The sequence below is a fragment of the Flavobacterium nackdongense genome (genome assembly GCF_004355225.1).
In the GTDB taxonomy this organism is placed as follows: domain Bacteria; phylum Bacteroidota; class Bacteroidia; order Flavobacteriales; family Flavobacteriaceae; genus Flavobacterium; species Flavobacterium nackdongense.
The window spans coordinates 403700-634385 of the sequence record NZ_CP037933.1 but is presented as its reverse complement, the minus strand read 5'-3'; the positions used below and the strand labels follow the sequence as shown (position 1 = coordinate 634385).

Here is a 230686-nt window from a genome sequence, read left to right as displayed (position 1 = left end):
CGGAATTACATAAATGTCACCCGATGCGATTTTTACTCCAATCATTTTTTTAATGATTTCCACGCCAAACAATCCGCCAAGAAACCCACCGGCAACGGTTTTATTTTGGTAGAAAACCAATAGGGTTTGATTGGTAATTTCAGATGGATTTTCTAGCATTGCTATAATTCGGGAACCTAATAATGCACCAATCATTGCGCCGATTAGAATGTATAATCGGTTAATTTCTGATATAGGATCTTGTATTTTTCTTTTTTGGAAATAGTACAATCGAATGCCGACAAAAAAAGCAAGTGTTTCAAAGATAAAATGCCAATAGGATGCTTGACCAGAGATTTGAAACTGAAAAGGGAATGTCATTTGATAAAATTAGTAATAGAAATGTGAAGATAAACTAATTGTTCTTTTTGAGTTTAAAATAAAGCCACTTTTTTTTGTACTTTTGCAAAAAATTTCTAAAATTCACTTTATGTTATCCATCAATAATTTATCAGTTCAGTTTGGCAAAAGAATTTTGTTCGACGAAGTAAATACGGTTTTCACTCAAGGAAATATTTACGGAGTTATTGGCGCAAACGGAGCGGGAAAATCTACTTTTCTTAAAATCATTACGGGTGATATGGATCCTACCTCGGGAAATATCCACCTCGAACCTGGTAAGAGAATGTCAGTCTTGAATCAGAATCACAATATGTTTGATGAGCATACCGTGCTCGAAACCGTGATGATGGGAAACAAGGTTTTGTATAAAGTAAAAACCGAAATGGATGCTTTGTATCTGGATTATTCGGATGAAAATGCGGATAGAATAGGCGAGTTGCAAGTGCAATTCGAAGAAATGAATGGTTGGAATGCCGAATCGGATGCTGCTTCGATGCTGTCGAATCTTGGTATCAATGAGGATAATCATTACACTATAATGGCTGACTTGGAAGGAAAAATGAAAGTGCGTGTGCTTTTGGCGCAAGCCCTTTTTGGAAATCCTGATTTGTTGATTATGGATGAGCCAACCAACGACTTGGATTTTGAAACCATCGCTTGGTTGGAGAATTTCCTAGCGAATTATGAAAATACAGTAATTGTTGTATCGCACGACCGTCACTTTTTGGACGCGGTCTGTACGCATATTTCGGATATCGATTTTGGTAAAATCAATCACTATTCTGGGAATTATACTTTTTGGTATGAATCGAGCCAATTAGCTGCCAAACAACGTGCGCAACAAAACAAAAAAGCTGAAGAAAAGAAACAAGAATTAGAAGAGTTTATCCGCCGTTTTTCGGCGAATGTGGCCAAATCAAAACAGGCTACTTCTCGTAAAAAGATGATTTCTAAATTGAATATTTCCGAGATAAAACCATCAAGTCGTCGTTATCCTGCGATTATTTTTGACCAGGAGCGCGAAGCAGGTGACCAAATTCTGAATGTACAAAACCTAAGCGCTTCGGTTGATGGAGAGCTTTTGTTCAAAGGAGTCGATTTGAATATGGCCAAAGGCGATAAAATTGTACTTTTCTCTAAAGACTCTCGCGCCACCACTGCATTTTATGAAATCTTAAACGGAAATCAAACTGCCGATTCAGGAACTTATGATTGGGGAGTTACCACAAATCAAGCTTATTTGCCTGGTGATAATCACTCGTTTTTCGAAAGCGATTATTCCTTAGTGGATTGGTTGCGTCAATGGGTAAAAACCGAAGAAGAACGTGACGAAGTAAACATTCGTAGTTTCTTGGGGAAAATGATTTTCTCCGGTGAAGAAGCTTTGAAAACCTGTAATGTATTGTCAGGTGGAGAAAAAGTACGTTGTATGTTGTCTCGAATGATGATGGAAAGAGCCAATGTTTTAATGATTGACGAACCAACAAATCACTTGGATTTGGAATCGATTACCGCATTTAATAACTCGCTAAAAAACTATAAAGGATCTGTTATTTTCACTACGCATGACCACGAGTTTGCTCAAACGGTAGGAAATAGAGTAGTGGAGTTAACACCAAAAGGAGCTATCGACCGATATATGACTTTCGATGAATACTTGGATAACGAAGGCGTTCAGGAATTAAGAACAAAAATGTATTCTTAATTAGAGAATAGAAAATAGATAAAAGAATATAGACTTAATCCCGCTGCTAGCTAGCGGGATTTTTTATGAAAGGCAATTTTTTGATTTCGGGTGAAATTTATTTATTAAAATTCGGATTTTTTTTCGAGAATTCAAATTTGAGTGTTGCAAAAAAAGTTTATCTTTACATCCCAAACAACACTTCGTTATGAGTCAAAAAGTATTGCTCACTTCCAAAGAAGTCAATATCATTCTGCACCGTTTGGCCTGTCAGTTAATCGAGAAACATCTTGATTTTTCCGATACTATTTTGATTGGTATTCAGCCTCGTGGCACTTTTTTGGCAGAGCGGCTAAAAGATATGTTGGTCAACGATTATGCAATACCAAAAATTGCTTTGGGGTATTTAGATATCACTTTCTTTAGAGATGATTTTCGCAGGACCAACAAACCCTTAGAAGCCAACAAAACTCAAATTGATTTTATCGTCGAAAACAAAAAAGTCGTTTTTATTGACGACGTTTTATATACCGGTCGAAGCATTCGGTCGGCTTTGACTGCCATTCAATCCTTTGGCAGACCCTCAGAAATCGAATTATTGGTGCTTATCGATCGTCGTTTTAGTCGTCATTTGCCTATTCAACCCGATTTTCGTGGTCGTCAGGTCGATGCGTTCAATGACGAAAAAGTGCAGGTGTGTTGGAAAGAACAGGACGGTGAAGATGCCGTTTATTTAATTAATAAATAATAGAAAATGAGCGAGTTAAGTGTAAATCATTTATTAGGAATAAAATATATCAACAAGCAAGATATTGACCTCATTTTTGAAACTGCCGATCATTTTAAAGAAGTTATCAATCGTCCCATCAAGAAAGTACCTTCGCTTCGTGACATTACCATTGCCAACATCTTTTTCGAAAATAGCACCAGAACCAAATTGTCCTTCGAATTGGCTCAGAAGCGTTTATCGGCGGATGTAATCAGCTTTTCGGCAGCGCAATCTTCGGTTAAAAAAGGAGAAACTCTCATAGATACCGTAAACAATATCCTTTCGATGAAAGTCGATATGGTCGTAATGCGACATTCCAATCCCGGAGCGGCTCATTTTTTATCTCAAAATGTAAAAGCCAGTATCGTCAATGCGGGAGACGGAGCGCACGAGCACCCCACACAAGCTTTGTTGGATAGTTATTCCATTCGCGAAAAATTAGGCGAGGTGGCTGGCAAAAAAGTGGTTATCGTTGGTGATATTTTGCATTCCAGAGTAGCCCTTTCAAACATCTATGCTTTGCAAATGCAAGGTGCCGAAGTCAAAGTTTGCGGCCCCAAAACTTTAATTCCGAGATACATTGAATCACTTGGTGTTACGGTTGAACCTAATTTGCGTAAAGCGCTAGAATGGTGCGATGTAGCCAATATGCTTCGCGTGCAAAACGAAAGAATGGATGTCAATTTTTTTCCATCAACTCGGGAATATGCCCAACAATACGGATTAGATAAAACCTTGCTCGATTCCCTGAATAAAGAAATCGTAATTATGCACCCCGGCCCAATAAATAGAGGGGTCGAAATCACCTCAGATGTTGCCGATTCCAAGCAATCGGTAATTTTGAACCAAGTCGAAAATGGAGTGGCCATTCGAATGGCGGTAATTTATTTGTTGGCATCCAAAATTCAATAATTATTATTGCGCTATCCATTTTCAAAGCACAAGTTTTCTTTGTACATTAGCAATACTTTAAATTTTAACGTCATGAAGGTAGAACAAAAAGGGCATACTGTTATCCTAAAAGATACTCAAGGTGATTTGGATTCATTTCGTTTGAAATTGACTAACGAGTACAAATCGTTTCAAAAAAGCAATATCATTGTCGATGTAAGCAAGTATAAAGCCTTATCTATAAAGGAGATTGAAAGTTTCTTGCCCATTTCGAAAACACATAAAAAAGAAAAAAAATCATTTATTATCGTCACCGCTGAACCAGATTTTAATGCCGTGTCAGACCGACTTGCCGTGGTTCGTTCCTTACAAGAAGCGCACGACATTATCGAAATGGAGGAGATTGAGAGAGATTTAGGGTTTTAAGCTCCCTAACCCCCGAAAGGAGAACACTTTCTAAATGAATACTTCCTTAAAAGTGATAACTGAAAACTTCTAACTTCCACTGTTGAAAGCAACCTACCATAAATACATGCTCAGCTTCAAGCGACCTTCAGGAACCTCTCGCGGTGTGATGACCGAGAAAGAAACTTGGTTTATCGTTCTCGAAAAGGACGGCAAAATAGGAATAGGCGAGTGCGGTATCTTAAGAGGATTAAGTGCTGACGACCGACCCGATTACGAAGCCCAATTGCAATGGACCTGTGACCATATTCAGTTGGGTGAAAACCAACTTTGGGAAGCCTTATTGGAGTTTCCTTCGATCCAGTTTGGAGTAGAAATGGCGTTCCAATCTTTGAGGAGTGAAACGCCCTTTTTACTCTTTCCTTCTGACTTTACAAAAGGAGAAAGAAGCATCGATATCAACGGTTTGGTTTGGATGGGTGAGGAAGCGTTTATGAAGCAACAAATCGAAGAAAAATTAGCCGATGGTTTCCGTTGTGTGAAACTCAAAATTGGTGCTATAGATTTCGATAAAGAACTGCAATTATTGGGCTATATTCGGCAACATTTCAGCCCGGACCAAGTCGAGATCCGGGTCGATGCTAACGGTGCTTTTGATACAACTTTGGCTTTAGATAAATTAAATCAATTAGCTGAATTTAAGTTACATAGTATTGAGCAACCCATCCAAAAAAACAATACTGACAGGATGGCAGAACTGTGCAAAATCACTCCAATTCCCATTGCATTAGACGAAGAGCTCATTGGTGTCTTTTCGCTAGAAGAAAAAGAAGCTTTATTGCAAAAAATACAGCCGCAATACATCATTTTGAAGCCTAGTTTTGTGGGTGGTTTTCGTGGGACTAAAGAGTGGATTTTGCTAGCCGAAAAGTACCATATCGGCTGGTGGATTACCTCGGCTTTGGAGTCGAATATCGGGTTGAATGCCATCGCACAATGGACGTTTTTGCAACGGAATTCGATGCCACAAGGACTCGGAACCGGGGCTTTATACACCAATAATTTTGATTGCCCGTTGCAGGTAGCAGCAGGTCAATTGTGGTATCAAAAAGAACTGGATTGGAAGTTTAATTTGAATGTTTTTTCAGATTTCTAAAAAAAAATAGTAGTATTGTACTCTATGATAAAACCACTTCTAAGAAATCCAAAACAATTGGCAGTAATGGGCATCCAACTGCTTTTTATGACTGCTTTTGTGCAGTGTAAATCCACATATCAAACTATGAAACAAGGCAATTTAGTTCGTCAAGATCAGAACAAACCACAAACGACTGCATTTGTAAAACCACCCTATTTGAAACAAGGCGACACCATTATGATTGTCGCTCCAGCGGGTTTTGTTCCCGATTCTACCGAGATCGAACCCGGAATTGAATTGGCCAAAAGCTGGGGATTGGAAGTGATTGTCGGTAAAAACGCCTTTAAAAAACACAATCATTTTGCCGGAACCGATGCAGAACGTCAAAGCGATTTGCAATTGGCATTGAATGACAAAAAAATAAAAGCCATTTGGTGTTCGAGAGGAGGCTATGGAACCGTTCGTATCATTGACCAACTCGATTTTACCACTTTCGAAAAGTATCCCAAATGGGTCGTTGGCTATTCCGATATTACTACTTTACATACTACGATTCACAATTTGGGATTTGCCACCATCCACGCCACTATGCCCGGAGGAATGAAACGCGCCTCTGCCGATGCCAAACAAACCTTGTATAAAGCTTTATTTGGTTACAGTTATGGATTCGAAATTCCAACGAATCCCTTGAATAAGTTAGGAAGTGCCAGCGGCATTCTCATAGGCGGTAATTTGTCAATTGTCAATTCGATGATTGGCAGCGTTTCTGAAGTTAATTTGTATGACAAAATCTTGTTTATCGAAGATGTGGGCGAAGATTTGTATCGCATAGACCGTATGATTTACACCTTGAAACGAACAGGAGCGCTAAAAAATCTGAAAGGGCTCATCGTTGGCGATTTTGATTATGACGTTGAAAAAGACACTTTGTTTGGTGGAACACACCGTGAAATTATTCTGAATGCAGTCAAAGAATACAATTATCCAGTAATTTTCGATTTTCCTGCAGGTCATATTCGAGACAATCGATCCTTGATTTTTGGCAAAGAAATCACAATTGATGTGAATGCAAACCTTTCGAAAGTGAGTTATTGATTTATTTTTTTTGAGCAAATCAGCAGCTTATTTGTATCGTGGGTTTCGTTTCTAGAAAGTCCAGAACCGCAAGTAAGTATTATAGTATTGTATTTCAACTCCCTATCCACCTTTTATTTTACTAAAATACTTTTGTATCAACTTGCTCAAAGAGCTGATGTTTATGGGTTTAGAAATGTAATCGGTACAGCCAGCTGCGATGGCCTGATCGTGATCGCTTTGCATGCCGTTGGCGGTTTGGGCAATAATTACTAGGTCTTTGTTGAATTTCCTGATTTGCTGGGTCGCCTCATAACCGCCCAATTCAGGCATATTGATGTCCATCATAACCAAATCGATATCGGGATTATTTCGGCAGGCTTCTATGGCTTCAAAACCAGTGCTTACTTTTAGAATATTATTACTAAAAGGTTTTACCGCAATAGTGATAAGAAGTTTAGATATCGGGTCGTCTTCCACAATGAGAACCTTCAAGTTATTGATTTTGTTTTCCTCATTTTCAGCGTCATTGGTTTGTTCGATCTGGATTTTTGCCTCAGGAATATAGTCCGAATGGTAGGGCAAGGTAAAATAGAAAGTACTTCCAATGGCTTCTTGGCTTTCGACCCAAATTTTTCCGCCTAACATTTCGACATAGGCTTTAGAAATAGCCAAACCTAAACCGGAACCTTCGTGTGTTCGGCCAATAGTATCATTGGCTTGTCTAAATCGTTCGAAAATGATTTTCTTTTGTGAATCGGAGATGCCTAAGCCAGAATCTTTCACGAAAAACTCTAAATAATCGCCCTTTTTTGCACAGCCAAATTCAATGAATCCTTCATTTGTAAATTTGATTGCGTTTTTGATCAGGTTGGTGAGAATGGCATATAATTTTTCTCGATCGGTATGGATATAGGAGTGATGCTCTGCTAATTCTTTTGTCAATCGAAGCGTAATATTTTTTTGCGAGGCTTCCGGTTTGAAAAACGTGAATAAGTACTCTATTTGTTCATTTACATTGGTTTCAGAGGAAGTAACCTCAATTTGTCCTGATTCTACTTTTGAAATACTAATGATATCATTGATTATATTGAGCATACGTTTGCCACTTTTCTCAATGATTTTGATGTATTCTTGCTGTATATCGTTGGATAAACTTTTGTCTTTTAATAATTCAGTAAAACCCAGAATACCATTCATCGGCGTGCGAATCTCGTGACTCATATTGGCTAAGAAAGCCAATTTTAATCGGTCACTTTCTTCGGCTTTTTCTTTGGCTTTGATTAATTGTTGCTCAATCAACTTCCGTTCGGTGATATCCTCCTTGATAGCGATATAATGTGTGGTAATTCCTTGTGAATTTAAAATAGGCGAAATAGAGGCAGACTCCCAATACAGTGTGCCATCTTTTTTCTTGTTATGAAACTCTCCAAACCATTCACTGCCAGAAGAAATGGTCTGCCATAAATGTTTGTATTCTTCCAGACTGGTATGACCTGATTTTAATATTCGCGGATTTTTGCCTATACTTTCCTGAAATGTGTATCCGGTAGTTTCGATAAATTTGGGGTTGACATATTCAATATTCCCCAAAGTATTGGTAATTACGATAGCCACTGGACTTTGCTCGACCGCTTGCGAAAGTTGTTTGATTTTATCCTGCGTTCGTTTGCGCTCGGTAATATCGTGAATGATGACTTGTACAGCATTTTGATGTTCGAAAACGGTAGGAATCGCTTTTAATTCGGCATATACGGTTTCGCCTTGTAAGGTCAGGAGTTTTTCTTCCACGATTTGAGAAGCGTTTTCATCCATTATGACTTCTTTCATTCTTTGAATGACACTTTCAATACTATCCGGATGAATGAATTCTAATACGCATTTTCCAAGGATTTGATCGGCAGTATTTGCGCCAACAATTCGCAAGCCCTCTGCATTCACATACGTAATTTTGTCCTGAACATAAGTCACAATGCCATCGGGAGAATTTTCAACAAGTCCGCGGTATTTTTCTTCGCTTTCGCGCAATAATTCCTCAGCCAATTTTCGCTCCGTAATATCGGTTACGATACCAATGGTGCTGGTGATTTGATTGTTTTTGTCTTTAATGGCCGAAACAGAGGATTCGCCCCAAAATATAGATTTATCTTTTCGAATGTATCGTTTTTCTATTTGATATTTATCGATTTCACCCGTATGTATTTTTTTTAACCAAAATTTACTTTTCTCGATGTCTTCTGGGTGCGTTACCCCAAAATTCTTCATTTTGCTGTACTCTTCGCGAGTGTATCCCGTCATTTTCAACCACCAATTGTTGAATTCTAAAAAATTACCTTCAATGTCAGCCACAATAATTCCAGAATTGGCCAAATTGAAAATATTTTTCAGTTTTTCTTCGCTTTTTTTGAGGGCTTTTTCGGCTATTTTTCGCTCCGTTACGTCTTGAATTGAACCGATCATCGTGAGTGGATTTCCGTCTTGATCGAAGGTAACTTCACCCATTCCGTGAACCCAGCGCACTTCTTTCGTATCAAATCGAAGTATTTTATATTCTTTATTAAAATTAATTCTTTGGCCTAAGACTTCGTTGTTCAGATAATCCGTCATTATGGCGACCCAATCAGGATGGAGCAAAGAAGTCCAAGATTCGATGTTTTTTTCATAATTTGCATCAATGCCAAAAATCGAATTGAGCACCACCGAACTGGTCCATTTTCCTGTGGTAAAATCCAAAAAATAGGAGCCAAGATGAGCAATCATCTGGGTTTGACTTAATAGTTTTTCGTTAGCAATTAATTTTTCTTCGGCAAGTTTACGATCGGTGATGTCTCTAGCCAGAATAATAAATCTTGGATTTGAAGGGGTGCTGGTTTTTATGAGTGAAACCGAAAGTTCAAACCAATGCTTGCCTTGAGGCAATTGCAAAGCATATTGTTTTCCTATAGACCACCCAATTTTATGCGCTTCGTGTATGGCTTCAAAACAAATTTCAGCTACTTCGGGAGGCAAATAATTTTGGAAAAATCCCCCGATTATTTGATCCGGAGCTACTGCAAGTAAATCTTCCCGATGGGCTTGATAATAGAATATTTGTCCATCTAATCCCACTTCAAAAAGTAAATCTGGAATTGCCCGAAGGATCGTGGTTAGTTTTTCTTGTGTTTTTCTGGAGTTTAACTCAATAGATTTGCGTTCTGTAATGTCCCTGGTAATATTCATCACAGCAGGTTCATTGTCGTACGAAATCAGTTTGGTTTCGACTTCGACTATTCTCATATTTCCTTGTTTGTCGCGGATAATGGTTTCGAAATCGGCTTTTCCTTGTTCGAGAATAGCAGCAATTCTAGCTTGTTTTATGGCTTCATCTATTTCTTCAATAGCATTTATATTCATATTCAAAAGCTCATTCTTGGTATAGCCAAATAGCTCCGAGGTGGCTTGATTTGCTTCAATAAAATTGCTTATTTTTCCCTTAAGATCTATTCTAAAAATGGTGATGCTATCTCTATTAGAATCGAAAAAGATACTGTACTTGTCTTTAGTAATTGTCGCTTTTTTGAGGTCGTTTTTTGTTTTCATACAAGTTAGGAAGAAGCTATTTTTTTTAATCCAAAACGCAAACTAGATGTACTTTACGCAGTGATCACAATAGTATTCAAAATTAATCAAAAATATCTTTAAATCAGAATGAAAACAAAGACAATTTTAATCATTGTTAACTGCCTCATTGCTACAACTAAAGCGGAAATACAAAGTGAATGCTTGATTATTTCAGGAAGTGGTTTCGGAATATTTTTGGAGTGATTTCCGCGCTTTTTCTTGAATTTTTTGCTGCATATATCCGGTCCAGCCTAGGAGTAATCCTTTGATTCCCAAAGCTTGTTGTGACCATTTCCAAAGATCAAAATCATCGGTATGCTTGACAATCAAACCCTCTTTGAATTGAAATTTTGCCGAAATTGAATTGACAATTTTGCGGTTGTTTTCGCTAAAATTATACTTGGCAATCCAAAAAGCAGATCCAATATGGTCGTTGGCTTTGACTTCGGAAAAACTGATATCGATATTTCCTTTGCCCCGTTCGAGTAGCATTTTCCACATTTTGCAGACCTGTTCGCCTTTTAATAATCCAAAAGCAGGATCGCGAAATTGAATTTCAGGATGGTAACATTCACACATTGAAGTAACATCCGAATTGGCAAAGGCGGTGTAGAATTTTATGATCGTGGTTTCGTTTGCTGTCATTTTGAAATAGTAATAAAAACTCGTTGGGTGAAATTATTAAATTTTTAGAAATAGTAAAATTGAAACGCATAGAATCATAGAAAAAAGAGTTGGATAGCCCAGTTCTTGGGTTCACATAGCTATGATTTACTAAAATCAAGCGAAGCGTCTTAATAAAATTAATAAAAAACTATGATTCTATGTGTTTAAAAAAAATTAAATTGAATTACACCCAACGGGTTAATAAAAGTAAAACTAAGGATTATTTTTTTATTTCTATGCAAATAGTAGTTTTTTGCTCTTTAATTTGAAAATAAACTAATTCTATTCACTGTTATCCGATGAAATGCAAGTATAGTCCCTACGGGACAAATTTACTATTCGTAATCCTCTCGCTACCAACATTTAACTTCTACGAAGTATGCTCCGTTAGGAGCAAAATATTGGTAGTCAAAAAACAAGTCATTCGCCCTCTAATGTCCCGTAGGGACTATATTTGTTGGAGATTTTAGTTTCATTACAATTTTAATCGGACAACATTGAATTCTATTCTCTATTTTAAAGCATGGTGTTAGCATGGCATTCGCGTTTAAAATTTTCACGCACGAATTGCACGAATTAGCACAAATTTTATTACTATTTTAAATTAAATTCTACGAATTTTGGTTGTTTTTAAGATTTCGTGTAATCAAAACAGATCGAAATCTGTGTCAATTTGTGACCCGAGCGATTGCGAACAGGCGAAGCAAATTCGTGTCAATTTTTTTTAAAAGCGAATGCTCTGTCGTGTTGGAAATTAAGACCACGATAAATGTGGTTTTTATTTAATTTTCAACAGCAAATTGGGGTCAGGGCAATTCTCTAAATAATAAGTCAAATCTTTTTTACTGCAAACTCCGGGATAATCACCAACATAATCAGCTATATTTTTGATGATTTGAAAATGCAAATGCGGGGAATAGCCACCATTTACAGCCGAATCACCTAAAGTGCCCAGCGGTTCTCCTTGGCGGAAAGCGGTTCCGATGGCTAGTTTTTCAATACTTTCGAGCGCTAAATGGCCATACAAAGTATAGAAAATTTGATTATCGATACAGTGTTCTAAGATAATTGTTGGACCATAATTTCCGGAGCCAGCATTGAAATTAAAGCTGTGAACTATTCCGTCAACCGCCGCCAGAATTGGGGTTCCAGCCTTTATCCATAAATCCATACCGATGTGCATGTTTCTTTTTTCCGATTGTTCGCCCTCAAAAAGCGTTCTATTGTCATAGAGATTTCTTTCTTCGTTATAGCCACCGAAAGCGATTTTTGCATTGTTTTTGTGGAGATGATTTTCGATAAATAGTTCAAAATCTTGCGGATTTTTCAGGTCCATTTGGGTCAAATTTGTGTTCCAAACCGACAAATCAATTGGAGTGTAATGCATGTAAGGGATCGATTGGTCAATGACTTTGACATCCTTTAGTTTTAAAAATAGACTTTCTAATGTTGGCATACAATCCATAAATTATTCGATAATCATTGATTTTAACTTCCTTCTGTAGGCTTCAAGGGCTATGCGTTTGGATATAAAACCATAATATTTGCCGTTTTTGGCTACCGGTAGAAAGGACACTTTTGTATTTTCGAATTTGTTCATAACCGTTTCCATACTATCGGCCGGGTAAATAATATCCGAAGGTTTTTTCATAATATCTTTAATCAAGGTATATTTTACGCGGTATTGGTTGAAAATAATTTCCCTAATATCGTTAAAATGAACCACGCCAAGTAATTCGTTCTCTGGATTTACAACGGCGAACACCACTTGATTAGAGTGCGATATTAAATCGACTAATTTCTCTAAGGTATCCTGAGCGGCAATCGTTAAGAAATCCGTTTGGATAACCGCATTTATATCCAAATTAGAAAGGACATTAGCATCTTTGTTACTGGTGAAAGCATTTCCTTTTCGAGCCAAATTTTTGACATCAAGCGAATGTTTTTCAAACCGTTTTGAAATGGCAAAACTTATCGAAGCCACCATCATCAGAGGAATCATCAAGGCATAACCTCCTGTAATTTCCGCAATTAAGAAAATAGCGGTTAGCGGAGCATGAAACAAACCACTTAGAATCCCTGCCATTCCAACTAAAGTGAAGTTACTTACCGGCAAATTCGTTAATCCCGTAAGGTTCAAAAACTTGGAAAAGAAGAATCCAACGTACGATCCTAAAAATAGAGAAGGAGCAAAGTTACCCCCGTTTCCGCCGCTTCCGAGTGTAATTGCTGTGGCAAAAACCTTTAGCATCAATGTGGCTCCCACAAAAAGCAGCAAGGCCCAACTATTGTTTCTAAAACTGCTGAACAAGGTATTCTCCAACAGTATTCCGGGGTCTTTTTCAGATAATGTTTTGATACTTTCATAGCCTTCGCCAAAAAGTGTTGGAAAAATAAAAATAAGAATGGCTACAATTGAAGCGCCAATTAAAGCCTTTTTGTACGGTTTCAAGCGCAGTCTAGCAAAAAAATGTTCTACCCTTTGAAAATTTCGAGAGTAGTAGACCGCTATAAATCCGGTACATAATCCAAGTAAAATATAGTAAGGAATATTATGGTAATTGAAGGTTTGCTGTTGTTTGAAGGATAATAATATGGTTTCGTCCAAGACAATTTCAGAGACCAAGGCTCCTGTTGCAGCGGAAATCATTATCGGGGTAAACGCAGAAATACTCACATCGACCAACAAGACTTCGATAGCAAATAAAACCCCAGCAATCGGAGCATTAAATGCCGCTCCAATGCCTGCTGCTACTCCGCAACCGATAAGGAGCGTTCGGTCTTTATAGCCCAGTTTGAATCTTTGAGCGTAGTTCGATCCAAAGGCAGCGCCAGTAATAACAATGGGACTTTCCAAACCTGCGGAACCTCCCAAACCTACGGTCAACGAGCTTGTGACGATTTGCGCATACATTTGTTTTCTTGGAATAATACTGGCTTTTTTGGCTACGGCATACAATATTTGAGAAGTTCCCTTCTCGATAGTTCCGCCGAGAAATTTCTTGACTACAAAAACGGTTAACATAATCCCGATGACCGGTAATACTATTTTGATGTAGCCGTATTTAAAAATGCCCGTATTACTGGTTAGGTAGGTAGCAAAAAGGAAGACCCAATGCGCAAAGGTTTTCAAAACGATCACCGCAAACGCGGCTAAGATGCCCACCAAAATACTGGAAACAAAAATAAACTGCTTGTTGGTCAGCTTAATTTGTGCTAAATCAGTGAGGCTTTCAAGTCTATGTATTATTTTTTTTATCATTTTCGTTTTGAGATGGAATACAAAAATATCAATATTTTAATCCAAAATTATATTTCGCAGTGCTTCTTTTGTGCTTAGTGGTTTTAAATTGGTATTTGTTACATATTCCTGAACCGCCTTTGGATTCGATTTCCCGTATTCTCGCAAGGCCCAGCCGATGGCTTTTTGAATAAAAAATTCTCTAGAATTTTTATGCTTTTCACATTCAGATTGTAGCCCATCGAAATTGGTTTTCAATTTGTAACTCAATTGAAAGAGAATCGCACTCCGGTTAAGCCAGATATTTTCGGAATCCGAAAAACGCTTGATTACCCTTACGGTTTCGGATGGAAATTCGACTAGGTATTGGCCCAAAATATATTTGGCGATGGTATCAACACTGTCCCACCAGGAGTTTATTAGGATTAGTTTTTCGATGAGATGAATGTCTTCTTTTTTGTAGTTTCCTTTGAGTTGCTTTACTAAAATTTCAATGGCGCAATAGTGAAGCTCTCGTTCTTTTTTTGTGTAAAGTTCTAAAGCAATGGTTCTTGGATTATCTGCAATTTCATTTTTATATACCATCCAGATATCTTTGAAAATTTGTCTTCTTTGCTCCGTTTTTATTCCAAAAAACGTAAAATGATTCCGCATATACTTTGCCATTGCAAACGCATTTTCGGGATTAGCCTTTTCTTTAAAAGCGGATTCTAATTGGGTGGTAAAATTCATATTATAAAAATTCAAAATCTGCAACCTGAAATCTGCAACCTAAAATCTAAAATCTAAAATCCTGCTGCAGTGTCATCTCCTCTTTTATCAGCGCCGCCTTCTAATTTTCCATTAGGCAAAACCAAAATGGCATCTACTTTTCCAATCACAGGAGTGGTTTTCTCATTGATGATATACCCTTTGGTTTTCAAGGCATCAAAGGTTTTGGTGTCGAAAGTATTGGGCTCAAAAGTAATCACATCAGGCAACCATTGATGGTGAAAACGAGGCGCATTCACCGCTTCCTGCATACTCATTTTGAATTGAGAAACATTCAAGATCGTTTGCAAAACCGAAGTGATGATAGTCGAACCACCCGGAGTTCCAACGACCATAAATAATTGGCCATTTTTTTCGACTACGGTCGGTGTCATCGCACTCAACATCCTTTTTTGTGGCGCAATACTATTGGCTTCGCCACCCACTAAACCAAACATATTGGGTGTACCCGGTTTGGCACTAAAATCATCCATTTCGTTGTTTAGGAAAAAGCCCAATGCATCGCAATAGTATTTGGAACCAAATCCGTCGTTAAGAGTCGTCGTTGCTGCAACAGCATTACCAAACTGATCGACGATTGAATAATGCGTGGTTTCGGTACTTTCGTTATATGTGACTTTGCCTTCTCGAATATCGGAAGATAAGGATGCTTTGTCGAAACTAAAGTTGGACATTCTTTCCTTTAAATACTTTTCCGAAATCAGGGCTGCAACAGGGATTTTTACAAAATCAGGATCGCCTAAATACACACTTCGGTCGGCGTAAGCTCTGCGTTCGGCTTCGACGATGACTTGAATCGCTTGGGTCGAATTGTGTCCCATTTGAGCTAGGTCATAAGGTTCCACCATTTTAAGAATTTCAGCTAGACAAATTCCTCCACTGCTGGGTGGCGGCATCGATATGATTTTTAAATCTTTGTAGGTAAAACTGATTGGTTTTCTCCATTTGGCTTCGTATTTTGCCAAATCTTCCATAGTAATAATGCCTCCTTTTTGTTGCAAATACGTTACTAAGATTTTAGCTGTTTCTCCTTTGTAAAATTCGTCTCGACCGTTTTTAGCAATTCTTTTTAGGGTGCTGGCCAAAGCGGGGTATTTTATGGTATCTTTTTCTTTTAATGTATTAGAAAAAAGCGAGTTAGTGCCATTTACTTTTACAATAGCTTCGTGGTAATTTTTCAATTGGTTTTCCTGTTTTTTGGTCACAATAACCCCTCTTTCGGCTATGGCTATTACAGGTTTTAAGATTTCTGCTATGGGCAAAGAACCTAGTTTTTTGTGTACTTCAAACACGCCAGCTATTGTTCCGGGAACGCCAATGGCCAAAGCCGTTTCGAGACTTTTTCCTTTGATTACATTTCCATTTTCATCCAAAAACATATCTTTTGAAGCGGCCAAAGGCGCTTTTTCACGGTAATCCAAAGAGCCTATTTCTCCATTCGCTTTTCGATACACCATAAAACCGCCACCTCCAATATTCCCTGCATAAGGATAAGCGACTGCCAAAGCCAATTCGGTAGCCACCATAGCATCAAAGGCATTGCCTCCTTTTTTCATGATTTCGACACCAATTTTCGAGGCTTCTTCACGTGCCGAAACCACCATTGCTTTTTGGGTAACAAGTCCCGTTTGCGCAATAATGCGCATGGGTTTGAAACCGAAACTGATGATTAGGAATAGGATAATTGTTTTTTTCATTTTGATTTAATTTCGAATGTATTATTTAGGACAAAGCTATTCTTAACTAATTGTTGATTTTTCTGCATTTTATTTTTTCTGTCATTTTATATTGCGATTCATTTGCTGTTGAATAATAAATTTTAATTACATCACATTCACAATCACCTTTCCTTAAAGTTAAATCTATAATTCTTGGGCCTAAGGGATGATTTCCACGTCCCCAATTTATTTCTTTAAATCCTCTGTTTATAAGTTTTTCAGCTAAAATCAATTTTTCATTTTTATCATTAGCTATTTTTTCAGTTGTAGTATCGTATAAATCGGGTAATTCAATAAATTTCTCCTCACAATTTTCAATTGCAAAGTCAACTATTTTATCGTTAAAATCTTTCTTAGACTTTGTTTTCTCTGTTTGGGAATATGAAATTATTGAAAACAAAAGAAACAGGATAGAGATATTTTTCATTTTACTGTTATTTTTTAAAAAACCTATTTACTATCAAGTATTTAATCTGTAAAATTTTTTCATAAAGTCTGTATTTTCAAATTTGTATGTGCAATTATTGCATCAAAAAATATGGTGAATTCCTGCTCAAATTCCGCATAATAAGTTCTCAACTCAGCCACTGAAAGGCGCATAATCGAATCGCGTTTCATCCGGTTGTCCATTTTTTCTAGAATAAAGGCAATCCCATCGATAGTTTGGTAGCTCATTAACCAGTTTTGCTGAATCAGATATGGCAGCATTTTTTGGGTTTTCTCATTCAGCAACTCGTAATTATCCCGCAAGGATTGATAAAAACGTTCGGTGTACTGCTCTAAAGATTCCTCTGAATAAGAGCTCCAGTTTTTGGCCAAGAAATGATCGTAAAAAATATCTACAATGATGCCTGAATAATGATGATAATTGGCGTGCAATCGTTTGGTGCTTTGCCTAAAAATAGGATGAGCATCGGTAAAAGTATCAATCTCACGATGCAAAATAATGCCTTTTTGAATCTCCTTTGGAAAATGATCAAAGTGTTTTCCATGAATACCATCGGCCATAAAATTGCCAATCTTCATTAAATCGTTTTCACCAGAAAGATAAATGTGGGCTAGGAAATTCATTTTAGAGTGTAGATTTTAGATTTCAGATTGGACTTCTCAATTTCCCTTTTTTTGCTAAAATTATGATTTTAATTGTAATGTGATAAAGATATAAAAAAACACGAAGCCTTGATATTTTTAAAAGAGTTAGTAACTTATAAAATAAGACTTATTAAATACATAACTTTTTTATATTTGTATTCGAAATCTGCAATCTAAAATCTGCAATCTAAAATCTAAAATTATATGACTTTAATAAAATCTATTTCAGGAATTCGGGGAACTATTGGCGGAAAAGTAGGGGATAATTTGACTCCGGTTGATGCCGTAAAATTTGCTTCGGCCTATGGAACCTGGCTTCGTCAAAATTCCAAAAAAGAAAACCCAAATTCCAAATTGAAAGTAGTGGTCGGCAGAGATGCTCGTATTTCGGGACCCATGATTCATAATTTGGTAGTGAATACCTTGGTGGGTTTAGGGATTGACGTGGTCGATTTGGGTCTTTCGACAACACCCACGGTGGAAGTGGCTGTTCCGCTAGAAACTGCCGATGGTGGAATTATTCTAACGGCTTCACACAACCCAAAACAATGGAATGCCTTGAAGTTATTGAATGAAAAAGGAGAATTCTTAAACGGCATCGAGGGAGAAAAAATCCTTCAAATTGCCGAAGCCGAAGCATTCGATTTTTCGGATGTGGACAGTTTAGGCGAAATCATTGAAAATGATGCTTATATGGATATTCATATCGATGAAGTATTGAACTTGCCTTTGGTCGATATCGAAGCGGTAAAAGCAGCTCAATTCAAAGTGGTAGTTGACGGTGTAAATTCATCTGGAGGTATTATTATTCCGAAATTGTTGGAATTGATGGGCGTGGAAGTGGTGAAATTGTACTGCGAACCCAACGGTCATTTTCCACACAATCCAGAACCTTTGAAAGAACATTTGACCGATATTTCGGAATTGGTGGTCGAAGAAAAAGCGGATTTAGGAATCGTGGTAGATCCCGATGTAGACCGTTTGGCTTTCATTTGCGAAGACGGTGAGATGTTTGGCGAGGAATATACATTGGTAGCTTGTGCCGATTTTGTTTTGGGAAAAACACCAGGTAATACGGTTTCGAATATGTCCTCGTCTCGCGCTTTGCGTGATGTGACGAATGCACACAAGGGAAGCTACGAAGCCAGTGCGGTTGGCGAAGTGAATGTGGTGGAATTGATGAAGAAAAACAATGCCATCATTGGTGGCGAGGGTAACGGCGGAATTATTTATCCTGAATTGCATTACGGCCGTGATAGTTTGGTGGGCGTGGCTTTATTCCTGACACATTTGGCTAACAAGAAAATGACAGTTTCTGCCTTGAGAGCTTCCTATCCGGAATATTTTATGAGCAAAAACAAAATTGAATTGACGCCACAAATCGATGTGGATGCGATTCTGGTAGCCATGACCGAAAAATACAAAAATGAAGACATCACTACCATCGACGGGGTAAAAATTGATTTTGCCGAAAATTGGGTGCACCTTCGTAAATCCAATACAGAACCCATTATCCGTATTTATACCGAAGCAGCTTCACAAGAAAAAGCCGATGCTTTGGCCTTGCGAATTATTGACGAAATAAAAGCAATCGCAGGAATATAAATTCTCAATTTTATACTTTATAACCCTTTTAAAATTTATTTTTGAAAGGGTTTTTTCTTGCTCATAATTTTAATATTTGTAATTAAAATTATCAAATATTCTAAAGTTGACTAAAAAATTGTATATTTATCCAATATATTATGAAAATATATCCTATTTTGGTAATTAAGAAGGCGATTCATTAATAGGGAGTTCATAGTGCTCTTTGCTTTTTTATTGTAGATTTTATTAATTCGGTAACAATTTTTAAACGCAATTAATCTATTACTAAACCACTCATAAATTAACCATTAAACCTTAGAAATCATGAAAAAATCAATTTTTATTAGCGTCGCTTTATTTGCTTTTTTAAGTTTTACAAATCAATTATTTGCGCAAGAGGCAGCAGCTCTTCCTACTCGAACAAAAAGTAATCAAACCAACGAAAAAACAGCAAGTTACGATTTAAAGAAAAATGTCAAAGCAAGAGTAGTGCCGTCGGATACGGGTTGCACAATTATTTTTGAAAGTATTCCGTCAAGTTCAGCAGATGCCGCAGGCGGAATGGCAACTTCAAAAAAAGGATATGATTATTACAAAACACTATCCACATTTAGTGTAAGCGCTTCAGACGATGCTGTGACCGAAGTAAAAAGCCCTAGGGATGCTTCAACTGGTATGGCATTAGGCAAGAGGATGTCTAGTTCGACGACAGCTTCAAGTTCCGATGCGGCAATGTCAAGCGCTTCGGGTGGTGGTGCTGGAAAAGCTACTTTCAAAGAGTTTACTATTACAAAACGATGTGGAGGAAAAACTACCAAAATTTCGTGTGATGGTGATGTTTGTGAAATACCAACAGGCGATTGTCCCAACGGAGATTGCGCTATTACTGCGGAATGGAGTTGGGGAATGTCACAAAGTGGTACAATGTCATCGGGTTCTGGCGCTAGAGGAAAAAGCCGTAGCGCTGTAGATTTTTTCTTAAAAATAGAAGATGGAGTTTGTACAGCAATGGCAATTAACGAAAAAGGGTTGCCTGGAGAAAAGAAACCTAATACAAAAACTTCAAATAATCCAAAATAAAAAATTAAAAAAAGGAAGTAGCGATGCTTCCTTTTTTTATTCTAAATAGTAATCTGATATTTTTTTTCACCTATTTCATTAGTCAATATTATGAAAAAATATACATCCCATTTTTCAGATCGATTAAATTTTTCAATAAGTAACTCGTTGGGTGAAATTATTAAATTTTTAGAAATAGTAAAATTGAAACGCATAGAATCATAGAAAAAAGAGTTGGATAGCCCAGTTCTTGGGTTCACATAGCTATGATTTACTAAAATCAAGCGAAGCGTCTTAATAAAATTAATAAAAAACTATGATTCTATGTGTTTAAAAAAAATTAAATTGAATTACACCCAACGGGTAATAAGTAGTTTTATTTTTAAACTATCAGTAAGAAAGAAAATCTTGATACTACTAGTACTATGCTCAACAACTAATTTAGTGGCCCAAAAAGATGTAATTCAAAAAAAAGATTCAACAGAAATACGCTGTAAAGTACTTGTACAGACTCCCACGATATATACTTATGCTTATGTCAATGGAAAAAATAAGGTAAAAAAGTCAACCATTTTATTGTCGGAAGTTGAAAATGTTACCTATACTAAATTTGATAAAAATATAGTAGAGGACAAAATTTTTACTGATCTACCTCCAGTAGTTTTCGCAGAAGAACCCGTAAAGTCCTATCAATATTCAGCGGCTTTGGGTTTAAATTTGAGCAATATTTTAGAATTCAATGCGCCTTCAGGGCCAGATAAAAATAGTTTTTCGGCCACTAGTGCCTTAGATTTAGGATTGGATTATTATAAGGAAGGGAGTCGTTTTGCAATGACAAATGAACTTCACTGGACACTTGGTATTCAAAAAGATGGAATTTCAGGAAGCGATAGAATTCAACGAGTAACAGACGATTTGCTTACCCTTCACGATTTCTCGTATACCTTCAGTAAAAACAGTAAATGGAATGCCAATTTAATTGTAAAAAATAGCACATCGATTTTTACAATTTATGATGGTGACTATTTTAAAGACTACAATAACAATGGAAAGATTCAGGGATTTTTAAATCCATATCAGGTAATTTTATCACCCGGAATAAAATACCAACCTAATGAATATTTCAGACTTTCCCTTTCACCATATTCGGTTAGTTTGTATGGATTAACCAGTCAGCAAATTGCAAATACTGGGTTTTACACCCAAACTTTTGATTCTTTCGGAGATTATGATTTATTTGTTTTTGACCAACTTGGCGCCGAACTCAATATTTGGTATGACCGAAAGTATAAGAAATGGTTAGAAATGCAATATCGTTTGGGATTTTCTTCAGATTATCTAACGGATACTGATATTAGTATTTTGATGGATGGAATGTTTATCACAAAAGTCAGAATATTCAAAAACCTATTTATCACCCATCGCGCAATTTTGAAGGGGGATTTGTTACAAACACCATTGAAACCCTATTACAAACAAACTATTTTGTTGAGTTTTGCCAAAAGTTTTTGAAAATTTTGGATAAATGCTTCCTAATTTCGGCATTCGCTTTTAAAAAAAGTTAACACAGATTTGCTTCGCCTGTTCGCTATCGCTCGGGTCACAAATTTACACAGATTTCAATCTGTTTTGAGTGCACGAACTTTTAAAAACAACTAAAATTCGTGAAATTTAATTTTAAAAAATAATACAATTTGTGCTAATTTGTGCAATTCGTGTCTGAAAATTTTAAACGCGATCGCCCTGATCCTAATTTCGGCGTTTTTAAAATAACTAAAATTAGGTATCTTTGACCTCAAATTTGGATTTTATGAATAATGCGGCATTACCTACCGATTTAGAGCACTACTTTCAACAGTTTCGAGACCATATTATAGGAATTGATCAGGAATTTGTTTCGCCCTTTGGTACAAAAAAAATCATTTACACGGATTGGACCGCGAGTGGCCGTTTGTATCGACCTATCGAGGAAAAAATGATGAATGAGTTCGGTCCTTTCGTTGCCAATACCCATACTGAAACTACAATTTCAGGTACCGCCATGACCATGGCGTATCGTAAATCGAGAAATTATATCAAGCAGCATGTCAATGCCAATGACGATGATGTACTCATAACGGACGGTACCGGAATGACTGGAGTTGTCAATAAATTTCAACGTATTTTGGGTTTGAAGATTCCAGAAAACTTGAAAGATTGCATCTGTATTCCAATCGAAAAAAAACCAGTTGTTTTTATTTCGCACATGGAACATCATTCCAATCAGACTTCATGGTTGGAAACCATTGCCGACGTTGAAGTGATTCCGTGTTGCAAACAAGGTTTGTTCAGCCTAGAAAATCTCGGGAAGTTACTGGATAAGTACAAAGACAGGAAATTCAAATTTGCTTCAATCACCTCTTGTTCCAATGTTACCGGAATCAAAACGCCCTACCACGCTGCCGCAAAATTGATGCACCAACACCATGGACTTTGTTTTGTGGATTTTGCTTGTTCAGGGCCTTATGTTGCTATTGATATGCATCCCGAAGATCCCGAAAGTTACTTGGACGCGATTTTCTTCTCGCCACATAAATTTCTTGGCGGACCGGGAACTTCTGGTGTTTTGGTTTTTAATAAAAAATTGTATCAGAATTTGATTCCGGATAACCCGGGCGGAGGAACCGTTTCTTGGACCAATCCTTGGGGCGAGCACAAATACATCGACAATATCGAAGATAGAGAAGATGGGGGCACGCCGGGTTTTCTGCAGGTGATAAAAACCGCTTTGGTTATTCAGCTGAAAGATAAGATGGGAATAGATAATATCTTGAAACGGGAGCACGAAATCGTCGAGTATATTTTTTCGAGTATAGGTGCTATTTCAAATATTAAAATTCTAGCAGCGCAACATCAGGAGCGACTTGGAGTAATTTCGTTCTATATCGAAGACCTTCATTTTAATTTGGGGGTAAAATTATTGAACGATAAATTTGGCATTCAAACCCGTGGCGGGTGCAGTTGCGCAGGAACCTACGGGCATTATTTATTGCATGTCGATCAGAAAACTTCCCATCAACTTATTGATGAAATTTCTTTAGGGGAACTACTCAAAAAACCGGGGTGGATAAGAATGTCGATTCATCCTACGACTACTAATGAAGAGATAGAATTTGTTTGCGAAAGTATAAAAGCAATGGCGCAAAATCATCAAGATTGGGCCAAAGATTATCGGTATGATAAAAACACCAACGAATTTATACATACAAACGCAAAATCATTCGAGACTGATTTAGTGGAAAAATGGTTTGAAGTGGGGAGCTAGAAGATGGGAGTGAGAAGTTGGGAGTGAGAAGCTAGAAGTTTGAAGCTAGAAGATGGGAGCGAGAAGATGGAAGTGTAAATCGTACTGCTTAATACTATCTCTTATGTTTCCAACGCTTGTGTGTCCACAGATAAAATTCGGGTGCTTCGTAAATTTGCTGTTCTACGAGCTTTAGAAACGCATCGGTAATTTCGTAATTTGGAACTTGAGCCACATCTTCGGAAAGGATTTCAAAACGCGCTTCATAGAAGCCTCTTTTTACTTTTTTTACCTTTAAAAAAATGACATTCATATCGTATTTTTTCGAAAGCATTTCGCCGCCGGTATGCACTGGGACTTCGATTCCCATGAATTTTTGCCAATGAAAAGCAGAGGTAACTTTTGGTGATTGATCGCTGGCGAGACCGTAAATTGAGAGCAGCTGGTTGTTTTTATTTTTGATAATATACGGCACCGTTTCTTTGGTCGTGATGAGATTGGCTTTAAATCGGGATCTAATGTCACGTACCAATTGATCAAAATAGGGATTCGCAATTTTTTTATAAACGGCAAAAGCGCTGTAACGGACGTAATAATTCATAGATATTACCCATTCATAACTGGCATAATGGGCCAAGAGCATCGCAATACTTTTATCTTGTTCCTCCAGTTTTTTGTACACTTCCAGATTCGGAAATACAAATCGTTCTTTAATCTCTTTTTCTGAAATGGTCATCGTTTTTATCATTTCGAGGAACATATCACACAAATGACGGTACGACTTTTTCTCGATGGTTAATCGTTCTATTGCCGATAGATGGGGCAGTGCCATAGCAATGTTTTCGCGTACTATTTTTTTGCGGTAACCTATTAAATAATAAACGATTAGATACGTAAAATCAGAAAAGAGATATAATAAACGGAATGGCAACATCGAGAGGCACCACAAAAGAGGATAGACAACAAGGTAAATAATCAAGCGCATTAACTACAGATTTGCAACAAATATAATTCAAAAAATCCTTTAGAAAGTACTTTAGGGCTTTTCATCTCTTTTAAAACCATAAATATTAATTAGATTTACACCTTACTAAAATTCAAAATCAATATGAGTACAATTTTAATTGCAATTATGGCAATCACGGTATTATTCAGTTATAAAGGGTTTAATGATCTCACTTTTTTTAGAAAATATGAGTTTCATATCGGTAGTATCCGAGCTGGTGAGCATATTCGAATGCTTTCGTCCGGTTTTTTGCACGGCGATTTGGGGCATTTGTTTTTTAATATGTTTACCTTATACATGTTTGCTCCAGTGGTGATCCGTTATTTTGGGAACACTAGTTTTTTTATGATTTATATCGCCAGTTTGATTTTTGGCAGTTTACTCACTTTAGTGATGCATAAAAATGACTACAGTTATAGAGCAATCGGCGCTTCGGGTGCTGTTATTGGAATTTTGTATTCGGCAATTCTGATTGACCCTACCATGAATTTATACCTGTTTTTTATTCCCATTCCTATTCCTGCCTACCTTTTTGGCATCGGTTACTTATTATACTCGATCTACGGAATGAAAGCTAAAAACGATACTATTGGGCATACAGCGCATTTCGGTGGTGCAATCGGAGGCTATTTGATAACCATACTAAAAGAGCCTTCAATGTTGGTAGAAAATACTTTTATGGTCGTATTGTTGGCCATTCCAATTTTAATTCTTTTTGTTCTTGCCAAAGCTGGAAAACTATAATTGGCACAAGATTTGCCTATCGTTCTGAAACTATTTTAAATTGAATTAAAAATGAAAAAAGCACTATTGATTCTTAGCCTATTATTAATGACTAGTTTGCATGCTCAGGAACAAAAGCCCGTTCCGATGATCAATGTAGCAGGCGAAGGAAAAGTAAAAACTGTTCCTGATCAGGTTTCCATTACCATTTCAATTGAAACCAAAGGAAGCAAAGCCGAAGAGGTTAAGCGCGAAAATGACAAAAAGATGGACGGGATATTGAAATTCATCAAAAAGTCGAATATTCCTTCCGAAGATTTCCAGACGCAACGCATTGCCTTGAATCCAAATTATGATTACGAGAAAAAAAAATACAATTATAGCGCTGTCCAATCGGTTCGAATACTATTGAAAGATTTGACAAAATACGATACTTTGATGGAAGGTTTGGTTAATGAAGGCATCAACCGAATTGATTCCGTTGAATTCATGTCGTCGAAGATGCTGCAATTGCAATCGGAAGCTAGAAAATTAGCGATGAAGGATGCCAAAGCTAAAGCCGAGGATTATGTTTCGGTTTTGGGACAAAAAGTAGGTAAGGCGATTTTGATTTCGGATACTTCGCAAACCTATTTTCCACCGCCGCCGCGAGTTTATGCAATGAAAGCGATGGCTGCCGATGAAGCATTGCCAAGAGAAACCCTAGCCGCTGGCGAAATAGAAATTACTGCCAATGTGAGTGTGAGTTTTGTTTTAGACTAAGTGATACATCCTATAAAAAGTAAAGTCCTGAAAATTCAGGACTTTTTTTTATGGTTAAAGCGGTCTCGAGGTTTTAGGAGATCTGCTTGGATTAGAAAGCTGCATTGAAATTATAGTGTTTTAACGCGTTGGGTGTAATTTTTAAAATTTCAATTATTGGATTAAATAAAATCATTGCTTTTCATTAAAGCGAATATCTAAAAAACACCATTGCACTCAGCCAAGGTTTTGCGGTATTATTCAAAGCTAATTTGGCGCCTTCTCCAGGTATTGTGTAGGCTAAATGTCCGTGCCAATACCACTTTTTATTGGGGAAATATTTTGCTGAAATATTAAATTCATACCCATATTCTTTATTAGAAAGAGTACTCAAAGCAGGATTTCCTCCAATATTATTGTTTTGAGCCGCATACAAATACATCGCTTGTGGCACTAATTCAATCTTGCTCCAAGGTCTAAAGTTGGCTTGCAATTGATTGACGATCATATTGCTGTTTTGCACAATTTTGAAATGATTGGCCCCGATAACCCATTCTTCTCCGTTACCACCAGAAAGCAAGGGATCCCAACGTTCGTATTTTTCCGTATTAGGATCATCTCCTGAAAAATATGCGTATCGATACCGCAATACAGTTGTTTTTTTGTTTTTAACAAAATTCCATCCAAGGTCTAGATAACCTGCGTAGGCCTCCATATCGAAATTGGAGTTGTTTTCGTAAGCAAACTCTGCTTTGTAAAATAATCCTGATTGACCGGCAGTCTTGTTTTTATAATATCGTAAATTATATAGGTTTAGCCCTTTTCTTCCAAATACATCTCCTGTTGGTGTATAATAACCAAAATTAGATTCAGGAACATTTAAATACATCAATCCTAATTTATTAGAATCTTTATTTCCGTACTCGAAATTGACTCCATTGAATTTTGTTTCGTTGTCAATAAGAGGTAACTCATTAGGGTCAAGGTGAAATAATTGCAAAAGAAATTTATTGTATTGCAGCGTTCCCAATCCCAAGAAGTCAGTAGCCCATCGTGGATTGAGTTGTAAAGCAGCGCGATTATCTCCGTTGGAAGCGGTGTTTCGTATGATAAATCCTTGTCCGATAGAGAATTGTTTTCGTCCAATGATAATATTGGTCAAAAGACTATTTCCGGAATCGTATTTTTTAGTAGCCAAAAAACCAACGTAACCATCCTCAATTTCTCCAAAAAATCGAGACTCATCTGTAAATAGTTCTCGTCCTGCCGATCCGCTGACTATGTAACTCAACCCTCCGTAGAGAAATAAATTATTCTTTTTTGAAATAGTTGTAATGCCATAAATTCCTCCTGAAAACCAGCCTTCAATCCAACCTGTATATCCCTTTCCTGGCGGATTATTTACTAATGGATTTCCGTTGAGCATAGCATCTTCTCTTGCGTACCAGGAATTATTATTCGTATAAATCATTTCCGACAACGCAAACTTTGTGGTCAGCAAGGATTTTTTATCCAAATAAAGAATAGGAAAATCTTTTTCGCCCATCAAAAGTCCGCTTTTTTCTTTTTGTTCCTTAGCAACTTCTGTAATTACAACGGTCAAAGTAATATCAACACCTCCTGACTGAGAAGGTGTGACTTCATATTGTGCTTCTTTGATTTGTGGTAAATCTTGTATTTTACTGGTGTAGGCATCCAATAAAATAGTTTGAATTATGGTTTGAGATACAACAGGAAAATTGAGCTTTACGGTTTCTATTATTTTTTTTTCAGCAATAGAATCGGACAGTTGACCCTTGAAAATATAATTTACAGAGGAAATTCTTTCCCCTTCGAAAAATGCTGTTGTTACTTGGCCAAAAGCAGTTGAACCTCCCAAACAAAAAGCAAAAACGAGTATTAGATACTTAATCTTCATCGGTTCAAGTCTAGTAGGCTGTCCAACCTCCGTCTGTTGGATAAAGTGCTCCAGTTAGATTTGATGCTTCATCCGAAAGTAGAAATAAGATCACAGAAGCTTGTTCCCAAACGGTTGCCATTCGGTGTTTGGTGTCGTTCATCATCAATAAACTCTCGGTTTTAGCACCACCCATTCCTGGTATTCCGCGTTTTTTTACTTCTTTCACATAAGCAAAAGCCTTGTCGGTCATAGGCGTTGTGGTCGCAGCCATATTGACTGAATTAACACGAATTCCAAAAGGAGCATAGTCTATAGCAGCATTTCGAGTTAAACCATTTACCGCGTGCTTACTGGCAACATAAGCTGGATTTCCTGCTAATCCGGTTAGCCCTGCAATGGAACCAACGGTAACAATAGCACCACCTTTACCTTGTTTAAGTAATTGTTTGGCTACGGAGCGCATCGATTTAAAAGTTCCCGTCACGTTGATATCCATAACATTGTTCCAATATTCGTCCGTCGCTTCGTCCATTCTAGCGGGCAATAATTTGAATTGCTTATCATAGTCAAAGGGATCTCCTGAGAATGTTCCATCCATAACCCCAGCATTCAATAGTGCTCCATCTACTTTTCCGAACATTTTTACCGCTTCCGCAATTAAACGGTTACAATCTTCAGTACTTCTAATGTCCGTTTTTACAAACAATGCTTTTCCTCCTTCATTTCGGATGTATTTTGCTGTAGATTCACCTTGAGCAGCTAGCCAATCACCAATAACTACAGCGGCTCCTTCTCTTGCAGCACGAATCGCAGTAGCACGGCCAATTCCTCTTGCACCTCCAGTTACAACGATAACTCGACCTTTTAATCGGTCTTTTGCAAAATAAGTGGAATCGATGGGTTGGATATCATTTTTCTTATATCCGCTTTCTTGGGCGGTTAATGTCTCAGTGAGCCCAATAAGGCTTAATAATACAACTGCTGTGCTAATTCGGAATTTTTTTGTTTGTGCGTTCATCTTTTTTTTTATTTAGTTAAGAAATTTTTAGAGTTTTAACAATTGTAATGGGTATAACTTATCAAATTTAATATAAAAATAAAGATGCTATTTTGAACAATTATTAAATTAGTGTTAATATTTTACGTTTTTAATAAATTAAGTAAGCGATTTTGATGCTAAAATGCAGTTCAAGGAGGAAGTTTTTAAAATTGATTAAGGCAAATGGCCCTCAAAAAAGCAGGAGTTTATCAAAAAACTGCCAATTTGGGTTGTATAGAATCAATTATGAATTCCAATTCAAAAAATGTGAGGAGGGAGTTGGGGTGCGCTCGTATTACTACAATTTTTCGGTGATATTCAAATTTTGCAAAATGAAATCATCATTCGAAAATTTTTCTTGATAAAAGTTGGCTAAATGAAAAGAATGCTTCACCACTTCGCCGATAATAATAATTGCAGGGGAAGAAAGTTGGTGTTGCTCCACTAATCCTGAGATAGAATTTACGGTTCCAACGACTTTTATCTCGTTGGCTTTTGTACCATTTTGGATGATGGCAATAGGCAAATTATCGGTTCTGTTCTTTTGATAAATCGAGATGATTTCGTCCAATTTGTGCATCCCCATCAAGATCACCACTGTTGCCGAAGATTGTGAAGCAAGAGTCACATCTTTGGACAATTTATGGTCAGAAGTGGTTCCTGTAATCACCCAAAAACTTTCGGAAATGCCTCTTTGTGTTAGGCTAATTCCATTTGATGCAGGAACTCCCAAAGCCGATGAAATTCCGGGCACAATCGCAGTTTCTATTCCGAATTGTTGTGCGTAGGCTATTTCTTCACTTCCGCGTCCGAAAACAAAAGGATCACCACCTTTCAATCGTACTACGTGCCCAAAACGCTGTGCTTGCGAAACAATAAGATCGTTGATTTGGTCTTGGCTGTAGGCGTGACACCCCAGTCGTTTGCCAACAAAAATGCAAGTGGCATTTTTGGCATATTGCAATAATTCTTCGTTTACAAGAGCATCATACAAAACAACATTAGCGGTTTCGAGCGCTTTGATGGCTTTCAAAGTGATCAATTCTATATCTCCAGGGCCAGCGCCTACAACGGTTAATTTTGGTGTGTTGGTATGTATCATATTCTCGGTTTTTCGAAATTGATTTTATGGAGTGAGTACTTCACATTAAATCGACAGTTTAACATTTACTAAGTAAAAATACTTATGCAAATATAAGTAAAAAATAAGTAGTTCGACACGAGAAATAATTTTTTTTAGTCTGAGGTATCAATTTGGAATTGAATTGGTTTTAAAGTAAACCATTTTCATTCAAATCGTGAATTAATTCGTACATATTCGTTCTGTTGGATTTTTTCAAAATATTAGCACGGTGGGCATTTACAGTACAATGACTAAGAAATAAATTTTCTGCTATTTTATTTGTACACAGGCCTTTATCAATTAGTTTGATGATTTCTAATTCACGCTTTGTATAAATTGATCCAACCTGCAATAGCATTTCGTCGGGATATCTAAAAAAAGTCAAATCATCTCCAGAGTAGTAATGAAAGTGCTTTTCAACGGATTTAAATTGATCGATATTGGTATAAATATTTAGGCTATAGACCGTTTCGATAGGAGTTGAGGCATAAAAAAGGAAACATTGAAAAAGTAAGCTCGAGTATTTATTTTTGGGATTCCTGATTTTTAGATTCGTCGATGTGAAGGCATTTCCCGCTTTGGATTTGTATAAATTTTGAGCTTGTTTGAGCAATTGTATCCTACCTTGACTAAAGCGTTCAAAATCATTGGGGTGGGTAATTGCGAAAAATACATTGGGACTGATAGCCTCAGGAGTTATCCCAATCATAGCAACACTGCTTTGGCTCGTGTACAAGATGTTCATTTGAAGTAAGTCTGCCAAAATGAAAAACTGGTTGTTTTTTTCCATCATCGCCTCTAATTCCAACATAAAGGAATCATTCCGATTGATTTCAACGAAACCATTGAAAGCATATTTTGCGATAAATTGATGAAACAAATTATAATCAGCTTGGTCATTCATAAAACTAATTTTTTAAGTTTTTAATCAATTTATACTTGCAAATATAAGAAAATAGTCATTATTAACTATTTTTTTAGGCGTATTTTAAAGGTAAATTTGGTAACTTTAATCCTTATAATCAATAGTTTATTTTATTTTAAAATTAGGATCATAAAAATCATCAAAATTCAATGGTAAAATTGAGTATGTAACGGTGGAAAGAAAATAGAAATTTTAACTGAATTAGAATTGTATGAATACAAAATTTACTATCGCATCCGTACTGTTGATTATGGTACAGATCACATTAAGTCAACCTACGGCATCACAAACCGTTGGTAAAAGACCTAATATAGTCATCATCCTTGCTGATGATATGGGTTACTCGGACATGGGCATGTTTGGAAGTGAAATAAAAACCCCAAATATGGATGCACTTGCTATGAATGGCACTCGCTTTACCAATTACTATACGCACGCCAGTTGCTCCCCCACAAGATCTATGTTATTGTCGGGGCAGGATACACACCTCAATGGTTTGGGCGCTATGGATGAGTGGACCGCTCCCAATCAGATGGGGAAAGAAGGGTACGAAGGGCATCTGAGCACTAACTTGGTAACCATGCCGCAATTGTTGAAAGATGTGGGATACCACACCTATATGGTGGGCAAGTGGCACTTAGGAAAAGCGCCTGACAAGATTCCAGCTGCCCGCGGCTTTGAACGAGATTTTACCCTCCTTGATGGTATGGGTAGTTATTGGGACATGACCAATATGACAGCACTCAATCCTACTTCTGTTTTTACCGAAGATGGAAAATACCTGACCAAACTTCCTAAAAACTATTATGCGACTAAAACGTATACCGATAAACTGATCAATTTTATTGACGAGGGAAGAAAAGATGGCAAACCTTTCTTTGCCTATGTGTCGCATCAAGCACCTCACGATCCATACCATTTGCCTAAAGATTGGAGAAACCGCCATGTGGGTGAGTATGACAAAGGTTGGGACATGGTAAGACAAGATCGAATGAAAAAGCAAAAAGAGCTCGGGATACTTCCTGCAACCGCCCAACTCGCGGAGCGGATGTGGTACGTTCCTGATTACTCCATTCTAGCGCCTGCGTCTAAGGCCGTGGTTGGGAAGAAAATGGAACTCTATGCCGGTTTAGTTGAAAACTTGGATTATCATATAGGAAGGCTTGTGGATCACTTGAAGAAAATTGGAGAGTATGAAAACACCATTTTTATTGTATTTGGCGACAATGGTGCGGAAGGTAACGACCTGGGGGCCATGATAGGTGGCACCCCTGGCACACTTAATTACCTGTTTTTTGCCTCGAAATGGTCCAACAACAATCCCAATGCCTGGGGAGAACCGAACTCTTACGTAGGCTATGGTGCAGGCTGGGCACAAGTATCTATGACTCCCTTCAGTCAGTATAAAGGCATGATGGCCGAGGGTGGCATAAGAAATGCATTGGTAGTAAGTGGTCCGATCAACAAACTACCGAAGGGCAGCATTAACCATGGCACTATGTTCGTAGGCGACATTATGCCGACCTTGCTTGAAGTAGCGGGTGGAAAATATCCAGAAACCTTTAACGGCAAGGCGCAACCCAAATTAATGGGTAAATCTTGGCTTCCAGTACTCAATGGGCAGGCTGCTTCACCACGAACGGATAAGGACTACATCGCTTGGGAAGTTTTCGGTAATCGTGCTGTAAGGCAAGGTGACTGGAAAATACGCTGGGAGATAAAACCTCTTGGTAAGTCGGACTGGGAATTGTTTAACCTCAGTCAAGACCCAGCCGAACGAAATGATTTAGCATCCCAAAACCCTTATAAGCTAAGGGAAATGCTCGTACTTTGGGATAAATATGCGAAAGAAAATAATGTGATCATACCTAATCGCGGTCCTTTTGAAGCAATGGAAGATCAATTGCCGCAACGATTCCCAGTTCAAGAAGGCTATCCTCCATTAATTAATATCAAACAATTTGTGCCGCCTGCAGGCATGATGGCTGAACCTAAGGAAATAAAGAAAAACTAAAGAAAAAAGAATCATGAAAAACCATATAAAGTTTGTAAACAATCGTGTTGGTAATTTTTCGATAGCACTGATTATAGTCATGCTTTCTGTATCGATTTCCAGTATAGCTCAGGGAGATGGAGCCCGTTTTTATTGGAAAGGTTTGATGGGAACCAATGCTGTTCCGGTAATTGGCTCTTCGATGGGTGGGAATGCCAATCCTTTTGATCCATCCAACAGAGTCGTTCCAGGTGCCAATTTTGAAGCGACAATGACGATGGCGGGATATGCAAAACTGCTGCCTTTATTCAAACGTTCGGCCATTGTTTCGGTCATTATGCCAATGGGACGATTGTCCAGTACCACCTCGCTAAATATGTTAAGTACCACTACTACAGCCAGAGGATATGGAGATCCCATGTTGCAACTGGGAGTAAATATTATTGGTCCAAAAGCGATTATGAACATTCCTGAAATACTCCGATATCAACCTGGATTTTCAGTTGATATAATAGCTAGTTTGGCTGTTCCGTTAGGAGAATACGATAGTTCAAGTCCTATTAATATTGGTCAAAATCGGTATTATGGTCGTGTGGGTGCTCCTGTTGTTTGGCAGATCGGCGCTTGGGTTCCGGGCAAACGTACTACATTTGAGTTTGTACCTGCTATTTGGTTCTTCTCTGACAACACTGATTTTATGGGGCAAAAAATGGAAACTAAACCAATGTACCAATTGGAAGCTCATCTGACACACGATTTTATGGAAAGATTTTGGGGGGCATTGGATGTGATTTCCTATAGCGGTGGTCAAGCTACTGTCGACGGTGTTGAAGGCAATGCATTGAACAATCTTGGAGTGGGAGGCACACTAGGATACCAAATAAACGATAACATTCAGATGAATATTTCATATTCTTCTACCGTGAATGATAGTCAACCCACAGATCTAAAAATGGATGGATTTCGAGTGACACTTATTTGCGGATGGCATTCCTTAGTCGAAGGGATGAATCGTATTAAAGAAAGCCATTAATGATGTTTTTTTTTTTTTTTTGTTTTCGATTTGTTTGAAAATCAATCATTTAATAAATTTAATTACAATTATTTAAACCATTAAGGAATTAAGAAAATTAAGGTTTGCAGTCTGCTTAATGACACTTGCGCAGCGAACTTAATGTCCTTACTGGTTTGAAAAAATTGGAGTGTGCACCATATTTCCTGTAGGACCAAATCTTACATTTATCTTAATTTAAGCCGAAACGAACAATGAATTTACAGAACAAATTTATTCTTTGGTTTTTTCTTTGTTTCGGTACAAGCACTATTTGTAACGGGCAAAATTCCTCATTTGAGTTATGGCCAGAAACTGATATTTGGTATCGACTCAATTCCTCTTGGCGAGTATCGACTTTTATTCCCATAACCAAATACAATGAGAATGATAGCCGAGATTTAAATATCTATTTGCACTTGGATTATGGTTGGGGAGATGGCAAGTATGCCATAATCCGGCGGCTAATGGACCAAGAAACAGCACAAAAAATGAATGTATGGATGGTTCGCGCAGGAGTGATGAAGGGATGGAGCATTGGCGAAAACAGAGGTGATTATACGGAAGAAATGGTTTTTAGCGAACTGCATAAAAGAATTCCATTGCCGGGAAATATCTTGCTTTCTCATCGATTGAGAGTGGACACTCGTTGGCTGGGGCAAGAAAATGATTTTTCGTATCGGTTTCGCTATCGGGTTATGCTAGAAAAAGAATATAAATCAGGCAAAAGTTCGATTGTACCCTATGTCAATTTAGAGCCCTATTGGGATTCTCGTTATTCTAAAATAGTTAAAACTCGTTTGATAGGCGGAGTTACCACGACTTGGAGAGACCGTTATGCCATTGAAGGCAATTTGACTTATCAGTATGACGAAACCTATAGCACCGAAAATTTATATGCGGTAAATGTTATATTCCATATTTTTCTGGAAAAGAATCTATTTAGTTCAAATAGCGTTAATGCACCCTAGTGCCTGCGGTCTTCATATTTTTTTAGGAAAATTAAGGAATTGAGCTTGATATATTTGTTGCTAAATCAATTCCAATAATTTAAAGATATCCAACCGAAATTATTTTGGTATCACTTTTTTTTGTTTAAAAATTCGTATTTCTGTATTTCATAGAATAGATAGTCATTAGCCAAGCAATTAATAATAAATATTATTTTTTTTGCTTATTTTTACCTCTAAAATAATTAGTTCAATATCAAATCGAATTACCCCATGACACCAAGAAAATTATTCCAATTTATTTTATTTTTATGGAGCATTCAAACTTTTAGCCAGGTCTATACCGATAAGATTGTCGGTAAAAAAAATGTAATTATTAAAGACAGTCTTAAAATAGCTGAATATCCGTATTCTCTACCCATTTGGGGTGAAAAAGTAACTCAAAAAGGCTACAAATTGCCCTACTCTGCGGGCTTGTCGCTAAATTACTTTTGGCAAAAATCGGACATTGTCATTGATAATCTCAATGTGGGTTTCAACAATGGACCTCAATACAATTTAGATCAAATCATCCGTTTTAATAGTGCTGTAGCCGAAGCCAGCGCCATAAATATCAGACCTGATATTTGGTTATTGCCTTTTTTAAACGTTTATGGAATATTAGGAAAAACACAAACTTCAACCACTATCGATGCTGGATTATGGGTTCCTGACGGAAATAATAATTGGACTGAAGTATATAAATTTGGTTCAGTAGCTAATTTTGATGGCACTACTTTTGGTCTGGGAATGACGCCAACCATCGGAATTGGCGGAGGCTGGCTTGCTTTGGATATGAATGTAAGTTGGACAGATTTGAGCGGTCTAGACAAACCTGCTCAATCATTTGTTTTTGGTCCTAGAATGGGAAAAAGCTTTAAATTAAGAAAACCAGACAGTAATATTACCTTTTGGACGGGGGCTTTTAGAGTACATTTAAAAAGTGAAACTAAAGGTAATTTACCCTTGTCTGATTTCATTTCAGGTAGTGATGCCCAATCCAAAGTCGATCAAGGATTTGTAAAAGTAGAAGAAAAGCAAACATCAGTCGATAATTGGTGGAACGCATTAACGCCCCTAGAAAAGGCCAATCCGGTCAATAAAGTCAAGTACGAAACGGCTACTAATGCACTCGATAAAGCAGGTTCATTTTTAACAGCTTTAGACGGAGCATTAAGCACCATTGGGAATTCGACCGTGCAATATTCTTTAGAGAAAGCCCCAAAAGATATGTGGAATTTTCTTTTAGGGACGCAATACCAATACAACAAACATTTTATGATAAGAGCTGAATGTGGATTTTTGGGCACCCGAACCCAGTTTATGACAAGCCTTCAGTACCGTTTTGGATTGTAATTTAAAACCTGGATTATGAAAAAGTTTTTATTGGTTTTTACTTTTCTGCTCAGTATTCAATCAATGAATTCTCAGGTTCTAATTTCGTTGGTCTTTGGCGATATGCTCAATTCTCCTAAAGTAGAATTTGGTTTAGAAGGTGGGGTAAATTTTTCGACAATTTCTAATTTGGAAAATTCCAAAGGCAGAACGGATTTTAACCTTGGTTTCTATTTTGATTTTATGCTTAAAAATCCCTCCTGGGCTGTTAATACTGGCGTGATTGTAAAATCAACTTTAGGTGCCAATGGTTTGCCCGTGTATTCTTTGAATAATACGGAATTAGACAACGCTTTTGTGGATGGACATGTCGATCGAAAAATAAATTATTTTCATGTACCAATCATGATGAAATATAAATTTGACAATCATATTTATGTCAAAGCAGGAACCCAATTAGGTTTGCTGGGCAAAGCTACCGACGAATTTAAAAATGATTTTGACGGAAATGAACTTGAATATAAAAACAACATCCGAGATAAAATTCATGTCATCGATGCGGGATTGGCTATTGGTGCTGGATACCGATTAATGGGAGGACATGGGATGAATATTGGATTCAATTATTATTACGGATTAGTTACGGTAATGAAAGGAGATGCCAATCCAAATCAATACCACAGGTCTTTTTATATCACTGCGGGCATTCCAATAGGAAAAGGGAAAGCTGAAAAAAGAGCCTTGGAAAAATCTAAAAATACAAATGCCAATTAACTTTTAGTCAATTTAAAAGCCTACTCTAATGAAAAAAACAAAACATCCTTTTTTAAAAAATATAATATTCCATTTGTGCGTTTTGGTGTTTTCTATCCATTGCATTAAGGCGCAACAACGCCCTAAAGTAGGTTTGGTTTTGAGTGGAGGAGGAGCTAAGGGCATTGCGCATATTGGTGTCTTAAAAGCTATTGATAGTGCAGGTTTAAAAATCGATTATGTTACTGGTACTAGTATGGGAAGTATCATTGGCGGAATGTATGCCGTAGGCTATTCCGGAAATGAAATCGAAAAAGTGACCAAAAAGCTCAATTGGGACGAATTGTTGAGCGGTAAACCCATTTATAAATACGTTGGAATTGACGAAAAAGATGAATTTGGTCAATATTCGGTTGAATTGGGTATTAAAAAATGGAAGCCCCAATTGGCTACAGGATTGATCGATTCGCAAGAATTATGGTTGATTTTGAACAGGCTGTTTTTACCAGCCTATAACCTTAAAGATTTTTCTAAATTTAATATTCCTTTCAAATGTATCGCCACTGATTTGTCCAATGGGAACGCCGTAGTGTTATCCAAAGGGGATATTGTCAAAGCAGTTCGTGCCAGTATGGCTATACCGAGCGTTTTTACGGCGGTAGAAACAGATAAAACCAAGCTTGTCGATGGTGGAATCGTTCGTAATTTTCCAGTAAAAGATGTTAAAGCGATGGGAGCTGATATTGTAATTGGAGTAAATCTATTTACGGGACTTCCGGATATCGAAAAATTGAATAATGTAGTCGATGTATTTTATCAAATTACCCAATACCGTGATGCCGCAGATTTAGTTGAAGAAAAAAAACTTTGTAATCTTGTCATCGAACCTCAATTAGATAAATACAGTGCCGGTAGCTTTGAGGCTACAGATTCGATTATGGATATTGGTAATGTGGTGGGTAAACTTTATTATCCTTATTTTAAAAGACTTGCTGATTCCTTAAACGCCAAATATCCAGTACAATACGATCCGTACAGTCGTTTGCCCAAAATAGATAAGATCGTAATAGACGCTATCGATTTTGAAGGAATTGAGTATACTAGTAAAAATTTGTTATTGCAAAAATTAGCTATAAAACCAGGTAAAGGGTATACTGCAAAACAAATAAATGATGGTTTTAGAGTTGCGTTTGCCAGTCGGTATTATGACAATATATATTATCGATTAGAACCAACGGCAGCGGGGCACGCCAAATTGATTTGCATTATCAAAGAAAAAGCGTTGACCCAAGTCAAAGCAGGTCTCTCTTTTCATTCCTTTACAGGACCCGCATTGTTGCTCAATTTGACCTCGAGAGATTTGCTCTTGAATAAGTCGCGATCTATAGCAAAAATGGCTATTGGAGAAAATTTTAGACTTTTATTGGAACACAAGCAAATTTTTGGGCCCAAAGCCAATAATTATTTCAAAATAAGTTGGGAAAAACAAAATCTTCCGATGAATCGATACGACGGCACACAGAAGCTTTTTGTGTACAATATACGCTATTCGCAAATTGATTTAAATTATACTCGTGTGATGGCAAACGATTGGAATGTATCGGCTGGGATCATTCATAACAGAAATAGTTTTTCGCCAGATGTCATCGAAGGGGATTATTACAGAGGATATGTTAGTAATTATTATACCTATTTAGGTTCCGAATCGATTACCACCGATAGAGTAAATTTTCCCACTCGAGGTCATCTATTCTTTGCTCAAGCGGGAGTCTTTTTTGATCGAAAAGCCCAAATCGAAAACAATTTGGAAGATGGAACTTCTGAGGATGTTTCGAGTTTACTAAACAATGTGCCGCAATATTATCGATTTATGGTTGATTTTACACAATTTAACCCTTTGAATAAAAAGTGGGTTTTATTTTATAATTTGCAATCTAGCGTAGCAATTCGTTCTCAAGGTTTTATCGTCGATAACTTTTATATGGGAGGAATTCAACAATTGTTTAGGCAGCAAGTGGCATTTGCCGGACTTAATGAACAGCAAATAAATACGACCTCCGTCGCAGGAGGGCAACTGGGAATGCAGTATAATTTTACAGGAAGTCTCTTTCTAATCGGACGCGCTAATGCTGCAGTTTATGATTTTAGTACCCAAACTAAATTTTGGAATTCAGACACGGTCAAAAATATCAATGGTTTTTCCTTAGGATTGGGTTATAATTTAGGATTCTTACCTCTAGAATTGAATGCAATGTATTCACCTGAAATCGGAAAACTGTACACCCATGTCAAAATAGGATTTATGTTCTAGTATAGAAATTGTACCATGAAATCTATTTTGTAATGCACTTTATATCTAACTGCATAGCATTGAAATATTTATCAAAATAAAAAGGATAAGTTAAAAATTTTGATTAAATTTGCTAAGTGTTTTATTACAAGTTTAAAATAATACTAATTAAATAAAAAAAAACGATGAAAAAATTATTACTTGTTGCGGGAATCTTTTTGTTGGCAGTAGGTGCAAAAGCTCAAAATCAAGGTGATGTAGGTGTTAACTTATATGGAGGCTACACTTTTGATGATGAAATATCAGACAACCTATATTCTCTAAAATTTAAGGGAGCATTTCAATATGGGATTGGTACGGAATTTTATATCCGACCATCAAAATCTATCGAATTGAAATACCTTAGAATGGACAGCGATGCGATTTTCAAGAAATATGTACCATTAGACTCTCGTCAAGGTAACGCAGGTATCAACTACATTTTAATTGGTGGTAACAATTATTTTCAAACTGGAAATCCAAGTGTTAAACCGTTCTTAGGTTTGGATTTGGGTGTGGGTTGGTTAAATGGGGATACTGGATCACACACTGGTTTTGCTTGGGACTTCAAAGCGGGTGTTAAAATTAAAACATCTGACTCTACTGCCTTGAAATTACAAGGGTATTTCCAAACTATTTGGGCTTCTTATGGAGGAGATTATGTTACTTATCCAGGATGGGGAACCTATTATTATCCTGAAAATTCATCTCTTTACCAATTTGGTTTAGGAGCAGCCTTTGAATTCGATTTCAAACACTAGAAACATTTTTTTATAAAAGTAAAGCTGTAGCATCTCTGGATCTGCAGCTTTTTTTTTGTATTTAATTCCTTTCGAAAACCATTTAAATTGATTATTTTTATAAGGCATTAGAGATGAAGTTTATTTTATCTTGATATTTATTATTTTACAATTAAATAGCACCCTGCAAATGAATTTTAAAATAGATCATTATTTTCATTTCAAAAACTTTTTGGCCTTTCTACTTGTACTTATTTGCATTTCTTTGAGAAGCTATGGGCAGCACAAAGTTTCGTTTAGGGACTCGCTCGATCATAAGATTGATTTGAGTGATTGGGTTATCAGTTCCAAAGGGTTTATTCCCATACCATACCTCATAACCGAACCGGCGTTGGGTGGCATCGGAGGTGCTTTGGTTCCTGTTTTTATTCAGCAAAACACCCCTTATTCAGACACCATTCGTGGCCAATTGGTTAAAACCCGAGCAAAACCTAATCTTCTTGCGCTTGGTGCGGCCTATACCGCTAATGGCACTTGGTTTGTTGGTGGAGGTACCGCTGGAACTATCAAAAAATGGAGGGCCAATTACAGGCTTTTTGGAGGATATGCCAATGTGAATATGAATTTCTACCGCAACTTAACCAACGGTACGGAAGCATCTGTTGAACTCAATATAAAAACAGTTCCTCTATACGGGCAATTTACAAAACAAATTGGGAAAAGTGCTTGGTCAGCAGGTTTGGATTATTTGTTTTTGAATACTACAATCAGCAATCCTGACCCTTTGTTTCATTCTGTAAAAGAAACCAATAGCATTGTAAGTAAATTGGGTTTAATAGTGGATTATGATAAAAGGGATAATGTTTTTACCCCAGACAAAGGCTTCCGATGGAATACAAGTTTTTCAGGTTCAGATGAAATTATTGGAAGCGATTATGGCTTTACCAAGCTTGCAACATCAGCCTTTTCGTATGTTCCTGTTTCCAAACAATTAATCGCAGGTTTTAGAGCTGAATACCAACAAATATGGGGCAGTGCACCTTTTTATTTAAAACCTTATCTTGTGCTCAGAGGGATTCCGATTATGAGATATCAAGGCGATGTCACCGCGCTAGCTGAAACAGAATGGAGATGGGATGTTACCACCCGACATAGTTTAGTGGGTTTTGGTGGTGCAGGTAAAGCTCTTTCTAATACTGAATCGTTTCAAGAATCCACTTGGCGGGTTTCCGGAGGTGCAGGATATAGGTATTTATTGGCCAGAAAACTCAAACTTCGCGCAGGAATTGATGTGGCACGGGGACCAGAAGATTGGGCGTATTATGTTGTTTTTGGAACCAATTGGGTGAAATAAATAAAAATTGATTTTTGGTTAAATAGAATCGACTAAAAAAATGTGTTCTTATAGTAACTAATGAATTATAGCAAGATGAATCATCAAATAAAGAAGTATAAATTATTCATTTACAACAGTATTTCCGCGCTAATTATTTTGTTTACTAGTACTGTCAAAGGACAAGATTTAGAGCCAAGGGCGTATGCCAATTTACCCAAAGGAACTAATGTTTTAGCGCTTGGTTATGGCTATAATAAAGGCAATGTGCTGAGTGATCCGTCACTACCGATAAAAGATTTTAAAATAAATACCCAGATTTTCGCTATAAATTACATCCACAGTTTTAGTTTAGCCAATAAATTGGCCAGAGTACAAGTTTCGGTACCTATGGCGGATATGCAGGGAAAATTAATCCTTAATGGCGAGCAAGTGACCGGCTCAAGAACCGGATTTGCAGATATGCGTATTCGTTTCGGGGTGAATTTAACAGGTTCACCAGCTTTGGACAGAAAAAACTTTCTTCAATATCAGCAAAAGGCTATTTTTGGTGTGAGTTTAGTAACTTCAGTACCTATTGGGAAATATTATCCTGACAAAAAAATAAATTTAGGAGCGAACCGCTGGGGCTTTAAACCGGAAATAGGGATTTCGAAAAGATTCAAACACGTTTATGCTGAAGCGTATGTTGGAACTTGGTTCTACACCAATAATAATGATTATTTTAATGGTAATGAACTCAAACAAAAACCTACAATCAGTTTTCAAGCCCACGCCAGTTATTATTTCAAAAACCAAATGTGGGTGGGATTCAATACCAACTGGTATAAAGTAGGCGAGGTGTCAATTAATGGTGTTGATACAGACGAGACCCAAAAAGATTGGCGAGTTGGCGCCACGTTTTCGGTTCCAATTACTAAAACCCAAGCTTTACGATTGCAATATCATACGGGGATTTATGCAGATTTAGGGTTGAATTATGATTCACTCACCCTGGCGTATCAGTATGTTTTCTTTTAGAATCTAAGTTTAATTTAAATACAAACAGTTTTATGAGAACACAATTAAGACATTATAATCTAGCAATTTTTGTTCTAGTACTCACTATTTTTAGTGTAACCGATGTTTTTTGCCAAGAAAAAAGTAAAAAACAATTGAAGGAAGAACAGAAATTAGAAAAACAAAAACAAATCGCCCTTTTGGTGGAATCGAAAGAATTTGTTTTTACTGTCGAAAGGGTTATTCCTCAAGGCGGAAGAACATTTATGCCCACAACAGAATACAATATGGAATTTCATCCCGAATTAATCAATAGTTATTTGCCCTATGCGGGCAGGGCATTCAATGTAGGATATGGTGGAGATGAAGGTATGATTTTTGAAGGTCAACCATCGGTTTATACTGTTGAAAAAACAAAAAAAGCGTATCAAATTAAAGCTGAAGTCAAAGGAAAAAATGACACTTTTTCAATATTACTCACGGTATATTTTGAAGGAAATGCATATCTAAGCATCAATAGCAATAATAGATGTTCGATATCGTATGATGGTGAAATAGAAGCTTTTAAATCTAAAGATAAAAAGTAGAAAATGATTTAAATTGGCGATTCAAGTATTGTACTTTTTTTATTGAAACATCAAAAAAAATAGATACTTTTGTTTAAAAAGCATTTTATGTACAAAAAATCGCTACTACTGGTTCTTATTTCAGTTGTTTTGCTTGTTGTTTTCCGAGTTTTTATTGTCGATAGTTGCACTTCAAAATACATCAAATATTCCGATATTGAATCGCATTCTAAGGAATATGTAGGGGATCAATCTTGTAAAAATTGCCACGCAACTGAATTTAAAGATTGGAAACAATCGCACCATTATATGTCGATGTTGCCTCCAAATGATTCTACGGTAAAAGGGGATTTTAATAATATAAGTTTCACCGCGGACGGAGTTACTAGCCGTTTTTATAAAAAAGGCACAAAGTACTTTATCTACACCGAAGGCGATGATGGCAAAAATCACGATTTCGAAGTAAAATATATTTTTGGCTTTACTCCTTTGCAACAATATTTAGTTCAGTTTCCCGGAGGCCGTTTGCAAGTGCCTAGATTGAGTTATGATGTGATAAAAAAGAAGTGGTTCAATCAATATGCGGGACAAAATATTCCTTCGCACGACTGGTTGCATTGGACCGGAAATGCACAGAACTGGAATACGATGTGCGCCACCTGCCATTCGACCAATCTCAGAAAAAATTACAATATCAAGTCAGATACTTACAAAACGAGTTACTCCATCATCAATGTAAGTTGTGAGAGTTGTCATGGTGCCGGAAAACAGCATATCGATTTTATCAATGGCGACTATCAATCCGGTAGAAAAATTGCCGGAAGCTATATGAAATTAGCCAAAAACTCCAAACAATTAGAGGAAATAAATACCTGCGCACCTTGTCATGCTCGGATCTCTGAAATCAATGGCAAACATATTCCAAGTGCTGAAATTATGGATAATTATATCCCTCAAATTCCGGATACAGAATTTTATCACGCTGACGGTCAGGTGAATGATGAAGATTATATTTACACTTCCTTCCTGCAAAGTAAGATGTATCACAAAGGCGTGACCTGCAGTAGTTGTCATAATCCGCATTCGGTTAAATTGAAACGTCCCGGAAATCAGACTTGTACACTCTGTCATATTCCTTCGAAATATGATGTTCCCAAACATACTTTTCACAAGACTGGAACACCAGCAGCAGAATGCAAAAACTGTCACATGCCCGGCAAATTGTATATGGGAAATGATTTGCGCCACGATCACAGTTTTAGGGTGCCAAGACCTGATTTATCAGTAAAATATGGAACTCCAAACGCTTGCAGCAACTGTCACAAAGACAAATCCGAAAAAGTGCTAGCCGATGCGATTGTTAAATGGTATGGGCCAAAACGGAAATACCATTTTGCAGAGGATTTAATTCCCGGCAGCCGCTTGGATGCCAATAGTGAAAAGCATCTGACTAGCCTAATCAATAATAAGTTTGTTCCTAAAATTATCAAAGCAACGGCAACATTTTATTTAGGATCAATCCCGACTGAAACCAGTTTGAATACCCTCATTGCCAGACTTGCGAGTAAGGACGCTCAGAATCGATATCGTGCCCTTAGAAGTTTATCCTCATTTCCAGTTGAGAATTGGATGGAAGCTGTCGGACCATTGCTTTCGGATCAAGTGAGAGCGGTGCGCATTGCGGCAGCAGATTTATATATTTTGGTTCCTAGCGAGCAAATGAATGTCCAATACCAAAAAGCATTTGCAGCAGCACAAGCCGAGTTGGAGCAATCGTTGCGTTTTCAAACCGATTTTTCGACAGGGAATGTGATGCTGGCCGATTATTATTTGAAATTAAAAGAGTATTCAAATGCTGAAAAATTCTACCTGCGTGGGTTGAAAAAAGACAGCAATATGAATTATGCTTGGCTCAATTTATCCGCTACCTACAATGCACAAGGCAAAAACAAACAAGCTTTGCAAGCCCTCGAATCGGCCTTGAAAAATGATGTTACTAATGAACGTATTTATTACAATATGGCCTTATTGTATAATGAAATGAATAATATTCCAGCGGCCGAAAAATCATTTGCGAAAGCGGTTGAATTGAAATCGACCAATACAAGAGTGTATTACAACTACGGACTATTATTGAGTCAGAGCAAAAAATTTGCTGCAGCAGAAACTATTTTAAAGAAAGGAATTCAGATAAATCCTTCTGATGCCGAACTGTATTACGCATTGACTTATGTTTATTTGCAAACTAATGCTAAAGCAAAAGCGATTCAGACTGGAATTCAACTGAAGCAATTGGATCCGAACAATCCCAATTATCAGGAAATTTTCAGGAATCTGGGGATTTAGTTTCTTTTTGTGGTATTGAGAAGCATCGTTTATCAATTTTTATATAAAAAGAAATTGGGTTGAATTTCAATTTATGACTGTTATAAATGCAATAATAAAAGAGTAAATCTTATCATTTGATTCGTTTTTTTAGAAATATTTACCTTTTTTATCTAAAATTTGTTTTGTATCTTTACTTATTATTAAAATAAACTCGTTGGGTGAAATTATTAAATTTTTAGAAATAGTAAAATTGAAACGCATAGAATCATAGAAAAAAGAGTTGGATAGCCCAGTTCTTGGGTTCACATAGCTATGATTTACTAAAATCAAGCGAAGCGTCTTAATAAAATTAATAAAAAACTATGATTCTATGTGTTTAAAAAAATTAAATTGAATTACACCCAACGGGTTAAAATAAATAAAATCTTATGAAAAATTTTTACCCAAAAAGCTTTAGATTGCTATATTCTATCGTTTTGCTTTCAGCTTTTGGTTTGACAAATCTAAGAGCTCAATCAACGGATTCGGTATATAAACCTAGCCGTGAATTCAAAAACACGATTCGTTTCAACGTTACAAATCCATTAATTTTCGGTGGCAAATCATTGATTTTTGGATACGAGAGAATTTTAAAAAATAATCGTTCGTTCTCTGTTAACATTGGTCAGGCTGCCTTACCGAATTTCGAAAATGGATTTTCTGATGAATTTAGAAGTAATACCGTTTTATCTGAAGGTGGTTTTCATATTTCTGGAGATTATCGTTTTTATCTTGGTAAATTGAATAAGTATAGCGCTCCAAGAGGCGTTTATATTGGACCTTATTACTCTTACAACAGATTTAGTAAGGGACATGATTGGGAATATACAAAGGAAGGAACGACCACGCCTAAGGAATTTAATTCTGATTTGAGTCTTAAAATCCAGCAAATTGGTTTTGAATTAGGGTATCAATTTGTTTTTTGGAAACGTTTTTCCGTAGATTTGATACTTATTGGTCCTGGTATTGCTTCTTATAAAATCAAAGCGACCGCAGAAGGAAATTTGACGGATGAAGAACGTCAACAATTTTTTGACAAACTCAATCAGGCATTAAAAGATAAATTTCCTGGCTATAGTGGAACTGTAGGTGATGGTGATGGAGAATTTGAAAAAAGTGGGTATAGAAGTACCACGAGTTTCGGATATCGATATATGATCAACGTGGGTTATAGATTTTAAACAACAATTAAAAAACAAACAATTATGAAAATCAAATTATTTTTATCAGCATGCATCGTTGGCCTATTGGTAAGCTGCGGTCCATCGACGCAAATTGTAAAAACTTGGTCGGACCCTTCTTTAAATGGAGCCACTATAAAACCGTACAATAAAGTCTTAGTTATTGCGCAATTGAAAGACGATTCTTCTCGAAGAATTGCCGAAGATAAATTGGTGGCGTCTTCACCAAGAGGGAATTTTGTGGCATCCTATAATTACTTAAAACCGTCACAAAAAGATCAGAACCTAGTAGTAAGTGAATTATTGAAAGATGGCATCGAAGGAATTATTTTGATGCGTTTGACTGATATTGCTAAAACTACTGATTATGTTCAGGGATCGACTTATTATGGTGGTTGGGGATATGGTCCAGGTTTTTACGGAGGTTACGGTTACGGCTACGGAGGAGGTTATTATTCTACTCCTGGATACTATGAAGAAAACAAAACCTATTACGTTGAAACCAACATTTACGATGTAAAATCGAATAAATTATTGTGGTCTGGTACTACTTCTACCCTAAACCCAACGAAAGCTAACGAGGCATTAGATGAAATTATTTTAGCCCTTAAAACGGAATTAAACAATAAAGGTTTAATCAAAAAAGAAGCGGTAGAAAAGAAAAAATAGTTATTCTTTTAATTTTTTAAACAGATCAAGAAACAGATTATGAACTCCTGAACCGAGTTTATAATCTGTTTTTTGTTATCAAGACAATTTATGATTTGTTCATCTCAAAACGTGTATTTTTTTATTCTAATAGTGTAAATTTGCAAAATGAATAAACGATATCTTATTTGTTTTAGTCTTGCGCTTATTGTTTTAGTAAGTTTCAATATTTATGCGCAAAACACTGAAATTACTAAAAAAATATGCACCGTAAAATCGCTTCCGGATTTATTCAAAAAGAAAGATTCTGTATTGATTTTGAAACCACAAAAAAACAATTTCTTTCTGATCATTCCGGTCATTGGGTCGCAACCCGCTACTGGCTTTTCCTATGGTTTTGTCACTCAATATACTTTTAAAGGGAAAAGCGAAACCGACAAATACTCTTCTGTCAATCTCGGGGCAACCTACACCGAAAAGAAACAATTGCTGCTCAATTTCAAGAATAGTGTAATGCTGAAAAACAACAGTGTTTTCCTGAGTGGAGACTGGCGTTTTTATATTTTTTCGCAAGCAAATTACGGATTAGGCACTGATATTATACCACCAAGAAATAGGGATGCTGGTTTTGATTTAAATACTATTAAAGAACCCATGAATTACAATTATTTTAAGTTTCATCAGACGGTATCTTGGGAAGTCAAAAATAACTATTATGTAGGAGCAGGAGTTCATTTAGACTGGTACACCACCATAACCGATGAAAATTTAGATATTGCCAGCGGATACTTAACCAACCATTATAATTACAATTTAAAATATGGTTTTAATCAAAATGAATACGTCGTCAATGGGCTAAGTCTTAATTTATTATACGATTCGCGTGACAATCAAATCAACACTCATCACGGCATGTTTGCCAATGTTAATTATAGATTCAATCCTGCTTTTAACCAAAGTCAGGATGTAAGTTCGGTTTTATATGCTGAATATCGCTATTTTTTGCCTTTGAGTAAGCATAATGAACAACATGTTTTTAGTTTATGGGCTATGGGTCAATTTGTAACTTCAGGTAATGTTCCCTATTTGAATCTACCCTCGATTGGTTGGGATCAACGAAGTAGAAGTGGGAAAGGCTATGTGCAAGGCCTATTCCGAGGCCAAAAGCTGGTTTACTTCGAAACCGAATATCGATTTCCAATCAGCTGCAACCAACTTTTAAGCGGAACAGTATTCGCCAACTTAACCACTGCCAGCGATAAAGATAGGGAAGTGCGATTGTTTCAGTACACGCAGCCCGCCATAGGAGTAGGCTTGCGGATTTTGATCGATAAGGCTACACGAACAAACCTAGTAATGAATTACGCTTGGGGACGACATTCGGATGCCTTTTATTTGAATGCTGGCGAATCATTTTAAGGACTTAAAACAAAATCAACACGCCCAATTCAAATCCATAGTTATAGGATTTTGCACCTCCGTACCCCAAACTGGGATGAATATAAAACATCGAGTCTGAACTGAATTTTCGTCCAAATTCGACAAAAGCAGTATTTTGAAAACCATCGATGGTGTAATTATATCGAATAGCGGTATCGATTCCGAACCAATTTTTTCCAAAAAAATAAAGCAAAGTATTTTCAAAAACGGAAACATTGATATCGTTTCTATTTTGGTCTCCGGCAAAACTTAGTTGTTGTTCTACTGCCGAAAACCATAGGTATTTTTTATGATTCCCTAAATAATTACCCAAAATAAATGTTGGTGTAAATACCCATTTTCCAGTTCCAAAATTGAGATCAGAAGCTGAATTGGAAGTTATTTTTGCTCGGACTGCCATACCCATTTTGTTTTTTACATACGGAATATAAGAGGCTGCCACTGCCAAATCGCCCAAGCCAGTCTTGTTTACAGAAGGGGTATTTGTAGAAATTAAGGGGACATCAAAACGCAAAAGGAATGTCTTTTTTCCTATTGGGTACAATAATCTAAAGTTGGTCGTATTAAATGAACCCGCATCAGTGTCTAAATACTCATTGAATAAAATAACCGAATTTTTAAAAAAATTGAAACGAACTTCTGCCAACGGATTTGAATATTTTATAGTGTCCTGTGATTGTGCCGAAAATATTGTGCAGAAAACAAGTGCTAAAGTAAGTTTCATCATGATCTTCAATTTTTAGCTAGAATTAAATTCAATTAATAATGTAGTTAAATATAATTATAAAGACAAAATTGTAGTAAATTTGAGTCTAAATTAAAAAAATAATATTTAAATTTGAACTAAATTAACAAAATAGCAATTACAAAATTTAATTATTATGAAAAAAGTATTTTTAATCGTATTAGTAGCTCTTACCACAGGTGCGTTTGCACAATCCACTACTAAAGAAGATCTTGAGGTTATTCAAGGTATTTATGGCAAATCAAAAAAAGAATTAGCGGCTGCGTATATGGCGATTCCTGACGCTCAGGCTAGCGCCTTTTGGAAAGTGTATGATGAATTTGAAGTAGAGCGCAAAGCTTTAGGTAAAGTAAAAGTAGCAATTATTGAAGATTATGCTTCTAATTATGCTAATCTTACCAATGAAAGCGCAGACAAAATTGCAAAAGCTGCTTTGAAAAACAATATGGATTATGAAAAATTATTTGGAAAATTTTACGATAAATATAAAAAAGCTGTCGGTGCACTCACTGCTGCGAAAATGATACAGTTTGAAAATTATATGCAAACAGCAGTCCAATCAGAAATCCAAGATTCAATCCCATTTATCGGAGAAATGGAAGCGATTAAAAAATAAAATAAAAAGACTTTTCATGTAAAAGTGCAATGATTTTCATTGCACTTTTTTTTGGTATAAATTTTGAACTGCAACTATTTTGAAATTATTTTCTTAAATTAGACAAATATTAATTTTAATTTCTTCAGTTATGAAAAAATATTTTTTAGTTTTAACGGTTGCATTCCTAGCATTTGCTGGGTGTAAGTCAAATCAATCCGCTATGAAAAAAAATGCTGCTACACTCGAAGGGACTTGGCAATTGAATTATATTTCTGGTCCTAGAATCGCTTTCAACGGATTATATCCTGATAAAAAGCCAACTATTTCTTTCGATTTGAAAGAGAATAAGGTTTCCGGAAACAACAGCTGTAACCAATATTTTGGAACGCTAAAAGTCGACGGCAATAAAATCAACTTTAAGGATGCCAAAATGGGTATGACCATGATGGCTTGTCCGGGAAACGGGGAGCAAACCTATATGAAAACTTTAGAGCAAATCGATTCCTATTCCATATCCGACGATGGAAAAACATTGAATTTTATTATGGGAGATATTGCATTAATGCGTTTTGAAAAAACTAATAATTAATTATAGGAATATGAAAAGACCAATTTATTGTTTTATCTGTTTTATGGTATTCGGAACTGTTTTTTCGCAATCAGCTATTGATTTTGAAAAAATTAGCACCCTTTCAAATGCTGAAAATGACCGCTTGGTGTCCATCTTTAAAGATATTCACGAAAATCCTGAATTAGGTTTTACGGAGCTCAGAACTGCTGCGATCGTTGCTAAGGAGTTGAAAACTTTAGGTTATTCGGTTATGACCGGCATCGGTAAAACCGGAGTTGTTGGAATTCTTAAAAATGGGGAAGGACCCATTGTAATGTATCGAGCTGACATGGATTGCAATGCAGTGGCTGAAACTACTGGGTTGCCTTATGCTAGCAAAAAAACGGCCAAAAAAGAGGACGGTACGGTCGTACCTGTAATGCATGCTTGCGGTCACGATGCACATACCACTTGGATGCTTGGTATTGCTAAAAATATGATTTCACTTAAAAGCCAATGGACTGGCACCTTGATTATGATTGGTCAGCCCGCAGAAGAGCCAGGCGGTGGGGCAGAGGCAATGGAATCTGAAATGTACAAAAAAGGAGTTCCTGAACCAGATTTCTTGCTTGGAATGCATACTGCGCCATTACCGACAGGATTTTATTTGAATGAAGGAGGTCCGAGAATGGCGGGAGCGGAGCAATTTGATGTAACTTTTTTTGGAAAAGGTGGGCATGGGTCATCTCCACAAGAAGCCATTGACCCAATTGTTATGGCTGCCAATGCAATTTTGCAGTATCAAACCGTTATTAGTAGAAATACGGATCCGCAAACTCCTGCCGTTATTACGGTCGGTGCCGTTCAAGCAGGAATCGATAACAATGTGATACCCTCGTCGGCTACTCTAAAGGTAAATACACGATTTTTCAACAGTGCCGTTAGAGATTCATTAGTAAGTCATATCAAAAGGATAAATGATGGAATTGCCTTTGCAAATGGCTTGCCTAAATCCAAATACCCTACAATCGAATTTAAACAAAGAGTTTCTCCTTTGACCAATGATAAGGCAATGGTCAATAAAATAAATACTGCCCTTGAAAAATCCCTAGGTTCCGGAAAAAATTTTGTTGGGCTTCCTGCAGTGATGGGCTCTGAAGATTTTCAACATCTTGTTATTAATAATAAAAAAACAGTTTATGATTATTTACTGGTAGGTGTTGCCAGTGCAGAGGATACTGCCAAAGCGAAAAAAGAAGGCAAAATGTTCCCATACTTTAATCATAATGGTGATTTTAAAGTGGATTTAAAAGCTATTCCTTTTGGAACAATATTAGGAACAACAGCATTATTAGAATTATTTAGAAAATAGTTTAGATACCATATGTTACAATCGAAGTAACTGATTATTTATAAAAAAGGGTTTGAACTTGTAAATCAATACTATAATGAAGAGCAAAAATGTATCCTATATTCCAATTTGGAGTATCGTAGTGCCCATAATATCAGGTATAATTTATGCCGGAGCGGGGCATGATTTTGGAGGTTTTTATTTATTTGTACTGACTTTAAGTTTAATTTTTAGTGTATTAATAGCCGTGCATCATGCTGAAGTTGTGGCAGTGAGAATCGGAGAACCATTGGGGACTTTAGTGCTAGCTGTAGCTGTTACCACTATTGAAGTTGCTTTGATTATTTCATTGATGTTAGTCGGTGGGGATGATACCGCGTACTTAGCTAGAGATACCGTTTTTGCAGCTGAAATGATTATTATTAACGGAATTGTTGGCGCCTGCTTATTATTAGGCGGCATGAAATTCAGCGAACAAGTTTTTGGGTTGGAAGGAGTTAGTGCAGCATTAACGGTGTTGATTGCAATATTAGTATTGACGCTTATTTTGCCGAATTATACTACAAGTACAATCGGACCTTCCTACAGTGGTAGCCAATTGATTTTTGTCGGTATAATTTCTTTGATACTTTATGGTACTTTTTTGATAATGCAAACCGTGAAACATCGCGATTATTTTTTACAAGTCGATAATGATGTAAAGGAAGATAATTATGTTGTTCTACCTACTAATAAAGACACTTTCGTTAGTGCGATTGGATTAATTTTCAGTTTGATCTTAGTTGTTTTATTAGCCAAAAAATTGGCACCAAGTATGGAGGAGGGAATTGCATCTGTTGGTGCTCCAAAATCTTTGGCTGGGATCATTATTGCCATGGTTGTACTGTTGCCCGAAGCGATTTCTGCTTTAAAAGCCGCAAGTAAAAACAGACTTCAGTCCAGTTTAAACTTGGCGTTGGGTTCTGCATTGGCAAGTATAGGATTGACTATACCCGCTGTTGCATTTGTAGCTTTGTATTTTGACTTGCCTTTGACCTTGGGGATAGATACTAAATCTACAGTTTTGTTTTTTCTCTCTCTTTTTATTGTATCACTTTCACTTCGAACGGGTCGAACCACAATGATACAGGGAGTAGTTTTATTGGTAATTTTTGTGGTTTATCTATTTATAACAATAGTACCTTAATAGATTTTAATTCTAAAAATTAATATTTTTAAACAGTTATTTTAATTAGTATTCATCTTAAACAATTAAAAATGAACAACAAATTATCCATAATATTATTTTGCTCTCTACTTGCTTTTTCCTGTAAAAAGTCAGTTGAGCAGCCTAAAATGAAAACCGACACCATTGTAAAAGTCGAAAGTCAACCCATATCTGTATCCGACAATTCTCAAAATTCACTCGATTGGGCAGGATCGTACAAAGGAGTGATTCCGTGCGCAGATTGTGAAGGAATTGAGACAGAACTCATTTTAAACCCGGATTTGTCGTATGTGATGAAAACAAAATACATGGGCAAAGGTGATGGAAAAATCTTTGAAGAAAATGGAAGTTTTGTCTGGGATTCATCGGGAGGGTGGATTAGTTTGCAAGCAAGGAAAGGTGGCCCATCACACTACAAAGTAGGGGAGAACCAGTTGATTCAATTGGATATGGAGGGAAATCCAATAACAGGCGAATTAGCAAATAAGTATGTGTTAAGAAAATAAATGCTAGAACGCTACTATAATTAAAAAAGGGCTTGATTCAAATGATCAAACCCTTTTTACCTAACACAAAACTAAACAAAATTTTAATTTTTAATTATTTTAAAACTTTCACTCGTTCCATTTTCGAATCCTACTTTTGCGAAATAGATTCCAGAATTTAAATTCGAAGGCGAAATAACGATACTGGAATTAGTTGATGCTATGTTTTGCTCCCAAACTTGTTTTCCAGTGGCATCAAAAATTGAAATTCTAGCCATTTGAACTGCAGAGTTCTTCAAATTCAGATAAAATGAATCAACAAATGGATTGGGATAAGCCAAAAAATTTGGGCTTACAGGGGCATCAAATGATGAATTTCCAAGAGTGGTATTAAAATCTCCAGCTTCATTATTGTTTTTATCTAAAGACGATACAACGAAGTGTTTGGTGTCCATCATTTCTTGAGTAATCGCCAATTCATTTCCTACGACAATATCAACAATTTTCGACCCATCGTTCATATTGGTTATCGCTTCGGCCGCATTGGCAAAAGCATAAACCACATATTTTTCAGGTAAATCGTTATCATCGACAGCTGCTGCAGGAGTGTCCCACATAATTTTTAATGTTCCAAATCGGATATTGCTTGGTTTTTCAGGACAAAAATCATCTTTACCGGCAATGGGTGGAGCAAACGATTTGTATTTGAATTGTGCCCCATTTAGTGCCTCATTAATCGTTTTTGAATTGCTTTTGATGTTGGTATAACTATAGGCAATCTGTCCGAAGGTAGCATCCATATTTGCAACTCGGTTTTGGTTGACTTGATTTTGTATCTCAGTGGCAGCCCAATTATTAGAATCTACCATTTTATAATATGCTTGACTCACATAGAGTTGTTTGTTTTTTGCTTTAATTTGGTCGTTCCACCATTTTGATAAGGCTATGTAATCTTGGCCACCTGTGATTTTCCAATACAATTGTGGCGCTAGATAATCAACTTTTCCAGCATTCAGCCAAGCAATTGGATCACAATATAAATCATTGTAGGACGATTGACCACTAATACCCGCAGGGGTTCCCGATTTCCATATTCCGAAAGGGCTTACACCAAAAATAATATTCTTTTTATTGGCTGTATTTATGGTTTGAATCGCGTCGAACACCGAGGCAATCATTTTGTTTACATTGTCTCTACGCCAGTCAAAAAGTGTTAAACCTCCGGGATTATAAGCGGCATACGAAGCCGCATCTTGATTGCCTGGTGAAGCAATCATTCCTCCAGCTGGATAAAAATAATCGTCAAAATGTATCCCATCTACATTGTAACGAGTGGCAATATCTTGAACGATTGAAGTAATATAGGTAGTTACGGCTGGAATTCCTGGATCTAGAATTTTTAAATTGACATTTGTGGAAGAGGTAAATACCCAGCTTGGATTAGTATTAATAATATGATTTGATGCTTTTGGGTAAGTAGCAGTTGATGAAGTTTGCGCTCTATATGGATTCAACCAAGCGTGTAATTCTAAACCTCTATTATGTGCTTCTGTAACTGCAAATGCTAATGGGTCCCAGACCGGACTTGGTGCCAGTCCTTGAGTACCAGTGAGCCATTGCGACCATGGTTCTAGCAAAGAGGGATACAATGCATCACATTCTGATCGCACTTGCAAAAAAACCGTATTATAACCGTTTAATTTTAAGTTGTCAAGTATAGCAATTAATTCTGCTTGCTGAACAGCAGGGGATGCCGTTCTATTGGTTGGCCAATTTAAGTTAAAAACGGAGGCAACAAAAACACCTCTTAAATCTCGTTTTGGGGTACTTTTGTTGAATTCACTGCCTGTAACACATTGTGCAACACTGATTTTTATGTTCAAAACTGAAAATAAAACTAAGGCGAAAAAAACTACTTTTGATTTCATTGTAATAATTGGAATACGTATTTTTTATTTTTTAATAATTTGTTCGTTTGTGTTTTCCCATCAGGAAATTTCACTTCGCTTAGATAGGTTTTTTATATTAATTCTTCTGTTCCGATGGTTTCTTGATTCCGATAAGAATTCAAAGAGCTTGCGGTGGTTTCTTTTAAAACTATAGCCGATAACACTATAATTCGATTTTTACTTTTACTATTTGATTGAAATTCTGATTAATATTGGCACTATCTTCAGGTTTATTTTACAAAACTTCTTAAGTAAACCTATTTTCATACAATAATTTGTTATTTATTTTAATAAAAATGAAAGATATAGTTACAAATATAACATATATACCGTATTAAACAAATATTTTTTTTAAAAGAGTAAATATATAAAAAATATTTACCATTAAATTATATGATAATAAATTATTTTAAATACTGCAAAACCACCTTTGATTTTTTTGCAAGAAGTTAAAAAAGGAAGATGCCCAAAATGATGCAAAACCTAACTAGTTTATTTTTTGGAGTATTTAAAATGAGTAGGCTAGAAGCATCAAATAGATTGACTTTTTTGAGTATATTTGAGGTAGCATTAAATTTCAATTTTCGATCAAGGTATTTGTAATACTGAATAGCGCTCGAAATTTGTATATAGATGACATACTAAGTTAAAAAGTGTAACTATGATACCTTTAAAAAATGCTTTTTGGACCAGAAGGCCTTATCATTCCTTTCCTTTTGCCAATGCTTTTCTTCTATTTTTTACCTTCATTACTGTGTTCGTAATTCCCGTATTTCCCGGAAATAATTTGAACTTACTGTATTCTTTTTCATTATCCTTTGTTTTTATATTCGCGGTATTGGCCATAAAAAAAAACACAAAATCATTGATTAGAGTAATTATTTTTCTAAGCATAACAATTTGGGTTTCCTTTTTTAGCGAAATAGTACTTTTGAAGCAACTATTCAAAATTATAAATTTTTTATTTTTTATATTTCTTGTGTTAGGCCTGATAAAACAGGTTTCGTCAATTGCAACGGTCACGGCGAAAGTAATAGTCGATTCTATTTCAGGATATCTATTGTTGGGATTTGCTTTTAGTCTCATTGTCGCGATCGTTGCATCCACTGTTCCCGGGGCTTACAACGCAAATTTTTTTGAAAATCAAAAAATAGATACTTTAGAGCCGCTACATAACAATATCTATTATACTTTTATGACTTTTGCTACTACGGGTTATGGCGATATTGTGCCCACACATCCCATTTCAAAGTCGCTCGCGGTTTTGATCAGTGTGTCGGGGCAACTTTATATTGCCGTTATTATTTCGATGTTAGTGGGAAAATATGCTTCGTTTACAAAAAAGGAAAAGTAACTGCTACTATAAATAAGTATTCCCGAATCGTGTTATACGATTTTAGTAGTAGCTTCAATCACCAAATCATCAACCGAAACAAATCGACTAATGTGGCCCAAGATATCTTCTAAATCCTCAGAACGCAGAATATCCCGTACTTCAGAACGTGCTTCTGCAATTTTCAAAGAAATAGATTTTACCTTTAAGTCAATTACCAGTTGCTTTAAAAATCGAGCTCCAGAAATATCAATGTAAGGAGAGGAGTTAAGGTCTAGTATCACTGATTTTAAAGCAGTAGGTTCACTATTTATTTTTGCCCAAATTTGTTCCTTTATATTTTCGGCATTAAAGTATAAAATGGCCGATTCAATTCGAATGATAAGTATGCCCGGGATGATTTCATTATCGGGATGTCGTTCGATATCCGTATAGCGTTTGGTTCCCGGAATTCTTCCTAAAAATGCTACATTAGGTGTTGAAGCTGACTTAATTAACAACACCAAAGTCACAATTGCTGCAAGTAAAACCCCTTTAAGAATCCCAAATAGCAGTACCGCAACAAGAGCTATCACCGCAACAAAAAATTCTTTTTTATTGATTTTATACAAATGTTTAAATTCTTTGATATCCACAAGGCCTCTGATGGCAACTAAAACAATAGCGGCAAGAATAACTGTAGGTAAATTTTGCAGAAATCCAGTTAAAAATAATAGGCAAAATGCAATACTAACTGATGCGAAAACTAAGGCTAGCGGTGTTTTTGCTCCAGCATTATCGTTGACAGCCGATTGCGATAATCCTCCTGCTACAGGATATCCTTGACCCAAAGCTACTGCGGCGTTCGCCAGTCCAAGTGCTAATAATTCCTGTCGAGAGTCGATATAATATCCATTTTTTTGGGCTAATGCTCTTGCTGCCGAAACGCTTTCGATGTAAGATAATAGAAAACAAGCCAAAGCGAGTGGGAGTACACCATCGACATCACTTATGCGCAAAGAAGGCAATCGAAATTCCGGCAAACCACTTGGGATAGTGCCCACCGTTTTAAAGCCACTGCTACCTAATGAAGTAGCAGAAATGAGGACAATTGACACCACCACAATACCTAATGCTACAGGCTTGCTTGGAGCAATTTTCTCACCGATTAAGAGAAAAATGATAGCAATAATTCCAAATACCAACACGATAGTATTGGTCTCGTTTAGCTGTTGAAAAATAGTACTAATGCGGTCAAAAAAATTTTCGCCACCGCCTTTGATGCCCAATATTTTGGGGAATTGAGTCAAGCCAATAGTGATGGCAGCTCCGGCTTTGAAACCAACCAAAACAGTTTCGCTAATAAAATTAATAATGCCACTTAAACGCAACAGATAGGCAATAATTGCCATAATGGCGAATACTAATGCTGTTAGTGAGGCAATGTCTGCAAATCGTTGCAGATTACCATTGGCCATAGCACCAATGCTTGTGCCTATAAGTAATGAAATTGCGGAAGTTGGCCCAATAGCCAATTGTTTGCTTGTTCCAAAAAAGGCGTAGAATAGGCCTCCTATCAGATAGCCATAAATACCATATTCTGGGGGTAAGCCAGCAAGAGTTGCATAGGCCAAGGAAACAGGAATTCCGTAGGCTGCCAAAGTAATTCCTGCTATAGTATCACTTTTTAAAGTTTGGCCTGAATATGTTTTTATCCATTGTGCTATCGGAAAAATTTGAGGCATATATTTTTATTTAATCTTTTTCTTCCATTAGCGCTTTTCTAACGGCTTGCAATTCGGCAATTTTTTCCTCACTTACCGATGGATATTCTAAATCTAATTCGTCTAAAGCGGTGATAATGGCAGATGCAATTGCAATACGTGCATACGATTTATTATCCGCGGGGATGACATACCAAGGCGATTTTTCGGTCGAAGTATTTTTGATTAGCTCTTCGTAAGCGTGCATATAATCGTTCCAATAGCCTCGTTCTTTAGCATCGGCAGCACTAAATTTCCAGTTTTTATCAGGGTCATCAACGCGTTCTATAAATCGTTCTTTTTGTTCCTCTTTCGAAACGTTTAGAAAAAATTTAATCACTACTGTCCCGTTTCTATTCAGGTATTTTTCGAAATTGCGAATGTCCTGAAAACGGTCTTCCCAAATGTCTTTGGTAATCAATTTATCAGGTAGTTTTTGATTCCTTAATATTTGTTCGTGCACCCGAACCACTAATACTTCTTCATAATACGAACGATTAAAAATTCCGATGCGTCCTCGTTCGGGCAAATGTTTTTGACAACGCCATAAATAATCGTGGTCTAAGTCCTCGGAACTGGGTGCCTTAAATGACGACACTTGACAGCCTTGTGGATTTACGCCCGACATTACGTGTTTGATGGCTCCGTCCTTGCCTGCGGCATCCATAGCTTGGAAAATAATCAATAGCGACCATTTGTCTTGGGCATATAAAATGTCTTGCATCGCAGCCAAAGCATCGACTCCTATTTGCAAAGTTTCTTTGACTAATTCTTTCCCGTCTTCTCCTAATTTGAAACTGGCTTTGGTTTCGTAGTCTTTCAATCGAAAGTTATCCCCTTTGCCTACACAATATTGTTTAGAAAAATTTTTTGCCTTTTTTATCAATTCTTTTTTGCTTAAATTGCTTAAATTCCTAGCGTTTTCTTCAAAGTGGTCTGATTTTGCCATAATGTTTTGGGTTTAATAATGGTAAATTTAGTGAAAAATGGATTCAAAAAACGCTTTTATGTGTTGAAATAAGATTGTTTTCCAAGTTATTTTATTTCGGTATTGAATTACAACTGGGGTAATTACTTATACATAACTAATTTTAGTATGTTAAAATTAACTAAATTTGTTATACTAAAAAAACAAAAATGATAGAAGCATTTCTTTGGGGGTTACTCGCTACCTCTTCTTTACTAATAGGTGGGATTATTGCAGTTCGTTTTTCATTGAGTAATCGCTCTATTGGTATTGTGATGGGATTTGGCGCTGGAACCCTGATCTCAGCCATTTCTTACGAATTAATTTACGAAGCAGTTACCATGGGCAAAGGTACAGGATTCCCTGCCTTTGGTTTATTTGCTGGAGCTGCAACCTTTTTTTTCTCTGACAAATTTATTGGCAATTTTGGGGCAAGTAACCGAAATAAAGTAGGATCTGAGAAAAGTTCCAGTTTGGTAGTTCCGATGGTTTTGGCTATTATTCTGGATGGAATTCCAGAATCTATTGTAATTGGATTAGGAATATTTGAAGGAGGTAAAATTAGTCTAGCCATGCTGGTTGCTGTATTTATATCCAATCTACCCGAAGCTATTGCAGGATCCTCAGGAATGAAAGAAGGAGGTTGGGCCAAGAGTAAAATATTAATGCTTTGGTTATTTATTGCCTTGTTTTGTGCTTTTGCTACCGTTGCAGGTTTTTCTCTTTTTGGAGGAGCTTCAAACGAATGGCTATCTTTTATTCAAGCATTTGCTGGCGGTGCGATTTTGATGATGCTTGCCAATTCAATGATTCCCGAGGCCTATGAGCACGGCGGAAAATTAGCTGGGGTATTTACAGTACTTGGTTTTTTTGTTTCGGTTAGTATCGTGGTGCTTGAAAATTTGAATTAAATGGAGGTAAAATAATTTTTATGTAATAAATGAATAAACAACTTTCAAAAATGTAAAATTTTATTAAATTTACAAGAAATTATATTACAAAAAAGATAAAAGTACTATCATTTTAGATTTAAAAGTAAAAAAAATTAAACACAATGTAATAAAAATGGAAATGAAAAAAACGTATTATTTAGCGGCTCTATTAGTAGTGTTCCTATCTTTTTCTTGCAAGAAAGGAGCTGCACCAGAAATGAAACCTCTGGAGATTGCAGTTACCGATGTTTTGCAACAAGATGTGAGATTGGAATCAGAATTTACCGGACAAACCTTCGGACAGGCAGACATTCAAATAAATCCTAGAGTGGATGGCGTGATTGAAAGCCTCAATTTTAAAGAGGGGAGTTTAGTAACCAAAGGTCAGTTGCTGTACACCATCGATCCACTTCCGTTCCAAGCTAAAGTCAATCAAGCGGAAGGTTCATTGGCAGAGGTTGAAGCACGATTAGCAAAAACCAAATCAGATTATGAAATGATGGTGCCCTTGGCTAAAATTAATGCGGTAAGTCAAAGAGAATTAGTAGCCGCAAAGTCAGCTTATAACGCATCGTTAGCCGCGATAAGTGCTACAAAAGCAAGTTTGCAAAACGCAAGATTAGAATTGGGGTATTGCCGAATATTGGCACCAATTACTGGTTTGATTGGAATTTCTAAAGTGAGAGTGGGCGATTACGTGCGACCTGGAGCAACTTCTGTTCTAAATACTGTTTCTGACTTGGGAGATGTAAGGGTTCGTTTTACAATGAGTGAACAAGAATTTCTCCGAATTTACAGAGAAGTAAACAAACCAGATTCAAAATTAAAAGGGGCTGGTCAATCCATTTCTTTGACATTATCGGATGGTACAATCTATCCTCAAACCGGAAAAGTAAGTTTTGCAGACCGACAAGTAGATCCTACTACGGGGGCCATAACTTTTGAAGCTGCATTTCCCAATCCAGATAAATTATTGCGCCCGGGACAGTATGTAAAAATAGGGGTTGTTACTGATGTTCGAAATGCTGCGCTAGTCATTCCGCAACGAGCAGTTATAGAAATGCAAGGTATTTATCAAGTATATGTATTAGGAGACAGTAGTAAAGTTCAAATGCAAATTATTAAACCCGGACCGGCGATTAAAGATGGCTACATCGTTGAAGATGGTTTAAAATCGGGTGACAAAATAGCAATGGGTGGTACTTCTTTGTTGAAAAACGGTAGCGTGATAACGCCAAAAATTATACAATGGAAACCGGGTCAGGCTGAAACTGCACCAACTAAATAATTTAGAGAAAATAATTATGGGAGAATTTTTCGTTAGAAGACCAATAGTTGCGATGGTAATCAGTATCATTATTGTGTTACTTGGATTATTAGCTTTACAAAAAACACCAGTTTCTCAGTATCCTGATATTGTTCCGCCAGTTGTAAAAATAACCACCTCATTTACAGGAGCAAACGCGTTGAATGTAGAACAGGCAGTAGCAACACCAATTGAACAAAAAGTAAATGGTGTTGAGAATATGTTGTATATGAAATCCATCAACACTTCCGATGGTGCGCTAACGCTAGAAGTAACTTTTGATGTAGGTACTAATTTGGATAATGCCAATATGCTTACTCAAAACCGTCAAGCACAATCCGCTCCATTTATGCCTGCAAGCGTTAAGCAACAAGGTGTAGTGGTCAAAAAATCGCTTTCTTTTCCATTGATGTTGTTTACCTTAACTTCTAATAATCCTAAATACGATGCAAAATTTTTAAACAATTATGCGAGTATTAATATTGCCGATCGATTGGCTCGTATCAAAGGAGTTGGTGAAGTTACACTTTGGGGTAGCGATTATTCAATGAGAGTTTGGTTGAAGGCTGGCGTAATGACTAAATTGGGTGTTACAGTCGAAGATGTAAAAAATGCCTTGAATGCCCAAAATATGATTAGTCCTGGAGGGAAATTTGGTTCTCAACCTGCTCCTTTGGGTACTGAATTTACCTACGGTGTTACTCTACAGGATCGATTGGTAACTGAAAAACAATTTGGAAATATAGTAGTTCGAAGCAAAGAAGATGGTGCAGAAGTATTGTTAAGTGATATTGCGCGTATTGAATTGGGTACTGAAAATTACAGCACAAATGCTAGAAGAAATGGCAATCCAGCTGCTGCAATAACAATTTTCCAAATGCCGGGAAGTAATGCATTAGAAGTTGCAGCCGCAGCCAAAGCAGCAATGAAGGAAATGTCTGAAAGATTTCCTAAAGACATAGAATACCAAGAATCATTAGATACTACTTTAGCTATTACAGCAGGTGTGGAGGATATTGTGCATACGCTTTTTGAAGCAATATTATTGGTTATCCTTGTAGTGTTCATCTTTCTTCAAAATTGGCGCGCTACATTAATCCCTTTAATTACCGTTCCTGTTTCATTAATTGGTACGATAGCGGTTTTTCCTCTACTGGGATTCTCCATAAATACGCTTTCATTATTAGGATTGGTTTTGGCCATTGGAATTGTCGTCGATGATGCCATTGTGGTAGTCGAAGCGGTGATGCATCATATTGAAAAGGGCAAAACACCGCGTGAAGCCACTATACAAGCAATGAAAGAAGTTTCGGGACCTGTAATTGCTATCGCGTTAATTTTGTGTGCGGTTTTCATTCCTGTGGCAATGACACCCGGTATTACGGGACGTTTTTATCAGCAGTTTGCTATAACCATTGCTGTATCGGTTGCGTTTTCAGCCTTTAGTGCTTTGTCATTAAGTCCTGCCTTATGTGCAATGCTTTTAAAACCTACAAAACCTGTCGAAGAGCAAACCGGTTGGTTGGCTAAATTTTTCGCAGGATTCAACAGGATTTTTGAAAAAGTAACTGGAGGATATCTTAATGGGGTTAATTTCTTTGCCAAAAAATCGATGCGAATTGTTGCACTTTTAGGTGTGATATTGATCGCAGTGACATTTTTAGGAATAAAAATCCCGTTAGGATTTATTCCTGAGGAGGACCAAGGCTATGTATTGTTGAATATACAATTACCGCCATCTTCTTCTTTACAGCGAACCGAAGAAGTCTCCAAACAAGTAGATGCTATCTTGAAAAAGGAGGATGCTATTCTCTCCTACACTACAATCAATGGATATAGTTTGCTTACAAGTTCGAATCTGCCTAATAATGCATTTATTTTTATCGCATTAAAACCTTGGGAAGAACGTTCATTTACAGCTAAAGAATTTACAGATCAATTAAATGCTAAATTAGCGATGCAAGTAACCAAAGGATCAGCATTTGCGTTTGGACCACCGGCTATACAAGGTTTAGGAGCTTCGGCTGGTTTTAGTATAATGCTGCAAGATCGAGGCGGGAATACCCCAGAATATTTGGCACAACAAACACAGCGATTTATTGCTGCTGCTCAAAAAAGACCTGAAATCCAACGTATTTACACCACTTTTAATGCTGCAACACCTCAGATAAAATTAGAAATTGACAATGAAAAAGCGATGAAGTTGGGTGTGCCAGTTTCAAGAGTAACGGAGACGCTAGGGGCATTTTTGGGAGGAACTTATGTGAATGATTTCAATCGTTTTGGGCGTCAATACAAAGTCTTTATTCAAGGGGAAGCTGTTGATCGTGTTAAACCAGAAAATCTGAATATGGTTTATGTGAAAAACAACAATGGTACAATGCTACCGATTTCAACCATTGTAACCGCTACCAAAGTGACCGGCCCTGATTTTACCAACCGATTGAATTTATTCCGTTCAGCTGAAATAGGGGGAAGTGCAAACGATGGTTTCAGTAGTGCGCAAGCTTTGACTGCTTTAGAAGAAGTAGCAAAAGAAACTTTACCTGCCGATATGAGTTTTGATTATATCAATCTATCGTATCAAGAAAAAAATTCACCAAGTAGTAGCTCCGTGTTTTTAATGGCTTTGTTGTTCGTGTTTTTAATACTTGCTGCACAATACGAAAGTTGGAAATTGCCTTTTAGTGTATTACTTGGAGCACCTTTAGCGGTATTTGGAGCATTTTTGGGATTATTTTTAGCTCGATTCACTAGCGACGCGTATGTAAATAACGTTTTTGCCCAGATCGGTTTGGTATTACTCATTGGTCTTGTGGCAAAAAATGCCATCCTTATCGTTGAGTTTGCCAAAGAAGAACACGAAAGGGGAACACCATTATACGAAGCGGCAGTGGTTTCGGCTAAACTGCGTTTTCGACCGATCTTAATGACTGCTTTCGCCTTTATTCTAGGAGTGGTTCCCTTGCTTACGGCTACTGGTGCAGGGTCACAAGCACGTATAGTAATGGGTATGGCTGTATTCGCGGGGATGTTGGTTGCTACAGTACTCGGGGTTCTCATTGTACCCGGTTTGTATGTAATGATCGAAAACATTGGAAAAAAGCAAGAGGTAGTTTCAGCAACTGAAAATAATATAGATTCAAAAACAACAGATCATGAAGAGTAAAATTAAAATAGTTGTTGTCATTCTTATCCTTGCCATTCTTCCTGTTGGTTGTTTGGTTGGACCCAAATATAAAAAACCTGAAGAGCAAAGCGCTGCTACTTTTCGCAACGGAGCCACAAATGTTGATACCTTGGCTTCGGTGGTCAATATAAAATGGTTTGATCTCTTCAATGATGATGTTCTTAAAGGGCTCATTAATAAAGGCCTTTCCAATAATTATGATATGCGAATTGCGATGGCTCGTATCGAGCGCACTAGAGCTGAATTGGGTTATACCAAAGCAGATTTATTGCCTGCCATTGGCTACGGTGCGACCGTGAATAGTAACGACAAATCGTTTACACCAAATACAGCTTCGGCAACACTGTCTTGGGAACTAGACTTTTGGGGTAAAATTCGTCACGAAAATAGAGCGGTCCAAAACGAATTGTTAGCCAGTGAAGAAGGTCGAAAAGTAATTCTTTCGAATCTGGTAAGTGATATCGCTGTTTCGTATTTTCAACTTCGTGATTTTGATAATCGATTGATCATCACTCAAAAAACATTAGAAACAAGACAAAAAGCCTATGATATTATTAATCAAAGGTTCAAAGCGGGTTATGTTTCAGAAGTAGATTTGATGCAAGTGGAGCAACAAGTTGCGATTGCTGAGGCGACCATTCCGGCGATTAAACGTCAAATAACCAATCTCGAAAACACTATTTCAATTCTGATGGGGCAAGCTCCCGGTCCAATAGAAAGAGGTAAATCGAGTATGGAATTACAAGTTTCTAATGCTATTCCGGAATCTATCCCATCGATATTGTTACGCAATCGTCCTGATGTAAATCAAGCTGAAAGATTATATATGGCCTCTAACGAACGAATTGGTGTAGCCCAAGCAATGCGATTCCCCTCTTTTAATATTGCTGCTTTAGCGGGATTTGCCAGTGGATCCGTCAGTACTTTGTTTGATGGTTCATCCTATTTACAAAATGCTAGTGCAGGTGTTGCGGGACCTATTTTCAACTTTGGAAAAAACAAACGAAGAGTTGAGATTTACCGTCAAATAGCAGAAGAATCTAGACTTTCGTATCAAAAAACCTGCGTTGTTGCTGTCGCAGAAGTCGAACAATCCTTGCAGAATGTTAAAACCTATAAAGACGAATGGACAGCTAGAAACAGACAAGTAATTGCTGCTCGAAAAAATTTAGAGCTGTCGAATGCGAGATATTATAACGGTTATATTTCCTATTTGGAAGTTTTAGATATCGAACGAGCTTTATTCGAAGCGGAATTAAGTCTTTCTGAATTAACTCAAAACCAATTGAGTTCTATGGTACAATTGTATAGAGCGTTAGGCGGCGGATGGAATTAATTTTATATTTTATATCATATTTAAACTCGTCACTTTGGCGAGTTTTTTTTGTTATCGTTACCGATAAGACTATTAATAGTAACTAAAAACAGTTCGATAATGAAGGAACAACGGTTTAGTAGGGTACTAATTTTAAAACTTGATATCGAATGGATGCTTTGTAAAACGTATTGAAAACTGTACTGCGAGATTTTCATAATTCTTTAGAAGGTACTTATATTAAAGTAAAAGGGGCTATTCACAGTTTGTGAAATAGCCCCTTTCGATTGAAATATATAGGGTATCAACTCGCAAAAAGCAAGATGAGTAATTGGGCCACTAATATTCTACTAATCGTCACCAATGGATAGACAGTGGCATACGATTGATTAGGGATGTCGGAATCAAGGTATTTTGTGCTAAAAGCTAAGGCGGCTGGATCGGTATAAGATCCACTCATAATACCTACCATTTGATAAAAATTGAGTTTGAATACAAATCTACTGATCAGTACCAATAATGTTAGCGGTATGAACGTAATGAAACAACCATAATAAATCCACATCCATCCATTATTTTCGATAAAACTATCATAGAAACCGTGTCCCGCTTTGATACCCACCGCAGCAAAAAACATACAAATACCGAAGTCTTTCATAAAGTGAATTGCGCCATTGTTGATGTACGAGTGAATAACGCCAACACCACCATAGCGACTGATGAATAAGGCAGCCAAAAGTGGCCCTGCAGCCAAACCTAATTTCAATGGAACGGGTAATGACGGAATGAAGAATGGTATAGAACCAATGATAACTCCAAAAATTAATCCACCAAAAAGGGAAAGGAAATCTGGTTCTAGGAGTATTTTTTTAGAATTTCCAATAATTTTTTCGGCTTCTTCAATGGCTTGTCTATTTCCCACTACCATCAATGTATCACCATAAAATAACTCTAGCGAAGGTTGCGCAAGTAACTCTAAACCAGAACGAATAACTCGGGTAACTCTTACGTCATATTGGTTGTATAAATCCAATTGTGCCAAAGTTTTGTGTACAGCCGTTTTGTGAGTAACACTTATAATTTTTGTAGTTACATCTTCTTCAGATTCAATAAATAAATCGGTTGAAATTTTTCCAACGCAATTAATGAAATTATCAAGATCTATTTGTTTGGCGACTACCATTAAAACGTCCTTTCTGTTGATTACAGCATCTAGAGAAGGGGAGTAGACCACAGTTGTTCCGCTATGTTTTTGTCTTGAAATAATTACATCTTCAATTTTGAATTCTTTCAAAACTTGTTTGATTGTTTTACCGAAAACATCCGGATTCGTGACTCTACATTTCTGACGGACAATTTTATTTTCGGAGTCTTTATTTTTTTCTTTTAGTAATTTTACTTCATTCTTAAGATCAATTTTCAATACGTTTTTAGCTAAAATAATTAGAAAGATAATACCAAACACACCAACGGGATAGGTAATAGCATAGGCAATTGCGGGATCTGAAAAATGATCCGTAGGTAGATTCAATTGTTTTTGAATTTCGATTAGCGTTGATTTGGCCGCTCCCAATCCAGGCGTATTGGTAACAGAACCAGACATTAATCCGACTGCGTTTTCTACTTTAATATTCGCCAGCAAGTGGATTAAATAAGTGATAATTCCACCAAGAAAAACAGTACCAACGCCTAAAGCATTAAAAACCAATCCTTCTTTTTTAAAGGAGGAAAAGAAAGTGGGCCCGACTTGAATACCAATTCCGTACACAAAAAGAATTAAGCCAAATTCACGAACAAATTGAAGCAAATCAACATTCATTGTGAATCCTAAATGCCCCAAAAATAGGCCTACGAACATCACAGCAGAAACTCCCAGGGATACATTACCTAGTTTGATTTTACCGACAAAAAAACCGACACTTATAGCCAAAAATAAAACAATTAAGGATTGTGTCATCTCCGGCTCATCGGTCGGAGTAAATAAAAAGTGAAACCATTCGAACATTATATATATATTTAAAATTAAATACTTGGTGAACTAAATACTAGTTATTCGTTATTTCTCACAAATAACTTTTTGAGCAATACATTGAGATCTTTCCCTTTCACAGAATACGATTTGAAAACAACCACAGGAAAAGCCACCCCAAAGGCTAAAGCAAATAAAATAAACAGGGTTACTATGCCGTAGGACAAAGTTTGAATTACTTCCTCAACGGCTGGTTTTTGCCCATTTTTGCCACTAATCCAATCGATCATTCCCATCATAAATTCGTAACTCAATAAACCAGGAATCATATTGATCACGGCTGGTATCATAAAAATTATTGGCGGAGTGTGGGCGCGATGGGCAAAATACATTCCTGAAATTCCGACAAAGCAAGAAGCAATAAAAATAGATAAAGTAAGGTTTACATCAAATTCGGCATTCAATAAGAATTTAAACAAATACCCAAAGGCGCCTAGGATAAAAACCGTCCACAGGGCACGTTTCGGGGTATTGAACATCAAAGCAAATCCTAAGGAGGTTATTCCACCGAAAATAAATTTTGCAACCTCCACTGCTAAGCCTTGTGGTTCAAATAGTTGTCGAATTTGTTTTTGTAAATCTGAAAAATCAAATACATTTAAGGTTTGGACTTGCGGCAAATCGAAGATCATTGCCGAGGTAAAGAAACCAAAGGACACCATTAATATGAGCATTAAACTATAAATGATTCGGGCAGTACCTGACTCGTAATATCCTTCTAAATAATCGATAAAGGAATTGATCATTACAGCGCCAGGAATCAGATACAAAATCGAAACAACCAATGCTTCCTTTACTTGTATAGCGCAAAACACCCCAATGAAATGAATAAATAGTGTTGAAATGGTTGCTCCAATATAAAAAGCAACTTTATGATTATAATGTTTTAACATCATGCTACGTCGGACAAAAAAGCCAAACAAAGTAGAGAAATATACAATTAAGGCCTGCAAAGCATCTCCATCAAATAACATACAAAGCGCAACACTGGCCAGGGGAACCAAAGTGTATAATTGAAGATTTGTATATACTTTTCTAGCTTTGATTTGTTTTAATTTCGATTTAATTTCGTCTATTGAAATCTTATTTTCAAATACATCCCAAGATAAAATACTGATTTCTGAAATGGTTTCAAAATTCAATCCTTTTGATTTGATGGTCTTCGCTAGCGTGTGAGCTTTAAACTTATTTTGCTTGTACACCGATATCACAATACCGGTATAAGTCAATACTAATTCACAATTATAGCCAAGACCAATGGCAATACGCTCTAGATTCCGGACTATTCTAGCAGTATGTGCCCCACTGTTAATCATCATTTCTCCAATTTCGGTGAGCAAGTTCAAAACGGTTTGCGCTTTTCTATCTTCGATTAACTTTTGAGGTGTTTCTATCATAATAAGTAGTAAAAAAAATCCCTTGTTTTTTCTTTTTCAAAGTTACAAATTATAAATACAGTAAATATGATATTTATCATAAAAAACCCCGGGAAGCCCTGAAAACACAGAAAACGTTTTCGTAGATATTTTAAAAATATGATAATTATCAGGTTTATTCGATGATAATTTCTTAATTTTGGAAAAGAATTTAGAGAATAAAACAAATAATAAAAATTGAATTATGAAAAACATTAGAATTATTCAGGAATTACATGATTTAGGGATTACAGGGTATCATGAAGTAGCATACAATCCAACTTACGAAGAATTGTATCAAGCGGAAGTTTCGCATAAAAGAAAAGGTTTCGAAAAAGGAGCTTTGACCGATACAGGTTGTGTTGCAGTAAAAACGGGTATATTTACAGGACGTTCTCCTAAAGATAGATATATTGTAAAAGACGATGTAACTAAAGACACAATTTGTTGGGATAAAGAATCTGGTATTAGCACTCCGAACTACCCAACGACTAAAGAAGTTTGGGATGATTTGAAAGCGCTTACATTAGAGCAACTTTCTACTTCTCCAAAATTATATGTTGTAGATGCATTTTGCGGAACAAACGAAGATACGAGACTTAAAGTTCGTTTCGTGATGGAAGTTGCTTGGCAAGCTCACTTTGTGACTAATATGTTTATCAGACCTTCGATTTATGAATTGGAAAACTTTGGAAAACCGGACTTTATCGTAATGAATGGATCTAAAGCAAAAAATCCAAACTGGGAGGCACAAGGTTTAAATTCAGAAAACTTCGTTTTATTCAATCTTACTGAAAAAATCCAAATTATTGGAGGTACTTGGTACGGTGGCGAAATGAAAAAAGGGATGTTCGCTATGATGAACTACTACTTACCATTGAAAGGTATGGCTTCTATGCACTGTTCTGCTAACGTAGGACCAAAAGGTGATGTAGCGGTGTTCTTTGGTCTTTCTGGAACTGGAAAAACTACTTTATCTGCCGATCCAAAACGATATTTAATTGGTGATGACGAACACGGTTGGGATGACAATGGAGTATTCAACTACGAAGGAGGATGTTATGCAAAAGTTATCGACTTGAGCGAACAAAACGAACCAGACATTTGGAGAGCGATCAAAAGAGATGCTTTATTAGAAAATGTTATCGTTGATGAGTATGGAGAAATTGATTATTACGATCATTCAATCACCGAAAATTCTAGAGTTTCTTACCCAATCCACCATATTAGCAAAATTGTATTGCCATCAAAAGCTGGACACGCTAGCAAAATCATTTACCTTTCTGCTGATGCATTTGGGGTTTTGCCTCCAGTTTCTATCTTGACTGATGATCAAGCGGCATACCACTTCTTATGTGGATATACTTCTAAATTAGCCGGTACCGAAAGAGGAATTACTGCTCCAGAACCTTCGTTCTCTCCAGCATTTGGTGAAGCCTTCCTTACATTACACCCAACGATGTATTCTAAAACATTAATTGGAAAAATGAAAGAGCATAAAGCTAGTGCATACCTAGTGAATACAGGATGGAATGGAACTGGAAAAAGAATTTCTTTGAAAAATACCAGAGCGATTATTGATGCGATCATCAACGGTGACATCAATAATGCCGAAACCAAAACTATTCCTTTCTTGAATTTGACATTCCCAACCGCTTTACCAAACGTGAGCGAAGGAATTCTAGATCCAAGAGATACCTATACCATCAAAGCAGATTGGGATGATAAAGCCAAAGATTTAGCAGGTCGTTACATCAAATACTTTGATCAGTATACAGGAAATGAAGAAGGAAAACGTTTAGTGGCAGCTGGACCAACTTTAGAAGCTGTAGAAGCATAGTTTTTCAAAACAGAATGCAAAAACCACTTGTGCGTATCCAAAGTACCACAAGTGGTTTTAACAATTTAATTAAGTAAAGTTAAAATAAAAATTGCATTGTTACTAGATTTTCTATTATATTTGCAATCGAATAAAAGAATTATTCAATAAAAAATTATGTTATCAAATCAATTGCATCACCATCATTTTCAGTATTGCTCTCAAGCGATGTGTTAATGGTATGCGTGTAATCATCATATTTAAAAACCCGTTTGAGTATATCAAACGGGTTTTTTATTTTAAATCGGTTGTGCTCAAACAAAACTATAAACAACAAAAACAAACTAACAAATGAGTACTTTAAAAATTGCCATTCAAAAATCAGGACGCTTAAACGAAGATAGCATCCAAATACTAAAAGATTGTGGCATTTCCATTAATAACGGGAATGACCAACTCAAAGCCGAGGCCACGAACTTCCCTTTGGAAGTTTTGTACCTTAGAAATTCCGATATTCCTCAATATTTAATTGATGGGGTGGTAGATGTTGCCATTGTAGGCGATAACCTTTTAGTCGAAAAAGGGAAGAATATTAAGGCAATCCAGAAATTAGGTTTTTCGAAATGTAAAGTTTCTGTAGCGGTTCCTAAAACATTTGAGTACAATTCTATCAAGGATTTAGAAGGAATGCGTATTGCCACTTCATACCCGAACACGGTTATCGATTATTTTGCAAAATTTGGAATGACGGTGGATATTCACCAAATCTCGGGCTCGGTCGAAATTGCTCCAAACATAGGTCTTGCCGATGCTATCGTAGATATTGTTTCCAGCGGAAGTACTTTGTTCAAAAATAATCTGAAAGAGGTAGAAGTGATTTTCAAAAGCGAAGCAGTACTAGCTGTGTCGCCAAAAGTAACTCCAGAAGTTCAAACGATTATCGATACACTTCAATTCCGAATAGAATCGGTTTTGAGAGCCCGAAAATCAAAATACATTTTGATGAACGTTCCTAATGATAAAATTGAAGCCATTGGTAAAATTTTACCGGTTTTAAAAAGTCTTACCGTGATGCCATTGGCAGAAGAGGGCTGGAGCAGCGTTCATTCCGTAATCGACAAAGACAGTTTTTGGGATGTTATCGATCAATTAAAAGAGGCTGGTGCCGAAGGAATTCTGGTTTGTCCAATTGAGAAAATGGTGCTTTAGCCCGCCAATCCCCGAAAGGGGAGTTAGAAAATAAATTGAGAATTAAAAATACAAGCAACCTCTCTTGTAGCAATTCCCCCATTGGGGGCTAGGGGGCTAAAATGAACAAAATATTCAATCCAAAACCCGAAACTTGGTCGGAAATTCTAAAAAGACCAACTCAAACCATTGATGATATTGAAGTTACTGTTACAGCAATTTTCAAGGAAGTTCAAAAAAAAGGGGATGAGGCTGTTGCCAAATATACTTCACTATTTGACGGAGTCGCTTTTCAAAACATTGAAGTTTCTGCCTCAGAAATGGAGCATGCCATTGCCACTATTCCAGATGAATTGAAATCTGCCATACAATTGGCGAAATCGAACATCGAAAAATTTCATTCCGCTCAAAAAACGGCAAAAGTGGAAGTAGAAACGACCGAAGGTGTGCATTGTTGGCAAGAAAAAAGGCCCATTCAAAAAATTGGTTTGTACATTCCCGGAGGAACAGCACCTTTGTTTTCGACCGTTTTGATGTTGGCTGTTCCAGCAAATATCGCAGGTTGCAACGAAATTGTTTTGTGTTCGCCACCAGACAAAAGCGGAAACATCAATCCTGCCATTTTATACGCCGCCAATTTATGCGGTGTGACCAAAATATTGAAAGTGGGTGGAATTCAAGCCATTGCCGCAATGACATTTGGCACTCAGTCGATACCCAAAGTCTATAAAATATTTGGACCTGGAAACCAGTTCGTGACCGTGGCCAAACAATTGGCAACTCGATTTGGTGTGGCTATAGATATGCCAGCAGGACCTTCGGAATTGTTGATTGTCGCTGATGATTCTGCAGTTCCAGCTTTCATAGCTTCCGATTTATTGTCTCAGGCAGAACACGGAACCGACAGTCAGGTGATTTTGGTTTCTACTTCAAAAGAATTGATCGACGCAGTCGAACTTGAAATTTATTCACAAATGGAAGTTTTACCCCGAAAAGCCATCGCCGAAAAAGCCATTGCCAACTCCAAATTGATTTTTGTCGAAAATGACAAAGTTGCTTTGGATTTAATCGACGAATATGGCCCGGAACATTTTATTATTTGCACAAAAGACGAAGATTTCTATATAAATAATATTGGTAATGCAGGATCGGTTTTTATTGGGAATTATACTCCGGAAAGTGCCGGAGATTATGCTTCGGGAACCAATCATACTTTGCCAACCAATGGTTACGCCAAGAATTATTCGGGCGTGAATTTGGATAGTTTTATGAAATCGATGACTTTCCAAAAAATATCCGAAAAAGGGATTCAAAACATTGGTAAAGCGATTGAAATTATGGCAGCAGCCGAAGGATTGCAAGCTCATAAAAATGCAGTTACATTACGATTAGAATCCTGCAAGGTTTCTAAAACCTTGTAGGTATTAAATCAATATAATAAATCAATTAGATGAGTATATTTAATAAAATATTAGAAAGATCAAAACTAAACAAAGAGCTTATTGGATTGTGGAAGTACAATGACGATGAAGGATTTTGGTGTGGTTATGTAATTGACTATAATGAAAATTTAGTAAAAATTCAACATTACACTAAATATGGTAAAAAAGATGGGATTATTATTGCTCAAATTTCAGATATTCAAAGTGTAGATTTTAATGATGAATACGAAAAAGTAATGCAATGTGTGATAGATTATTCAAATGAATTGGAAAAAGAAGATGAAACCAATATTTTGCTTATCGAAAGTGAAGATTGGCAATTTGAACTTCTAAAACAATTAGAAGGTAATTTAGACAAAATAACTAGTTTGGAAATTAATTCCAGTTATTTTTCAGGTTTTATTATTGAAGTTTCGGAAACTGATTTTATCTTTCATTGCGTTGGAAAACTTGGTGAAGATGAAGGATTAGTAATTTATAGAATTGAAGATATAACGGGGTTTAGAATTAACGATATTGACAATCGTAAACGAGCAATGTTGTACAAATGGAGAAAATCAAGTTTATAAAATTATAATTAGAAAAATGAAAGATTTCAACATAAATAATTTAGTCCGTGAAAACGTCAAGTCGATGAAGCCTTATTCTTCGGCACGTGACGAATTTGAGGATTTTGACACCGCCAATATGGTTTTCTTGGATGCCAATGAAAATCCGTTCCAAAATGGCGTAAATCGTTATCCTGATCCACAACAAAGTAATGTAAAATCGGTTTTGGCGAAGCTTAAAAATGTGACCAAAAATCAAATTTTATTGGGTAACGGAAGCGATGAAGTGCTAGATTTGATTTTCAGAGCTTTTTGTGAGCCAAAAATTGATAACGTAATCACTTTGCCGCCAACTTACGGAATGTACGGTGTTTTGGCTAACTTGAATAACATCGAAAACAAGGAGGTGCTACTTTCGACTGATTTTCAACCACAAGTCGAAAAGATATTAGATACTGTTGATGAAAATACCAAAATCATCTTTTTGTGTTCACCAAATAACCCAACAGCGAATTCTTTTTCGGATGAAAGTGTGTTGAAATTGCTTCAAAATTTTAAAGGTTTGGTAGTAATTGACGAAGCTTACATTGACTTTTCAGACAAAGAAAGTTGGTTGGCTAAAATTGAAGATTATCCCAACTTGGTGATTACGCAAACCCTTTCTAAAGCGTATGGATTGGCAGGAATCCGATTGGGAATTTGTTATGGTTCTCCTGCGGTGATTTCAGTTTTAAACAAAATCAAACCACCGTATAATGTAAATGAATTGACACAATTAAGAGCTTTGGAAAGATTGAGTGATCCTGAAAAGATTAAATCTGAAATAGCTTCTATTATTGCGCAAAGAGAAGTATTACTTAAAGTACTAGTTGATGTAATATTTGTTGAAAAAATCTATCCGACTGAAGCCAATTTTATCTTGATAAAAGTAGATAATGCCAATAAAAGATACGACGAATTGATAGCCAAAGGAATTGTTATTCGAAACCGAACTACACAGCCTTTATGTGAAAACACTTTGCGTTTGACTATTGGAACGGAGGAAGAAAATAAGAAGTTGATGGAGGTTTTATTAACCATATAATGGATAAACTCTAAAAACGAAATGAATAATAAAGTCAGAAAAATATTTGCTTTAATGTTTTTGATATTTACAATGATATCGATCGCACAAAATAAACCGGCAGAAAAAATGGAATGGTTAACATCTAAAATTGAATATGAAGGACTTCCTCTATACTTAAGACTTCCGAAGTACGAAGATATTTGGAAATATCAATCAAAGTATCCAAAATTAATTAATATAGAACATACTTTTGATAGTGTTAAGGACAATGGTTTACCAACATCTGAATATAACAAATCTCTTTCTGATTTTGATAATGAAATTGTAAACTTACTTCAATCTGAAAGCAATGGTATTATTTTTCTTGTTGAAACTTATGGAGGAGCAAGAAATTATTGGTTTTTTGGAGAAGACTCTGATTTCTTTTTGAAAATATTTGATGATTTGAAAGCGAAATATTCCGATAAAAAATTAGAATTACATATACAAATTGATGTTGATTGGGATTTTATAAAAGATTATCCAGTTGGATTATATAAAAAGAAATAAATTTAATTTTATTCAACGCACAAACAAATAAAAAAATATAGTTATATAATGAAAAAAATACTTTTTATAGATCGAGACGGAACAATGGTTTTAGAACCCAATGATTATCAATTGGACAGTTTCGAAAAATTGGAATTTTATCCAAAAGCTTTTCAATATTTAGGGAAAATTGCTGCCGAATTGGATTTTGAATTGGTGATGGTAACCAATCAGGACGGTTTAGGAACTGACTCACATCCAGAAGTCAACTTTTGGCCGGTGCATAATTTGGTAATGAAAGCTTTTGAAAATGAAGGAGTGGTTTTCAGTGAAGTGTGTATCGATAAATCTTTTCCTCACGAAAATCTGCCCACTCGCAAACCCGCAACAGGAATGTTGACAAAATACATCAATAATCCAGCATACGATTTAGAAAATTCATTCGTCATTGGCGACAGAATAACCGATGTAGAATTGGCTAAAAACTTGGGTTCAAAAGCTATTTTCATCAGCAATGATCAAGAGTTGGGAAGCGATGAAATTTCGTCAAAAAGACACGAATTGGATGCTGTCATTGCTTTGCAAACCACAGAATGGAAGGTCATTTACGAGTTTTTAAAATTAGAGGAACGTTCGGCATCCATTACCCGAAAAACAAATGAAACCGATATTTATATTAACTTGAATCTTGACGGAACCGGAAAAAGCAAAATCGATACAGGAATTGCTTTTTTTGATCATATGCTCGATCAAATCGCGCGTCACGGCCAAATGGATTTGGAAATCATCGTAAAAGGCGATTTGGAAGTCGATGAACACCATACTATTGAAGACACTGCCATTGCCTTGGGAGAGGTTTTTGCCAAAGCATTAGGAAATAAACTAGGCATAGAAAGATACGGTTTTTGTTTGCCAATGGACGATTGTTTGTCGCAAGTAGCCATAGATTTTGGAGGTAGAAACTGGTTGGTTTGGGAAACCGAATTCAAACGTGAAATGGTAGGTAAAATGCCAACAGAAATGTTCTATCATTTCTTCAAATCCTTTTCGGATGGCGCTAAAGCCAATATCAACATTAAAGCGGAAGGAACGAACGAACACCATAAAATCGAAGCCATTTTCAAGGCATTCGCCAAAGCGATAAAAGTGGCCGTAAAGCGTGACACGGAGAAAATGATTTTGCCTAGCACGAAAGGAATGTTGTAAGTTTTACGATTTCCTGCAAGGTTTTTTTCAAACCTTGTAGGTGTAATAATGAGAGATTTTTAAACCTACAAGGTTTGAAAAAAACCTTGCAGGAGAAACAAAAAAACAATGAAAATAGTAATCATAAATTACGGAGCAGGAAATATTCAAAGCATTATGTTCGCCATCGAAAGATTGGGATACAAAGCGGTTTTGAGCAACAATCCTGACGAAATAAAAGCAGCCGACAAAGTGATTTTTCCAGGAGTTGGAGAAGCAAGTTATGCAATGAGAATGCTGAAAGAAAGTGGTTTGGATACTTTGATTCCAACATTGAAACAACCTGTTTTAGGTATTTGTTTGGGAATGCAATTGATGTGTAATTATTCCGAAGAAGGTGATACCAAAGGATTGGGAATTTTTGATGTGGACGTGGTTAAATTTTCATCCAAAGTAAAAGTGCCTCAAATGGGTTGGAACACCATTTACAATCTAAAATCGGAGTTATTCAGCGGCATCGCCGAAAACGAATATATGTATTTGGTTCATAGTTTTTATGCTTCAATTTGTAAAGAAACCATTGCAACGACCAATTATGAATTAGAATATTCCTCTGCATTAGAAAATGACAATTTCTATGGAACGCAATTTCACCCTGAAAAAAGTGGGGACATTGGAGAACAAATCCTCAAAAACTTCCTACTTCTAACTTCTAACTTCTAACTTTACAATGAGAATAATTCCCGCCATAGACATCATCGAAGGAAAATGTGTTCGCTTATCGAAAGGCGATTACAATACCAAAATTATATACAACGAAAATCCGCTGGAAGTGGCCAAATCATTCGAAGCGCACGGAATCGAATATTTGCATTTAGTGGATTTGGATGGTGCAAAATCAAGCAAAATTGTCAATTATAAAATATTGGAACAAATTGCTTCTCAAACCAAATTAAAAATTGATTTTGGTGGTGGATTAAAAGCGGATTCTGATTTGAAGATAGCTTTCGAATCTGGTGCCAACCAAATCACGGGAGGAAGTATAGCTGTAAAAAACAGAGCTATTTTCGAGAAATGGATTGCTGAATACGGTTCGGATAAAATCATTTTGGGAGCCGATGCCAATAACGAAAAAGTAGCCGTGTCAGGTTGGTTGGAAGATTCAAAGGAAGAATTGGTTCCCTTTATTCAGGATTACCAAAGCAAAGGAATTCAGTACGTAATTTGCACTGATATCGCCAAAGACGGAATGCTCGAAGGACCAAGTTTTGATTTGTATGCTAAGATTTTGGCGGATGCCAAAGGAATAAAATTAATTGCTTCTGGAGGAATTTCAACCTTTGATGAATTGCCAAAATTAGCCGAATTGGGTTGCGAAGGAACGATAATTGGGAAAGCAATTTACGAAGGAAGAATTTCGTTAAAACAATTGGAAAATTATATAGTATCACGGTAGAGACGTTGCATTGCAACGTCTCTACGTAACAACAAATAAATGTTAACAAAAAGAATAATCCCTTGCCTTGACATCAAAAACGGTCGAACCGTAAAAGGCGTTAATTTCGTAGATTTGCGAGATGCTGGCGATCCTGTGGAATTGGCTAAAATCTATTCCGATGAAGGAGCAGACGAATTGGTTTTCCTTGATATTTCAGCAACCGAAGAGCGCAGAAGTACTTTGTTGAATTTGGTTCGGAAAGTAGCCGCAACCATCAATATTCCGTTTACTGTTGGTGGTGGAATTTCATCTGTTGAAGATGTTGAAGCCTTACTGAACAACGGCGCAGATAAAGTTTCCATCAATTCTTCGGCGGTAAAAAATCCACAGTTGATTAATGATTTGGCGCAAAAATTTGGCAGTCAATGTGTTGTAGTTGCTATCGATGCCAAACAAATTGATGGAGAATGGTTCGTTCATTTGGTAGGAGGAAAAGTTCCAACGGAAATCAGATTATTCGATTGGGCAAAAGAAGTGGAACAACGAGGCGCAGGAGAAATCCTTTTCACCTCAATGAATCACGACGGAACCAAGAACGGTTTTGCGAATGAAGCCTTGGCCATTTTATCTGAATTGGTCAACATTCCGATCATTGCTTCGGGTGGAGCTGGAAATATCCAACATTTTGTTGATACCTTTGTCGAAGGAAAAGCAGACGCAGCCTTGGCGGCAAGCGTATTTCATTTCAAGGAAATTGAAATTAAAACATTGAAAAAAGAACTTAAAAATAATAATATTGAGGTACGAATTTAGAGGTACGAGGTACGAAGTTTTAAATTTCAACCTCGCAACTTCTAGCTTCTAGCTTCTAGCTTCTAACTTTAAATTATGGAAATAGATTTTTCAAAAAGTGCACACGGATTGATTCCAGCGATTATTCAAGATAGCGAAACCAAAACCGTATTGATGTTGGGTTATATGAATGCTGAATCCTATCAAAAAACTTTGGATACCAAAAAAGTAACATTTTATAGCCGTTCCAAGCAAAGACTTTGGACAAAAGGCGAAGAAAGCGGCAACTTTTTAAACTTGGTTTCCATCAAAAATGATTGCGATGCGGATACACTTTTAATCCAAGTAAAACCACAAGGACCAACTTGTCATACAGGTTCAGATACGTGCTGGCAAGAAACTAACAATCAGGAGTATGGATTTATTTCAAAGTTGGAAGAAACCATCAAATCTCGACGTGAAAATGCGGATTCTCAAAAGAGTTATGTTGCCTCATTATTCGAAAAAGGAATCAACAAAATTGCCCAGAAAGTGGGAGAGGAAGCGGTAGAAGTGGTTATTGAAGCCAAAGACAATAACGATCATTTATTTTTGGACGAAAGCGCTGATTTACTTTTTCATTATTTAATTCTATTACAAGCCAAAGGATTTCAATTGAATGACGTTGTCAAGGTGTTGAAAGGTCGTCACAAATAACAGCAATTTTTTTAATGAAATTTCATCTATAAAATCCAATAGGAAACTATTTTCTATTGGGTTTTCTTTTTTTCTTTTATATCCAATCGCAATCTACTATATTTACTTTTTATTACAAATGACAATACGACAATGCAAGAGATGAATTCAGGGAATACAATCACAACTCAAGAAATTATTAATAAAAATACAGGGCTTCAAATTCATTTAGAAACCGATGCAGATGATTCAAGGCCTGTTTATATTTCGGGAAATTTCAATAATTGGAAAACACAAGACAAAAATTTTATGATGGAACAAATTGGTGCTAATTTGTACCTGTTTGAATTTCCTTCGAATTTTACTTATCCAGAAGAATTGCTGTATAAATTTACCAAAGGGGATTGGAGCGAGGTAGAAATTGGAAAAAATGATGAAATTACCTCTAACCGTTCTTCAAAGCAGCACACGGGAATAATAAAAGAATATGTCCCCAAATGGAGAAAAAACTGGTTGCCATACAAAACCAATTATTTGCCCAAAGTTTTGTTGATTTCAGAGGATTTTGAAATTCCTCAACTCAATAAGACTCGTAAAATTTGGGCTTTATTGCCGCACGATTACGACACTTCAACCGAAAGTTATCCCGTAATGTATTTGCAGGATGCTCAGAATTTATTCAATGAAGAGGCGCAATACGGCAATTGGGAAATTGATAAAAAACTGGCTGTTATGGCCGAATATAAGATTGGTAAAATAATTATCATCGCCATTGAACACGCTGAAAAAGACAGAATAAAAGAATACAATGTCGGCAAAACTTTACTTGGAAAAGGTCAGGGAAAAAAATATATAAAATTTCTTACTCAGACATTGAAACCTTTTGTTGATAGTAATTTTAGAACCAAAAAAGAACGAGAATTTACAGGAATCGGCGGCAGCTCTATGGGCGGCTTAGTTAGTATTTTCAGTGGTTTGCGCTATCCGGAAGTTTTTGGAAAATTGATGATTTTTTCGCCCTCTTTATGGGTGGTTCCCAAAATTAAAATCGATTCGGAAACCGCAGAAAATAGTGATACCAAAATCTATTTGTATGCAGGCGGAGATGAAAGCGATACTATGATTGAGCACGTGAAAAAATTTAAAAAAAATAGCATCGCGAGTGAATTTGTAAAAGACAAAATGAAAATTAATTTGAGTATTAATATGGAGGGAAAGCATAGTGAAACCTATTGGAGCGATGAATTTCCAAAGGCTATTGAGTGGCTTTTTTTCAATTCTAAAATGGAATAATGTACGGGCGCAATGCAACGCGTCTAAAAAAATAAAAGGATATTCTAATGAAAACAATTACAATAAAAAATCTTGAGGGATTTTCTGGAACCATCTTGATTCCCGTTTTTGAAACCTACGCAAAAAGTTTAGTCCCGTTAGAATTTCACGGCGTCGCGGTTCCATCAAAAGTATTCTGTGGCAAAAAAGATACGCATTATGTAGTCGATAAATACGATAGTCTTCATCTATTCATCGGTTTGGGATCAACAATTGATTATAAAACTTTGAAAACTATTTTCCGAAGAATTGCATCCAAACAAAAAGAATCTTTTGGTTCCAAAGTAGCGCTGGTTTTGCCTGAACAATTTTCAGATGAACAAGTTGAAGCCGCTGTTTCAGGTCTTTATTTGGGAACGTACGATTTGGGACATTTCAAAAAAACAGAGAAGCATCCATTTTTAAGCGAAGATTTTGAACTTTCTTTACTATGCAAAAAGGAGGTTTCCGAAACGGTTAGCAAAGCGATAAAAATTGCCAACGCTCAACTCGAAATATTGAATTTGGTTGATTTACCTCCCAATGTCGTCACGCCTAAATACTTATCTAATTGGGCAAACCAAAGTGGAAAAAAATTCGGTTTTGAGGTAGAGACTTTAGGTTTGGAAGGGTCAAAAAAAGCAGGTCTAGGCGCTTTTTTATCTGTTGGAAAAGGAAGCGACGAAGAACCTCAATTTGTAATTATGAATTATGTTCCCGAAAATGCCAATGCTAAAACCAAGCACCTAGGTTTGGTGGGAAAAGGAATCACCTTTGACACGGGCGGGCTGAATATCAAAACTGCTGGAATGGTTCATATGAAATGTGATATGGCGGGTGGCGCAGCAGTTTTTGGTGCTATGCAATTGATTTCGGATTTAAAATTACCCGTGAAAATTACAGCGATTGTGCCTTGCGCAGAAAATTCGGTCGATGCCAAATCGTTTTATCCAAGCGATGTGATCCAAAGTTACAGCGGATATTCGATAGAAATTATAGATACCGACGCCGAAGGACGATTGGTTTTGGCAGACGGATTATCCTATTTGATTAAAAATTTTAAACCCGAATTTATTATTGACATTGCCACCCTGACGGGAAGTAGTGTGGGAACTTTTGGCTACGAATGTGGCGCTTTGTTCACCAATAATGAGGCTGTTTCAAAAAAACTGCAAGAATCGGGAGATGCCATTGGGGAACGGCTTTGGCAATTGCCCCTCTGGGATTGCTATAAATCAGACATCGAAAGCGACATTGCCGATGTGAAAAATTATAGCGGAAAACCAGTGGCTGGAGCCATTAGCGCAGCAAAATTTTTGGAATATTTCACCGAAGAACACAAAGCTTGGGCGCATCTTGATATTGCTGGTGTGGCCTTTGGCGACGATGAATTTGCAAAAAGCAAGCACGCCACCGCTTATGGTGTTCATTTATTGACTAAATTTATTGAAAATCTAGCCCACTAATCATCCAAAGGGGAATTATTGAACCAAATTATTTAATTTTATGGAAAACACAAAAGCTTTCATCTGCATTTCGAATTATTTCAAAGGAGCTGATTTTTTAATTCATTTGAAAAATTTAGGCAATAAAGTGTATCTGATCACCAGCGAAAAACTGCGGGATAAGCCTTGGCCTTTTGACCATATCGACGAAGTTTTCTATATGACGGGACAAGATACCGATTGGAATTTAGAGCATCTTATGTTGGGCGTTGGTAATTTAATGAAATCCAATAAAATAGATGCCATCGTGGCTTTAGACGATTTCGATGTGGAGAAAGCTACTTATTTGCGTGAAAATATTCGGATTGATGGTATGGGGCAAACCACAGGTCGTTATTTTCGGGATAAATTGGCGATGCGTATGCGAGCCAAAAGTTGCGGGATTTCGAATCCTAATTTCTGTTCGTTATTTAATGATCACGATATCAATACATTTGCGGACACAACTACGGCTCCTTGGGTTTTGAAACCACGTTCTGAGGCTTCGGCTTCTGGGATTATAAAAGTGTTTGACAAAGAAAGTTTGTGGATTCACATCAACGAAATGGGGAATAATAGGTTCAAATATTTATTGGAACAATTTCGACCCGGAGATGTGTACCATTGTGATAGTTTGGTTCTGAACGGGAAAATTCTGTTTAGTATCACTTCAAAATATTTGGCGACTCCAATGGAAATTTCGCAAGGCGGAGGAATTTTTCGTTCAGCCAATATTCCGTATGATTCCGAAGATGACAAGGCTATAAAAACCGTAAATGAGCAGGTTATTAAAGGTTTTGGATTGAAACACGGTGCGGCACATTCCGAATACATCAAAGGCAAGGACGACGGGAAAATTTATTTCCTGGAAACTTCTTCGCGAGTGGGTGGGGCACATATTGCTGAAATGGTTTCTGAAGCCTCGAACATCAATCTTTGGAAAGAATGGGCGGCTATTGAAGACGCACTGGCTAAGGAAACCAAATACGTATTGCCAAAAGTCAAAAAAGAATACGCCGGAATTGTGCTGACGCTGTCCAAATTCCAACATCCTGATTTATCCTCTTTTTCGGATCCGGAAGTTTGCTTCAGGGTTCCCCTGGAGTACCACGCCGGCTTAATCGTAAAATCAGATTCGAATGAAAGAGTTTTAGCATTATTGGATGATTATGCCAACCGTTTAACAGCTGATTATGCTACTGTTGTGGAACAAAAAAAAGTCGATAAGCTACACTAAATCTTCTAGTAGTTTTCTTCGAAACTGTCAGTAAAATTTTATTTTAGATGTTTTTTTAGTCAAAAAGCAAGAAATTATATTGGTCAAAAGTTCGCAAACCAATGGCAGAAATTCAAAAAGTATGACAAGCATTAATTTTTTAAAAAAGTGGTACTAATTGGATACTTCGATCGCAATACCTTGAAATCAGCAAATCCGTTAATTAATGAATTCTATTCCTTTTCATTCACAGTTCTCTTTTCGGACGCTTTTATTTTAAGGATGTTGCGAATAATTTAGCTCCCAAAAGGATTGATAACTTTTATAAAATTGAAGCGATTATTTTACTATATAGCAGTATAAGTTTAGGAATTTTCAACGATTGCTTGCGTTTTGAAGTATTTTTTGGCATTTCAATAAATTTTTATCAAATCTAACATTTGACAAATATTTTTACTAAATTTAGAAAAGATAAAAGTACTATTATTTTGATTTATTTCGACGCAGCCGAATAGTCGCATCAATAAGACATAAAATGATTTTGTAAGGGATTTTTTTTAATTAATATTGAATAGGCAAAGTAAATAGAATGGAAATATTTCATATTGCAGCAGAATGCTATCCGGTTGCAAAAGTTGGTGGTTTAGGTGATGTCGTAGGTTCGTTGCCCAAATATCAAAATAAGGCTGGACATTTGGTGAGAGTAGTTATTCCGCAATATGAGACGAAATTCATTATTGAAAATCAATTTGATACTGTTTTTTCGGGTGTAGTACAATTAGGGAATTTTAATTTTCCTTTTACTATCAAAAAAGAAAGTACTGCTATTTTAGAATTTGAATTGTATGTAGTTCAAATTCCCGAGCTCTTTGATAGAAAGGATGTGTATGGTTATGAAGATGATATCGAACGTTTTGTCGCTTTTCAAATGGCAACCTTGGATTGGATAAGCTCTCGAAATAATGTGCCAGATATAATTCATTGTCACGATCATCATACGGGATTGATTCCATTTATGATGCAATATGCTGCTAAATACGAGAAATTGCGCACCGTTTCGACGGTGATAACCATTCATAACGCAATCTATCAGGGGCAATTTGGGTTTGATAAATTGTATTATTTGCCAGAGTTCGATTTGTCAAAGGTAACCGTTTTAGAATGGGATAATCGGATTAATTCATTGGCTACAGCCATAAAATGTGCTTCGGTAGTAACGACAGTTTCGCCCAATTTTTTGAATGAAATCAATAATTTTGGCTATGGATTAGAATCGTTATTTAATATGGTACGACATAAATCGAAAGGGATTTTGAATGGCATTGATACCCAAGTTTGGAATCCTGAAAAAGATAAAATGGTAGTTGCGAATTATACTATGAGAACGGTAGACAAAGGAAAGCAAGCCAATAAAGAACAGTTGTGTAGCCAATTTAATTTAGACCCAACAAAACCGCTTTTTAGTTTTATTGGACGATTGTTAGAAGAAAAAGGAGCCGATTTATTATCTCATGCAGCAGCACTTGCCTTGTCCGAAAATTATAAAGAAATTAATATTTTAATTTTAGGTTCTGGAAATACTGAAATAGAAAACCAATTGAGTCATTTATTGGCCAGTTTTCAAGGGAATTATAATGTGTTCATTGGCTATGATGAAGAATTGGCGCATTTGATTTATGCCGGTTCCGATTTTTTATTAATGCCATCCAGAGTAGAGCCCTGCGGTTTGAACCAAATGTATGCGTTTCGATACGGAACTATTCCTATAGTGCGTAGAACTGGTGGATTAAAGGACACGGTAATTGATATTGGAGATAATGGGAACGGAATTTGTCACGATCAGGCCTCAATTGTCGATGTTTGTTATTCGATTCGAAGGGCTGTAGATTTATATAAGGATAAAAAAAGTTTTAAAAATGTTCGAAAAATAGGAATGAATATGGACCACTCTTGGGAGAGAGTTTGTCAGGAATATATCGATTTATACAATTTAACAACAAACTAAAATGAAACCAAAAAAGAAAAATGTAATCGCGATTATCCTTGGAGGAGGGCAAGGCTCTAGATTATTTCCACTAACGGAAACACGTTCAAAACCTGCTGTACCGATAGCAGGAAAATATCGATTAGTCGATATTCCAATTTCCAATTGTATGAATTCGGATATTTATAGGATTTTCGTTTTAACCCAATTTAATTCGGCTTCCTTAAATGCGCATATCAAAAACACCTACCATTTTAGTATTTTTAGCCATGCTTTTGTAGATATTTTGGCCGCGGAACAAACACCTGACAATCCGAGATGGTTTCAAGGAACAGCAGACGCCGTGAGACAATGTATGCCGCACTTTTTGAACCATGATTTTGATTATGCAATGATTCTTTCGGGTGATCAATTGTATCAAATGGATTTGAATGAAATGATTGAAGAACACATCAAGCACGAGGCTGATATTTCGATTGCCACTTTACCAGTAAACGCTAAAGATGCTCCCGAATTTGGAATTTTGAAAACCAATTCCGATAGTTTTATAGAATCATTTATCGAAAAGCCTGCCAAAGAACTTTTGCCTGATTGGGAATCAGAAGTGAGTGAACAAATGAAAAGTGAAGGTAAATTGTATTTGGCATCGATGGGAATTTACATTTTTAACAGACAGTTCTTGTTGGATGTAATGGAGGAATCAAGTACTAAAGATTTTGGTAAAGAAATTATTCCACAAGCTGTTGGTCACAAACGAATATTTAGTTTTCAATACGAAGGTTATTGGACTGATATCGGAAATATCGATTCTTTTTTCGAAGCTAATATTGGTCTTACAGACGATTTACCGCAGTTTAATTTATTTGACGACAACAATAAAATTTTTACACGTCCACGATTGTTGCCACCTACCAAGTTCAAAAAAACAAGTATCGATCGATCGATTATGTCCGATGGATGCATCGTAAATGCCAAAGAAATAGTACGTTCTGTTATTGGAAATCGGTCTCGAATTGGAGAAGAAACCATAATTCATAATTCCTATGTTATGGGTAATGATTTTTACCAGAGCATCGATGATATGAAAGTAGATGTTGCCAATGGAAAAATTCTAGTAGGAATTGGAGAACGATGTTTTATCAATAATGCTATCGTGGATAAAAATTGTAGAATCGGAAATGATGTTCATATCGAAGGCGGCAAACATTTAGAAGATGTTTCTACTGAAAAATATATGATCAAAGAAGGAATTGTAGTCATTAAAAAAGGAGCGACTCTTCCGGATAACTTTACAATAAAATAATAATTAATGATATTCATTTTGAATACTGCTAATAACAAGTAATTGCTTTGTTTTTATTAGCAGTATTCCATTTTTTTGAGCTAATTTGTAGAAGAATTTTAAAATTATAAAATGCAAAATCAAACCAGAATTATAATTGAAAACCTGTTGCCGCAACTTGATGGCGGTATCAATCCGATAAAAAGAATCGTAAATCAAAATGTACAGGTAACCGCAGATGTTTTTTCTGACGGACATGACATCATTGAATGCTGCGTAAAATTTAAACACGAAAACGACAAAGATTGGAGTGAAGTTCGAATGGATGCGACAGTAAATGATAGTTGGAATGCCAGTTTTAAAGTGGAAAAACAAGGATTTTATACTTATTTTGTTGAAGGTTGGGTTGATTATGCTTTGAATTGGCAGCACGGAACACTTCGTAAAATTCAAGACCATCAATATGTAAAGTCGGAATTATTGGAAGGAGCAGAGTACGTTCGCGCTATTTTAGATGTGGTAGATTCGAACGAAAGAGACTATTTGAATACTTTGGCTTATTATTTTACGACCGAACACGAATATGATAACGCCATTCGTGAAGCAACTTCCTCCAACTTGAATGCTATTTTTAAGAAATACCCAAAGCGTTTCCTAGAGAACAAATCTTTAGATTTAAAAGTATACGTTGATAGAAAAAAAGCATTATTCAGTACATGGTATGAGTTTTTTCCTCGCTCCGCTTCGTCCGAAGAGGGAAGGCACGGAACTTTCAAAGATTGTGAACGATTGTTGCCCAGAGTGGCTTCGATGGGTTTTGATACCTTATACTTTCCGCCGATTCATCCCATTGGAGAAGTGAATAGAAAAGGGAAAAACAATGCTACAAATGCCGAGCCCGGTGATGTTGGTTCGCCTTGGGGAATTGGTTCGCAATTCGGGGGACATAAATCTACACATCCTGAATTGGGAAGCATCGAAGATTTCAAAGCATTAGTCAAAAAAGCAAAGGATTTGGGAATTGAAGTAGCGATGGACTATGCTTTACAAGCCGCTCCCGATCATCCTTACGTGAAAGATTTTCCACAATGGTTCAAATGGCGTCCCGATGGCACGGTTCAATATGCCGAAAATCCTCCTAAAAAATACCAGGATATTCAACCTATTTATTTTGAAAGTAGCGATTGGAAAAACCTTTGGAAGGAATTATTAGACGTAGCTTTATTTTGGATTGAAGAATGTGATATTAAAATTTATAGAGTTGATAATCCGCATACTAAGCCCTTTTATTTCTGGGGATGGTTGATTAGCGAAATTAAGAAAAAACATCCTGATGTTTTGTTCTTGGCCGAAGCTTTTACGCGTCCCAAAATTATGAATGAATTGGCAAAACAAGGATTTTCGCAGTCCTACACCTACTTTACCTGGCGAAATTCCAAAGACGAATTGACGAAATATGTCGAAGAATTGACAAAATCCGATCAAAAAGAATTTTATCGACCCAATTTTTGGCCTAACACACCAGATATCAATCCGTTTCATTTACAAAATGGAAATGAATCCATTCATCTGCAGCGCTATTTCTTGGCAGCCACCTTAAGTTCTAGTGTTGGGCTTTACGGACCTGTTTTCGAATACCAAATATCGGCTCCATTAGCTCCAGGAAAAGAAGAATATTTACATTCTGAAAAATATGAATTTTTTAAATGGGATTGGGATCGGCAAAATAAAATCACTACGGTAATCAGTCGAATAAACAAAATTAGAAGAGAACATGCTTCGTTGCAGCAAACCAATAATATTATATTTTGTGCGACCAATAACGATAAGGTTATGGCTTACTATAAATTTGATGACGATAGAAATGATGAAACGCTAATGATTGCGAGTCTTGATTCGAATTATACCGCGCAATCTATGGTTTTGCTTCCCAATGAATTATTGAGTAAGCTTCCACTGAGAATCACCGATTTAATCACAGGAAATAGTTATATTTGGGATAAAGAATGGAATTTTGTTGTGATTTCACCAGATTTGCCTTTCCATTTGTTTAAAGTTGAACGATAATTTTTTTTAAGAACATAGAAAATATGTAAATTTAAAGAATAAAGAATTTATAGAATTTTTATTTTCATATAGCTATAATCTAGGTGGTTAAAGCAAAAAACGAATGACTCAAAAATATTTAGATAATCTTACTTACTCTATAATTGGAGCAGCAATTGAAGTCCACAAAATTATGGGAAGAGGATTGCTAGAAAGTGTTTATCATCAATGTTTGAAAGAAGAGCTCACGTTAAGAAACATCAGTTTTATTTCGGAAATGAAGATTCCTGTAATTTACAAAGAGAAAGAATTAGAATCTGATTTTAGATGTGATTTGTTTGTTGAAAATGCAATAATTGTAGAATTGAAAGCCACCCTAGATATTCATCCAATTTTTGAGGCAAAATTATTAAATTATATGAACCTCATAAGATCGCCGAAAGGAATTTTAATTAATTTTAATTGCAATAATATTTTCAAAGAAGGGCAAAAAACATTTGTGAATGATTACTATAAAAAGCTCCCAAAAGAATAAATTTGAAATTTTCACCTATGAAATCCATGCAAACTAAAAACTTAAATTTTATATTAAAAACTCAAGCTCTATGAATAGTTTTAAACCACATAGATTATTGAAATGTATTATTTACAAAGGTTTGCATAGGTATTTTATTTACACATAGTTATGATATGAGCTACGCGAACTGTTGATTTAAATCTATGGGAAGCGAAGCGACTTTTGGTTCGAAAATAATTATTTTCTATGTGGTTTAAATTTTTGTAATTATTGATTAAGATTAAAAACTAGTATTTCTATTTTGTTTAGTAAAACGAAAAACATTGAACCAAAAAATAATAAAAACCAGCGAGATGAACGAAGACAATTTTCAAAATCCATTTGTTTTTAAAACAGATTGGAAAAATGCATTTGAAGACAAGGAATTTGTAAAAATATTTTCGTCGGATATTCTTGAGAATTATATCATCAACAAACGCTGGTATGGCGGGAAGGCTAGTACGCTAAAATATATCGAAGTGGTCGAATTTTTCAAAATTGCTTCAAAGTCAAATATCTATTATGGTGTTTTACTCGAAGTCAATTTTAAAGAAGCTTTTTATCAGCATTATTTTATGCCATTGGCATTTATGCCAGAAAATGAATTGGATACCAACACCATCATTGCTCCTGTAAACATGAATGGGCAGCCAGGATTTTTGGTTGATGCTTTACATCAAGAAGATTTCAAAAAATTATTGTTTGATAAAATTGTCAATGCCAAAGAAAAATCAGATTCGATTGTTAAATTTCACAAAGGAGAAAAATTAGAAGAAAAGGAATATAAAAATTCCAAGTTTATGGGAGTAGAACAAAGTAATACTTCAATAATCTACAACAATACGCTCGTTCTTAAAATTTTTCGAAGGATTTACATCAGTATGAATCCCGATTATGAAATTAGTCGTTTTCTAACTGAAAGGATGGATTTCAAGAATTCTCCGGCTTACATGGGAAGCATCAGCGTGGTTTTGACCGATGGCAATATTACATTGGGATTGATGCAGGAATTGGTTCCCAATCAAGGAGATGCTTGGCAGTTTATGCTCGACGAAGTAGATCGAGTTTTTGAAAATCTCAAATCAAAGAAAATCAATATCTGTAAATTACCTGATATTGAGCTGTTTAAAAGATTGAAAATCAACGAAGTTCCACATGAAATCATCGATTGGGCTGGATTGAGTATTTTTATGCGATTGCAAACATTGGCAACACGAACAGCCGAAATGCACATTGCTTTAGGCAGTGATGTTCACGAAACCGCTTTCACGCCTACGACTTACAATGGAGATTACACCGTTTGGCTCAAAAACCGATTGACCTATCAGTTTCAAAATCGATTGAATATTTTAGAAAATAATCTTCATAAATTAGACGGATTAGCCTTAGAATTGGCAAATCAGTTTTTAGATCATAAAAAAGAAATTCGAAAGATATTTCTTGATTTTGATTGGACAAAAATGAAATCGGAACGAATTCGGATTCACGGCGATTATCATTTAGGACAAGTTTTGGTCAATGGAGATGATTTTTATATTTTAGATTTTGAAGGCGAACCCGAAAGTACGATTCGCGATCGGAAAGTAAAACAACCGCCTTTGAAAGACGTAGCTGGTATGTTTCGGTCATTTCATTATGCCATTTACGCAACTATTTTCAATAATAAAGAAAAATATCCTTATGAGCAGGAGGAACTTTTTAGAGCTGCTGAAATTTTATTCAAGTACTTTGTTGGTGTGTTTCTTTATACCTACACTGAAGTCGCGCAAGGAGAAAATTTGAACATTGGGTACCGAAAAGAAATCGATTTTCTATTGAAATATTGTTTGCTTGAAAAAGCAATTTATGAATTGGGATACGAACTCAATTCTAGACCGAGATGGGCAGTGATTCCTTTGACTGGAATTTTTAGTATTTTAAACAATGATAAAAAACAATTTAATTTAATTTAATTTAATTTAATTGGTTGATAGTAAACAACTTTATAATGTGTTTTTCAAGTGGTAACTTTTGCAAAAAAGATTTGAATACATAAAAACAAACAAATAGTAAAACAAAAAAATGGCGTCTGAAATTCATTTCATACGCGTTTCAAAAAGAAAAAAAATGAACAAAGTACAAGCTTATTCCCTTTTTACCGATTTCGATATTGATTTATTCAAAGCGGGAAAACATTTCCGTTTATATGAAAAACTAGGCGCACATCTTGTGGAAGTCGATGGTGTAAAAGGAGTCTATTTTGCCGTTTGGGCACCGTCGGCGCGCTCCGTTTCGGTGGTCGGAGATTTTAATTATTGGATTCAAGGCGATCATCCTTTGCAAGTGCGTTGGGATTCATCAGGAATTTGGGAAGGATTTATTCCCGGAATCGAAAAAGGAACTACCTATAAGTATAAAATTCAATCCAATAACAACGGAATCATTACCGAAAAAGCCGATCCATTTGCGTTGTATTGCGAACATCCTCCTCATACTGCCTCTGTAGTTTGGGACTTGGATTACCAATGGAAAGACAAAAAATGGATGGAAACTCGTAAGCAACATAATGATTTAGATAAGCCTTATTCTGTTTATGAAGTTCATTTGGGGTCTTGGAAACGCAATGCCGAGGGTAAATTCTTAAGCTATTTGGAATTGGCAGAAGACTTGGTCAACTATGTAAAAGAAACGGGTTTTACTCACGTTGAGTTTATGCCTATAATGGAATATCCTTATGATCCTTCTTGGGGATATCAGTTGGTGGGCTATTTTGCACCCACTTCTCGTTTTGGAACACCACAGGATTTTATGGTCTTGGTGGATAAATTACACGAAGCAGGAATTGGAGTGATTCTAGATTGGGTTCCTTCTCATTTTCCGGAAGATGCACATGGGTTAGGATTTTTTGATGGTTCCAATCTGTTCGAACATCCTGATCGCAGAAAAGGCTATCATCCGGATTGGAAAAGTTTGGTTTTCAATTACGGACGAAATGAAGTGCGTGCGTTCTTGATTAGTAATGCAATTTTTTGGTTGCATAATTATCATGTAGATGGACTTCGAGTGGATGCCGTGGCTTCAATGTTGTATTTGGATTATTCCAGAAATGAAGGAGAATGGGAACCAAATATTTTTGGAGGTAGAGAAAATCTAGACACCATAAGTTTCTTGAAAGAATTTAATGAAGCGGTTTATTCTAGTTTTGAAGGAGTGCAAACTATTGCCGAAGAAAGTACTTCTTTCCCGATGGTTTCTCGTCCAACATTTGTTGGAGGATTAGGTTTTGGCATGAAATGGATGATGGGTTGGATGCACGATACGCTGCAGTATTTCCAAAAAGAAACGGTCTATAGAAAATACCATCAAAATGATTTAACTTTTGGGATGACTTATGTTTTTTCCGAAAATTTTATGCTGCCTCTTTCACATGACGAAGTAGTTTATGGAAAAAAATCAATCGCAGGAAGAATGCCGGGCGACGAATGGCAGAAATTTGCTAATTTACGTTTACTTTATGGGTATATGTTTATGCATCCTGGAGCAAAATTGTTGTTTATGGGAGGCGAATTTGGGCAAAGCGCCGAGTGGAATTTTGAAGGAAGTTTAGATTGGCATTTATTACAATATGATTACCACGAAGGGGTTAAAAAAGCCATAACCGATTTGAACACCTTGTATAAATCACAACCTGCTTTGTATGAAAAACAATTCAGTCCAGAGGGTTTCGAATGGATTAATTATTCAGATCATCAGAATGCTGTGATGACTTTTATTCGAAAAGGAATCAAAACTAAAGATGATATCATTGTAGTCTGCAATTTTACTCAAGTAGTTCGTCAAAATTATAGAATTGGGGTGCCTAAAAAAGGAAAATTAACAGCGCTTTTTAATAGTGATGCTGCTATTTATGCCGGAAGCGGATTGAGTAATCCTAATAAATTGACTGTCGAAGCATTTCCGTATGACGGTAGAGATTATTCTATAGAATTCCTATTACCACCATTGAGTGTTACAGTGTACAAGTATGCTTAATGTATAAATATTTAAACAAAAAAAGGGGCCATCTAGCGTTATAGATGGTCCCTTTTTAGCTTTTACTATGGATTATTTTTTGATAACCTGCTTGTAAATAGTTTCTCTATTTTCGGTTATCATTTTTACTATATAGGTTCCGGGAATCAAATTACCCAATTCAATTTGTTGGTTCCTTCCAACACTTTGAAAAGAAACTAAGGCTCCTTTTACATCAAAAACTCCCGCTTCGCTCACAATCTTTTTAGAATCAATTTTTAGGGTTCCGTAAGTTGGATTCGGATATAAAATAAAATCATTTTTAAAGATTTCTGGATCGGAAACAGACAAGGTCACATTGTTATAATTGGAATCAAACCATTTATCGGCTGTGATTCCAGTTAAATCTGGACTTTGAATGTTGCCAGCTTGGTTTCTGAAAATTACATTGACCGACGTTACTCCAGCAAAAGTATATTTGTACCAACCATTGGCATCTGCAGTCATCGGAATCGATTGTGCCCAAGTAATCGATGGAACTGCTCCAGATGGTAATGCAGACCAATAATAAATTTTTGGAATTCCCCAGCTGGCTAAGGGTTTGAAATAGACCGTAATTGGACTTATGTTACCAATAGAGAATTTTTGAGTTGCTGTGCTTTGGTTGCCATCTGCATCAATAGCTAAAATATTGAATGTTGTGGTTTCAGTAATGTTAATTGTTTTTGTTGATATAAAACTTGTAGAAAGTGTAGTAGGTGTTGTGCCATCGGTCGTGTAATACACTTTTGGACTCGGATCATTAGAATCAGTAGCAGTAATTTTTACATCAATCGGTGTTGCAGAATAGTTCGATGCGGGTTCGAAAGTAATTTTAGGTGCAACATCAAGATTTTTCCCCACCCAAACGTGTTGAATTTTTGATTTGGTTACATTTCCCTTTTTATCGGTAACCTCTACGTAATAGTCTACTAATTTTTCAGAAATGCCAGCAATTTCAGCATAGTATTGATTGGCAATAACTGTAGGCAACATATATAAATCGGCTTGAGTATTGCTGGTAATATTACCTTTAGGAAAAATTCTTTCGGTCATGGGCAAAGTTACCCAAGTTCCCACTTCGTTTCCTCCAGCATAAGTTTCGTTATGATTTGAACTTAAGTTGTTTTTTCCATCGGTGTCTATTCTGTATTTTAATTCTGATTTTTGAACACCACTAACGTCATAAGCAAAAGTATAGACAGTAAAATCAGCAGAATTCAGAAATTCTTTGTAACCATAAGGGGCGCCATAGCCTTTTTCACCCGGATTATAAGGCCAACGTTGCGGAATAAATACGGAAGGTTTTGTGTTGTCAACCCCAGGATGTGCATCCAATGTTGGTTTTGCGAACTCAACACATCGATTCACAGCAAGAGTTGTTTTTATTTCTAAATCTTCGGCTAGACCATAATAAGCGTTCCCGCTGTCATAACCCGCCATTAGAAAATGCCAAGCTTTTTCCGCAGGACTTATGGCTGAAGTTGGACTCACAATTTCACTCATTCGAAGATTATTTCCTTCTAATTGTTCCGCCATAATTGCGTGGTTTTCTCCCGCGGTGGTGATGGCTTGATTCATCATATCTTCCGTCCAACCATTTGGATTGAATTTGTAATTTGAATCATAAAAAGGCCACAGCCAATTGGTAAATTGTGGATGTCCAAAATCGCCATCGGCATTGACCCAACCACCATCTTCGACGTGCACCACATCCGCATCTGAAACCGGGTGGTCTTTTAAATATTGTGGAATTGTTGTTGGAATATTTCCTTGACTTGCTGCTGCATGCGAAAAATTGGTAACCGATTCATTATAATAAGAAGAACCTCCGCCCCAAGCATTGTCGCCATCGTGCGCAAATAGAACCAATGGAGGTCTTGGAGCAGTAGAAGCCTGAGCCACAATTGGCGCTATAATACTAGTACCAATCGCAGCATAGCCATCTTCATAACTTTCATAGTCAGCCATTGGAACTACCGTAATTTTATATTCCTGACCAGTTTCGGGATCTATATATTTTGATTTGTATGGTAGATAGCAATACGGAACAGCAAATTGCCCTCCACGAGCATCTTTTTGTGCTGAAAACCAATTGGATCCATTAGTATCAATGCGATCGGCTTTGTTCGGATAGTCACACATCGAACCTCCAGAACCGGCTTTTATGGGGTAATTATTTAAGGTTCTAGCCAAATGACTGTTGGCAATTACAGACCATTCGATGCCACATTCTGCCAAAGTTTTAATAATTCTTTCAGAAAAAGCACATTCTGCTGGCCAATAACCTTTGGAATCGTGCGAGCCGAATAATTGGGTCGAATAATATTGATGTGCTTTTATTTCTTTCGTCAAAGCTTCGTCACTCATTAATGGCGAAAGAGCGTGGTGCATTGTGAACGATACCATTTCCATACGAGGAAAATTGCCTGATGTTTTCCACGCCTTGGCATCTTTTATGTTTTGAATCCAAGTCGTATTGTATCCCCATTGATTGGCTTGCGCCAACGAATTTACATTTTCTAATAACGAGCCTCCATAGGTAATTTGTGCTCCTGATTCAGGTAAATCTCGAATGGAATTAATCGCGTTTTTTGGAGCGAATTGATACGCAGCTACTCGATCACCTGCGCCAAATATTTCCTGAAGATTATTAGTGGGATGGGCCAAACCATTCACATCATTATTGGCTCCTGAAAATTTCAAGTCTTGAGATTCTTTAACAATCTGATAGCGATTGGGATTTATTTTACTAACGTCTCCCCAATAGGTAGGTTGATGCAGATGCCACAAATAGCTGGTATGAACTTGCGCATGTGAAACAAAGAAAAAGCTAAAAAATAGCAGTAGTAGGTGTATTTTTTTTGTCATTTTTAAAGGTAATTTGGTTATTATAGACTTTGGGTTTATAAATTTAATGGAATAAAATGACTAGTAAAATTTTTAATTTTCCCAAAGTCAACTATTACGTTATAGTGTTTAAAACTTTCTTTTTTAACGGATTTTCGAACGCCATAATCCGTTTCATAGTATTGAATGTTTATGATAAAATACTTTCCATTAATGCCTGCTCAAACGCTTATAGAAATGAGTTTAGCAGCCTTTAAAATGTTCCAGATCTGATTATGAAATGGAACGCATTGGGAAAACAATTTGCAATTGTAAAAACAAAATCGGTTCCGTACTCTTTTGTATCTTTGTGTTATAAAAATATCCACTTATGAATCAATATTTAAGATTTTTATTAGTTGCATTGCTGATTTCCAATGGTATCAATGCCCAAGTTTTGTTAGAAAATAAATTTTCGCATCAAGACAGTCTTCGAGGTAGTATCACCAAAGAAAGAGGTTGGTGGGATTTAAAATATTATCATTTAGACATTAAAGTAAATCCGGATGAAAAAACCATCTCGGGTTCGAATACGATTCGCTATAAAGTCTTGAACTCTTACAATCGAATGCAAATTGATCTTCAAGAGCCTTTAAAAATTAGCAAAGTAATTCAGGATGGTAAGGAGTTAAAATTTCAAAGAGAAGGCAATGTCTTTTATATCGATTTGGTTGCGCCACAAAATGTTGGTGAAATAAAAGAAGTTATCGTTTTTTATGGTGGCAAACCCAAAATTGCTGTTCGTCCGCCTTGGGATGGTGGCATTACTTGGAGCAAAGACGCGAATGGTAAGCCATTTATTGCTTCAAGTTGTCAAGGATTAGGAGCCAGTGTGTGGTGGCCCAACAAAGATCATATGTACGATGAAGTGGATAATATGCTAATTAGTGTGAATGTTCCCAAAGATTTAATGGATGTTTCCAATGGGCGTTTGCAAAGTACGGTCGATATGAAAGACGGTACAAGAACTTTCAATTGGTACGTTTCGAATCCCATCAATAATTATGGTGTGAATATCAATATTGGCGATTATGTTCATTTTTCTGAAGTTTTCAAGGGTGAAAAAGGCGATTTAGACTGTGATTATTATGTATTGAAAGACAATCTACAAAAAGCAAAAATCCAATTCAAAGATGTACCACGAATGTTGAAAGCTTTCGAGCATTGGTTTGGCCCATATCCTTTTTATGAAGACAGTTACAAACTCGTTGAAGCACCGTATTTAGGGATGGAGCACCAGAGCAGTGTAACTTATGGAAATGGTTTTGCCAATGGATATCGAGGCAGAGATTTGAGCGGAACGGGCTGGGGATTGAAATTCGATTTTATCATTATCCACGAATCGGGACACGAATGGTTTGCCAACAATATAACCTACAAAGACATCGCCGATATGTGGATTCACGAAAGTTTTACCAATTATTCCGAAAGCCTTTTCGTGGAATATTACTACGGAAAAGAGGCAGGAGCTGAATACGTTAGAGGAACACGAAAAGGAATAAAAAATGACAAACCCATTATTGGACATTATAATGTAAACAACGAAGGTTCTGGTGATATGTACCCCAAAGGCGGAAATATGCTGCATACACTGCGCCAAATCGTTAATAATGACGAGAAATGGAGAACTATTTTACGAGGTTTGAACAGTACTTTTTATCACCACACCGTTACGACGAAACAAATTGAAGATTATTTAAGTCAAGCAGTGGGATTGGATTTAAAACCTTTTTTCGACCAATATTTAAGAGACATAAGAATCCCAACTTTCGAATATAAAGTTCAGGGCAACAGTCTAGAATACCGTTGGACCAATTGCGTTCCCAATTTCAACATGCCTGTAAAAGTGATTATAAACGGAAAAGAACAATGGCTGAGACCACAAGCAGAATGGGTGATTATGCTAAAAACTCCTAAAGATTTAAAATTGGAAGTTGATAAGGATTTTTATGTGAATGTGTTTGAGAGTAAGTAATAGGATTTAAAATTCGAATAAAAAAATATCAATCTAATTAAAAATTTATGAAAAAATCACTCCTAAGTATATTTGCTTTTGTATTATTTAGCTGTGTGCAATTTGGCCAAAATAATAATGGAAAGTTGAATGAATTACTAGTAATAAATGAAGTATCACCAAAGAAACTTGGAATTGCTACTGATTCAACTTTTCTTTCTAAAACTAGTGAAATGTTAGAAGAAGATAAATTTTGGTTAATAATAGATCATTCTTTAAAGAAAAGTAGTAATCAAGAAGAGCAAGAAAAGATTTTAATTCAAGAAATTGAACAACTTTCACCTAAAGAAATGATAGGCTTTCGATTAAGAACGGATAAACTTCTTTATGATACTTATACTTCGGAAATTTGGTGTGCAGGGTATATGATGAATGGTGGTTGCTCTGATGACGGATTTGAATATTTTAGATGTTGGATAATATCAAGAGGAAAAAACGCCTATTATAAAACAAAATTGAATCCCGATTATCTTATTAACGAAATTAGTGAAGATTCAGAATTTTATGATTTTGAAAGTTTTTGGTACGTTGCATTGACTGCGTTTAAGAACAAAACAGGTAAAGAATTATATGATTATATTGATAATGAAAAGTTTAAAGCAAATGAAGGAAATTATCCAGAATTTAAATTTACTTGGGAGGAAAATAATCCTGAAAGTATGAGAATAATTTGTCCAAAACTATATCAAAAATTCATGAAATAATAAATTCCCTACCTCTCAAACAACGCCAAAGTCCCGCCGACCCAATCTTTATCTTTATTGAATTTCACGCCAATCATCTCACCACGGCTCAATCTCGCTAAATTACAGAGTAGAGTAGGAGCGGCATCTTCTTTTTTCCAGACGCAAAGTACGCGCACTTCGCATTTTACTTTTCCGTCGGGCGATTGCACTATTGGGATGTAATTTACTTTTTTCTGTAGAATGTACAATTCTTTTTCGACTACGGCTTCGATGTCTTCTTTTTTAACGTGAAAAATGACACCCGAACCCGAGAAAGAGAATAAAGGTTTCAGTACATAATTTTCCAAGTCTTCCGGGATTTCTGTTAAATCGCTCAACAAAGTAGTTTCGATGAAATACTTGCCTTTGAGCATAGGTAAAATATACTTGCTAATTCGGAAAAACCAATTGGGATGTCCGGCCCATTCCACATCGAGCTCGTCCGAAAAATGGAAATTCAGTTTCAAATCAGGTCGTAATTCTAGTTCGTCAAAAATCACGCGATTGTAGATTCTTTTCACAAGGATTTCTTCGCCGTTTTCGTTTTTGTAAAAGAGTTGATTGCCTTTTTTAATTATTTCGGTAACACAAACGATCGGAATGCCAAGATCTCTTCGGCAATAATAAAAATCGATTTTCGTGTTTTGTTTTTCGGGTTCAATTTCCAATAGAATGACATTCTCTTTCGGATGATTGTTGCAAATTACTTCTTCCAGCGTTTCAAAATACTCCTCAATGGTAATGTTATTGATAAACGGTGTCAACTCGGAAAGAAACGGATAATGATTCTTGAATTTTTCGTATAAATTAATTTGGTAATTATACAAAGAAGGGAATCCTTGCACTTCAATTAATTTTGGAACAACCACTCCATTTTCTTCACAAATTCCAAAGTCAATGGCCAAGAAAGTAGTATGATCATCTTCGTTAGGAACTTTTTGATTTAACTCTAATGATTTCTCTGTAAGTATTTTAAAGTCGTTCTGTTGAATTAGTTTTATAACATCAGCACAACCTTCCAACATTTGAGCTTTTAATTCATTGGAAATAAAAAAAGGCGTTTCTCCAATGCGAAAAGTGGGAGCATAATCAAAATCCGAAGCAATATCGTCCTTGAATTCCTGATACTTTTTGTCAGTAAATTGAGAATTAAAAAGTTGTCTGTATCGGTCTATCATTCTTTAAGATTTGTATAACGTATAGCTATATATTGTAGATCGTAAATTACATTATACAAAAATACAATATACATTATACAGCTAGTTCGACAATATTTTCTTGCTCACCATCAAATCATTTATGGCAAATCGAAGGAAATTCGGAATCAGTGTTTCATTGGTTTTGTAAATTTTATCATCGTCAACCAAGTCTTCCAGCATATTTCTAAACTTGGTATTGCCTTTCATTTTTTTGATTTTTTCCTTTGATTCTTTATTTCTCAAATTGGCAATAAAACTGATGGGATCCGCTTCGGGATGAAATTGCGTTCCCACAAAATAATCTGAAAAGCGCACCGCCATAATAGCTCTTTCGTATTTAACGTAATCTCTAATTTTTTCTAAAGAAATAATTTTGGCTCCTTTTTTGGCAAAAACGCTCAATTTGGGCTGTACCACTTGGTAATCTCTAGAATCAATAGCATAAAAAGGATCGGCAAGACCTTCAAATAGCGGATCGGTTTGACCCTCTTTGGTTTTATGAACGGTCATAACCCCAAAGGAAGTGTCGTGTCTTTTTGTAATTTCGGCTAAACCAAAATGTTTACACGCCATTTGAAACGAATGACAAATAAATAAAACGTGCTTTTTTACTGTGTTTTCTTTATTCCATTTTGTCAATTCATCGATAAAAGCATAATACTTCAAATCCCAATCACCATCACCAATCATTGGATTTCCTGGTCCTCCTGTCGAAATGTAAATATCAAATTCTGTAATTTCGGGCAATTCTGATTTTCCTCTTACATCAAAAATTTGAAAGCTAACGATTTGATTGAAACGATTAATAATATCGATTATACAACGCATTCCTTGATTGGGAGTGCCATCATACATATCTAAAACCGCTATTTTTAAGGTGTTATTTTTCATTATTTTCGAAAATTATAAATTTTCTGCAAAGATACCTTTTTCAAAAGCATTGCCAATGGTAATGTTAATTTAAGCGGAAAATTTTAACAAAAATGCAATTATAGCCCTTTTGTGAACTCAGTTGTTATGAAATCCACAACTTTTGTCAAATCATTAGTTTCTTCAAAAACTTTCAATTGCCGGTCGGCTCCTGTTCCGTTTTTCATAATTTCATAGACGTAATTGATCTTATCTCTGCTACCTAATTCATCGACTACATCATCGATAAACTCCAATAATTCGACAATTAGCAACTTCGTTTCAACTTCTTTATGCAATCCAAAATCGATCATGTGACCATCAATGCCATAACGAGCAGCCCTAAATTTGTTTTCACGAATCAAGGCCAATCGATAAATATTGAAACTCATATTGTGCATCGACAATTTATACAATTTTGCCACAATGGCTTGAATAATCGCTGCAATACAAATCGTTTCATCTACGGTTAAACTCATGTCACAAATCCGAAATTCGATAGTGTCATAGAAGGGATGCAGCCGCAAATCCCACCAAATCTTTTTTGGATTATCGATACAATTGGTTTTGACCAAAGTGTCTAAATAATCATCATAAGAAGAAACAGATTCGAAATATTCAGGCAAGCCTGTACGCGGAAATTTATCAAAAACTTTAGTTCGATAGGATTTATAACCTGTGTTTCTGCCTTCCCAAAAAGGGGAATTGGTTGAAATCGCAAAAATATGAGGCAAAAAATAAGTGGCTTGGTTCATCAATTGTATCCCAATTTCCCGATTTTCGATTCCTACATGGCAATGCATACCAAAAATCAAATTGGATCTGGCGGCATCTTGCATTTCATTGATGATATTGTGATAGCGCGGATCATCGGTAATGGGTTGGTCCTGCCATTTCGAAAAAGGATGTGTTCCTGCTCCTCCAACAATCAACCCTTGAAGGTCTGCCAAACCCACAATCGCAGTACGTAAGGATTTAATTTCAGTCTCGGCTTCGTGTATATTTTTGCAAATATTGGTACCAACCTCTACCACCGATTGATGCATTTCGGCTTTGACTTGTTCGTTCAAAATAATTTTGGCTCCATCGACAATTTTAGATAAATGAGAGCGTAAATCCCGAGATTCAGGATCTATAATTTGGTATTCTTCTTCGACACCAAGAGTAAAAACAGGCAGTTTTCTTGACATAATTTTTTAATCTGAAAAAATTAAAAAAGCTAAAAATTGAAATGATATAAAATCTATTTTTTTGATAGTTCCTTCTTTTTGCTTTTTTGGATTTATTTAACGGCGTCTTTGATGAATGTCCCCCAAGTTAAATTTATTTTGCCTGGTTTTTGTTTTTTGGCGGCAGCAATAGCCATTTTGGCGGCATGTTCTACTACCCATTCAAAATTTTCGGCTCCAACCGAGGTGATTTCGGCATCAGGAGCAGGATTTCCAAAATCAATTGCGTACGGAATTCCATCTCGAACTGCAAACTCAACCGTATTAAAATCATAGCCTAAACCTTTGCAAAGTCGCAATGTATAATCCTTAACGGTAGCTAAAAGTGCTTTTGAAACTGGCGGACCATCAATAACATAGCGCAAATGATGCGGATTTCGGGGTTCGTATTGCATGATATGAACATCCTTGCGCCCCAAACAATACACACGGAAATATTCGGTAAAAACAATTTCTTCCTGTAACATCATTACTAGTTGTCCAGTCTCTTGGTGTTTTTCCCAAAATTCTTCTTTATTCTCAAGTCTGTACACATTTTTCCAGCCACCACCAGCATAAGGTTTCATATAAGCTGGAAATCCTATGTAATCAAAAATTCCTTCCCAATCCATAGGGTATTTCAAATTTCGAAACGATTTTCCGGTAGTATCTGTAGGATGTTCCGCCGACGGTAGAATCACGGTGTTGGGTAGGGGAACCCCAAGTGTATCTGCTAATGAATTATTGAAAAATTTATCGTCAGCACTCCACCAAAACGGATTATTGATGACATTGGTTCCTGTCAAAGCAGCATTCTTTAAGTAGGCTCTGTAAAACGGGACGTCTTGCGAAATTCGATCAATTATTACCGCATATTCGCCATCTTTATTTTGAACTACTTTGTCAATAGAAACGGCTTCCGCAATAATGCCTTTTTCATTTTTTGAGTTTACTCTATCGATAAACGCCTGCGGAAAAGTATCTTCCATTCCGAATAATATTCCAATTTTCTTCATATAATTATCTTTTATCTTACTACTTCAATCTTAAATACTTTTAAAAAAACTTAATCCTGGATAAATAATGGGGAAACATTTCTTTCCAAACGGGCCAATCGTGATCTCGGTCTGGTCGAACATCAAGCCAATGATGAATGTTGCGATTGCTCAAAACTTTACTCAATTTAAGATTGGCATCATAGCAAATATCCCAGTTGGATGTCCCTAAACAAATGTCCATATTCCACAATTCGTGGTCGTTCAAACCGTATAAATAATCTTCGGGACTGTTGTAAAAAACGTTATCATCGTGGTATCCATCCATAAAACTTTTGATATTGAAGGCACCTCCCATAGAAAAAAGATGACTGACATAACCTGGATGCCGAAAAGCAAAATTAGCGGCGTGATAGCCACCAAAACTGCAACCGGCAACAACTACTTTACCTGAATAGGTATTGTCTTTCACTTTTTCGACAATTTCGTGACAAATCATTTTATCGTACCAAGTATGATTTTGAATCCGGTGTACAGGATGAATTTGCTTGTTGTAAAAACTGTCTTTGTCGATACTTGCTGGGCAAAATATTTGGACTAATCCTTGATCGATATACCATTTGGCGGACTCAATCAAACCCATATCCTTGTTCTCGTGATAGCTTCCCATCGAAGTTGGAAAAAGAATTACCGGATAGCCAGCGTGACCAAAAACGAGCATTTCTATTTCTCTACTTAAATTGGGGGAGTACCATTTAAAATATTCTTCTTTCATGCTGCTAATTTTTTAACAATTATAACAAAAATAATGAAGTAAAAACAATAATTGGATAAATAAAACGCTTATTTATGCGAAATGCAGTATAAATATTTTTAAGTTAACCAAAAGATAATTTTTATAATAATTGCACTTGACTTTTTAGTCTTTCGATAAGCATTCCCATCATCCTTTTGTTAAGACTAGAAGAATTTTGAATATAAAACTCATATTCCTCGAGGGTAAATAAAGCAATTACCATCCCTTTTAAAGCATTTCGGAATTTGATGTCTTTTTGAATCGAATTTTCAATCATTGCCATTTTTTTTTCTATTGAAAAAGTGCTAAAATCGATTCTGTTCTTGACCAGATAATTGTGAAAAGAAGCAATAAAAATGGTGTTCTGTAATTTTAAAATAGGGCGAAGTACTTGATTTTGAAATAATTCGTCGGAAGAAGTTTGTGCAGAGACAGCACCGAGGGGATTTCCTCTGAACTCTTTTAAAAAAATATCGCGTTGTTCCATCTTTTTTTTTGTTTAAAAATATAAAAAAAAGAGATAGAAATTACTTTTATTCAGTGAATTATATTTAACGCAAATATTTTTTCTCTACATAAAAAGTGGCAAAGGGGAGAAGGGAAGCGCCAAGAATTACCAAAGATGTTTTGTAACTCCAAGCTTGAGATTTGATTAGTAAAATGGTCAGCAAAACATAGCTTATAAACAATAAACCGTGACTCATTCCTATGGGATATAATAAAGTTTTGTAAAGTTCTATATTTGAAGGTTTGATAAAAAGCATATTAAAAAGTAATACTAAATAGGAAACTCCCTCTAAAATGGCGATATTTTTTAAAATTCTCAACATAAGTATGATTTTCTAAATTCGAAGCGCAAAACTAAGGAATAACATTCATTTTAAATGCATTTATTGCTAAAGTAAATTACTTTTGCATAAAACAATCAGGGAATGAGTAAGCGCGATTTAAAAAAATACCTTTCGGAACTCGATAAAAATCAACTCGAAGAACAAATTATCGAGTTGTATGAAAAATTCAGTCCCGTAAAGATTTATTACGATTTTGTTTTCAATCCCAAAGAAGAAAACTTATTGAAGGAAAGTAAAATAAAAATTTCTAATGAATACTTTCCGCAAAGAAGCTCGGGAAAACCGCGAAAACCTAAAATGCGCCGGTCGGTAGCGCAAAAATACATCAAACATTTTATTGTTTTGGGGGTAGATTCCTTCATAATTGGCGACCTTATGCTTTATGCCATCGAAATTGCTCAAACTTTTTCAGCCGAAAAACCGGTAAAAACCGAATTGTTTTATAAAAGTATGTTGAATTCGTATCAGCAAGCAGTTAAATTTATGATTTCCAATGGAATACTAGACGATTTCAAAACTAGAATCAACGACATAAACAACGAAGCTATTGCCCAAAACTGGCACAATAGCCTCGAATTTGATGCTGTTTTAGAACGATTGCAGTGGTGAAATCCAGTTGCATAATTGATTTTAATTAAGCCTCATCCTTTTTTTACGGAATTATGTAGTGGAATAACTCTTTTTTAGATGTATTTTTGCAAAAATCCATCAAAAGCAATGCCTTTACAAACGCTAGAAACAGAAATCGAAGATAAAAAAGAACTTTATTCGTATCAAAAAGGAGATATTCAAGCTATTTTCGAACGATTAGATAATGCCCCTGCCAATCATCATTTATTATACCAACTGCCTACTGGCGGCGGAAAAACAGTGGTTTTTTCAGAAATCGTCCGACAGTATTTGTCCAAACACGACAAAAAAGTAGTCGTATTGACACATAGAATCGAACTTTGTAAGCAAACTTCTAAAATGCTCAAAGGTTTTGATGTCAAAAATAAAATCATCAATAGTAAAGTCAAAGAACTTCCGGATCAAAACGATTATTCTTGTTTTGTAGCTATGGTCGAAACCTTGAAAAATAGAATCAACGACGAAAAGTTGCATCTGGACAACATTGGTTTAGTGATTATCGACGAGGCGCATTACAATTCCTTTCGAAAATTATTGAGTTCGTTCAAGAATGCCTTTATTCTTGGAGTTACTGCAACGCCCTTGAGTTCGAATATTAAGTTGCCAATGCATCAAAATTATGATGAATTAATCGTTGGAGATAACATTAGTTCACTAATCGAAAAAGGTTTTTTGGCCAAAGCCATTACCTATAGTTACGATGTGGGTTTAACTTCGTTAAAAGTAGGAATCAATGGTGATTATACCGTGAAATCCTCCGATGATTTGTATACCAATATGGCAATGCAAGAAAAATTATTGCACGCCTACACCGAAAAATCCTTGGGAAAAAAGACGCTGATTTTCAATAATGGAATCAATACTTCTTTATACGTGTACGAAACCTTTCGAGAGGCGGGTTTTGATATTCGTCATTTGGACAATACCAGTAATAATGAAGATCGAAAAGCGATTTTGCATTGGTTCAAGCACACACCGGATGCTATTTTGACCTCGGTAGGTATTCTTACCACAGGTTTCGATGAGCCTACTGTAGAAACCATCATCCTAAACCGAGCTACAAAATCGCTGACATTATACTTTCAAATGATCGGTCGAGGTTCGCGTAAATTGCCCAAAAAAGATACTTTTACGGTGATCGATTTAGGAAACAACGCCGCTCGTTTTGGCCTGTGGAATGAACCTGTCAATTGGCAGCATATCTTCAAATCGCCTGAATTCTATCTTGAAAACCTGCGCGATGACACAGAAATCGAAATGTATTTTAAATATACGATGCCGCCCGAGTTGCGCGCGAAATTTGCCAAAACCGAGGAGGTCACGTTCGATGTCGATGAAGAACACAAACAAGCCATCGCTCAAAATTTGCGTTCCAAAGTAGTTTTAGACAAATCATTAGAACAACACGCAGCAATGTGTGTCGATAATACCGAGGAATTACGAGATGCCAAAGCCTTATGCAAAGAATTAGACCCAGATATCGAATGCCGTTTGAAACGCTATGCGAAATGCCTCAGTCAATGCAGCAAAAACTACCGCGAATGGCTCGTAGAGGACTATAAGCAAAAACTCCAATTGTTAATAGGGAAGAAGTATCGCGAAAAAATTATGAACGAAGCAGATTAGTTTTTAGGAGCTATTTCCCGCTATTCGTTACAATCTATTGTGCCGAACACCGGCACAATAGGATTTCCACTGCTATCGGGGCTATGGTATTCGTTTTCAAAAAAACAATTTTATAAATTATTAAAGCTACAAAATGGCAAAACAATTCGCCGATTTAGGAATCCAAGAATCCATCATAAAAGCACTTTATGATTTAAAAATTGTTGTTCCTACAGAAATTCAGCAGAAAACAATTCCGTTGCTATTGGCCACTAAAACCGATATCGTAGGTTTAGCTAAAACAGGTACAGGAAAGACCGCGGCTTTTGGTTTACCATTACTTCAGTTAATCAATTATAAAATTGATGTAATTCAGGCAGTTATATTAGTTCCAACTCGTGAATTGGGACATCAGATTTATACCAATTTAAAATCCTTTACTACATATCTACCAGAAGTTGCTATAGCAGAAATCTGCGGAGGAATTCCAATAAAACCACAAATAGAACGATTGACTAAACCCACGCATATTGTGGTAGCAACACCCGGAAGATTGATAGATTTAATGCAACGAAAAGCCATCAATTTGAAAGAAACTCAGTTTTTGGTTTTAGACGAAGCCGATGAAATGGTGAGCATTCTGAAAGAAAGTTTAGATGAAATTGTAGCCGAACTGCCCAAAAACCGGAGAACATTGTTATTCTCTGCAACTATGCCAGGCACTGTCAAACAATTGATTCAGAACTATTTGAATAAAAATGTGGTTCAATTAAGTGCAGATATGCAAACCATTGGTAACCAAGATATAAACCATCAGTATATGGTAGTAAATCCTGAGGAAAAATTGGATGTTTTGATGCATTTTTTGATGACGAAAGAAGGCGAACGCGGGATTATTTTTTGCAAAACCAAGGCCGCTGTCAACAAATTGGCAAAAAATTTAGCGATCAACCGATTTTCAACTGGAGCTTTGCACGGAAGTTTGTCACAGGGCATTCGAGACCGAATTATGGAACAATTCCGCGAAGGCTTTATCAAGATTTTGGTCGCAACAGATTTGGCTGCCAGAGGAATTGATGTCAAGGAAATATCTTATGTTGTCCATTATCATTTGCCGGATGTTTACGAAGTCTATGTTCACCGCAGCGGAAGAACGGCACGAGCCGGTGCCAAAGGATTTTCATTGACGGTGCTACAAGCTGAAGAAGAGGTTGAAATCGCAGATTTCGAAAGAGAATTAGGGATCAAATTCACCAAATTCCAAAAACCAACCACCGAAAATATTGAAGAAAACAAATCGATATTATGGGCAAAACAAATTTTTAAAACGAAACCTACGCAAGAAGTGTCGGTCGAAGTTAAAAACAAAGTCAAAACAATTTTTCATCATTTGACCAAAGACGAATTGATTGAAAAAGTATTGGCGCATCACGCTCTGCAAATCAAGAAAATTTAAATACTGAAACACTTGTTAAATAAAAATAAAATTGCCGCAAATTTTCATATTAAAAGGTAATTTTGCACAATAATTTTACTCTAAAGCGATGAAAATAGTCATAATAGGTGGAGGTTTTGCTGGAATTAATTTAGCGCAAGAACTTTTAAATTCTAAAAACATTGAAGTCACTCTTGTAGATAAAAACAATTATAATTTTTTTTCACCATTAATCTATCAGGTGGCTACAGCCTTTTTAGAGCCATCAAGTATCAGTTATCCCTTTAGAAAGTTTTTTGCCGGTAAAAAGAATTTAAAATTTCGATTAGGCGAATTGCAAAAAGTTATACCGAGCGAAAATAAAATAGTACTCAATAATGGTGTATTAGAATATGATTATTTAGTTTTCGCCACCGGTGCAGAAACTAGCTACTTCGGTATGGAAAATGTCAGAAAAAATGCCATTCCAATGAAAACGCTTAACGATGCAATTGAAATGCGCAACGCTTTATTAAAAAACTTAGAAAAAGCGGCAATTTGCACAAATAACGCCAAAAGGGAATCTTTGTTAACTATCGTTGTGGTAGGTGGAGGTCCAACAGGAGTGGAAGTTTCAGGAATGTTGGCCGAAATGAAAAGGAATATCATAGCAAAAGAGTATCCCGAATTTGCGCGATCAGTCGGACGTATCTATTTGGTAGATGGTGGCGATGCCTTATTGGCACCGATGAGCAAGGATTCGCAACGGCATACTTTCGAAGCTGTGACGAAATTAGGCGTAACTGTGCAGTTAAACTCACAAGTAGTTGATTATGATGGGGAAACGGTTTATTTTGCCAATGGAAAATCAATACGAACAAAAAATTTAATTTGGGCTGCAGGTATAACGGCGAAAGTTTTTGATGGAATTCCGGCAGAAAGTTATGGTCGTGGTAAAAGAATTATAACTGATAAATTCAATAAAGTACAGTCAACAAACAATATTTTTGCTATCGGTGATACGTGTATCGAATTGAGTGATCCTGATTTCCCAAACGGTCATCCGCAAGTAGCTCAAGTTGCTATACAACAAGGATTGAATTTAGCCGAAAACTTTAAATTAATGCAACGTGGAAAATCGCTACAACCTTTCAAATATAACGATAAAGGGTCGATGGCGATTATTGGAAAAATGAAGGCAGTGGTGGACTTACCAAAACCAAAATTACATTTTAATGGTTCTTTCGCTTGGTTGATTTGGTTGTTTATTCATTTGATTTCTTTAATTACATACCGCAATAGATTTCAAACGTTATACAATTGGATGGTGGCTTATTTATCGAAAGATCAAGCGTTGCGAATGTTGATTCGGCCTGATAAAAGAGCAAAGCAACTGGAATCCTAATGTAGATTTAATGGCCCTTTTGCTAGAGATTTGGTTGGTTATTCATTTGATTTCTTTAATCACATAGCGGAATAGATTTCAACGGTATACAATTGTATGTTGGCTTATCTGGTGAATCCGTTTTCAAGTAATAGCCTTAGTTTTATATAGCTTATTTTGAACTATAATTTATATTATGTAAAATAGAATATTTTTATATCTTAGCTAAATGTCACAATATTAATAAGTTATACTTTTTGAATTCTACCCTAATTCATAGAGCAAAAAAAACACCAACAAGAATTATTGTTGGTGTTTAGGCTATATTTTTGAGATTATTTTACACCAAACGGAATATTCCATTTTTCCCAACTCAAAACAATCGATTTGTCATTGATCGTATATACTAAACTTTCAGTAGTCGAACTTGAAGCTTTTTGTTTTACGGTGACACGCAACTGATCTTGTTTTTCGTCATAATTACTTGTTCCAGACATTTTAGCTACTTTATTGAAGATGAGCACACATTCTTTTTCGCTAGGAATCACAAAAAACGAATATTTACCTGCAGGTAATTTTGCTCCCTCAATCATTAGTTCTTTGTCTGTTTCTATAGTAGTTGCAGCATTGGCACCGGCTCTCCAAATTTTGTTAAACGGAACCAATTCTCCCCATATTACTCTACCTTTTACAGATGGGCTGCTATAATTTATGGTTATGGTGGCCCCATTAATTTTACCAGTTGCCACAGCAGCTGGACTGGCTGGTTTGTTCTGAGCATTTGTCATTACAGAAACCAATAACGCAATGACTATCAGTTGGATATTCTTTTGTAATTTCATAATTAAGATGTTTTAGATTAATCAATAAAATTAGAATTTCTTGATTATATTTATCAAACTACAGCAGTAATTTAAGAAAAATTTATGAAATTTATAATTTAGCTGTTTTGCTTGATTATTGACTGTTTTATAAAAAATAAATTTATATTTTTACCGTCAAAACCATATTCATTACTATGAACACAATTGCTGAACATATTGCAGATTTTCTCAAGAAATATCCGCCTTTCGATAATTTAACTTTTCAAGAATTATCTGAAATCGCAACAAGTATTCGAGTAATAAATCTTGAGAAACACAAAATATTATTTCAAATCAACGATGTTTTACACGATAGTTTTTATGTTGTGGCCTCAGGTGTGGTCAATCTTTCTGTTATAGCCGATGCAGAGGAAACCTTATTGAATAAATGTTATGAAGGTGATATTTTTGGTTTACGGCCGTTTTTTGCCAAAAACAATTATCAAATGACAGCAAAAGCGCGTGAAGAAAGCATTATTTACGCTATTCCTATTGCTACATTCCGCCCTTTTGTAGCCAATAATTCTGAGGTTCTGGACTTTCTTTTACATAGTTTTGCTTCCAATACCAGTAATCCTGCGGACAAAGAAAATAGTAGCGGAAAATTGCTTTCAGACAATGTCTATTTTGCCGACCAACAATCTGAAATACAATACTTTCAATCCTTATCCTATAATGTAGCGCCCCTGACTGGGACCGAAAATACAACAGTGCAAGAAGCGGCGCAACAAATGACCAACTCCCTCTCGACTAGCGTGCTCGTTTGCCAAAATAGTTTGCCTATTGGGATTGTGACCAACACCGATATGTGTTCAAAAATTGCAACGGGTCGTTTCCCGATAAATACTACCTTAGATAAGATTATGTCTTCTCCGGTGGTTACTGTGGTAGAAAATGTTTCATTGGCAGAAGCTCAGTTATTGATGCTCAAGTACAATGTTACTCACTTGTGTGTTACCCAAGACGGCACTGACAAATCAGTTGTTAAAGGTGTCATTTCTGAACACGATTTAATTGTGGCTCAAGCCAGCAACCCCGGCGTTTTAATCAAAGAAATCAAACGCTCCCAAACACCGAAAGATTTAAAATCTATTCGAGAACGGTTGACTGAGTTGGTACAAAAAGCCATCCAAAAAAACATACCGATTTCGAGAGTAAATATCCTAGCAAGCGAAATCAATTTAGCGCTTATCAAACGAGCTGTCGAATTGTCTATTTTAGATTTAGGCTCTCCTCCTGCCCGTTATGCTTGGTTAAGTATAGGCAGTCAAGGTCGTAGAGAACAATTGCTGACCACAGATCAGGATAGTATGTTGATTTTTGAAGACGTAACGGCCGAAAAATATAGAGATGTAAAAGATTATTTTTTAAAATTAGGAAAACGAACCACTGCAATTCTTGAAAAAGCAGGATATGAATATTGTCCTTTCGGACATATGGCGAGCAATATGCTGTGGTGTAAGTCACTGACAGACTGGACCAATCAGTATCAAAGCTGGATGAATACTCCGGGTGAAAACAGCAATCAATTGAGTAGTATTTTCTTTGATTTTGAAATTGTTATCGGAGAGAAAAAAATTGAGGAAGCGATCGAAAATGTGATTTTCAATAATATTAAAAACAATACCTTATTGTTTGATTTCCTTGGTAATGAAGCCCTTCGAAAAAATTCACCTTTGACTTTTTTCAAGAAATTTCACGTCGAGGAAAAAGGCCCAAATAAAGACAAATTTGATATTAAAACCCGAGCTTTGATGCCTCTAATTGATGGAGCTCGACTGTTTAGTTTAAGTCATAATATGCGGGGTATCACCAGTACATACCTGCGCTTCAAGCAATTAGCAATTGTAGATCCGAGAAATTCAGAGATTTATATCAATTGTTCAAAAGCTTTTATCATTTTATCTAAATTTAGGACTTTGGAAGGTTTAAAAAATGACAGTTCTGGTCAATACATCAATTTGATGGAACTTTCCAAAGCTGAAAAAGAAGTTTTGAAAAATGCTTTTGAACCGATGGAAGCACTAGAAGATTTAATAAAAGATAAATTTCAACTGACGCAATTTTCATAAGTATGCTAGACTGGTTAAAAAATATCAATAAAGAATATCCGGAGTTTTGGAAAACCTATCTGTCTAAATTTGAAAAAAAATCGAATCGATTCGTTGTTTTATCCACTGAAACAACGGGTTTGAGTTTAGAAAAAGATGTGATTGTTTCCATTGGGTCTTTTTCGATAATCAACAACAGCATCGTCATTGGGGATAGTTTTGAAACCGTGATTGCGCAATACAAATTCTTTCACGAAAACGGCATATCGAACGAATTTACGATTGAAACTAAAATGAAAAAAATGGGCGAAGCCGATGCAACTCAAGCTCTTATTGAGTTTGTTGGAAACTCCATTTTAGTCGGACATCATATCGATTTTGATGTCGAGATGCTCAACATGGCTTTAGAGCGTATGGGCTGCGGAAGATTAAAAAACGAGGCTTTAGACATTGACGTGATGCACAGAAAATTATTGGATATCAATAACAAACAATTTTCATTAGAAGAATTATGCGATATTTATAAAATACCCAAAAGTGATCGAAATTCCTCTTCTGAAGATGCGTACAAAATTGCTTTACTTTTTCTGAAATTAAAATCGAGATTGAAATTGAATTAAATGGTAATAATTTGCTCAAATCTTCCGTGATGACTTATAGATACGGGAGTTGACGACCACTCATTCACTTCAAAATAGGCTGGAATCCCATTTATTTTTCGAATATTTTTTCTGTTTTTTAAAAATTTAATTCGTTCCAAATAGTCTTTGTTTTCAACGGCTATCGTGTTGATGTGCTCATCTGAAACAACCGTTTTGGTATAATAAACAAAATCTTGGATCACCACCTTTCCATAATTTACGGCATCGTTCAATTCCAAATCAAAGCATTCAAATTGCAAAGGAATATAGCCTCGAATCTGCGTATTTCGATTGTAAATTTTATAAGCCGCTTCCTTCCTACTCCACAAATTCCAAACCATTAGCTCCGGTTTCGTGGAATTCAAAATCAAAAGCTGCTCGTCTTGAGTAAAGATTTTATCCAAAAATCCCTTCCGTTGCCAATGGCTTTCTTTTTGTGCCAAAACCAAATCGACGATGTCGTTTCCAATCATTTTTCCGATAATTTGGTTTCAATAATTTCCAAAGCAGATTTTACGTCTAGCATTCGTTCCATAGATTGATTGTCGATAACGATATCAAATTCCTCTTCAATATCTAAAATTACATCGACTAAATTGGCCGAATTGATTTGCAAATCACCAATAAAATCAGTACTTTCGGAGAGATTGTCAAAAGCTTCCTGGTTTTTGATGTACGGCTTGATGATAATTTTTAACTTCTCAATAGTTTCTTTTTTGTCCATAGTCTAATTGTATTTTTTAAATAGTACGCAAGCATTAACATCACCAAAACCAAAACTAGCCTTAGCAATAACCTTCAATTCCATTTCAATCATTTTTTGAGGAATTCTATTGGCATCGATTCTAGCGGTAATTTCAGGATGCAAATCTTCGCAGTTGATATTCGGAAAAACAAATCCCTGCTGCAATTGCAAAATCGATGCGACGCTTTCGACACTTCCAGCACCCGACAAACAATGTCCAACCATTGATTTTAGCGAATTGATATAAGGAAAATCGACTCCACTCCTACCCAAGGCTTCACTCCAATTCTGAATTTCTAAACTATCTTTGGATGTTGCGGTCAAATGCCCGTTGATAGCATCAATTTCATCGGGACGAATTCCAGCATTTTCAATAGCCTTTTGGATGCATTTTTGCACCGCAACCGAATTTGGCGCCGTCATCGTGCCTTCCCCTCTTTGTCCACCAGAATTAAGGTTTCCTCCCAAAACTTCGGCATAAATTTTCGCTCCTCGGGCTAAAGCAGTTTCTAAATCTTCTAACACCAAAGCCCCAGCACCACTGCTGGGAACAAAACCCGAAGCGGTTGCCGACATAGGTCGTGAGCCCTGTTCAGGGGTTTCATTGTGTTTGAAAGTACAGACTTTCATAGCATCAAAACCTCCCCAAATATAAGGTCCTGAATCGCTTGTACTGCCTGCCAAAATACGTTTTGCTTGACCAGATTTGATACGGTCGAATGCCATTAAAATACTTTCGGTGCCTGTGGTACAAGCTGAAGAGTTGGTTGTTACTTGATTGCCTAAACCTAATTTTCCTCCTAAATAAGCGCTCACACCGCTATTCATAGTCTGTGCTACGGCTGTGCTTCCTAATCTTCGGGTTTGAAAATCATCAATTTTATAAATGCTTTCTCTGAATTTGTCAATTCCTGAAGTTCCTGTGCCAAAAATAGTTCCAGTTTCCCAATCAGGTTCGGCATTGATTTCTGTGGGTAAGCCGGCATCTTTCCAAGCATCAATTCCTGCAATTACGCCGTACAAAATCCCTGCTGAATTAAAGTTTCGAAGTTCTAATTCGGTAAAATAATTCAGCGATAATTCGGTTGATATTATTGGTTTCCCCGCAATCTGACACGAAAATTGCAACCGTTCCAATTCGGCATCGTGCCTAATTCCTGAAATTCCATTTTTTATGGCATTTGTAAACGCATCAAGTCCAACCCCATTGGGAGCAACGATACCAAGACCCGTAATTACTACACGTTTATTCATTTTGTCATTGCGAGGAACGAAGCAATCCTATCCTCCTATTTAAACCATTATTCCTGCCATTGTTCCACTACAAACTACTTCCTCTTTTTCATTTTTCATCATCACCTTGCATTTCAATTTACCAAATCTAAAATAAAGTTTCTCTGAAATCACGGTTACTTTTTCGTTTGGAAAAACAGGTTTTAAAAACTCAATTTCAGTTGATGTTAAAGCAATTGCAGTGCTTGAATTAAATGTATCATTCATTAAATACATTCCCAAACAAACCAAACCAATTTGCGCCATAACCTCAGTTAGAATTACTCCCGGTGTTACGGGATTGTCTTTAAAATGTCCTTTGTAAAAATCCAGATTTTCATCAAAAGTATAGGTTCCCACTACTCCATTTTCATCAATATGCAGTAAGTCATCCACAAACAAAAAGGGTTTGGAATAGGGTAATTTTGATATGATTTCTTGTTTTTCCATACTTTTTATGCCACTGATTCACAGATTTAAAAATTGTATTCAATAGATAATTTAGCAGGGCATTCGCTTTTAAAAAAATTTGACACAGATTTGCTTCGCCTGTTCGCTATCGCTCGGGTCACAAATTTACACAGATTTCGATCTGTTTTGATTACACGAATTCTTAAAAACAACTAAAATTAGTAGAATTCAATTTAATAAGTAATACAATTTGTGCTAATTCGTGCAATTCGTGTTTGAAAATTTTAAACGCGAACGGCCTGATAATTTAAAAAAATTTGTGAATCTGTGGCTAACTATTTTAAAATTGCACTAAAACCTTTTGAGCCGAAAACCCTGGTCCAAAACTCAACATCAATCCCTTTGATCCTGTCTTTGGTTTCGCATCCATAATTCGTTCTAAAACATACAAAACCGTAGCGCTTGACATATTGCCGTACAATCGCAATACTTCCTTTGTATCGTCGATATTTTTTCCTAATTCAGAAAATAAACTTTCCACTGTTTGCACAATTTTTTTGCCGCCGGGATGAAAAATTAAATGGTCTAAATCTTCCATATTTAGCTTGTTTTTCTCTAAAAATGGCTGGATAATATCCGAGAAATGTGAGGCAATTGTTTCTGGAACTTCTATATCAAGTACCATTTTCAAACCTGAATTAGTGAGTTTGAAACCCATTAGATGTTCGGCTTCATAGAAATGATACATTTCTTCATCCAAAATTTCAGGACCTTCATCGTCATTATGGGATGAAAGCAAAACACAAGCTGCACCGTCACCAAAAATAGCGGCACTGACCATATTCGCCATCGAAAAATCATCCAATTGAAAGGTTGCCGTCGGGCTTTCGACCGCGATTACTGCGGCACGTTTGCCAGGATTCGCTTTCAAGAAGTTTTTTGCATAAATAATTCCTGAAATTCCCGCGGCGCAACCCATTTCAGTCACCGGAAGCCGAACGATGTCTTGACGCAAATTCAATTTATTAATCAAATAGGCATCCAAAGACGGGATCATAATTCCTGTACAACTCACAGTGATTATAAAATCTAAATCTGTCGGTTTCCAATGGGATTTTTTTAGTGCTTTTTCCAAAACTTTCGTCCCTAAATCGATCACTTCACGAACGTAAATATCGTTTCTTTCCTCAAAAGAAGTGTTGGTAAAAACTTCAATAGGATCCATAATCGAGTAGCGCTTATCGACTGCAGCAGCTTCAAAAATCTTCTTTACTTTTCGGACGAATCGACTATCTTGCCCAACCAGCCAAGCATCTAAAAAAGGAATAATTTCTTCCGTTGTTCTAGAATACTTGGGTAATTGTTTAGAAACACATTTGATTTTTACACTCATATTTTAAATTTTAATTCAAAAGCAATGACAATCCTTAATAAATGACAAACAGATTTGTTGCCATCTCCCTCTTCCAACTTCCCTCTCCCAACTTCTAACTTCCCACCTTCTCAATGATCCATTGGTAACGAAAAGCCCATTTCCATTGGATTTTATAATGTGTTAGATTTAATTTTTTTGAAAAACGAACCAAATCTTCTTTCTTGAAACCTCTTAAAATGGAAACTAATCCATCTGCTCTCGACATGGAATTGAGTCTAAAAACAAAACACAAAACCTGAAATAATCGGTAGGCCAAAGCACTTCTATGCAAATCATTAATAACAATGCCAATCCTAGAATTGGTATTAAGAAGAGTCATTAATTTTAAAATTTCATCTTCTTTAAAATGATGTAACGTTAAGGTGCATAGCACAATATCGTATTTTAAATCTGCAAAAGCTTTATCAAAAATATCTTCACATCGATACCTTATATTGGAGTATTCCTCCGATAACTGTTGGGCGTGATTTATGGTAAAATCGTTCGCATCAATTCCGATTAGGTTAAAATGCAATTGATTTTCTAAACCATAATCTGCCAACCTTCGCAACATATCGCCATTGCCACAACCCACATCCACAATTGTAATTGGAGTTGCCTTTGGACTTTTTTGAATTAATTTCTGAACCCCATTTAAGGTCAACTGGTTTCCACCTAAGAGTTGGTTAATTTTGGCAATTTTATCCAAAGCCTCCCGCAAAATTTCGCCTTGCATTGCAAAATCATCCATCAATTCCGGCTCGTTTGACCTATATTTGGTATGTATTGACATCTAATTGAAATTGATTTTTCATTGTTATTGCAATGGAATAGGCTTGCCGTGAGTCTTTTTTATAATTTTGGGCAATAATGATGGAAATATAGTCAAAAAATGCATCAGAAATATCGTTAATTTTTCTGATTGTAAAATTTTAGACAAAAAACGCCCCATCGTGAGTCTACTTTTGAAATGGGTATTCCATTCTTGTGTGTATTTTTCTTCTAATTTTTTTCGATTAATAATTTTATGTTCCATAAAATCGATAACCAATTCAGCAGCGATCTTAGCACTATGAATAGCCATCGCCATTCCGTTGCCACACAAAGGATGAATTAATCCGGCGGTGTCACCAATCATCAAAATATGATTTTCGACTGCCACTTTTTTCTCGAAAGAGACTTGGCTGATCGTCAATGGTTTTTCAAAAAGGAGCGCACAGTTTTCGAAAATAGTTTTCAAATGCGGATTTTTGTGCAGTACATTGGATTGGAATTCTTCAATATTCTTGTATTTCTTAAAGCTTTTATAATCGACTAGATAGCAAATGTTTACGGTATTGTTTTCTACTTTTGAAACGCCACAATAGCCACCTTCAAAATTATGTAATCCGACTAAATCATCTGAAAAATCTCCAGAATAATGGGCTTTTACCGCCAACCAAGGTGCTTTTTTTTGAATGAAATTTCGATTTAGTTTTAGATCCAAATTAGACCGTTTGCCAAAAGCTCCGAGCACAATTTTGGACCTGAATTCCAAAGTATTACTGGTTATAATGGTGAACACGTCTTCTTTAAATTGAATGTTTTCAACGCTTTCGTGTAGGATTTGACAACCGTTTTCAATGGCTTTTTGATATAAATAGTAATCTAAGTTGTACCGGCTAACTCCAAAGCCGCCAAGTGGTAGCTTTCCAAAAATTGTTTTACCGTTAAGGGTAGAAAATTCGATTTTAGAAATTTTAGATGGATTTAAGCTGTAAATATCAACGCCCAACCATTGGAAATACGGTAAAATTTCATTGGAAATGTATTCCCCGCAAACTTTATGTTTTGGATATTCATTTTTTTCAATCAAGATTACTGTATAGCCTGACTTTGACAAATGTATGGCACTAGTAAGGCCCGCAAGCCCTCCTCCTATAACTACGGCATCGACAATTGTTTTCATACAATTGCTAAGGTAATAAATATTTATCCTTAAATAGGAGCAATTCTTGATAAACAAAAAAAGCGAAATAGAAATTCTATCTCGCTTTTAATTTTAGTTGCTCTTGTTTTCCGCTACGGGAAGTGAGTTTCTTATGTCAATCTTACACAATTTTTTTCATCGCCGTCATGGATTCTCTCAACCAAGCTCCCACTTCTTCGACGGGATGATTTCTGATGATGTAATTCACTTCAATTAATTCTTTGTTGTCCACACCATTATTTCCGTCACTAAATGGGCGGCCCACAAGATTATTTGGAGCATTTTTCACATATTCTGCAATTAACGGCTTACAAGCGTGATCGAACAAATAACATCCGTACTCTGCTGTATCCGAAATTACTCGGTTCATTTCGAATAATTTTTTTCTTGCAATAGTATTAGCAATAAGCGGAGTTTCGTGCAATGATTCGTAATAGGCAGATTCTTCTATTATTCCTGAATCAGTCATCGCTTCGAAAGCCAATTCTACACCTGCTTTTACCATAGCCACCATCAAAACTCCGTTGTCATAATATTCTTGCTCAGAGATTTCAAAATCACCTGCGGGTGTTTTTTCAAAATTTGTGGCTCCAGTTGCAGCTCTCCAAGTCAAAAGGTTTTTATCATCATTAGCCCAATCTTCCATCATTGTTTTAGAAAATTCACCTGAAATAATATCGTCCATATGTTTTTGGAATAATGGACGCATGATATCTTTTAATTCTTCTGAAACTTTAAACGCAGTAATTTTTGCAGGATTCGATAGACGGTCCATCATATTGGTGATTCCACCATATTTCAATCCTTCGGTGATTGTTTCCCATCCGTATTGGATTAATTTAGAAGCATATCCAGCGTCAACACCTTCAGCAACCATTTTGTCAAAACACAAGATGGAACCTGTTTGCAATAAACCACAAAGAATGGTTTGTTCTCCCATTAAATCTGATTTTACTTCGGCTACAAAGGAAGAACGCAATACGCCTGCTCTGTGTCCGCCTGTTGCTACAGCGTATGCTTTGGCTTGAGCCAAACCTACTCCATCTGGATCATTTTCAGGGTGAACGGCGATTAAAGTGGGTACGCCAAAACCTCTTTTGTACTCTTCACGAACCTCAGAACCTGGGCATTTAGGCGCGCACATAATTACTGTAATGTCTTTACGGATTTGCATTCCTTCCTCAACGATATTGAAACCGTGAGAATAAGCCAATGTAGAACCTTTTTTCATCAAAGGCATAATGGCACCCACCACGGCAGTATGTTGTTTGTCTGGGGTAAGATTGCAAACCAAATCCGCTGTTGGAATTAGTTCTTCATAAGTTCCTACTTTGAAACCGTTATCAGCAGCATTCATAAACGAGGCTCTTTTTTGAGCAATCGCTTCGGCACGCAAAGCATACGAAATATCTAAGCCAGAATCTCTCATGTTCAAACCTTGATTCAAACCTTGAGCTCCGCAACCTACAATGACTACTTTTTTTTCTTTAAGTGCCTCTATTCCCTCTGCAAATTCGGATTGATCCATAAATTCGCAAACGCCTAATTGTTCTAATTGTAATCTAAGTGGTAATGAATTGAAATAATTTGCCATTTTTTAGTGTTTAATAATTGTATGATTTCTATTTTAGTATTTAAAGTTATGCTTTTCCAAAAGCTGCTCCCGATAGCGGTCGGGACTCAAGCCTATTTAAGATCTTCTAATAAAGTGGTCACTTCCATTTTTTCTTTAGAAACTGATATTCTACCAGAACGCACAAATTGCATGATGCCATAAGGTTTCAACTTGTCGTATAATTCATTGATTTCGGAACGTTTTCCGGATTTTGAAATCACAAAAAAGTCTCTGGAAACGGTCACAATTTCAGAGTGACTTTCTTTGATTATGTTCTGGATTTGTCTTTCGTCGAATAATAGGCTAGATTCAATTTTGAAGATGGCACTTTCTAAGAAAATGGTTTCTTCATCGATATGATAGAAAGCTTTGATTACTTCGATTTGTTTTTCGATTTGACCCACGATATTTTGTACCCATTTTTCGGTAGTTTTCACTACAATAATGAATCTGGAAACATTTTCGATTTCAGATTCGGATACATTTAAACTCAATATATTGATGTGGCGTTTCAAGAATATTCCTGATATTCGGTTGAGTAGGCCAACGTTGTTTTCTGAATACACCGAAATGGTGAATATTTTATTTTCCATTTATTAATTGTTTAATGTTGTTTAAAGTTGTTTAAAGTTTAAAAATGTTCAAACAACTTTAAACCTTAAACCTTAAACTATTTTTATGATAATCGCATTTCCGAAACCGAAGCTCCTGTTGGAATCATAGGAAATACATTGTTTTCTTTTTCAATCATTACTTCTAGGAAGTAAGAGTCTTTTGAAGCGAGCATTTCGGCTACAGCTGCATCCAAATCTTCACGATTCACGACTTTTTTGGATTGTATATGATAGCCTTCAGCGATGGCTACAAAATTAGGATTGGTCATTACTGTTGAGGCATAACGGCTATCGAAAAACAATTCTTGCCATTGACGCACCATTCCTAAAAATTCATTGTTCAGCACCACAATTTTTACTGCCACTTTGGTTTGGAAAATAGTTCCCAACTCCTGAATGGTCATTTGAAAACCACCATCACCAATAATAGCCACAACTTCGCGGTCTGGTCTTCCCATTTTGGCGCCTATTGCAGCCGGCAATGAAAATCCCATTGTACCTAATCCACCGGAATTGATCATACTTTTGGATGAATTGAATTTGGCATAACGGCAAGCAAACATTTGGTGTTGTCCAACATCTGGTACTATAATGGCATCTCCTTTCGAGTGTTTGTTGATCATTTCAATGGTTTCTCCCATAGAAATCCCTCCTTTTGTAGGTGCAAGTTCTTCGTTGATTACGGCTTCGAATTCAATTTTGTAATACGCTTTAAACTCGTTGTGCCACGCTTCGTGTGTCTTGTTTTCGATCATCGGAATCAAGGCTTGTAGCGATTCTTTCACATCGGCTAAAACTGCAACGGTAGTCTTAACGTTTTTGTCGACTTCGGCAGGATCAATTTCGAAATGAATTACTTTGGCTTGTTTGGCATAAGTCGCAAGATTACCGGTGACCCTATCATCGAAACGCATTCCCAAAGCGATTAATACATCACATTCATTGGTTAGTAAATTGGGACCATAGTTTCCGTGCATTCCAAGCATTCCCACATTCAAAGGATGGTCTGTTGGTAAAGCTGAAAGTCCCAAAATAGTCCAAGCGGCTGGAATTCCAGATTTTTCTATTAATTCTTTTAATTCTGCTTCTGCTTCACCCAAAATAATACCTTGACCAAAAATAATGTACGGTTTTTTGGCATTATTGATTAATGCAGCAGCTTCGGCCACTTTATCAAGATTTAAAGTTGGTTTTGGGGTGTAGCTTCTGATGGAGGTACATTTTTTATAACTAAAGTCCATCAAGTCAAATTGCGCATTTTTTGTAATATCAATCAACACTGGACCTGGACGACCTGATTTGGCAATAAAAAAAGCTTTGGCGATTATTTCTGGAATTTCAGAAGCCTCGGTGATTTGGTAATTCCACTTAGTTACCGGAGTCGAAATCCCGATAATATCTGTTTCCTGAAACGCATCAGAACCTAATAAATGTTTACCCACTTGACCTGTGATGCAAACCATTGGAGTAGAATCGATTTGCGCATCGGCAATTCCAGTGACTAAATTGGTGGCTCCCGGTCCCGAAGTTGCTATGGCTACTCCTACTTTTCCGGTTGCTCTTGCGTAGCCTTGAGCGGCGTGGGTTGCACCTTGTTCGTGACGTACTAAAACGTGGTGCAATTCTTCTTTAAATTTATATAATTCGTCGTAAACGGGCATAATGGCACCACCGGGATAGCCATAAATCAAGTCCACTCCTTCTTCGAGTAAACATCGTATAACCGCTTCAGCGCCTGATATTTTAGTATTTTCCATTTTTTAATTTTTATTCCTCACCCCAACCCTTACCAAAGGAAAGGAAGCCGATACTAGCAAAGGTGGATATAATTATTTTCGAATATTATTTTTATTTGTTACTCATTTCCCCCTGCGAGGGTTAGAGTCTTTACTTATCAGTTACACAACCTGTCGAGGCGCTAGAAACCGATCTGGCATATTTAAGCAATACTCCTTTTGTTGCTTTCAAATCCGGTTGCACCCAATTGGCTAATCTTTCAGCATATTCTGCATCAGGAATTTTCAGATTGATCGTGTTTTTTACAGCATCAATTGTTATGATATCTCCATTTTCGATGAGTGCAATTCCGCCCCCATCATAAGCTTCTGGTGTGATATGTCCTACTACGAAACCGTGTGAACCTCCTGAAAATCTGCCATCGGTAATCAAAGCCACTTTATCACCTAAACCAGCACCCATAATGGCGGAAGTAGGTTTTAGCATTTCTGGCATTCCTGGGCCGCCTTTTGGACCGCAATACCTGATGACGACGACATCGCCTGGTTTGACCATTCCTTTTTCAAGTCCTGGAATAACCTCAAATTCACTCTCGAAAACTACAGCGGTTCCTTCAAAATATTCGCCTTCTTTTCCGCTAATTTTGGCCACACAGCCTTCAGTAGCAAGATTTCCGTATAATATTTGGATGTTTCCTGTTGATTTCAGTGCATTTTTTACTTCTTGAACAATTTCTTGACCTTTTTCTAAATCGGGTACAGATGCTAAATTTTCAGCCACAGTTTTTCCGGTTACGGTCAAACAATCTCCGTGAATATAGCCTTCTTTCAATAGGTATTTCATAACGGCGGGAACACCTCCAACGGCGTGTAAATCCTCCATCATGAATTTTCCACTTGGTTTCAAATCGGCTAAAACAGGTGTTTTATCGCTTATATTTTGAAAATCATCCAAAGTAATTTCGATATCAACCGAATGCGCCATAGCGATCAAGTGCATCACCGCATTGGTCGAACCTCCCAAAACCGCCACAATAGTGATGGCATTTTCGAAAGCTTTACGAGTCATGATGTCTCTAGGTTTGATATCTTTTTCTAATAATCTTCTGATGGCTTTTCCAGCATCGTCACACTCTTTGAGTTTATCTTGACTGACCGCCGGATTGGATGAGCTGTACGGCAAACTCATCCCTAAAGCTTCGATAGCCGATGCCATAGTGTTTGCTGTGTACATTCCGCCACAAGCCCCTGGACCCGGGCAAGAATTTTTGATTACCCCTTTGAAATCTTCATCCGAAATGGCATTTTTGAATTTTTTTCCTAAAGCTTCGAATGCAGAAACGATATTAAGGTGTTCGCCTTTCCATCGACCAGAGTTTATTGTTCCTCCATAGACCATAATGGCAGGACGGTTCACTCTTCCCATTGCAATCAATGCTCCAGGCATATTTTTGTCGCAACCCGGAATGGCAATCATAGCGTCATACCACTGCGCTCCCATTACCGTTTCGATAGAATCGGCAATGACATCACGGGAAACTAATGAAAAACGCATGCCTTCCGTTCCGTTCGAAATTCCATCACTTACTCCGATGGTATTGAAAATTAGTCCTACTAAATCGGCAGCCCAAACTCCTTTTTTAACATCTTTGGCCAAATCATTCAAGTGCATATTACAGGTATTCCCTTCATAACCCATACTTACAATTCCTACTTGCGCTTTGTTCAAATCCTCTTCGGTTAATCCTATTCCATACAACATAGCCTGTGCAGCAGGTTGAGTAATATCTTGAGTTATGGTCTTGCTATATTTATTTAATTCCATTCTTGTTTTAATTATTAGTTTCTAATCAATTCGCTTTCAATTTTGCAAGCTTCTATGATTTGGTGAATATCGTTATCTACTACTTCTTTTTTGATATCGGCAAATTTTAAAAATTCGGCATAGACAATATCCAATTGTACTTTTGTCAACTCATATCCCACTTTTTTGGCTCTGTAGGCCAAGGCTGCTCTACCGCTTCTGGCAGTAAGAATAATCGAAGATTCGTTGACGCCCACTTCTAGAGGATCCATAATTTCGTAGGTTTCTCTGTTTTTGATCACCCCATCCTGATGAATTCCTGAACTGTGCGAAAAAGCGTTCGCTCCAACAATTGCTTTATTTGGTTGGACGATCATTCCCATACTTTCTGATACCAATCGGCTCATTTCATTCAATTGGCGAGAGTTGATATTGGTATCTAAATTCAAATAAGGATGCTGTCTAAGAATCATTACGACCTCTTCAAGCGCAGTATTTCCTGCTCGCTCCCCTATTCCATTAATAGTACATTCTATTTGTCTTGCCCCATTGATCACGCCGGCAATCGAATTGGCTGTAGCCATACCTAAATCGTTGTGACAGTGACAGGATAGAATTACATTTTCGATTCCTTTTACGTTTTCTTTGAGGTATTTTATTTTTGCACCGTATTCTTCGGGTAAACAATAGCCTGTGGTGTCGGGAATGTTTAAGACTGTAGCTCCTGATTTTATGACTTCTTCACAGACTCGCGCCAAGAAATCATTCTCTGTACGACCGGCATCTTCTGCATAAAATTCTACATCCTCAACATAAGATTTGGCATACGAAACGGCATATTTTGCTCTGGTAATAATATCTTCTCTGGTGGTATTCAACTTATGAATAATATGTGAATTCGACGTTCCAATTCCGGTATGGATACGGGGTTTTAGTGCTGGTTTTAAAGCTGCTGCAGCTACATCAATATCGTTTTTAACAGCTCTGGTAAGCCCACAAACTGTAGCGTTTTTTACTATTTTGCATATTTCAGAAACGGATAAAAAATCTCCGGGACTTGAAACTGGAAATCCCGCTTCAATAATATCAACACCCATTTCGTCTAGGCGTTCCGCAATAACTAATTTTTGGTTTGTATCTAATTTACATCCTGGGACCTGCTCCCCGTCTCTTAAAGTGGTATCAAAAATTTGGACTTTGTCTGTATTCATATGTAGATAATTATTGTTTTTTATGGTCATATGTAATTGCTTCGCCTGTTCGCTTGGCTCGAGTCGCATATCTAGATTGGTACTTGCCACCAATATTAGGTTATGCTCATTTCATATTTAAAATATTTAATGTAATTTCACAACTTTGAACAAAAATAGATTTTGATTGTATATTATAAAAATCATTTTTCAAAATTATACTGTTTATAAGACCTGTAATTACATTATAAACTACTTATAAACAACTTATTACAACATTATATTTTACAATGGCTAACCATCAAAAAGATTCCTTATTTGTATTAATAAAATCCCTTTCGAAGTCTGAAAAGAGACAATTTAAGATTTTTGCCAGTCGTTTGGAAACAAGTTCCAATACCAAATTCATCGAATTGTTTAATATTTTAGACAAGTCAGAAGTCTATGACGAGAAAAATATCCTGAAAAGCGGGGTGATTAAAAAAATACAACTATCCAACCTCAAATCCTATTTGTACAAACAAATTTTGGTGAGTATTCGGTTGAATATTCCAAGCCAAAATGTTCGCTATCAATTAAGAGAGCAAATCGATTTTGCTACTATTCTGTACAACAAAGGCTTGTACAAGCAAAGTTTGAAAATCTTGGATAAAACCAAACAAATTGCACTGGAAAACGATGAAAAATACATGGCGTATGAAATTGTCGAGTTCGAAAAACTAATCGAATCGCAATACATCACCCGAAGTATTCAAGGTCGTGCCGATGAATTGGTCATTCAAGCCAAAGAATTGAATTATAAAAACACGATTTCGAGCAAGCTATCGAATTTGTCGCTGCAATTGTACGGTATCATGCTGAAAACGGGTTATGTGCGCAGCGATGAAGAATACAACTATATCGATGATTATTTCAAGAAACACATTTCTAAATTCGACGAAAAGAAATACGGTTTCAGAGAACGGTATTGGTATTTTAATGCCAATTTGTGGCGCAGTTTTTTAGTTCAAGACTTTTTGGCCTGTTATAAATTTTCGCACAAATGGGTTACTCTTTTTTATGACAATAGAAATATGATTTTCCTCAATCCGGTATTTTTCTTAAAAGGAAATCACTATTTATTAGAGTCGTTATTTATGCTAAAATACAAGAGCAATTTCAAGAAATACCTCGAAATGCTGGAAGAAACCATCAACGATCCTCAGTTTCCGGTTAACGATAACATTACTTCGTTGTCGTTCCTATATTTATACAATAACAAACTCAATTATCACATTCTCGAAGGAACTTTTGCCGAAGCAGAATACCTGATTCCAGAAGTTTTAGATAAAATAAATTTGCATAACGAACATTTGGACGAGCATCACGAAATGTTGTTTTACTACAAAATTGCCTGTATTTATTTTGGTAACGAAAAATACAATGAATGTGTGTTTTATCTCGAAAAAATCATCAATAACAAAAACTTGTATGTTCGAGAAGATTTGGCTTGCTTCGCCCGATTGTTGTGCCTGATTGCGCATTATGAATCTGGCAAAGATTTCAATTTAGAAAATCAGTTGGTGAGTACCTATAAATTTCTAATCAAAATGAATGATTTACACGAAGTACAAAAGGAAATCATTCGCTTTTTGAAAAAATTAAGCACTATTTATCCAACAGACATCAAAAAAGAATTCATTAAAGTAAAAGAGCGTTTCGTCGAACTAGAAAAAAACACCTACGAGAAGAGAGCATTTCTCTACCTCGATATTATTTCTTGGCTCGAAAGCAAAATCGATAACCGAAAAATAAGCGATATTATCAAGGAGAAGGCGAAATTGAATAATAGATAAAACTTTATTCCTTTGCCTTCGGCTTTAGCTGGAGGAATTAAAGGAAATGCAGCAATGGCTTTAGCCAAAAAGATGTTGCATTTGGCTAAAGCCTATGTGCTTTTATTTTTATCCGGTGGTTGATCCCGATAGTTATCCGTTTATATTTTATCAAAGATGACAAATAAAAAAAAATAGAATAGACTAACAGTCTAAATAATTTATTAGCAATGCAAAAATCATAAAAGAAAATGATTCTATTTTTTAAAAAGAAAAATATATTCGTGTTTAAAAATATATAGACCGCCTACTAAAGCTCGGTATCTCCACAATTCTTTTTGATTAGTTTTGCCTTTAGTATCTTCAAAGTTTTTTACAATTGTTGCTTTAAGTTTATATCCTCTTTTTAAAAACTCTTGCATTGTGTAAAACCCAAGAGGTATCAACTCTCCATCAGAATATTTATCCGCGATGACTAATGCACAATATCTTCCTTTATCTAGTACTTTGTATGATTGCTCAATAAGATTTCCCATTTTTGATAAAAAACCCTCTAAACTTTTTTCATTTGAAATATCATTAGGATTATCGCTAAATTTTATAATATCCCAATATGGTGGATGCATAATTAAAAACTGAACAGATTTAACACCAATCTTTTTTAATGTCTCCTCATATGATAAAACAGTGCAATCAGCATTAATAATTTCAGTTCGATTGTCAAATTGTTTTTTTTCTTTTGATATATTTTTTGTAGCTAGATCAATAACTTGTGGATTTATTTCAATTCCTATACCATTTCTACCAAGTCGTTTACTTTCAATCAAAGTAGTTCCACTGCCAAGAAAAGTATCAAGTACCCATTCTCCTTTTTTTGTATATCGTCTTAAAAATTGATTTGGGATTTGTGGTACAAAATTCCCCCAATAGCTCGCAGCGTGAGCACCCGATTTATCTCTTTTATCTATTATCCATAAACTATCGGTTAAAATATCATCATATTGTTTCCATAAACGCAAGTTTATATCATTTAACTTACTAGTCTTTATTTCTGTTAAGGATTTTACTAAGCGTTGAATATAATATTTCGTCCTTTCAATTGTTTTGGTTTCTAATATTTGAGCAAACTCGTTATTAATGAATTGTGCATTGACATGGATAGTAGCTCCATTCTGTTCTATTTTCAGTACTCCATATTTATCTGCCTTAAGGTTTGATATATCATTCTTAATTTCTAAAACAGCATTTTTTATTTTATCTAAATTTTCTAATTTAGTGAGCTCAATTAATGAGTCAGTGATTTTTGCCATATTGACATCTTTTTATCGTATGCAATTTTAGTTAAAGAAAAATTATTTACGGCATCAACATACTTTTAGTTTAACAATAATTTTGGTTGACGTTTTGTGAGACCAATTTATGTAGAAGCTTTTTTTCTACTTTAGATAAATTTCATTTTTCACATAAGAATTGTTTAACCAAAAACAATGTTTTGTATATTCATTTTGTTTAGTTAACCGATCTTTTTTGGGGAGTTCGTAGGTGTCTAAAGCGTTTGTTGCGTGAGGACGAACGTGAGAAATAGAATTAAATTTCTTACTAGGAAAATTAGTGAAACGAATTTCATTGCCTTTTTTATTAGTTTTTATTTCTTTTACGATTTCGCCTTTTACAACAATTTGTTTTGTTTTTGTCCAAACTTTTTCAACTTGAATTAAGTCCAAATATGGCATATTCCAAAATTTCACTTTTCTTAAAATTAGTTTTTCGTTCTCAAATTGAAAGAAAACAAATAGGAATTTATGTTCCAAAATTGCTGCAAAATCTGAATCTTCCCAATCTTGATTTACAATTTCTTCGTATTTAAAATTAGGAAATGAAATATCTTCTTTTGGTAAATCATTTTCTTTCAAGCGAACTGTTTTTACAATAATTTCAGCTTTTTCAAATTCTTCAATTTCTTTGTCAAGTTCAATTCCGAGAATTGCTTTTGTCAAATTAGCGTGAAAACTTTTTGCTTTTGTATTGATTTTAATTTTTAAAATATTCACAATTTCTTCTTCAGATTTTCCGTAGAAAGGTTTGAATTTAGAAATTACAATTTCTTCAATAGTTTGCTTTTTAGCAACTTGAACGTTTGGAATTAATTTTCCGTAAGTTTCTTTGCTTTCATTTGCAATTGACGCAATAATATGATTTACATAGCCTTGTTTAAAAGAATATGCTCTTTGTTTTGCTGGGATTTCAGAAAATGGTTGCTTTCTAACCGATAAAGAATTTGCACCTTTGGTGCAAGCACCGAGATAAAAAGTGTCGCCTTCTGAAAGTTCGTGTGCTTTTCCGTCAGCGATTTTCTTTGTAATTAATTCCCAATCTTTCTTTATAATTTCTAAATCAGTAGATGGAAAACTCCATTCATCAACAAGTTTTATTAAATAATCTAAAATGTCAAAACCAGCTTGATGTAAATAGAAAATCAAAAGAATGCAAGCATTCTTTTTGATAAAATCACTATTTTCAAAATTCTGATTAACAACATTAGCGTAGTTAATGATGTTTAAAACTAATCGCTCTTTAGACCGATATTCATTATTTTTTAATTGTTTTAAAGGTGAAGATTTTAACTCCATTCCAATTTGAGCAAAATCTGCTTCTGCCAGTGAGTTTGGCTCATAACCAAAATAAAATTTCTCTAAAACTTGCCCAAAGTTTCCTTTTCCAGAATAAGAATGCTCCAAAACCTTTGAATCACAAACTTGTCTTAACGATTTACCTTTTAATTTTTTTGCATACTCGATAATTGAGTTTTTATCACTTGGATTATATGGTAACTTCATTATTTATTTTTTGAGTTAATGCAACGCCAATTTTTTCTATAACACCAACAACTAAAGCATTGCCCATAAAGAAAGCACGTTTAGTATCTGTAACACCTTCAAATTTCGTGTGATTATCAGGAAACATATTTAGTCTTTCTAATTCAATTGGAGATAATCTTCTATAACCTTTTGTAGTTTTTATAACGTGTTTAAATCTTGATGCTGATTTTCCGCCTTCGCCTGTGATAATTGTTCGCGATGGTTTATCTAATGGATCAGGAAAAATCATTCCTCCTTCGCTGTAATTGTACTCAAATCCTTGAGAATTTTTTCTCATTTCTTTTTTTGCTCCTTTTAAATAGAACCATTTATCCAAATCATCCTCATTTATGTAGAATTCCTCGGTTACTTCTCCGTTTTGAATGATGTCTTTTAGAATTGTGAATTTGTCTTCATAACTTGGTTTTGTTTTGATAGTCGTTACAATTCCATCAATCATAATTCCTGTATTTTCAAACATTCCAGTTTTTCCATTTTTGTTGAAATTTTCTGAAATGTCAACTATATTGCCTTTGAGTATGAATTCATTTGGAAACAAAATATTATCAGATTGAACAGGAAAAGCATTTGCCAAAGTTCCATCTTTAAGCAACCAATCTGTTGAATTATTTTCTTTTATTTCGTTATAAATTGTTGAATTTTGGGAATATGCCAAAATAAAAATTCTTCTTCTTCTTTGTGGCATTCCATATTCAGCAGCGTTTACAACTCGCCATTCAACTGCGTAACCTAAATCATTTAAACTTTTTAGAATAATTGCAAAATCTCTTCCACGTTGTCCTGACGGAGAAATTAAAAGCCTATCAACATTTTCTAAAAACAAATATTTTGGTTTGTTTTCTTTTTCACTTAATATTTTATGAATTGACCACCACAAAACGCCTTTTTTTCCAATTAATCCTTTGGAATTTTTAAGTGTTGTAGCAACAGAATAATCCTGACAAGGAAAACCGCCAACTAATAAATCGTGATCTGGAATTTCAGAAATTTCTACCATAGAAATATCTTTATTAGAATGACTTTTTTTATCCCAACGGCTTTCGTAAACCATTGATGCGTGTTGCACTTTGGTTGACGGTTCCCACTGATTACTCCAAACTATTTCATATGGACTTTGAAAATCTTCTTTGTAATTTGACGATGCTGATTTATTATTCCAACCTTCTAAACCAAGTCTAAAACCTCCAACACCTGCAAACAATTCTACTACTTTTATTTTATTTTCCATTGTGAATAGTTTTTAGGTATAATGCTTTTTCTTCTGCTACTTTTAAAACTTCTCCAATATTTTCTTCATAGAGAATCGTATTTGCGATTTGATCGCTTAACCAACTTGTAATTAATTTATTTTTGTCTAAATCGTAAAATTCAGCAAATTTTTCAACTTGTTCTTTTGTTGCTTTTCTTTCTCCACGCTCAAATTTACTTATAATAGCTTGATCAATTTCGAGTGCGGAAGCAACTTGTCTTAATAAAAGACCTTTGCTTTCTCTTTTGTTTTTAATAATATCTCCAAATGTTTCCATAAGACAAAATTTGTTTTGACAAAAATAGTCAAATTAGTTTATGAAGCAAATTTTTTGACATTTTTTTTGTAATAGTATCTAATTATTCAGTTTCCCCATTTTTACCGCCATCTCAAACTCCTCTTCATAATCCAGCCCCAACTCCCCAACGTGCTCTGGCACTGCCAAAGCCCAACTCACATAATAAAAACTCAACAATTGATAGCCCGAGAACCGCTTGTTAGGAATACTGCCTACGATGTAATTGTCAATTGTAACATCGATACCTTGTTGCCCAATCATCGCAATTTCGAACGCTATTTTTTTGATGGTTTCCATAGGCATCGCTTTGAAATACTGCAAGGCTTCCACCATAAACATCGTGACCGCCATGTTTACGCCTATTTCCTCTTGCGCTTTTTGAAACTGCTCCATTTCCAAGGCTTGCTTCGGGTCTTCGGCCTCGTTTACACCAAAAGGATCTTGCTGGAGTTGCGCCAGAAAATCATCGATAGTGGTTTTGGGGGCTAATGGGGTTTCGTTTTCTAGTGCAAAAAAGGAGTCCAATGCCAAGGCTTCCGCCCATTGGCGTATCAATTCGAATTCTTCACCCGCTTGGTGGTGGTCTTTGCGGTCTAAAAACTGTTGGTAAAAGGCTTCGGCTTGTTGCAATTCTTGGGGACTTGCTTGGAACTCCGCAATACGATTAATACCAAACAAATCGACAAATTGCAGCGCATTGACCAGACTGTACATTTTAGTTTTAGCTATTATCGCGGCAGGAATCAGTTCTAAAATTCGTTCGTCGGTCACGGATTTAATCGCTTCGTCGAGTAAATTATAGAGCGATAAGAATTGGTAGGGTCGCAATTCGGCATAGTCCTGATACAGAAAGTCTTCGATAAAAACATCTATCGGCGTGTTGTAGGTTTGCAGATTCAAGCCATTGAAAATCCCATCCGAAAAGGTGGTAAGTACTGCCTCGTTCAGTCCCATCTTTTTCAGTTTCTGTATGGCTGGCTCAATACTCGATAGAAAATTTTGTTTGTTTTCGGAAGTCGAAATAAAAACCTGATTTGCGTTTGCTTTTCGGGCTTGCAAAACCAAATCGAGATGTGTCATTTCGTGCATCACCAAATGCTCCACAGCTGGATACTTGCTTTTGTATTTCACCCGATGCTCGTTGCGGTGGTATCTTTCGGCAAATTCTATTTTGGCAGCCGTTGGGATCGTTTCATCGGCCTCAATCACAATCGGAATTCCACCTTCTTTTTCTAACTGGCTTTTGTAGTCATACAGGAGCTTTTTGCCATCGAAGTCTTTGGCAACAGTACCGGCGATTTCAAAAGCTTTTCGAAACGCATTTTGGTACAATTCATTGCTGCTATTTGCGTATTTCAAACATTGAATACTGCTATAAAAAGCGGAATGCCAATCGTTTTCTTTTTCGGCAATTAAGGCAAGAATGAAATGCGCATTGGCGTAATTATCGGAAATTCTCAACGCTTCCCAAGCCTGTTTTTTGGCATCCTCTAGCCTATTTTCTTGAAACAACAAATAGGCAATATTAGATAAAGTGATGGCATCCAATTGGTTTAGCTGCAAGGCTTGCTCGTAATATTTTAGAGCCGTGGGAACATCTTTTAGGAATTTGGCTTGAATGTTTCCCATCATCAACAAGGCCCAATTGTTTCTGGAATCCCAGCGCAAAGCGTCAATCAAACAATTGATGGCGGCTTCCTGATGGCCTTCGTCAGAAAGAATTTGTCCCATAATTCGATGAAATTCCGAATTGGTGGGATTGTTTTCGATAAGTTGTTCTAGGATGGATTTTGCCTCTGGGTAGTTTCCTTTTTCGCAAAGGGCAATCGTTTTTTGGTAATCGGCCTCTTGGGCAAGAATCGTTGGGGTGTCAATTTCTATGCTAACCCAATCATCGGTAATAGAAACTTTTGGAGCAAAAGGGCCAAAAGTGTAGTATTTTTTTAACTCGTTGATTAATAAGCTATTACCCCCCCCTGTGCTATTTTAGGAAAAATGGTAAATAGAAAACCATCAATTTTATGAATAATTTGCATAAAGCGTCAAAGGAATTTTTACTTTTTTTGAAGATTTTATTTTCGAAAAGCGATTGATTATTTTAATGGAAACAAATCTAATAAAAAATAGGTTTCAAAAGGCAATTTATAAGGTCAAACTCATTAAAAATATTTAGACACGAATTACACGAATAAACACGAATTACAGCTATTTTTTAGTACACAAATGCATCGTTGTCCGGTCAAAATTAAAAATAAGCTAATTAGCCTAACCTATATAGTCCCGACGGGACATTTAAAATGGGTTAACCTATTTAATTCTACCGACATTTTGCTCCTAAGGGAGCATACCTCGTAGAGGTTAAATATTGGTAGTGAGACCGTTATAAGTCATAAATTTGTCCCGTAGGGACTATATGCTTTTTTATCGGACAATACTGATGCAAATTTAGGAAGAGAATAAGGTTAGTGTAATTCAATTTTAAATAAAACCCGTTGGGTTTAATTATTGAAATTTCAATTAATGGATTAAATGAAAAATTAAACCACATATACATAGAAAAAAAAGAATTTGATAGCCCAATTGCTTCGCCTGTTCGCTATTGCTCGGGGCTTGGGTTCGCATAGCCATGTTTTCTCAAATAAAGTGAAACACCTTTTAAAATCGCAATAAAAATATGTCTATGTGGTTAAAAAACTTTAAAAATTGAATTTCACCCAACGGCTTACATAAAATAAAAAATAGTTACAATGGGTGACTCGGGCGATAGTGAACAAGTGAAGTAAATTTGTGACTTTTTTTTTAAAGCGAACCATCTTGCTGCTGGTGTTCAAAGCTGCAGCACAAATTAAGATAAGTACAAAGCTGAAAAACCGTCGGGCTGAGCGATACAATTGACCGCCCTCACTTATCAAGCGGAGGGCGGTCAGATTATAAAGTGAGCGCGGTCGAATGTTTGTCGGTTCAAGAATAATTTATAGCTTTGTCTAACAGTAGTATTTAACACTTTAGGGGCAATTATTAAAAACGTCTATTCGAGTGTTTTTTGTTTCGTGTCGCTAGCTAGCGGGACGAAACAAAAAATGTATCGAGAATCGTTCTTACCGAAATTTTTCTTGTTCTCGATACAATTTTCTTCCCGACGCTTCGGGAGAAAATCACTCGAATTGACGAAAAATTATTATTATAACCCGTTGGGTGTAATTCAATTTAATTTTTTTTAAACACATAGAATCATAGTTTTTTATTAATTTTATTAAGACGCTTCGCTTGATTTTAGTAAATCATAGCTATGTGAACCCAAGAACTGGGCTATCCAACTCTTTTTTCTATGATTCTATGCGTTTCAATTTTACTATTTCTAAAAATTTAATAATTTCACCCAACGAGTTATTATACACTAATTAAACCTAAAGTTTTTTTTAATTGGTACTTATTCAAAATAAAGCAAGCTATGGCAGTTCCTTTTACAGCAGTTGGGCGAACCAACCCGAGTCAACCGCAAAATCCATTGCGGTATTATCCAAGAGCCACCCAAAGTGGTGTTATCGATTTAGAAGAATTGTCAGAACGCGTATCGGCTAGTTGCTCAGCGACCCCCTCTGATTGTTCGGCGGTTATTATTGGATTGGTTACCGAAATTTCAAAGTCACTTGACCAAGGAAATATTGTGCGTTTGGGACAACTGGGCTCCTTTCAGGTGAGTGTTCAAGGCACTAGTAGCGCTAGTCCCGAGGAGCTTACTGCCAAAAATATTTCGAGAAGCTCTATTGTTTTTCGACCCGGAAAAAAATTAAAGTTGATGCTGAATCAATTGAAGTTTTACAAGAAAAAGTGAGAAGCTTCGGCTCGCACCTACCGCCTTATTTTCATTTTTCGAAAATAAAACAAACGAAGTCTACATCATTTCTTGGCTTGAAAGCAAAATCGATAACCGAAAAATAAGCGATATCATTAAGGAAAAAGCGAAGTTGAATAATAGGTAGATTGGTATTAATTAAATTTTTTAATTGGTATTAATTTCTCGACGTATTTCATCATAAATTTGTAAGAACTATTAACTTTAAAACATTTATTATGAGAAAAATTTACCTTTTTATTACTTTAATATCAACTAGTTGCTTCTTTGGGCAAACCAATTATTTAGTTGAAAATTTTGATTATCCAGCTGCTGCCTTATTAAGTGCAAATGGTTGGTATATACATAGTGCAACTGCTAATTCTACGGCAGTCAACAATGGAGGTTTGACTTGGACAGGATATATTGGTAGTGGTGTGGGTAATGCAGCATTGGTCAACAATACCGGGGTCGATGTAAATAAACCACTAGCCGGTAATATTACTGATGGAGCTGCTTATGCCTCTTTTTTGTTTAAACCATCAGCAGCTATTACATCAACTGGAACAGGTGATTATTTTTTCCATTTTGTAAAATATTCAAATGAAACTACTCCTGTTTATACGGCTACAAATACTTCGTATAGAGGAAGAGTTTTTGTAATACAAGGAACAAACACTGCCACACAATTTAAATTGGGATTAAATTTCAATGCATCTGCATATATCGCTCCAAGCAATGTTACCGCTGATTTAGACATTACCAAAACCTATTTAGTAGTTGTTAAATACAAATTTAATACGGGAGATTTTAATGATGAAGTTAGTTTATTTGTATTTGCTGAAGGAGATGCTATAAGCACAGAGCCCGCTACTCCAACATTAGGCCCTTTTACCGCAACACCAGCAAGTCCACCGGCTGCATTGCCGCTCGGCGACGATGCCGGAACAATTCAAGGAGTGGCGTTACGTCAAGCTACTTTAGGACAAAATGCTATTGTTGACGGAATCTACGTTCGAAAGGTATGGAACTTAACTAGTCCAGGAACTGCATTAAGTGTTGATAAATTTGAAAAAAATACCTTGAAAGTCTATCCAAATCCAGCACAAAACAATAGAGTTTCTATTTATTCATCGATTGCGGGAGAGAAAGAAATCACGCTTACTGATATGAGCGGAAAAGTAGTACTTAAAAAAACAATGACTTCTGATGAATTAGATTTGACTACCGTAAACAAAGGAGTTTATCTTCTTCAAACCAAAGTGGGCGCTGCTACAACAACCACTAAGTTAATTGTAAACTAGTCTATTCTAAGAAACAATAAAGTAGTGAATAACAAGAAAGGTTTGATGAATTCGTTCATCAAACCTTTTTTGCTTTTAGGTAACAGAATATTACTATTTACGCTATCCTACAAAAGTTTTTATTTTTAAAAAGCTTCGCTTTTGCGCAGTATTCACAGCACTATGTGCAAAAAGAATTTTCTATGGCAATCTTTTTTAACTATTTCACCTACTTTTCTATCTGGTTTAAATTAATTTTAAATTTATTCTCACAGAAAACCCAGTAGCAGCTATCGGAACCATAATAAAAACTATGTGGTAAAAAAAAACTTCACAACATTTCCAGTAAAACCCTATTTAAAAATCAGATCCGCTGCATAATTAATAGCGGGACCGTAATCGTGATTCAATCCGGAGGCTATGGATAATTGCCAATTGTAATTGAGGCTGTTCTGTGTGGCTTGATTTTTTGAATAATTGAAAAAATAATTGGCTCTTGCCAAACGGTCTAATCCTTGGGCATCGGCTTGCGGGTTATGCCTTAATCCCGGGGAATTAGGATCATTATCGTTCGAGCCCACTTGGATATACATTTTTTTGGAAAACAAGGAGGATAATGAAAATGACTCCAACGGACTTTTCTTGAATCCATAAGGAAAATCTACACTATAATCAGTAGCGGTGTACCAGCCTGAAGCCGAAGCGACAATGGTATTGAATCTGGAGTTGGGCTTGAATTCTGCTAATCGATGTGCGAATTGACCACCCGCGGAATGACCTATAATATGATATCCCGTTGCATTGAGCTGCATTTCATTTTTGAAGTAATCAAAAAGAGGTTCAATAATCGAAAAGGTCCAAACTTCTTCTTTATTCAAAGTGGAAGGCGACGGATTATCGCCGTCAATAAAAACATTCCCAAGATTGTATTGGTCTCCCGTTGGATAATAAGTTTCTGAGAATTCTGTAGCGAGAATAATAAAGTTTTTTTGTTCTGCTTTGCTTACCAAAGCGTCTCGATAGTCTTTCGCATTGCGCTCATCGCCGTGAAATAAAAATACAATTGGCGTACTTGCATTCGAATTGGCAGGAATATGAAAAAATACTTTTACCGGTTTTGTTGCTAATGGCGCATAGTTGGTATATACAAAATCACCGCTTCCTTTTAGACTAGGATTTAAAATTGATCCGCTATCCTGACTATCAGAATCGGAATCGGAACAAGAGCAAACCAAAAAAATGCAAGAGAGAATGAGGACTATTTTAGATTTAAAAAGATTCATTTTTAGCAAATTAATTGCAAAATAAATGTAATTTTAGAGAAGTTTTAAAAACCAATTATTTATAATTATGAATACCAATCATATTTTTGCCGTAGATCGAATACTTACTTCATTTGAAAAACAGAGCAAAAAGAAATCAAACAAAAAATATATTGTTCTTTATCAGGCGATTAAGTATTGCATTCTTAAAGTCGAACTACCACATTTATGGATTTTGCCAGCTACCAGAATCCTGGCGGTCGATTTGAAGTTATCTAGAACAACGGTAGTCAAAGCCTACGAATTGCTGGCATTAGAAAAACTGATTGTACCCAAAATAGGTTCTGGTTACAGCGTCAATTTCCCCCAAATGAGTGCTGTAGAATCTACAAAAAATAAATTGATTTCGGTGAACCCGCAGTTGTACCCGGAATTATCAGAGAAAGGGCGAGCCTATTTGGATAATATCCACATACTCGAAAGAGATTCCAATAAAGGTATTGCTTTTCGACCTGGACTTCCGCCTTTGGATATTTTTCCGGTAAACCAATGGAAAAACCTACTGAATACCTACTGGAGACAAGTGAAAGCATCGGGTTTGTCTAATTCTCCGTCTTCAGGAATTGAAGCCTTGAAGATTACCATTTGTAATTATCTCAACATCAGCAGAAATATTAAATGCAGTCCTAGTCAACTTATGATTGTTTCAGGTTCCTTGCAATCCCTGTTTATCATTTCAAGCGTTTTGATCAATAAAGGCGATTCGATTCTTATAGAAAATCCTACCTTTCCTAATGTGCATTCCATTTTCAAAAGCTCGCTTGCGAATTTAATTCCGATTCCAATAGATAACGAAGGAATAAGTATCAATGAAATTTCAGCAAACAATCATTTAAAACCAAAGCTAGTGCACGTTACGCCATCCAATCATTATCCGCTTGGGGTAAAAATGAGTTTAAAACGAAAAAAAGAGCTGCTTTCGTGGGCTTCAGAAAACAAATCGATAATCATTGAAAACGATTATGAAAATGAGATCAGTTCACATCAGGGCGTAAATCCTAGCATTTTCAGTTTGGACCCCGAGGATCGAACGATTTATTTGGGCACGTTCAATCGGCTTTTGCATCCTACCATTCGAATAGGCTATATGATTGTTCCCAAATACTTAATTAAAGCGACCGAAGCATTGCAAGAACACTCCCATAAATTCGTTTCGCCGTCCATACAAATGGTGATGAGCCAATTTATTGAAAAAAATTATTTGTACCAACATTTGAAAAACATTAATGCGGCGGCACAAGAACGAGAAGCGCAATTCATCTCGTTTTTTAATGAACACACTTCAAAAATGACGATCGAGCGCAAACCCTATTCCAGCTTGCATTTGGTAGCTACTTTTAATGAACCGGTCAGCGCCAAAAAGGAATTAGAAATCATTCAAACTTTACTCAAAGCCAATATTGTGGTGCATTCCTTGAGTAATTGTTACATTGGTGACGAAAAACAAAAAGGGCTTATTTTTGGCTATTCATCGGTTCGTCCGGCGGTGATAAAACAAAAATTAATTCAAATAACCGATTACCTGAACAGTGTATTATAATTTTCAAATGGATACAAAAAAAGAGAGTCTTTGTAAAAAAAACTCTCTTTCAAAATTCTACTGAATGGATTTGCTTATAAAATGGAATTATTTAGTAAAAATACCAACATTGGTATAAACCCATAAACGATCTCCAGAAAGAGTCCATTCTGAATCTGCAGCAACACTTTCTTTTGTAGCGTTCCATACTGGGTTTGGCGCTTTTACCGTGGCTTTTCGCCAAAAAGTTCTATTTCTTGTATCTAACAATTCACCTGCTGTCACCCACATCCAATTGTTTCTTGAACTTGAAGATCCCTTAAACGTGATTCGCTCTACATTCGGTGCACCAAAAACATCAATTATTTTATAGTTGGTACCTGAAATTACATAGGTTCCAGCCGCATCTTTTTTCAACAAAGCGATCGCACTATTCCCACTTAATTGCAACGGTTTACTCGCATCTGCCGATGAAGTGCTCGTGGTTCCCCAGGTAATATCTCGTGGTACGGCAGTTGTACTTGCTTGCGGTGAGGCTATGACATACGCTTTGCCATTGTCTAGTGTGCCCGTCAAAACTAACACATTGGCAGCAGTTGTAAAGTTCCAAGGCGTTAATGTTTTTTCATCAGTAACCGCTTGATAACCGATGGCGTATTGAGTTAAATCGACGCTTTTTTCTGTACCATTATACAATTCTACATAATGATTTCTTGTACTACCAGTAGTAGCATCTGTATTGATATAAGTCGAAATTTCGGAAATTATCAAATCTGAAATCGCATTACTTGGTGGCTTTGGTGCCTCGGGGTCAAAAGTAATTTCGGAAGTGCAAGAATAACAAAAGATGGTGGTTATCAACACGTAAAATTTTATATTTTTCATAAATAAAGTTTTTTAAAAATTAAATCAATTAAAGAACAAATTGAACGGCTAGATTACTATACCAGTTATACTTAATTGCAGCATCAAAATTATCGACATAGGTCGTGTTAATGCCAATTTTTAAGTTTTTATATTTGTTGTACTTATTGATACCAAAGGTGTACCAATTTTGTTTTTGTACCAATGAAGTGGGAACCGCAAATTCTGGGCTTATATTTGAAAATCGGCCATCAAAACTCAAACCATTTCTGAACACATAGGAAGATTCAAAACTAAAAGCTTCACCAGTATTGTATTTGGCGCTCGCTGCCTCAGGAGTAAGTTTTTTGGTTGCAGCAGCATCAAGATACAAATTACTCCCTTTCACTGCGGCGCTTGTATATTCAGTTACGAAACTAAATCCTTTGTATTTGAATACAAGATCTGAAACAATTTTTACATAATCACCATAAGCTTCAGCTCCCTCTTTGTCAAAAATACCCGTTATGGTATTGGTTCCCGAACCCGTAGGATGGCTCGCCTTTGCATTATAACTTCCAGCTACGCCAAAAGCGAATTTTGGTTTTTCTTCATAATACAAATCAGCGGCTGTAAAAGCATTATTTTTTTTGAAATCGCCCAAAGGCAAGATATCCAGACGACCACCGTATTTATAACCCAAATTTTCCTGAGAAGAATCGAAACCTTGTCCGTCTCCGGTGGTAATCGATACCGAAGGGTAAATTCGAATGGAACTGAGGGTAAAATTAGTTTCAAGAAACAAGCCACTCTCTCTGGTCGCTCCAACAAAATTATGCATCAATCCTCCATAAGCGACCCCATCTTTTGAAGTTCCGGCAATCGTCTGTGCCATAACTTGAGAAAAGCGCTCGTCTGCCATTGCCAATCTATTGTTGGTGTGCGTTTGTTTTTGTCCCATAGATAAAAACAAATGATTTTTGAATAAATTAGCACCAGCCCAAGCCTCTAAAAGTGGTGTAGTTCCGGTAAAATCGGTAGTCAGCCCCATTATCACTTTGTTGTTGAGGAAGTTGGTATTGAGGTACAAACGCGCCAAATTAATAGACAATCTATTGTCTGTTTGGGTTCCTTTCGCATCTTCAAATTCTGAATACGCCATTCCCGATTGGATTGCCGCATCGAGATTGATCACTGTTTTTTCTTTCTTTCCTAGCCTAATAAACAGTCCATCACCATTTACTATTATTAATGTAGAATCTACCTTTTTTTTCGTAGGCTCTTCTTTTTGGGCGTAGATACTATTTACTAAGAGTATCAATGTGCTAAATGATAGGATTACTATTTTTCGCATAATAATTATTTTTTATTTTGTAATTGTAAAACTTGTTCTTTATTAATTCGAAAGACTCTCAATGTATTGGTTCCTTTAAATGGTTTCAGTAAGTTATTTGAAACTAGTGAATTCGTTAATTCAGGCTCTAATAATTCAATGATTAAATTACCCATTTTTTGAGAACCATCAATTACAAGAGCTCCTTCCGGAATTTCTTTCATTTCATTCTCAAGTTCGAATTTATGGATGTCCAACTGTTTGAAGGTTTCGACCTTTAGATTTTCAGGTTGCGCAACATTTTGAAATACTATTCCAGAGGCCTTCAATATTTTTTGAACCTGCTTGCTTTTGGTGACAATAACATAGCCAGCAGCCCGCTCTCTGGTTTGAGTTGGTTCTTGGGTGATGTTAAAATTCGCTTGAAAAAGAACTGTTTCATATTCATTTTTACAAGTATTGACGAAAACGAAAGGAAAATCAATTTTTGCAGGTTTGGAGTCCAATACAATTTTATCGACCCTGTTAAAGGTTTCTTGATCGGCTTGTTGGATCGCATTTTTTATAATGTCGGCTTTTTTGCTGGCAATATCTAAATAAGAAATAGCCGTTAAAAAGGAAGTTTCGATTCTTCTTTTGGCTGCATTACCCTTTTCGACAACACCGCGAAGTTCCATTAAAATTGAAATTCGATTTTGCAAGGCATAATTGGTAGCACTAGATCTCGCACTATTACCTCCAATGTTCAAGTAAAGTTCTTTGTCTACCCAAGTTGTTGTGGCATAATCGCTTACTCTTCTGTTGTTTAGCTCCAAAACCTTTTTAGTTGGTTCTACAAAGTCTTCTGTTATGACTTTGCGAATGTGACTGTTTACATTCAAATTTCCTGTGTACAGAAACATAGCATCATAACTTGATGTATAACAATCATTTAACTCTAGGTAATCTTTTCTTGAAGGATTGTATTCGTGAAAATCGACTACCAAATGAGGATCAAAACTATTGATTGCATTTTTCAAGTTTACAGTTTCAACAATATCTAAAACTGTTAGGTTTCGGTTTAAATCCGTCTCGTTGTTCGATTCTCTTTTGTCATCCTTATAGCCATCAACGTTTACAATAGGCACTATTTTTAGAATGATGTGATCCAGAAGCGCACTATATTTTGCATTAGAACTCAATTCATTCATCAGGTACAGCATACCGTCAGTGCTGATGGGTTCGTTTCCGTGAATACTGGCAAGAAAGACCACACGAAGTTTTTGATTATCAGGAACACTATTTTTCTTGGATAAGGTAATCAAGGGGATTTTAAACCCTCGCTGTGAGGCTCCTATTGAACTCACACTAATCAAATCAGGATGTTTTGTGGCCAAATCATCAATAAACTCTACCGATGTATTGTAGCCAGAATAATAACTGGAACTACCTTCTGTCATCGGGAAAGGAATGTCATATTTAGGGTTCGGAAAAAATTTCTCATACATTGCCGGATTATCTTGCGCCAAGGAAGATAAACCAGTAATCAATATGAAGAAGTATAGTAGTTTAGTTTTCATAATTTACAAGGTATGTATTTACAATTCTATGGTTAACATTAATTGGGCTAAATAACTTCCTTTGGCCAATGGTGTAGGAACTGTATATTCTTGATATCCTATTTCTCCTTGCAGTTTCAAAGAATTTCCGGAAAAATACTTCGTGGTCACTAGGGTATAGAAATTATCATACGCAGTAAACGCTGCCGATTTCTCATCTTGGACTAGATGCGAATATCGCAAACCAAATGCTAAGTCTGAAGGCAAAAGATAGCCCGCTTGTACATTGTATCCGTATCCTAAGTTTAATCTAGAAAGGACTTTATCTTCAATTTGTTGGGGCGTTTGATTGGTGTATGGGGTAAAGTTTCCACTGAGGCTAAATTCGCCCGCGATTCCTGTTGGAACCTTAGCTTCCGTCTTTACTATTGTTCCAATGGAATAAAAACCTCTGTATTTAAACAAATAATCTACCCCATATTTGATGTAATCCGGATACATCTCTTTTTGATTGATATCGCCATAAATGTATCGTCCACCATTCGCACCTTTGGCAGAGGAGGCATCGTCAGCATAACTATAAATTCCGCCTATAACCAATTTGGGTTTGTTTTCGCGAGCGCGGTCTTCCATATAAAATTCTCCTAATTTTGAAAAACTTCCAAAGGGTAAATAATCCAAACGAATACCATATTTAAGGCCACCAAAATTTTGCGATAATGCGGCATTTCCTTCCCCTGTAGTAATCGACACATAAGGTTTAATCAGTTGCTTATTATACACTCTGAAACTCGCAGAATAGCGCAATCCATAATCAAAAATGGCGTCGAACGCCCCAGGAATCGGACTTCGTTCTACAAATCCTAGTACCTCACCTTCAAAACGAATTTCGCGAGTATCGATGTAATCAGCTCGAAGCCCTAAGCTAATCCGCTGATTGGAGGTTGGTCTATATTCGACATAAGCATCTTGTAAAACAGGATTGTACGAGCGATCACCCGAAGTGGGACTTTGATAATTTGCGGCAAAATCCAAACGTATACGATAATAGATTTTTTTATCGAATGCATTTCCGCTCATTTTCATCCTGGCCCTACGGATGCGAAACTCTGATAAATAGGATTCGAAATCGTCAGGAGTCGCCACATTGTACAAGGTTTGCACACTTTGCGTAATGTTTAAGTTTCCTGTTTTTGTAATAAAGGTGAGACCATCCCCTACTTTATAATTCTTTTTAATACGAACCAATTCAACTTTGTCGAAATCGTATTTAGAAATTTTGTCTTGATTTTCGGTGTCATAGGTTTTTTCTTCATCTTGCAAATCATCCTCTTGAGCCCAAGAACTTGCACTTAGAATAAAACAGAATAGCACTGAAAATAAAAACGATTTATTAGATTTAATCATAGTATTTTCATTTTTGAATAAATTATTTTTTTGTTTCAAAATTTCCAAAAACCAATATTTCCTTATCCTTCATCATTTCTTTTCCTCTCGAAAAAACATCGGTAAGTTCTAAATCAGCATTGAATGCACAAAAATCAGCATCGAATCCGACCTTAATCTGTCCTTTGGTTTTCAATGCTAAATTGATGGCTGGATTGATGGTGATCAATTTGAAAGCTTCGCTAATAGGCAATTTACCTTCTTTTACCAATAATACCACTTGTTCCAGATTGTGATGAATTGGCGCTTTTTTAAACCCAATGGTTTTACCGGTTTCATCGGTGATGCCAAGTCCGGCATTTCCATCGCTACTAAAAGTGATTTTGTCAATAGAAACTCCTTTTTCAAGCGCATACAAAACCGATTTATATGGATCTGTATATTTTGTTCCACCTGAAGTAATATCAATCATACCGCCGAGTTTGGCAAATTCTATGGCTTGCTCAAAAAGTGGTAAAGTTCTTCCAACGTGGGTGGGTGAAATATGCTCGATTGGGAATTCATACTCTTTCACCAAACGCAATAAAACATCTAATTTAGAATTCAAACCGCCCAAATGAATGTGTAAAATTCCTTTTTTTCCAGCAATTAAACCGCCCACTCGAACTTGTTTTAAATGGCGAAGCAAATCTAAATCTTGTGGATAGGAAGACCGCTCATCGCTGATGGCGATTTTACACCCAAGCACTTTGTCTATAAATATCATATCATCCTGAATAGACTCTGTAAAGGTTACAGGATCCAAACCAAAATAACTGGTAAAAATATAGGCCGACAATCCTTCGGTTTCCAATGATTTTGCTTTTGCATAAAGTGTTTTGATGCTTCGAGCGCTGCCATCGGTACCCAATAATCCAACTACAGTGGTGGTTCCGCAAGAAATAAACTCGCTGAGCATAATTTCGGGTGTCATCGACCCAAAACCGTGCTTCCCTCCTGCTCCCGTGATGTGCACGTGCTGATCGATTAATCCGGGTGTCAAAATTTTCCCCTTTAAATCAATAGTTTGTGAATAGAGGTCTGAATCAGCAATTTTATCTTCAATTGCGACGATTTTTTCTCCAGCCACCAAAATGTCCTTTATCCCAATCGATTCGGGGGTATAAACATCGGCATTCTTAATTAATTTTAGCATAAATTACAGTATAAAATGAACAATTATCATAACCAAAAATACAATTCCGAATGGGATGGCATTTCTTTTTGCAATCTCAAAAGGAGAAACTTTTGCAATATTTGCCGTCGCGATTAACACACCCGAAATGGGCGAAACGGTTCGACCCATCGAAGCTGAAAATTCCATCGGCAAAATCATAGAGGTTGTACTTACGCCAACTTGTGTACTTATTTTTGGAACTAGCGGACCAAATGCAAAAAAGGCTGCATTTCCGCTTCCCATAAGCACCGAAGCAAAAAAGATCATTAAGGACATTACAATACTGATGCCTATTCCACCCAGTCCAATACTTTGAGAACTTGAAACCAAACCATCAATAAACATCAGGCTAATCAATCCTTTCGAAAACATCTCGGCAGCAATAATCAAAGTCACCACCGACTTAAAAATGTCGCCCATTCCATTAAAAAAGATTTGCAAAGATTCAAAGACAGTTTTAACTTTTTTCGTTCTTATTAAATCCATCAACAATCCAACAAAAACGCAAATAATCATTACTGTAGTCGTATCTAAATGAATTGGGGTTTCAAAAAAGGAAAACAATTCCGAAAAAACTAACAAAATCACAAGCGGAAGAATAGGCAAAATGGCGTAATACACCGGAACCTTTAGTTCAATTTCTTTCTCTTCTAACGGAACGGTGGTTTCCACTTTTTCTTTTTTGTCATAATAGCGATTCACATAAAAAAAAGTGATCATTAAAGTAATAATCAACGGAATCAATAAAGGAATTTGATTGTCGAAAAAGTGACTAACCGCTGGAATATCTAGAATTTTTACGGACCTCGATGTTATCACTGACGCCGGACCAACGCCAAACGCTGTGGTTGCCGTGATGACGGATGCAGCGGATAATCTGCTAACACCAAGATTAACTAAAATAGGAAACATTGACGCCATTAGCAATAAACTTAATCCTGCCGCCGAAGGTATACAGATGAACAAAAACTGACCAATTGGAATCACCATCGATGCTAAAATATAGGGATATTTTTTCATCAATTTCAATGGTTTCAATGCTAAAAAAACCAGGGCATCAGAAGCACCATTTTTTTCGATATAAGCCACAAATCCTCCTATTGACATAATAAGCAATCCTACATTGGCATTGGTTTCACTAAAGGCTATTTTTATATATTCGAAAACATCAAAAAAACCAGAACCGGTCGGTTTTGCAAGTTCCGGCATTTTAAATCCTAGAATTAAGGCCAAAAACAACATAAACAAACCACTAAAAAGAAGTACTGCTTGAGGATTATAATTTGAAATTAAAAGTTTGGCAACAATGACAATTAGTATCAAGGCCAAGATGGAGCCGTAAATTACCATATTAATAGATTTAAAGTTTAACAAAAATATGGGTAACCCAAGAAAATTTTAAAGTCCAATTTATCATTCATTGAAATACCAATCTGTGTAAAAGCGATAGGTATTATCTTAATTTTCTTAATTCAAAAATACTACTATTTTTTTATAATGAGCTGATTTTATGGCGAGTTTTTTTTGAAGGTTATTACTTTCTTAACAAAAACCAAAAATTTCGTCCAAAAAAAGATGCAAATCCGCAAATTATACAATTGATATAATTTGCGAATTTACGTTTACATACTAGGATATTTTTTAGGGTCTTGGGAGGTATGAAACACCGCTTTAATGAAGATAATTTTTAAACTTTCGTCGATCGTGTAAAAAACAATATAAGGAAACTTTTTCATAGGTTTACCTCTAAAATCTTGAAAAAAAACTTGAAAATAGGGATTTTTTAAAATGTCTTTAAAAGTTTGTTTGTAGTGGTCAATGAATTTTTTGGCTACCCTATCTGAAACTTCTTTTTTGTAAAAATAAACGGCATCATCAATGTTTTGAATGGCATCAGGAGTTACCATAATTTTATAAGCCATATTTATTTTTTAAATTTTCATAAACCAAGTGAGCCTCTGTGCAATCCTCAAGGGGAACATTATTCTGTTTCAAGAGTATTTTTTTTTGGTCATCAGATAGCACAAAACTATGGTCCTCTTGGCTTTCCAATAAGGCATCGGCATAGCCAATAACACGTTCTAAAACACTTTGAGGAGCGTTTTTAAGTTTTTTAGTTAGAATGTCAATAGATAAGGTTTCCATTTTTAATATTTTTAGATAAATACTTTATTGCTTGTACAATTACAAAAGTAAGGAAAATTTTCATTCAATGAATTAGCCTTTAAGATTAAAAGGGCATTCGCTTTTAACTTTTGCCCACGCTACCGCACGAATCCTTTCGTGTGGTTATATCTTAATCCAAAGAAATAGAAAATCAGTCTTAATCTGCGTTGCAAAGCATCCGTTTCATCAGCGTCCCATCAAAAAACTCACTCCACCCCAAGAACATAAACCACCTTAGTGTCATTTTTAGAAAAAGAAAGATAACTATCCTCATTTTCCACAAAAAAAGCCATAACAATCGCTATGGCTCATTTATTATATAATAATTCCGGACTATAACTTTTAATAGTGTAACAACTCCAACAACGCTATCTCAAACCTCATTTTCGGTAAATACTGGTCTTCCAAGGCTTTGGTAAACGGAATTGGGCTGTCTAAACTCGCTACACGTTGTACTGGAGCATCCAAATATTCAAAACAATTCTCCATAATCAATGCCGAAATATCGCTGGCAATGCCACCAAAAAGAGAATCTTCTTGGTAAATAATGGCTCTTCCGGTCTTCTTTACAGAAGCATAAATAGAATCCGTATCCAAAGGTTGTAAGGTTCTCAAATCCAGAACATCGGCTGATATTTTTGGGTTCTTATCCAAAGTTTCTAATGCCCAATGTACTGCCGCACCGAAAGCGATAATCGTAACTTGATTTCCTTCTTTCAGTAAACCCGCTTTTCCCAACGGAATGGTGTAATAATCGGTTGGAACGTCTTGGTAAACGCTTCTGTACAATTGCTTGTGTTCAAAAAATAAAACTGGATTGGGGTCGTTGATACTTTCATTCAACAAACCTTTGGCATCATAAGGAAAGGCAGGATAAACCACTTTCAAACCAGGCGTTTTAGTAAACCAAGCCTCATTGGTCTGCGAATGAAAAGGTCCCGCCTGCGTTCCCGCTCCGCAAGGCATTCGAACCACGACATCGGCTTTTTCTTGCCAACGGTAGTGTGATTTGGCCAATAAATTGACTATCGGATTAAATCCTGTGGAAACAAAATCGGCAAACTGCATTTCGACAATCGCTTTGTAACCGTTGATAGACAATCCCATTCCTGCCGAAACTATCGCACTTTCGCAAATGGGTGTGTTGCGAACGCGCTCTTTTCCAAATTGCGCAACAAAGCCATCAGTAATTTTAAATGCACCTCCATATTCGGCGATATCTTGCCCCATTATGACCAAGTTTTCATAACGTTCCATCGATTGATTTAAGCTGCTGGAAATGGCGTCAATGAAACGAATATTTTTCACTTCATCAGCTTGTTTAACTTCTTGATATTGATGTGATTTATAAACATCATTTAATTCTTCATCGTAAGTTGCTTCGATCTCCGGTTCTGCATTGGCAAGAGCCCAATTTTCATCAATTTCCGCTTTAATTTCATTGCGTAAACTGCTGTCGAATTCTTCGGTAAGGATTCTGTTTTCGAATAAAAATTTTCTGTAATTTTCTACAGGATCTTTAATCGCCCAAGTATCCATCAGGTCTTGCGGAACGTATTTAGTGCCACTCGCCTCCTCGTGACCCCGCATTCTAAAAGTTTTAAATTCCAATAAAACGGGACGCGGATTAACTTTCATCGATGCTTTCAATTCCGATAATTTATTGTAGACTTCAAGAATATTGTTTCCGTCGATAATATGGCTTTCCATTCCGTAACCAATGCCTTTATCGGCTAGGTTTTCACAACGAAATTGTTCGTCTGTGGGTGTCGAAAGTCCGTAGCCGTTATTTTCGATGATGAATAGCACCGGCAATTCCCAAACAGCAGCAATATTCAATGCTTCGTGAAAATCACCTTCGCTTGTGGCTCCTTCGCCAGTAAAAACAGCCGTAATTTTTCCGTTTTGTTTTAATTTATTCGCCAATGCAATTCCGTCGGCAACGCCCAATTGCGGACCCAAATGCGAAATCATCCCGATGATGTGGAATTCCTGTGTGCCAAAGTGAAAACTACGATCCCGACCTTTGGTAAAACCATTGGCTTTACCCTGCCATTGCGAAAAAAGTCGGTATAACGGAATATCTCTTCCGGTAAAAACACCTAAGTTTCGATGCATTGGTAAGATGTATTCATCTGCATCCAAAACTGCTGTAACACCCACAGCAATAGCTTCTTGGCCAATACCAGAAAACCATTTAGAAACCTTTCCTTGGCGGATCAGAATCAACATTTTTTCTTCGATAAGTCTTGGTTTCAGTAACCTTTTATATAAATCTAATAATTGTAAGTGGCTAAGGTCCTTGCTGTCGAAAGTCATAGAAATTGATTTTTTTTAAGTCTTTCAAAAGTATAAAAAAATAACAGTTTACGAAGTAAATGTTATAATTTTCAAAATTAACCTTAAGATAGTATTAAAATGAGTAGCACGAAAAACAAATACAACTATATTTATCAAAAATTTTAAACTAACGCTTTATGAAAAAGAAATTAATTATGCTCAGCCTTTTTTTGGCTGGATTTGGTTACACTCAAGCGCAAAGTATGGGCGACCTTACTAAAGCCGCTGGATCTGCTGCTGCTTCGCAAGCCACATCCTCAGCAGTAAAATCATTTGATGTTGCTGGAATATCCAATCAAGTAATGGGGCTACTTTCTCCTAGCTTGAAATTGACAGAGGCTCAAAAACCGGCTGTAAACTCCTTGGTCAATGAAATATTGAACAAAAAGAAAAGTATTTTGCCTAGTTCGCTAACCGATAAGGCAGGATACGCTTCGAAAATGACTGGACTTAGAAATTTATTTCCATCAAAAATGAAAGGAATTGTCAATGCGACTCAATATGCTTCACTTTTGGGGATTATGCCTAAATCGGCTTCGTCGGCCTCTGTATTAACGCAAATGTTGTATTAGACTTTTAATAAAGAATATACTTTTAGAAACCGAAACTCAGTTTCGGTTTTTTTATGGCTATTACAATCGCTCAGTACAATTTATTTGTGTTAAATTTGTAATAAACTTTCTGCTATGGAAATTCAACTCGAAGCCTTACAAATTGCCGAATTATTTAATATCAAGAAATTTCGCTCCGAGTTTCGTGCCGAAGCCTTTTCTGGCTCCACTTCTGAGGTTTTTTATGCGCTCACAGAAACCAATCGCTTTTTGTATGTATTCGATTATGGCGTTGTAGTTTTCGCTAATTTTGATCCTATATCTAAAAGTGAATTTATTCAATTCATAAAAAATTATGCAACCAAAATTGTTGATTTGGATTTATCCGAACAGTACAAAATCAATACAGACGAGCATTTAAACAAGATTTTGGTTAAAAACGATTTTGTTACCGTTGCGAAAATAGATTCGTCACTGTTACGAATTGTGATGCTCAATATCGGACAATCGGTAGCTTTAGAATATTACGAAGTCTTGACAGACGAACTCATTACTTCATCAAAACACTATATTTTAGAATTGGAACATCACGGAAAATTGAGTATTTCTAAAATAAATTTACTTAAATATATTGGCAAAGTATTGAATGTAAAAAACAGTATTGTTGATAATTTATACATCTTAGATGACCCCAATTTAGTTTGGGATAACGAAGAATTGAACCTGTTGAACAAGCAACTCAAGGTTAATTTTGACATCAATACCCGTTTCAAAGACTTGGATTACCGCCTTCAAATTGTCGAAAATAATTTGACTCTTTTTACCGATGTGCTCAACGTTCGAGAAAGTTCGCGACTAGAATGGATTGTTATCATTTTGATTGCGATTGAAATTATTATCGCTATCTTTTTTCATTAAAAGAGCGGTTATTTCAAAATAACTAAAGCCAACTCAATTTCATTTTGGAGTCGGCTTTGAATTAAAAAATAAAATATGGAAATAATTAATCCTTAGTCAGCATCTCAACATGGTAGAAAAAAAAATTAAATTCGCTAGCGAATTGGTATCCAAACAAAAAAGCTGCTACATTAATCATAATCGAAAAAAAATAGCATTAAAAAATTGTAATTTTTAATACCTATGTAAACCTAAAAAAAGTCCTGATGACAACTATTTTTGGAAAACCCCATACAACCCTGCTATACAAAACTAAAACAGGATTTTACAGGTGCTGTTTTAGAGTCAATATTGAGTAGGCAGTTTGAGAATATCAAATTATATGACGCATTTATTTTAAAAAAAAACATCAGTTGCATTTTGGGGAAAGTCTTGAGTTCTTCTTCTAACATGCTTATAAAAAGGAAATTCTAAACACCTTAATTTACTATGAAAAAATCAATACTTTTAGTTGTACTTTTTATTCAAGCCTTGGTATATAGTCAGAAAAATATCAAAATAAACTTTGTAAACGACTCAAAAGACGTTTACCATTTAGCTTTAATTTGTTATACTCCTGACGGTAAAAGTCAAACGAGAGTTAGTGATCTGAAACCCTTTGAAATAAAGAGCTATTCCTTTCCAGAAAAGACTGAAATCTTCATTGCTAATTTTGCGCAAGAAGCTTTTGCTATGAAAGGTAATGATATTAAACAAACAGGTGTTGAGCCCAATATCATTTTAACAGACAAAGAAAATGATACATCTGTAAAACTAAGTTTCCTTGGCTTTAAAACCAATACTAATGATTACTCCGGGATTTGGCAATTCAATTTAGGGGATAATGACATTGTACAGCGTGTTGAATTAAAAAAGAAAAATGATTTGTTTTGCGGCGTTTTTTTTGGACAAAATTTTTGTGGTGCTGTAATTGGGGATGTTTTTAAATTTAAAATTGCCGACTTTGACTACACAGGAAAGTTTGTTTCCAACACTAAACTTGAAGGGACTTTTATAGATAAAGAAGGGACGGTATCAAAATGGAAGGCTCTAAAAGAAACTGAGAACCAGAAGCCTAAATCTTATTTTTATGAGCCAACTCAATTTTGTAGAAACTATTCCTCGTTAGAAAAGCCAGTTCTAAATTTAGTTTCCGGCGACACGGTAAGCACTTCAACTGTCGATGCCAGCGGTACAGATAAAAACTCCAAAAAAGTAACTTGGGGAGGCAATCCTTTAACAGGACCTTTTTACATTGAAAACTCGATGCCAGGTGACATTATTGCCATAAAAATCATTTCTGTAAAAACAAACCGAGGTTGGGCTTTTAGTGGGCGAAATATAGTTGAAAACGCACTAGAAACGAGCTATTTATCAAACAAAAAAAATGAACGAATAGACAATTCTTGGCTAATAGATACAAAAAACAACTATTTAAAAATGGAAAGTCCTTCCAATGGTTTAAAAAACTACAGAATTCCTTTGACACCATTTCTGGGCTGTGTAGGAGTTGCTTCAAGTTTAGGGACAGGTGTTTCATCCAGAGATTCAGGTAATTTTGGTGGAAATATGGAGGAAAAAACGATTACCGACGGCTCAACGCTATATCTACCCATTTCGGTTCAAGGTGCCTATTTGTATTTTGGTGATGGGCATGCTGCTCAAGGGGATGGCGAATTGACTGGAAATGCAATGGAAACTTCAATGGATATTCAATTTAGTGTTGAACTAGTAAAAAATAAATACCATATTCCAAGAGTGGAATCAAATGATTTTATTAAAAGTATTGGCATTGCAGCCACTTTAGACCAAGCGATGAAAATTGCAACAACAGACCTCACGAGGTGGCTAGAGTCAGAATTCAAACTAAAGGAACCAGAAGCGGCAATGATTATGGGATTTTCTGTGGTGTATGAAATCCCAGACTTAGTTGGTTCAAATATTAGTGTAACCGCCAAGATTGATAAAAAAGTATTGAATAGTTTGCAAAATAAATAGGATTTTAATGCGAGCCAAAAACCTGGTTTATTTTATTATTATCTAGGAGGAACATTTGAACTGTTTATAAAATCATACTCGTCCAAGCTGCCAAAACAGAATAGGTCTATTCATCGAACTACACTGCGGAGTTTCCTAACTCTTAATTACTACCTAAGATATTCTTTAAAAAGTTCTGCTGACTGCTAATTTTCTTCCTTAATTGAACTCAATTGTTTTTTATGCAACAACTGTTACATTGAATAAAAATAACAAGATATTAACGATATCGTTTGAAACTGAAATAGGCTTCAAAATATGATAAATGTCAATATTTATGCGGTTTCATGTTCCTAATTTTGTTGTGTCGTAAACAAAAATAGGATTGTCTACTTTTTCAGATGGACTTATTGGTGTTTTAATTTTATAAAATAATCATGAAAAAAAGTCTACTCTATGGATTGTTGATTAGCGTGTTCATTTCTTGTACTCAAACGAAAACTAACGATGAATCCAAATTCTCTCCACTACAAAAACTCCAAGAAGGAAATAAACGATTTGCCGCCGGAAAACCCGTTCATCCCGATGAAACACTAGAGAGATTGCGTGAACTGAAAAAAGGACAACATCCGTTTGCCATTGTGGTCAGTTGCTCCGATTCACGCGTGCCTGCCGAATTGGTTTTTGACCAAGGATTGGGCGATATTTTCTCGATTCGCACCGCAGGAAATGTGATGGGAGACTATGAATTAGGAAGTATTGAGTATGCTGTCGAACATTTAGACTGCAAGTTGGTTGTGGTGATGGGACATAAAGATTGCGGCGCCATAAAAGCATTCATCAAATCTGAAGGACATTACGAGCATTTCGATCACATCAAAAAAATAATTGAATACATCGAAAGCGAACAAGAAGAAAAAAATCTGGAAAGCCATCTCGAGTTACATCTCGATAAAGCTATTGATGCCAATATTGAACACGGTCTAACTTATTTGAAAGGATCTGAACCAATTTTGAAAGCGTTCTACGATTCAAAAAAAGTCAAAATTATTGGGGCTTTGTACGATATTGAAACCGGAAAAGTGACTTTCGATACAAACACCAAAATTTAAATAATTTGTACTCAGTACGAATGCATTGGGAATAATGCAGTACTGTCTTTGCAACAAAAATTACTAATGAAGAACTATTTTTTCTATTTTGCCTTGCTGTTAACGTCGCTGTTCTCCTTTGGACAAAAGCAACCACAAGAATCTATCATCAAAATGCCTCCTATAATTCCAGATTCAAAAATTACAATTCTGAAAGAGGTCGATGTACTTTTCAATACTCGAATGGGTTTTGATAATTGTTTTGTGGATGGCGATTTGATGAGTTCTCAATTTGCAGTAAATCAACTTCGCTTTGAAATTAAGGGAAAAATTCACGATAAAGTATATTTTAGATTCCGGAACCGTTATACCAAAATCCCTGATCCTACTACGATTGATAATCTGAGTCGCGCTGTTGATTTGGCTTATTTGAATATAGAACTGACACCTAAAACCAAATTGACTCTGGGAAAAATGATTGGAGATTGGGGTGGTTATGAACTTTTGATCAATCCCATTGAGATATTATCGTATAATGTTATCAATGATAAATCAGATAATTTTCAGGTGGGTGCTGCTTTCACCTATTCATTGGAGGACCGTAAAAACACATTTAATTTTCAAGTTTTAAATGCAAGAACAAAAACTTTTCAGGAGCAATATGGTACAACGGCACCTCCCGGAATTGTAGCCACAAAAACGCCTTTGAGTATCGTAGCCAACTGGAAAGGCCATCTTTTTGATTCCAAACTGGAAACAACTTACAGTGCTGCTCGATTTATAGATGCCGAAAATTGCAACCGAAATTATCTGGCTTTGGGTAATAAATTCAAGACTGGAAAACTGACCTTGTACTATGATTTTCAATACAGTAACGAAGATTTAGACCAAAAATGTGTGGTATCGAACATCATCAAAAAACAACATCCTTATGCCGCTCAGGAGGTAACTTATATCGACAATTGGATTCGGGCCGAATATAAAATTCAACCCAAGGTAGATGTACTGCTGACTTTAATGGCCAATAATTCGTATTGGAATGGAAATCCAGATCCAAACAAAAGCGACTGTTTAGCAACTTCATACGGTATAATTCCAACAATGGAATACACGCCCTTTTCTGATTTAAATCTGAAGTTTTATGTAGGTTATATTGCTAAAAAATACAATTATTCTTCCTATGCCCAAACTCAATTCAACGCTGTGGATTATTCCAGCGGACAACTAAGCTTTGGTATAATTGCTCCGCTACTTGTACTTTAATCAATTCACTTTTCTATAGCTCCAAACCGCTATTCCATTCAATACAATCGCATAACAAGCAATCATAATAAACGGTCTCGAAATATCTGAAAACGTAGCACCTTTGAGCATCACCATCCGAATAATTTCTACAAAATAGCGGATGGGATTGAACAAAGTTATATTTTGTGCCCATTGAGGCATACTTTCGATGGGGGTAAATAATCCGCTCATTAAGATGAAAATAACGGTAAAAAACCAGGCCACAAACATCGCTTGTTGCTGTGTGTCGGAATAGTTAGAAATGATTAATCCTATGCCGAGAATGACCAACAAATATATCGAAGTAAAAAAGTAAATCAAACCAATACTTCCTAAAATAGGAACGCTGAAAATGACTTTGGCAATAGTTAATCCTACGGTCAAAATCACCAATCCCAAAACCCAAAACGGAAACAATTTTCCAATAATAAACTGATATTTTCGAATGGGCGTCACGTTGATTTGTTCCAAAGTACCCATTTCTTTTTCGCGTACAATATTCATCGAAGACAGAAAAAGCGTCAACATCGTGACTAGCAAAACCAAGATTCCCGGAACCATAAAAGTCTTATAGTTCAGCGTATTGTTGTACCAAAACGATGGAATCGTGACAATATTCACCGTCTGAACATAAGAAGCATCATTGTATTGGTACAATTGCGTTTGGATTTTTTGGTTAAAACCGTTGATGATTTGAGAAATATACACACTCTCCACTCCTGCCGCCGCACCATCGATGGCGTTGATGCTGACTGATAAATTCGTGTTATTTTCGGTAATTAAATCCCGTTCAAAATGATTGGGAATCTCGAGAATGACATCCACTTTTCCGGTTTGCATCTGTAAATCGGCTTCTTTTTTGGATGAAAAACTTTTGATGATGTTGAAATATTTGGACGCTTCAAATTTCGAAATTAATTCTCTTGAAGCTACCGAATGATCGTTGTCAACATAAGAAAACTTGATGTTCTTGATTTCAAAACTCGCCGCATTCGATAGAATAAGCAATTGCACCAAGGGCAAAACAAAAATAATAGGAAGCATTGCTTTATTTCTAAAGATTTGCTTGAACTCCTTTTGGATGATGAATAAAATTGTTTTCATAAATGGTACAATGATGACACGGATTTAACAGATTGTCGCGAATTTTACTCTTAGTTTATTTTATTTTATCTTCATTCTATATTCAACTCCCCCTTTGGGGGTTGGGGGGCTTACTCCAATCTTATCTTATATTTCTTGACACTTACCGCAAGAAAAAACGCCGTCATTCCTATAAGAATCAGTGTTTCTTTCCATATTACGCTTACTGTTGCTCCTTTGAGCAATATCGCTTTGATGATGATGATAAACCACTTGGCAGGAATAATATTACTTATGATTTGCAACGGCATTGGCATACTCGAAATAGGGAAAATAAAACCCGAAAGTATAATTACAGGCAGCATCAATCCCATTAGTGACATCATCATTGCGGTTTGCTGCGAATTGGCAATAGTCGAAATTAAAATCCCTAAAGAAAGAGCTGTAATAATAAATAAAATGCTTTCGAACGCCAATAAAAAAAGATTGCCTTCTATAGGCATTTTGAACACAAAAAAGCCCAACAGCAAGATAATCGTGGCATTGATGATGGACAAAAATACATACGGAAAGACTTTACCAATGATGACTTGAAAGGGGTTTAAAGGCGAGACCAAAAGCACTTCCATCGTTCCCAATTCCTTTTCCCTAGTAATAGAAATAGAAGTCATCATCGCCGAAACGAGCATCAAAATAATAGTCATCACTCCTGGCACAAAGTTAAAAACACTCTTCAATTCGGGGTTGTAATAGAGTTGGGTTTGCGTTTGTATTTGGTGACTCGGCTTGTTGTTTTTATTCATTTCCTGGGTGTAATTCTGCAAAATGGCATTGACATAATTGGCAATCGTGTTGGCCATATTCGGGTCGGTGGCATCCGTAATTACTTGTACTTTGGCTTGTTTGTGGGTTTGCAGATTTTTGATAAAATCGGTTTCGAATACCAAAACGGCTTTTACCTTTCCTTTTTTGAAAACGCTTTCAATTTGGTTTTCATTGGTAATGGCATCATTGATTTTAAAATAGTTAGAAGCACTGATTTTATTGATTATTTTCTGGGTTTCATTGTCTTTCGCCTTGTCCAAAATAGCAATATTCACGTTGTTGATTTCGTTGGTAATCGCGAAACCAAACAGCATTATCTGTGCAATGGGCATCCCAAAAAGGATGAACATAGTTCGTTTGTCACGAAAAATGTGATAGAATTCTTTTGTTACAAAACCGATGAATCTTTTCATATTGTATTTATTTGCCACGAAGACACAAAGTCTCGAAGGTCATTTCTGTTCCCCCTTTGGGGGTTAGGGGGCTTCAACATTTCTCGCTAATTTCAAGAACACTTCGTTCATTGAGTTCACATTGTATTTTGCTTTCAAGTTTTTAGGCGTGTCGAGAGCTTCAATACTTCCTTCGACCATAATCGAAACTCGGTCACAATATTCGGCTTCGTCCATATAATGCGTGGTCACGAAAATGGTGGTTCCTTTATTGGCTTCGGCATAAATCATTTCCCAAAATTGCCTTCTTGTAATGGGATCAACGCCTCCTGTTGGTTCGTCGAGAAAGACAATTTTAGGTTCGTGCAACAATGCCACGGAGAAAGATAATTTCTGTTTCCAACCCAAAGGCAAGGAACCCACTAGTTTATCAATCAATTCTTCAAGCCCTAATTCTTGAACTAATTTTGCTGTTTTTTCCTTGATTTGATTCCTGCTCAATCCATATATTCCACCAAAAAAAGTAATATTTTCTTTTAGCGTTAAATCGTCATACATCGAAAACTTTTGACTCATATAACCAATGCTTCGTTTGACCATTTCGGTATTGGTTTTCACGTCAAAACCGGCTACCAAAGCTTCTCCAGAAGTAGGTTTCGAAATCCCGATAAGCATTTTCATAGCCGTAGTTTTTCCGGCACCATTAGCACCCAGAAACCCAAAAATCTCACCTTTATAGACCTCAAAAGAAATGCTTTTGACTGCAGTAAAGTTGCCAAATTGCTTGGTTAAATTTTGAACTGCTATGATTTTTTCTTTGTTCATTTTTTAGACACGAATTTCACAAATTATCACAAATTATTTGAGACACAGATTATACGGATTTTCACAGATTTTTTCTTATTATTTGTCATTCTGACGATAGGAAGAATCTCATTTGTTGCTCTCGTTATGAAATCACTCCTTTGTCGGGATGACAAAATTCAACTAAATTTTACAAATCCATAAAAACGTCCTCAATTGTTGTGGTTGCAGGTTGTATCGTTATTTCTTGATGTTTTTTGTCTATTAAATATTCTGCTAAATCCTTACTATTGAAATCGGTGTTTTTATCAATATAATGAATGAATTCCCCAAAAGCATAAACGCTATATTGACTCGGATAATCCTTCAAATCCAGAATCAGTTGGTGCATATTTTCGGTTCGAATGTCATAAATTGTTTTGTCGTATTTCTTGATGATGTTTTCGGGACTGTCTATTTTCAGGATTTTCCCTTTTTGGATCAAAGCGATTCGGTCACATAAAGCCGCTTCGTCCATATAGGGTGTAGAAACCAAAATGGTGATGCCTGTTTGCTGCAATCTCTTGAGCATTTCCCAAAATTCTTTTCTCGAAACGGGATCTACTCCTGTTGTCGGTTCGTCGAGAAACAAGACTTTGGGTTTATGAATCAAGGCGCAACACAAGGCCAATTTTTGCTTCATTCCACCCGAAAGTGCTCCTGCCCTTCTGGTTTTGAAAGGCTCGATTTGAACATAAATATCCTTGATTAAATCGTAATTTGCTGAAATCGTTGTTCCAAAAATCGTCGCGAAAAAAGTCAAATTTTCCTCCACTGATAAATCTTGATACAAAGAAAATTTCCCTGGCATATACCCCACCGAATTTCGAATGGCTTTATACTCTTTGACTACATCAAAACCAGCCACCGTTGCCGAGCCTTCATTGGCCAATAAAAGTGTCGTCAAAATCCTGAAAATCGTTGTTTTTCCTGCTCCGTCAGGGCCAATTAGTCCAAATAATTCTCCTTCTTTTACTTCAAAAGAAATGCCTTCAACCGCTTTGATTTTGTTGTAGGATTTGGAGATGTTTTGGATAATTATACTCATATTCAATGGCAATTTCAAAAATCAATTTTCTCTTTTAGATTTTTTAGATTTCTTTAGATTTTTTCATTCTTTAATCCACATTTCGGCTGGCATTCCTATTTTTAAGCTGCCGTCATTTTTTACTTTCACTTTCACGGCATAAACCAAGTTTACCCTTTCTTCCTTGGTTTGAACAACTTTTGGAGTGAATTCAGCCGAGGAAGCAATCCAAGAAATTGTTCCTGGATAGGATTTCATTTCCTTGTCAGAATCAATTTTTACACTCACATTTTGCCCCACTTTGATGCTCGACAATTGGGTTTCGCTGACATAAACCCGCAAAGTCATTTCCGAAATATCGGCGATTTTATAAATGGGTTTTCCGAAAGCAGTCACTTCGTTGGGTTCAGCGTATTTGGATAAAACTGTTCCTTTTATCGGATTAACGATTTTGCTTTTCTGGATTTGGTCGTTGATTTTTTCAATTTGAACATCGATGGATTTTACTTCGTTCACAATAGGCGCATTCTGGGTTTGTACGCTTTTTATTTGTTCTTCAATAACGTTCACTTTCCCGTCAATTTCATCCACTTGGCGTTTGGTGGCAGCATTTTCGGCAAACATATTTTGGATTCTTTTTTTCTCGATTAAAGTAGTTTTGAGTTGTTCCTGCAAGACGTTGATTTGCGACAAAACGTTGGTCGATTTGGAATATACGGTACTTTTAGATGCTAACAATTGTTGTTTGTTGAAATACAATTGGGTTGTATCTATTAGACCAACTTGTGTTTTAGGTTCCAAAATATCCCCTTCTTCGAGTTTTAAATATTCGATTTTTCCATTGGCTTCCGCCGAAATCGTAACCTCAGTGGCTTCAAAATTCCCATAACCATCGGCTTTGTCGTTGTTTTTATTGCAGGAAAATAAACTTGCAAGTATCAGGAATGTGATTGCTTTTTTCATTATTTCATTTTTTTAATCCAACGGTTGAAACCGTTGATTATGGTTGTTACAAATAATTTAGTTAAACTAATTGGTTCCCCCTTCGGGGGTTAGGGGGCTTCCTTTAGCTACTTGATAATTCGACTTAGCCAAATCCAATTGTATTTCGTGTAATTTTTGATTCGTTCTGGCTTCGTATAAATTCGTGAATTCCACCAAATATTCGGAAGTGGTAATCACGCCGTTTTTCAATTGGGCATTAGCCGATTTTTCGACATATTCCCTTAATCCAATAATTTCCGTATCGGTTTTGATGATTTCCACCGATTTCTTTATTTCGTTGTTCATTTCCTGCAATTGCAAAGAATTGTTGAGCAAAAAGGTTTCTTTTTCAGTCGCCACGATATCGGCAGAAACCGTTAATGCGTCTTTTTCTGCTTTAGTTTTGTTCCAATCAAATACATTCCAATTGGCTCTCAATCCTAGCATCAAAATGGGTTGATACGAATTATCGACCATATTCAATCCTGGATTTCCATATCCTGCAATTCCAAAAGCGTTGATTTTAGGCAAATTATTTTTAGAAATAACAGTTTTCGAAGCTTCTATTTGTTGGTTTTGAAATTCAAAATATTTCAATTCGGGACGATTGTTTTGAGATGATTCGTCAGTTATCACAATTGGTTTTTGCAAAATGGCCGTTTCAGGAACTGTAGTGAATGTCAGGGAAGAAAGATTTTCGAACAAGCGTTTTTTATCGAACTGTATTTCCGAAAGTTGTTGTTTGATTTTTAAGTTTTCGGCTTCCAATACTTTTTCGGAAGCAGGTAGAATCGCACCATATTGAATTCCAGATTTGACTTCCTTGATTTTTGAAAGCAATTGGTTTTGTTTTGAAATCAAGATTTCTTTTCGCTCTTGCAAGTATAAAATGGAGAAAAACAGTTGATTTATTCGAGATTTGAGTTGGTATAAATTGACTTCGACCTGCTGTTGTTGGGTTTTGGTTTGTGCTTCTTTTAGTTTGGTATTGGCATCAATCAATCCACCGTTATAAATGAGTTGGTTGACATCAATATTGGCTCTATATTGGTCTTTATTTATGGGTTCAAGAAATGGATTTGGAATCGCGGTCACTTGATTTTGATAGCTTCCTTGGGTAACCAAATCTATTTTGGGAAGTTTGCCCGTTTGCAAAGCTTCGACTTCGTAATCGGATTTTTGTTGCAACAATTCCTTTTGTTTGGCAATTGGATAATTTTTATTGGCCAAAGCATAACACTCTTCCAAAGTCAAAGATTGCTGTGCATTTGAGATTGTAACGACTAACAAAAAAGCAATTTTAAATATTTTTTTCATTGTTTTTGTTTTTGAACCATTAAGAACATTAAGAGAATTAAGCAGGTTTGACTTAGTGAAACTTAACTTTCAGAATGGTTTAATTTTTCATCTTTTTTGTTTTTGAACCATTAAGATATTGAGCGAATTAAATGGTTTTTACTAAATAAAACTTAATGTTCTTAATGGTTTAAATTTTCACTTTTTATAGAATTTATAATTTGTTCGGCTATGCTGGTTTTTCGTTCTTCCATCATCGTGTGGAACTCAGCATCTGAAATTTGCAACATTCCTTTAATCATCATTTGTGCGGCAAAAGGGAAAACCGTCATCGAAATCATATTCATCAAAAGTTGTTTCGGATGGATGGGTTTTATGATTCCATCGGCGATTTCTTTTTCGATTTGGGCAATTAATAATGTTGGATCAGGTCGGCTTTCATTTTTTAAAAATGTCATTACAAAATCCGGATTGTTGTTCATTTCCTGAATTATAAATTGGGGCAAATAGGGATTCAGCATTACAAACGAAATGTAGCTGTGAGTGAACTTCCTGATTTTATCAAAAACGCAGTCGTTTGATTTAAATATGGCGTTGATTTGTGGCGCCAATTGACTGAAAGCATTCATAAATACAGCCTGAAACAACAATTCTTTATTCTTGAAACAATAATGCAACATCGCTTTGTTGATGCCTGCTTCATTGGCTATTTCCTGCATTCTAGCTCCTGCAAAACCTTTCTTTTGGAAAATGATTCTAGCAGCATTGAATATTTTTTCTTCGGTTGTCATTGCGATTTAACTATATGGTTTAACCATTTGGTTAACAAAGATAAATAAAAAAAGTATTCCAAACGAAATACTTTTCAATAGGACTCTTATTTTTTCTGAAACTCAATAAACAATTCGGAATTGGCTCTTGTTTTGAGGGAATTATAACAAATATCAAATTTCAAAAAATCGAAATAATCTTTAAAAAGCTGCTCATATTCCGCTTTATTTCCACCAAAAGGAGGTCCTGATTCAAAGGTTTTATTAAACAACAAACCAACCAATAGTCCTTTTTCTTTTAAAATTTTATGCATTTCTACCACGTATTTTTCTCGCATTGTGGGTGGCAAAGCACAGAAAAAAGTTTGTTCAATAACCAAATCATATTGGCCTTTATGCTCAAAAAAATCCCCCAAAACGATTGTAATATTGGGATAATCTTTAAATTTTTTCTGAAGTTTATTGACCAATGATGGTGCAATGTCTATAAGTGTAATATTGGTAAATCCTTGGCTTACTAAATATTCTGCTTCGTGAGAATTACCGCAACCCGGTATCAAAATACTGATATTCTTGTTTTCTAATGTATCAATATATTCTTTTATTGGCGGGGAAACTTTGCCTAAATCCCAACCGGTAGCATTGGTTTTATATTGCGTTTCCCAATACTCTTGATCCAATCGTTTTTCATTGTTCATCATATTGCATTTTATAATCTCCAATATGTTTTTCGTTATCGAGAATCATTTTTTTATGTTTGAAATAATTGAACACACCAACACAAAAAATCACGAAAGAACTTATAAATAGGAACCATTCAATAATAAAACTGTTCTCGATTTTGAGCAAACTTTCTAAGCTTAAACCAGCAATAAAAAAATACATTGAAGTTCGCAGAAAAGCCAAGAAAGTCGATTGATTGGCTAAGATAGTTCTTTGCAAAGCCAGTCTTTCTCTTAATATCAAGTCTTTATTTATTTGTTTGTCAATCATTTATTTCTTTTTGCAAGTAGAAATTCCCCATGGAAGATAAAGTGGGCAAAAACTCACTAGACTAGTTATGGCAAAAATCACGGCAAATATGCCTAAAATTAATGCGGTTGTGCCACTAATAGTTCCTGTGTAATACAAAATACCTATTACAAGTGCGATAAGAATACGAATAATTTTGTCTGTAGTACCCATGTTTTTTTTCATGATAATTAGATTTAAATTGGTTAAAATACTATTACTTTTTTGGTGATTTTATAAACATATTAAAAATTAATCCGCCCATTGCAGCTCCATACAAACTACTGTTCAAAGGTTTTGACGTTATGGCGCAAGTAGCAGATGCGCATCCCACATAAAAATAATATAAATAACCTGCAATTGCTCCAACAACGATTCCAATTCCAGTGATGATTATGGCATTTTTGGTCATTTTAGTTACTTTTTTCAATAATAATTTTCACTATATCTTCTTTAGACAAAACGCCCGATTGACGCCACAATTGTTTGCCGTTTTGAAACAAAATCAATGTAGGAACCCCACGAACTTGGTATTTTGAAGCCAATTGTTGGTTTTTGTCCACATCAATTTTCAGGATGCTAATTCTTTCACCTAAATTGTCTTTTACTTGTTTTAGAATCGGTGCCAGGGTTTGACAAGGGCCACACCAAGTAGCAAAAAAATCAATTAAAACCGGTTTTTCGGCTTTGATAATAGTATCGAAACGAGTACTCATTTTTTTGAAAATTTATTGTTGGGAAGCGCACAACCCTTTGGTCCACAACCTAAATTAAAAACTGCTTGAACTAAGAAAAATAAACCAAAAGCGATAAAAAACCACTCTTTTGTGGTAAAAGCTTGGACGAACAAAAACAGGGCAAACGCCAATCGTACCCATCGCATCGGGTGCCAATTTGTAAATAATAGCTGTTTCATTTTAATGTTGATGGACAAACAAAATTCGTTGTCTTAATTGCTGTTTTTTTGATTGCCGCAAATCCTCCCAAAACATTGATTACGTTATGATATCCTCTAGCTTTTAGTATAGAGGCAGCAATTACCGAACGGTAACCACCAGCACAATGAACATAAAATTCTTCTTCTTTTGGAAATTCTGCAATATGATCATTGATAAAATCCAAAGGTGTGGAATGAGCAACATCGATATGTTCTGAAGTAAATTCTCCCTCTTTTCTAACATCAAAAACAGGGACATTTTCTTCCATCAATTCTTCCAATCCATTGGCTGTAACCCAATTGACCGTATCATATTCAAATCCTGCTTTTTTCCAGGTTTCAAATCCACCTTTCAAATACCCTAAAGTATTGTCGTAACCTACTCGAGCCAATCGCGTAATGCTTTCTTCTTCTCTTCCCAATGGCGTCACCAAAAGAATCGGCTGTTTGATATCGGGAATTAATGCACCCACCCAAGGAGCAAAATCCCCATCAATACCAATAAAAATGGACTGCGGGATATGTCCTTTCGAATAATCATCTTGGTGGCGAACATCAAGAATTACAGTATCGATTTTGTTGGCCACCAATTCAAAAGTTTCGGCATCATACGGAATGGCGTCACTTATAATATCTTCAACATTTTCGTAACCTTCTTTATTGAGCTTCACATTCATAGGAAAATAAGAAGGTGGCGGCAATAAACCATCTGTGACTTCCTTAATAAATTCTTCCTTAGTCATATTGGCACGGAGCGCATAATTGGTCTTCTTTTGGTCTCCAATAGAACCAATAGTTTCCTTGCTTAAATTTTTCCCGCAAGCACTGCCAGCACCGTGAGCGGGATAAACAATGACATCGTCTGCCAAGGTCATCACCTTGTTTCGCAAACTATCGTATAAAATCCCCGCCAATTGCTCTTGGGTCATATTGGAAGCTTTTTGCGCTAAATCAGGACGCCCTACATCTCCTAAAAATAAGGTATCACCACTAAAAAGTGCATAATCTTTTCCGTTCTTGTCTTTCAAAAGATAACAAACGCTTTCTAAAGTATGCCCTGGTGTATGCAAAACCGTGATGGTAATTTCACCTAAATGAAATACTTCTCCATCTTGGGCAATGTGGGCTTCAAAACTAGGTTCCGCAGAAGGACCAAAAATGATGGGTGCTCCTGTTTTTTCAGCCAAAGTAACGTGACCACTCACAAAATCGGCGTGAAAATGAGTCTCCAAAATATATTTGATTTTGGCATTATTTTTATTGGCCTTGTTGATATAGGGTTGCACTTCGCGCAATGGATCAATAATAGCGACCTCTCCTTTGCTTTCGATATAGTAGGCACCTTGTGCTAAACATCCGGTATAGATTTGCTTTATTTTCATTTTAAAAGTGTTTTTTATACTGTAAATTTATTCAATTTTTATGTCGATTTCCATTCCACCTACTACATTTTAGGAAATTATTATGATACCAAAAGCTCTCTCAAGATGATGTAAATTCCCATAGCAAGGACGAACCATCCAAAACTAGTTTTGAGTTTATTGTCTTCTACTTTTTTAGCAATAAAATTGCCAATAAATATTCCAATTATTGAGGCTAAAGTAAAGTATTCCAATAACTTCCAGTCTATTATTTGGTCACTCAAAATATCGCCTGTAAAACCAATTATGGATTGCGCCGAAACAATAAAAAGAGAAGTTCCTACAGCCATCTTAATTGGTGTTTTTGCAAAAACCAACAAAGTGGGAACAATCAAAAATCCTCCGCCAGCTCCTACAAAACCTGATACTAGCCCGATAAGAATTCCCATTAATACTATTTTGAAATAGTTGAGTTTTACGTCTTCCGAAACTATCTTTTCTTTCAAAGGTTGTATCATTCGAACCGAGGCAAAAATCATCACAAAAGCAAAAACGACCATAATCAGGACGGACTTCGTCAAACTGAATTGTTCAGTCGAAAAAATAATATCAGGAATAGTAGGAACGATAATTTTTCGAGTAACAAAAACAGAAATTATGGCTGGTATTCCAAATAAACCGACCTTTTTAAAATCGACTAATTGTTGTTTGGCTTTCTGAATTCCTCCTACTAATGAGGTTGTTCCGATTACAAATAACGAATAGGCTGTGGCCAATGTAGGTTCGATTCCCATTACATAAACCAAAATAGGTACCGAAAGTATTGACCCTCCGCTTCCTAACATTCCGAGAGTCATACCTACAAAAACCGCTAAGATGTATCCTATTATTTGGGATATTTCCATTTATAAAACTTTAAGAGTACAAACATAAGGCCTTAAAAATTGCAATACTGTAACAAATGTTACTTCATTTCAGCAATACAATCGAAGCCCTATTCAATCGTATCTTTCCCTTATTTTCTAAAGCTTTAAGCAAACGCGAAACCACCACTCTGGAAGTATGTAAATCGTAAGCGATTTCCTGATGGGTCGAATGAATTTCTTTAGAATTAACCACTTTGGCTTTCTCAATTAGGTAATTTAGCAACCGTTCGTCCATATTCATAAATGCCAGATTATCAATAGCCGTAAGCATTTCTTTTAAACGATTGTTGTAACTGTTAAAAACATAGTTTCTCCAACTTCTGTATTTCCCTAACCACTCTTCCATTTTGCTTACAGGAATCATAATTAATTGTCCTTTAGTTTCGGCCACGGCTCTGATTTCGCTTTTGGTTTCGCCCAAACAACATGCCATCGTCATAGCACAAGTATCGCCTTTTTCGATAAAATACAACAACAATTCACCTTCGTCAAAATCTTCACGCAATATCTTGATAGCACCTGAAATTAACAATGGCATTTTTCGAATAGAATCGCCAAAATCTATTAAAATATCCCCTTCTTTAAAATCTCTCAGCAAAGAAGTTTCTACAATTTCTTCGATTAATTTATCTTCAAAAATATATCCGTAGGTCTGTTGGAGTAATTCTTTCATTATTGGATTTGCGTTTTATTTGGACGTAAATTTCGCTAAAAATTTCCATTTAAAAAACACAAACAGCAAACTCTTTATCGAATATCAATATCCACAAAATTAAACCACACTTCGTCTTCGCTCAGTGCAGGCTAGAAAAGTTTTTTTTAACAAAAAACGCTTTGCTCATCATAGTTATCAAAGCTATGTGTAAATAAAATACCTATGAAAAATCTTTAAATGTGATAATTTTGATAATCTATGTGGTTAAAAAATAAATGAACTCTAATTAAAAATTTGATGTTTAGGCTTTTGATTGAATATTTTATTTTGTTTTAAAATCATTTCGATTTATGTAACAAAAGCTACAAATAAGAAGCTTTATTTTTCAGAAATTTGCGTCATAAAAAAATAAAGATGAAAATACTAATTATAGGTGGAGTTGCAGGTGGTGCCACTGCAGCAGCACGATTGAGAAGACTAAGCGAAGAAAACGAAATCATAATATTCGAAAAAGGAGAACACGTCAGTTTTGCCAATTGTGGACTTCCTTACCATATTGGAGGTGTGATTGCCGAACGTTCAAAGTTATTATTACACACTCCTACTTCCTTAAAAACAAGATTCAACCTTGATGTTCGTGTTTTTAATGAGGTTTTAAAAATCAACAAAGAAGCAAAAACGGTTGAAGTTAGAAACCTAATTTCAAAAGAAACTTACACAGAAACCTACGATAAATTATTATTATCGCCCGGTGCAGAACCTTTCAGACCTAATATTCTTGGGATTGATTCCGATAAAATTATGACGCTTCGCAATGTGGCTGACATGGATCGCATCATTGCCAAAACTAAAGGTTTGAAAAATATTGCCGTCGTTGGAGGAGGTTTTATTGGATTGGAAGTCGCGGAAAATTTAGTTGAAAAAGAATTAAATGTGACCGTTATAGAGTTGGGAAATCAAGTGATGGCGCCTGTGGATTATGAATTTGCCAAAATGGTTCAACATCACGCAGCCGCCAAAAACCTAAGTATCCTTGTCAATACAGGTGTCGAAGCTTTCGAGGAAAAGGGAAATAAAATTGAATTAAAATTGAATACAGGCAAAACCATTCTGGCTGATGGCGTTGTGTTTGCCATTGGAGTGAAGCCTGAAAATGGGTTGGCAAAAGCCGCTGGATTAGATTTGGGAGTTACTGGTGGAATTGCTGTAAATGAATTTATGCAAACCTCGGACGAAAATATTTATGCTGTGGGCGATGCTGTGGAAGTTTCTCATTATATTAATCAGACTAAGGTATTGATTCCATTGGCTTGGCCTGCCAATCGTCAAGGGCGAATTGTAGCCGATAATATAACTAGAGGAAACAAAATTTCGTATAAAGGAACTTTGGGAACTTCGATTATCAAATTCTTCGATTTGACTGTGGCCGCTACAGGGCTAAACGAAAAACTATTGAAACATTACAACATTCCGTACCGCACTGTGACTGTAACTCGTGCCAATCACGCCGGTTATTATCCTGGTGCCACGAATATTGTCTTGAAAATGAATTTTGGCGAAGACGGAACAATTTATGGTGCTCAAGCTTTGGGACAAGAAGGTGTTGACAAGCGAATTGATTTGATTGCTACGGCGATCAAAGGGAATTTGTCCATTTATGAATTGCAAGAGATTGAAATAGCTTATGCTCCACCCTATAATTCCGCTAAAGATCCTGTGAACATTTTGGGTTATGTTGCCGAAAATATGTTGCATGACGATGTACGATTCATCAATTACGATCAATTAGAGGATTATCTTTTGGCTGAAAATGCGATTTTGATTGACGTAAGAACCAAAACAGAGTTCGAAAACGGTGCCATTCCCAAGGCCATCAATATGGATGTGGATACTTTGAGAGACCACTTGGATTTCTTTGACAAAAACAAAAAGTATGTCATTTATTGCCAAATTGGTTTGAGAGGCTATTTGGCGCAACGCATTTTGAGGAATAATGGTATCTATTCGGTGAATTTAAATGGAGGTTACGGGCTTTGGAAACCGATAAATAGTTAAGTTATAAACCAAAATTTATTAAATAACTGTGTTTTAACTCTTTTTTGATTGATTATAATTCTCAAAAAGTTCACAATGACTTTTTTTTAAGTTATTTTGAGTTAAATTAAATTAATACAACGCAATTTTTATAATAAATAACTTAAAATGAGACTTCAAATAAAAATTACAGATTATTAAATTTACAATAAAAATCATAATTTTAAATATAAAATATAATTTATTGAAAAATAAAATACTGTATTCGTAAAAATTCAGTATTTATCGATTTTTTCTTCAAAAAAGTTTTACAATTAACAATATTTTGTGATATTCGCAGCAACTAATCATAAAATATGTTAATATGAAAATTAATTTCAAGTGTTTGCTTGGGTTTCTATTTGTACTGTTTGTACAAATAGCTAGTGCTCAAGAAATTAAAGTAAAGGGTAAAGTGACCGACCACGCTGGGTTACCTATTCCAGGCGCAAATGTCCTAGTAAAAGGAACAAAAACAGTTGCAGAAACTGGATTGGATGGAGATTTTACTATTGATGCTCCAAAAGGAGCTACATTGGTAGTAACTTTTATTGGAATGAAAACTATGGAAGTAGCCGCTGCTCCGACAGTTAACGTAAAAATGAAAGATGATACCAATGAATTGGAAACCGTTTTGGTTATTGGTTATGGAACGACAAGCAAAAGAAAATCTACCGATGCCGTTGCTAAAGTTACATCAAAAGATATTGAGCAAATTCCTGTGGCCTCTGTTCAAAATGCGTTGGTTGGTAAGTTAGCCGGGGTTCAAATAACCCAAACCAATGGTAAAGTTGAAGGAGGTATGTCTGTAAGAGTTCGTGGAGCTGCCAGTATCAGTGCTGGAAAGGAACCATTATATGTATTAGATGGAATTCCATTGGTTACTACAAATGAATCTAATAACGGAGCACCTACAAACCCATTGATTACATTAAGCCCAAATGAAATTGAATCGATTGACGTATTAAAAGATGCTTCTTCCGCTGCAATTTATGGTGCGCGTGGTGCAAATGGAGTTGTCATAATTACTACTAAAAAAGGAAAATTAGGTAAAGGCGCTTTTGCCCTTAACTTTTCGCAAGGGGTGAGCGAAGCTACTCACAAAAGAAAATGGTTAAATGCAGCACAATATGTCGAGCTATTTACAGAAGCTTCAATAAATGGTACCGGTGATGCTGCTGAAGCAGAAGATACTTTTGATTTCCTCGCTCAGGGTACAGATTGGAGAAATTTAGAAGTGAACTCAGATTGGCAAGACACTGCTTTCCAAAATGGTTTTACAACTGATGCCGATTTTTCAGTTTCTGGAGCAGATGAAAAAACTAAATATTTCTTTGCTGGAGCCTACAATAATACAATTGGTATAATTAATAGCAACGAATTAGAAAGAGTTACTGCAAGAACGAATATATCGCACCAAGTATCCGATAAATTTTCTGCAGGTATGAACTTGAGTTTTTCTAGATCTGAAATTCAACGTGTTCAAGATGATAACGCTTTTACTACGCCTTTGCAAGCAGTAGCACAGTCACCTCTATCTCCTATTCGTTTAGATGATGGAACTGCCAATCCAAATACCTTGTATGCTAACTATTTGTTGGCCATAGACAATTCGTATTGGAAAACAATTATGAGAAGAGTCACAGGAAAAGTTTTTGGAGAATATAAATTTGTACCTTCTTTAAAATTCACTTCTGAATTTGCTTACGATTTATTATCGCAAACTGAAGACAACTGGAATGGTAAAAACGTACCTTTTATGTCAACAGATGGAGAAGTTTTCGCTTCTTCGGTAAACAACGAGACCTATATTTGGTCTAACTACTTTACTTATGACAAGACATTTGGAGAAAAGCACACCATTAATGCTGTTGCAGGTATGGAGTTCAATGATTTCAACAGAAGATACCAAGATGTAACTAGTATTTATTTTCCTAATGACAACTTTCAAACTGTAGATGGTGGTGCCGAAGTTAATGCAGGATCTGGAAACGAAACCGATTATACCTTTTCATCTCTTTTCGGACGAGTATCTTATTCGTATGCCAATAAATACCTTTTGAAAGCAAGTATTCGTCGTGACGGTTCTTCACGTTTTGGTGAAAACAATAAATACGGTACATTCCCTTCCTTCTCTGCTGGATGGATTATGTCAGAAGAGTCTTTTTTGAAAGAAAGCAAAGTTTTATCATTTTTGAAACTAAAAGGAAGTTGGGGACAATTAGGAAATGCTGAAATTGGAAATTTTGCCTCTCGTCAATTGTACGGACCAAGTTCTTATAATTTAAAATCAGGTTTAGTATTTACTCAAGCTGGAAATCCAAATCTAACTTGGGAAAAATCGTCTCAATTAGACCTAGGATTTGAAGTTGGATTCTTAAACAGGTTCAGTTTAGATTTTGATTATTACAAGAAAACGACTGATGGTTTATTGTTTAGTGTTCCACTACCTCAAAGTTCAGGTGCTTCTACTATCAATCAAAACGTGGGCGTTTTAGAAAGTAGCGGTTTAGAGTTTACCGTAAACACAACTAATATCGATACAGACAAATTGAAATGGACCACTAGTTTCAACATTACAACCAATCAAACCGTTGTAAAAGAATTGCCAAATAACAATACAGATCTTCTTGGTACTTTCACAATTAACAGAGTGAATGAAAAGGCTTCTGCATTCTACTTGAAAGAATATGCAGGTGTGGATCCTGCTAATGGTGATGCGCTATTTTATTTGAATACGGTAAAAGCAGATGGCTCGTTGGATAAAACCACCACGAATGATTATGCGGCTGCAGAGCGAATTGTTACGGGTAATCCTTTCCCTGAATTGATGGCGGGTTTAACCAATACAATGAACTTTAGTGGATTTGATTTTAGTTTTACATTCCAAGGCGAATGGGGAGCTAGCATCTACAACTCCGCTGGTATCTATCAGTCGGTAAGTGCTGATTATTTTGACAATCAAACAGTTGATCAATTGAATCGTTGGCAAAATCCTGGTGATATAACCAATGTTCCTCAAGCAAGACTGTATGGAGGTAATGGTACTGGAGCTTCAACGAGGTTTTTACAAAAAGCTGATTTTATCCGTTTAAGAAACTTAACTTTTGGTTATTCTTTACCAAAAACAACGCTTAATTCTATGGGAATGACCAATGTACGCGTTTATTTGTCAGGAGTAAATTTACTTACCTTTACTGATTATGATGGCTACGACCCAGAAGCGAGAAGAGACGACACAGGTATCGGTGAAGAGTTTTATTCTGCTCCACCAGCGAGAACTATTGCATTAGGTGTAAATCTTAATTTCTAAAAACAAAATCAAATGAAAACAAATAAATTCATATTATACACAATATTTGCAGCCTTTCTAGTAAGTTGTGATGGTCAATTAGATATCGATCCAAGACAACGTGAAGATGCTTCAATTACACTGAGCACTGAAAAAGGAATTAGCGATGTTTTATCCGGTGCATATTCTATTCTAGCTAATGGTGATGCTTATGGAGGTCGAATACAAGTTTCGGCTGATTTATTAGCACAAACAGGGGTAACTTCGACAACTAATTTTAGATGGAGAGGAACTTTTGCCACTTTCAGACAAATGTACACCAAGACAATGTTAGTCGATAACGGTCAAGTACAATCCATTTGGCAAAGAAGCTACGAAATTATCAATGCTACCAATGTAGTAATGGAAAATATAGACAAAGTGCAAGATCCCGATCGAGCAAAAGTGATGGTTGCCGAAGCAAAGTTTCTGCAGGGGCTTGTTTATTTTGATTTAGTTCGATTATTCGCAAAACCTTATGATGCCGCGGTAACCGCTAATAGTCAATTAGGAGTAGTTATTCGTCCTAAAGCAATTTACAATTTTGATTCAGATCTTTCTGCAGAAAGAAGCTCTGTGGATGAAGTTTACAAACTAATCATCAATAGTTTAAATCAGGCTTACACTGACTTACCTGCTGACAATGGATTTTTTGCCAACAAATATGCTGCAAAAGCATTATTAGCTCGTGTTTATTTGCAACAGCAAAATTACCCAGCTGCTTTAAGTGCTGCACAAGATGTTATCGCAAATAGTGGTGCAAAATTATCGGCTACCTATAAGGATGCCTTCAATCACGATGTTAATCAAATTGAGGATATTTTTGCAATCCAAATCACTAAACAAACTGGGGACAACCAGTTGGTAAATCACTATGGTTCAGAAGACGTCGGTGGTCGTGGTGGAGATGTCGAAATTAGAACTACTTATTTGAACAAATTTACTGACTTGAATGACGAAAGAAGAAATTTTAACTACATCAATCCCGATAACGGCCGAAGATTATCCTCAAAATTCACTAATGAATTTGGAGATGTACCAATGATCCGTTTAGCCGAATTGATTCTTATCAGAGCAGAAGCCAATTTTAGACTTGGTTCTTCTATTGGCGCGACTCCACTAGTTGATATTAATTCCTTGAGAACTCGTGCCAAAGCGGCCAATTTCACTTCGATAACTTTAGCTCAAATCTTGAACGAAAGGGTGTTAGAATTGGCTATGGAAGGTTTTGCCATTCACGATGTAAAAAGAACTAAAGGAAATATTGGCGGTACTTACAATTGGGATTCGAACTTATTGGTGTTCCCTATTCCATTAAGAGAAACAGACAATAACAAAAAGATTACTCAAAATCCTGGATATTAATTATTTTGGATTCTAGTTTTAAACCATCACGTTTTGCGTGATGGTTTTTTTTTGCATTCAATTTCGAAGACAATTAGTGCTTTTCAAATTGCGCTATTGCAAAATATATTGCATTAAAAAAACCCAAAAACAGCTTTTGTTTTCAGGCTTAGTACTAAATTAAAAAAAATATAATCAACTAACTTACACTTCAATTGGCGAAATAAGGGTTTCAGTTATGGTCTCCAAAACCTGAAAAGCTGTCTCAGCCATTTTATTCCCTTTGGTGTCTAACAATGGATTGACCTCGACCAGTTCGATACAGACTACTTTTTTTGTTGTAATAATTTGATTGATAATTTCAATAATCTCATATTGATCAAATCCTCTGGAAACAGGTGTTCCGGTTCCAAACGAAATCAAATCACAATCCATAGAATCAACATCGAATGAAAGGTACAAAATATCACAATGTGATAATTTAATTAAGGCTTCATTTACACAAGTTTCCAATCCTCGATACCGAATTTCATCCACTTTATAGTTCCGAATATTGAGTTTATCGATTACTGCATCTTCTGCGTCTTCCGTATCACGAACACCAAAATAAACCAGATCATCTGCCGAAAATTTAGGCCCAGCAATACCTATATTTTTCAATTTAAACCAATGTTCTTGAATATCATCCGCTACAGCATTTACTTGAAAATACAAATTATCTTCACCAAGTGCCGCAGCTATTGGCATTCCGTGAATATTTCCTGAAGGTGTTGTAAAAGGGGAATGCAAATCGGCATGAGCATCAATCCAAATTACACCTAATGTTTGCTCGGGATAAGCAGCTTTTATACCACTAATAGTTCCTAACGCTGATGAATGATCTCCCGATAAAACAATTGGAAAATAATTATCCTCCAAATTATTTTTGACCGAATGACAAACTCGATGGCATTGTTGTACCACATGTTCTATTCTTTTAGCAACTGAACTTCTGTATTTGTCATAAATCGATTCGTTGTGCGTTTTTACATCTTCATACTCGAATGCATTAAAATAGTCACTTCCTCGATTTATTGCTGCAATTTCTATGGCATCGATTCCCAAATCTGAGCCTCTGGTTCCTGCGCCAATATCGGACCTATTTTTAATAATTTTAATGGCTTTTTCCATCCTTAATTATTCAAATAAAATCATTTAGTGCTCTCTCTATAATAGTCAAACAGTCCTTTATTTGCTCTTCGGTAATCACCAACGGCGGTGCAAAACGAATTTTATTTCCGTGCGTTGGCTTTGCTAAAAGGCCATAATCTCTGAAACGAAGGCAAATTTCCCAAGCCAAATCCGATTCTTCTCCGCAATTGATTACAATGGCATTCAATAAACCTTTGCCGCGAACCAATTCGATTAACGGATTTCGTTGCGCTATTTCATTCAGACCTTTTCTTAAAATAATTCCCAATCTTTCGGCATTTTCGGCCAATTTTTCGTCTTGAATTACTTCGAGTGCCGCAATAGCCACAGCTGCAGCCACAGGATTTCCTCCAAAAGTAGAACCGTGCTGTCCTGGTTTGATGACATTCATAATTGCATCATTGGCGAGTACAGCCGATACAGGATAAACACCTCCCGAAATGGCTTTACCTAAAATTAAAATATCAGGCTTAACTTCTGGTTTGTTTTCGCATCCTTTTTCACAAGAACAATTTCCACAGGTAGCTAACAATCTTCCTGTTCGAGCAATCCCTGTTTGCACTTCATCGGCGATAAACAAAACATTATGCGCTTCACAAAGGGCTTTCGCTTTAGCCAAATAGCCTTCTGTCGGAACATAAACTCCCGCTTCACCCTGAATAGGTTCGACCAAGAATCCCGCTATATTTTTTGATGCTTTCAGAACATTTTCTAAAGCATCGATATTGTCATAAGGTATTTTTATAAAACCTTCGGTATAAGGACCAAAACTCTTGCGTGCACCTTCGTCATTTGAAAACGAAATAATAGTTGTGGTTCGTCCGTGAAAATTATTTTCGCAAACAATAATTTGTGCTTGATTTTCAGCAATACCTTTTACTTCATACGCCCATTTTCGACATAATTTCAGCGCTGTCTCTACCGCCTCGGCACCTGTATTCATAGGCAATACTTTGTCGAACCCAAAATACTTTGTTACATATTCTTCAAAAACGCCTAATTGATCATTATAAAAAGCACGGGAAGTCAAGGTCAATTTTTGAGCTTGATGGATCATTGCTCCAATAATTTTTGGATGACAATGCCCTTGATTCACCGCCGAATAGGAAGATAAAAAATCATAATATTTTTTTCCATCAACATCCCAAACAAAAACGCCCTCCCCTTTTTCTAAAACAACGGGCAGTGGATGGTAATTATGCGCTCCATATCTATTCTCTTTTTCAATTAAAACTTCCGATTTAGTGGAAAGTTTTTGCTCCATTTGAATCATAATTATATATTTTAGTATAAATTTTGTAACAAAAGTAATCAAAATTTTTAATTTTCCAAAAAAAATAATAATTTTGACTTTTTTAGTACTTATTTTAATTAAATATATTTAAAAATTAGTTTTTTTAAAGTCATTTCTTCGATATAGTAATTAGATTTGCGGTCTATATTAGGATATGATTAAAAAATAATTACTTTTATAACCGTAAGAAAAAGTGAATTTAACTTAAAAAAGCATTTATGGACCTATTAGATGAATTTGACATCAGCATTATTAAAGAATTAGAAAAAGATGGAAGAATGGCGTTTTCGGCTATTGCAACCAATTTAAAAATATCCAACACAATGGTGCACCAACGCATCAGTCGCTTACTAGAACAAAATATTATTACCGGAATCAAACCAGTTCTGAATGAAAAAAAAATGGGGTATGATTGGGGTGCTTTTACAGGAATCACTTTGACCAAAGATCACGATTCCGATAAAGTGATCGAAGCCTTGAAAAGTATTCCAGAAGTGACGGAATGTTACTTTATTACGGGCTCTTTTACACTCTATATCAAATTGATCGCCAAAGACCACGATGATATGCGAAAATTACTTTATGAAAAAATTGATACCATTCCTGGAATAGCAAAAACCGATTCTATCATAGAATTGGGTTGTGCTTTTAAACGAAACTTAACATTGTAAAACTAATATTATTCAACCTTTTTCTTAATAGCTCCGATGAATTCAATCCTAAATTCTGCAAAAAACAAACAGTACCTATTTTTATTCGCGCTAATCGTGCTAATTTGCAACTTAAGTCAAGCCCAAACTCCAAAAGGAAAATTATTTATTATTGGAGGCGGTAAACGCAGCGACCAACTAATGACGCAACTTTTATCGATTTCAAGTTTACAGAAAAAAGATTATATCGTTGTTTTGCCAATGTCAAGCGAAGAACCCGACAGTGCTTATATTTATTTCAAAAAACAAGTTGAAAAACTGACGCCAAATCCTATTGTGATGCTGAATTTCAATAAAACAACAGCGACAAATAAAGTACTTGTGGACTCCTTGCAAAAAGCAAAACTCATTTTTATCAGCGGCGGAGACCAAACCCGATTTATGGGAGTAGTGAGCAAAACGCCCGTTTTCGATGCCATTCATCAAGCCTATCAAAACGGAAGTACAATCTCCGGAACAAGTGCCGGAGCAGCGGTGATGTGCGAACATATGATCACTGGAAACCAAAAATTAGAAAAAAAATACACCGAAACTTTTGACAATATTAGATATGACAATCTTGAAACAGCAGAAGGTTTAGGATTGATTAAAAACGTAATTATCGACCAACATTTTCTAAAAAGAAGCCGGTACAACAGACTTCTTTCGGGTTTAGTTGAATTTCCAACTCATATCGGAATCGGGATTGACGAAAGTACCGCGATTATTGTTCGAAATAAAGAAATAGAAATTGCTGGGGAAAGCGAAGTAATTGTAGTTCAAAACCCAAAGGGAATTACTAAAGCTCCAAAGAATAATGTAGTTGGCATAGAAGGACTAGAAATGAGTATTTATTACGCTGGGCAACAATTTAAAATCAAATAAGATGCATATTTTCAAAAATAAACTAACACTTTGCCTGCTGTTTTTATACTGCTCATCGATTGGATTTGCTCAGAAATTAACTCCCAAAGATATCAGCAGACTCAATGCAATTGCGAAACAAGTTACTATAATTCGAGACAATTGGGGAATTGCACATATTTACGGAAAAACAGATGCCGACGCCGTTTTCGGAATGTTGTATGCTCAATGTGAAGACGATTTCAAAAGAGTCGAAATGAATTATATTGAAAAATTGGGTCGCCTGTCCGAAATAAAAGGTCAAGCGGTAGTTTACAATGATTTAGAAACACGTTTACTAATTGATGCTGAAGAAGCCAAAGCCGATTATAAAAAAGCAGCACCTTGGTTGAAAAAATTGTTAGACAGTTATGCCGATGGAATCAATTATTATTTATACAAACACCCTGAAGTCAAGCCTTTGATGCTGAGCCATTTTGAGCCTTGGTTCCCTTTGCTTTGGACAGATGGCAGCATCGGCGCTATCAGTACAGCCGATTTGACTACTACTGAGTTAAAATCATTTTATGGTAGTGATGATAAATTTGCTTATGTCGACAAGGTTAAGGATATGCAAACCGGTTCTAATGGATTTGCAATCGCACCCTCAAAAACAGCGAGCGGGAATGCCATTTTATACATCAATCCACATACTACTTTTTACTTTAGACCTGAAATTCAGATCAATAGTGACGAAGGTTTGAGTGCTTATGGAGCCGTAACTTGGGGACAATTTTTTATTTATCAAGGATTTAATGAAAATTGTGGTTGGATGCACACTTCTTCAAATGTTGATGTTGCCGATACCTATGCTGAAAAAATAATCCTAAAAAACAAAAAACTTTTTTACGAATATGACTCTAAATTATATCCCGTTATCGAAAAGAAAATTAATATCAAATATTTAGAAAACAGCAAATTAATTCCCAAAACATTTACCACTTATTTTACCAACAAAGGTCCGATTATGGCCAAAAGGGATGGTAAATGGATCAGCCTAAAATCCAGAAATCGATCGATGGCCAGTTTAGAACAAAGCTGGATTCGAACCAAATCGAAAAACTTTGATGAGTATCAAAAAGCGATGGAAATGAAAGCGAATGCTTCTAACAATACAGTTTACGCCGATAACAAAGGAAATATTGCGTATTGGCACGGCAATTTCATTCCTATTCGGGACAAAAACTTGAATTGGGCCAAAGTAATGGATGGAACCACTTCTGCAACACAATGGAAAGGTTTGCACAATCCATCGGAGACGGTGCATCTCTTCAATCCGTCAAATGGTTGGTTACAAAATTGCAATTCAACTCCCTACACTGTTGCCGGAGAAAATAGCCCAAAAGAAGAAAATTATCTTCCCTATATGGCGCCCGACGGGGAAAATTTTAGAGGAATTAATGCCGTACGAATTTTAAGCCAAGGTAATAATTACACTCTTGACAAAATAATTGCTGATGGGTATAATTCAAAACTTTCGATTTTTGAAGTATTAATTCCAGCTTTGGTCGCAAGTTTTGAGAAAAACATTCAGCCTGAAAACCCAATATATAAGGAGTTAATCGAGCCCATAACAACATTAAAAAATTGGGATTATTATGCTAATGAAAACTCTGTAGCCACAACTTTGGCTAATGAATGGGCTTATAAACTAAATCCCATCCTGCAAAAAGTTTACGTTGACGAAGGCGAAACGGATCAAGTTGAAAATACGATTCAATTTGCAAAAACTGCCTCTTCTGATGATTTAATTCCGCAGCTACAAACAGTTGTAACCGAATTAAAAACCAAATTTGGAACTTGGCAAATTCCTTGGGGTGAACTCAATAGATTTCAGCGAAGTTCAGGCGATATTGATTTAGTGTATAAGGACGATGCCGAAAGTTTACCTATTGGCATTGGTGCAGCGCTTTGGGGAAGTTTACCCGCTTATAAAAGCAGTTATCAAAACGGAACCAAAAAAAGATATGGTTTTAATGGAAATAGTTTTGTCTGCGCTGTTGAATTTGGTTCAAAAGTTAAGGCTAAATCACTTTTGGCAGGTGGCAATAATGGAAATCCAAAATCAAAACACTTTATGGATCAGGCCAAAATGTACCAAAAAGGAGTTTTTAAGGACGTTTTGTTTTATAAAGAAGAGGTCGAAAAAAATGCAGAACGAACGTACCATCCGGGCGAATAATAGGAATAATATATAAGATTAATTTATGTAGCGATAAAGGAATTAACTTTTGTTTTGCTCATCGCTACAATTATTATGTACATATTTGTAAAAAATTAAAGTTATGAAAAACGTTAAATACCTGATTTACGGAATGATTTTGATAACAAGTTCCGTTTTTTCGCAATTGAAACCGCTACAGTATAAAGATGGGAATCAGATTCTAAATGGTTTTAAAATCGATCCTGCAAAAAAGAGCAGTACTAAAGCTGGAATACTAATCCTCCCGGCTTGGATGGGAATTGATAAATTATCCAAAGATACCGCGGAAAAATTGTCTAAATTAGGCTATTATGCATTTATTGCAGATATTTACGGACAAGGAAATTATCCGCAAGATTACGCTCAAGCTGGCAAGATAGCAGGTTTTTACAAAACCAATTATAAAGACTACCAAAAACGAATAAGCTTAGCTTTAGAACAATTAATTCAGGCGGGTGCAAATCCAGATAATATAGTAGTTATTGGGTATTGTTTTGGCGGTACCGGGGCTCTTGAAGCGGCCAGAGCAAATTATAATATAAAAGGAGTTGTATCGTTTCACGGAGGATTAGGCAAAGATGCAGCTCGCAAAACAGAACCCATAAAAGCGAAGGTTTTGGTTTGTCACGGCGCCGATGATCCTTATGTACCTTCCGCCGAAACCGAAGCCTTTCAAAAAGAAATGCGGGATGCAAAAGCCGATTGGCAGATGATTTATTATGCCAATGCCGTTCATTCGTTTACCAATCCTGAATCTGGAAATGATAACTCGAAAGGAGCAGCTTATAATGAAAAAGCAGCAAACAGATCCTGGGAACATTTTAAAATTTTCTTAGATGAAGTTCTAGTCCACTAACAATCAAATTTGAATGCAACATAATAAATTCTTGATAATGAAAAAACTCCTTTGCCTAGTCGTATTAGCGACTACCCTTTCTTGCACTTCACAAAAGAACAGCGTTTCTGATGTGCCACCCACAAAGTACCTTAAAACCATCACAGCCACCGACTTGAAAACGCACCTTTCAATTATAGCTTCTGACGAAATGGAAGGCCGCGAAACGGGCTCGGCTGGACAGAAAAAAGCGGGTGATTATCTTATTAAGCAATACAAAGCAAATAAAATTTCTTTCCCAAAAGGGGCAACAGAATTTTACCAAAGAATTCCGGCGGCCTATTTGAATGCCAAACGAAATGAAAATTTGCCTGATTCTGAAAATATTTGGGCCTTTATCGAAGGCTCTGAAAAACCGAATGAAATCATAGTAATTTCAGCACATTACGATCATGTAGGTGTAAAAAATGGTGAAATTTACAACGGTGCCGATGACGATGGTTCTGGAACAGTTGCTTTACTTGAAATTGCTCAAGCATTCAAAACAGCCAAAAATGAAGGCCACGGACCAAAACGTTCCATTTTATTTCTGCATGTTACCGGCGAAGAACACGGACTTCATGGATCGCGTTTTTACGCTGAAAATCCGCTGTTTCCTTTAGCTAATACCATAACCGACATCAATATCGATATGATTGGTCGAAGCGATGAGTTCCATAAAGATTCCAATAACTACGTATATATTATAGGTTCGGACTATCTGTCAACCGATTTGTTTAACATTTGTGAAGACGCCAATAAAAAACATGTCAATTTATTGTTAGATTACAAGTTCAATGATCGTACAGACCCAAATCGGTATTATTACCGTTCCGACCATTACAATTTTGCCAAAAACGGAATTCCTTCTGTTTTTCTTTTCAATGGAGTTCACGCCGATTATCACAAACCGACGGACGAAGTAGAAAAAATTGAATTTGATGCGTTAACCAAGAGAACTCAGCTCGCTTTTGCTATTGCGTGGGAATTGGCCAATAGAGACAATCGTCCTGTAGTTGATAAAAGTGGGAACTAAGGAATTAGTTAAATAGTAAATGAAAAGCCTCGAAAATTTTTCGAGGCTTTTGTTTTTTTTATCAATACGATTCGATTATAAATCTTCCTTTATATCGGCCTCTGGAGCATTTTTAAAAACAGATTCTATTCCATTATCACGAGCAGCTGCAGATTCATACATCTCGCTATTGCCAATTATTTGACCGTTGGATGCTTTAAGATTGAAATAGTGCTTTCCATTTGTGGATTCCAATCGATCAAATCTTTCGACCAATTGCGAATTTTTCCTTACTGATTCAATTCCGTTATCGCAAGCAGCCTTTGTTTTGTAACCTTCACTTGCAAGGATAACTTGACCATTTCCAGCTTTTAATACAAACTGAAACTCTTCATTTTTTCTTTTGCTAATTAAAAATGTCCCCATAATACTTTTATTTAATGAATTAATAATCTGCAATTTAGGAAAATATTCTAGACCATTTGAGAAGTTTGATGAATTTTTACAGCAAATTTTTTCCACAAAAAAAGCCTCGAATTTCTTCGAAGCTTTTGCGTTCTGGGTGGCTGACCGGGTTCGAACCGGCGACCCTCGGCACCACAAACCAATACTCTAACCAGCTGAGCTACAACCACCATTTTTTAACGAGTGCAAATATAATACTTAAGTTTGCTTTTGCAAAGAAAAATACCAAAAAATTATATCAAATCGCCTAAACTATTGACTGCCACGTATCTTTCGACCGTAAATCCTTCGGCAAAATCTGTTCCAATTAATCTTCCGAAATCCTGAGGGCGATAATTAAGGCTTTCTAAGAAATTTTTTGAAGCAATCAAGGTTTCGGGCTCGTTGGAATTTGGATTGTAAAACTGGGAACTGTAGGCTAAAATGGCTTCTACTCTTTTGTCATTAAAACCACTGATATCAACTACAAAATCGGGAGTTATATTTTTCCATTGAATGTAATGATACACTAATTTGGGGCGCCAAGCTTCTTGATTTTCTCCGTTTATTTCAGTTTTAATCTTAAGCAATCCCGACAAAAAACAAGCATCAGAAACTAACTGACTGCCTTTTCCGTGATCGATATGACGATCCTCAATGGCATTGCAAATCACGATTTCAGGTTGGTATTTCCGAATCATTTTGATAACTGACAGCTGATGTGCCTCGTCATTTACAAAAAAGCCATCGCGCATATCGAGGTTTTCGCGAACGGTAACTCCCAATATTTTGGCAGCCGCAGCAGCTTCTTGATTTCTTATTTCGACCGAACCGCGAGTCCCAAGTTCACCACGAGTCAAATCAATAATACCTACTTTTTTGCCTAATGAAATTTCTTTGGCTATGGTTCCGCTGCAACCTAATTCCACATCATCTGGATGTGCACCGAAAGCTAATATGTCTAGTTTCATTTACTTTTTTTATTAATTTAGTACACGGATAAACGCTGATTCGCAATGCGAAAACGCGGATAAAAACGGATTTTATATTTCTGTTTAAATTGAGTTACTGTTTATTTTTTTTAAAATTCGTTTTTATCCGCGTCTTTACGAAGTAAATCCGAAGAATCTGTGTTCAATTTTACAAAATTCTTTTCATCGTCATTGCTTTATTCTTGCTTTCCTCCCACTCCTTTTCGGGAATACTGTCTTTTGTAATGCCACAACCCATAAATAAATGAGCTTTAGAATCAACTTTTTGCATACATCGCAAATTTACAAACAAATCTGATTTTTCTCCTATATTCAATTCTCCCAAAAAACCGGTGTAAAAATTACGGTCATACTTTTCGTTTTCTAAGATAAATGCTTTGGATTGATCCTTTGGAAAGCCGCAAACTGCAGGCGTTGGATGCAATAATTGAATTACTAGTTTCAGACTGGAACTCGTATTCAAGGTTCCTGAAATATCGGTTTTGATATGCCAAATACTCCCTGCTTTGAAGCTGTAAGGCTGCGAAACCAAGAGTTCGGAAGCCACATTTTTTAGTTTTTCTACTATATAATCCGTGACAAATTGTTGTTCTTCTTGTTCTTTTTTTGGCCAAATCACCTCATTTAGACCAGTGTCTTTTTGAGTTCCAGCCAAAGCGATGGTTTTGAATTCAGATTGATTCGCCTGTACCAATTGCTCAGGAGTAGCTCCTAACCAAGTTCCCACTTTGGAATGATGAAAACAATAAACAAAAGTGTTGGTATATAACTGCACTAAATTTTCAAAGGCCGCAATACTATCAAAATTGACCAAATCAAGCGTTTCTGTTCGAGACAAAACCACTTTTTTGAATTCGTGATTTTCTATAGCCTGAAGTCCTTTTTTGACCAAGTTTTCGAATTGGTTTTTAGCGGTTTCATCGGTTGGATTGGGTTCTTTTTCAAAAAAAGTCATTGCCTTTTTTTGAAAATCAACTTTCATCACCTCTGACTCATTTTCAGGAATTAGGAACGTTTTACTTCCGTCAAAAGAAGCAAAAACAAAACCTTTTTCAGTAAAATCAGTTACCGTGTACAAACTGTCATTTTGCTGAAAAATACCAATAATCGTATCGGAATTGGGTTTGCAATAGAGTACGAAAGGTAGATTTTGTTCGAAATGATGCTTTGCTTTTTCTAAAATTACTTCCATTACGAATCCTTAGTTTTTCTTTTTGGTAAAACCATTGTCGTTAACTTACAAATCGAAATTAGCGATTCATTTTCATCTACAATTCTAATTTCCCAAAGGTGTATACTACTGCCTTTGTGAATAATTCGTGCAGTAGCGGTGACCATTCCGTTGCGTTTGGATTTGACGTGATTGGCAGAAATTTCTATACCACGTACTTCGCTGTGTTCGCCATTTACAAATAAAAATGAAGCGGCACTGCCCACACTTTCGGCCAAAGCTACAGTAGCTCCACCGTGCAACAATCCCATAGGTTGATGAACGGAAGGATTGACTGGCATAGTCGCAGTTAGAAAATCAGGACCGGCATCGGTGTACTGAATATTCAGGGTTTGCATTAAAGTATTTTTTGAAATAGAATTGCAATAATGCAGTATTTTGTCTTTGTCGAAAGTCATTGATTTTGCTTTAAAAGTGTAAATTTAGATAAAAGACAGTAAAAACAAATGTTAATCTAAGTTCAATTTTAAATTTACTTCTAGAATACAATTAGAATTTCCTATTTTTACAAAAAAATCCATCGCAATGCGTAAGTTTATCTTTTTGTTTTTTATAGGTTTTCTAATTGCCCTTAGTTCTTGTCGAACCGATTTTGAAACCGTAGCCAGTACTGGAGATTTAAAATTTTCTAAAGACACCATTTATTTGGATACAGTTTTCACTAATATAGGGTCAAGTACCTACACACTCAAAGTCTATAATCGTAGTAAAAATGACATTACTATTCCAACGATACAATTAGGAAAAGGACTCAATTCTAAGTATCGAATGACAGTGGACGGAACCATTGGAAATCAAGGAAAAATTTTCAATAATGTGACTCTTTTAGCCAAGGATAGTCTTTATATTTTTATTGAAACAACGGCTAATATTGCCGATACTAACCCAAAAGATTTTTTATATACCGATCAGATTTTGTTTGACGGCGGAACCAATCTACAAAAAGTGGAATTAGTGACACTGATTCAAGACGCTATTTTTCTGTATCCCAAAAAATATGCTGATGGAACAACAGAAACACTGCCCATTGGTGATGAGGAAATTTATGGTTTCTTTCTCGATGAAAATGACCCTGTCAATGGGAATGAACTTATTTTTACCAACAAAAAACCGTACGTCATTTATGGCTATGCAGCCGTGCCTTCCAAGAAAACAGTGACTTTTAATCCGGGAGCGAGAGTGCATTTTCACGCTTTTTCAGGACTTATCTTAGCCACAAACGCTGCATTGAATGTAAATGGAGCTGTTTCTACAACCGATAAGTTAGAAAATGAAGTCATTTTTGAAGGAGATCGATTAGAACCTGATTTTTCGGATGTTCCTGGCCAATGGGGCGCTATTTGGCTTACCGACGGAAGTACAAATCACAAAATAGATCATTTGACCATCAAAAATGCGACTATAGGTTTGTTGATTCAGAACAACAACGGCACCACTGTGCAAATTAAAAACACACAAATTTACAATTCTTCGAATTATGGAATTCTTGCCCAAACAGCCAAAATTAATGGAGAAAACCTGGCTATCAATAACGCTGGTTTAGGCAGTTTAGCTTGTACTTATGGTGGTGATTATAAATTTACACATTGCACTTTAAATAATAATTGGGCTAGTTCCAGCCAAGTGGCACTTTTAGTCAATAATTATTACACGGGTGCAACCCCAGAAGTAAAAAATTTGACCCAAGCTACTTTCAACAATTGTATTATTTATGGTTCTTATTCGAATGAAATGATTCTAAATAAAAAAGAGGGAGCAACGTTTGAATACAAATTCAACAATTGCTTAATTAAGTTTGATAATACTTCAAATCAATACACCAATAATCCTCTATATCAATTCTATACGGATCCTGTGCACTACAACGGCATTATTCAAAACCAAGATCCAAAATTCTTTAAAACCGACGACAACAAACTCAATATTGACAATACTTCTGCGGCTTTCGCCGAAGGCAATGCTACTTATAACATTCCTATTGATATTATTGGAAATTCAAGAACCTTGCCCCCAGATTTAGGTGCGTATCAAAACAAGCCATTTCCAAAAAAATAGTGATTATTTAACATTACACTTTTGAGAGAAGAATTTGTATAAACTATTTTTGCCATCCAAAATAACCTTTTAAATTACTTCAATGAAACTAAAATTACTTTTTACAACACTACTATTTTCACTTTTTTCGTTCGCTCAAATTCCTACCGGATATTATTCAACTGCAACTGGTACAGGATATGCATTAAAGACTCAATTGTACAACATCATAAAAGATCATATTGATAATGGATATGATGGTTTATATACAACATACTTGACCTCGGATAGAGATTATTATTACGAAAATGACGGAACTGTTTTAGATATGTATTCTGAAAATCCAACGGGAATCGATCCTTACACTTATTCTACATCTTCCTTGACAGATAAATGCGGAAATTACTCTGTTGAAGGTGATTGCTATAATAGAGAACACATAATTCCACAATCTGTTTTTAATAAAAACCCTCCAATGGTTTCGGACGCTCATTCCATCACGCCAACTGATGGTAAAGTTAATGGACTTCGAAGTGCTTTTCCACACGGAAATGTTGCCTCAGCTTCAAAAACAACTTTGAATGGAAGTAAATTAGGTTCAAGTGCTGTTTCAGGATATTCTGGAACAGTTTTCGAACCAATTGATGAGTTCAAAGGCGATATTGCAAGGATGTATTTTTACTTTGCCACACGATATGAAAATAATGTTGCAGGCTACAATTACGATATGTTTGATGGTTCGAGTGATAAAGTATTTACAACTGCATTTCTGAATATGTTATTAATTTGGCACGCTCAAGACCCTGTAAATGCAAGAGAAATAGCTCGTAATAATGCTATTTATGCAAGACAAAACAACCGAAATCCTTTTATTGATCATCCTGAATACGTGCAAAAAATATGGAATCCAACTGTTGATACTCAGAATCCAACAGCAGCAACAAACCTAGTGGTGACAGGTACCACCTCAAGCACCGTTTCCTTAAGTTGGACCGCAGGAACCGATAATGTAGCTGTAACCAGTTATGATGTTTATTTGAATGGGGCTTTGAAAACTTCTGTTACGGGTATTTCCACAACAATAGCTGGACTAGCTGCATCAACTTCATATTCTTTTTATGTCATTGCAAAAGATGCGGCCGTGAACTCTTCTCCGGCAAGTAACACAGCGAATGGTACAACGACTATTGCTGTACCGGACACACAAAATCCTACTGCTCCCACAAACCTAGCAGTTAGCTCAAGTTCGTCGAGTACCGTAACTTTGACTTGGACCGCTAGCACGGATAATATTGGAGTAACTAGTTATGATGTTTACGTCAATTCAGCTTTTAAATCTACTGTTGCAGGTACAACTGCCTTGATTAATGGCCTAGCACCATCTACAACGTATTCATTTTATGTGATTGCTAAAGATGCAGCAACAAATTCTTCACCTCAAAGTACTGCTGTAAATGGGACAACTACAGTGGCAACATCATCTTGCGCCAGCGAAAGTTTCGAAAACATTCCAGCTTCATCTTCAGCCTATTTAAATAGAACTTGGTCCGGTGATTCAGGCATAAATTGGACCGCAACCGATGCACGAACAGATGAAAAAGTGAATACGACCCGAGCAATTTGCATAAGAAACGGTTCACTTTCAGCGTCCACAGCTGCAGACGGTATTGGCAATTTAACTGTTACCACTCAATTAAGATATTCAGGAACTAGCGGTACATTTAAGCTCCGTGTGAATGGAAATATAGTAGGAACTATTCCTTATAGTACTACTGGTGTGTCAACAACCACAACAGTTTCGGGAATTAATATTCAAGGTGATGTCGTTATTAGTATTACTGATAATAGTTCTTCGTCAAATCGTGTAGCATTCGACGACCTATCCTGGACCTGTTTTTCTGGTTTAGGGCTTGAAAAAGTACTTCTAAAAGATTTCAAAATTTACCCAAATCCATCCAAAGGAAATTTCAACATCATTTTTGATGAAGCTAATAGTAAACATTCGGTCGAAATATTTTCCTTGTTGGGACAAAAAGTATACGGAAATTATAATATTACTGCGGAAACTCTGCCTGTGAATAGCCTTCAAAAAGGTACTTATCTCGTAAAAGTGACCAAAGATTCAAAATCAAGGACTGAAAAAATTATCATCAATTAAATTCTAAGCGGCTAAATTGCCGCTTTTTTTTTAAGTCTGAATTCCCTAAATTTGCAGCGCAATACAACAAACTACACAAACAATGATCCATTTCTTTGAAAACCAAAGCAAGACAATTTTTGCAGTTCAAACAATAAGCGAAATATCGACTCAAGACATTTCAAAACTCAACTGGCTTTTTGCCGACGCATATAAAATAGAAAAATCCGTATTGTCGGATTTTTTTGTTGGTCCTCGTGCCACTATGGTCACGCCTTGGAGTACTAACGCAGTGGAGATTACCCAAAATATGGGGATTTCTGGAATCATTCGAATCGAAGAATTTCAAAAAGTATCAGCTGATTTTGCTGATTTTGATCCAATGCTTTCGCAAAAATATTCTGAGCTGAATCAGGACATTTTTACCATCCACATTCAACCCGAAGCCATCTTAAATATTGATGATATTGCTGCTTACAATCTATCCGAAGGTTTGTCATTAAGCGAAGAAGAAGTAGCATATCTAGACAATTTGGCTACCAAATTAGGACGAAAATTAACAGATTCTGAGATTTTCGCTTTCTCGCAAGCCAATTCAGAGCACTGTCGCCACAAGATTTTCAATGGAACTTTTATTATTGACGGGGTTGAAAAAGAAACTTCTCTTTTTAAATTAATCAAAAAAACATCTGCTGAAAACCCGAACGATATCGTTTCGGCTTACAAAGATAATGTGGCTTTTGTTAAAGGACCAAGAGTACAACAATTTGCCCCAAAAACTGCCGACAAGCCAGATTTTTACGAAGTAAAGGAGTTTGATTCCGTTATTTCTTTAAAAGCAGAAACACATAATTTCCCAACCACTGTAGAGCCTTTCAACGGAGCGGCAACGGGTTCAGGAGGAGAAATTCGCGACCGTTTGGCAGGTGGACAAGGTTCGTTGCCAATGGCGGGAACTGCGGTTTACATGACTTCTTACTCAAGATTAGAAGAAAATCATCCTTGGGAAGAAGCTGTTGCTGAAAGAAAATGGTTGTATCAAACACCAATGGATATTTTGATCAAAGCATCGAATGGTGCATCTGATTTTGGAAATAAATTCGGGCAACCATTGATTACCGGCTCCGTTTTGACTTTCGAACACGAAGAGAACAATCGCAAATTAGGTTACGACAAGGTAATTATGCAAGCGGGTGGTATTGGTTACGGAAAACTAGATCAAGCCATCAAACACAAACCTCAAGAAGGCGACAAAATTGTTATTCTTGGCGGAGAAAATTATAGAATTGGAATGGGTGGAGCTGCGGTTTCCTCTGCCGATACTGGAGCGATGAGTTCTGGAATCGAGTTGAATGCCGTACAACGTTCGAACCCTGAAATGCAAAAACGGGCTGCCAATGCCATTCGGGCTTTGGTAGAAAGCGATAACAATCCAATTGTTTCCATTCACGATCACGGGGCCGGTGGACACTTGAACTGTCTTTCGGAATTGGTCGAAGAAACGGGTGGACTCATTGATTTGGATAAATTACCGGTGGGTGACCCTACCCTTTCGGCAAAAGAAATAATTGGTAACGAATCCCAAGAAAGAATGGGATTGGTTATTGGCAAAGAAAACATTGATTTACTTCAAAAAATTGCAGATCGGGAACGTTCGCCAATGTATCAAGTGGGTGACGTAACAGCGGATCATCGTTTTACATTCGAATCAAAAACGACTGGTTTAAAACCGATGGATTACGCTTTGGAAGATTTCTTCGGAAGTTCGCCAAAAACCGTAATGACGGATAAAACTATCCATTACAATTATCCAGCAGTAGAGTATAATGTAAAAAATATTTCCTCTTATTTGGAGCAGGTATTGCAATTGGAAGCAGTGGCTTGTAAAGACTGGTTGACCAACAAAGTCGATCGTTGCGTGGGTGGAAAAGTAGCTAAACAACAATGTGCTGGGCCTTTGCAATTGCCTTTGAACAATTGTGGTGTGGTTGCCTTGGATTATGTAGGAAAAGAAGGAATTGCCACCTCCATTGGGCACTCTCCTATCGCCTCATTAATTGACCCAGTTGCAGGAACAAGAACAGCGATTGCCGAATCGTTATCGAATATCGTTTGGGCTCCCATCAAAGACGGAATGAAAGGAATTTCATTATCTGCCAACTGGATGTGGGCTTGTAAAAACGAAGGAGAAGACGCGCGTTTATACGCTGCTGTTGAGGCTTGTTCAGATTTTGCCATCGAATTAGGAATCAATATTCCAACCGGAAAAGATTCGCTTTCGATGAAGCAAAAATATCCAAACGACGAAGTAATCGCACCAGGAACCGTTATCATTTCGGCAGCTGGAAATTGTACTGATATTCGAAAAGTAGTGGAACCTGTTTTGAGATCCCATAGCGATGGGATGACAGTTGGTTCAATTTACTACATCAATTTGTCGCAAGACGATTTCAAATTAGGCGGTTCTTCATTGGCACAAACCTTGAATGCTATCGGTAACGAAGCACCAACTATCAAAGACGCTAGCTTCTTCAAAAATGCTTTCAATACTTTACAAGAATTGATTTTAGACAATCAAATCTTGGCGGGTCACGACATCGGAAGTGGTGGATTGATTACTACATTATTAGAAATGTGTTTTGCCGATGTGAATTTGGGAGCCAAAATTGATTTCTCTGTTTTTGAAGAAAAAGATTTGATTAAAATCTTATTCTCTGAAAATATTGGAGTTGTAATTCAAGCAAAAGAAGATGCAATAATTGAGCATCAATTAAGAAAAAATAAAATTGAATTCTTTAAAATCGGAACAGTCCAATCTACTGCTTTATTGGAATTTGGAATTTATAATTTGGATATTGCGAAGCACAGAGATATTTGGTTTAAAACTTCATTCTTATTAGACCAAAAACAAGCCAAAAACGGAACGGCACAAGCACGGTTCGAAAATTACAAAAACCAAGCATTAAACTATACTTTTCCAATTCATTTCACTGGGAAACTACCTAGCATAGACAATTCAAAACCAAGACCAAAAGCAGCTATAATTCGTGAAAAAGGAAGTAATTCCGAACGAGAAATGGCCAATGCAATGTACCTGGCAGGTTTTGATGTGAAAGACGTTCATATGACCGATTTGATTTCGGGTCGTGAAACATTGGAAGACATTCAGTTTATCGGAGCTGTTGGAGGATTCTCGAATTCCGATGTTTTAGGCTCTGCAAAAGGTTGGGCTGGAGCATTTTTATACAACGAAAAAGCAAAAACCGCTTTAGACAATTTCTTCAAAAGAGAAGATACTTTGTCTGTTGGAATTTGCAACGGTTGTCAATTATTAATGGAATTAGAAAAAATAAATCCAGAACACGAAGTTCACGGAAAAATGTTGCATAACAACAGTCACAAACACGAAAGTATTTTTACTTCGGTAACGATTCAAGAAAACAAATCGGTGATGTTATCGACTTTGGCTGGAGCAACTTTAGGAGTCTGGGTTTCGCACGGAGAAGGGAAATTCCATTTGCCAATGGGAGAAGAAAACTACAACATCGTTGGGAAATACGGCTACGAAAGTTATCCAGCAAATCCTAATGGTTCTGATTATAACACAGCTATGCTTTGCGATGTAACCGGAAGACATTTGGTAATGATGCCACATATTGAGCGTTCGACTTTTCAATGGAACTGGGCGCATTATCCAAAAGACAGAAACGACGCAGTTTCACCTTGGCACGAAGCTTTTGTGAATGCCCGGTTATGGATTGACAAAATAAAATAAGCTGCAAATTATCTACTTAAGGCGTTCCTAAATTAGGAGCGCCTTTTTAGTTAACGAACAAATTTAAAATATTACTAAAAAGCAATCATTTACAACCCATCGCATCATTTTGATGATATTAAATGATTCTGCTTATTACCAATTTTAAATTTAAAACCATCAGATTTCCAACTGCTAGTTGCATCATAAAACTGCCTTGAATTACATACAAATCTTGCGAAATAAATAATTAAACTATTTAAAATCTAAACTCGTACTTGTTTGTGATTACACTACGGGCTTGTTATAATTTACAAGTCAATTTAATGCTGAAAAATAAATAAGAAAGTAAAGATACCCTATATCTATTAATTTATTTTATTAAAATCATTAAAAACATTAATAAAAATTTATTAAAAAAAAATAGCATATTTGTCGTTAGTTAATACAATCACTCAACGGTTAAAAGATAGTAGGGATTTTAAGTTTGGGTTGATCAGTGGTTAACGGAATTGCGATTCTTATTGATGTGGTATAAATTTGCGCTCTTTTATTTTCCTTTTCTATTATTTTGAATTAGTACACAAATACTAGATTAAAAGTGATAAAGACACAAATGCCTCTAGTATTCGCTCAGCTTACCATCAATCAAAAGTTGGGCGACGCAATTCCTTTTCTACAATCAATGTGATAATTGATGGACCGATCGAAACTGAATTGAACCATTTATTAAAATTTGCCGACGATAAAAAAATAATTTTAAGAGGATTCTGGTATAGTAATTTTTTCCATTGGCATCATTGAATATTATGACTAAAATATTCTAATTAGTAGATAACATTACTAATACGATATTTAAAAGAGTACTTAGCGTATTGTCAAACAACTCAGAATAAAGCTAAAAATAGCCAAAAAAGGTAGGAGTCTTCAAATTATCCAAAAGAAACTAAAGATATAATTACGACGAAGTACTAAGTTTTTCTTGTGAATGTTGGGCTGTAGATTGAGAAAAAATAATTGGCTATTAAGTACCCTATTTTTAAGGAGTTGATTTTTTCAACTCCTTATTTTTTTATAAAAAGGATAAAAACATCATTTTTTTTATTAATTTGCAGTATAAAACAAAACCACAATGACAGAAATCACCCGATTATTTGATTTTCCTTATTATCAATTGGAGCATTTTAACATTTCAGATGCTTTGGTTACCAAGTATAACGGTGTTTGGGTACAAACTTCCACCGAAGAATATATTGCAAAAGCCAATGCCATTTCAAGAGCATTATTGCGAATGGGAGTCAATAAAAATGATAAAATTGCGATTATTTCGAGTAATAATAGAACCGAGTGGCATATAATGGATATTGGGATTCTTCAAACTGGTGCCCAAAATGTGCCAATATATCCAACTATTTCTGAAAATGATTATGAATATATTTTGAATCATTCGGAGGCCAAATATTGTTTTGTTTCTGACAATGAGGTTTTGGCTAAACTTAATGCAATAAAACACAATGTTCCGAACCTCAAAGAAATATATTCCTTTAATGAAATTAATGGTTGCAAAAACTGGAATGAATTGCTTGTTTTAGGCTATGACCCCTCTAACCAAGAGGAAGTTGAAAATAGAAAAAGCAATGTAAAACCCCAAGAGTTAGCTACTATAATTTACACATCTGGAACTACTGGACAACCAAAAGGGGTTATGCTTTCTCACAACAATATCGTTTCTAATGTTTTAGATTCTGCCGATAGAATTCCTTTTGCAGCAGGAGAAAGCCGAGCTTTAAGTTTTTTACCCATCTGCCACATCTACGAACGAATGGTTACCTATATATACCAATTTATGGGTTGCTCTATTTATTTTGGCGAATCTCTAGAAAAAATTTCAGACAATATCAAGGAAGTGCAACCAACCGTAATGACTGGTGTTCCTCGATTAATTGAAAAAGTGTATGATAAAATAATTGCAAAAGGTGCAGAACTTAAAGGAATTAAGAAAAAATTATTCTTTTGGGCTGTCGAAATAGGTTTGCAATATGAACCCAATGGAGCTAACGGATTTATGTATAATTTACAACTAAAGTTAGCTAGAAAATTAATTTTCAGCAAATGGAAAGCTGGGCTTGGAGGTAGATTAAACTTAATTGTAAACGGAAGTGCTGCGTTGCAACCCCGATTGGCTCGGATATTTGCTGCTGCAGAGATTCCAGTAATGGAAGGTTATGGTTTGACTGAAACTTCACCAGTTATTTCAGTAAATGATGAAAGAAATAACGGATTCAAAATTGGAACTGCTGGTAGAATTATAAATAATGTCGAAATTAAAATTGCTGCTGATGGTGAAATTCTATGCAAAGGGCCCAATGTTATGTTGGGTTATTATAAGGACGAAAAACTGACAAATGAAGCCATAATTGATGGTTATTTTCATACTGGCGACATCGGAGAAGTGGACAGTGATAATTTTCTTAAAATTACGGATCGAAAGAAAGAAATGTTCAAAACTTCTGGCGGTAAATACATTTCGCCACAATTATTAGAAAATGCAATGAAACAATCGCGTTTTATTGAGCAAATTATGGTGATCGGCGATGGCCAAAAAATGCCAGCCGCTTTCATTCAACCCAACTTTGAATTTATTAAAGAATGGGAAAGACTCCACGGAATAACGGTTGGAAAAACCAATATAGAAATTATTTCAAATCCTAAAGTTATTGAACGTATTCAAGACGAAGTGGATAGATTAAATGAAAAATTTGGGAACTGGGAAAAAATCAAGCGTTTCGAATTAACCCCAGATGTCTGGTCCATAAATGGAGGACACCTCACTCCAACAATGAAGTTAAAACGAAAAATCGTAATGGAAAAATACAGTGATTTATTTCGTAAAATTTATGGGTAAAAATGAAGGCAAACCATCAATTGTAAAATAGTATTTAACGTAAATAGTTAAAATATTTAATTATGAAAATCAAAAATTTCGGTTTACTAGTATTGAGTATTATATTATTTAGTGGATGCAAAAACAACCCAGACGAGGCGCTGAAAGCAAATTACCTTGACTTTACTCAGCGCGACGACCAATTTACAGGCGGAATCAAAATGATTCCCATCTCCACTCCTATTGGTAAATTCAATGTTTGGACAAAAAGAGTGGGAAATAATCCTAAAATAAAAGTACTGCTGCTGCACGGCGGACCGGGCGGAACACACGAATTCTTTGAAAGTTTTGATGGCTATTTTCCGCAAGAAAGTATAGAATACATTTATTACGACCAATTAGGCTCCTATTATAGTGACCAACCCAATGACAACCGACTTTGGACTACAGAACGATTTGTAGAAGAAGTAGAACAAGTTCGGAAAGCTTTACAATTAGACAATACCAATTTTTATCTATTAGGGCAATCTTGGGGAGGTATTCTCGCAATGGAATATGCGCTGAAATACCAAAAAAATCTGAAAGGTTTAATCATTTCCAATATGATGGCAAGCGCACCAGCTTACAATAAATATGCTGAAGAAGTATTGGGTCCAAAACTACCAACATCCGTTTTCAACCAAATCAAAACATTCGAAAAAAACAAAGACTATTCCAATCCGAAATATACTGAACTGCTATTCAAATACTATTACACAGAACATATTCTGAGACTGCCGATTGACAAATGGCCGGAATCCATAAATAGAGCGTTCAAGCATTTAAATCCCAATGTATATGTTTATATGCAAGGCCCGAGTGAGTTTGGAATTACCGGAGATGCCACCTTAAAAGACTGGGATATCACTTCAAAATTAAAAACATTGACAGTACCTACTTTAGCTATCGGTTCTAAATACGATACAATGGATCCAGAACATATGAAATGGATTTCAAAAGAAGTACAAAATGGACGATTTTTATTTTGTCCAAACGGAAGCCATTGCTCGCAATATGACGATCAGCAACATTATTTTCCTGGTATTATCCAATTTTTGAAGGATGTTAATAATGGAGATTTCTTGAAAAAATCATAAAAAAATCACTTAAACTATATTGTTAACATTATAATATTGCAAATAGTTAATAATTTTAACAAATTAAAGACTAGTCCATCCGATTATTTAATACATTTATATCATAAACCAATTAAATCAAAAATTATGAATGTGAAAAATTTATTAGTTTCGGGAATTGTAGGTGGGTTTGTTAACTTCCTTTTAGGATGGGTGTTTTACGGAATTCTTTTTAAGGATATTTATCCAGAAGGTGAAGATATGAATCTAGTTTTTACTTTTTTGGGATGTTTAACATTTGGTCTTTTTATCGCTTTTATTTTTACCAAGTGGGCGGGAATCACAATACCGCTCTCAGGAATGAAGGCAGGGGCAATTATTGGATTTTTTACTAGTTTATCTATGAATTTTTTTATGTACTCTAATATGCCTGTGAATTATCAAAATATAGTTTTAGATGTTGTTATATCTACCGTAATTGGCGCATTAGTCGGAGCTTCCGTAGCTTTAACTTTAGGCAAAATGAAATAGAAATTAATCCCTTTAAAACAACTCCTCAATTTCGTGAGGAGTTTTTTTTTATAAAAAAAATACATTTATTATGCGTGCATAGTATTTTTTATTATCTTTGAAATCGTTATAGTAAAAATATGAAAGAAAAAACAATTGACTATATACTTAGAGCCACCTGGCAAGCAGTGTCGAGAATGTACAATGAAGAAGCTACCAAATACGGCGCAACGATGGCAACAGGTTTTGCATTACTAAGTATAGACAAGGAAGAAGGAACCCCGTCAACAGCCTTAGGCCCAAAGATGGGAATGGAAGCAACAAGTTTGACAAGGACCTTAAAAAATATGGAAGAAAAAGGGTTGATTTATAAAAAACCCAATCCAGTTGATGGTCGTGGGGTATTGCTTTACCTAACAGAATTTGGAAAAGAAAAACGAGAATTGTCTAAAAATACGGTGCTTCAATTTAATAATGTTGTAAAGCAAAATGTTACTCCTGAACAACTTCAAAATTTCCTTGAAGTTTCAGATATCATCAATGAATTAATTTCGGAGAAGAAGATATTTTAGAAGAAAAAGAGATTAGAATATAGATAATAGAAAATAGATTATGATCTAATAACTATAAACCATAAACAAAACCCGAGGCGTAGCCGAATTGTATGGAGCGCAGCGGAATAAAACTATAAACAGTTGATAATGAAAAGAACTATTAAAAAAGTAGCAGTAATTGGGTCTGGAATTATGGGTTCAGGAATTGCTTGTCATTTTGCCAATATTGGGGTCGAAGTATTACTTTTGGACATTGTTCCCAACGCACTCACTGATGCCGAAACCAAAAAAGGATTGACATTAGACAGCAAAATTGTTCGCAATCGATTGGTCAACGAACATTTTCAAAATGCTTTAAAATCAAAGCCCTCGCCTATTTATCATCAGAAATTCGCTAGCCGAATTACGACTGGAAATACCACCGATGATATGGCTAAGATTGCCAATGTCGATTGGATTATTGAAGTAGTAGTGGAGCGTTTGGACATCAAAAAAATGGTGTTCGAACAAATCGAAAAATACCGCAAACCGGGAACTTTAATCACTTCAAACACTTCGGGAATCCCCATTCATTTTATGAGCGAAGGACGAAGCGAAGATTTTCAGAAACACTTCTGTGGTACACACTTTTTTAATCCTGCGCGTTATCTAAAATTATTCGAAATTATTCCGGGTCCACAGACTTCAACCGAAGTATTGGACTTCCTGACTATATATGGAGAGAAATTCTTGGGCAAAACTTCGGTCGTGGCCAAAGATACTCCCGCTTTTATTGGAAACCGAATTGGAATTTTCGGAATCCAAAGTTTATTCCATTTGGTTAAAGAATTAGGTTTAACAATCGAAGAAGTCGACAAACTTACAGGTCCAGTCATCGGAAGACCAAAATCGGCGACTTTCAGAACGGTTGATGTCGTTGGTTTGGATACTTTGGTACACGTTGCCAACGGAATTTACGAAAACTGCCCGAACGACGAACAACACGAATTATTCAAATTACCGGATTTCATCAACAAAATGATGGAGAATAAATGGTTGGGAAGCAAAACAGGGCAAGGTTTTTATAAAAAAGAAGGTAGAGACATTCTCTCATTAGATTTAGACACCTTAGAATATCGTCCTGCCAAAAAAGCATCTTTTGCCACTTTAGAACTAACAAAAACCATTGACAAACCCATCAATCGCTTCAAAGTTTTAGTAAAAGGAAAAGACAAAGCAGGAGAATTTTACAGACGAAGTTTCGCTGCAATGTTTGCTTATGTTTCCAATAGAATTCCTGAAATATCAGACGAATTATACAAAATCGACGATGCGATGAAAGCAGGTTTCGGTTGGGAAAACGGCCCTTTCGAAATTTGGGATGCCATTGGAGTTGCTAATGGAATCGAAATGATCAAAGATGAAGGTTTAAGTTCACCTGCTTGGGTTAGTGAGATGTTAGGTGCTGGAATTTCAAGTTTTTATTCGGTTAAAGAAGGAGCCACTTATTTTTATAATATTCCAAATAAAACACAGATTAAAGTTCCGGGACAAGACGCTTTTATCATCCTGAACAACATTCGCGAAAGCAAAAAAGTATGGAGCAACAGCGGTGCTATTATACAAGATTTAGGAGACGGAATCTTGAATTTAGAATTCCAGTCTAAGATGAATACTATTGGTGGTGACGTTCTACAGGCCATCAACAAAGCCATCGATTTGTCCGAAAAAGAATATCAAGGTTTGGTTATTGGAAACCAAGGAGCGAATTTCTCTGTGGGTGCCAATATTGGAATGATATTTATGATGGCGGTCGAACAAGAATACGAAGAACTCAATATGGCCATCAAAATGTTCCAAGATACAATGATGCGCGTACGCTATTCCGGAATTCCAGTTGTGGTTGCGCCTCACGGAATGACTTTGGGTGGTGGTTGCGAAATGAGTATGCACGCCGATAAAGTGGTAGCTGCTGCCGAAACCTACATTGGATTGGTTGAATTTGGAGTTGGAGTAATTCCGGGTGGCGGCGGATCGAAAGAAATGGCGTTGCGAGCTTCCGATTTATTCCGTAAAAACGATGTCGAATTGAATGTTTTGCAGGAATATTTCTTGACAGTGGCTATGGCTAAAGTGTCAACTTCAGCTCACGAAGCTTTTGACTTGGGAATATTACAACACGGAAAAGATGTGGTTGTAGTCAACAAAGACCGCCAAATTGCCGAAGCCAAAAAACACGCTTTACTAATGGCAGAAGCCGGTTACACTCAACCTATTCGCAGAAGTGACGTGAAAGTTTTGGGAAAACAAGCTTTGGGAATGTTCTTGGTAGGAACCGACCAAATGGAAGCTGGAAAATACATCTCGGAACACGACAAGAAAATTGCCAACAAACTGGCTTATGTAATGGCTGGTGGTGACTTATCAGAGCCAACATTAGTAAGCGAACAATATTTATTAGATATTGAAAGAGAAGCATTTTTATCGCTTTGCACCGAAAGGAAAACATTAGAGAGAATTCAGTTTATGTTAACAAAAGGGAAACCTTTGAGGAATTAGCCCCCTAACCCCCGAAGGGGGAACTCTCAAAATTGTAAATACTATTTATATAATATAAGAAGTTCTTTAAATAATTGAAAAAATAATATATCGCATTTCCATAAAAAAGATGTGATTTAAAATCCTATTTACCCCTAATAGGAATTCCCCCTTCGGGGGTTAGGGGGCTAATATGAAAACAGCCTATATAGTAAAAGCATACAGAACTGCCGTGGGAAAAGCCCCAAAAGGTGTATTTAGATTCAAGCGCCCAGATGAATTAGCCGCAGAAACCATTCAATTTATGATGAATGAATTGCCGGATTTCGACAAAAAACGCATAGACGATGTAATGGTTGGAAATGCGATGCCCGAAGCCGAACAAGGATTGAATATGGGACGATTGATTTCCTTAATGGGATTGAAAATTGAAGATGTTCCGGGCGTAACCGTCAACAGATATTGCGCTTCAGGACTAGAAACCATCGGGATGGCAACTGCTAAAATTCAGTCTGGAATGGCAGATTGTATCATTGCTGGTGGTGCCGAAAGTATGAGTTTTATCCCGATGGGAGGTTACAAACCAACTCCTGATTATGCCTTAGCCAAAGACGGTCACGAGGATTACTACTGGGGAATGGGTTTGACTGCCGAAGCTGTCGCCAAACAATACAACATTTCTAGAGCCGACCAAGATGAGTTTGCTTTTCAATCTCATTATAAAGCTTTGAAAGCGCAAGCCGAAGGTAAATTTGACAAACAAATTGTACCAATTTCAGTGGAGCAAACTTTCATAAATGAAAATGGTAAAAAAGAAACCAAATCATACATCGTAAATAAAGACGAGGGCCCAAGAGCGGGAACTTCGGTGGAAGCATTGGCAAATTTGCGCCCCGTTTTCGCAGCGGACGGAAGTGTGACTGCTGGAAATTCTTCTCAAATGAGCGATGGTGCGGCTTTTGTTTTGATTATGAGTGAAGAAATGGTAAAAGAGTTAAACCTCTCTCCTATTGCACGTTTGGTCAACTTTGCTTCAGCAGGAGTTGAACCAAGAATTATGGGAATTGGACCAGTGAAAGCCATTCCAAAAGCCTTGAGACAAGCCGGATTGCAATTGAAAGATATTGATTTGGTGGAGTTGAACGAAGCCTTTGCCTCTCAATCTTTGGCGGTAATTAGAGAACTTGGTTTAAATCCTGACATTGTGAATGTCAATGGAGGAGCCATTGCATTAGGACATCCGCTAGGTTGTACAGGAGCAAAATTATCCGTTCAACTATTCGACGAAATGCAACGAAGAGGAAGTAAATATGGAATTGTTTCTATGTGCGTAGGAACTGGACAAGGAAGTGCGGGGATTTATGAGTTATTAGCCCCCTAACCCCCAAAGGGGGAACTCTCGTGATAAAAAATAAAATTATACTGTATAAAAACTAAAACCCTACTTACCCCTAGTAGGAATTCCCCCTTCGGGGGTTAGGGGGCTGATTATGACTGATAAAACACGCGGTGGTCAATTCATCGTAAAAGAGACAAAATGTGAAGACATCTTCACTCCCGAAGATTTCAATGAAGAGCAAATAATGATGCGTGATTCTGTAAAAGAATTTGTAGACAAGGAAATTTGGCCTAACAAAGTTCGCTACGAGAAGAAAGACTACGCTTTTACAGAAGAAACGATGAGGCAGGCCGGTGAAATGGGCTTTTTGAGTGTTGCCGTTCCTGAAGCGTATGGCGGAATGGGAATGGGATTCGTAAATACCGTTTTGGTTTGTGATTACATTTCCGGAGGAACGGGCTCTTTCTCTACGGCTTTCGGAGCGCATACTGGTATTGGAACAATGCCTATTACTTTGTACGGATCCGAAGAACAAAAACAAAAATACGTTCCAAAACTAGCTTCTGGCGAATGGTTTGGCGCTTATTGTTTGACAGAACCAGGCGCAGGATCGGATGCCAATTCGGGAAAAACAAAAGCAGTTTTGTCTGAGGATGGAACACATTATAAAATTACAGGGGGAAAAATGTGGATTTCCAATGCCGGATTTTGCTCGTTATTCATTGTCTTCGCCCGTATTGGCGATGATAAAAACATTACCGGTTTCATAGTAGAAAATGACCCAAGTAACGGAATTACAATGGGTGAAGAAGAACATAAATTAGGAATCCGGGCTTCATCCACGCGACAAGTTTTCTTTGCAGACACCAAGGTTCCAGTCGAAAATATGCTTTCGGAGAGAGGAAATGGGTTTAAAATTGCGATGAACGCCTTAAATGTTGGACGTATAAAACTTGCCGCCGCTTGTTTGGACGCGCAACGAAGAGTGACTTCAGGAGCGGTAAAATATGCCAACGAAAGAGTGCAATTCAACACTCCAATCTCACAATTTGGAGCCATTCGATACAAATTGGCAGAAATGGCAACCTCTTGTTATGCTGGCGAAAGTGCGACATACAGAGCTGCAAAAGATATTGAAGACAGAATTTCAACCAGAGAAGCCGAGGGGACTTCGCATCAAGAAGCCGAACTAAAAGGCGTGGAAGAATTTGCGATTGAATGTTCTATCCTAAAAGTGGCAGTTTCTGAAGATGTCCAAAACTGTGCTGATGAAGGGATTCAGATTTTTGGAGGAATGGGATTTTCTGAAGATACACCGATGGAAAGCGCTTGGCGTGATGCCAGAATCGCCAGAATTTATGAAGGTACCAACGAAATCAACAGAATGCTATCGGTTGGAATGTTGATTAAAAAAGCATTCAAAGGTCACGTTGATTTATTAGGACCCGCCACAAAAGTTCAAGAAGAATTAATGGGAATTCCTTCATTCGATACGCCAGATTACTCTGAATTATTTTCAGAAGAAAAAGAAATGTTGACTAAATTAAAAAAAGCATTCCTGATGGTTGCCGGCGGCGCGGTTCAAAAATACGGCCCTGATTTAGAAGGACACCAACAATTATTGATCGCCGCAGCCGATATTTTGATTGAAATCTATATGGCGGAATCTACTATTTTAAGAACTGAAAAAATGGCTAAGAAAATGGGTGAAGATCAAGTTAAAGAACAAATTGCGATGGCAAAATTATATTTGTATAAAGCAGTGGATGTTGTTACTCAAAAAGGGAAAGAAAGTGTCATTTCTTTTGCAGAAGGCGACGAACAACGAATGATGTTGATGGGATTGCGTCGTTTTACAAAGTACACCAATATGCCGAATATCATTGGATTAAGAGAGTTGATTACCACAAAATTAGTGGCAGAAAATGAATACTGTTTCTAGTTGTAAACGATAGTTTAATTGGTTTAATTTGTGAAAAAGAGAGGACAGTTGGAAAACTATCCTCTTTTTTTGTTTGAAAAAATCAGAATACTATTCTTTGTTTTCGCTTTCCCCTTCTTCTAAAGCAGCAGCATTTTGCTCTGCACCCCCAGCTGAAACAGCGTTAGGTCGGATTTCGGTGTGACGAATTTCTCCTCCTGTTGTTCCTGTTTGTTGCGCAAAAAATACGCCAATGATGGCTACTACAACTGCAATATAGGAAACCGATCTGGCGTTTCTATGCTTTTTATAATTTACAAACAAACCAATTAAGGAAATTACGCCTAAGGAATATAAAACTATGGCCAGTTTTTCGGCCATTTCTTCGTGTTCGTGAATAATTTCTTTGCCAACAGAAGGCATATCTTCCACCATCTCCTCTGCTCCTTCGCCAGTTCCCATACTAATAGCAGCAAAAATAGCCGCAATTACAAACAGACAATATGCGGTGTTTTTTACCGAAGTATTTTTCAAAATCATTCCTGCAATTAAAATTCCCAATCCCAAAATCGTCCCGATAATTGGAAAATGGTTTACTACCATGTGTACATGTGCTTCGTTCATAATTAGTATTGTTTAAAGTTAAAATTGTATTGCTTGTTATTTAAGTGTGATATTTTCAATTCCTTTACTTCCCAGATAAACGGTGTATTATTTAATCTACAAATATCAAAATTAATAAAAATGTAAAACCACTGTTGTTCCTTTATTGATTTCGCTTCGAATTTCGAATTGGATATGGAGTAATTCTGCCAATCGTTTTACAATTGAAAGTCCTAATCCAAAACCTTTAATTTCAGGATGAAGTGTTGGATTGGAGCGATAAAATGGATTCAGAATTTTGTCCAAATCTTCTTTTGGAATTCCAATGCCGTTATCGGTGATGGTGCAAACGGTGGCGGTATTATTTTTCGAAAGGGAAATGGAAATCGTGCCATTTTCATTCGAATATTTGATGGCGTTGCTAATAAAATTGCTAATGATTATGGAAACCAAATAATTATCAGACTCTACATAAAAATCCTTTGAAAAAGATTGATTGATGCTGATTTTTTTGGCATTCATTTTCAAGGAATAGCGCGTCAGAATATCCAAAATCAAGGCATTTAAATACACTTTTTCGGTTTTTAAACTTTGAATTTGATTTTCGAATCGAGCCAGCAGCAGTAGCTGATCTACCAAATTATTCATTCGATTCACTTCGGCAATGCCGTATTTTATTTTTTCTTCGTAGTCGGCTTGCGTTCTGGGTTTTCTTATCAAGACTTCTAAAGTTCCTTTCAAAACAGTCAATGGTGTCCTCAATTCGTGCGAAGCATCTGAGGTGAATTGTTTTTCTCTTTGCACCGCTTTTTCAATTCGTTCCAACAATTCGTTGATGGTTTTTGAAAGTACATAAAGTTCGTCTTTGTTTTTTGGCAAAATAATGCGTTCTTTCAGATTGTCTTTGGTAATTCTGCTTGAAGTCTCTGTAATCAGTGTAACCGGAATTAAACTTCTTCCGGCAATAAATCGAGCAATCAAGAAAAGAACGAGTAAAATCAGTGGAAAAGCAATTAAGAGCGTTTCTTCAAGATTCTTCAAAATCATTGTCGAATCATCGAGGGACATTGCGATAAACAAATGACCGATCACTTTTTTCCTATCCAAAAGCGGTACCTGAATTTGTCGGATTGGCTTTTTATTCAAGTAGGTGTCTATGAATTTATTGTTCAAAGTCTCCGGGTACATTTTGAGTTGTAGCCCTTTTAAATTAGGAGATTTATCAATCAATTGGTTGTTTATATCAAAAAATTGGACGAAAACCGGATTCACATTGACGGTGTTGTGCTCACGGGCCCGCCATTGATCCACTTGAATCAGGTAGGTATTGTTGTAATCAATTTCAATCTCTTTTAAATGCTTTTCTACTTCATCTTTTATATCCTCATTAATATGCTCATTTACACTGTGATCAATGATTTGATAAATGACGAAAAAAACCGCCGAAATCAATAAACCAGTGCTGATAATATAGTAGAAAGCAATTCTGTTTTTGAATGAAAATGAAAACATAGAATTCGTTTAATTATTAGCAATGTACCCTACTCCACGAATGGTTTTTATCAAATCTTCGTCTTTGTTGAGATTCATTTTTTTGCGAATGGCATTCATAAAAACATCAATTACGCCCGTGTCGTAGTCGAAATGAATATCCCAGACGTCTTGAATAATTTGGGTTCGAGTGCAGACTTTGCCCTTGTTTCGAACCAAATAACACAACAATTCAAATTCTCGCTGGGTGAGGCTAACTTCGATACCTTTATTAGAAACCAGATGTTTGGCGGGATAAATTTCAATGGAACCTAGTTTCAGGATTTCGGGCTGGGTCTGGTTTCTGAAATGAATTTTTATACGTTCCAGCAATTCATCGAAGCTAAATGGCTTTTTGATGTAATCATTGGCACCAGCTTTCAGACCTTCAATAGTTTCTTGAATGGTATCTTTGGCTGTCAAAAAAATAATAGGAGTCGTTGTGTCCGTTTTTCGCAGGGATTTACAAACCTCTAGTCCAGTCATTTTTGGCAAAATCCAATCCAAAAGAATAAGATTTGGTTTTTGGCTTAAAGCCATTTCAAGACCCGTTTTTCCGTCATTGGCAACTAAAATGGTATAGCCTTCTTCTTCCAAGCCTTGTTGGAGGAAATTGGCAATTCCTATTTCGTCTTCAACTATTAGAATTTTCATAATTATTGCATAATAAACTTGAATCCAATGGTAGCAATATTCGCCGTTAGATTATCACTCCGCTGGTAATGATTGAATCTAAAATCAACGTTCTTCAAACCAAATTTCCATATTTCGGCTCCGGTAAATATATCGGTATAATTGACCCCAAAACCGAATTGATTGGCATCAAAAGTACTTAAATCGGCGTCGGAAGTATAATATTTTTCAGTTGATAAATGCGTTTCATAAGAGGCATAATATTTCGATTGAGTTTGGGTGTAATAACGATACATCGGGAAAACTGTAAAACGATCGGATACTTTTATTGGTAATTCGATATTGGCAGTATGCGATTGAATGTCCCAATTATCAGAATAATAACGGTAATAAGTTCTCAAAACAAATCGTTCGTTGAAATAATAATTCAATCTAGCACCGATGGGCAATTTAAATCGGCTATCGGGCAATCTTTCGATGTCGTCAGCTAATTTATAGACTCCAACATTGGTTTCACTTTCATAATCAGGAATGTATTGGGCTTGGCCAATGTAATAATTGGCTTTGTCGGCAAAATAAATTCGGTGATACGGGGTAGACAATAATCCTTGTTGCTGTAAAACATCAAAAAACAATGAAACTTGTAATTTTTTTGAAAGCACTTGAGAAAATCCAAACGAAGCGGAATATGAATTTCTATTGACAGAACTTATAGTTTCAAAAGCCAAGGGAATATAATTTGTGGTAGCTTGTCCGTTTTGATCTAAAACCGTGACTCCACTAAAATAACCTTGGTTCAAAAAATCATTTCCATATTTAGAATATTCGTGCAATTCTGTTGGGTAAATTGGTCTCCATTGATCTAAATAAACGTTGGCTTTAAGACTCAATTCTGTGTTTTTATCATTAAATAGTTTAGCAATTCCACCTCCAAAACCAAAGGAGGTATAATCATATTCATTTGAGAAGGAAACATCTGCATTCCAAATAAAATTTCGGGAATCACTACTGTGCGCATAATTTACAGTTACTGCAGTCAGTTCATCGTTTTTTGATGCACCTGACGATGCCTGCCAAGGTGTCCCATAAGGTGCGCTCGCTGACGCTGTGCCAAAATATCCTACTCTATCGTCGTCGTCCTCTCCTCCACCACCTGAAGCACCAGTAGCATTAAAGGGATTGATATTACTTGACGAAGCCGATGAATAGGCTGAGATGCCCATATCTACAGTTAGAACCGCATCATCATTCAAAGGCATTGCCACGACAATATTCGAGGCAAGATCTGTTAATTTTTCAGAACCAATTCCTCCTGAAACTGCTGATTTAGATCCGTCTTGGTTGTAATAACTTAACAGAAAATCCACTTCGGTACTTTCTAATACTCTCTTCTTAAATTGAATGCTATCAGTGGCCTCTTGGGAAAACACCGTAAAACCAATTAGTAAAAAAAGAAGTGCAATTATTGATTTCATCAATGAGGGCATGTTTATAATTTTTAAAATATTTAGAATTCCGATAGTTAGTTGCAACCGCAGCCTCCGCCTGATTTTCCACCATTGGCACCTGCCGCCGCTTCACGGTACACCTGAAAAGTAGTTTCGTAGCGTTCCGATGTTCTAGCGGTAAGCTTCATATCGGGGTCGTTGATTGCCACTTTTTCATATTCTTTTACTGCGTTGCAGGATTGAAAAATCAAACCAAGCAGCAATCCGAAAATTATTTTCTGTATCATATTATTCAAATTTTTTGATGTCTATTCCCTTCGAAGTATGAATTTTACCCTTATCATCCACGATAATACATTCAATCCCTTTCATCTGATTGACTAAATCAAGTCCTACTTCCACACCCAAAACAAAAATTCCGGTCGCTAAAGCATCGGCAATTTCGGTTTGCTTAGCAAAAACAGAAACGCTGACCACACCTTGTGCTGGATAACCTGTTCGGGGATCGATGATGTGCGAATATCTAATACCGTTGAAAATCACGAATTTTTCATAACTACCAGAGGTTTCTACCGCACTGTTTTCGAGCGGAAATGTGGCAAAAACTTTATTCTTGTTCATCGGGTTGACAATCGCCACCGTCCAAGGTTTACCGCCACTTTGTTTTCCCCAAGTATTGATGTCGCCCGAAACATTTACAATTCCAGAAGTACAACCCTTTGATATAAGCAATTCTTTGACTTTGTCAGCAATATAACCTTGACCTATTCCGCCAAGTCCCAACTTCATTCCTTGCATTTTGAGATAAATGGTCTGTTCTTTTGGATCTAGAATAATGTTTTTGTATCCAATTTTGGAAACCGATTTTTTGATGGCTTCCTCAGTTGGCATAACCTTCATACTGCCATCAAACTTCCAAATTTTATCCATCGATGCATACGAAATATCAAAAGCTCCAGAGGTGATTTGCGATACTTTAATGGCGCGACCTACCAAATCGTACACTTCTTGGTTCACCTTAATAGGTTGGATTCCCGCATTTTTATTGACCTGCGATATTTGCGTAGTCGGAATCCAATCTGAAATTAAGTTTTCAATTCGTTTTACTTCGGCGACAGCCAAATCTGCAAAATAATTTCCTTGAACAGTATCTTTACAAATAACTGTAATTTCGAAGGGACTGCCCAACATAGATAATTTTTTTTTGTAGGTGATTTGTCCATAAGAGACAAATGCCATACTTAAAAAAAACAGGCTTACTATCTTTTTCATTTTTTTTCCAATGAATGAATGAGTTGAATATAATCTGTTGCCGAAATATTCTTGAAACCAGTCATCCCAATAGTTTTTCCGGTTTTATCTAAAAGAATTACCAACGGAAAACTCCCATTTCGGTTGTATTTTTCGGCTAGATTTTTATTGCTTTCCGTGAGTTCAGCAGACAATTGATTTGCTTTTTTCTTAGGAAAATCAGCTTTATAAATCACCCAGCATTTTTCTGATTCCGATTTAAATGCTTCCGATTTCCAAACCACATTATCCAATTTGATACACGGGGCGCACCAATCTGAACCTGAAAAAACAAGAAGAATGTTTTTATTTTGTTTCAAAGCTTCTTGCTTGGCGTCATCAAAATTAGTTTTCCAATTTTGAGAATAACTCCAGGAGCTGATAGTAATAACTAGTAGAATGATTATTCGTTTTTTCATTTTATATTACACTTGAGATATGCCATTTCACAATAAGGTGCTGTCCATTTCAAAACGTAAAAATATTGTATATAGTGCTCCAAAAAATGAACAACCCGATAAATTAAGTTAAACTTAAGTTTGATAAACTGCAAAAAAAATCACAACATCCCATTATATTTTCTCAAAAACCACTTTTTTAGTTGATTTATTGGAATTCAATTAAGCAATTCTGGACGATATTCAAAATGCATAGTATCGTAATGTTTCCAATTGCCGCCCCAAATAAAACCGTATTTTTCAAAAATTTGGACTAACTTCAAGGGAATTTGATTTCTGTATATAAGTTGAGTGTTTTCGTCAGTGCATTTGCAATCCCATTGCCAATAGTTTGATTTTTTGGAATTAATATCTAAAGTTATCCCAAAACTATGTGTACTCAATCGATTGGTTCCTGAAATTTTTCTCCAGTTAAAAGTCCCACCTATATTTTGTATGTATTCTACAAATTCCGGATGCTGGTCTAATTCAGCCGAAAGTTTTTTAAAAATCTCATTAACGCCATTAACTGTTGTTATTTTAATTTTTTGATTTACTAATTTTGGACACCAAATAATTTCAACCAATTTTGAAGCTACATCGGATTTAGAATTGCCATAAACTTTCTTAAAAAAAGCTTCGTTGCGAATTCTTCCGGAATCAACTGTTGGAATGGAATTCCAATTTGCTTTTTTGTATACAAACCTAAATTGATCCTCGATATCTGGATTTTCAATTAATTCCTGATTGTTTTTCTTCTTAAAATCATCATAAATCAAAGTTGAATTGTCGCTAAAAATAATTTTATTTTCCTTATATCCAATAATTTGCTTCGGAAAAACCTGCAACAACTTTTGTACATTCTGCGGAATTTCTTGCGAGAATACAATTTGAAATATTAAAAGGAAAAAGCAGAATCGTTTCATTTAAAAACGTTTTAATTGTGACGAATTGAAAGTCCATTCTGGGGTTTTTAGAGTTGTTCCTAAGTCGACACTATACCAAGGAGACAAACTACTATTATTTGGATTTTTCAATATTTGAAGTTCCTGTGCTGGCATATAACTTTGTGCCAAAAGCATAACTTTTTGGTTATTTTTGGTATTAACAGCCACATCTACCACTATAACTGCGTGCCCTGGAAATCCTCCTTTTATGAAAACATCCCCAATATTCACATCGGTAACTTTAATTGCTTTCAGCTCCTTTTCTAAGGAAGCCGTTCCTGCATACATAAATACAGTCTCCAAATATTTCCAATAAGTTTCGTAACTATTGGACGGTTTTGCCGTTTTAACCCAACTCGCTTTATTTCCTTTAACTGCAATGCGGTAACCTGCTGCCCATTTGCTATAATCAACTCGAAAACCATTTGTGAAATTAAAATGGATTTTGTCATATTGCTTTTGACCGTAAAAATAATCCGCTCGCAAACGCATTACAGCATCTGCGCATTGATGTAAATCCTGTTTTCCTATAGGCAAATTAACGACTGCTTCGTACACATTTTGATTGTATTTTCCTGTCCCGTTATAATACAAAACATTGGAACCAACTGGTTTTAAAGGAAGATTTCTCAAAAAATAACCAAAGGAAGACTTAGATTCTACTTCTCTCACAAATCCCGAAGGAGTTTGAAAACGTTGCTGAATGGTATTTCCCGAAAGATTGCTTTTGACAATATTATTCGTCTTTGAAAATGAAAAAACATAAAAAATAACAGTCGAAATTGCAACAATAGATAGGAATTTAACTTTCATAATTTAGTAATATTAGTTTATTTCTACATTGAAAAAGACTTGAACAGATAATTTAATCACAACATCCCATTATATTTCCTCAAAAACCATTCTGAGGCAAGAGAAATCGCCATTAAAACCAATAACCAAACCCAATCAATTAAAGGGGTTTTGGTAATAACTTCTTTTTGAATGGCTTTGTAATCTTCGTTTTCCAAAAGGGTTTTGAATAAAATATCAACTTGGTTTGGGTAAAATAATTTTCCTTTGGTTTGTGTAGCCAATTGATTCAATTTTTCCACATCAGGATTGACAAATTGCTTTTCGATGTCGAAATCTAGAATTTCAAAATGTCCCGAATGACTTATTCGTGAATTCAATTCTTTGACAATAAAATTATATGTTCCTGCCGAAAGGCCATCTAAATTGACTTTGAAAGCGCTATTACCTTTTAATAAATCGTAGTTTTTAGATTGCTTTGTTTTAGCATTGGTCACCGAAATGGTCAAACGAGCTTTTTCGTCAAATTCATAGTTTTTATTGAAATAAGAAGCTGTAATTTCTATGGTTTCTCCTGAATTATAAAAACTTTCGTGGTTCACAATCAAAGACTTTTTGGAATCGTTGGATGCCAAAAACTGAATGATTTTGTCCACAAAAACATCAAATTTCTCGAAAGATTGATGATCAACGTGGGTTTGCATTCGCCATTTCCAACTATTTTCACCCAACAAAAAAGCCGATCGTTTTCCTTGATTTTCAGCAAAAGATAATAAAGGTGAATTGGTTTCGATATTTCTGATTTTGGATGAAAGCAATGTTGAAACGCTTCCCTTTGTAGTTATTGTTCCAAAAGGATTTTGCAAGGGCGGGAAATTTTCGAAGCCCAAATTATCAATCGAAAATAAATTGAATTGCGAATTAAATCCAGCCAAATAATCTTCTTTTTGACCACTCATTTTGAAAATCAAATTGCTCTGTTGTTGGTTCAAAAAATTAAAATCAGTATTGTTTCCTGTGACAATAAAAGAATTAATTCCAGCTAATTTATTTTTATCAAAAACTAATTTGAATTCGTTCGTTGGCTGATACAAAATTAAAATATTATAATCCTGTAATGAATTGATTGCACTGGGTTTAAATATAGTTACTTTTCGCTGCGCATTAGATTCTATTGCCCGCTTCAAAGCGCCAATATCCGGATGATTTATCGTAGAAACAATTGCAATGTTAGTTTTTTGGTCAATGATTTCTACTGCAAAATTCTTAGTGTTGTTATAGCTGTTTTTCTCTATTTGATTGGAAGAAATTGTTGCTTTAAATACTTGCAAACCCACTTTATCAGCCGGAAGTAAAACATTTACTAGTACAGATTTTTTAGATGGCGAAAAAGAAACCGTTTGCTTGCTTAAAATTGAATTTCCTTGCGAAATTCGAAAATCAGCATTCACACTTTTGTTTCCGGAGTAACTTAAAAACACTTCCACTGGAAATTTATTCTTATGAAAAGCGTATTTATTGACATTCAACTGATTTACTTTTAAATCTAAAAATTTGGTTGTATCACCCACAACGACAGGATATACTTTGTTATTGGCATCAAACGAATAGACATAATCATTGCCCGAAGTTTGGTTTCCATCTGTAATCAAAACTATTGGAAAACTAATGTTTTTATAAATGTTTTTCAGGCTTTTGGCCGCATCGTCAACATTCGTTTGAGTTCCCTTGAAATCAAATGTCTCGGATTGTTGAAATTCATTGTCAAACTGATAGGATTGCAGCTCAAATTTATCTTGTAAATCCTTATTTTGCACCAACTTTTTATACAATTGCAAAGCTGTTTCTTTGGATTTTAAATCGACAATCGAACTCGAATTATCTACCACGATTGGCAGTGGAGTTTTGATGGTTTCCAATGTTTTCCGACTCATTATAGGATTTATCAACAACAATAAAATCCCGAAAATGGATAAAAAACGCAAAAAAGCCAAAACCAAGTTCAGTTTTGACTTGGTTTTGGCTTTATATAAATATTGAAAAAAAGACAATCCTCCCGCTATTAGTAATGAAAGCAATAATAATAGAATCGTGTTTGTTGCCATTTTTTATTTGTTTATAGTTTTTGGTTTATAGTTTATGGTTCTAAACTATAAACCACAAACCACAAACGACAAACTTCTTATGTAAGCATTCCTCCACACACATTCAATACTTGTCCAGTGATGTAGGCGCTCATATCCGAAGCCAAGAAAAGGCAAGCATTGGCAACATCTTCGGTAGTTCCGCCACGTTTCAACGGAATTCCTTCTCTCCAACCTTTTACAACTTCTTCGCTTAATTTGGCTGTCATTTCAGTTTCAATAAATCCTGGAGCAATCGCATTGCAACGAATGTTTCTTGATCCTAATTCCAATGCTACCGATTTTGTAAATCCGATTGCTCCTGCTTTGGAAGCTGCATAGTTCGTTTGTCCTGCATTTCCAGAAACCCCAACCACAGAACTAATATTGATGATAGAGCCAGCACGTTGTTTCAAAAATGTTTTCTGAATGGCTTTGGTCATATTGAAAACTGATTTCAAGTTGACATTGATTACTTGATCAAAATCCGCTTCAGACATACGCATCAACAAATTATCTTTAGTAATTCCAGCATTGTTGATAAGAATATCTACTGTACCAAAATCAGCTAAAACGGCATCTACAAACGTTTGTGCTTCATTAAAGTCGGCAGCGTTAGATTGATATCCTTTGGCTTTGATGCCTAAAGCATTCAATTCAGTTTCCAAAGCCTGAGCAGATTCTACCGATGAACTATAGGTAAACGCAACGTTTGCGCCGTGTTTAGCAAAAACTTCTGCAATTCCTTTTCCAATTCCGCGACTTGCGCCAGTGATTATGGCTACTTTTCCTTCGAGTAATTTCATTTTCTATTAATTTTTTTAGGAGCTAATCCTGCTATCCGTTGCAATCTTTTATGTTTTTAAAGGAAAAACATAAAAGGATTTTCACTGCACACGAGCGAAGCGAACTGGCGAAGCAATCAGGGCTAATTTATATCTGTCAAATATAAGAATATTTGTGAGTTTGAAAAAAATTAAAAATTCAATTAAACCAAATATAAAAAAATCAGTCCAAAAGACTCCAACTGCATTTCTTTGACAAACCAAAATAGCAATTTTAAATAAACCTTCATTGATTGTATTTCCATATAGGATTTTTAAAACTGACACTACACGTATAATTACAAATAATTAAAAAAAAACAAGTTCTTCTAATCCAATCAAATTTCAAAATTTCACATGAAAAAAATCGCATCTTTTTTACTAGTAAATTTTACTTTGTTATTATCGTCTTGCAGCGGTGGTAATGATTCAAACGATTATACAGTAGTTGATCTTTATCCAAATGTTACCTCAAAATTTTCGGGGAAAATAGATTTGAATAATCTGGCAAATTATGCCAATCAAACTATTCCTGCTTATATTACAAAAGACAATACTGTTGGAAATCCAATTACTGATAAAGGCGCAACTCTAGGCAGAGTATTATTTTATGATACTAATTTATCGTCAAACAATACCATTTCTTGCTCGTCGTGTCATATTCAAGCTAATGCTTTTGGAGATGTTGCAATTGCTAGTATTGGCGTCAATGGAACAACAACAAGACATTCGATGCGTTTGGCAAATTCAAGATTCTCCAATGAAGCAAAATTCTTTTGGGATGAAAGAGCGGCAACTCTGGAAGTTCAAACTACACAACCTATTCAAAATCATTTAGAAATGGGATTTAGCGGCACAAGCGGCGATGGCTCTATTTCAATATTAATCGCAAAACTTCAAAAGATTGAATATTACAAGGAATTATTTAAATTTACTTTCGGTTCCGAAACAATCACCGAGAACAAAATCCAATTGGCTTTGTCTCAATTTGTAAGAAGCATTCAATCATTCGATTCAAAATATGATACGGGAAGAGCCTTGGCTGCCAATGATAACCAACCCTTCACTAATTTTACGGCTCAAGAAAACCAGGGAAAAAATCTATTTCTAACTCCTCCCGTTTTTGATGCTGCAGGTTCTAGGACAGGCGGAGGCGTCGGTTGCGCTGTTTGTCACGCTGCTCCAGAATTTGATATTGATCCAAATACAAGAAATAACGGGATTATTGGTGTTCTTAATGGTACAGGCATAGATATTACAAATACTAAAGCACCATCATTAAGGAATTTAGTTAAACAAGATGGCACTACTAATGGGCCAATGATGCACACAGGAAATCTTGAAACGCTTCAAACTGTAATAGGTCATTATGGCACTATTAATCTTGCGCCAGGAAACACAAATCTTGATCCGCGATTAAGACCAAATGGTTTTGGACAAAAATTAAATCTTACAGCTACAGAAGTAAATGCACTAATTGCATTTTTAAAAACACTATCAGGAACAAATTTATATGTTGATTCCAAATGGTCGAGCCCATTTTAATTCGCAAAAAAACTCTACAATTCGTAGAGCTTTCAATATTTTTTTGGAAAAAATGTTCTAAAACGCCACATTCCATCTTGGCAATCTTGCATTTTCATCCAAGTAATTTTGCAAAATTTGACCTTCTAGGAATGTTGGAATCACTTTATTCTTGTCGTTGAAAGTTTCATACCAATACACTTCTAATCTAGCGATATTTTCCAATTTCATTTGTGCTGGCCACGAATATTTTCTGCCAGTTTTGGCAAATTGGTGACCGTTTACGATTTTGTCGAACAATCCACCATTTTTACTTTTTAAAGTTCCATCATTTTGGATGGTTCCTGTTGAGCCTAGCATTATCAGTTCTTTTTCTTCTCCATCGACTGCATAAACCAAGAAAATGCCGCTTCCGTTTTCTGGCGCATTGCAAACTTCTTCTAAACTATCATCGATAGAAAAACTGAATTGATTTTTGACTTTGATTTTTTTTAATTCTTTATACATTTTATTTTCTTTTTTGCCACCAAGGCGCTAAGGCGCAAAGTGTTTTTTTTATTAACTTTTTTATAGAAAAAAGTCTCAACACAATATTGAGACTTTTGAAATTTGTTATTTGTTTTTTGGAATTTACCCCAATACTTCTTTTACTTTTTTTCCAATTTCTGCTGGAGAATCTACCACGTGTATTCCACATTCTCTCATAATGCGTTTTTTGGCTTCGGCAGTATCATCGGCACCACCAACAATAGCGCCAGCATGTCCCATTGTTCTTCCTTTTGGAGCAGTTTCTCCAGCGATGAAGCCAATAACTGGTTTGCGGTTTCCGTTTGCTTTAATCCATTGTGCAGCATCTGCTTCTAGCTGACCTCCAATCTCCCCGATCATCACGATACATTCGGTTTCTGGATCATTCATAAATAATTCGATGGCTTCTTTTGTTGTAGTTCCAATAATTGGGTCTCCTCCAATTCCAATAGCGGTAGTGATTCCTAATCCTTGTTTCACCACTTGATCCGCAGCTTCATAGGTCAAAGTTCCTGATTTAGAAACGATACCCACTGTTCCTTTTTTGAAGACAAAACCTGGCATAATACCTACTTTCGCTTCACCTGGAGTGATAACGCCAGGGCAGTTTGGACCAACAAGGGTGCAATTTCTACTTTTGATATAGTTGTTTGCTTTAATCATATCTGCAACCGGAATTCCTTCTGTGATGGCAATAATCACTTTGATTCCAGCATCGGCCGCTTCCATAATGGCATCAGCTGCAAAAGCTGGCGGTACAAAAATAATTGTTGTGTCGGCATCTGCTTGTTCAACCGCATCTTTTACTGTATTGAAAACAGGGCGATCCAAATGGGTTGAACCTCCTTTTCCTGGTGTAACTCCTCCTACAACATTGGTTCCATACTCAATCATTTGTGTAGCGTGGAAAGTTCCTTCGCTTCCTGTAAATCCTTGAACAATTATCTTTGAATCTTTATTAACTAAAACGCTCATGATCTCTTTTTTTTTGGTTTTTTTTATAGTGTTGCAAAAATAGGTTTTTGCGATTAATATTTTGAAAAATAATTAAGAAAAATGACTCATCTGATAGCCTCTGAATAATTTTCCATCTTTGACCTCCCAAATAACGAAAAAATTCCCCATCAGCATTTCTTCTCTTGGATTTTCGATGGTTTTTACAAAATGGGAATAGCGTAAGGAAACCAGATTTTTTTCTTGAATAACGTGACTAATTCTTATTTTAGATCGAACATACGATTTTGATAATTCATCAGTTAACGATAAAATATCATCGTGATTCATTTGAATAAATCCGCTATTGGTATTCCAATCGATGGTAACTTCGGGATGCAAAAATTCGCTGACGGTCTTTCTATCTAATAAAACATCAGATTTATAGAAATCGAGAACAATATCTTTTGGTTTCATACTTTTTTTAACTTTTTTTGAATTAGTTTCCATTTGCAAATCGTCATTGGATTGATACTCCATTCCGATTGAGCTCATTTCATAATTCTTTTATTTGATTGAGTATTTCAGGTATTTTTTTAATATTAGCCAGTTGTTTCAATTTTTCTCGAGATTCTTCAATCGGTGTGCCAAAATAACTCTTTCCACCTTCAACGGATTTTGTAACGCCAGTTTGCCCCATAATTACCGCTTTCTTCCCTATTGTAATACCACTTGCAGTACCGACTTGTCCCCAAATCGTAACTTCATCTTCGATAATAACACAGCCTGCAATGCCAGTTTGTGATGCGATTAGGCATTTTTTCCCAATAACGGTGTCGTGGCCGACATGCACTTGATTGTCAATTTTTGTTCCTTCACCTATAGTTGTATCACCCGTAACCCCTTTGTCTATGGTGCAGAGCGCACCAATACCCACATTGTCTTTTATGACTACTCGACCTCCTGATATCAATTGATCGAAACCATCGGGGCGTTTTTTGTAATAAAAAGCGTCGGCACCAAGAATGGTTCCAGCGTGAATAATGACATTGTCGCCAATTATAGTATGATCATAAATAGTAACATTGGGATGAATCAAACAATTTTTCCCAATCTCAACTTGATTTCCAATAAAACAATTCGGCTGAATAATTGTTCCAGCACCAATCGTAGCAGAAGCCGAAATGGCTACAGCAGCAAATTGAAAAGGCTTAAAATGCTTGGTTAATGTATTAAAATCTCGAAAAGGATCATCTGAAATTAATAATGCTTTACCTTCTGGGCAATCCACTTTCTTGTTAATCAAAATGGTTGTCGCAGCAGAATTCAACGCTTTATCGTAATATTTGGGATGGTCCACAAATACAATATCACCCGATTCTACCACGTGAATTTCGTTCATTCCAGAAATAAGGAAATTTTCATCACCAACAAATTCGCTGTTGATGATGGTTGCAATTTCCTTTAATGTGTGCGTGGTATTGAATTTCATAGCTCCCTATCCCCCAAAGGGGGAATTTTATACTAAAATATAATAAATTTAATTATGCCAACTGTTCCCCTTTCGGGGGTTAGGGGGCTTTATTCCTTAACTCTCTCCATGTAATTCCCAGAAGTAGTATCAATTTTAATTTTGTCTCCTTCATTAATAAACAAGGGAACATTGACAGTCGCACCGGTTTCAACGGTAGCCGATTTTGTAGCGTTGGTAGCTGTATTTCCTTTGATTCCAGGCTCAGCATAGGTTACTTCTAAAATTACAGAAGCAGGCATATCAACTGAAAGAGGCAAATCGGTTTCGGTATTGATGGCGATCATTACATTTTCACCTTCTTTTAATAAATCTGGAGAATCCAACACATTTTTGTTCAAAGAAATTTGTTCAAACGATTCTACATTCATAAAGTGAAACAAATCGCCTTCTGGATATAAATATTGAAATTTATGATTCTCAACACGTACTTCTTCAATTTTGTGTCCAGCCGAAAAGGTGTTGTCTAATACTTTACCATTGGATAAACTCTTTAGTTTTGTTCTCACAAAAGCAGGTCCTTTCCCTGGTTTAACGTGAAGAAATTCGATGATTTTATAGATGTCATTGTTGTATTTGATACACAAGCCGTTTCTAATATCTGATGTTGATGCCATTTTATATGTTTATTGTTTATTATTTATTGTTTATTGTTTGTTGCAAACTCGTCAATAATCTGAAATCTGCAATCTAAAATTTGTTTTCTAGTAATTCCCCGAATAGCCTTTCATTACACCTCTTGATGAATTTCGGATAAAATCGATGATTTCATCTCTTTCAGGAGTTGCCTCCATTTCAGCTTCAATAATTCCTAAGGCTTGAGTGGTATTATAATTTTTTTGATATAATATTCTATAAATTTCTTGAATTTCTTTTATTTTTTCGGATGTAAATCCACGTCTCCTAAGTCCAACTGAATTGATTCCAACATAAGATAAAGGTTCTTTGGCCGCTTTGGTATAAGGAGGAACATCTTTTCTAAGCAAAGAACCACCGGAAATCATCGCGTGATCGCCTACGCTAATAAATTGATGCACCGCAGAAAGTCCGCCAATAATGGCATATTTACCTATAGTTACGTGACCTCCCAAAAGAACCCCATTTACTATAATTGCATTATCGCCGATATGACAATCGTGAGCAATATGGGCTGCTGCCATAATCAAACAATTGTTACCAACTACCGTTTGACCGGAAGCTATCGTACCTCGATTGACAGTAACACATTCTCGAATCGTACAATTATCCCCAATAATCGCCAAGGAATCTTCACCGCCAAATTTCAAATCTTGCGGAATAGCAGCGATCACTGCTCCTGGAAAAATATTACAATTTTTTCCTATTCTCGCGCCTTCCATAATGGTTACATTGGAACCTATCCAAGTTCCGTCACCAATAACGACATTATTATGAATGGTGGTAAAAGGTTCTATTACAACATTTTTTGCGATTTTAGCGCCCGGATGAACATAAGCTAAGGGTTGATTCATAAATTTTATGTTTATGGTTTATGGTTTTTAATTTGTAGTTTGTGGTTTTAACTATAAACCCTAAACTACAAACTATAAACATTTTTCTACTGTTTTTTTGAAATTTGCGCCATCAATTCCGCCTCGGCAACTAATCTTCCATTGGCGTAAGCATTGGCTTGCATGTGACAAATTCCTCTTCGTATAGGAGTAATCAGTTCACATTTGAAAGTTAATGTATCTCCAGGCAAGACTTTTTGTTTGAATTTTACATTGTCTATTTTCATAAAATAGGTCAAATAATTTTCAGGATCTGGCACAGTACTTAATACCAAAATCCCCCCTGTTTGGGCCATAGCTTCTACGATAATTACACCAGGCATAACGGGAGCTCCAGGAAAATGGCCTACGAAGAAACTTTCGTTCATAGTAACATTTTTTAAGCCTACGATATGACTGTCCGACATTTCCAGAATTCTATCGATAAATAAAAATGGAGGTCTATGAGGCAAAACAGACATAATTTTATGTATGTCCATCAAAGGTTCTTGATTCAAATCGTACACAGGAACATAATTTCGCTGTTCGATTTTAATAATTTTGGCCAATTTTTTTGCAAACTGAGTATTAACAAAATGACCTGGTTTATTGGCAATTACCTTCCCCTGAATTCGAGTACCAATCAAGGATAAATCACCAATAACATCTAGTAATTTGTGTCTTGCCGCCTCGTTGGGATAATGCAAAGTCAAATTGTCTAAAATTCCATTCGGTTTTACGGTCAATTCGTCTTTTCCGAAAGCCACTTTGAGGTTGTTCATTGTTTTTTCCGAAATTTCTTTATCGACATAAACAATGGCATTATTCAAATCTCCTCCCTTTATTAATCCTTCTTCCAACAAGAATTCTAGTTCATGAAGAAAACTAAAAGTTCTCGACTCGGCTATTTCAGTTTTAAACTCTGAGATAGATTTCATCGTAGCATTTTGAGTTCCCAAAACTTTGGTACCAAAATCGACCATCGTGGTTACTGAGTAGGAATCGCTTGGCATCACAATGATTTCGCTTCCAGAATCCTCGTCCATAAATGAAATAATCTCCTTTACTACGTAAATATTGCGTTTCGCATCTTGTTCTTGGATACCCGCTTTTTCAATGGCCTCTACAAAATATTTTGAAGAACCATCCATTATCGGCAGTTCAGAAGCGTCTAATTCTATAATAATGTTATCGATGTCACAACCAACAATGGCCGCCAAAACGTGCTCGGGAGTTTGTATTTTTACTCCTAATTTTTCTAAATTAGTACCTCTTTGTGTGTTTACAACATAATTGGCATCGGCTTCAATTATAGGTTGACCCTCTAAATCCTTACGAACGAAAGTTATACCGTTGTTGGCAGGACCAGGTTTGAAAGTCATGGTGACTTCTTTTCCTGTGTGTAGCCCAACTCCGGTTAGTGAAATTTCAGTTACGATAGTCTTTTGTTTAACCATTGTTTGCGTGTTTTTTGTTTTCTATTTCTTTTTTTAATTCTTCTATTTCGGTAACAATCTTGGGCAAATTTTTGAAATGCACATAGGATTTACTAAAATCACTGTATGCAAAGGTTGGACTTCCCTGTAAAACCTCGTCGTCTTTTATATTTCGAGCCACACCAGATTGGGCTTGAATTTTAACGTTATTGCCAATTGTCAAATGCCCAACAATGCCCACTTGACCACCAATCATACAATTTTTACCAATTTTGGTCGAACCGGCAATACCAGTTTGAGCAGCAATTACAGTGTTCTCACCGATTTCCACATTATGACCGATTTGAATTTGATTGTCCAATTTCACCCCATTCCGGATAATCGTTGATCCCATCGTAGCGCGGTCTATGGTCGTATTGGCTCCAATTTCAACGCCATCTTCTATAATGACATTCCCAATTTGTGGAATCTTCGAATACGTGCCATCCGCATTGGGAGCAAAACCAAAACCATCAGCACCAATGACTACTCCGGAATACATCACAGAATTATCACCAATAACCGTTTCGGAATGAATTTTTGCGCCTGCAAAAATAGTAACATTATTCCCAATTTTTACCTTCTCGCCAATAAAACAATTGGGATAAATTTTGACATTATCGCCAATCTGGGTGTTTTCGCCGATATAACTAAAACAGCCAAGATACAAATTGGCTCCATATTGCACAGAATCGGGAAGAAATACTGGCTGTTCGATGCCACTTTTACTTGCCTTTGTTGCTTGATCGTAAAATTCCAATAATTTAGTAAAAGACATATAAGCATCCTCAACTTTGATGAGAGTAGTTTGCAATTCAGCTTCAGGAATAAAGGAATTGTTCACAATTGTGATGGTCGCCTGAGTTGAATAGATATAAGGTAAATATTTTGGATTTGCCAAAAAACTGATGGAACCTTCTGAACCTTCTTCAATTTTAGACAATTTATACACTTCGGCTTTTGGATTACCGATGACTTCACCGCCTAAGACACCGGCTATTTGCTCTGCTGTAAATTTCATCTTATCAAATTATAATTTATATAGGAATAAGATAAAACGCTCTTTTCAATGTCCTAATTAAATTCTAAAAAATGTTTTATTTTATTTTATCCCGACAAAAATATAAAAAATAGATTTTAAATATCGGTTTTTAAACAAGTTGTTTTGGAAAACATAGATAATATTTGGTCACATATTTAGATAACGACTTCAAATTCAATTGGTCCGAAGCTTCTACCACATCTTCAATGCTTCTATCTTTTTTCAAAATCCGAATGGGTTCTGCCTCTTTGCTATAGGCTTGATTCTTGATTTTGCCTTTAAATATAAAATAATTGGCTTCGGCCAAAGTAATATTATTTTCTGCTGCAAACCGTTCTTTTAAATGATGTAAATCTTCGGCAGGGACTTTTTCTTCGCTTAATTTAATTTTCAATAAATCTCTGTTGATAATCATTTTGCTCAAGGACGACAGTATAAAATCGCCTTGTTTTTGCCAAGATTTTAAAGCACTAATAATATCAAAATCATCTAACTGTGAGAACAAATCCAAGGTTTCGCTGTCGAAGGTTTCCATTGTAATTTTGTGTTGCATAAAAAAGAGCAAGGGTTCACTACAAGGCAAAACCACCCCTTTTTCGGTCAATTCCTTGGCGCGTTTTAGGACTTTCGTCAAAATCAATTCGGCTACTAAACTGGTTTTGTGCAAATAGGCTTGCCAATACATTAAGCGTCTCGACATCAGGAATTTTTCTACGGAATAGATGCCTTTTTCTTCGATTACCAAAACATCATCGACTACATTCATCATTTGAATTAAGCGTTCAGAATTGACATTTCCTTCGGCTACGCCGGAATAAAAACTGTCGCGTTTCAGGTAATCCATTCGATCCATATCGAGCTGACTCGAAATGAGTTGCAACATAAATTTGCGATGATAATCGCCCTTAAAAACTTTGATGGCAAGACTCAACTGGCCTTCAAATTCCAGATTCAATTGCTGCATAAACAACAACGAAATGGCTTCGTGATGCACATCTTCGACAATACTGCTTTCCATTGCGTGCGAAAAAGGCCCGTGACCAATATCGTGCAACAAAATGGCGATATAGAGCGCATTTTCTTCCTCTTTAGAAATAGAAACCCCTTTGAAACGTAAGGTTTCGACCGCTTTTTGCATAATGTGCATACAGCCCAAAGCGTGATGAAAACGGGTGTGATTGGCGCCAGGATACACCAAATACGACAATCCCATTTGCGAAATGCGTCGCAATCGCTGGAAATAGGGATGCTGAATTAAATCGTAAATTAAGGCGTTGGGGATGGTAATAAACCCATAAATGGGGTCATTGAATATTTTTAGCTTGTTGATTTCGCTCACTGTACATTGGTTTGAAGTAACAAATATAGGGAAATCTAAAAGGGTATGAAAATTTTAGTTTTTCAATTTTTACTATCTGTATCTATAAAATTAGTTTGGCTAAACTTATCCAATCCGCAGAGTGATTATAATTGTATTTGGTAACACTTTCCAAGGAGCAGCAATTGACTAAAAAAAGGTCTGAAAATGGGATGATTGACACTAGCAGTTTTCATACTTAACTCATACTCTATATAGGGCTTTGAGTGGGCTTTGATAGGGCTTTGATAGGGCTTTGGTATGGAGTTATATTTGCCCTTTATATTTTGGATCAAAATCGACCATCCATTCGATACCAAATTGATCTCTAAACATCCCGAAATAGGAACCCCAAGGACTATCTTCCATAGGCATTTCGATATCACCACCTTGCGAAAGTCCGTTGAATAATTGGTCTGCCTCTTCGCGGCTTTCGGCACTAATGGCTATTTTTGATCTGTTTTCGTTTTCGTTTACTTTTCCCATAATTTCCGGAACATCATTTCCCATCAAAATGTTTTTCCCAATAGGCAATGCGATGTGCATTATTTTATGTTCTTCAGCTGTAGAAATTGGAAATTCGGGGCTAGCTAAGTCTTTGAAGCGCATCACTTTTGCAAATTCTCCGCCAAAAACTGATTTGTAAAATGTAAAAGCTTCTTCGGCATTTCCGTTGAAGTTAATGTGAGGATTGATTAGTGCCATAATTTTTATTTTTTTAATCTATTACTTTCAATGTACTCTTTTATCAAAGATAGAAAACAAAGTTAATAATCCAAAACCAGTACTATCGTAAATCTCCGATACTACTGAATTATGCTCCGCAAAGTCTCCGACTTTGTGGTAGTGATTTTCGGTTTTCAACCGATTTTAATTTAAAGTCAGTCAGAGACTGATCAACGCATCCTCAAAGTCGGAGACTTTGCGGAGCTAGAGAACGAAGTTATTTTTTTAATGATTAATCATCCACTTTTATCATTATGCTTCCGCAAATCATGTCGTGCAGGGTTCGGCTTTTAGGACTCATAAAAATAGCCAAGAAAGAAATCCAGCCCAAAACAACCTTGAAAAAATAACGGATTATCGATTGAACTATATTGATATGTTGAGTTGCATCTAAATTTTTTCGCACTCTAATTTTCATTTTCATATTGCCAAAAGTTCCTCCAAAAGCCAAACAAATCGGCTCATATAGTAGCAATGAAACAAACAAAAACATTCTTACCCAATTGGGTACGTTGTCGAACATTTCAAGAATATCCGTAAAAAGCAGCATGCAGGCAATGAGAATAATGGTATCGATTAGTGTCGATTTTATTCTGTCTAAAATTGAAGGATAACTTTCTTCCATAAATTCAGTTTATTTGGGTTCTTGCGCTTTATTTTTTTCTTGGTCTTTTTGTATTTCTTTAATGGTCTCCATTGGAATTACGCTCAATTCGTTGGTTTCACAATTCCAGATATTCAGGTATTTTTTGGAGACAACGTTGTGGGTTTTCCATTTGGCAAATCGTTCATACAGCATCAAGGTGCAAATATCGGTTGCGGTGATGAAGTCGCCTGTTTCTGGCAAATGACTGTGCATTGCTTCTTCTGATACAAAAGGTTTTCCTTCTTTATCTTTTCCGCCGTAGTTGATTGGGATTAGATTTTTATGCAGTTGCTTTTTTTGCATCAGCTTATTGTTTTTGTCAAAGGTTAACAAATAGTCGTTCCCAAACAGTACTACTCCATTTTGCTTAGGTCCCGTCAAGACATAGACTTTCTTATTCTTTCCATCAATCAAAGGAATCAGGTTCAAGTTAGAGTTTTCATATTGTTTGAACAAAGCTGTATCCGAGATAATTTCGGCCAATGCCAACTTTCTAATTTGGTAGATGTCGTTTTCATAGTTGCTAAATGCTCTTTCTTCCAAATCTATCTTTGCTGTTTTGAGATTGTAAGTATTGTCAAACGAAATGGTTCCAATCACTTTTGGATTGTCAGATTTTGAAAAGAAAATACATTTGGGAGTATCGTTTTCCGTGTAAGAAAAATATCCTCCAATATTCTGCCTGTTTTTATAATTTTCTAAAAACAAGTCGGTTCCGTACCAAGAAGCCATTTCGGATTTGTACAATAGTTTTCCTTCGGCCACAATAGGCTGCGCCTCTCTAGTTGGATTATTTTGTGCTAAAACGCTTAATGCGAAAAGCGTGAAAATGATGATTAGTGTTTTGTTCATTTGGGGGTGGATTTATTTATGGATTCGCTTTGGAGATGAATTGCATTTATAGGAATGTTCGGTGCTTCGGTAACTCATTAAATGTTTGTCGTATATGTTTATGAGCCCAAGCGTGGCGCTTGCGCTAGCTGGAGACTGTTTTTTTATTTGCAATATTGTTCTTCAGCTTCCAAAACCATTTCTGCTTTATCTCCCAAAAATATTGCTTTTTTTAGGTCGCTACAGATTTTTTCCTTTTCGGTTTCTGATATTTCAGTTTTCTTTATTGAAGCTAAAACGGTTATTTCACTATTCTTTAATAGTTCTCTGTCTCCATCAAACTCGTGTTTTCTTATCCTTGCAAATGCTCTGTTTGCCAATGCAAACTCCATAAATGGTTCAATTGTCAGTGCTTTGTCAAAGTCTATAATTGCTTCATCAAATTGCATTGCATTTAGTTTCAAAGTTCCTCTCGAAAAATAGGCGTCGGCATATTCGCTATCTAATTCAAGTACTTTATCACAATATTTAATTGCTAATTTTCTGTCTCCATTTTGATTGCTTTCATTACTTTTTTTCATTAGTTGAGCAATTTTTTCAAGGCTTGTATCAGCAATAACTTTTCCGTCTTTAATTGTTACTTTTTCTTTAATTTTTCCGTTTGAATAAAATTTTGTTATAAAGTCAATAGCATTGCCAACCTTGTAATTACTTTGTAATTTTATTTGTCCATTTGGAAAATAAGTTTCCCAAATCCCATCTTCTTTCCCGTTTATTAATTCCCCTTTTTGTTTTAAAGTTCCATCTTCAAAATATTCTTTTTCAAGTCCATTTGGAATTGCATCTGTGTAATGCCTTTCGAGAGATATATTTCCATTTTGAAAATACATTTTTCGAAGTCCTTCAATTTTTCCATTTTTCAAAATTCCTTCGCCTTGAATTTTTCCACTGTAATAATAGTCTATAAATTTCCCAGAGTAAATATCATTGTTATAGTACCAGATTCCATTTTTTCTTTCCATTTGTTTTGAGGATGGAATTTGCTTTATTTCTTCGGGTCTTTTTCTATATTCTTTTGTATAAATAAAAATTGCTCCATCGAATTTCTCAAAACCAAGGTTTTTTAAACTGTCTTTGTTTTTAATTACATTCATATCAGCAATGTCATTTTCTGCAACTTCGTTCCCTCTTTCTGGGTCTTCAAGGATTGTAATTTTATCAACTATATAAACTACGTTTTCAGAGTTGTTTTGTCCAAAACTAGCTAAACCTAAAAGTAAAAATCCAAGTTTAAAAATTATGTTTCTTTTCATATTCTGTTCTTCTAAAATAGTCCCTAAATTATATATTTGTGTGACAAACATCACATTTAATTTCCTTTCAAATATATTAAATAATTCCTACAAAATATAAAATAATTGTTTATTTATTCTTACACAACAGCAATCAATG

The 230686-nt window shown here is 36.1% G+C and carries 193 protein-coding genes and 1 tRNA gene (1 of these 194 only partly in view); 92 read left to right on the top strand and 102 right to left on the bottom strand.

The genetic code is table 11. The annotated features are described in order from the left end of the window. Positions 1-360: the start of a prolipoprotein diacylglyceryl transferase gene (locus E1750_RS02525; RefSeq protein ID WP_133275253.1), read on the bottom strand. The gene continues 375 nt to the left of window position 1, outside the view; only the first 360 of its 735 coding nucleotides appear in the window; its start codon is at positions 358-360; its stop codon lies beyond the left edge, outside the window. 109 nt (positions 361-469) lie between these two features. On the opposite strand from E1750_RS02525, the gene E1750_RS02520 reads away from it, so the two are divergent. The 6 genes from E1750_RS02520 (at position 470) to E1750_RS02495 (ending at position 6363) form a co-directional block, all read left to right on the top strand. Beyond that, complete coding sequence (locus E1750_RS02520) at positions 470-2086, top strand: ABC-F family ATP-binding cassette domain-containing protein (RefSeq protein WP_133275252.1); 1617 nt, start codon at positions 470-472, stop codon at positions 2084-2086. Positions 2087-2273: 187 nt separating this feature from the next. Next, positions 2274-2813: a bifunctional pyr operon transcriptional regulator/uracil phosphoribosyltransferase PyrR gene (pyrR, locus tag E1750_RS02515; protein ID WP_133275251.1), complete on the top strand. Its 540-nt coding sequence runs from the start codon at positions 2274-2276 to the stop codon at positions 2811-2813. A gap of 6 nt (positions 2814-2819) precedes the next feature. After that, entirely contained in the window at positions 2820-3746 is a 927-nt protein-coding gene (locus E1750_RS02510; RefSeq protein ID WP_133275250.1) for an aspartate carbamoyltransferase catalytic subunit, read from the top strand. A 72-nt stretch (positions 3747-3818) separates the two neighbouring features. Continuing rightward, positions 3819-4151, top strand: a complete 333-nt coding sequence (locus E1750_RS02505) for a ribonuclease Z (protein WP_133275249.1) — start codon at positions 3819-3821, stop codon at positions 4149-4151. Positions 4152-4233: 82 nt separating this feature from the next. Then, positions 4234-5286: an o-succinylbenzoate synthase gene (locus tag E1750_RS02500; protein ID WP_133275248.1), complete on the top strand. Its 1053-nt coding sequence runs from the start codon at positions 4234-4236 to the stop codon at positions 5284-5286. Between the two features lie 24 nt (positions 5287-5310). After that, complete coding sequence (locus E1750_RS02495; protein WP_227873943.1) at positions 5311-6363, top strand: S66 peptidase family protein; 1053 nt, start codon at positions 5311-5313, stop codon at positions 6361-6363. Between the two features lie 102 nt (positions 6364-6465). Here E1750_RS02495 and E1750_RS02490 read toward each other — a convergent pair whose 3' ends face one another. The 8 genes from E1750_RS02490 to E1750_RS02455 all read right to left on the bottom strand — a co-directional run bounded on the left by E1750_RS02490 (position 6466) and on the right by E1750_RS02455 (position 17409). After that, positions 6466-9921 (bottom strand): PAS domain S-box protein, encoded by a 3456-nt coding sequence (locus E1750_RS02490; RefSeq protein WP_133275247.1) that lies wholly within the window; start codon positions 9919-9921, stop codon positions 6466-6468. A 192-nt stretch (positions 9922-10113) separates the two neighbouring features. Continuing rightward, positions 10114-10587: a nuclear transport factor 2 family protein gene (locus E1750_RS02485; protein WP_133275246.1), complete on the bottom strand. Its 474-nt coding sequence runs from the start codon at positions 10585-10587 to the stop codon at positions 10114-10116. Positions 10588-11386: 799 nt separating this feature from the next. After that, positions 11387-12064 (bottom strand): peptidoglycan DD-metalloendopeptidase family protein, encoded by a 678-nt coding sequence (locus tag E1750_RS02480; protein WP_133275245.1) that lies wholly within the window; start codon positions 12062-12064, stop codon positions 11387-11389. A gap of 12 nt (positions 12065-12076) precedes the next feature. After that, entirely contained in the window at positions 12077-13870 is a 1794-nt protein-coding gene (locus E1750_RS02475) for a chloride channel protein (RefSeq protein ID WP_133275244.1), read from the bottom strand. 36 nt (positions 13871-13906) lie between these two features. Continuing rightward, positions 13907-14581, bottom strand: coding sequence for a DNA alkylation repair protein (locus E1750_RS02470; RefSeq protein ID WP_133275243.1), 675 nt, complete (start codon positions 14579-14581; stop codon positions 13907-13909). 53 nt (positions 14582-14634) lie between these two features. Further along, entirely contained in the window at positions 14635-16317 is a 1683-nt protein-coding gene (ggt, locus tag E1750_RS02465) for a gamma-glutamyltransferase (RefSeq protein ID WP_133275242.1), read from the bottom strand. A 46-nt stretch (positions 16318-16363) separates the two neighbouring features. After that, entirely contained in the window at positions 16364-16765 is a 402-nt protein-coding gene (locus E1750_RS02460) for a hypothetical protein (protein WP_133275241.1), read from the bottom strand. Between the two features lie 59 nt (positions 16766-16824). Continuing rightward, positions 16825-17409 carry an acyl carrier protein phosphodiesterase gene (locus tag E1750_RS02455; RefSeq protein WP_133275240.1) on the bottom strand — a complete coding sequence of 195 codons (585 nt, stop codon included), beginning with the start codon at positions 17407-17409 and terminating at the stop codon, positions 16825-16827. 225 nt (positions 17410-17634) lie between these two features. On the opposite strand from E1750_RS02455, the gene glmM reads away from it, so the two are divergent. The 4 genes from glmM to E1750_RS02435 all read left to right on the top strand — a co-directional run bounded on the left by glmM (position 17635) and on the right by E1750_RS02435 (position 23380). Beyond that, complete coding sequence (glmM, locus tag E1750_RS02450; RefSeq protein ID WP_133275239.1) at positions 17635-19035, top strand: phosphoglucosamine mutase; 1401 nt, start codon at positions 17635-17637, stop codon at positions 19033-19035. A 306-nt stretch (positions 19036-19341) separates the two neighbouring features. Continuing rightward, on the top strand, positions 19342-20097 hold the full coding sequence (locus E1750_RS02445) for a hypothetical protein (protein ID WP_133275238.1): 756 nt from the start codon (positions 19342-19344) through the stop codon (positions 20095-20097). A gap of 387 nt (positions 20098-20484) precedes the next feature. Beyond that, positions 20485-21588, top strand: coding sequence for a hypothetical protein (locus tag E1750_RS02440; RefSeq protein WP_133275237.1), 1104 nt, complete (start codon positions 20485-20487; stop codon positions 21586-21588). A gap of 298 nt (positions 21589-21886) precedes the next feature. Then, entirely contained in the window at positions 21887-23380 is a 1494-nt protein-coding gene (locus E1750_RS02435) for an aminotransferase class V-fold PLP-dependent enzyme (RefSeq protein WP_133278059.1), read from the top strand. Positions 23381-23474: 94 nt separating this feature from the next. Here E1750_RS02435 and E1750_RS02430 read toward each other — a convergent pair whose 3' ends face one another. Continuing rightward, a complete protein-coding gene (locus E1750_RS02430; RefSeq protein ID WP_133275236.1) occupies positions 23475-24344 on the bottom strand; it encodes a lysophospholipid acyltransferase family protein in 870 nt (289 codons plus the stop codon). A 123-nt stretch (positions 24345-24467) separates the two neighbouring features. On the opposite strand from E1750_RS02430, the gene E1750_RS02425 reads away from it, so the two are divergent. Together E1750_RS02425 and E1750_RS02420 are read left to right on the top strand one after the other, a co-directional pair. Continuing rightward, a complete protein-coding gene (locus E1750_RS02425) occupies positions 24468-25109 on the top strand; it encodes a rhomboid family intramembrane serine protease (RefSeq protein ID WP_133275235.1) in 642 nt (213 codons plus the stop codon). A 51-nt stretch (positions 25110-25160) separates the two neighbouring features. Beyond that, on the top strand, positions 25161-25850 hold the full coding sequence (locus E1750_RS02420) for an SIMPL domain-containing protein (protein ID WP_133275234.1): 690 nt from the start codon (positions 25161-25163) through the stop codon (positions 25848-25850). 184 nt (positions 25851-26034) lie between these two features. Here the strand turns inward: E1750_RS02420 and E1750_RS02415 are convergent, their stop codons facing one another. The 4 genes from E1750_RS02415 to E1750_RS02400 all read right to left on the bottom strand — a co-directional run bounded on the left by E1750_RS02415 (position 26035) and on the right by E1750_RS02400 (position 30795). Further along, positions 26035-27747: a hypothetical protein gene (locus E1750_RS02415; RefSeq protein WP_133275233.1), complete on the bottom strand. Its 1713-nt coding sequence runs from the start codon at positions 27745-27747 to the stop codon at positions 26035-26037. Between the two features lie 10 nt (positions 27748-27757). Then, complete coding sequence (locus E1750_RS02410) at positions 27758-28747, bottom strand: SDR family NAD(P)-dependent oxidoreductase (protein ID WP_133275232.1); 990 nt, start codon at positions 28745-28747, stop codon at positions 27758-27760. A gap of 319 nt (positions 28748-29066) precedes the next feature. After that, positions 29067-29870, bottom strand: coding sequence for a uroporphyrinogen-III C-methyltransferase (cobA, locus tag E1750_RS02405; RefSeq protein ID WP_133275231.1), 804 nt, complete (start codon positions 29868-29870; stop codon positions 29067-29069). A gap of 169 nt (positions 29871-30039) precedes the next feature. Then, the gene (locus tag E1750_RS02400) at positions 30040-30795 is read right to left on the bottom strand and encodes a LuxR C-terminal-related transcriptional regulator (RefSeq protein WP_133275230.1); all 756 of its coding nucleotides are present in this window, start codon (positions 30793-30795) and stop codon (positions 30040-30042) included. Between the two features lie 232 nt (positions 30796-31027). Here E1750_RS02400 and E1750_RS02395 point away from each other — a divergent pair, with 232 nt between their 5' ends. The 14 genes from E1750_RS02395 (at position 31028) to E1750_RS02330 (ending at position 48519) form a co-directional block, all read left to right on the top strand. Beyond that, a complete protein-coding gene (locus E1750_RS02395; protein ID WP_133275229.1) occupies positions 31028-32830 on the top strand; it encodes an arylsulfatase in 1803 nt (600 codons plus the stop codon). 13 nt (positions 32831-32843) lie between these two features. Continuing rightward, entirely contained in the window at positions 32844-33842 is a 999-nt protein-coding gene (locus E1750_RS02390) for a transporter (RefSeq protein WP_133275228.1), read from the top strand. A gap of 233 nt (positions 33843-34075) precedes the next feature. Further along, the gene (locus tag E1750_RS02385; protein WP_133275227.1) at positions 34076-34831 is read left to right on the top strand and encodes a DUF2490 domain-containing protein; all 756 of its coding nucleotides are present in this window, start codon (positions 34076-34078) and stop codon (positions 34829-34831) included. Positions 34832-35083: 252 nt separating this feature from the next. Then, positions 35084-36205 carry a hypothetical protein gene (locus tag E1750_RS02380; protein ID WP_133275226.1) on the top strand — a complete coding sequence of 374 codons (1122 nt, stop codon included), beginning with the start codon at positions 35084-35086 and terminating at the stop codon, positions 36203-36205. A 15-nt stretch (positions 36206-36220) separates the two neighbouring features. After that, on the top strand, positions 36221-36958 hold the full coding sequence (locus E1750_RS02375; protein ID WP_133275225.1) for a porin family protein: 738 nt from the start codon (positions 36221-36223) through the stop codon (positions 36956-36958). A 28-nt stretch (positions 36959-36986) separates the two neighbouring features. After that, complete coding sequence (locus tag E1750_RS02370) at positions 36987-39248, top strand: patatin-like phospholipase family protein (RefSeq protein ID WP_133275224.1); 2262 nt, start codon at positions 36987-36989, stop codon at positions 39246-39248. Between the two features lie 164 nt (positions 39249-39412). After that, on the top strand, positions 39413-40027 hold the full coding sequence (locus E1750_RS02365) for an outer membrane beta-barrel protein (RefSeq protein ID WP_133275223.1): 615 nt from the start codon (positions 39413-39415) through the stop codon (positions 40025-40027). 169 nt (positions 40028-40196) lie between these two features. After that, a complete protein-coding gene (locus E1750_RS02360) occupies positions 40197-41360 on the top strand; it encodes a BamA/TamA family outer membrane protein (protein ID WP_133275222.1) in 1164 nt (387 codons plus the stop codon). A gap of 75 nt (positions 41361-41435) precedes the next feature. Next, positions 41436-42359 (top strand): transporter, encoded by a 924-nt coding sequence (locus E1750_RS02355; RefSeq protein ID WP_133275221.1) that lies wholly within the window; start codon positions 41436-41438, stop codon positions 42357-42359. A 32-nt stretch (positions 42360-42391) separates the two neighbouring features. Further along, on the top strand, positions 42392-42925 hold the full coding sequence (locus E1750_RS02350) for a DUF4251 domain-containing protein (protein WP_133275220.1): 534 nt from the start codon (positions 42392-42394) through the stop codon (positions 42923-42925). Between the two features lie 87 nt (positions 42926-43012). Next, positions 43013-45250: a tetratricopeptide repeat protein gene (locus E1750_RS02345; protein ID WP_133275219.1), complete on the top strand. Its 2238-nt coding sequence runs from the start codon at positions 43013-43015 to the stop codon at positions 45248-45250. 410 nt (positions 45251-45660) lie between these two features. Next, positions 45661-46452: a hypothetical protein gene (locus E1750_RS02340; RefSeq protein WP_133275218.1), complete on the top strand. Its 792-nt coding sequence runs from the start codon at positions 45661-45663 to the stop codon at positions 46450-46452. A 24-nt stretch (positions 46453-46476) separates the two neighbouring features. Further along, positions 46477-47121 carry a DUF4136 domain-containing protein gene (locus E1750_RS02335; protein ID WP_133275217.1) on the top strand — a complete coding sequence of 215 codons (645 nt, stop codon included), beginning with the start codon at positions 46477-46479 and terminating at the stop codon, positions 47119-47121. Positions 47122-47268: 147 nt separating this feature from the next. Then, positions 47269-48519 carry a BamA/TamA family outer membrane protein gene (locus tag E1750_RS02330; protein WP_133275216.1) on the top strand — a complete coding sequence of 417 codons (1251 nt, stop codon included), beginning with the start codon at positions 47269-47271 and terminating at the stop codon, positions 48517-48519. 4 nt (positions 48520-48523) lie between these two features. Here the strand turns inward: E1750_RS02330 and E1750_RS02325 are convergent, their stop codons facing one another. Next, the gene (locus tag E1750_RS02325) at positions 48524-49267 is read right to left on the bottom strand and encodes a lipid A phosphoethanolamine transferase (RefSeq protein WP_227873942.1); all 744 of its coding nucleotides are present in this window, start codon (positions 49265-49267) and stop codon (positions 48524-48526) included. A 154-nt stretch (positions 49268-49421) separates the two neighbouring features. Between E1750_RS02325 and E1750_RS02320 the strand changes: the two genes are divergently transcribed. The 5 genes from E1750_RS02320 (at position 49422) to E1750_RS02300 (ending at position 53497) form a co-directional block, all read left to right on the top strand. Next, the gene (locus E1750_RS02320) at positions 49422-49901 is read left to right on the top strand and encodes a hypothetical protein (RefSeq protein WP_133275215.1); all 480 of its coding nucleotides are present in this window, start codon (positions 49422-49424) and stop codon (positions 49899-49901) included. Positions 49902-50103: 202 nt separating this feature from the next. Continuing rightward, entirely contained in the window at positions 50104-50472 is a 369-nt protein-coding gene (locus tag E1750_RS02315) for an META domain-containing protein (RefSeq protein ID WP_227873941.1), read from the top strand. Between the two features lie 10 nt (positions 50473-50482). Then, positions 50483-51805 (top strand): amidohydrolase, encoded by a 1323-nt coding sequence (locus E1750_RS02310; protein ID WP_227873940.1) that lies wholly within the window; start codon positions 50483-50485, stop codon positions 51803-51805. Positions 51806-51881: 76 nt separating this feature from the next. Next, a complete protein-coding gene (locus tag E1750_RS02305; protein ID WP_133275213.1) occupies positions 51882-52970 on the top strand; it encodes a calcium:proton antiporter in 1089 nt (362 codons plus the stop codon). A gap of 149 nt (positions 52971-53119) precedes the next feature. Continuing rightward, entirely contained in the window at positions 53120-53497 is a 378-nt protein-coding gene (locus E1750_RS02300) for a copper resistance protein NlpE (RefSeq protein WP_165697994.1), read from the top strand. Positions 53498-53580: 83 nt separating this feature from the next. On the opposite strand, the gene E1750_RS02295 is transcribed toward E1750_RS02300, so the two are convergent. Then, complete coding sequence (locus tag E1750_RS02295) at positions 53581-55404, bottom strand: family 10 glycosylhydrolase (protein WP_133275211.1); 1824 nt, start codon at positions 55402-55404, stop codon at positions 53581-53583. Positions 55405-56086: 682 nt separating this feature from the next. On the opposite strand from E1750_RS02295, the gene E1750_RS02290 reads away from it, so the two are divergent. Then, on the top strand, positions 56087-56779 hold the full coding sequence (locus E1750_RS02290) for an ion channel (protein ID WP_133275210.1): 693 nt from the start codon (positions 56087-56089) through the stop codon (positions 56777-56779). A 32-nt stretch (positions 56780-56811) separates the two neighbouring features. Here E1750_RS02290 and E1750_RS02285 read toward each other — a convergent pair whose 3' ends face one another. After that, on the bottom strand, positions 56812-58482 hold the full coding sequence (locus E1750_RS02285; protein WP_133275209.1) for a SulP family inorganic anion transporter: 1671 nt from the start codon (positions 58480-58482) through the stop codon (positions 56812-56814). A gap of 10 nt (positions 58483-58492) precedes the next feature. Further along, on the bottom strand, positions 58493-59449 hold the full coding sequence (locus tag E1750_RS02280; RefSeq protein WP_133275208.1) for a polyphosphate kinase 2 family protein: 957 nt from the start codon (positions 59447-59449) through the stop codon (positions 58493-58495). Between the two features lie 188 nt (positions 59450-59637). On the opposite strand from E1750_RS02280, the gene E1750_RS02275 reads away from it, so the two are divergent. The 4 genes from E1750_RS02275 to E1750_RS02260 all read left to right on the top strand — a co-directional run bounded on the left by E1750_RS02275 (position 59638) and on the right by E1750_RS02260 (position 66231). Then, positions 59638-60378 carry a ZIP family metal transporter gene (locus E1750_RS02275; RefSeq protein WP_133275207.1) on the top strand — a complete coding sequence of 247 codons (741 nt, stop codon included), beginning with the start codon at positions 59638-59640 and terminating at the stop codon, positions 60376-60378. A 160-nt stretch (positions 60379-60538) separates the two neighbouring features. Continuing rightward, positions 60539-61687, top strand: a complete 1149-nt coding sequence (locus E1750_RS02270) for an efflux RND transporter periplasmic adaptor subunit (RefSeq protein WP_133275206.1) — start codon at positions 60539-60541, stop codon at positions 61685-61687. A 16-nt stretch (positions 61688-61703) separates the two neighbouring features. After that, on the top strand, positions 61704-64874 hold the full coding sequence (locus tag E1750_RS02265; RefSeq protein ID WP_133275205.1) for an efflux RND transporter permease subunit: 3171 nt from the start codon (positions 61704-61706) through the stop codon (positions 64872-64874). Then, on the top strand, positions 64864-66231 hold the full coding sequence (locus E1750_RS02260) for an efflux transporter outer membrane subunit (protein ID WP_133275204.1): 1368 nt from the start codon (positions 64864-64866) through the stop codon (positions 66229-66231). Before E1750_RS02265 ends, E1750_RS02260 begins: the two co-directional genes overlap by 11 nt. 283 nt (positions 66232-66514) lie before the next feature. Here the strand turns inward: E1750_RS02260 and E1750_RS02255 are convergent, their stop codons facing one another. After that, positions 66515-68215, bottom strand: coding sequence for a putative transporter (locus E1750_RS02255; RefSeq protein ID WP_133275203.1), 1701 nt, complete (start codon positions 68213-68215; stop codon positions 66515-66517). Positions 68216-68259: 44 nt separating this feature from the next. Next, positions 68260-69636, bottom strand: coding sequence for a threonine/serine exporter family protein (locus tag E1750_RS02250; protein WP_133275202.1), 1377 nt, complete (start codon positions 69634-69636; stop codon positions 68260-68262). A gap of 223 nt (positions 69637-69859) precedes the next feature. Between E1750_RS02250 and pckA the strand changes: the two genes are divergently transcribed. The 20 genes from pckA to glgB all read left to right on the top strand — a co-directional run bounded on the left by pckA (position 69860) and on the right by glgB (position 94225). Next, the gene (gene pckA / locus E1750_RS02245; RefSeq protein ID WP_133275201.1) at positions 69860-71494 is read left to right on the top strand and encodes a phosphoenolpyruvate carboxykinase (ATP); all 1635 of its coding nucleotides are present in this window, start codon (positions 69860-69862) and stop codon (positions 71492-71494) included. A 330-nt stretch (positions 71495-71824) separates the two neighbouring features. Beyond that, positions 71825-72682 carry an ATP phosphoribosyltransferase gene (gene hisG / locus E1750_RS02240; RefSeq protein ID WP_133275200.1) on the top strand — a complete coding sequence of 286 codons (858 nt, stop codon included), beginning with the start codon at positions 71825-71827 and terminating at the stop codon, positions 72680-72682. 101 nt (positions 72683-72783) lie between these two features. Continuing rightward, entirely contained in the window at positions 72784-74082 is a 1299-nt protein-coding gene (gene hisD, locus E1750_RS02235) for a histidinol dehydrogenase (protein ID WP_133275199.1), read from the top strand. Positions 74083-74111: 29 nt separating this feature from the next. Next, positions 74112-74672, top strand: coding sequence for a hypothetical protein (locus E1750_RS02230; RefSeq protein WP_133275198.1), 561 nt, complete (start codon positions 74112-74114; stop codon positions 74670-74672). 16 nt (positions 74673-74688) lie between these two features. Continuing rightward, entirely contained in the window at positions 74689-75735 is a 1047-nt protein-coding gene (hisC, locus tag E1750_RS02225) for a histidinol-phosphate transaminase (RefSeq protein WP_133275197.1), read from the top strand. A 21-nt stretch (positions 75736-75756) separates the two neighbouring features. After that, a complete protein-coding gene (locus E1750_RS02220; protein ID WP_133275196.1) occupies positions 75757-76266 on the top strand; it encodes a DUF695 domain-containing protein in 510 nt (169 codons plus the stop codon). A gap of 48 nt (positions 76267-76314) precedes the next feature. Further along, entirely contained in the window at positions 76315-77451 is a 1137-nt protein-coding gene (gene hisB, locus E1750_RS02215; protein ID WP_133275195.1) for a bifunctional histidinol-phosphatase/imidazoleglycerol-phosphate dehydratase HisB, read from the top strand. 108 nt (positions 77452-77559) lie between these two features. Next, positions 77560-78153 (top strand): imidazole glycerol phosphate synthase subunit HisH, encoded by a 594-nt coding sequence (gene hisH, locus E1750_RS02210; protein WP_133275194.1) that lies wholly within the window; start codon positions 77560-77562, stop codon positions 78151-78153. Between the two features lie 7 nt (positions 78154-78160). Next, a complete protein-coding gene (gene hisA, locus E1750_RS02205) occupies positions 78161-78886 on the top strand; it encodes a 1-(5-phosphoribosyl)-5-[(5-phosphoribosylamino)methylideneamino]imidazole-4-carboxamide isomerase (protein WP_133275193.1) in 726 nt (241 codons plus the stop codon). A gap of 39 nt (positions 78887-78925) precedes the next feature. After that, positions 78926-79681 (top strand): imidazole glycerol phosphate synthase subunit HisF, encoded by a 756-nt coding sequence (gene hisF, locus E1750_RS02200; protein WP_133275192.1) that lies wholly within the window; start codon positions 78926-78928, stop codon positions 79679-79681. Between the two features lie 75 nt (positions 79682-79756). After that, positions 79757-80356 carry a bifunctional phosphoribosyl-AMP cyclohydrolase/phosphoribosyl-ATP diphosphatase HisIE gene (gene hisIE / locus E1750_RS02195; RefSeq protein ID WP_133275191.1) on the top strand — a complete coding sequence of 200 codons (600 nt, stop codon included), beginning with the start codon at positions 79757-79759 and terminating at the stop codon, positions 80354-80356. Positions 80357-80488: 132 nt separating this feature from the next. Then, a complete protein-coding gene (locus tag E1750_RS02190; protein ID WP_317126134.1) occupies positions 80489-81628 on the top strand; it encodes an alpha/beta hydrolase in 1140 nt (379 codons plus the stop codon). 47 nt (positions 81629-81675) lie between these two features. Next, positions 81676-83112 (top strand): leucyl aminopeptidase family protein, encoded by a 1437-nt coding sequence (locus E1750_RS02185; protein ID WP_133275190.1) that lies wholly within the window; start codon positions 81676-81678, stop codon positions 83110-83112. A 40-nt stretch (positions 83113-83152) separates the two neighbouring features. Continuing rightward, positions 83153-84367: an ATP-grasp domain-containing protein gene (locus E1750_RS02180; protein WP_133275189.1), complete on the top strand. Its 1215-nt coding sequence runs from the start codon at positions 83153-83155 to the stop codon at positions 84365-84367. Between the two features lie 568 nt (positions 84368-84935). Then, positions 84936-86351, top strand: a complete 1416-nt coding sequence (locus E1750_RS02175) for a glycogen synthase (protein ID WP_133275188.1) — start codon at positions 84936-84938, stop codon at positions 86349-86351. Between the two features lies 1 nt (position 86352). Continuing rightward, complete coding sequence (locus E1750_RS02170) at positions 86353-87633, top strand: glucose-1-phosphate adenylyltransferase (protein ID WP_133275187.1); 1281 nt, start codon at positions 86353-86355, stop codon at positions 87631-87633. Positions 87634-87744: 111 nt separating this feature from the next. Next, on the top strand, positions 87745-89679 hold the full coding sequence (locus tag E1750_RS02165) for an alpha-1,4-glucan--maltose-1-phosphate maltosyltransferase (RefSeq protein ID WP_133275186.1): 1935 nt from the start codon (positions 87745-87747) through the stop codon (positions 89677-89679). Positions 89680-89782: 103 nt separating this feature from the next. After that, entirely contained in the window at positions 89783-90193 is a 411-nt protein-coding gene (locus E1750_RS02160) for a GxxExxY protein (protein ID WP_133275185.1), read from the top strand. 335 nt (positions 90194-90528) lie between these two features. Then, entirely contained in the window at positions 90529-92166 is a 1638-nt protein-coding gene (locus E1750_RS02155; protein WP_133275184.1) for a trehalose synthase, read from the top strand. A 154-nt stretch (positions 92167-92320) separates the two neighbouring features. Beyond that, positions 92321-94225 (top strand): 1,4-alpha-glucan branching protein GlgB, encoded by a 1905-nt coding sequence (glgB, locus tag E1750_RS02150; protein WP_133275183.1) that lies wholly within the window; start codon positions 92321-92323, stop codon positions 94223-94225. Positions 94226-94297: 72 nt separating this feature from the next. On the opposite strand, the gene E1750_RS02145 is transcribed toward glgB, so the two are convergent. Further along, a complete protein-coding gene (locus E1750_RS02145; RefSeq protein WP_133275182.1) occupies positions 94298-97114 on the bottom strand; it encodes a starch-binding protein in 2817 nt (938 codons plus the stop codon). A 349-nt stretch (positions 97115-97463) separates the two neighbouring features. Between E1750_RS02145 and E1750_RS02140 the strand changes: the two genes are divergently transcribed. Continuing rightward, complete coding sequence (locus tag E1750_RS02140) at positions 97464-99107, top strand: M1 family metallopeptidase (protein WP_133275181.1); 1644 nt, start codon at positions 97464-97466, stop codon at positions 99105-99107. Between the two features lie 47 nt (positions 99108-99154). Continuing rightward, positions 99155-99850: a DUF4240 domain-containing protein gene (locus E1750_RS02135; protein ID WP_133275180.1), complete on the top strand. Its 696-nt coding sequence runs from the start codon at positions 99155-99157 to the stop codon at positions 99848-99850. 8 nt (positions 99851-99858) lie between these two features. Here E1750_RS02135 and E1750_RS02130 read toward each other — a convergent pair whose 3' ends face one another. The 7 genes from E1750_RS02130 to E1750_RS02100 all read right to left on the bottom strand — a co-directional run bounded on the left by E1750_RS02130 (position 99859) and on the right by E1750_RS02100 (position 105808). After that, positions 99859-101049, bottom strand: a complete 1191-nt coding sequence (locus E1750_RS02130) for an ATP-grasp domain-containing protein (RefSeq protein ID WP_133275179.1) — start codon at positions 101047-101049, stop codon at positions 99859-99861. 81 nt (positions 101050-101130) lie between these two features. After that, on the bottom strand, positions 101131-101961 hold the full coding sequence (locus E1750_RS02125) for a type 1 glutamine amidotransferase (RefSeq protein WP_133275178.1): 831 nt from the start codon (positions 101959-101961) through the stop codon (positions 101131-101133). Positions 101962-102059: 98 nt separating this feature from the next. Beyond that, positions 102060-103169 (bottom strand): carboxylate-amine ligase, encoded by a 1110-nt coding sequence (locus E1750_RS02120; protein ID WP_133275177.1) that lies wholly within the window; start codon positions 103167-103169, stop codon positions 102060-102062. Positions 103170-103261: 92 nt separating this feature from the next. Next, complete coding sequence (locus E1750_RS02115) at positions 103262-104203, bottom strand: ATP-grasp domain-containing protein (RefSeq protein WP_133275176.1); 942 nt, start codon at positions 104201-104203, stop codon at positions 103262-103264. A gap of 40 nt (positions 104204-104243) precedes the next feature. Next, entirely contained in the window at positions 104244-104957 is a 714-nt protein-coding gene (locus tag E1750_RS02110) for an esterase family protein (RefSeq protein ID WP_133275175.1), read from the bottom strand. A 121-nt stretch (positions 104958-105078) separates the two neighbouring features. After that, entirely contained in the window at positions 105079-105465 is a 387-nt protein-coding gene (locus E1750_RS02105; protein ID WP_133275174.1) for a glyoxalase, read from the bottom strand. 64 nt (positions 105466-105529) lie between these two features. Beyond that, positions 105530-105808: a DUF3817 domain-containing protein gene (locus tag E1750_RS02100; protein ID WP_133275173.1), complete on the bottom strand. Its 279-nt coding sequence runs from the start codon at positions 105806-105808 to the stop codon at positions 105530-105532. A 102-nt stretch (positions 105809-105910) separates the two neighbouring features. Here E1750_RS02100 and E1750_RS02095 point away from each other — a divergent pair, with 102 nt between their 5' ends. From E1750_RS02095 to E1750_RS02080, 4 genes are all read left to right on the top strand, one after another. Beyond that, on the top strand, positions 105911-106438 hold the full coding sequence (locus E1750_RS02095; protein WP_133275172.1) for a DUF6155 family protein: 528 nt from the start codon (positions 105911-105913) through the stop codon (positions 106436-106438). Positions 106439-106546: 108 nt separating this feature from the next. Continuing rightward, complete coding sequence (locus E1750_RS02090; protein WP_133275171.1) at positions 106547-108085, top strand: DEAD/DEAH box helicase; 1539 nt, start codon at positions 106547-106549, stop codon at positions 108083-108085. A 133-nt stretch (positions 108086-108218) separates the two neighbouring features. Beyond that, positions 108219-109520, top strand: a complete 1302-nt coding sequence (locus E1750_RS02085; protein WP_133275170.1) for a DEAD/DEAH box helicase — start codon at positions 108219-108221, stop codon at positions 109518-109520. A gap of 88 nt (positions 109521-109608) precedes the next feature. Further along, on the top strand, positions 109609-110883 hold the full coding sequence (locus E1750_RS02080; RefSeq protein ID WP_133275169.1) for an NAD(P)/FAD-dependent oxidoreductase: 1275 nt from the start codon (positions 109609-109611) through the stop codon (positions 110881-110883). A gap of 314 nt (positions 110884-111197) precedes the next feature. Here the strand turns inward: E1750_RS02080 and E1750_RS02075 are convergent, their stop codons facing one another. Beyond that, positions 111198-111704 carry a DUF2911 domain-containing protein gene (locus E1750_RS02075; RefSeq protein WP_176582348.1) on the bottom strand — a complete coding sequence of 169 codons (507 nt, stop codon included), beginning with the start codon at positions 111702-111704 and terminating at the stop codon, positions 111198-111200. A gap of 176 nt (positions 111705-111880) precedes the next feature. On the opposite strand from E1750_RS02075, the gene E1750_RS02070 reads away from it, so the two are divergent. Then, a complete protein-coding gene (locus E1750_RS02070) occupies positions 111881-113797 on the top strand; it encodes a DUF294 nucleotidyltransferase-like domain-containing protein (protein WP_133275167.1) in 1917 nt (638 codons plus the stop codon). Positions 113798-113799: 2 nt separating this feature from the next. Continuing rightward, the gene (locus E1750_RS02065) at positions 113800-114396 is read left to right on the top strand and encodes a 3'-5' exonuclease (RefSeq protein ID WP_133275166.1); all 597 of its coding nucleotides are present in this window, start codon (positions 113800-113802) and stop codon (positions 114394-114396) included. On the opposite strand, the gene E1750_RS02060 is transcribed toward E1750_RS02065, so the two are convergent. The 12 genes from E1750_RS02060 to E1750_RS02005 all read right to left on the bottom strand — a co-directional run bounded on the left by E1750_RS02060 (position 114393) and on the right by E1750_RS02005 (position 127208). Beyond that, entirely contained in the window at positions 114393-114890 is a 498-nt protein-coding gene (locus E1750_RS02060) for a 4'-phosphopantetheinyl transferase family protein (protein WP_133275165.1), read from the bottom strand. The two genes, E1750_RS02065 and E1750_RS02060, sit on opposite strands and share 4 nt — an antisense overlap. Next, positions 114887-115141 carry an acyl carrier protein gene (locus E1750_RS02055; protein ID WP_133275164.1) on the bottom strand — a complete coding sequence of 85 codons (255 nt, stop codon included), beginning with the start codon at positions 115139-115141 and terminating at the stop codon, positions 114887-114889. The genes E1750_RS02060 and E1750_RS02055 overlap by 4 nt, the downstream gene beginning before the upstream one ends. Before the next feature lie 3 nt (positions 115142-115144). After that, positions 115145-116416 carry a beta-ketoacyl-[acyl-carrier-protein] synthase family protein gene (locus E1750_RS02050; protein WP_133275163.1) on the bottom strand — a complete coding sequence of 424 codons (1272 nt, stop codon included), beginning with the start codon at positions 116414-116416 and terminating at the stop codon, positions 115145-115147. 39 nt (positions 116417-116455) lie between these two features. Then, positions 116456-116884: a 3-hydroxyacyl-ACP dehydratase FabZ family protein gene (locus E1750_RS02045; RefSeq protein ID WP_133275162.1), complete on the bottom strand. Its 429-nt coding sequence runs from the start codon at positions 116882-116884 to the stop codon at positions 116456-116458. Between the two features lie 301 nt (positions 116885-117185). Continuing rightward, the gene (locus E1750_RS02040) at positions 117186-118238 is read right to left on the bottom strand and encodes a type III polyketide synthase (protein WP_133275161.1); all 1053 of its coding nucleotides are present in this window, start codon (positions 118236-118238) and stop codon (positions 117186-117188) included. A 94-nt stretch (positions 118239-118332) separates the two neighbouring features. After that, positions 118333-119052 carry a methyltransferase domain-containing protein gene (locus tag E1750_RS02035; RefSeq protein ID WP_133275160.1) on the bottom strand — a complete coding sequence of 240 codons (720 nt, stop codon included), beginning with the start codon at positions 119050-119052 and terminating at the stop codon, positions 118333-118335. Between the two features lie 24 nt (positions 119053-119076). Then, on the bottom strand, positions 119077-120207 hold the full coding sequence (locus E1750_RS02030; protein WP_133275159.1) for an NAD(P)/FAD-dependent oxidoreductase: 1131 nt from the start codon (positions 120205-120207) through the stop codon (positions 119077-119079). A gap of 142 nt (positions 120208-120349) precedes the next feature. Beyond that, positions 120350-121822 carry a ketol-acid reductoisomerase gene (ilvC, locus tag E1750_RS02025; protein ID WP_133275158.1) on the bottom strand — a complete coding sequence of 491 codons (1473 nt, stop codon included), beginning with the start codon at positions 121820-121822 and terminating at the stop codon, positions 120350-120352. A 92-nt stretch (positions 121823-121914) separates the two neighbouring features. Then, positions 121915-122436, bottom strand: a complete 522-nt coding sequence (gene ilvN / locus E1750_RS02020) for an acetolactate synthase small subunit (protein WP_133275157.1) — start codon at positions 122434-122436, stop codon at positions 121915-121917. Positions 122437-122519: 83 nt separating this feature from the next. After that, positions 122520-124214: a biosynthetic-type acetolactate synthase large subunit gene (gene ilvB, locus E1750_RS02015; protein ID WP_133275156.1), complete on the bottom strand. Its 1695-nt coding sequence runs from the start codon at positions 124212-124214 to the stop codon at positions 122520-122522. A 130-nt stretch (positions 124215-124344) separates the two neighbouring features. Continuing rightward, positions 124345-126018, bottom strand: coding sequence for a dihydroxy-acid dehydratase (gene ilvD, locus E1750_RS02010; protein WP_133275155.1), 1674 nt, complete (start codon positions 126016-126018; stop codon positions 124345-124347). Positions 126019-126032: 14 nt separating this feature from the next. Then, complete coding sequence (locus E1750_RS02005; RefSeq protein WP_133275154.1) at positions 126033-127208, bottom strand: 2-isopropylmalate synthase; 1176 nt, start codon at positions 127206-127208, stop codon at positions 126033-126035. A gap of 269 nt (positions 127209-127477) precedes the next feature. Between E1750_RS02005 and E1750_RS02000 the strand changes: the two genes are divergently transcribed. Then, entirely contained in the window at positions 127478-129022 is a 1545-nt protein-coding gene (locus tag E1750_RS02000) for a hypothetical protein (protein ID WP_133275153.1), read from the top strand. 236 nt (positions 129023-129258) lie between these two features. Here the strand turns inward: E1750_RS02000 and E1750_RS01995 are convergent, their stop codons facing one another. From E1750_RS01995 to E1750_RS17870, 5 genes are all read right to left on the bottom strand, one after another. Beyond that, positions 129259-130311: a DNA methyltransferase gene (locus tag E1750_RS01995; RefSeq protein WP_133275152.1), complete on the bottom strand. Its 1053-nt coding sequence runs from the start codon at positions 130309-130311 to the stop codon at positions 129259-129261. Between the two features lie 126 nt (positions 130312-130437). After that, positions 130438-131838, bottom strand: a complete 1401-nt coding sequence (locus E1750_RS01990) for a Sau3AI family type II restriction endonuclease (protein ID WP_133275151.1) — start codon at positions 131836-131838, stop codon at positions 130438-130440. Then, positions 131822-133108 (bottom strand): DNA (cytosine-5-)-methyltransferase, encoded by a 1287-nt coding sequence (gene dcm / locus E1750_RS01985; protein ID WP_133275150.1) that lies wholly within the window; start codon positions 133106-133108, stop codon positions 131822-131824. Before dcm ends, E1750_RS01990 begins: the two co-directional genes overlap by 17 nt. Then, positions 133098-133406 (bottom strand): helix-turn-helix domain-containing protein, encoded by a 309-nt coding sequence (locus E1750_RS01980; protein ID WP_133275149.1) that lies wholly within the window; start codon positions 133404-133406, stop codon positions 133098-133100. Before E1750_RS01980 ends, dcm begins: the two co-directional genes overlap by 11 nt. A gap of 78 nt (positions 133407-133484) precedes the next feature. Next, positions 133485-135158, bottom strand: a complete 1674-nt coding sequence (locus E1750_RS17870; RefSeq protein WP_227873939.1) for a tetratricopeptide repeat protein — start codon at positions 135156-135158, stop codon at positions 133485-133487. Positions 135159-136878: 1720 nt separating this feature from the next. On the opposite strand from E1750_RS17870, the gene E1750_RS01970 reads away from it, so the two are divergent. Together E1750_RS01970 and E1750_RS01965 are read left to right on the top strand one after the other, a co-directional pair. Further along, positions 136879-137262, top strand: a complete 384-nt coding sequence (locus tag E1750_RS01970; RefSeq protein ID WP_133275148.1) for an HU family DNA-binding protein — start codon at positions 136879-136881, stop codon at positions 137260-137262. A gap of 239 nt (positions 137263-137501) precedes the next feature. Further along, on the top strand, positions 137502-138566 hold the full coding sequence (locus tag E1750_RS01965; RefSeq protein ID WP_133275147.1) for a T9SS type A sorting domain-containing protein: 1065 nt from the start codon (positions 137502-137504) through the stop codon (positions 138564-138566). A gap of 332 nt (positions 138567-138898) precedes the next feature. Here the strand turns inward: E1750_RS01965 and E1750_RS01960 are convergent, their stop codons facing one another. Continuing rightward, complete coding sequence (locus E1750_RS01960) at positions 138899-139828, bottom strand: alpha/beta hydrolase-fold protein (protein ID WP_133275146.1); 930 nt, start codon at positions 139826-139828, stop codon at positions 138899-138901. A gap of 67 nt (positions 139829-139895) precedes the next feature. Between E1750_RS01960 and pdxR the strand changes: the two genes are divergently transcribed. Beyond that, positions 139896-141407, top strand: coding sequence for a MocR-like pyridoxine biosynthesis transcription factor PdxR (gene pdxR / locus E1750_RS01955; RefSeq protein WP_133275145.1), 1512 nt, complete (start codon positions 139896-139898; stop codon positions 141405-141407). Positions 141408-141494: 87 nt separating this feature from the next. Here the strand turns inward: pdxR and E1750_RS01950 are convergent, their stop codons facing one another. The 9 genes from E1750_RS01950 to E1750_RS01910 all read right to left on the bottom strand — a co-directional run bounded on the left by E1750_RS01950 (position 141495) and on the right by E1750_RS01910 (position 152187). After that, positions 141495-142271 (bottom strand): lamin tail domain-containing protein, encoded by a 777-nt coding sequence (locus tag E1750_RS01950; RefSeq protein ID WP_133275144.1) that lies wholly within the window; start codon positions 142269-142271, stop codon positions 141495-141497. A 28-nt stretch (positions 142272-142299) separates the two neighbouring features. Beyond that, a complete protein-coding gene (locus E1750_RS01945; protein WP_133275143.1) occupies positions 142300-143583 on the bottom strand; it encodes a hypothetical protein in 1284 nt (427 codons plus the stop codon). Positions 143584-143588: 5 nt separating this feature from the next. Further along, positions 143589-145121 (bottom strand): M14 family zinc carboxypeptidase, encoded by a 1533-nt coding sequence (locus E1750_RS01940; RefSeq protein WP_133275142.1) that lies wholly within the window; start codon positions 145119-145121, stop codon positions 143589-143591. A gap of 18 nt (positions 145122-145139) precedes the next feature. Then, positions 145140-146507: a porin gene (locus E1750_RS01935; protein ID WP_133275141.1), complete on the bottom strand. Its 1368-nt coding sequence runs from the start codon at positions 146505-146507 to the stop codon at positions 145140-145142. A 22-nt stretch (positions 146508-146529) separates the two neighbouring features. Then, the gene (gene iadA / locus E1750_RS01930) at positions 146530-147681 is read right to left on the bottom strand and encodes a beta-aspartyl-peptidase (RefSeq protein ID WP_133275140.1); all 1152 of its coding nucleotides are present in this window, start codon (positions 147679-147681) and stop codon (positions 146530-146532) included. A gap of 3 nt (positions 147682-147684) precedes the next feature. Continuing rightward, complete coding sequence (dcuC, locus tag E1750_RS01925) at positions 147685-149052, bottom strand: C4-dicarboxylate transporter DcuC (protein WP_133275139.1); 1368 nt, start codon at positions 149050-149052, stop codon at positions 147685-147687. 272 nt (positions 149053-149324) lie between these two features. Beyond that, a complete protein-coding gene (locus E1750_RS01920) occupies positions 149325-149624 on the bottom strand; it encodes a type II toxin-antitoxin system RelE/ParE family toxin (RefSeq protein WP_133275138.1) in 300 nt (99 codons plus the stop codon). Further along, positions 149614-149847 carry a hypothetical protein gene (locus E1750_RS01915; protein ID WP_133275137.1) on the bottom strand — a complete coding sequence of 78 codons (234 nt, stop codon included), beginning with the start codon at positions 149845-149847 and terminating at the stop codon, positions 149614-149616. Before E1750_RS01915 ends, E1750_RS01920 begins: the two co-directional genes overlap by 11 nt. Before the next feature lie 363 nt (positions 149848-150210). Beyond that, a complete protein-coding gene (locus E1750_RS01910) occupies positions 150211-152187 on the bottom strand; it encodes an alpha-ketoacid dehydrogenase subunit alpha/beta (RefSeq protein ID WP_133275136.1) in 1977 nt (658 codons plus the stop codon). A gap of 158 nt (positions 152188-152345) precedes the next feature. On the opposite strand from E1750_RS01910, the gene E1750_RS01905 reads away from it, so the two are divergent. The 5 genes from E1750_RS01905 to E1750_RS01885 all read left to right on the top strand — a co-directional run bounded on the left by E1750_RS01905 (position 152346) and on the right by E1750_RS01885 (position 158026). After that, positions 152346-152780 carry a hypothetical protein gene (locus E1750_RS01905; protein WP_133275135.1) on the top strand — a complete coding sequence of 145 codons (435 nt, stop codon included), beginning with the start codon at positions 152346-152348 and terminating at the stop codon, positions 152778-152780. 114 nt (positions 152781-152894) lie between these two features. Then, positions 152895-153677, top strand: a complete 783-nt coding sequence (locus E1750_RS01900) for an RMD1 family protein (RefSeq protein ID WP_133275134.1) — start codon at positions 152895-152897, stop codon at positions 153675-153677. Positions 153678-154145: 468 nt separating this feature from the next. Next, positions 154146-155693, top strand: a complete 1548-nt coding sequence (locus E1750_RS01895; RefSeq protein WP_133275133.1) for an acetamidase/formamidase family protein — start codon at positions 154146-154148, stop codon at positions 155691-155693. Positions 155694-156109: 416 nt separating this feature from the next. Next, positions 156110-156784 carry a carbonic anhydrase gene (locus E1750_RS01890; protein WP_133275132.1) on the top strand — a complete coding sequence of 225 codons (675 nt, stop codon included), beginning with the start codon at positions 156110-156112 and terminating at the stop codon, positions 156782-156784. Positions 156785-156850: 66 nt separating this feature from the next. Further along, positions 156851-158026, top strand: a complete 1176-nt coding sequence (locus E1750_RS01885) for a porin (RefSeq protein WP_133275131.1) — start codon at positions 156851-156853, stop codon at positions 158024-158026. On the opposite strand, the gene E1750_RS01880 is transcribed toward E1750_RS01885, so the two are convergent. The 15 genes from E1750_RS01880 to E1750_RS01805 all read right to left on the bottom strand — a co-directional run bounded on the left by E1750_RS01880 (position 158027) and on the right by E1750_RS01805 (position 170175). After that, positions 158027-159151, bottom strand: coding sequence for an ABC transporter permease (locus E1750_RS01880; protein ID WP_133275130.1), 1125 nt, complete (start codon positions 159149-159151; stop codon positions 158027-158029). A 110-nt stretch (positions 159152-159261) separates the two neighbouring features. Next, entirely contained in the window at positions 159262-160368 is a 1107-nt protein-coding gene (locus tag E1750_RS01875; RefSeq protein ID WP_133275129.1) for an ABC transporter permease, read from the bottom strand. A 63-nt stretch (positions 160369-160431) separates the two neighbouring features. Then, complete coding sequence (locus E1750_RS01870; protein ID WP_133275128.1) at positions 160432-161172, bottom strand: ABC transporter ATP-binding protein; 741 nt, start codon at positions 161170-161172, stop codon at positions 160432-160434. 169 nt (positions 161173-161341) lie between these two features. After that, positions 161342-162238, bottom strand: a complete 897-nt coding sequence (locus E1750_RS01865; protein WP_133275127.1) for an ABC transporter ATP-binding protein — start codon at positions 162236-162238, stop codon at positions 161342-161344. A gap of 63 nt (positions 162239-162301) precedes the next feature. Beyond that, positions 162302-163180, bottom strand: a complete 879-nt coding sequence (locus tag E1750_RS01860; RefSeq protein WP_133275126.1) for an HlyD family secretion protein — start codon at positions 163178-163180, stop codon at positions 162302-162304. 66 nt (positions 163181-163246) lie between these two features. After that, positions 163247-164518 (bottom strand): TolC family protein, encoded by a 1272-nt coding sequence (locus E1750_RS01855; RefSeq protein ID WP_133275125.1) that lies wholly within the window; start codon positions 164516-164518, stop codon positions 163247-163249. 161 nt (positions 164519-164679) lie between these two features. Beyond that, complete coding sequence (locus E1750_RS01850) at positions 164680-165288, bottom strand: TetR/AcrR family transcriptional regulator (RefSeq protein ID WP_133275124.1); 609 nt, start codon at positions 165286-165288, stop codon at positions 164680-164682. 86 nt (positions 165289-165374) lie between these two features. After that, positions 165375-165968 carry a methyltransferase domain-containing protein gene (locus E1750_RS01845; RefSeq protein ID WP_165697993.1) on the bottom strand — a complete coding sequence of 198 codons (594 nt, stop codon included), beginning with the start codon at positions 165966-165968 and terminating at the stop codon, positions 165375-165377. Further along, positions 165955-166260, bottom strand: coding sequence for a DUF202 domain-containing protein (locus E1750_RS01840; protein WP_133275122.1), 306 nt, complete (start codon positions 166258-166260; stop codon positions 165955-165957). The genes E1750_RS01845 and E1750_RS01840 overlap by 14 nt, the downstream gene beginning before the upstream one ends. After that, a complete protein-coding gene (locus E1750_RS01835; protein WP_133275121.1) occupies positions 166261-166464 on the bottom strand; it encodes a YgaP family membrane protein in 204 nt (67 codons plus the stop codon). A 31-nt stretch (positions 166465-166495) separates the two neighbouring features. Then, on the bottom strand, positions 166496-166690 hold the full coding sequence (locus E1750_RS01830; protein WP_133275120.1) for a DUF6132 family protein: 195 nt from the start codon (positions 166688-166690) through the stop codon (positions 166496-166498). 1 nt (position 166691) lies between these two features. Next, on the bottom strand, positions 166692-166994 hold the full coding sequence (gene trxA, locus E1750_RS01825; protein WP_133275119.1) for a thioredoxin: 303 nt from the start codon (positions 166992-166994) through the stop codon (positions 166692-166694). Positions 166995-167190: 196 nt separating this feature from the next. Beyond that, positions 167191-168597, bottom strand: coding sequence for an MBL fold metallo-hydrolase (locus E1750_RS01815; protein WP_133275117.1), 1407 nt, complete (start codon positions 168595-168597; stop codon positions 167191-167193). Positions 168598-168677: 80 nt separating this feature from the next. Beyond that, complete coding sequence (locus E1750_RS01810) at positions 168678-169481, bottom strand: sulfite exporter TauE/SafE family protein (protein ID WP_133275116.1); 804 nt, start codon at positions 169479-169481, stop codon at positions 168678-168680. A gap of 64 nt (positions 169482-169545) precedes the next feature. Then, positions 169546-170175 carry a Crp/Fnr family transcriptional regulator gene (locus E1750_RS01805; RefSeq protein WP_133275115.1) on the bottom strand — a complete coding sequence of 210 codons (630 nt, stop codon included), beginning with the start codon at positions 170173-170175 and terminating at the stop codon, positions 169546-169548. Between the two features lie 396 nt (positions 170176-170571). Between E1750_RS01805 and E1750_RS01800 the strand changes: the two genes are divergently transcribed. The 3 genes from E1750_RS01800 (at position 170572) to E1750_RS01790 (ending at position 176926) form a co-directional block, all read left to right on the top strand. Next, the gene (locus E1750_RS01800) at positions 170572-172212 is read left to right on the top strand and encodes an FAD-dependent oxidoreductase (protein WP_133275114.1); all 1641 of its coding nucleotides are present in this window, start codon (positions 170572-170574) and stop codon (positions 172210-172212) included. Positions 172213-172555: 343 nt separating this feature from the next. Continuing rightward, positions 172556-175543, top strand: coding sequence for a SusC/RagA family TonB-linked outer membrane protein (locus tag E1750_RS01795; protein ID WP_133275113.1), 2988 nt, complete (start codon positions 172556-172558; stop codon positions 175541-175543). A gap of 12 nt (positions 175544-175555) precedes the next feature. Further along, the gene (locus E1750_RS01790; RefSeq protein WP_133275112.1) at positions 175556-176926 is read left to right on the top strand and encodes a RagB/SusD family nutrient uptake outer membrane protein; all 1371 of its coding nucleotides are present in this window, start codon (positions 175556-175558) and stop codon (positions 176924-176926) included. Positions 176927-177109: 183 nt separating this feature from the next. Here the strand turns inward: E1750_RS01790 and E1750_RS01785 are convergent, their stop codons facing one another. Both E1750_RS01785 and rocD read right to left on the bottom strand, forming a co-directional pair. Then, positions 177110-178075, bottom strand: a complete 966-nt coding sequence (locus E1750_RS01785) for an arginase (RefSeq protein WP_133275111.1) — start codon at positions 178073-178075, stop codon at positions 177110-177112. A 10-nt stretch (positions 178076-178085) separates the two neighbouring features. Further along, entirely contained in the window at positions 178086-179369 is a 1284-nt protein-coding gene (gene rocD / locus E1750_RS01780) for an ornithine--oxo-acid transaminase (RefSeq protein WP_133275110.1), read from the bottom strand. A 239-nt stretch (positions 179370-179608) separates the two neighbouring features. On the opposite strand from rocD, the gene E1750_RS01775 reads away from it, so the two are divergent. The 5 genes from E1750_RS01775 to E1750_RS01755 all read left to right on the top strand — a co-directional run bounded on the left by E1750_RS01775 (position 179609) and on the right by E1750_RS01755 (position 185095). Next, positions 179609-180061: an Lrp/AsnC family transcriptional regulator gene (locus tag E1750_RS01775; protein WP_133275109.1), complete on the top strand. Its 453-nt coding sequence runs from the start codon at positions 179609-179611 to the stop codon at positions 180059-180061. A 36-nt stretch (positions 180062-180097) separates the two neighbouring features. After that, on the top strand, positions 180098-180964 hold the full coding sequence (locus E1750_RS01770; protein WP_133275108.1) for a cyanophycinase: 867 nt from the start codon (positions 180098-180100) through the stop codon (positions 180962-180964). Between the two features lies 1 nt (position 180965). After that, on the top strand, positions 180966-183164 hold the full coding sequence (locus tag E1750_RS01765; RefSeq protein WP_133275107.1) for a penicillin acylase family protein: 2199 nt from the start codon (positions 180966-180968) through the stop codon (positions 183162-183164). A 103-nt stretch (positions 183165-183267) separates the two neighbouring features. Further along, positions 183268-184041, top strand: a complete 774-nt coding sequence (locus tag E1750_RS01760) for a dienelactone hydrolase family protein (protein ID WP_133275106.1) — start codon at positions 183268-183270, stop codon at positions 184039-184041. A gap of 37 nt (positions 184042-184078) precedes the next feature. Further along, positions 184079-185095: a M28 family metallopeptidase gene (locus E1750_RS01755; protein ID WP_133275105.1), complete on the top strand. Its 1017-nt coding sequence runs from the start codon at positions 184079-184081 to the stop codon at positions 185093-185095. Between the two features lie 75 nt (positions 185096-185170). On the opposite strand, the gene E1750_RS01750 is transcribed toward E1750_RS01755, so the two are convergent. The 5 genes from E1750_RS01750 to E1750_RS01730 all read right to left on the bottom strand — a co-directional run bounded on the left by E1750_RS01750 (position 185171) and on the right by E1750_RS01730 (position 188139). After that, on the bottom strand, positions 185171-185500 hold the full coding sequence (locus E1750_RS01750) for a YegP family protein (protein ID WP_133275104.1): 330 nt from the start codon (positions 185498-185500) through the stop codon (positions 185171-185173). A 135-nt stretch (positions 185501-185635) separates the two neighbouring features. Further along, positions 185636-185709 (bottom strand) — tRNA-His (locus tag E1750_RS01745). 63 nt (positions 185710-185772) lie between these two features. Further along, on the bottom strand, positions 185773-186489 hold the full coding sequence (gene bshB1 / locus E1750_RS01740) for a bacillithiol biosynthesis deacetylase BshB1 (protein WP_133275103.1): 717 nt from the start codon (positions 186487-186489) through the stop codon (positions 185773-185775). 169 nt (positions 186490-186658) lie between these two features. Beyond that, positions 186659-187702 (bottom strand): isochorismate synthase, encoded by a 1044-nt coding sequence (locus E1750_RS01735; protein ID WP_133275102.1) that lies wholly within the window; start codon positions 187700-187702, stop codon positions 186659-186661. After that, positions 187702-188139 (bottom strand): PaaI family thioesterase, encoded by a 438-nt coding sequence (locus tag E1750_RS01730; protein ID WP_133275101.1) that lies wholly within the window; start codon positions 188137-188139, stop codon positions 187702-187704. Before E1750_RS01730 ends, E1750_RS01735 begins: the two co-directional genes overlap by 1 nt. 127 nt (positions 188140-188266) lie before the next feature. On the opposite strand from E1750_RS01730, the gene E1750_RS01725 reads away from it, so the two are divergent. The 10 genes from E1750_RS01725 to E1750_RS01680 all read left to right on the top strand — a co-directional run bounded on the left by E1750_RS01725 (position 188267) and on the right by E1750_RS01680 (position 206527). Beyond that, positions 188267-189796 carry a hypothetical protein gene (locus E1750_RS01725; RefSeq protein WP_133275100.1) on the top strand — a complete coding sequence of 510 codons (1530 nt, stop codon included), beginning with the start codon at positions 188267-188269 and terminating at the stop codon, positions 189794-189796. A gap of 82 nt (positions 189797-189878) precedes the next feature. Beyond that, entirely contained in the window at positions 189879-191933 is a 2055-nt protein-coding gene (locus tag E1750_RS01720) for an endonuclease (protein ID WP_133275099.1), read from the top strand. Between the two features lie 82 nt (positions 191934-192015). Next, positions 192016-195687, top strand: coding sequence for a phosphoribosylformylglycinamidine synthase (purL, locus tag E1750_RS01715; RefSeq protein WP_133275098.1), 3672 nt, complete (start codon positions 192016-192018; stop codon positions 195685-195687). A gap of 1111 nt (positions 195688-196798) precedes the next feature. After that, positions 196799-198571 (top strand): AMP-dependent synthetase/ligase, encoded by a 1773-nt coding sequence (locus E1750_RS01710; protein WP_133275097.1) that lies wholly within the window; start codon positions 196799-196801, stop codon positions 198569-198571. 62 nt (positions 198572-198633) lie between these two features. Further along, positions 198634-199686, top strand: coding sequence for a proline iminopeptidase-family hydrolase (locus E1750_RS01705; protein WP_133275096.1), 1053 nt, complete (start codon positions 198634-198636; stop codon positions 199684-199686). Positions 199687-199818: 132 nt separating this feature from the next. Next, positions 199819-200196, top strand: a complete 378-nt coding sequence (locus tag E1750_RS01700; RefSeq protein WP_133275095.1) for a hypothetical protein — start codon at positions 199819-199821, stop codon at positions 200194-200196. Between the two features lie 119 nt (positions 200197-200315). Beyond that, positions 200316-200747 carry a MarR family winged helix-turn-helix transcriptional regulator gene (locus tag E1750_RS01695; RefSeq protein WP_133275094.1) on the top strand — a complete coding sequence of 144 codons (432 nt, stop codon included), beginning with the start codon at positions 200316-200318 and terminating at the stop codon, positions 200745-200747. A gap of 129 nt (positions 200748-200876) precedes the next feature. Continuing rightward, on the top strand, positions 200877-203267 hold the full coding sequence (locus tag E1750_RS01690) for a 3-hydroxyacyl-CoA dehydrogenase/enoyl-CoA hydratase family protein (protein WP_133275093.1): 2391 nt from the start codon (positions 200877-200879) through the stop codon (positions 203265-203267). A gap of 172 nt (positions 203268-203439) precedes the next feature. Then, complete coding sequence (locus E1750_RS01685; protein ID WP_133275092.1) at positions 203440-204627, top strand: acetyl-CoA C-acyltransferase; 1188 nt, start codon at positions 203440-203442, stop codon at positions 204625-204627. A 109-nt stretch (positions 204628-204736) separates the two neighbouring features. Then, positions 204737-206527, top strand: a complete 1791-nt coding sequence (locus E1750_RS01680; RefSeq protein WP_133275091.1) for an acyl-CoA dehydrogenase family protein — start codon at positions 204737-204739, stop codon at positions 206525-206527. A 90-nt stretch (positions 206528-206617) separates the two neighbouring features. Here the strand turns inward: E1750_RS01680 and E1750_RS01675 are convergent, their stop codons facing one another. The 11 genes from E1750_RS01675 to fabG all read right to left on the bottom strand — a co-directional run bounded on the left by E1750_RS01675 (position 206618) and on the right by fabG (position 217115). Then, a complete protein-coding gene (locus tag E1750_RS01675) occupies positions 206618-207130 on the bottom strand; it encodes a hypothetical protein (RefSeq protein ID WP_133275090.1) in 513 nt (170 codons plus the stop codon). 111 nt (positions 207131-207241) lie between these two features. Then, a complete protein-coding gene (locus tag E1750_RS01670) occupies positions 207242-208621 on the bottom strand; it encodes a sensor histidine kinase (RefSeq protein ID WP_133275089.1) in 1380 nt (459 codons plus the stop codon). Positions 208622-208630: 9 nt separating this feature from the next. After that, positions 208631-209293, bottom strand: a complete 663-nt coding sequence (locus E1750_RS01665; RefSeq protein ID WP_133275088.1) for a response regulator transcription factor — start codon at positions 209291-209293, stop codon at positions 208631-208633. Between the two features lie 2 nt (positions 209294-209295). Then, entirely contained in the window at positions 209296-210747 is a 1452-nt protein-coding gene (locus E1750_RS01660) for a DUF3570 domain-containing protein (protein ID WP_133275087.1), read from the bottom strand. A 47-nt stretch (positions 210748-210794) separates the two neighbouring features. Beyond that, a complete protein-coding gene (locus E1750_RS01655; protein WP_133275086.1) occupies positions 210795-211007 on the bottom strand; it encodes a DUF4266 domain-containing protein in 213 nt (70 codons plus the stop codon). Between the two features lies 1 nt (position 211008). After that, complete coding sequence (locus tag E1750_RS01650; RefSeq protein ID WP_133275085.1) at positions 211009-211992, bottom strand: FAD:protein FMN transferase; 984 nt, start codon at positions 211990-211992, stop codon at positions 211009-211011. Further along, positions 211989-212429, bottom strand: a complete 441-nt coding sequence (locus E1750_RS01645) for a thioredoxin family protein (protein ID WP_133275084.1) — start codon at positions 212427-212429, stop codon at positions 211989-211991. The genes E1750_RS01650 and E1750_RS01645 overlap by 4 nt, the downstream gene beginning before the upstream one ends. 197 nt (positions 212430-212626) lie before the next feature. Then, positions 212627-213373, bottom strand: a complete 747-nt coding sequence (locus E1750_RS01640; RefSeq protein ID WP_133275083.1) for a M15 family metallopeptidase — start codon at positions 213371-213373, stop codon at positions 212627-212629. Next, positions 213374-214207, bottom strand: a complete 834-nt coding sequence (locus tag E1750_RS01635; RefSeq protein WP_133275082.1) for a DUF4846 domain-containing protein — start codon at positions 214205-214207, stop codon at positions 213374-213376. Positions 214208-214263: 56 nt separating this feature from the next. Further along, positions 214264-216291, bottom strand: a complete 2028-nt coding sequence (locus tag E1750_RS01630) for a hypothetical protein (RefSeq protein WP_133275081.1) — start codon at positions 216289-216291, stop codon at positions 214264-214266. Positions 216292-216368: 77 nt separating this feature from the next. Next, positions 216369-217115 carry a 3-oxoacyl-[acyl-carrier-protein] reductase gene (fabG, locus tag E1750_RS01625; protein ID WP_133275080.1) on the bottom strand — a complete coding sequence of 249 codons (747 nt, stop codon included), beginning with the start codon at positions 217113-217115 and terminating at the stop codon, positions 216369-216371. Positions 217116-217490: 375 nt separating this feature from the next. Here fabG and E1750_RS01620 point away from each other — a divergent pair, with 375 nt between their 5' ends. Continuing rightward, positions 217491-218678, top strand: coding sequence for a cytochrome-c peroxidase (locus E1750_RS01620; RefSeq protein ID WP_133275079.1), 1188 nt, complete (start codon positions 217491-217493; stop codon positions 218676-218678). A 57-nt stretch (positions 218679-218735) separates the two neighbouring features. Here the strand turns inward: E1750_RS01620 and E1750_RS01615 are convergent, their stop codons facing one another. From E1750_RS01615 to E1750_RS01555, 13 genes are all read right to left on the bottom strand, one after another. Then, positions 218736-219164, bottom strand: coding sequence for a hypothetical protein (locus E1750_RS01615; protein ID WP_133275078.1), 429 nt, complete (start codon positions 219162-219164; stop codon positions 218736-218738). A gap of 123 nt (positions 219165-219287) precedes the next feature. Further along, positions 219288-220160, bottom strand: coding sequence for a succinate--CoA ligase subunit alpha (sucD, locus tag E1750_RS01610; protein ID WP_133275077.1), 873 nt, complete (start codon positions 220158-220160; stop codon positions 219288-219290). A gap of 72 nt (positions 220161-220232) precedes the next feature. Beyond that, positions 220233-220673, bottom strand: a complete 441-nt coding sequence (locus tag E1750_RS01605) for a nuclear transport factor 2 family protein (protein WP_227873938.1) — start codon at positions 220671-220673, stop codon at positions 220233-220235. Between the two features lies 1 nt (position 220674). Then, a complete protein-coding gene (locus E1750_RS01600) occupies positions 220675-221610 on the bottom strand; it encodes a UDP-3-O-(3-hydroxymyristoyl)glucosamine N-acyltransferase (RefSeq protein WP_133275076.1) in 936 nt (311 codons plus the stop codon). A gap of 89 nt (positions 221611-221699) precedes the next feature. Continuing rightward, complete coding sequence (efp, locus tag E1750_RS01595; protein ID WP_133275075.1) at positions 221700-222266, bottom strand: elongation factor P; 567 nt, start codon at positions 222264-222266, stop codon at positions 221700-221702. An 87-nt stretch (positions 222267-222353) separates the two neighbouring features. Then, entirely contained in the window at positions 222354-223139 is a 786-nt protein-coding gene (gene lpxA, locus E1750_RS01590; RefSeq protein ID WP_133275074.1) for an acyl-ACP--UDP-N-acetylglucosamine O-acyltransferase, read from the bottom strand. An 86-nt stretch (positions 223140-223225) separates the two neighbouring features. Next, positions 223226-224614 carry a bifunctional UDP-3-O-[3-hydroxymyristoyl] N-acetylglucosamine deacetylase/3-hydroxyacyl-ACP dehydratase gene (locus tag E1750_RS01585; RefSeq protein ID WP_133275073.1) on the bottom strand — a complete coding sequence of 463 codons (1389 nt, stop codon included), beginning with the start codon at positions 224612-224614 and terminating at the stop codon, positions 223226-223228. Next, the gene (gene lpxD / locus E1750_RS01580) at positions 224607-225653 is read right to left on the bottom strand and encodes a UDP-3-O-(3-hydroxymyristoyl)glucosamine N-acyltransferase (RefSeq protein WP_133275072.1); all 1047 of its coding nucleotides are present in this window, start codon (positions 225651-225653) and stop codon (positions 224607-224609) included. The genes E1750_RS01585 and lpxD overlap by 8 nt, the downstream gene beginning before the upstream one ends. A 130-nt stretch (positions 225654-225783) precedes the next feature. Further along, a complete protein-coding gene (locus tag E1750_RS01575) occupies positions 225784-227013 on the bottom strand; it encodes an HD domain-containing protein (protein WP_133275071.1) in 1230 nt (409 codons plus the stop codon). A gap of 285 nt (positions 227014-227298) precedes the next feature. Then, positions 227299-227736 carry a VOC family protein gene (locus E1750_RS01570; protein WP_133275070.1) on the bottom strand — a complete coding sequence of 146 codons (438 nt, stop codon included), beginning with the start codon at positions 227734-227736 and terminating at the stop codon, positions 227299-227301. A 253-nt stretch (positions 227737-227989) separates the two neighbouring features. Then, a complete protein-coding gene (locus E1750_RS01565; RefSeq protein ID WP_133275069.1) occupies positions 227990-228382 on the bottom strand; it encodes an RDD family protein in 393 nt (130 codons plus the stop codon). A 9-nt stretch (positions 228383-228391) separates the two neighbouring features. Then, positions 228392-229255, bottom strand: coding sequence for a hypothetical protein (locus E1750_RS01560; protein ID WP_133275068.1), 864 nt, complete (start codon positions 229253-229255; stop codon positions 228392-228394). 143 nt (positions 229256-229398) lie between these two features. Further along, a complete protein-coding gene (locus E1750_RS01555; RefSeq protein WP_165697992.1) occupies positions 229399-230547 on the bottom strand; it encodes a toxin-antitoxin system YwqK family antitoxin in 1149 nt (382 codons plus the stop codon). Positions 230548-230686 lie beyond the last annotated feature (139 nt).

Bases quoted from the DNA above. Each gene is read 5' to 3' on its own strand.
- E1750_RS02035 (WP_133275160.1), bottom strand. From the start codon at position 119,052: ATGTCAATACATACCAAATATAGGTCAAACGAGCCGGAATTGATGGAT.
- E1750_RS01960 (WP_133275146.1), bottom strand. From the start codon at position 139,828: ATGAATCTTTTTAAATCTAAAATAGTCCTCATTCTCTCTTGCATTTTT.
- fabG (WP_133275080.1), bottom strand. From the start codon at position 217,115: ATGAAATTACTCGAAGGAAAAGTAGCCATAATCACTGGCGCAAGTCGC.
- E1750_RS01650 (WP_133275085.1), bottom strand. From the start codon at position 211,992: ATGAAAAAGATAGTAAGCCTGTTTTTTTTAAGTATGGCATTTGTCTCT.
- E1750_RS02485 (WP_133275246.1), bottom strand. From the start codon at position 10,587: ATGACAGCAAACGAAACCACGATCATAAAATTCTACACCGCCTTTGCC.
- E1750_RS01810 (WP_133275116.1), bottom strand. From the start codon at position 169,481: ATGGAAATATCCCAAATAATAGGATACATCTTAGCGGTTTTTGTAGGT.
- E1750_RS02115 (WP_133275176.1), bottom strand. From the start codon at position 104,203: ATGAAGAAAATTGGAATATTATTCGGAATGGAAGATACTTTTCCGCAG.
- E1750_RS02520 (WP_133275252.1), top strand. From the start codon at position 470: ATGTTATCCATCAATAATTTATCAGTTCAGTTTGGCAAAAGAATTTTG.
- hisB (WP_133275195.1), top strand. From the start codon at position 76,315: ATGAAAAAAATACTTTTTATAGATCGAGACGGAACAATGGTTTTAGAA.
- lpxD (WP_133275072.1), bottom strand. From the start codon at position 225,653: ATGAAATTTACAGCAGAGCAAATAGCCGGTGTCTTAGGCGGTGAAGTC.
- E1750_RS17870 (WP_227873939.1), bottom strand. From the start codon at position 135,158: ATGGGACAAATTCTTTCTGACGAAGGCCATCAGGAAGCCGCCATCAAT.
- E1750_RS02270 (WP_133275206.1), top strand. From the start codon at position 60,539: ATGAAAAAAACGTATTATTTAGCGGCTCTATTAGTAGTGTTCCTATCT.
- trxA (WP_133275119.1), bottom strand. From the start codon at position 166,994: ATGAGTACTCGTTTCGATACTATTATCAAAGCCGAAAAACCGGTTTTA.
- E1750_RS02365 (WP_133275223.1), top strand. From the start codon at position 39,413: ATGAAAAAATTATTACTTGTTGCGGGAATCTTTTTGTTGGCAGTAGGT.
- E1750_RS01865 (WP_133275127.1), bottom strand. From the start codon at position 162,238: ATGAGTATAATTATCCAAAACATCTCCAAATCCTACAACAAAATCAAA.
- E1750_RS02185 (WP_133275190.1), top strand. From the start codon at position 81,676: ATGAAAACAATTACAATAAAAAATCTTGAGGGATTTTCTGGAACCATC.
- E1750_RS01720 (WP_133275099.1), top strand. From the start codon at position 189,879: ATGAAACTAAAATTACTTTTTACAACACTACTATTTTCACTTTTTTCG.
- E1750_RS02495 (WP_227873943.1), top strand. From the start codon at position 5,311: ATGATAAAACCACTTCTAAGAAATCCAAAACAATTGGCAGTAATGGGC.
- E1750_RS02075 (WP_176582348.1), bottom strand. From the start codon at position 111,704: ATGAAATTACAAAAGAATATCCAACTGATAGTCATTGCGTTATTGGTT.
- E1750_RS02285 (WP_133275209.1), bottom strand. From the start codon at position 58,482: ATGCCTCAAATTTTTCCGATAGCACAATGGATAAAAACATATTCAGGC.
- E1750_RS01935 (WP_133275141.1), bottom strand. From the start codon at position 146,507: ATGATTAAATCTAATAAATCGTTTTTATTTTCAGTGCTATTCTGTTTT.
- E1750_RS01665 (WP_133275088.1), bottom strand. From the start codon at position 209,293: ATGAAAATTCTAATAGTTGAAGACGAAATAGGAATTGCCAATTTCCTC.
- E1750_RS01970 (WP_133275148.1), top strand. From the start codon at position 136,879: ATGGCAGTTCCTTTTACAGCAGTTGGGCGAACCAACCCGAGTCAACCG.
- E1750_RS02490 (WP_133275247.1), bottom strand. From the start codon at position 9,921: ATGAAAACAAAAAACGACCTCAAAAAAGCGACAATTACTAAAGACAAG.
- E1750_RS01690 (WP_133275093.1), top strand. From the start codon at position 200,877: ATGAAAAGAACTATTAAAAAAGTAGCAGTAATTGGGTCTGGAATTATG.
- E1750_RS01560 (WP_133275068.1), bottom strand. From the start codon at position 229,255: ATGAACAAAACACTAATCATCATTTTCACGCTTTTCGCATTAAGCGTT.
- ilvD (WP_133275155.1), bottom strand. From the start codon at position 126,018: ATGGAATTAAATAAATATAGCAAGACCATAACTCAAGATATTACTCAA.
- E1750_RS02080 (WP_133275169.1), top strand. From the start codon at position 109,609: ATGAAAATAGTCATAATAGGTGGAGGTTTTGCTGGAATTAATTTAGCG.
- E1750_RS01795 (WP_133275113.1), top strand. From the start codon at position 172,556: ATGAAAATTAATTTCAAGTGTTTGCTTGGGTTTCTATTTGTACTGTTT.
- ilvN (WP_133275157.1), bottom strand. From the start codon at position 122,436: ATGGAAAATAAAATATTCACCATTTCGGTGTATTCAGAAAACAACGTT.
- E1750_RS02460 (WP_133275241.1), bottom strand. From the start codon at position 16,765: ATGAAAAATATCTCTATCCTGTTTCTTTTGTTTTCAATAATTTCATAT.
- cobA (WP_133275231.1), bottom strand. From the start codon at position 29,870: ATGATACATACCAACACACCAAAATTAACCGTTGTAGGCGCTGGCCCT.
- E1750_RS02190 (WP_317126134.1), top strand. From the start codon at position 80,489: ATGCAAGAGATGAATTCAGGGAATACAATCACAACTCAAGAAATTATT.
- E1750_RS01760 (WP_133275106.1), top strand. From the start codon at position 183,268: ATGAAAAACGTTAAATACCTGATTTACGGAATGATTTTGATAACAAGT.
- E1750_RS01910 (WP_133275136.1), bottom strand. From the start codon at position 152,187: ATGACTTTCGACAGCAAGGACCTTAGCCACTTACAATTATTAGATTTA.
- E1750_RS02420 (WP_133275234.1), top strand. From the start codon at position 25,161: ATGAAAAAAGCACTATTGATTCTTAGCCTATTATTAATGACTAGTTTG.
- E1750_RS02480 (WP_133275245.1), bottom strand. From the start codon at position 12,064: ATGCCAACATTAGAAAGTCTATTTTTAAAACTAAAGGATGTCAAAGTC.
- E1750_RS01675 (WP_133275090.1), bottom strand. From the start codon at position 207,130: ATGAACGAAGCACATGTACACATGGTAGTAAACCATTTTCCAATTATC.
- purL (WP_133275098.1), top strand. From the start codon at position 192,016: ATGATCCATTTCTTTGAAAACCAAAGCAAGACAATTTTTGCAGTTCAA.
- E1750_RS02145 (WP_133275182.1), bottom strand. From the start codon at position 97,114: ATGACAAAAAAAATACACCTACTACTGCTATTTTTTAGCTTTTTCTTT.
- E1750_RS01765 (WP_133275107.1), top strand. From the start codon at position 180,966: ATGCATATTTTCAAAAATAAACTAACACTTTGCCTGCTGTTTTTATAC.
- E1750_RS02155 (WP_133275184.1), top strand. From the start codon at position 90,529: ATGAACGAAGACAATTTTCAAAATCCATTTGTTTTTAAAACAGATTGG.
- E1750_RS01680 (WP_133275091.1), top strand. From the start codon at position 204,737: ATGACTGATAAAACACGCGGTGGTCAATTCATCGTAAAAGAGACAAAA.
- ilvB (WP_133275156.1), bottom strand. From the start codon at position 124,214: ATGGAAAATACTAAAATATCAGGCGCTGAAGCGGTTATACGATGTTTA.
- E1750_RS01725 (WP_133275100.1), top strand. From the start codon at position 188,267: ATGCGTAAGTTTATCTTTTTGTTTTTTATAGGTTTTCTAATTGCCCTT.
- E1750_RS02305 (WP_133275213.1), top strand. From the start codon at position 51,882: ATGAAGAGCAAAAATGTATCCTATATTCCAATTTGGAGTATCGTAGTG.
- ggt (WP_133275242.1), bottom strand. From the start codon at position 16,317: ATGAAAAAAACAATTATCCTATTCCTAATCATCAGTTTCGGTTTCAAA.
- E1750_RS01875 (WP_133275129.1), bottom strand. From the start codon at position 160,368: ATGAAAAGATTCATCGGTTTTGTAACAAAAGAATTCTATCACATTTTT.
- E1750_RS02340 (WP_133275218.1), top strand. From the start codon at position 45,661: ATGAAAAATTTTTACCCAAAAAGCTTTAGATTGCTATATTCTATCGTT.
- E1750_RS01785 (WP_133275111.1), bottom strand. From the start codon at position 178,075: ATGGAAAAAGCCATTAAAATTATTAAAAATAGGTCCGATATTGGCGCA.
- hisC (WP_133275197.1), top strand. From the start codon at position 74,689: ATGAAAGATTTCAACATAAATAATTTAGTCCGTGAAAACGTCAAGTCG.
- E1750_RS02090 (WP_133275171.1), top strand. From the start codon at position 106,547: ATGCCTTTACAAACGCTAGAAACAGAAATCGAAGATAAAAAAGAACTT.
- E1750_RS02000 (WP_133275153.1), top strand. From the start codon at position 127,478: ATGGCTAACCATCAAAAAGATTCCTTATTTGTATTAATAAAATCCCTT.
- E1750_RS01710 (WP_133275097.1), top strand. From the start codon at position 196,799: ATGACAGAAATCACCCGATTATTTGATTTTCCTTATTATCAATTGGAG.
- lpxA (WP_133275074.1), bottom strand. From the start codon at position 223,139: ATGAATCAACCCTTAGCTTATGTTCATCCGGGCGCTAAAATCGCAAAA.
- E1750_RS01750 (WP_133275104.1), bottom strand. From the start codon at position 185,500: ATGGGGACATTTTTAATTAGCAAAAGAAAAAATGAAGAGTTTCAGTTT.
- hisG (WP_133275200.1), top strand. From the start codon at position 71,825: ATGAGTACTTTAAAAATTGCCATTCAAAAATCAGGACGCTTAAACGAA.
- E1750_RS01905 (WP_133275135.1), top strand. From the start codon at position 152,346: ATGAAAAAGAAATTAATTATGCTCAGCCTTTTTTTGGCTGGATTTGGT.
- E1750_RS02180 (WP_133275189.1), top strand. From the start codon at position 83,153: ATGGAAAACACAAAAGCTTTCATCTGCATTTCGAATTATTTCAAAGGA.
- E1750_RS02370 (WP_133275224.1), top strand. From the start codon at position 36,987: ATGAAAAAAACAAAACATCCTTTTTTAAAAAATATAATATTCCATTTG.
- E1750_RS01920 (WP_133275138.1), bottom strand. From the start codon at position 149,624: ATGGCTTATAAAATTATGGTAACTCCTGATGCCATTCAAAACATTGAT.
- E1750_RS02315 (WP_227873941.1), top strand. From the start codon at position 50,104: ATGAAAAAAAATGCTGCTACACTCGAAGGGACTTGGCAATTGAATTAT.
- E1750_RS02030 (WP_133275159.1), bottom strand. From the start codon at position 120,207: ATGAAAACAATTGTCGATGCCGTAGTTATAGGAGGAGGGCTTGCGGGC.
- E1750_RS02065 (WP_133275166.1), top strand. From the start codon at position 113,800: ATGCTAGACTGGTTAAAAAATATCAATAAAGAATATCCGGAGTTTTGG.
- glmM (WP_133275239.1), top strand. From the start codon at position 17,635: ATGACTTTAATAAAATCTATTTCAGGAATTCGGGGAACTATTGGCGGA.
- E1750_RS02140 (WP_133275181.1), top strand. From the start codon at position 97,464: ATGAATCAATATTTAAGATTTTTATTAGTTGCATTGCTGATTTCCAAT.
- E1750_RS01900 (WP_133275134.1), top strand. From the start codon at position 152,895: ATGGAAATTCAACTCGAAGCCTTACAAATTGCCGAATTATTTAATATC.
- E1750_RS02220 (WP_133275196.1), top strand. From the start codon at position 75,757: ATGAATAATAAAGTCAGAAAAATATTTGCTTTAATGTTTTTGATATTT.
- E1750_RS01695 (WP_133275094.1), top strand. From the start codon at position 200,316: ATGAAAGAAAAAACAATTGACTATATACTTAGAGCCACCTGGCAAGCA.
- E1750_RS01630 (WP_133275081.1), bottom strand. From the start codon at position 216,291: ATGGCAACAAACACGATTCTATTATTATTGCTTTCATTACTAATAGCG.
- E1750_RS01885 (WP_133275131.1), top strand. From the start codon at position 156,851: ATGAAGAACTATTTTTTCTATTTTGCCTTGCTGTTAACGTCGCTGTTC.
- E1750_RS02160 (WP_133275185.1), top strand. From the start codon at position 89,783: ATGACTCAAAAATATTTAGATAATCTTACTTACTCTATAATTGGAGCA.
- E1750_RS02105 (WP_133275174.1), bottom strand. From the start codon at position 105,465: ATGGAACAACGCGATATTTTTTTAAAAGAGTTCAGAGGAAATCCCCTC.
- E1750_RS02005 (WP_133275154.1), bottom strand. From the start codon at position 127,208: ATGAATACAGACAAAGTCCAAATTTTTGATACCACTTTAAGAGACGGG.
- E1750_RS02230 (WP_133275198.1), top strand. From the start codon at position 74,112: ATGAGTATATTTAATAAAATATTAGAAAGATCAAAACTAAACAAAGAG.
- E1750_RS01950 (WP_133275144.1), bottom strand. From the start codon at position 142,271: ATGAAAAATATAAAATTTTACGTGTTGATAACCACCATCTTTTGTTAT.
- pdxR (WP_133275145.1), top strand. From the start codon at position 139,896: ATGAATACCAATCATATTTTTGCCGTAGATCGAATACTTACTTCATTT.
- hisH (WP_133275194.1), top strand. From the start codon at position 77,560: ATGAAAATAGTAATCATAAATTACGGAGCAGGAAATATTCAAAGCATT.
- E1750_RS01815 (WP_133275117.1), bottom strand. From the start codon at position 168,597: ATGAAAATAAAGCAAATCTATACCGGATGTTTAGCACAAGGTGCCTAC.
- E1750_RS02165 (WP_133275186.1), top strand. From the start codon at position 87,745: ATGCAAAATCAAACCAGAATTATAATTGAAAACCTGTTGCCGCAACTT.
- E1750_RS02125 (WP_133275178.1), bottom strand. From the start codon at position 101,961: ATGAAAAATAACACCTTAAAAATAGCGGTTTTAGATATGTATGATGGC.
- E1750_RS01600 (WP_133275076.1), bottom strand. From the start codon at position 221,610: ATGAAATTCAATACCACGCACACATTAAAGGAAATTGCAACCATCATC.
- E1750_RS02510 (WP_133275250.1), top strand. From the start codon at position 2,820: ATGAGCGAGTTAAGTGTAAATCATTTATTAGGAATAAAATATATCAAC.
- E1750_RS02055 (WP_133275164.1), bottom strand. From the start codon at position 115,141: ATGGACAAAAAAGAAACTATTGAGAAGTTAAAAATTATCATCAAGCCG.
- hisD (WP_133275199.1), top strand. From the start codon at position 72,784: ATGAACAAAATATTCAATCCAAAACCCGAAACTTGGTCGGAAATTCTA.
- E1750_RS02255 (WP_133275203.1), bottom strand. From the start codon at position 68,215: ATGTTCGAATGGTTTCACTTTTTATTTACTCCGACCGATGAGCCGGAG.
- E1750_RS02085 (WP_133275170.1), top strand. From the start codon at position 108,219: ATGGCAAAACAATTCGCCGATTTAGGAATCCAAGAATCCATCATAAAA.
- E1750_RS02110 (WP_133275175.1), bottom strand. From the start codon at position 104,957: ATGAAAGAAGAATATTTTAAATGGTACTCCCCCAATTTAAGTAGAGAA.
- E1750_RS02040 (WP_133275161.1), bottom strand. From the start codon at position 118,238: ATGAGTGTAAAAATCAAATGTGTTTCTAAACAATTACCCAAGTATTCT.
- E1750_RS02100 (WP_133275173.1), bottom strand. From the start codon at position 105,808: ATGTTGAGAATTTTAAAAAATATCGCCATTTTAGAGGGAGTTTCCTAT.
- E1750_RS02290 (WP_133275210.1), top strand. From the start codon at position 56,087: ATGATACCTTTAAAAAATGCTTTTTGGACCAGAAGGCCTTATCATTCC.
- E1750_RS02335 (WP_133275217.1), top strand. From the start codon at position 46,477: ATGAAAATCAAATTATTTTTATCAGCATGCATCGTTGGCCTATTGGTA.
- E1750_RS01735 (WP_133275102.1), bottom strand. From the start codon at position 187,702: ATGGAAGTAATTTTAGAAAAAGCAAAGCATCATTTCGAACAAAATCTA.
- E1750_RS01775 (WP_133275109.1), top strand. From the start codon at position 179,609: ATGGACCTATTAGATGAATTTGACATCAGCATTATTAAAGAATTAGAA.
- pckA (WP_133275201.1), top strand. From the start codon at position 69,860: ATGAAAAACATTAGAATTATTCAGGAATTACATGATTTAGGGATTACA.
- E1750_RS01805 (WP_133275115.1), bottom strand. From the start codon at position 170,175: ATGAAAGAATTACTCCAACAGACCTACGGATATATTTTTGAAGATAAA.
- E1750_RS02390 (WP_133275228.1), top strand. From the start codon at position 32,844: ATGAAAAACCATATAAAGTTTGTAAACAATCGTGTTGGTAATTTTTCG.
- E1750_RS02280 (WP_133275208.1), bottom strand. From the start codon at position 59,449: ATGGCAAAATCAGACCACTTTGAAGAAAACGCTAGGAATTTAAGCAAT.
- E1750_RS02350 (WP_133275220.1), top strand. From the start codon at position 42,392: ATGAGAACACAATTAAGACATTATAATCTAGCAATTTTTGTTCTAGTA.
- E1750_RS02435 (WP_133278059.1), top strand. From the start codon at position 21,887: ATGAATAATGCGGCATTACCTACCGATTTAGAGCACTACTTTCAACAG.
- E1750_RS01645 (WP_133275084.1), bottom strand. From the start codon at position 212,429: ATGAAAAAACGAATAATCATTCTACTAGTTATTACTATCAGCTCCTGG.
- E1750_RS01705 (WP_133275096.1), top strand. From the start codon at position 198,634: ATGAAAATCAAAAATTTCGGTTTACTAGTATTGAGTATTATATTATTT.
- E1750_RS02120 (WP_133275177.1), bottom strand. From the start codon at position 103,169: ATGTCAAGAAAACTGCCTGTTTTTACTCTTGGTGTCGAAGAAGAATAC.
- E1750_RS01800 (WP_133275114.1), top strand. From the start codon at position 170,572: ATGAAAATACTAATTATAGGTGGAGTTGCAGGTGGTGCCACTGCAGCA.
- E1750_RS02410 (WP_133275232.1), bottom strand. From the start codon at position 28,747: ATGAACGCACAAACAAAAAAATTCCGAATTAGCACAGCAGTTGTATTA.
- E1750_RS02300 (WP_165697994.1), top strand. From the start codon at position 53,120: ATGAAAACCGACACCATTGTAAAAGTCGAAAGTCAACCCATATCTGTA.
- E1750_RS01620 (WP_133275079.1), top strand. From the start codon at position 217,491: ATGAAAAAAATCGCATCTTTTTTACTAGTAAATTTTACTTTGTTATTA.
- E1750_RS02045 (WP_133275162.1), bottom strand. From the start codon at position 116,884: ATGGAAAAACAAGAAATCATATCAAAATTACCCTATTCCAAACCCTTT.
- E1750_RS02295 (WP_133275211.1), bottom strand. From the start codon at position 55,404: ATGAAATCAAAAGTAGTTTTTTTCGCCTTAGTTTTATTTTCAGTTTTG.
- E1750_RS01660 (WP_133275087.1), bottom strand. From the start codon at position 210,747: ATGAAATCAATAATTGCACTTCTTTTTTTACTAATTGGTTTTACGGTG.
- rocD (WP_133275110.1), bottom strand. From the start codon at position 179,369: ATGATTCAAATGGAGCAAAAACTTTCCACTAAATCGGAAGTTTTAATT.
- E1750_RS01840 (WP_133275122.1), bottom strand. From the start codon at position 166,260: ATGATTGACAAACAAATAAATAAAGACTTGATATTAAGAGAAAGACTG.
- E1750_RS02265 (WP_133275205.1), top strand. From the start codon at position 61,704: ATGGGAGAATTTTTCGTTAGAAGACCAATAGTTGCGATGGTAATCAGT.
- E1750_RS02470 (WP_133275243.1), bottom strand. From the start codon at position 14,581: ATGAATTTTACCACCCAATTAGAATCCGCTTTTAAAGAAAAGGCTAAT.
- E1750_RS02275 (WP_133275207.1), top strand. From the start codon at position 59,638: ATGATAGAAGCATTTCTTTGGGGGTTACTCGCTACCTCTTCTTTACTA.
- E1750_RS01880 (WP_133275130.1), bottom strand. From the start codon at position 159,151: ATGAAAACAATTTTATTCATCATCCAAAAGGAGTTCAAGCAAATCTTT.
- hisA (WP_133275193.1), top strand. From the start codon at position 78,161: ATGAGAATAATTCCCGCCATAGACATCATCGAAGGAAAATGTGTTCGC.
- E1750_RS01830 (WP_133275120.1), bottom strand. From the start codon at position 166,690: ATGACCAAAAATGCCATAATCATCACTGGAATTGGAATCGTTGTTGGA.
- E1750_RS02050 (WP_133275163.1), bottom strand. From the start codon at position 116,416: ATGAATAAACGTGTAGTAATTACGGGTCTTGGTATCGTTGCTCCCAAT.
- E1750_RS01855 (WP_133275125.1), bottom strand. From the start codon at position 164,518: ATGAAAAAAATATTTAAAATTGCTTTTTTGTTAGTCGTTACAATCTCA.
- ilvC (WP_133275158.1), bottom strand. From the start codon at position 121,822: ATGGCAAATTATTTCAATTCATTACCACTTAGATTACAATTAGAACAA.
- iadA (WP_133275140.1), bottom strand. From the start codon at position 147,681: ATGCTAAAATTAATTAAGAATGCCGATGTTTATACCCCCGAATCGATT.
- E1750_RS01585 (WP_133275073.1), bottom strand. From the start codon at position 224,614: ATGGTTAAACAAAAGACTATCGTAACTGAAATTTCACTAACCGGAGTT.
- E1750_RS01915 (WP_133275137.1), bottom strand. From the start codon at position 149,847: ATGGAAACCTTATCTATTGACATTCTAACTAAAAAACTTAAAAACGCT.
- bshB1 (WP_133275103.1), bottom strand. From the start codon at position 186,489: ATGAAACTAGACATATTAGCTTTCGGTGCACATCCAGATGATGTGGAA.
- E1750_RS02095 (WP_133275172.1), top strand. From the start codon at position 105,911: ATGAGTAAGCGCGATTTAAAAAAATACCTTTCGGAACTCGATAAAAAT.
- E1750_RS02425 (WP_133275235.1), top strand. From the start codon at position 24,468: ATGAGTACAATTTTAATTGCAATTATGGCAATCACGGTATTATTCAGT.
- E1750_RS02400 (WP_133275230.1), bottom strand. From the start codon at position 30,795: ATGAATGACCAAGCTGATTATAATTTGTTTCATCAATTTATCGCAAAA.
- E1750_RS01945 (WP_133275143.1), bottom strand. From the start codon at position 143,583: ATGCGAAAAATAGTAATCCTATCATTTAGCACATTGATACTCTTAGTA.
- E1750_RS02320 (WP_133275215.1), top strand. From the start codon at position 49,422: ATGAAAAAAGTATTTTTAATCGTATTAGTAGCTCTTACCACAGGTGCG.
- pyrR (WP_133275251.1), top strand. From the start codon at position 2,274: ATGAGTCAAAAAGTATTGCTCACTTCCAAAGAAGTCAATATCATTCTG.
- E1750_RS01980 (WP_133275149.1), bottom strand. From the start codon at position 133,406: ATGGAAACATTTGGAGATATTATTAAAAACAAAAGAGAAAGCAAAGGT.
- E1750_RS02385 (WP_133275227.1), top strand. From the start codon at position 34,076: ATGAATTTACAGAACAAATTTATTCTTTGGTTTTTTCTTTGTTTCGGT.
- E1750_RS02505 (WP_133275249.1), top strand. From the start codon at position 3,819: ATGAAGGTAGAACAAAAAGGGCATACTGTTATCCTAAAAGATACTCAA.
- hisF (WP_133275192.1), top strand. From the start codon at position 78,926: ATGTTAACAAAAAGAATAATCCCTTGCCTTGACATCAAAAACGGTCGA.
- dcuC (WP_133275139.1), bottom strand. From the start codon at position 149,052: ATGGTAATTTACGGCTCCATCTTGGCCTTGATACTAATTGTCATTGTT.
- E1750_RS01670 (WP_133275089.1), bottom strand. From the start codon at position 208,621: ATGTTTTCATTTTCATTCAAAAACAGAATTGCTTTCTACTATATTATC.
- E1750_RS02325 (WP_227873942.1), bottom strand. From the start codon at position 49,267: ATGATGAAACTTACTTTAGCACTTGTTTTCTGCACAATATTTTCGGCA.
- E1750_RS02360 (WP_133275222.1), top strand. From the start codon at position 40,197: ATGAATTTTAAAATAGATCATTATTTTCATTTCAAAAACTTTTTGGCC.
- E1750_RS01565 (WP_133275069.1), bottom strand. From the start codon at position 228,382: ATGGAAGAAAGTTATCCTTCAATTTTAGACAGAATAAAATCGACACTA.
- E1750_RS02475 (WP_133275244.1), bottom strand. From the start codon at position 13,870: ATGATAAAAAAAATAATACATAGACTTGAAAGCCTCACTGATTTAGCA.
- E1750_RS01860 (WP_133275126.1), bottom strand. From the start codon at position 163,180: ATGAAAAAAGCAATCACATTCCTGATACTTGCAAGTTTATTTTCCTGC.
- E1750_RS01890 (WP_133275132.1), top strand. From the start codon at position 156,110: ATGAAAAAAAGTCTACTCTATGGATTGTTGATTAGCGTGTTCATTTCT.
- E1750_RS02130 (WP_133275179.1), bottom strand. From the start codon at position 101,049: ATGATAGACCGATACAGACAACTTTTTAATTCTCAATTTACTGACAAA.
- E1750_RS01770 (WP_133275108.1), top strand. From the start codon at position 180,098: ATGAATTCAATCCTAAATTCTGCAAAAAACAAACAGTACCTATTTTTA.
- E1750_RS02260 (WP_133275204.1), top strand. From the start codon at position 64,864: ATGAAGAGTAAAATTAAAATAGTTGTTGTCATTCTTATCCTTGCCATT.
- E1750_RS02250 (WP_133275202.1), bottom strand. From the start codon at position 69,636: ATGATAGAAACACCTCAAAAGTTAATCGAAGATAGAAAAGCGCAAACC.
- E1750_RS02175 (WP_133275188.1), top strand. From the start codon at position 84,936: ATGGAAATATTTCATATTGCAGCAGAATGCTATCCGGTTGCAAAAGTT.
- E1750_RS02415 (WP_133275233.1), bottom strand. From the start codon at position 27,747: ATGAAGATTAAGTATCTAATACTCGTTTTTGCTTTTTGTTTGGGAGGT.
- E1750_RS01835 (WP_133275121.1), bottom strand. From the start codon at position 166,464: ATGAAAAAAAACATGGGTACTACAGACAAAATTATTCGTATTCTTATC.
- efp (WP_133275075.1), bottom strand. From the start codon at position 222,266: ATGGCATCAACATCAGATATTAGAAACGGCTTGTGTATCAAATACAAC.
- E1750_RS01850 (WP_133275124.1), bottom strand. From the start codon at position 165,288: ATGACAACCGAAGAAAAAATATTCAATGCTGCTAGAATCATTTTCCAA.
- E1750_RS02445 (WP_133275238.1), top strand. From the start codon at position 19,342: ATGAAAAAATCAATTTTTATTAGCGTCGCTTTATTTGCTTTTTTAAGT.
- E1750_RS02135 (WP_133275180.1), top strand. From the start codon at position 99,155: ATGAAAAAATCACTCCTAAGTATATTTGCTTTTGTATTATTTAGCTGT.
- E1750_RS01940 (WP_133275142.1), bottom strand. From the start codon at position 145,121: ATGAAAACTAAACTACTATACTTCTTCATATTGATTACTGGTTTATCT.
- E1750_RS01555 (WP_165697992.1), bottom strand. From the start codon at position 230,547: ATGAAAAGAAACATAATTTTTAAACTTGGATTTTTACTTTTAGGTTTA.
- E1750_RS02330 (WP_133275216.1), top strand. From the start codon at position 47,269: ATGAATAAACGATATCTTATTTGTTTTAGTCTTGCGCTTATTGTTTTA.
- E1750_RS01730 (WP_133275101.1), bottom strand. From the start codon at position 188,139: ATGACTTTCGACAAAGACAAAATACTGCATTATTGCAATTCTATTTCA.
- E1750_RS02375 (WP_133275225.1), top strand. From the start codon at position 36,221: ATGAAAAAGTTTTTATTGGTTTTTACTTTTCTGCTCAGTATTCAATCA.
- E1750_RS02345 (WP_133275219.1), top strand. From the start codon at position 43,013: ATGTACAAAAAATCGCTACTACTGGTTCTTATTTCAGTTGTTTTGCTT.
- E1750_RS01870 (WP_133275128.1), bottom strand. From the start codon at position 161,172: ATGAACAAAGAAAAAATCATAGCAGTTCAAAATTTAACCAAGCAATTT.
- E1750_RS01755 (WP_133275105.1), top strand. From the start codon at position 184,079: ATGAAAAAACTCCTTTGCCTAGTCGTATTAGCGACTACCCTTTCTTGC.
- E1750_RS01790 (WP_133275112.1), top strand. From the start codon at position 175,556: ATGAAAACAAATAAATTCATATTATACACAATATTTGCAGCCTTTCTA.
- E1750_RS01685 (WP_133275092.1), top strand. From the start codon at position 203,440: ATGAAAACAGCCTATATAGTAAAAGCATACAGAACTGCCGTGGGAAAA.
- sucD (WP_133275077.1), bottom strand. From the start codon at position 220,160: ATGAGCGTTTTAGTTAATAAAGATTCAAAGATAATTGTTCAAGGATTT.
- E1750_RS01640 (WP_133275083.1), bottom strand. From the start codon at position 213,373: ATGAAACGATTCTGCTTTTTCCTTTTAATATTTCAAATTGTATTCTCG.
- E1750_RS02430 (WP_133275236.1), bottom strand. From the start codon at position 24,344: ATGCGCTTGATTATTTACCTTGTTGTCTATCCTCTTTTGTGGTGCCTC.
- E1750_RS01995 (WP_133275152.1), bottom strand. From the start codon at position 130,311: ATGGCAAAAATCACTGACTCATTAATTGAGCTCACTAAATTAGAAAAT.
- E1750_RS02355 (WP_133275221.1), top strand. From the start codon at position 41,436: ATGAATCATCAAATAAAGAAGTATAAATTATTCATTTACAACAGTATT.
- E1750_RS01990 (WP_133275151.1), bottom strand. From the start codon at position 131,838: ATGAAGTTACCATATAATCCAAGTGATAAAAACTCAATTATCGAGTAT.
- E1750_RS02170 (WP_133275187.1), top strand. From the start codon at position 86,353: ATGAAACCAAAAAAGAAAAATGTAATCGCGATTATCCTTGGAGGAGGG.
- E1750_RS01895 (WP_133275133.1), top strand. From the start codon at position 154,146: ATGAAAAAATCAATACTTTTAGTTGTACTTTTTATTCAAGCCTTGGTA.
- E1750_RS02395 (WP_133275229.1), top strand. From the start codon at position 31,028: ATGAATACAAAATTTACTATCGCATCCGTACTGTTGATTATGGTACAG.
- E1750_RS01965 (WP_133275147.1), top strand. From the start codon at position 137,502: ATGAGAAAAATTTACCTTTTTATTACTTTAATATCAACTAGTTGCTTC.
- glgB (WP_133275183.1), top strand. From the start codon at position 92,321: ATGAACAAAGTACAAGCTTATTCCCTTTTTACCGATTTCGATATTGAT.
- E1750_RS02310 (WP_227873940.1), top strand. From the start codon at position 50,483: ATGAAAAGACCAATTTATTGTTTTATCTGTTTTATGGTATTCGGAACT.
- E1750_RS01635 (WP_133275082.1), bottom strand. From the start codon at position 214,207: ATGAAAGTTAAATTCCTATCTATTGTTGCAATTTCGACTGTTATTTTT.
- E1750_RS02070 (WP_133275167.1), top strand. From the start codon at position 111,881: ATGAACACAATTGCTGAACATATTGCAGATTTTCTCAAGAAATATCCG.
- E1750_RS01615 (WP_133275078.1), bottom strand. From the start codon at position 219,164: ATGTATAAAGAATTAAAAAAAATCAAAGTCAAAAATCAATTCAGTTTT.
- E1750_RS02380 (WP_133275226.1), top strand. From the start codon at position 35,084: ATGACACCAAGAAAATTATTCCAATTTATTTTATTTTTATGGAGCATT.
- E1750_RS02060 (WP_133275165.1), bottom strand. From the start codon at position 114,890: ATGATTGGAAACGACATCGTCGATTTGGTTTTGGCACAAAAAGAAAGC.
- E1750_RS01570 (WP_133275070.1), bottom strand. From the start codon at position 227,736: ATGGCACTAATCAATCCTCACATTAACTTCAACGGAAATGCCGAAGAA.
- hisIE (WP_133275191.1), top strand. From the start codon at position 79,757: ATGGAAATAGATTTTTCAAAAAGTGCACACGGATTGATTCCAGCGATT.
- E1750_RS02455 (WP_133275240.1), bottom strand. From the start codon at position 17,409: ATGAATTTCCTAGCCCACATTTATCTTTCTGGTGAAAACGATTTAATG.
- dcm (WP_133275150.1), bottom strand. From the start codon at position 133,108: ATGGAAAATAAAATAAAAGTAGTAGAATTGTTTGCAGGTGTTGGAGGT.
- E1750_RS01605 (WP_227873938.1), bottom strand. From the start codon at position 220,673: ATGAGCTCAATCGGAATGGAGTATCAATCCAATGACGATTTGCAAATG.
- E1750_RS01845 (WP_165697993.1), bottom strand. From the start codon at position 165,968: ATGATGAACAATGAAAAACGATTGGATCAAGAGTATTGGGAAACGCAA.
- E1750_RS01655 (WP_133275086.1), bottom strand. From the start codon at position 211,007: ATGATACAGAAAATAATTTTCGGATTGCTGCTTGGTTTGATTTTTCAA.